Here is a 184,216-nt window from a genome sequence, read left to right as displayed (position 1 = left end):
ACACCTTTATTTACATCTGCAAGCCTTTTTATTATATATTTTCCATATATTTTATAACTCGCTGGTATGGCGTTTTTTACAATACAAAGTTTTTTTGCAACTTTTCAGAGTGATAATGATTTTTGACTGTTTTGCTGGGCTTTGTTATAAAATCTGGAATCCTTTACTTTTTCTTTACAAGAAAAAAACTGAAGCGCAGAGCAGGAAGCATGTCCTTAATCATATGCAAATTCTAAACTGACTAACTCTGCTTCCCTCCGCCTGATAGATTATTGCTCTTATATATAAAGCATAAATTGCTATACCTATATATAATGTAGAAAAAATAAACCCGGCAGATTTAAAATCTGCCGGGTAACTATTATTAGATCGTTTTATCATTAGTCAAAACGAATAGCTTTGACTGGCGAAATCTTTGTTATTATATAAGAAGGAATCAATAGAACGAGAAAACAAATTGTTATGGTTAACAAATTTAATAATATGATATATGTCCAATTTAAATATACCGGCGCTTGATCGACGTAATAATTTTCAGGATTAAGATGAACAATACCAAATTGCTGTTGAATCAGCAATATTGCAATCCCAATTAAATTTCCCCAAAACAATCCGCGTATAATTAAATAAAAAGCATTGTAAAGAAATATTTTTCGAACGGTCCAGTTGTTTGCTCCTAATGATTTTAGAATTCCTATCATTTGTGTGCGTTCTAAAATAAGAACCAGCAAAGCAACAACCATATTAATAGTAGCCACTAAGATCATAACAGCAAGAATAACCACAATATTAAAGTCGAAGAGCTGCAGCCAATCAAAAATATAACTGTATTTTTCAATTATAGTCTTTGTATCTAAACTTGATGATGTTTGTTCGTAAATTTGATTACCGGTCGATTTGATTGTATTAAAATCTTTTACAAAAACCTCAAATGCTCCTACTTGGTCTGGAGTCCATTTATTGATTCTCTGGATATGCCTAATATCACCTATTATATAGGTTGCATCAAAATCCTGAAATCCTGAATTAAAAATACCTGCAATTTTAAATCTACGGCTATTTGGCATTTTACCTTGCTCCTCCTTGATAAAAAAAGTATTAAAATTATCTCCAACTTTCAAATTAAGGCGGTCAGCTAGAAATCTGGAAATTATAACATCTTCGTTTAATGAATTAGAAAAATTAGGCAAGCGCCCCTCAACAAGATATTCTTTAATATTATTCCAATCGTAATCTGCTCCTACTCCTTTAAAAATAATTCCTTCGAAAGCATTGGCAGTTCTTATAATTCCGGCCTTGCTAGCTATTGCCTGAATATGGCTTACTTCTGGAACTGATTTAAAATTGGGATAGAAATCTTGTTTTTTAGAAATAGGAACTAAAGTTACTTCTGAATTATTATTATCATAGTTGGATATAATAATCTGACCGTTGAAAGCAGAAACTTTTTCGCGAATTTTTTGCTGCAACCCAATTCCGGTAGCTACAGAAACCAACATCATAATAATACCTATTGCAATAGCCGAAATGGCAATTTTTATGATAGGTGCCGAAATACTGCTTTTATAATCTTTTGCAGTAATGAGTCTTTTGGCTATAAAATATTCTAAATTCAATTTATTGGTCTTATTGTTAATTTACTAAAAAGTTCAACTCAGTCAAAAATACATCTAAAAAAGCAAAAATGAATTATTCCTAAAAAAGATTACAAAACATTTAGCTTCTATAACGGAAGTTTCTTTTTCATTTCTTCGACAATATTATATGCCGCCGGGCAGATAGCAACATTTTTCAAAGTAAGATCAGCAATCTGATGAAACTTTTTACGATCTGTATGCGGGAATTCTCGACAAGCTTTCGGACGTACATCATATATCATGCAGTAATTTTCATTATCTAAAAAAGTACATGGAACACTTTTTAGAACATAATCTTTATCTTCATCAATTCTCAGATATTGATCAATAAACTGTTGTGGCTTTTGTCTGAAAGATTTTGAAATTCTTTCAATATCTGCTAAAGTAAATAATGGCCCAGTTGTTTTACAGCAATTAGCACATTGAAGACAATCCGTTCTTTTAAATTCGGCGTCATGCAAATCCTGCATAACGTAATCTAAATTTTTAGGCTGTTTCTTTTTAAGCTTATCGAAATACTTTTTGTTTTCGATATGCTTATCTTTGGCTAACTTATTTAAGTTATTTAAAATTTGTTTCAAGTTTAAAATTTAAGTTGATGTGCAAAATTAAACAACTTTGAACTTGAAACCTTAAACTTTGAACTAAAATACAATGAAAGATCTTTTCGGGAAAGCGATGTTCGATTTCCAAACCAATAATTCACCAGAAGATATCATTACTGAAACCTCAATTTCAGAAGAAGACGAAATGAGTGTTGAATATTTATTTCGTTCTTATAATGAGATGCCAAAATTAGAGCAGAAAGCACTTCAATTAGCTCATGGAAAAACATTAGATGTTGGCTGTGGAGCAGGAAGTCACAGTTTGTCTTTGCAAAACGACCGCCACTTAGAAGTTACTTCTATTGATATTTCAGAAAAAGCGATCGAAACCTGCAAATTGAGAGGCGTAAAAAATGCATCTGTTCAAAATATATTAGATTTTGAAGGAAAAAAATTTGATACCATTATATTATTGATGAATGGTGTCGGCATTTTTGGAAAACTAGAAAATTGCAACAAGTATTTATCTAAACTAAAATCGCTTCTTAATCCTGGCGGGCAAATTTTGCTGGACAGTTCTGACATTATTTATATGTTTGATGAAGATGAAGATGGCGGAAAATGGATTCCTTCTAATAACGATTATTATGGAGAGCTTATATTTAATATTTCGTATAAAGGAGAAAAAGAAGTTGCTTTCGACTGGTTGTATCTAGATTATAATACACTTCAGAATGCAGCAATAGCAAATGGACTTAAATGTGAACTTATTTTAGAAGGGGAACATTATGATTATTTAGCCAAACTTTCTATAACATAACATTTCACATCAATGGAAAAATTAGATTTAGAAAAATTAAAATATCCGATCGGGAAATTTATAGCTCCGACGAAATTTACTGCAGAATATATTGCAGCCCAAATTCAAGAAATTGCAACTTTTCCTGAAAGATTAAAAAAAGAAACCCTTCACTTAAACGATGAACAATTAGATACAGCTTACAGACCCGGCGGATGGACTATTCGCCAACTGATTCATCATTGTGCTGAAAGTCATATACATTGTTTTATAAGAATAAAATGGGCCTTGACAGAAAACAATCCTGTCATAAAGCCATATGACGAAGTTTTATGGTCTGAATTGCCCGATAATTTAAGGATGCCGATTCTTCCAACTTTAAATTTATTAGAAGGGTTACATTTTAGATTGGCGTATATCATGAGAAATCTATCAGAAGACGATTTAGAAAAATCATTTGTTCATCCAGAAAATAATTCGGAATACAGACTTAAAGAAATTATTGGAACTTATGCTTGGCATAGTAATCACCACTTAGCACATATTACAACTCTAAAAAAATATAAAAATTGGGAATAATAAATTTTCCTTTACTTACATAAAGAAAAAATCTCTTCGCTTGAAGAGATTTTTTTTACTATTTATGGAATATTTAAATATTTGTGTGTTTGAAGAGATACACGCCATTTTGGATTATTCATTACATAATCAACAATCAGCGGTGTCATTTCTTCTTTTTTACTCCATTCTGGCTGAAGAAATAAAATTGCATTATCATTTACCAATTCAGCTTGTTCTTCGGCAAAAATAAAATCGTGTTTATTGTAAATAATTACTTTTAGCTCATTCGCATTATCATATACAGTTTGAGTTGGGAGTTTATTTTTTTTAGGAGAAAGACAAATCCAATCCCAAGTTCCTGATAACGGATAAGCGCCAGAAGTTTCTATATGAACTTTTAAGCTTTTGTTTTTTAATTCCTGAGTTAATAAAGTCATATCCCACATTAAAGGTTCTCCTCCGGTAATGACAACTGTATTAGCATAACTTGAAGCATTATTTACAATTAAATCAACACTTGTTGGCGGATGTAATTCTGCATTCCAACTTTCTTTTACATCACACCAGTGGCAACCAACATCACACCCTCCAATTCGTATAAAGTAAGCAGCGGTTCCGGTATGATAACCTTCTCCTTGAATGGTGTAAAACTCTTCCATCAAAGGCAACATTGCTCCCTTATTAACTTCTAATTGTATTTCTTTTGATAACATTACTTCATTTTAAAGTGCAAAGATAGTCATTTAAATACGGAACAAAAAAAACCGACAGCCCTTTGAACTGTCGGTTTTATATTTAGTTAGAAAACTTAAATTATTTCAAAGCTTTCACAGATTGAGATGCATAAGCATTTGTTGGATCTAAAACTAAAGTTTTATTGAAGTATTCAATTGCTTTAGCTTTATCAGTATTAGCGTAACTAGCACCAATACTATTGTAAGCTTCAACAATTTTTTTAACTGTCGCAGGTTTTGCTAATTCTTCAGCACCTTTAGCAGATGTTTTAGCAACGTACTCTTCGTAGTTTTTAATAATTAAATCATCTTTCTCCAATAAGTTGTTGATTCTTCCTTTGTACAAGTAAGCTTCATCATAAGTTGGAGAAGCAACTAAAACTCTATCAAAAGCAGCGTCAGCTTTTCCTAAGGCAGCAACATCGCGAGTTTCTTTTGTTTTATTTGCGTTTGCATAATAAAGAGAGATACCATAATATACATTATCATTCAAGTAATTTTTTGATTCTGTATTAGAAGCACTCAATTCATAGATTGCAGCAGCTTGGTTGTATTGTTTTTTAGTAAACAATTCTTTTCCAAAATCACCTAAATCTTCAACAGCTAATGGTTCCATTACAACTGCTTTTTTGATTTCAGCTAAACCAGCTTCAAAAGCAGCAGGTTCTACAATACCTTGAGCATCTGTACCTTTTTTAATTTTAGCAAAACCTAAGTATAAATAATCTTTTGCAATTGCTTTGTTTGTTGGTACTTTAATATAATCTTCTAAAGACTTAATAGCTACGTCAACGTTACCATTTTCGTAAGCAGAGTAACCTAAATATCTAAAGATTCTTGGATTAACTTTATCCAACTCAATCATTTTATTAGCTTCAGTTTCTAAAGCTTTATAATCTTTAACTAAGATCAAGAAATCTGCGTGACGCATTCTTGAGTTCATAGAATAATCAGTCAAGCTTAAGTATTTCTCATAATTAGAAATCGCTTTTTGATAATTTACTTGTTGAGTAGAAGGTTTATTTCTAGCCCATTTGTAATAGGTTTCGGCTAGCTCTCTATATACAGGACCATAATTTGCGTCGATTGCAATAACCTCATTAAAAGCTTTAATCGCTTCTTCGTAAGATTTTGCTCCTTTAAGCAAAACTCCTAATTGCATTTTAGCTCTTAAAAGTGTTGGATCAGCTGTAAAAGCATCACGGTAAGACTTGTAAGCTTCGTTTTGGTTGTTTGCTCCATGGTAAGCATCTCCGATTGCCAAAAGTGCAGTTGCATTTTGTGGTTCAAGTGCTAAAGCACGTTTTAACACAGCGATTGCATTTGTATAATCAGGATTAGTAGAATTCATGTAAGCTCTACCAATGTAGATAAACTCATTTACATCTTTACGTTTGATATCTTTTGTTGCTAAACCAAAATTAGCTTGAGCACCAGCAGTATTTTTGCTGTCAAGATCTAATTGCCCTAATCCGATGTAGTTTAGGTGTTTTTTATCTGCTGCTTCTAATCCATTTAAGTAATAAATTTTAGCAGAATCAATGATAGTTTGATTTAGATATATATTTCCCAAAACAAAATTAGCCTCACCATCCGAAGGTTTAGCTTTAATGATTGATTTTAGCAAAGACTTAGCTTTTTCAAATTGCTCAGCATCGATTGCCTTTTTAGCCTGATTTATATCTTGCGCTTTTGCAACAGAAGCTGAAGCAACTAAGGCAAGACTGAAAATTTTAAATTTATTCATCTTTATTGTAATTAATTTATTCTTTATCGTTTATAATTTGACTTCTAATCTTAAGTTTTCTTCCTGGAGTTCTTACTGGCATCAATCCAGATTTCAAGACAATTCTTTGACCAATGTCACCTGAAATGAATGAAGCAAAGCCCATTCCTAATCCAGAATAACCCTGACAGTTAATGATAAACAAATCACGTGCCAGAGGATACTTTTGTTCTGCAATATCATTTTGACTCGGATAGTAATATTTATTATCCTTTAGGCCTTTTACTCCTAAAACATTAATTTTATTAATCACTTCTGCCATATTTGGAGAAGGCTCTGAAAGCCAATTTACACCCACCACTCCAATCATTCCTTCATTTTCAGAAATAACTTTAATAACTTCTTCATTCGTTTTATATGAAAAAACTCCTGCTGCAGTTATATCTTTTACATTCGCCAATTCTTTCATAAAACGTACTGTACTTGAATTTGGATTATCAAATACAAGACCTTTAATTCTTGGATTAGGTATGCCTTTCATAAAATCAATTACAGTTTTCAACGTAATTAATGTATCATTATTGCTTTTGTTTGAAATTAAAGCAATTGCGTCTACAGCAAAAGGAGTAACTCGCGGTTTAATTTTACTTTTTTCAAAGCTTGCCAATTCTTCCTTAGTCAAATCTCTGCTTGTTACCGCCACCTTAGTTTTTTGATTTAACAAATCATTTATAAGTTCCGCTTCAGATTTAGGCTTAACATTGATTTTTGCATCATAGTAAGTTCCTTCAAAAACAGCAACCTGATCGTCTACAATTGGTTTTATCGTCTCATCAACGGTAATATCTATAGTTCCTTTTAGAATTGTTTCTTTCTCGTTATTACTCTTGCTTTTTTGGTTGCACATGGCAAACAAAAAAACAAAAGCCACCAAACAAAAAACTTTACTATATTTTAACATAATTATTCTGCATTAGAATTGATTAATCTTAGAAAACGTACAGCCGAATAAACAATCAGCAATCCTCCAAAAGCATATCTATATTTAGGTTCCATATCTAATGGCAATTTTTTCCAAAACATAATCATTAAACCCAGTACAAGATATATTAAAAAAAACAGTATTCCTAAAACAAGAAGAAATCGCTCTTTGAGCGATTTCTTCTGAATATTATTAAGCATATCTTTTAACATTATTCTGCAGATTGAATAGTAATAGGAAGAGAGTAAAGTACTCTAACTTTTTTACCATTTTGCTCGCCAGGAGTCCATTTTGGACATTTTTTAAGAACACGAATTGCTTCTGCTCCTGTACCGTAACCGATATCCCTTAAAACTTTAATGTCGGTTAATGAACCGTCTTTTTCAACTACAAAAGTAACATAAACTTTACCTTTTAAACCTTCTTCTTCTGGAGTCTTATAATTGTTTCCTACAAATTTGTAGAACTTCTCAATTCCTCCAGGGAAATCTGGTTTTACTTCGATACCAGCTGTGTTATATACTTGGTTATCTTCTTCTACTACTGCAGCAGTTCCAGTACCTACTGGCTCATCAACAGTTAAAACTGCATCTGGATCTCCTTTGATAGTTTCAGAACCAACTTTTTTATCTTTAAGTTCCTCAATTTTTGGAGGATCTTCAGTAACCTCATTTGCCTTAGCAACCACAGGCTTCACAAACTTCACCTGATCCACTTTTGGTGGCGGTGGCGGTGGTGGCGGTTGATTAGGTTTAATCTCTTCCTTTTTAGGAAGTATTTTTACTGTCGCGATCTTGATATCATTGTTTACATCATCATCTGTAGAATCTGGTAGTAAGCTTACAATAAGAGGAGCTGCTACAGCTAAGCTAAAAATTAACGAACCAATTACCAACGCTTTCACGTTAGTCTTACCGTTCGATTTTCTTAACTCATATGCACCATATATCTTATTACGCCCTTCGAATACGATATCAAGCCACTGATTTTTAATTATATCTAATTTCATTTTTCTTGAGTTTTAAGTTATCGAATAATAATTTTAATCTTATTTTTTCTCTAACAATGTTGTTTCCTCTGGCGTAAACTCAGGAACTATGGCATAAGTGGAAACTCCAGTTATAGCCATCTCATCCAAAATATCAACCAAATTACGGTAATTTGATTTTTTTGTTGGCTTGATGATAACTATAATTCCTTTTTTCTTATCACCTGTATATTGAATTACTGCTTTCTTCTGAGTCAACAATTCTCTACGAATTCCATCTTTACCATACGTGATATCTTTTGGACCAACCTTAGGAGTAGCCAATAATCCCATATAATAAATCATCTTATTGTTTTCACCCAACATAACAGTCATAGTACGATTCTCATCTACCTTTATGTCTTTGTTTTTTGTTGGATCTTCATCTTTATCTGGCAATGACAAGTCCATCGATTGAGGTTTTGACAACGTCGTGGTCAACATAAAGAACGTGATCAATAAGAATGCCAAATCTACCATCGCAGTTAAATCTACTTTAGAGTTTTGCTTTTTACTTCTTACTTTGCCACCTTTTCCGCCACCACCGTCGCCGGTATTTAATTCAGCCATTTTAGTGTATCTTTTTTAATTAAAAGTTTCTATCTCTCATACCAGTAACTAAGTTAAAGGAATTGATTTTTTGATCTTGTAGAATATCCATAATCTTTTTGATTTGTGGATATTGCTCTTTAGCATCTCCTTTAATTGCAATTTGCAACTCTTTATCGTCAAGATCAATCGCAGCTCTTCTTGAAACCAAAAGCCATTCTTTTAATTGATTATCCAAAGAATCGATTGGAATTCCAGGTTGATTTGCTTTACTTCTGTCAGCCGATTTCATAGCAATGATATCTTTCAAATTTGCAACTGGAACACCAAAGTCATCCATTAAAGCAAATTTAGTTTTATCATCTTCTGAAAAAGTTACCCCGAATTTTGCACCCATTCCTTCAAGAGTTCTTTTACGAATCTCTCTTCCTTTGATGTCGAAAAACACTTTGCTTTTCCCGTCTTTTCCTTTTCCTACTGTAATAATAGCTAAATCCGTATCAGGTAATTTAGTTTGAGCAACAGAAGAAGGCATATCTACAGGAAGTGCTTCTGGCACCTTAGCAGTAGCTGTCAAAATAAAGAACGTAAGCAAAAGGAACGCAACATCACACATGGCAGTCATATCTGTCGATGTTGCCTTTTTTTTCATTTTTATTTTAGCCATTATCTTTTATTTTATTTTGATATAATTAAAACTAATTATTAATATCAAAAATTAATTATTGTTTTAAACTTCCTCTGAATCTTCTGTAAGTGTTTACGATAGTAACACCAGCCTCATCGATAGAGTAAGTTAAATCATCAATTTTAGCAGTAAAGAAGTTGTAAGAAACGATCGCTAAGATTGAAGTAGAGATACCTGTTGCAGTGTTGATAAGTGCTTCAGAGATACCTGTTGCAAGAGCAGCTTGATCTGGAGTTCCAGCAGAAGCTAACGCACCAAACGCTTTAATCATACCTGATACAGTTCCTAATAATCCACCTAAAGTTCCTAATGATACTAAAGAAGAGATAATAGTCATATTTTTTTCTAACATTGGCATTTCTAATGAAGTTGCCTCTTCGATTTCTTTGTGGATTACTTCTGAAGCTTCTTCACTGTTGAAACCTTCTTTTTTAACATCTTGATATTTTACCAAAGCAGATTTAATTGCATTTGCAACTGAACCTTGTTGTTTGTCACATGAAGCGATAGCAGCCTCGATGTTTCCTTCTTTGATACTTCCTTGTACATTTTTCATAAATGTATCTAAGTTAGTTTTTCCAGCAGCTTTACCAATAACGATAAATCTTTCAATAGAGAAAACAACAACCATTAAAAGCATACCTAATAATACTGGTACGATAAATCCTCCTTTATATACTGTACCTAATAAATTCAGTGGGTGACCTTTTTCTGCATCTCCTCCTTCGAAGTTAGCAGTATCTCCCATAACTACTTTCCAAAGAAACACCCCAACTAAAATACACGCTACAATAATGATTCCTGTAATCATTCCTCCTCCATTTGAAGTGCTTTCTTTTTTAACTTTAACGTTTGCCATTTTTTTTAATTTTAATAGTTTTAAATAATTTTTATTTTTTAGTTATATTTAACTTGTAGAGGAGCAAATTTATACGTTTAGTTTAAATAAAAAAACTTTTTTTAATTTTATTGAAGGAAATTTAACGTCAATTTAAAAAATATCTCATTAATTTGCCCTCATTCTTTTTTCGATAAAACAAAAATACGAGCTAAATCTGGGAAAATTACAACGTTTTAGTCAATATTCAAAGATTCCGTTGATATCTTCTTAAAAAGTTGCGAAATTATTTTTTAATAATTTTTGAGTCAAAAAAAGCTTTTTCCTACTAAAAAAAACACATCCAAAATGTTAAAAAACAAAGCAATACTCTTATAATCATCTAAATTACAAATAAAAACATGAATAAAAAAGATAATTTCATTCAGGATATAAATAATGGGTATCTTTCTAAGGGCGACAGCATCATCTTAGGAGGTGCCATTCTAGATGGAGAGCCTATTGCTGAGGCTCACGTTAAGATCCCCTTGAAAACCTTAAATCGCCACGGTCTTATTGCCGGTGCAACGGGAACAGGAAAAACAAAAACAATTCAGGTTTTTTCTGAGCAATTATCAAATGCAGGGATTCCTGTTTTGATGATGGATATAAAAGGTGATTTTAGTGGTATTGCAAAAGAGGGGAAAGAAGAAGTTTTTATTACCGAGCGACATGCTAAAATAAATATACCTTATAATGTAGCTTCCTTTCCTGTAGAACTAATGTCATTATCCAAACAAAACGGAGTTCGCCTGCGCGCAACCGTTTCTGAGTTTGGCCCCGTATTATTTTCGAGAATTTTAGATTTAAACGACACTCAAGCTGGCGTTGTTGCTGTAATCTTTAAATATTGCGATGACACAAAAATGCCTTTGTTAGATTTAAAAGACATTAAAAAAGTAATCAATTATATTACAGAAGAAGGCAAAGACGAGATTTCGGCAAGTTATGGCAAAATCTCAACGGCAACTACTGGAACAATTCTAAGAAAAATAATCGAATTGGAACAACAGGGCGGTGATTTGTTTTTTGGCGAATTATCTTTTGAAATTGATGATTTAATGCGAATCGATGAAAACGGAAAAGGGTACGTAAACATTATCCGCTTGACGGATATTCAGGACAAGCCAAAATTATTCTCGACTTTTATGTTGAGTTTGTTGGCCGAAATTTATCAGCAAATGCCTGAAAAAGGAGATGCTGAACAACCTGAATTGGTTATTTTTATTGATGAAGCGCATTTGATTTTTAATGAAGCCAGCAAAGCACTTTTAGAACAAATTGAAACGATTGTAAAATTAATTCGTTCTAAGGGAGTTGGCGTTTATTTTGTGACACAAAACCCAATGGATGTTCCGAGTGGTGTCTTGGCACAATTAGGATTAAAGATTCAGCATGCACTTAGGGCTTTTACAGCAAATGATCGTCAGGCAATTAAAAAAACAGCTGATAATTACCCCACTTCGCAATATTATAAAACCGACGAATTGTTGACCAGTTTAGGAATTGGTGAAGCGTTAGTTACTGCTTTAAACGAAAAAGGAATTCCGACACCGCTTGTTGCGACCATGATGCGCGCACCAGAAAGCCGAATGGATATTTTAACTGCTGATGAAATTGAGGCCATAAACAGCAAATCGAAACTAGTTAAAAAATACAGTGAAGAAATTGACCGCGAAAGTGCCTATGAAATTCTAAATCAGAAAATCGAAACTGCGAATCAAGCAGCTGCTGAACAAGAAGAACAAGCTCCAGCAAAAACATCAAAATCTGAACCAACTACAGCCAGCGTTGTTACAAAATCAGTTTTGAAAGTAGTTACCAGCGCTACTTTTATACGAGGTGTTTTCGGAGTTTTATCTAAAATCTTTAAGAAGTAAAACAATTAAACCATATAAGTTATATAATTCAATATAATGCTTTGCGCATCGATATTAAATGAACTTATATAATTTATATGGTTTAAAAAAAATTATGCGTTTTCCAACAATTCTAAAATCTTATTTTCGATTTCAGGAGTATTCCAAATATTTTCAATATTATCTGTTTTCAAAACCTCTTCCATAATTCCGTTTTGGAAATCTCCAATTGCTAAGGCTTCCGCATATGGGCGATCGCTAAAAGTTACTCGGCTGTAAAGCGGAATCCATTTATCTGGATGTTTGTCTGAAAAAGCTTTTTCGATTTTCTTTTGCAACAAAAATTTCTCATCGGCAGTTTTTGTACTCATTTCCATGAAATTTCGGTACGAAAGTTCGGCAATCGCATCGGCATTTGGCTTGCGTGAGATTTGATATTCAGAGAAAATCTTTTTCCAGTCGTCTCCATATTTTTCGATCATTTCCTGCAAAACGCTAATATCTTCAAAACCGGCATTCATTCCTTGTCCGTAAAAAGGTACAATAGCGTGACAAGCATCTCCAATTAAAGCAATTTTATTTTCATATGTCCACGGAAAACATTTCATTGTCACCAAAGTACTCGTTGGGTTTTTAAAGAAATCTTCTGCCAGTTTCGGAATCACTTCAATCGAATCTGGGAAATTTTTCTCAAAGAAATCTTCGACCATTTTACGATCTGTTAAAGAAGCAAATGAATTTTCTCCTTCAAAAGGCATGAATAAAGTACAAGTAAAACTTCCGTCTAAATTGGGTAATGCGATTAACATGTATTCACCGCGCGGCCAAATATGAAATGAGTTTTTATCTAATTTATGAGTTGCATCGGCGTTTGCCGGAATATTCAGTTCTTTATAACCCATGTTCAAAAATTCCTGCGAATAATTAAACATGCTTTGACGCTGCATTCTGTGACGAATTCTCGAAAAAGCGCCATCGGCACCAAAAACCATATCGTACTTTATCTCTTCCCACTCGCCTCTTTCAGTTTCGCCAATATGCAAAGTTGCATCACTCAGCGTCACATCCCAAATTTTTTGTTCAAAATAAAATTCGGCTCCGGCTTGTTCGGCAAGGTCAATCATTTTCCGATTTAAAGTTCCTCTTGAAATCGAATAAATCGATTCACCTTCTTGTCCGTAATTCTGAAAATTTAGTTTGTCGACCAAATGAATCGCACGTTTGTCCATCGGAATCGCAATTTCACGAACCGAATCGCCAACGCCAACGCCATCAAGTGCTTTCCAGCCTCGATTAGACATTGCCAAATTAATAGAACGTCCCGAGAAATTTATTTTGCGAATATCAGGACTGCGATCATAAACATGAACGGTATGACCTGCTTTTTTGAGATAAATTGCCAATAGCGATCCGACTAATCCAGAACCTACAACAGCAATTTTTAATGGTATTTGCATCAAGAAATGTCTAAATATAAGATCGTAAAAATAAGTAATAAATCTACAGAAGATTTAAAATTAACTAAATATTTAAACTTGTCCTTAATAATTATATAGGCATGACCCGCGATCCCGAAGTCACGGGAACTGGTCGGGTATCCGTTTTCATAACAAATTTACGTTTTTATCGATTTATTAGAAATGCTGGAAAGTTTATTTTCGCTGAAGACAATCTCACAAAGAGCGACGTTTTTTGTTGTTTCGAGGAACTAGAAATCACAATTGAAACTCCTCAACAAAATCGCCAATCTTTCTCGAATTACGTGTGTGATTTCTCGTTCCTCGAAATGACAACATTGAGAAATATGTCCTAATATTTAAACCCTTAATTAATGAAAAGCGAACTATTAAAATCTGACATTATTCTAGAAAACGAAAAAGTATTATTACTCCCTTTTGAAAACGAAAGAAACACCGAACTCAAAGAAATTATCTTTGAAGACGAAATCTGGAAATTTATGGGAATGTACGTTCGAACTGAAACTGATTTCGAAAATTACATCAACAACACTTTAAAACAAAAGACTGAAGGAATTTGTTATCCGTTTTTAATTATTGACAAAGCAACAAACAAAGTTGCCGGAAGCACGCGTTACGGTTACCTAAATCACGCAAGCCAAAAATGCGAAATTGGCTGGACTTGGTACGGAAAACAATTTCAGGGAACCGGTTTAAACAAAGCCTGCAAATACGAATTATTGAAATTTGGTTTCGAAAACATTCAGTTTAAAAGAATACAATTCAGTGCCGATCTTGAAAATACAAGATCGCAAAGAGCAATTGAAAACCTAGGCGCTTTAAAAGAAGGCCTCTTCAGAAATAATTATGTCGATTCTGAAGGAAAAAGCAAAGATGATGTTTATTATAGTATTATTTTAGAGGAATGGGAAAATACTAAGCGAGATTATTTTGGGGAGTTTATTTGAAAAAATTGATTTATAATGTTTTAAAAAGTAGTATTTTAGCCTAGAATCTCAGACTAAAAGAAGAAAATTTAGCTAACATATTATATTGATGAACCTCTATTCAGAACATTATGTAAGTAAAACTTCCGAGCGGTTTGTCAATAAAATTTGGTGTCTCGATAACAGCATCGGCGAAAGCCTGATCAAAAACAAACTCGTATTGCCAAATGGCTGTTTTAATGTCGCCATTGTGAGTGGCAATGAGATAGAAGTTCATACAAGCAAAAAGAAATACCAAATGAACAAAGGTTTTTACTTTTGTTCGCAAATGACCAATAAAGTTTTGGTTAACATACAACCGAAAACTAAAGTTACCATCATTCAGTTACACACTTGGACACTTTCGATGTTTCCTGAATATGATTTGAGTAATTTTTTGGATTCTATTATTAAAATTGATTCGGCTGAACTGCCTTTTGAAGTTCAAATTGAAACTGATATTTCAGCATTGACCAATATAATAAACACTTACTTCGAAGAATTAAACACTTCAAATCCGACTAAAAATACAATTGAAAAAATCTGCGAAATAGTCAAGCTTCACAACGAAGAAATTAATGTTTCAGAAATTAGCAAATGCTTAAATACCTCACAGCGAATGTTGCAGATTAAGTTTAAAATTGCAACCGGACTTACAATTAAAAAATACATTCAGATTCTGAAATTCAGAAAATCGGTCGATCAAATGGTAAATTCTAATGTAGAAAAAATGAGTTTGACCGATGTTGCGCTTTACAACCAATATTTTGACCAGTCGCATTTTATCAAAAAATTCAAAGATGTGACCAAAACAACTCCAAAAATGTTCAATTCAGATTTGTATTTTCTTTCCAAAAAAAGATAAGATTTCGCATTTGTACAATTTTGAGAGTTTTGATTGAATTACTATTGCAAAATCATTAATCATCAATCAATCACAAAATGAAAATCAAATACCAATCTTTCTACTTAAAATGGTTTTTAATCGGAATTTTAATCTTCCACGTTCAAATTGGATTTTCTCAAGAAGAAAAAAATTCCCAACTCTACAAAACCATTCTTTCAAAAGACAGTCTTCTTTTTAATGTCGGTTTTAATACTTGCGACATTTCACAATTCGAAAATTTGCTGAGCGACAATTTTGAATTTTATCACGACAAAGACAGTATTTCAGATAAAACAAAATTTTTAGCAACTCTAAAAAAAGGATTGTGTGGCTCTCCTGCAACGTATCAATCGCGAAGAGCATTAGTTGAAGGAAGCACTGAAATTTATCCGCTTTATAAAAAAGGCGTTTTGTATGGTGCAGTACAAATCGGGATTCATCAATTTTATGAAAAATCGGCGCAGAAAAATGAATCTCTTGCCAACGCGAAAGAAAATTTTGGAAGCACAGCAAGATTTACCCACGTTTGGCTATTAGAAAACGGCGTTTGGAAACTCAAAAGATCTTTAAGTTACGATCATCAAAACACAAGTACAGCAGGTACAAAATCCTCTATTTTCGACAACGATCAAGAAATTCAAAAATGGCTGAAACAAAATAATATTCCGACTTTAGGAATTGGCGTAATTAACGATGGAAAACTCCAACAGATAAAAGTGTACGGCCAGCTTAAAAAAGGAATTACAGCGCCATATAACACCATATGGAATGTCGCCTCTCTTACTAAACCAGTAACTGCAATTGTTGCCTTAAAACTAGTAAGTTCAGGAAAATGGGATTTAGACGAACCCTTATACAAATATTGGACAGATCCAGATATTGCAAACGACTCTAATACAAAACTGCTGACAACGAGAATTGTTTTAAGTCACCAAACTGGTTTTCCGAATTGGAGATACATGAACGAATCTAAAAAGTTAGATTTTAAATTTAAACCAGGTACCAAATACCAATATTCCGGAGAAGGATTTGAATATTTAAGAAAGGCTTTAGAAAAGAAATTCCATAAAACCTTAGATCAATTAGCCAATGAATTAATTTTTAAACCGCTAAAAATGGACGATACCAAATTTATTTGGAACGACATAACTGATGTTACGAGATACGCCTCAAATTATGACAATAAGGGAAATTCCTATGAACCCGTTAAAAACAAAACCGCAAACGCCGCCGACGACTTATTGACAACAATTGAAGATTACGGAACCTTTTTGTGCAGTGTAATGAACAGCGAAGGCTTAAGCAAAAAAGTATTTGATGATATGAATTCGCATCAGGTAAAACAAGCAAAAGCTAACAAATATTTTGGTTTGGGTTTTGAAATTTACGATTTAGGAAATGATAATTATGCACTTTCGCATGGCGGTGCAGATCAGGGTGTTCAGACACTTGTTTTTTTATTGCCAAAAACAAAGCAGGGACTTATTGTTTTTACAAATGGTGACGACGGTTATAAAGTGTATGAAAAAATAATTTCGCATTATTTAGGAGAAAACGGAAATCGATTAATTGAAATTGAAACGAAGTAATGAAAGTGAATCAAAACACAGCCATGATACCTATGATAAATATAATTGTACTCTTCATGTTATTTTTAAGCAAAGAAGTAAAGGCGCAAACAAGCGCAGAAGCGCAAAAAGAGACTCAAAAACTGGATTTTCTGAAAATCGAAATCACAAAGATGGACAGTCTGCTTTTTGATGTTGCTTTTAATCAATGCGATGCGGGGCTTTTTAAAAAAATAATTTCTGACGATGTTGAGTTTTACGATGACCGCTTTGGATTAAATATTTCCAAAGCAAATGAAATAAAATCCTTAATTGGAAAATGCGATAGATCTGATAAACTAACCAGAAAACTAAATTCCTGCACGATTGACAAACTGGGAGATTTTGGCGCCGTACAAATAGGCGAACATACTTTTTATGTTGATGGAATTCCAGAAGGAACTGGGAAATTTATTCATATTTGGGAAAGAAAAGATAATGATTGGAAATTGAAACGAATTGTGAGCTACGAGCATAGACCTATAAAAGAGTAGTTTTTGATATGCACTCTAAATTTTAATTTAAGGAAAAATGAAAATAATTGATTGATCTTGAAACATAATAAAACTTCAGTCGTCTAATAAAAATCAAGGCACCGAAATAATCACCATTTTAATTTGTAAATTAGTCTAACAAATTAATAAACAAATGATTAAAAAAGTTTCAATCATCAATCAAAAACGAATCATTACATTAATCCTTAAACCCATAATCATCAATCATTATGAAAAAATCAATCAAACTAATTGCACTCTCCTTTATTCTTGTGCTTTTTACATTAAATATAACGGCACAAGACAAGGCAAAACAAATCGAACAACTTTTAAGTAAATACACAGAATACGGTCAATTTAACGGATCTGCTTTGGTTGCTGAAAACGGAAAAGTAATTTTTAAAAAAGGTTTTGGCTTTGCTAATATGGAATGGGATATTCCAAACCAGCCGAATACAAAATTTAGATTAGGTTCTATCAGCAAACAATTTACAGCATTTTTAATTGTGAAACTTGCCGAAGAAGGAAAACTAAAACTTGACGTTCCGATTACGACTTATTTGCCAGATTATCCAAAAACAACTGGCGACAAAATAACCATTCATCATTTGCTTACGCATACATCTGGAATTCAGAATTATACTTCAGCGCCAAATTTCTTTAGAGATAAAAGCAGAAACTCTTACACTCCAGAAGAATTTGTAAAAACATTTTCAAGTTTGCCGCTTGAATTTACGCCTGGCGAAAAATTTAAATACAGCAATTCTGGGTATTTTTTATTGGGTTATATTATTGAGAAAATTTCTGGTAAAACGTATGAACAATATTTACAGGAAACTATTTTGACACCGCTAAAAATGGCAAATACAGGTTATGACCATAGCGAAATCATTATAAAAAACAGAGCTTCGGGCTATGAAAAAAAAGGAAAAATATATACTAATTCTTTTTTTCTGGATATGAGCATTCCGTATGCTGCGGGATCTTTATATTCGACAGTTGAAGATTTATATCTTTGGGATCAGGCGCTGTATACCACAAAATTGCTTTCTGCAAAATCTATGGAATCGTTGTTTAAACCTTATATTAAAGCTGGAGATGGTTCTTATGGCTATGGATGGTTTTTGCAAGAAGCTCAGAATGGCGACAAACCAAAACTAAAAATTATCGAACACGGTGGAGGAATTAATGGTTTCAACACTGTTATTTCACGTATTCCTGCAGATAAAAATTTAGTGGTTTTGCTTAACAATACTGGCGGTACAATTCTGGATGAAATGAATGAAGGCATAAGAGCTATTTTATACAATCAGCCCTTAAATCAGCCAAAAAAATCATTGGCTTTTGAATTGCTGGATGTGTTTACAGAAAAAGGAGCTGTGGCCGGTGCAGATGCTTATAAAAAATTAAAAAGCGATCCGACTTTTGGTCTTAAAGAAGGCGACATGAACCGTGTTGGATATGAATTATTACAAAACGGAAAAAAGAAAGAAGCCATTGAAGCTTTTAAAATTAATGTTGAAAATTTTCCGAAATCTGGAAATGTTTACGATAGTTTGGCCGAAGCTTATTTAGCCGACGGAAATAAAAAACTGGCAATTGAAAACTATACGAAATCTATTGCACTTGATCCTACAAATGAAAACGGAAAGAAAGTGTTAGCAGAAATTTCGAAATAATAAAAGCATTTTCAACCAATTCATTTTGTTTAAAATAAAACCTTTGCCAAAATTTAAATTTTGGCAAAGGTTTTTTGTTGATTTAAATCGCTAAGAAAAAAATAAAAGCTACAATTTTATAATTCTTAATTGTGTTGTTGTTGGATTTTCAGTACTAGAAATTTCGTAAATACTTTTTTGGTTCAGCTTGTCATTTAGTGTAATTCTAAATTTAAAACCAGTAAGATTTTTTCCTGTACCACGAATGATTAGGCCTCCATAATCAAAAAATCGCATAGGAAAAATATTCGAACTCCAATTCACCTTTTTATCATCTGAGGATATTGCAATTATTTCAGCCGGAATTCCGTTGTTTTTTAGTTCGACATAAAAGCCTGTTGTGTCAAAATTACTGTCTGAAACAACTAAATTAGGCGATTTTAACCTTATAATATCTTCAATAAATCTGCCTTCTAATTGAGGCACTCTAATTAATCCATCAAAAGTTTCCTTATCATCTTCATAGTAATTTGGGGATTCTTCATATTTGCTTAAAATCATTTTGAGCAAATCTGTTTTGGTAAGGGTAACTTTATCTAAACTATCTTTTGCAACTGTAAATTTATTTTCAAGTAACGAAAGATTAAAACTTTCATTTTCATTCAAATTGAAAATTGAAAATTCAATAGATTCATTTGAGATCTTATCTGCTTTTAAAAATTTAGTTCGTCCGTCATATCTTCCGCTTTTAAGCTGTAAAACGGTGTTAGAATCTATAACTTTTAGTGCGTCCAGAATAATTGCTTTATTTTCTTCAAATGTCCTCTGTGCGGCTTCGTGATATCTATCTTTTTCTTGTTTTTCTTCCCACAAACTTGCTGTGTAGATTAAAAATACTGCTAATGGAAACAGCATAAAATAATATCCGCCCTTAATTCCTGTCTTTTTCTCTTTGTAAACCTGCGTTTCTGAAATAGAATCATGCCAATCTGCCTTAAATAAAAACGAGAGCGAATCTAACGGAATACTTCTGGATAAGGTTCTTTTAAAAATACCCGAAGCTGTTGGTTTTAAACCTTCATAATCTGCAACTCTGCTTTCGGTCAAAAATTTTGCTGGTGTTGCGTTATAAAGAGCTTCAAAAACAAAATAAAATAAAGTCCTAAAGACAAAGACAATAATGGCAAAGGTTACCTGCTGACTAAACTGCGTTCCGAAATTTTCTAAAATTTGATGAAAAAAAGGCACTCGCATTAAAAGATCTAAAAATTGAAATCCCATTAATCCAAAAACGGCCGAATCGATTGTAAGATGCAGTAAACGCTGCCATTTATTTGTTTCAAAATAAGAAATTTTAGTTGACTCGGTATAAACAAAAGTTTCATAATCCAATTCTTTTAACTTATTCAAATATTGCATGCTTTTGTATAAAAAATAGAGCATAAATAATGTTACAGCCAATGAGCCCAAAGAAATCAAAATATCTTTTACAGCAGCGTTTTTAATGTAATTAAAAACATGATACAGACGTATCAGCATAAAAAAACAATGTTCTACAAACAAAACCGAAAATATAAAACGCAAAAGTCGGGTTTCTTTTTCTTTGGAAACATAATAAGCAATACCGCCCACAAAAAGGAAGAAACTAAAAAACAATCTTAGCCAGTTTCCTTCGAACCACAAAAATTCGCGACCTGTAGATATATTATAACTAATGTAATCCAAAATGGAGAATAATAGCGAATCATAATCTCTGTAAAATCCGAGTATGAGACCAATAGTAGAAAGCAATAATGCAAAAAGTGTAATTTTCTTATACATAAATAGGTTTTTGGTTTTTTTCAAAAATAGCAATTTTATTGAGTAATTTTTAAAATTAATACTATTAAAACACATTTAAAATCAGGTCAAAAACAGCACTTATTTTATCTAATAAATGAATAGACTATGTATTAAAAAAATACATAAATATTTTTTTTATCCTTTTACTTTTAAAATGAAAAAACACTATTTTAGCCGTACCCAAAAACAACTGATTAACCTATGAAAAATTTAAAAAAGCACGCCTTTTTGGCTTTAATGCTATGTTTGATTATTCCTTCAATATCTAATTCTCAAACAAATTCTACGCCTGTAGCAATGCCTACGCAACAAAATAAAATTATTGTCGACAAAATTATCGAAGCGGCACATTACAAAAATTATGTTATTGATTTTTGCTTGTCTAAAATAAATGAAGCTTCTGCAAAAGAAGGCTGGAACGATCAAAAAGCAATGGAAATAACAGAAAGCATCAACTACAAAAACTTTAGAGATGCCATTTATAATATGTTCGCATTTTATGATGAAGTTGAACTGGAAACTTTATTAAAAGCGTATGAAAAAGATACTGCTTACCAAAGTACAAATGTTATGATTGCCAATAAAGCACTTGCAAATAATCTGAATATTTTTGCAAATGATATTGTGAAGGGAAAGTATATTTCTAAATAAAAGGCAGCAAGGTGCAAATGCACAGAGGAACAGAGACATAGAGGTTCAAAGGTTTTAGATTAAAACCTTTGAACTTTTTATTTTTATCAAACTCAAACCTGAAACCTGAAATAAAACAAACTTGAAACTTTTCTATCCTTTTGGTTTAAAAATCAATTTAGTAGAAGTTTTTATGATTTCTTCTTTATTCAATTTCATTTTTCTGAATTTTCCAGCATTAAACATTTCTGCTTGATCGTCATAATGTTTGCTGAATGGATTTCCAGATTGTCCCGTCGGAATAATGCTCCAGCTGTTTTCGATATCCGAGAAATCGACAATTCTTCTGGTTGATGGTCCGCCTTTTACATAATACTTTCCTTCTTCGTTAAATCCAAAAAACTGATTATTGATTACTTCATTTGAGCCGGGCGCTGCGAAAGGACCAACGTTGAATAATTTGCGCAAAGCTGCAATTTTACCTAACGGATGTTCGTGTTCAACAGTGTGTACTTTTTCCCAATTCCATTGAGAAATATCATTTCCTAATTGTTCCTGAAGCGCTTTTACAGCTTCATGAAACGATTTATTAACGATATCGTTTCTGGTTTCTTTTACATTTTTAGTTTTAATATTATCCCACCAAACTGAATTTTCATTTTCAATTTGTCTCGCAATAATTTGTTTCCCGATGTGCGTTCCCAGAAATATAGTAAAGTTCTCCTCGCCCATTTCGTCTTGAAAAGTATTTTTTAGATACAAATAAATCCATTTATTGTAAATTGTTGGTCCAACATCTTGTAGATTGGTTGTTCCTTTCCAGGATTTTAAAGTCGACAGCACCTTTTTTTCTTCACTTGAAAGCAACGCAGTGTTTACATTCGAAACCAAACTTTGAACTACTTGCGGCGCGACTGGCGATGTATTATCAAAAATCATTTTACTTATGGCTTCTTTATCCCAATCTGATTTTGAATCCATTAAACTTGAGATTCTCTTCGCACGATCTTCAGGCAAATAATAGCCCGGATACAAATAACCGTCAACAGCTTCCGGCTGATTGTTAGCAGAATATACATAACCCCATTTCGGATTTTCGGCTGACGGATTTTTAGAAAAATCTAAATATTCCGTAATATCATCTTTTCCGCTCGTGCCATCTAAAATCATAAACGAATTGACACCTTTATTGTGTTTGTACAATTTTCCGGTTGCCCACCAAGCGACATTTCCTTTGGCGTCGCCATACATAACATTCAGCCCCGGCGCAGCAACTAACTGCACGGCTTTTCTAAATTCGTCTTTGCTTTTTGCATGCGAAAGTCCGTAAACTGCATCAAGAATCTGAATAGGCTGCTGCGTGTAAATCCAAGACATGGCTATCGGATTTTTTTTATCCAAGCGTTCAATTAAATCATTCATAATGGGTCCGTGTCGGCTTGATTTTACAGTCAAAACAACATCAGAAGTATCCTTAACTTTTATTGTTTTTTTTCTGATTTCATAATTTGCAAAACCCGCTGGTGTTTGATATTGATTTACATCTCCAGCTTTATTTTTTTCCTGATAAAAATCGATATCATCGTTTTCGAACATGGTCAAACCATATGCATAATTGCGATTATGAGCCAATAACGGAAATGGAGTTCCGGCCAAATAACAGCCGTACAATTCAAAATTTGGTGCGACTAAATGTGCTTCATACCAAGTTGCCGGCTGCGAAAACCCAATATGCGGATCATTCGCAAAAATTACTTTCCCGCTCTTTGTCTTCGTTGGTCCGGCAACCCAGCTGTTGCTGCCAACAAATGGAGGAATCGGAGATGTGTCCAGCAAACTTGCAACCGATTTTGCGATCGCACTATATTCGTCGATATTGTCTTTTGAGCTTTTAATTTTGGTTGTATTAAATTCGCCATCAATTCCTAAATCTTTCAGATACTCAGCTCCGTATTTATTTTTAATTTCTGTCAATAACGGATCTGTTTTTTGAGCCATTGCAAAACTGAAAGACATATATCCAAAAATATTATAAACATCCTTTATTGTGAATTTTTCTTTTTTTACGCCAACCAACGTAAATTCAATTGGTGTAGGACCTTCTTCTAAATATTGATTTATTCCATCTAAATACGCCAAAGTCAATTGATAACTCGGACTATTTTTATCTAATTTGGCTATGGCTTTCGCCGAAGCTTCTTCAATACCAATTCCGGAGAAAAACTTATCATTTTTAAGCGCAACAGATCCGAAGATTTCTGATAATCTTCCGGGCGCAATTCTGCGGAGCAATTCCATTTGCCATAATCTTTCCTGCGCATGTACATAACCTAAGGTGGTCATGGCATCTTTTTCTGAATTGGCATAAATATGAGGAACACCAAAATCATCAAAATAAACGGTGGTTTCATTTACAAGGTTTTTTAATTTCAGTTCTCCTTCATATTTGGGTTTTAAATGAAAAATATAAGCACATAAACCAATTCCTAAAACTACAATCAAGACCAATAAAACCAGCAGTATTTTTTTAATTTTTCTCATATTCAAAAAAAGTATAACAATATCAAATTTGTAATAATGTAATTTATAACTTAAATCCTGTAAGTGACTTAGTTTTTTAAAGTCTAAATTTATGTATTTAAAATCAATACAATAAATGTCAGTCTATAAAAAAATAATAATCGGCGTAATTTCTCTTTTTCTACTTGTGATTTTGGCTAATATTGGCTTGAATTATTGGATTAAAAAACAGCTTCCTATTATTATTCATGAGAAAAACAAAACGGCTTACAACATCAATTATGAAAAAATTGAAGTTTCGCTTCTTTCTCGAAACATCTACGCAACGACATTATTGGTAAGTCCAAAAAATCAGCCGAAAGACAGTAAAAACGGACTCTTTTCTAAAATTGAATCAATTACCATAAAACATTTTAATATTTGGGATTTAGCTTTTCGAGATGTTATTCAGGCAGAAAGCATTATCATTAATAAACCTCGCGTCATTTTATATAAAAAAGGCGAAAAACTTTTAAACAACAGCAAAAGTATTAAAAGCGAAATCATCGAGCCTTTCCGCAAAATTGTTGCAGTTTCAAACATTTACTTAAATGACGGAACTGTTGATGTGGTTTCTTTAGATACCGAAAAACCAATTTTCAGCGTTAAAAAAATCATTTTAAAATTAGAAGGCATTTTAATAACAGATGCGACTCTGAAAGAAAAAATTCCGATTCAATACAAAACTTACGCTTTAGTTATTGATAGTTTATTTTACAGACCAAGTGCGTTTTATCATATTAATATTGGTAAAATAGCAACTGAAAAAAACTTTTTAAAAATCAACAATTTCTCTCATATCCCTCAATTTAATAGACGCGATTTTATTAAAAAACTGGATAAGGAAAAAGATATTTATACACTGAAATTTGACTCGGCACAAGTAAAAAAAATGGATTGGGGATTCAAGAACGATCGTTTTTACTTTAAGGCAAATGCTCTTATTATAAATCATTTCAACGCCAATATTTACCGCGGAAAAATGCCTAAAGACGATTTGAGCAAAAAATATTTATACAATCATTTATTGCGAAATATTAAATTTCCGCTTCAAATTGACACTTTGCAAGTTTTGAAATCAAAATTGGTTTACGAAGAAGAAATAGATTTTTCTAAAGGACCAGGAGTTTTGAACTTCGATAAATTCAATTTGAGAGCCATTAATCTCCGAAGCGGTTTTGGTTTGAAAAAAACCAATGATGTTAAGATTAAAGTGAATTGCATTTTCATGAAAACTTCGCCTTTAAATGTCGATTGGAGTTTTAATGTTCTGGACAAAAAAGACAGTTTTCATATTCAGGGCGTTATTTCGAATTTTGATGTTAGGGCAATGGGGCAATTCAGCAAGCCTTATATGAACGCTTCGTTTACTGGAGTCTTTAATAAATATCGATTTAATTTTTACGGAAACGATAATATCTCAAAAGGAAATGCTTCTCTCGATTACGACGATCTTAAAGTCAAATTATACAAAAAGAAACATCCTGAAAAAGAGGCTAAACTAAAATCAGCAATCGTTAATTTACTTGTCAAAAATGACTCGAAAGACAAAGCAAAAAGTGCCGATGTTGAACTGGAAAGAATTCAGGAAAAATCATTTTACAACTTTTTATGGCGAAGCATTGCCGAATCTTTGAAGAAGATTTTGATATAACATTCTTTCCAACAATTTACAAACCTGACAATTATCAGCTTTTACGAAAATCCTTTTTTCAATATTTGTTTTTATTTTAAAATGAAAACAAATGACAAAACCATCTCTACACACTTTTCATATTCCTGTAATGGGACTCGCATATACCATTGACAGCCCAATTCGAGTAGCACAATACGGAATTTCATCTGTTATTTCTATTGCTGATGATGATTTAATTGAGAAGATGCGCAATTTTTACAGCACCAAATTCAATTTTCCATACGAAGAAATAACTCAGAAATTTCACGATTATCGAGCTGAACGAATTACATCTTACCTAAATTTAGTTGATAAAATCGTAAAACAGAAATTCGAAAGCTTTAAAACAGAACTTGCAGAAAGCAAAACTGCTTTAGAAAATTTCATGGCAATCCTTCCTAATTCTTCAGACATAAAAAAAGGTTTTCAAAATTTATTAGAAGATGGGATTTCTTTTAAAGAAAACATTCAAAACTATGTCGAATCTCACTTTTCTCCCGGCGCAATTGATGTAAATATCATGACGAAATTAGACAAAGATAATTTCATTAAAAACGAACAATTGCCAATTCAATTTAATGATGCTCATGCTGCGTTAAGAGGTTTTGCAAACAGTAATTTAGAATCATCTGTAGTTCTTTCGGCAGGAATGAATCCGAGGCTTTACAGTTATTTTGAAAATTTTAATGATTTTTATCCGAATGAAAAAAATCAACTAAAAAAGAAAATCATTCTAAAAGTAAGCGACTTTCGATCGGCTATGATTCAGGGAAATTTTTTAGCCAAAAAAGGGCTTTGGGTTTCAGAATACCGAATCGAATCAGGATTAAACTGTGGCGGACACGCTTTTGCAACTGAGGGACTTTTATTGGGAACAATTTTAGAAGAATTTAAGCAGAAAAAACAAGAGTTGGTACAATCTGCGCACGAACTGATGGTAAAAGTTTTACAGCAAAAAAAGCATGCTTTTCCAGAAAACCCTTTAGATTTAAGAATCACCGTTCAAGGAGGTGTTGGAACTGCAGAAGAACATGATTTTTTACTAGAAAATTATAACGTCGATTCCGTTGGCTGGGGTTCACCTTTTTTATTAGTTCCTGAAGCTACATCTGTCGATCAGGAAACTAGAAATTTACTGATGAATGCTAAAGAAGAAGATCTGTATTTAAGTCATATTTCACCTTTGGGAGTTCCGTTTAATACCGTAAAAGGCACTTCAAACGAAATTTTAAAACAAAAAAGAATTCAAGAAAACAAAGCAGGAAGTTCTTGTCCAAAAAGATTCCTTGCTTTAAGCAAAGAATACGACTCTCAAGGCATTTGTACCGCTTCAAAAAAATATCAAGATCTAAAATTAGAAGAATTAGAAACCAAAAAAGATTTACTTTCAGAATCATGTTATGAAAAGACGAAGACACAAATTACTGAAAAATCATGTTTGTGCGTTGGTTTAGCAAATGCTTCTTATTTAGAAAACAACATTAAAACAAAAGGACAGGCTCAAGGCGTTGTAATTTGTCCCGGACCTAATATGGCTTATTTTAACCAAGAAGTTTCTTTAAAAGAGATGTTACAGCATATTTACGGCAACATTTCTATCTTAAAAGAAAACGATCGTCCAAACTTATTCGTAAAAGAATTAAAAATGTATGTTGATTATTTTAGAAATGAAATTGAAACGCTTTCTGACGAAGCGACTCCGAATCAAATTAAAAAATGGAATACTTTTAAAACAAATCTTTTAAGTGGAATTGAATATTATCAAACTTTATTTTCATCCATTTTCTATTTTAAAAAGGATGAAGAAAAAATTAAAAAAGCATTCAATTTTTATAAATCAGAATTAGAAACCATAAAAATACCAACTTTGGAATTTGTATAAAAAAACAAATCCCCGACTCAGAAACTGAATCGGGGATTTTATATTTAGAGTAGTTGTTATTGTTTCTTTTTGCTTCCGTCAATAATAGCACCTGTTCCTGCTCCAACTCCAGCTCCGGCTAAACCACCAATAATGGCACCTTCACCTTTTTTCTTGCTAATGATCGCACCAGTTGCAGCTCCTACTCCAGCACCAATTACAGCACCTTTAGCAGTTGAACTCCAACCTTTCTTTTTTGTTGTAGTGGTAGTCGAAGTTGCCGTTCCGTCAGCTTGTTGATGAACTACTACAACTTTTTGAGCTTCAACTTTTTCTTTTTCTGCTTGTACATTCGCCATTTCAGTCTTCATTGAATCAATAACACGCTGTTTGTCAATTTCAACTTTCATTGAGTCAATACTGGCTTGTTTTGCTCTGTTAAGATCTTCTTTTCCTTGATTTTGACAAGAAACGATTGTTAAGGCCGCGAATAAAATATATAAGGCTTTCATGATTGTAGTTTTAAAAATTGTACACTACAAAGTAAAACCGTTATATTCTATTTGAGTTACAAGATTTAGATTAAAGGTTATAGAATTTGAAGATATTTTATTTATTTTTTTGTTACTTTCCTAAAATTCCTTTTTTAAGAATTTGCCCAAAGTCATACATATCTTCATATGAACAATATAACGGAACTGGTGCAAGACGAATTACATTAGGTTCTCGCCAATCTGTAATTACTCCGTTTTTCATTAAATAATCAAATAGACTTCTGCCTTCTCCGTGTAAAAATACGGATAACTGTGACGCTCTTTCTTCAGGATTAGAAGGAGTTATTATTTCGAAATTGCCTTTAACTTCTTTATCAATTTCATGCAGGATAAATTCTAAGTAAGAAGTAATATGATCTCTTTTTTCAATTAAAGCATCCATTCCAACTTCAGCAAACATTTCTACCGACGCTAAATATGGCGCTAAAGAAAGTACCGGTAAATTACTAATTTGCCATCCACCTGCTCCGTGAACCGGATCAAAATTTGGTTCCATTTTAAAACGGCGTTCTTTATTATGTCCCCACCATCCAGCAAAGCGAGGCAAATCATAATCGTTGTGATGTCTTTCATGAACGAAAACTCCAGAAGCATTTCCTGGTCCTGAATTCATGTATTTATAACTGCACCAGGCAGCGAAATCTACATTCCACTCGTGAAGATTTAATTTTATGTTTCCAGCCGCGTGCGCCAAATCCCAGCCTACTTTTGCACCGGCTTTTTGTCCGGCTTGAGTAATAGTTTTAATATCGAAAACTTGTCCGGTATAATAGTTTACGCCGCCAATTAAAACCAAAGCCAGTTCGTCTCCAACTTCTTCAATTTTTGCTAAAACATCTTCTAAGCGAATATTATGTTCGCCTTCTCGTCTTTTAATTTCGACAATTGCATCTTCGGGTTTATATCCATGAAAATGAACCTGACTCTGAAACATATATTGATCTGATGGAAAAGCTTTTTCTTCGCAGATAATTTTGTAACGTTTGCCTTTAGGCTGATAAAAAGAAACCATCAATAAATGAAGATTTACAGTCAAAGTATTCATTACGGTAACTTCCGATGGCAATGCTCCAACAATTTTACTCAACGGTTCAGCAAATCTTTCCTGATAATCCCACCAAGGTTTTTGAGCATAAAAATGACCTTCGACAGCAAGTTCTGCCCAGTCATTCATTACTTCATCGATATAAGCTTTAGTCCGTTTTGGCTGTAATCCAAGTGAATTTCCTGTAAAATAAATAACGCGTTTGTCATTCACTTTAGGGAAAATAAATTGATCTTGATAATGATTTAACGAATCTTGTGAATCGAGTTGTTTCGCGAATTCGCGTGTATTTTGAAAAGTCATTTTTTTTATTTTGACTGCTAAAATAACAAATTTTGTTTGTTTTGTTTCAGGTTTCAGGTTTCAAGTTGATATGCTTTGTGTGTTTAACCGCAAAGCGCGCAAAGATTTTTATCAAGGTTGACGTTTACAAACGCTAAGTTCGCAAAGCTTTGCGTTCTTTAGCACTTGGCAAACACAAACTGAGCAAAAATCTTTGCGCGCTTTGCGGTTAATTTGCAGAAAGAACTTGAAACCTGAAACTTGAAACAAAACTATAAAAACAGAAAACCCGACAGCTTCTAAAAATACTGTCGGGTTTATTTATAAGATAAACTCTAATTAAAGAATTAACATAGCATCTCCGTAAGAATAGAATTTATATTCTTCTTTGATAGCTTCATCGTAAGCTCTTTTCATTAAATCGTGACCACAGAAAGCAGAAATCATCATTAACAATGTAGATTTTGGCGTGTGGAAATTTGTAATCATACAGTTTGCGATACTAAAATCGTGAGGAGGAAAAATGAATTTATTTGTCCATCCTTCGTACGGATTTAAAGTATTTTGAGAAGAAACTGAACTTTCAATAGCACGCATAGAAGTTGTTCCTACTGCGCATATACGTTTTTTCTTTGCTTTTGCTTCGTTAACGATATCGCAAGCTTCTTGTTTGATGATCAATTCCTCAGAATCCATTTTGTGTTTAGACAAATCTTCAACCTCAACCGGATTAAAAGTTCCTAAACCAACGTGAAGCGTAACCTCAGCAAAATTTACTCCTTTGATTTCTAATTTTTTCAAAAGGTGTTTTGAAAAGTGTAAACCAGCAGTTGGCGCCGCAACAGCTCCTTCTTCTTTTGCATAAATCGTCTGGTATCTTTCAGCATCTTCAGCAGTTACTTCTCTGTTGATGTATTTAGGAATTGGAGTTTCTCCAAGTTCTGTCAATTTATTTCTGAATTCTTCGTAAGAACCGTCATATAAAAAACGTAAAGTTCTACCACGAGAAGTTGTGTTGTCGATTACCTCAGCAACTAATGAATCGTCATCTCCGAAATAAAGTTTATTTCCGATACGGATTTTTCTAGCCGGATCAACCAAAACGTCCCAAAGACGTTGCTCTGAATTTAATTCTCTTAATAAGAAAACTTCAATTCTTGCACCTGTTTTTTCTTTGTTTCCGTACAAACGTGCCGGAAAAACTTTTGTATTGTTAAGAATTAAAACGTCTCCGTCATCAAAATAATTGATAACATCTTTAAACATTTTATGTTCTATAGTTTGCTTTGCACGGTCAATTACCATTAAACGAGACTCATCTCTGTTTTCTGCTGGAAATTCCGCTAAAAGTTCTTTTGGTAAATTAAATTGAAAATGTGATAATTTCATATTTGAATTGTTGATTTTAAAGTGTAGATCTTAGATTTTATATCTAAAATTATAAATCGTGTGCAAATATACGATTGTGAGATAGGCGTTGTCAAGTGTTTTGCTGTTTATTTTCAAAAGTAGCTGATTTAGTGGCGTTTCGACAACATCAAAAAACTGTTTTTCATCATATAAGTGATATAAGTGCATTTAATTTGCATACTTTAAAAAATTGATGGTGTTTTTATTTGGCTAAAGCCGAAAAATCTAAACATAAAAAACCCCTAGTTAAAACCAAGGGCTATTCTAATTATGCTCATTTATTTAAATGAACTTATATCACTTATATGGTTCAACATTTTTTACAATTCGAAAACTTCGAAATTTAATTCTTTTAAATCATTCCAGAAATCAGGATATGACTTAGAAACTACTTCAGCATTTTCTATAATAATTGGCACTTTTAATGCCAATGGTGCAAATGCCATTGCCATACGGTGATCGTTATATGTTGCAATTTTTACATTATGATTAATGTTTTCTGAGGCTACTAAAGTCAGACTATCATTGGTTACCGAGATATTGGCTCCTAATTTTGTAAGTTCAATTCGAAGTGCTTCCAAACGGTCAGTTTCTTTGATTTTTAAAGTATGAAGCCCTGTTAAATGACAGCCAATCCCTAAACCTAAACAAGTTACGACAATTGTTTGCGCAATATCAGGCGTATTGTTCAATTCGAAATTTACATCTTCAAATTTAAAATCAGCTTGCTTTACCAAAGTCATTTTATTTCCTTCAAAAGTAGTCTGAACTCCTAATTTTTGATACAATGAAATCAATTCAGAATCACCTTGTAAACTATTTTCTTTGTAACTGCTTAAAGTGATTGATGCAGTATCGGCCAAAGCCACTAAACTGAAAAAGTAAGAGGCAGAACTCCAATCTGATTCTACTACCATTTCTTTTGATGCTACTTCTGCTTTTGGATGCACTTTAATTACATTTCCTTCAAAACTGGTTTGAATATCCAGATCCTTCAGCAAAGCCAAAGTCATTTTGATATACGGAATTGAAGTAATTTCTCCTTCTAAAGTCAGTTCTAAACCATTTTCTAATTTTGAAGCCACTAATAAAAGTGCCGAAATGTATTGACTGCTTACATTTGCTGCCAATGTTACTTTTGAAGCCGTAACTTTTTTTCCTTTGATTCGAATTGGCGGATATCCTTCTTCTTTTTCATAAGAAATCTCCACTCCCAATTGTCCTAAAGCTTCAACTAAAATTTTTATCGGACGTTCCTGCATTCTGCTTGAACCTGTCATGACAACTTCTCTTCCTTCATTTACTGCAAAATAAGCAGTTAAAAAACGCATTGCTGTTCCTGCGTGGTGTATGTCTACGATTTCTTCGTTACCAATTAATGCTTTTTGCATTACTTCGCTGTCATCAGAATTAGATGTATTGGCTAAAGTAATATTTGGAAACAAAGCTTTTAATAATAATAATCGATTGGTTTCGCTTTTTGATCCTGTTACTGCAATTTGTCCTTGTAAATTATGTTGAGTTGTCTGGAGTAGTAAATTCATTTTTTTAATTGTAAGTTGTAAATTGAATTATGAATGATTAGAAAACGTAATTCAGCTCCGCAATTTACCACTCCCTGCTCATAATTCAAAATTCAAAACTCATAATTCAAAACTTATGAGTGATATTTCACAATTATTTTAATTTATCGTTGTTTTTGTGACGGTCTTTATCTCGAACCGATTTTAAATCCATTTTTTTATCAAAGGCGGCTTGCAAGTCGATTCCGGTTTGATTGGCAAGACATAAAACCACGAAAACAACATCGGCTAATTCTTCTCCTAAATCTTTGTTTTTATCGCTTTCTTTTTCAGATTGTTCTCCGTAGCGACGTGCAATGATACGTGCAACTTCACCTACTTCTTCCGTAAGTTGTGCCATATTGGTTAATTCGTTAAAATAGCGAACACCATGTTCTTTTATCCACGTATCTACATCAAGCTGTGCATTTTTCAAATCCATAGTTATATTTTTTTAAGAATAATTTTTTCGTTTTGACTGGCAATCATTTTCTGAAAAAGATCTTTTAATCCATCATAATCTTCAGCTGCAAAAATACTATTGTTAATTTCTTTTACACTGCTAATTTGAATTTTGTTTCCTTGATTTAAAACATTTAAGGTATATATTATTTCTTTATTTTCAGATGCAATTCTAATTGGAGTCGGCATTGCTTCTATTTGATATCCTTCCGGAATATCCAAAGTCACATTAAATCGTTCTTGGGTTGGGTATCCGAAATAAATCCCCATTTGTCTTTTTTCCTGACTAAAAGGATTTTTCGATCTGGTAAAAAAAAGTAACGGGCTAACGAATATTTTTCCTCCAATAATTTCAATTTGGTTATCTGATGAAAACTCAAAAGTTTCAATTATAGGATTTGACAAATTTGTGTTTTTATTTTCAACAACATAATTTGAGATTTTTAAATCTCCCAGTTGTCCTCCATATTTGTCAAGATAATCTTCTTGGCTTCTATTGGCATTTTTAATCCTAAAATTATAAGCATCATAATCTGTTCTCTGAATTCTGATCTTTCCTTCAACTTTTCCAAAAGCATCCATTTTGGCTATTACACTTGAAAATTCTTTAGATAAATTATCTGTATCCAAATTGATTTCTAGAGAAGTTCCATCTTTTTTGATCAATCTCCCTTTCCAGTTTAAAACATCTAATGGCAAAATATTTGGTGAAGTAAATTTATGCGAAGCGTCGAGCAAAATTTGCTTTCCATCAATTTGCGCAGCAACAATAACATAATTAAAACCCGTTCTTGTCGGGTAAACTGGTACGCCATTTTCAATAGTACTTACTAAAACGGGGTTAGCATCAACCCCTCCTAATTTCAGCATATTGATTAAGATGAAATTAATTTCCGCGACATTTCCTGTTTGATCTGCGTATGCTTTTACAATTCCTTTATCCGTATAATAACTCTTTTCTTCATTCCAATTCATTTTATTCTGAACGAACTTAAAAACAATATTCATTCTTTCATTCAACGATTCTACACCATTCAATAATCGTTTAACATCTTCTATTAAAAAGTTCTTTTCATTTAATTCTTTTCCGAAACTTTCATCTTTAAAAATAGTAGAAACAACACCTTCCCAAGTTATAGTATAATCTTTATCTGGCTTATCTGGATAACGAATTCTCTCTAATTCGTACTGAATACATCCTTTGTAATTCTCAATATTATTTACATAAGGCTCTTGTGCTAAAGCTGGAATATCTTTTCCTTTATAAGAAGAATTGATTTGTCTAAAAGAAAGCAAACTGGTTCGATTGTAATCATTATCAAAACTTTGATTCTTATCAACAAGTTTAGCCTCTGATTCTATTGGTAGTTTTCCAATCAAAATAGGTTTGTAAATATAAAACTCAGGAATCTCCGTTTTATATTCAAAATAATTTACAGGAATGTCATATTGAATTTCAAAATCAGGCAGTCTAACTATATTCTCTGATTTTAGTATGTATTTGTATTCGATAATAGAACCTACTTTTACGTTTGGCAATGTTATCATTTTTTCATTCCAAAATTTATTTACTTTCTTCTTAAAAGTTCCCTGATTATCTAATTTAGTTTTTACAATTGCACCATTTTCGAGATTATATGTAATGGCATTTGTAAACTCTAATCGGTCTTCGTTTAGGTTTTCATAACCTATATAAAATCGTACTTTTTGATTCGCCCAGTCAAGTCCTTCTTTTTTATAGATTTTAATTTTAAACTCGTAAACATGATTGGCCGAAAACCCAACATCTTTATTGTATGTAAAAAATGTTCTCCCTTTTTTAAATAAAATTGTGGCAGGCGCTGCTGTATCTTTTGGATTTGTTTTTTCTTGTAATTCAGTAATTGTAACTCTACTTAACTCATAGTTTTGAGCATTTATTTTCGAAAAGCAGAAAAGTAAAAAAACAACTGCAAGATTTTGAAACTTCATATTTAAATTCTTTTTAAAACTATTTTCTCTGATTGTTTTGCAAGCATTGTTTTATAATATTCCTTAAGCATTTCATATTTTTCGATTGGAAATATAGCCTCGTTGATTTGATGTATCATCGAAATCTGGATTAGGTTGTCTGTAAATGCGATATCAAACTTAAAAGCACCTAGATTATCTTCCATAACCACGGCAGTAGATTCGGGTAGATTTTCGACTGTAAAATTCTCCGGAAGCTTAATTGTTATGGTATATTTATTGCAAAAAGGAAAACCAAAATCGACTGGATACTCTCTTTTTTCCTGCTTAAACGGATTTTTTTCACTTAAGAAAAACAACATCGGATTTAAGTAAATTTTTCCATCTATTACTTCTGCTAAATTTGAACCTGTAAAAGAAAAAGATTCTGAAACTGGCAATAAAAATTCGTTTTGATTTACTCTTTTGTATTCGCTTATCTCGATATTGCTGTTTTTGTTTTCAATTTCTTCAATGTAAGCTTCTTCTTTTTCAGATGCTGTTTTTTGTCTAAAACTCAAAGCATTGTAATCAGAATATTGTCTTCTAGCCTTTCCTTCTACTTTTCCTTGTTCTGTAATTTCAAAACTCATTGTAACAAGATCATTAGAGGTTTTCTTTGGCATCAAATCTATAACGTCAGAAGTTCCGTCTTTACGAATCAATCTTCCCACCCAATTTAAATCTCTTAATGGCAAAATATTTAAAGTTGAAAATTCATCAGTTGCATCTAATAAAACATTTCCGTTTGGAGTTTCCACTGCGGCAATAACATAATTAAAAGCATCTATATTAGGAAAAAAAGTAATGCCATTAGAACGCGTACTTATCAAAACCGGATGCGCTTCTAAACCAGAATAACGCAACATTGCTGTCAACATTAAATTAATATCAGCACAATTTCCTGTCTTTTCTTTATATGCTTTTCGAACGCCTTGATCACAGCCATATCCGAAATGATTATTCCATTTTATGTTCGATTTTACATAATTTAAAATCGCTGTCATTTTATCTTCAGATTTTAATTTTGCTTGCAACAATAATTTTAAGTCTTCTTCAAAATAACCTGTTTTATTTAATTCAAGACCAAAATTTTCATATTCGTAAATTGTTTTTGCTACTGCCGACCAATTTGAAGAAAATGATTTAAATATCTGACCTGGAATTGCTATAGTTTCGAGTTCATGAGAAATAGAAGCGCGATAATTATTGATGTTATTGACATATTCTTCTTCTTTCATGGCTGGCAGATTTTGAAGCGAATAAATATTTTCGATCGCTAAATAGCCATATGTATTGGCAACTTGAGTTTTTATTTTTGGCGAAAAAAAACCAGTTGTATTTCTTTTAAATACAAATGAATCTGGAATTATCGTTTTAAACTCTGAATAATTAACTGGAATGCTTTTTTGAAAATCCCAATCGCGAATATTCAAAGCACCGCCGTAATTTTTAAATTGATATTCTATTATAGACCCTTCTCTCACATCTGGAAACGTGATCTTTTTAATCCAATAATTTTTATTGCTCTTTTCGAGAAATTCACCTTCTGGCTTTAATTTAGATTTTACAATTTTTCCATCGACCAAATTATAAGTATAAACTTCAGTTATGCTTATAGCACTTAATTTTCCCGAAGGGAAAGCAAATTGAACATTAGACCAATTGTAGCCTTCTTTCTTGTAAATTTTTATCCGCATCTGAACGCTAGTTTCAGATGAGCCTGTATTTTTTATATCCACAGTTCCTTTGCTAAATAAAATAGCTGCTGAAGCTGCAGAATCAATTGGATGTTTTTTTTCCTCAAGCTCAGCAATAGTTACTTTTCCCATCTCAAAATTTTGAGCATTGATTTTTAGAAATCCAATAAATAAAAAAACAACTATTGCTAAGTGTCGGAATTTCATGTTAGATTCTTTTTAAAACAATTTTCTCCGTTTCTTTTGCAATCATTCCTTTATAATATTCTTTAAGCATTTCATATTGTTCTGTTGTTACAATTGCTTCATTGATTTGATGCGCAATACTTAACTGCAATGTATTTCCGTCAGCTGCAACATTAAATTTAAAACTGCCGATGTTATCCTGCATATTGATTATTGTACCAGTTGGCAATGTCTCAACAGCAAATCCTTCTGGAATTTTAATCGTAATATTATATTTATCTAAAAACGGAAAACCAAAGTCTACAGGATATTCTCTTATTTCTTGTTTAAACGGATTTTTTTCGTTTGCAAAAAACAACATTGGGCTAACATAAATTTTTCCTCCAATAAGTTCACAAAAGTTATTCCCGGTAAATGAATACGTTTCTATAGTGGGAAGCAGAATTTCTTTTTCGTTTGTACGAACATAATCGCTTATTTCGATTTTACCGCTTTTATTCTCTAACTTTTCTAGATATTCTTCTTCTTTCAAACCATTAATTCGATCTCTAGTCATCAAGGCATTATAATCTGTACATTGCCTTCTGGTTTTGCCTGTTACTTTTCCATCAGGCTCTATACTATAACTTAGAAAAACAATATCGCTTGACGTTTTTTTAGGCATTAAATCGACCTCTTCAGAACTTCCATCTTTTCTAATTAATCGTCCGGACCAATTCAGTGTTCTGAAAGGCAAAATGTTTGGCGTCGAAAATTTATCAGATGCATCCAGTAATACATTTCCGGTTGGCGTTTCGACCGCTGCGATTACATAATCAAAAGCAGTTCGATTTGGGAACAATGCAATTCCGTTTTCACGTGTACTGACCAAAACCGGATTTGCCGTTAAACCAGCATAACGCAACATCGAAGTAAGCATTAAATTGATATCGCCAATATTTCCTGATTTTTCTTTATAGGCTTTTTTTACACCATTATCACAATCATAACCGCGATAGCCATTCCATTTTACATTTGACTTTACATGGTTTAAAATTGCCCATATTTTTTCTTCAGGTGTATTTTTTCCTGCAAGCACAATTTTTAAATCATCTTCATAATATCCTGATTTATTTAATTCTGGGCCAAAGCTGTCGTATTCATAAATGGTTTTTGCAACAGAATTCCAATCTGCTGAATACATTTTCATTGGTGAATTTGGAAATTTTGTCATAGACAATTCATGCTGAATACTCGAAACATAATTATCCATATTATTTACATAAGCCTCATCTTTCATCGCAGGAAAATCTTGCGCTATGTAGGTTGTTTGCGTTTCAATATAATCTACTTTTTCAGTCGAATATTCTGTTTTTACAACATGCCCGTCTGAAACTCTGTCTTTATTATTAAAAGTGATAGATCTAGGCCTTTTATCAACTGTCATTTTAGGAAAAACATAACCTTTTTGTCTCGAATTAAAAACATAATATTCAGGCACGTAAGTCATAAACTCTGAATAATTAACCGGAATACTTTTTTGAAAATCCCATTCTCTGATCAATCTGTCGCTTGGGCTTTTGATCGTATACCGATATTCAATCACTGAACCCTCTTTAACATTCGGCATTGTGATTTTTTTCCTTGCTCTAAACTTATTTACAGTTTCATCAAAAATTCCCTCGCTTTTCAGCTTTGTTTTTTCAATTTTACCATCAATCAGATTATAAGTATACGCGTCACTAAACGACACTTTTTCACTCAGATTTGTAATATTATAATACCAAACGTTTTGATTGGCCCAATCGTAGCCTTCTTTTTTGTAAATTTTAATTCTAGCTTCAACATCAGTCAAAGTAACAAATCCATCGTTTGGATCGTATTCGATTCTGGCTTTTCCTTTCGTATACAAGACAGCTGCCACGGCCGATGAATCTTTTGGATGCACTTTTTGTTCTAATTCGGCGATAGATACTTTTCCTAATTTAAATTCTTGCGCTGTTGTTTTTGAAACAAATAGCAGTACAATAAATAGACTAAAAAATTTAATAGATTTCATTTGGTTAGTTCTTGGTTAATATAATTTTGGCGTTGTCGTTTCTTGAAATTTGCTCCATAAAAAGACGATACTCATCGTATTCTTTGTTTGAATATTTTCCTTTATTCAAAAACATAGATCGTTTGTAAGTCAGTTTGTTATTTTCTTTTTTGATAATTTCCGTTTTATATTCACCAAATTTTCCTTTTAATTCAAAGTTTGAAGGAAGAAATTCTATCGTAAAACCAGCTGGCAGATTAATTTCAATTTCATCAGAATCTAAATAACCGCGCTGAATTTGAAACGGATTTTTTCTATTTCTGATTCTCTTGATATTTCCCGTATTCTGGTTGAAAGCATCAATTGCGAAAATCATTTTATTAGCTGAAATTGAAGCATAATTTATAGCGCTCAGCTGCACATCTTCGGTAAAACGAATGTTTTCTTTATCATTTGAAAAAGTTATTTTCCCTAATTTCAAATTATTGATATTATCCCAATATTCTTTATAATGTGCTTCTTTTTCTGTAGGCTGTAAATTTTCGATTCTGGCTTTTGAACTGTATTGAGAGCCTTCAGAAACTATTGAAATCGAACCGGAGAAATTTCCATTTTCGTCTATTGAATAAATTCCTTTGTCTTTTTGAGTATTACCATTGTCTTCGTAAACTTTAGTTCGAACAATTTCACCGCCTTCTGGCTTGATTACTAAAACATCTCTGTCGTCTGTAAAAGTTCCTTGATAACCAAAAGGATCATCTTGGCTTGTGCATTCCAACCAGGTATAATGATTTCCGTTTGGAATAGCCAAAATAATATGATTTCCCTGTTGAGATACAAAATCTGATACAATATCTGTTTTATAGCGATTACCGTATAATTTTGTATAATACGATTCTACTCCAACAGAATTTAATAATGCTTTTGTATAATTGGTTAAAGCTTTACAATCTCCATAACCTAAACGATCTACATCGCTTGCCAGCATTGGTCTCCAACCGCCAATTCCTTCTGCGATAGCCACATACCTAACTTTTTGTTGAAGGTAATTATATATTAATTTTGCTTTTTTAATCGGATCTTGCTCATTTCCAACCAGATTTCTCATTTTAGATTTGGTTTCTTCTGAAATCTGATCTGTACCAACTAAAATCTTATCAGCCCACCATTTTCCAAATTCTTTCCACGTTTTTGCATTTCCATCTACTCCTTCCAAATTAAAAAATTCAAGTCCCATCATAACTTTTGGATAGATGTCTGTAAAAACAGGGCTTTGATCTTCATACTTTTGAGCTAAAATATTGGATGCCGTATAACTTAATTGAGTTTCGTTATCGATAGTTTTTTTAATATTAAAGCTAGAAAACTGACATTCTTTTTTTCTAAATCCTAAATTGGATGAATATTTGACATTAAGAATGCTTTTTTCTACACTGGTGTAATATTCATCCAATGGCATCCATGTTGAAATGAATGCAGTCGTTGAAGTTTCGACTTCACTTGTAAAAACAATTGTATATGGATATGAAATTGGCGTGTATTGCAAATACATATACCTATTATCTGAAATAAGTGTCATTCCATCTGCAACACTTTGATCTTTAAAATCTTTTCTCTTGATTTTTTTAATTTCATTACCAAAAACATCATAAACAATGGCTTCAATATTTTTAATTGAAGAATTCTTACTATAGCCTTGTGATGCATGTACAGCATCATTACCATTTTCATTAAAAACAGTCACAACGCGATGATTTTTGACATTCATGCTTCGCTGTGACAAAATAGCAATATCAGTTTGGTCTAAGCGAACAACTGCATTGGCATTTTCTTTAAGACTATCGGCAATAGTAAGGATTGAATATTCGCTCTTTTGAGCAAAAGAAATAAGGGTAAAAAAGAAAAAAAATAACGCAAAAAAAGGTTTTTTCATTAGTAAGGAATTTCTCCAAATATATATTATTTTTAGAAATTCTTAACAAACGTTTAATTATTTTTTATTCCCTGTTTTTGCTGTCCATTATGATCGTAACCGGTCCGTCATTTAACAGACTGACTTTCATATCAGCACCAAAAATTCCGGTTTGAACTTTCTTATTGAATTCTTTTTCTAAAGTTTTTACAAAATTTTCATACATCGGAATAGCGAATTCTGGTTTTGAAGCTTTTATGTACGAAGGACGATTTCCTTTTTTTGTAGAAGCATGAAGTGTAAATTGGCTTACAACAAGTATTTCACCATCAATATCTTGAACCGAGCAGTTCATAATGTCATTTTCATCGCCAAAAATTCTCATTTTAATGATTTTCCCGACCAGCCAATCAATATCTTCCTGATTATCGGAATCTTCAATTCCAACCAAAACTAATAATCCCTTTTGAATGTTGGCAACTACTTGATTATCGACAGTAACTGATGCCTGGGAAACTCTTTGAAGAACAACTTTCATAGAAATTATGAATTGTAAATGGTTAATTGTGAATTAAATTGCGGATAATTTTTGTTTGGTTGTAATTATGATGGAAGCTAAAATTTTATTTATTTCTAAAATATCTGATTTTATAGATTTGAATTGAGTCTCATTTAAATAGCCCGACTGAAATAATAATTCTAGCCAGTAATCTGTTTCATTTGCTTCCTTTTGTGCTACTGCAAGTTTATGAATAAAATCTTTTTTGCTTTCAGCTTGTTCAGACTCACGTACTAATGCTCCAATAGATGTACCGCTCCTAAGCAATTGTTTACTTAAAATAAACTCCTTTTTTTCTTCCTTTAAAAAACGAAATAATTTAATAATTCTTAAAGCAAAATTAAATGACTTAGTTTTTATCACATTGTCAGACATAATTCACAATTAACCATTTACAATTCACAATTATTTCTGGTTTCTAGTTTCATCACTAATTTTACGATCCTCATCATAAGTATCTGTGCGATAATTTTCTTCATCGCCTTCTAAAATTTTTAAGTAACTATTGTAACGCGACCAGGCGATTTCGTCTCTTTCCAGTGCTGCTTTTATGGCACAATGCGGTTCTTCTTTGTGTAAACAGTTGTTAAACTTACATTGATCTTTCAATTTGAAAAATTCAGGAAAGTAACCGCTGATTTCTTCTTTTTCCATATCGACAATTCCGAAACCTTTAATTCCCGGGGTGTCGATAATTTTTGCATTAAAAGACAAATCATACATTTCAGCAAAAGTAGTAGTATGCTGACCTTGTTTACTGGCTTCAGAAATAGTTTTGGTTTTAAGATGCAAAGAAGGTTCCATGGCATTTACCAAAGTTGATTTTCCAACACCTGAATGTCCGGAAAACATGCTCACTTTACCAATCATCATTTCTTTCAATTCATCAACACCTTTCATTTCTGTTGAAGAAACACGAAGGCATTTATAACCAATTTGCTGATAGACATATTGCATATACAATTGATCTTCGAGCGTTGGCTCATCAAAAGTATCTATTTTATTGAAAACCAAAATAGTTTCGATATTATAAGCCTCGGCCGTAACCAAAAAACGGTCTATAAAATTGAAGGTTGTTGGCGGATTATTAATGGTTATTAATAGAAAAACACGATCAATATTCGACGCAATTATATGCATTTGATGCGAAAGATTAACCGATTTACGAACAATATAATTCTTTCTTTCGTGGATATTAAAAATTGTTCCGGTTACCGCATCTGAAGTTTCTTCTAATTCATAATCGACAATATCACCTACAGCAATAGGATTAGTACTTTTGATACCTTTCATCCTAAACTTTCCTTTCATACGGCATTCTATAAAATCACCTTGATCTGATTTTACGGTGTACCAACTTCCTGTAGATTTATATACGAGTCCTGTCATTCAAATTTTAGATTTTAGATTTTTAGATTTTTAGATTTTTAGATTACTCTGAAAACTAAAAAATATTAAAGCACAAAATTACTGTTTTACAATTGAAACCCATTGATTTCGGTATTTAAAATCATAAAAAAATCTCCAGCACTTCTTTAAAAGCGATGGAGATTTTAAAAAAACAATCTATTTTTAAAATTATGATATAAGAAAATCAAATAACAAACTTTAGAAAACTAAAACTATCTTATATCACTTATATGGTTCAACAAAAATTATGCGTTGAAAATTTTCTCTTGATGACCAATACTTTCCTGGTGGATCGCTTTGAACATTCTCAAAACAAACTCTTCAGTAAGACCTTTTTTCTCACCTTCCAAAATCATTTTTCCTAAAATTTCGTTCCAACGGTTGTTTTGAAGAATCGCTACGTTTGCATCTTTTTTCACCTGACCAATTTCGTCAGCAACTTTCATACGTTTTCCTAATAACTCTAATAAGTTAGCGTCTAGAACGTCGATGTTAGCTCTTAATTTTGTCATTTTAGAACTGTACTCGTCTGTAGTATCATCCGTTTTTCTGATAGTCAAATCTTTAATGATTTGTTTCAAAGCGTCTGGAGTAACTTGTTGGGCAGCATCAGACCAAGCGTTGTCTGGATCGTAGTGCGTTTCGATAATCATCCCGTCGTAGTTCAAATCTAAAGCCTCTTGCGTTACTTCGAAAATCATTTTACGATCTCCGGTAATGTGAGACGGGTCGATGATTAATGGCAAATCAGGAAATTTATTCTGCAATTCGATAGCAATCTGCCATTCTGGAATATTTCTGTATTTTGTTTTTTCGTAAGTAGAGAAACCTCTGTGGATAACTCCTAATTTCTCAATTCCAGCCATATGTAAACGCTCAACACCACCTAACCATAAAGCTAAATCTGGGTTTACAGGGTTTTTAACCAAAACGATTTTATCTGTTCCTTTTAAAGTATCAGCAATTTCCTGAACTGCGAAAGGATTTGCAGTTGTACGGGCACCAACCCATAAAACGTCGATATCATGTTCTAAAGCCAGTTTACAGTGAGCCGCAGTTGCCACTTCAGTACCCATTAATAAACCAGTTTCAGCTTTTGCTTTTTGTAACCATTTTAATCCAATTTCTCCAACACCTTCAAATCCTCCCGGACGCGTTCTTGGTTTCCAGATTCCAGCTCTGAAAACACTAACTTTTGAATCTTTTAATTCGTGAGCAATTTTCAATACTTGATCTTCAGTTTCTGCACTACATGGTCCAGCTATCACAAGTGGGTGATTTAAATTGAAATCTTCTAACCACTTTCTCATTTCTTTCTTATTTTCCATCTTAATTCTAATTTTACTTTTTAGTTGTTGTTAATCCGTTTAGTATTTCTTTTATTTTATTTGTGCTCTCCATTTCTTCAAAAATGGCGTTGTAATTTTCATCTTTCAGCAAATCCCTAAACCGACTGAGATTTGAAATGTATTCTTCTAATGTTTCCAGAACGTGTTCTTTGTTCTGCTTAAAAATCGGCGTCCACATTGCGGGCGAACTTTTTGCTAAACGAACAGTGCTTTCAAATCCACTTCCCGCCATATCAAAAATATCCTGTTCGTCTTTTTCTTTGTTCATTACCGTTTTCCCGAGCATAAACGAACTTATGTGCGACAAATGCGAAACGTAAGCAATGTGTTTGTCGTGAGACGTTGGATCCATATATCGAATCCTCATTCCAATTTCGCTGAAAAGCTTTAATGCTTTTTCCTGCAATTTAAAAGTGGTTTTTTCCACTTCGCAGATAATGTTTGTCTTTCCTTTAAACAAACCTCTTATCGCTGCCGAAGGTCCCGAAAACTCCGTTCCTGCTATTGGATGTGTAGCGATGAAATTTCTTCTTTTTGGATGATTAGCCACTGCTTCACAAATTGGCTTTTTCGTTGATCCTACTTCAAAAACAATCGTTTTATCTCCAACCGAATCCAGAACTTTAGGCAAAACTGTCAACGCCACATCTACAGGAACCGAAACAATGACAAAATCGGCTTCAGCCAAATCTTCGAAACTTCCTGCTTCGTCGATAACTCCTAAATCAATGGCTTCCTGCAAATGTTTTTCGTTGCTGTCGATTCCAAAAATTGTCGAATCAGGATGTTGGTCTTTGATATCCAGTACCATCGATCCGCCTATTAATCCTATTCCTATTACGTATACTTTCATAATTCTTTTTATTTGAAGCTGTTTCCTGCTATCCGTTTCAATCTTTTCCGCCTCCCGAAGCCTCGGAACCGGCGCAAAAGGATTTCCACTTCTATCAGGGCTAGGACTTCTCGTTTTTTCAAGAGCTTTTAATTTTGTCATTTCGAGGAACGAGAAATCACACTAGAATTCCACCTGCTATTTCTTCAATCTTTGTCGAGTTCCTCGTGTGATTTCTCGTTCCTCGAAATGACAAACTGCGTCAAAAATCTTGATTCTTGATTCTAAAATCTTAATACTTAAAATCGGTCTATCGCTTCTTGTACTTTTTCTTCTTTTACACACAATGAGAATCTGATATACCCTTCACCGTTGCTTCCGAAAATTGTTCCCGGCGTGATGAAAATATGTTTCTCGTATAATATTTCGTCAATGAACTTTTCTGATGATTCGATCCCTTCCGGAAGTTTTGCCCAAACAAATAATCCAACTCCTTCTTTATAAACTTCGCAGCCTAATTTTTCTGCTAATTTTTCTGTTAATTCTCTGCGACGTCTGTAAATTTTGTTTTGATCTTCGAACCAGGATTTATCACAATTCAAAGCTGCGATTGCACCTTTCTGAATTCCGTAAAACATACCGCTGTCCATATTGCTTTTTACTTTTAGAACTGCATCGATAATTTCAGGATTTCCTAAAACCATTCCGACTCTCCAGCCTGCCATGTTGAAGGTTTTACTTAAAGAGTTTAGTTCTAAAGCCACCTCTTTTGCGCCTTCAACCTGTAATAAACTCATCGGATTATCATTCAAAACAAAACTATACGGATTGTCGTTGATCAATAATATATTGTGTTTTTTAGCAAAAGCAACCAATTTTTCAAATAACGCTAAACTTCCTCTCGCTCCTGTCGGCATGTGGGGATATCCCAGCCACATAATTTTTACTTTCGAAAGATCCAATTTTTCTAAAGCTTCAAAATCCGGTTCCCATCCATTTTCTTCTTTCAAATCATAATAAACCGGAACTGCCTGAACCAAATTGGTTACCGAAGTATACGTTGGATAACCTGGATTCGGAATCAAAACGTGGTCGCCTTCATTTAAAAATGCTAACGAAATGTGCATAATTCCTTCTTTCGAACCCATCAGAGGTAAAATCTCATTATTCGGATTCACTTCAACACCAAACTGATCTTTATAAAAATCTGCCATCGCCTGCCTCATTTCTGGTAATCCCTGATAGCTTTGATAACCATGCCCGTTTTCGTCTTGAATTGCTGCAGCCACTGCTTCAATTACTGCTTTTGACGGACTCAAATCAGGACTTCCAATTCCCATATTGATGATCGATTTTCCTTCAGATTGCAATTGACGAACTTCTCTCAATTTTGATGAGAAGTAGTATTCTTCAACTGTATCTAATCTTTTTGCTGTTGTAATCATTTTTTTCTGCTTTAGGCTTTAAGCTGTAAGCTTTAGGCTCTTTTTTACTTCTAACTTTTAACTAATAACATTTAACCTATAAAAGGTTTTGTATTCTTGTATTCTCCCAGAACTTTTAAATACTCTGCCATGATATTCAATAATGATTTGGCTTTTGCGAAATCCTCGTATTTCTCGAATGTTACATCTACGAAAAATGAATATTTCCAAGGTGTTTCAATTTTTGGTAATGACTGGATTTTTGTCAAATTCAGTTTGCAGTCGCTCATTACGTTTAAAACGGCTGCTAAACTTCCTCTTTTGTGATCTAATTCAAATTTGATTGAAGCTCTGTTGATTTCGTTTTCCGGCAAAAATGAATTTTGCTTTTTGATAATCACAAAACGAGTCATATTGTTTTTGATCGTTTGAATTTCCGGCGCAATGATTTCTAAATCATACATTTCAGAAGCCGTTTTACTAGCAATTGCCGCAATTCCTGTTAGTTGCTTTTCCTGAATTCTTCTTGCTGTTTCCGCTGTATCTTTATCTTCCACCAATTTGATATTTGGATATTGCTTTAAGAAATCCATGCATTGCAAAATTGCCATTGGGTGCGAATGAACTTCTTTTATATCTTCAATTTTCTGACCTTTTAAAGCCATTAAATTTTGGTGAATGCTTAAATAATGTTCTCCAATAATGTGTAAATTATTCTTGTCAATCAAAGCATAATTCGGGATAATTGGCCCTGCAATCGAATTTTCAATCGCCATAACTGCTTGGTCTGATTTTCCAGAAAGCAGACTGTCAATCAATTCTTCAAAAGATAAACATTCATCAATAGCCACATTTTCAGAGAAATACTCTTTTACAACCTGATGATGAAAAGAACCTTTTATACCTTGTATTGCAATTTTCGTTGTCATATATTCAAAAAAAAATCCTGATTTGCATCAGGATTGTATATTAGTTTTATTTGTATTTTATATTTCTCAAATAACCATAGCACAATCCTTACTTCTACTAAAGAAGAAATAAAAAGAGTTGCTAAAATAAAAACGGTTATTAGACATTTTGTTTGTGTTTTTCAATAAATTCTCTGCGAATGTATAAATTATTTTCACCGCACCAAAAAAAATAATGCATTTTATGAAACAAAAAAGGTTTTCTTAACAAATTTAGGAGCTTTTGTATGATAATATAAAAATATCGGCTTAAAATGAGATATTTATAATTGCTTTTTGAAAGGTTCTAAGTTTTTTTTCGCCACGAATTCACGAATTACCGTAAATCTTTGTGGCTATTTAATTTGAATTACACAGATTACTCGGTGTTTTTGTCATTTCGACTGAAAGGAGAAATCACAAACGTAAATCGACAAAGATTGATGATATACTGTACGGAATTTCTAGTGCGATTTCTCCTTTCAGTCGAAATAACAAGGTTGCGATTATGCAAACAATCCTGAAACCGGTTTATTCGAAATCCCAATTTTAGAATAATCGAAATTCATTTTTTCTTTTAATAAAGAAGCATAAACACTTCTAAAATCTATTTCGTATTTTAAATCGCCATTATCTAAGTCGGCTAAGTTTGGATTATTACCTAAAATAGTTCCTTTGTTATTTCCTCCGATGACAAACATTGGCGCTGCGGTTCCATGATCGGTTCCGTTTCCGTTGTCTTTTACTCGTCGCCCAAATTCGGAAAAAACCACAATAGTAACATTTTGAAGTAATTGTGCTTGTTTTAAATCACTGTAAAAACTAAATAAAGCATCATTTAAATCGGTTAATTTTTTCTCATGAATAGCCAATTGATTATCATGCGTATCAAATCCGCCAAGTGAAGTATAATAAACTTTCGAATTTAAATTTCCTTTTATTAATCTGCCAATCCATTCCAGGTTTTTGGATAATTCTGTTTTTGGATAACTGATTTCAGATTTCGATTTCGCTAAAGCTTTCTGAATTTCATCTGATCCTTCTGTAACCGAATTAGCAATCTTACGTACAAAATCTAATTGAGGATTATCAGATAGTTTTATATTCTCGTCTTTATTTGATTTTATTTTGAATCGATTCGGATCTTTAACTGTTATTGAATTTGGTTCTAATCCTTTCAATGCCAAATTATCAATTGAATCCAGATTTATTCCCGCTGTTGCCTGATGACCGTTGCACTGTAAATCTAAATATCTGCCCAGCCAGCCTTCGTTTATATATTTATTTGAATCTGTTGCAGTCTGCCAGATTTCCTGACTTCTAAAATGTGAACGAATTGGTTCTGGATATCCCACATTTTGAATTACGGTTAAATCACCGTTTTGCTGCATTTGTGCAAAATCTTTTAAAGAAGGATGAAATGCCATTCCGTTATTCTTTCCAATTACTGCATCTTTATTTAACGCGATTTTAGTTCGCAAATCATAATACAGCGGATCTTGATACGGAATAAAAGTGTTCAATCCGTCGTTTCCGCCATTCAACTGCACAAAAACAATGCATTGCTCGCCGATAACCAAATTGTTTTGCGAACCAAAAGCGTGTAAAAAATCAGGAAGCACAAGCATTCCGCCTGTAAAAGTTCCTGTCAATGTTAGAAAATCTCTTCTGTTCATAATTGCAAGTTTTTAGATCAATTGATATTCGGGCAATTTTGTGATGTAATTAAACAATCGAATAACAGCAAAATTGGCATTCACATCTTTTGGGTCAAAATCGTATTTAATCAAATTCTCCATGTCTTTCTGCATTGAGTCATTTACTGTAAATAACAATCTATTAGACAATTCAGCGATGATGGTTTTGTTATTTCCGTCAGAATCAAAATCAATTTTTATTTCGATTTTTTCGAATTCTGCTTTTGGTTTTTCGTCTGCATTAGACATTGTATTTAAAATTCTTTTCGTAATACTTCTGCCACTGCAAAGCAAATCCGAAGTATTATTGCGTTGGAGATAAATCTGCGAAGTCAGCCAAGAATTTCCACCATTCCACCCTTTCACATTAAGCTGATTATACAAATCCATTCCCTGCTGTTTCAGAAAAAACAAGACCATTGCATCATCAACATCGGTAATATGCAGTTCGTCCATTAATTGTAAAATATAAACCAGCGGGTTTTTAATCTTATTTCCCGAATTCTCTTTTTTAAATTCTTCAGTAAAAATTTTAGTCAGCAAAGGTTCGATTTCAAACTTTACTTTTCTGAAGTAATCTCCATAATAAACGACTAAATTTTCAGGCGGATTATCATATATAAACCATTCTAGAATTTTTCTGGTTATTAAATACGGAATGTTTTTCTGCTCGAAAATGATATCAACGAGATCATCAGCTTTCCAGTTTCCGGTTTTTCCGAAATAGGTTTTATCACTATTATCTTCAATATTTTTTCTGTAAACAGTGCCGTCATCACCAATATTCAAACCCGCTAAAGCTCTAGCTCCGTTTTTAATATCCTCTTCGGTATAATTTCCAATTCCGATAGTGAATAATTCCAGAAATTCACGGCTTAAGTTTTCGTTTATTTTGCCTTTTTTGTTGTCACCATTGTCGAGATAGCGCACCATTGCGTTTGATTTAAGAATCTGCTTGGTTAAATCTTTAAAATTTCCAAAGGCATTTTCGCGTAAAATCATATTGTGCTGGTAAATCCAGTAATTGATTTTTACTTTTTGAGAAGTGGAAACGAAATGATTGTGCCAAAAACAAACCATGTTTTCACGTAATGGAAATTCGTCGTTACGCATTTTTGCAATCCACCATTTTTTAAGTGCAGCGGTTGCTTGATTTTCTTTTTTCTGAATTTCCTTTTTAGTTTCAGGATCTGAGGTTTTCAATAATTCCCGAATTTGCTTAAGCTCTAAAGCAGTTTTAGGCTGATCTTGCAGAAACACTGGAAATTCTGTATCAAATTTTGAATCGTAAGAATGTTTTAGAAATTTTTCTAATCCGAGTTTTTCAATTGTTGAGGCTTGTTTTCCTGAAAAACCTAATCGTAAGGACCAAAGATTGCTTTTTTTCATAATTCAGAAATTATTACAATAAGACTTGACTTTCTTTTAAAGGTTTAATTTTAAAAGATGCTAAGTCACTAAGATTCTGAGGTGCTAAGTTTTAAAAGGCTTTGGTAATAATTAGAACGGGGATTTTTTGGGGATATTGTTTAAACAATATTGAACAATCATAATCAAACATAGTTCGTGATTCCCAACGGAAAATGTATGAGGAAATGCATTGTTCTGGACTTATAATATGAAAATATTCCAAAGCGAGATTGTAAAATTCTTTTTTATTCTGAAATATTCTTTCTAATAAATCCATTTATTTCAAATTATAATTTAATTGACAGCTCTAAATGACCTCCCAAACCAAGCTCTACAATTTTCTGCAGGGTCGAAAATTTAACTTCTTTTACGTTATTCTCAATCTTAGAAATATACGATTTTGTTGTTCCTGCTTTTAATGCAAGTTCTTCTTGAGTCATTCCTTTTTGAAGTCTGGCTTCCTGAAGCAATACCCCAATTTTAAAATTTTCATATCCCGCTTCTAGTTCGTCACGTTTTGGTGTTCCAATTTTTCCATAATGTTGCTCTTTAAACTCTTCTAAAGTTGTAAGGTTCTTATTTTTCGTTTTCATACTCCGTTCTAATTTTTAAAGCTTTTTTAATTTCTTTCTTTGGTGTTTTCTGAGTTTTCTTTTGAAATCCATTAGCTAATACAACTAATTTTCCCTCATCAAAAAAACAAAAAATTCTAAAAATATCATTTCCTTGTTGTATTCGAATTTCATAAAGTCCATCTGTGTTTTCAATAAATTTCAAATACGTTTCAGGAATTCTATCGAGCTCTTCAATTAAATTAATCGTCCAAACAATTTTTTGTTGAACTTTTTCTTTTTGTTTGACAAAAAATTCATTAAAATAATTTTTAAAAAAAATGACAGTTCTAATCTTTTGATTATGACTCATAAAGTACAAATATATAAAAGTTGCACCGAAGTGCAACTCGCTCATTAAAATATCTAAATAATTAAACTTCTTCCCTATTTACAATATTTCGTAAAACATCAGTAATAGTAACAGAATTACTCCCTTCATATCCTAGTGCAATAGCTATTGCCTCTAGCGCACTCGGATATTTATCTGATGAGCTAACTGCCAATCCATTCTCTAAAATTTGATTTCTCTGTATTTGAATTGCTAATGATAAAATTTCAAAATCTGATAGTTTTGGATATTCCTCTTTTAATTGTTTTGCAATTCTATTATAAGTCTCAATTTGAATTTTCATATGTGTATTATTTTTACTGTTAAAAATAACAAATATAAAATAAAAAAAGCAGCTATCGTTACAATAACTGCTTTCTATAATTAAGAATAAAATCTTTCCTCTTTATTCTGTTTTCTTTCTTCTAAAAAAAATTAAGACCCACACATTTCACAATCCTCAGGATCTGCTGCTTGTGCTTTTAATAACATTGCTTTATAATCTTCAACGCTTATTTCTTCAGTTTCTGCAACTAGAGTTGGTACTTCTTCTTTTTTATCGTTGTTTAATGTGAATTTAATCGCATCTACTGCAGATTTTGTTCTCAAATAGTACATTCCTGTTTTTAAACCAGACTGCCAAGCATAAAAGTGCATCGACGTTAGTTTAGAATAGTTGGCATCTTGCATGAACAAGTTCAAAGATTGTGATTGGTCAATGAAATATCCTCTTTGACGAGACATATCTATAATATCTTTCATAGACATTTCCCAAACGGTTTTGTATAATTCTTTTAAGTCTTGCGGAATCACATCAATGTTTTGAACTGATCCGTTATGACGCATAATTTCTTGTTTCAATGTTTCGTTCCACAAACCTAATTTTACTAAGTCTTCTAGTAAGTGTTTGTTCACAACGATAAATTCTCCAGACAATACACGACGTGTGTAAATGTTTGATGTATACGGTTCGAAAGCTTCGTTGTTTCCAAGAATTTGAGAAGTCGAAGCAGTTGGCATTGGCGCAACCAATAATGAGTTACGAACTCCGTGCTCCATTACTTCTTTTCTTAATGAAGCCCAGTCCCAACGGCCAGATAATTCTTCATCTTTCATTCCCCACATATTGTATTGGAATTCTCCTTTAGACATTGGAGATCCTTCAAATGTAGAATATGGTCCTTCTTCTTTCGCCATTTCCATAGAAGCGGTTACAGCTGCGAAGTATAAAGTTTCGAAAATTTCTTGGTTTAACGTTTTCGCTTCATCGCTTGTAAACGGCAAACGCAACATAATAAAAGCATCTGCCAAACCTTGCACACCTAATCCAACCGGACGGTGACGCATGTTTGAGTTTTCAGCTTCTTTTACTGGGTAATAATTTCTGTCGATTACTTTGTTCAAGTTACGAGTTACACGTTTTGTAACATTGTAAAGTGCCTGGTGATCGAATTTTCCGTTTTCAATAAACATTGGCAACGAGATAGAAGCTAAGTTACAAACTGCGATTTCATCTTTAGAAGTGAACTCCATAATCTCTGTACACAAGTTCGAAGAACGAATTGTTCCTAAATTCTTGTGGTTCGATTTACGGTTTGCTGCATCTTTATATAACATGTAAGGCGTTCCTGTTTCGATTTGTGATTCTAGGATTTTCTCCCATAATTCACGTGCACGAATGGTTTTTCTACCTTTTCCTCTAAATTCATAATCTGTATACATTGCTTCGAATTCATCTCCGTAAACATCGTATAATCCTGGACATTCATTAGGACACATCAAAGTCCAGGTTGTATCTTCCTGAACACGTTTCATGAACAAATCTGATGTCCACATTGCGAAGAATAAATCTCTCGCACGCATTTCTTCTTTTCCCGTATTTTTCTTTAAATCCAAGAATTCAAAAATATCAGCATGCCAAGTTTCGATGTAAATCGCAAAACTTCCTTTACGTTTTCCACCACCTTGATCTACGTAACGAGCCGTATCGTTGAAAACTCTCAACATTGGCACAATTCCGTTTGAAGTTCCGTTTGTACCACGGATGTAAGATCCTGTTGCACGAACGTTATGAATAGAAAGTCCAATTCCTCCAGCTGACTGCGAGATTTTTGCTGTTTGTTTTAATGTATCGTAAATACCGTCAATACTATCATCCTGCATTGCCAAAAGGAAACAAGAAGACATTTGTGGTTTTGGCGTTCCTGCATTGAACAACGTTGGCGTTGCATGCGTAAAGAACTTTTTAGACATTAAATCGTAAGTTTCAATTACTGATTTTAAATCATCTAAGTGAATACCAACCGAAACACGCATTAACATATGTTGTGGTCTTTCGACGATTTTTCCGTTTATTTTAAGAAGATAAGAACGCTCTAAAGTTTTGAAACCAAAGTAATCGTAATTAAAATCTCTTGTGTAAATGATATGAGAATCTAAGAAAGCAGCATTTTCCTGAATTACTTTAAATACTTCATCCGAAAGCAATGGAGCTTCTTGCCCGTTTCTTGGATTTACGTAATTATACATATCTTTCATCGTTTCAGAGAACGATTTTTTAGTATTTGAATGTAGGTTTGAAATCGCCACACGCGCTGCCAATTGAGCATAATCTGGATGCGCAATAGTCATAGATGCCGCCGTTTCTGCTGCAAGATTATCAAGTTCAGAAGTAGAAACCCCATCATACAATCCTTCGATAACTCTCATCGCTACCTTAACCGGATCTACAAGCTCGTTTAAGCCGTAACACAATTTTTTGATTCTTTCTGTAATCTTATCAAACATTACGGGCTCTTTATGGCCATCTCTTTTTATTACATACATAAGCTTACTATTTTATTGTTATTGAAAAAATGAAAGACACTAGAAAACGAATTCCAGCACTTAAACATTGCGTGTTTTTAAATTATTTTTTGAGAATTATAGCATTCTCAATAGCTACCCTCTTCCAATCTGAAATCAGATCGAAAATGTGTTGAAAATTGCAGAATCTTCGATTTGGGAAAAGAGATTCTAAAAAATGTTTTGTTATAAAATTTTAATCTTAATTAGTGCTTATTTGGGGTAAACCACTAAAATATTGTTGTTGTCTAAAAATCTGCATCAAATGAAATTTTCTGAGCATCACTGTCTGTGTTCATCACACCAGATTTTTGATACTCGGCAACACGTTTTTCAAAGAAATTAGTTTTTCCTTGAAGAGAGATCATGTCCATGAAATCAAACGGATTCGCTGATCCATACACACGCTCGCAACCTAATTCTACTAATAATCGATCAGCAACAAATTCTAGATATTGCGTCATTAAAGCAGCATTCATTCCAATTAAGCTTACGGGAAGAGATTCTGTTACGAACTCTCTTTCAATATCTAAAGCATCAACAATGATTTCTTTGATTCTGTCTTTTGGAACTTTGTTAATCAAATGGTGATTGTGCAAGTGAACTGCAAAATCACAATGTACGCCTTCGTCACGAGAAATCAACTCGTTAGAAAAAGTTAAACCTGGCATTAAACCACGTTTTTTCAACCAATAAATAGAACAAAAAGCACCAGAGAAAAAGATTCCTTCAACTGCTGCAAAAGCAATTAGTCTTTCAGCAAACGAATCAGATTCGATCCATTTTAAAGCCCAGTCTGCTTTTTTCTTAATTGCAGGAAAAACTTCCAAAGCATTAAACAATTCTGCTTTTTCTGCTTCATCTTTCACGTAAGTGTCAATTAATAAAGAATACGTTTCACTATGAATGTTTTCCATCATGATCTGGAAACCATAGAAAAACTTAGCTTCAGCATATTGAACTTCGTTTACAAAGTTTTCAGCAAGATTTTCGTTTACAATTCCGTCAGAAGCAGCGAAGAATGCCAAAATATGTTTGATGAAATATCTTTCGTCATCACTTAACTTATTATTCCAGTCTGTCAAGTCTTGGTGTAAATCGATTTCCTCAGCAGTCCAAAAACTAGCTTCCATCTTTTTGTACCATTCCCAAATATCATGATGTTTGATTGGAAAAATAACGAAACGATTTTTATTTTCTTGTAATATTGGTTCGACTTGTGACATGACAATTTTTGTTTAATTTTTGTACTGAATTTCTACTAATTCAATAGACTACAAAGATTGTCATTTACAGCCAAAAATGAAAGCCAAACTTATTCACAATTCGACGTAGTTTTTAACAACGGAGAAAAAATGCTATATTTTTCAGACAATAATTAAATATTTGTAAATGAGACATTTAATATTGTTATTTACTTCTAAAAGCCCGTAGAATATAGACTTTTTAAAATAAAAAGCAAGAAATTTTGAATTGTTTTTAAAAGTTTTTTTTGAGTTAAAACTTTATTTTTTGAGTTAAAATAGATCCTCTCAAAATCGTAACTAAAGCATCTCGAATTTTAAGAATTTTTAAGTTCTTGGGCGACTTTTTCAAGCTCTAAATACCAATCTTCACCAAAGCGGCGAATCAAAGCTTCTTTTACAAATTTATAAACCGGAACTTCTAATTCTTTTCCTAAAGAACAGGCGTCATCGCAAATATCCCATTTATCATAATTAACTGCGGCGAATTCTGTGAAGTCTTTTACTCGAATTGGATACAAATGACAAGAAACCGGTTTTTTCCAATCTACTATTCCTTGATTGTAAGCTTGTTCAATACCACAAAGTGCTGTTTTACCATCAAAAATAACATAAGCACAATCTTTTTCATCAATTAACGGCGTTTCAAGATCGCCATCGGTTCCTTTTACCCACGTTCCTTGCGCTTCAATAGCAGCAATTCCTTCTTTTCTCAAAAAAGGCTTTACTTTAGGGTAAATTTCTTCCATGATTTTTGTCTCCGCTTCGCTTAAAGGAGCACCAGCATCTCCATCCACACAGCAAGCTCCTTTACAAGCTGATAAATTGCACACAAATTCTTTTTCAAGAATATCTTCTGAAATAATGGTTTTCCCTAATTGAAACATGATAAAAATACTGTAATTTATAAGGTGCAAAGATAGTCAAAGAAAGCAGATAAAACACTCTAAAATATTAACCGCAAAGCACGCAAAGATTTACGCAAAGTTCGCAAAGCTTTATCACATTGTATCCTTTGGGAACTTTGCGTAAATCTTTGCGAATCTTTGCGGTAAAAGACAATATTTGTTACAAATATCACTTTTATAACTATTAAACCATATTTTTATAACAAAAATACATCTTATCAAAAAATCACCTACCTTTATTACCTACCTTTGCAAAAATTTTAAACCCTTAAAACCAAGGCAATATGTTAGAAATCGACTTTAAAGAAATTATCACTGTCGGAATGGTACTCTTTGCAGTAATCGATATTGTTGGTTCAATTCCGATTATAGTAAATTTAAGAGCAAAAGTGGGACACATAGATTCTGAGAAAGCTTCTATTGTTGCCGGAACCATTATGATTGTTTTTCTTTTTGTCGGAGAAGGCCTGCTCAATCTAATAGGAATCGATGTTCATTCATTTGCTGTTGCAGGTTCTTTTGTTTTATTTTTTCTAGCTTTAGAAATGATTTTAGGAATTAGAATTTATCGCGATGAAGAGCCAGGATCGGCTTCTATTGTTCCTCTAGCTTTTCCGCTGATTGCCGGAGCAGGAACAATGACGACTTTACTATCGCTCCGATCTCAATTTCATACTATCAATATCATTATTGCTATTTTATTGAACATTATTTTGGTTTATATCGTTTTAAAATCTTCCAAAAAAATAGAAACTTTATTAGGAGAAAACGGACTTGGTGTCGTTCGCAAGACATTTGGAGTCATACTTTTAGCTATAGCTGTTAAATTATTCGCCGCTAATGTTAAAGGTTTGTTCGTCTAACAATTATTTTTATAAATTTACCCCATAAAATTTCTAAAATTCAACTTTAAGATATTTTTCAGATCTGGAAGTTTTACTTTATTATTTTAGACAAACAAAACAGCCTTATGAAAATCTTTACTTCAATCTTAGTGCTTTTAGCATTAGCTTTAATCGTTTTTAATATTACGCAGCTTGACTTTACAAGTCCTTTTCAAGGGGATAGTGGTGTTGCGCTTATTGGAATCGCCGCTTCATTTTGCGCCGTTTTAATTCTTTTGATTTTTAGAATCTCAAAAAGAATTGAAGAAAAAACAAACGGACGATAATATATGTTTGACGTTTTAATTGTCGGCGGAGGTGTTTCAGGCATGTCCTGTGCCCTCGTTTTAGGATCAGCTAAAAACAAAGCTTTCGTTGCCGATAAAAAAATCGGAATTTTTACCCATCAAAAAAGTTCTTCTTTACAGGAAGCAATTTTCTACAATGCTTATGGAATAACACCAGGCAAACTTGGAGCTGATTTACTAACAGAAAGCACACAGGATTTAGCACTCACTTACCCACATATTACTCAGATTCCTAATGAAAAAGTAATTAAAGTGGAGGGATTTTTTCCTGAATTTACTGTTATCACAAACAAAAACTCATACAAAACAAAAACTATTGTCATAGGAATTGGTTCTGCCAATACCTTTGACATTCAAGGTTTGATGCAATACATTGAACCTCATAAAAAAGCACTTCCAGAAAAACAACGCATTCAGCTTAAAAATGAAGATCATAAAGTAGCCGAAGGCATTTATGTAATTGGAACTTTAGCCGGCTGGAGAAGCCAACTTGCAATTGCTGCCGGAAGCGGTGCTGCTGTCGCAACCGATATTCTTACTTTATGGAATAACGGTGTTCAGACACATGTGCACGATAGTATTCGATAGTTTTAAAAAAAGAATATTATCGTTCCTATTAAAGCAACGACTCCAACTGCAACACTACCATCAAATGCTAATTTCTTTAATCCAGAAACACGCACTTCCTTCAGAATTAACTTCTTAATGAAATAATTAAAGAGAATAAGAAATCCAATCCCTATTAAACCAATCCCTGATAATTCGAAAAAGCGAAATATAAAAGAAAAAGGAAGCTGTCTGTTTAATTCCATTTTTTGCTCATAACTTCCTAGCCAAAAAAAACTTAAAAAAGCAACAGTCCCAACTATAACAATCAGGAAAAAAGTATTTATTAATCTCAAAACAATTCGTTTTAGTTCAAAAAAAAACAAACCATATAAGTTATATAACTTATATGGTTTAAAACTTTATACTCTGTTTCTTTATTTCACCGAAACAATCTGAGTTACTTTCATATGTTTTTCGTCATCTGTTTTCCAGATTTCTCCTTTTAAAGAAACATTATCACCAATTTTTAATTGTTTGTAATTTTGAGGTCCGCCAACATTTACAATACTGATTACAGCAAAATAAACTTCTTTTGTATTCGTATTAATTTTTGCAGTGTAACCGTCTTTTCCTGCTTCTATTGACTCTACTTTTCCTGAAACTGTCTTATCGCTATCTTTCATAGCTGTACAAGAAATTATAAAAGTCATTACTAATGCAAGAAAACTTATTCTTTTTAGATTTTTCATATTTGTAATTTTAAACACAAATGTAAATTTATATAACAAAAGATCTGTTACATTATATTTTAAAAAATTATTATTATTTCTTCGGATTTAAAACCGCTTTGATCATGGCATCGTGTTTTAAAACCACATCATAATAATACAATTCCCCATACAATTGGCGTGCGAATTCAGCAGTAATATAGCGATTAACCAAATCTTTTGTCTTGTCTAATTTCAAATCTAAACCTGTCATAAAAATGTAGTTCTTAAATTTTTTGAAATAAACATCTGAGTCTTTCATTTCTGCCAAAAACTGATTAAAACTAAGCCCTTTAAATGCTTTTCTATCTTTATCTAATTCTTCAAAAACAAAATGACCTACGATTCCGGTTTGAAGCAAATAAGCAACATTTTCATTTCCGTGTTCTGATTCCATTGGAACAAAAACATCCGGAACGATACCGCCACCGCCATAAACAATTTTACCTTTTGGTGTTTTAAACTTTAAAGAATCGGCTACTTTAATACTGTCTTTTGCATAAAGTTCTCCAGACTTCAAACGCGATTCTGATTCTTTAAAATATTCTTCGTTTCCTTTTTTATATGGTTTTTGAATCGATCTTCCTGTTGGCGTGTAATATCTCGCCACAGTTAATCGAACTGCAGATCCATCATTAAAATCCATTTCGCGCTGTACTAAACCTTTTCCGAAAGAACGGCGTCCTACAATAATGCCTCGGTCATTATCCTGAAGTGCTCCAGCTAATATTTCGCTCGCAGATGCGCTGTTTTCATTAATTAAAACATATACTTTTCCAGTTTCAAAACTTCCGGCTTTTGTCGCATAGGTTTTTTCGGTTGTACCATTTTTGTTTTTCGTGAAAACGATCAATTGTTTGTCTTTCAAAAACTCATCGGCAATAGCCACGGCCTCTTCCATATAACCACCGCCATTGTCGCGAAGATCAATTACAAGTGATTGAATCCCGCTTTGCTTTAACCTGCTTAATCCCGTTTTAAATTCATTAAAAGTCGTTTCGGCAAAACGATTGATCTTGATATAACCAGTATTGTTTCCAAGCAATAAAGAGGCATCGACACTTTTTATCGGTATGACATCTCTTTTTACTTTAAATTTCAGTTTCTTTTGTTCTGATTTTCTAAAAACAGTCAATTCGATTTCAGAACCTTGCAATCCTTTCAATTTCGAAAATAAACTGTCTGAAGGCAGTTTTCTGCCGTATAATTTGGTTTTTCCAGCAAACAAAATTCGATCTCCAGATTTTATTCCGGCTTTTGCCGAAGGTCCGTTTTCAATTGGTTTTATAATTGCAACAGAATCTTTATACATATAAAAATTAATTCCGATTCCAACAAAATCACCTTTCATACTTTCCGCTACTTCTGCTTGTTCGCTTGGCGGAATATAAACAGAATGCGGGTCTAGTTTAGATAAGATATTATCAACTGTAAGGTTTACAATAGAATCTGTGTTAACACTGTCAACATATTCGTTATTGATAAAATCGATCAGTTTATTAAGTTTTGTTTTGGAGTAATTTTTAGCCAAAAGCTGGTCATCAACGGGAGCATTCATTACGCTTCCGAGGACTATACCCAGAGCAAAAGTAGCTCCGATTATAATGGGCAAATATTTTGAGTTAAATTTCATTTACTCTTCTAAAACAGGAATATGTTCGACTTCGACACCTGCTTTTATTAAAAATTGAATTCCAGAATCGTCACGATATCCATTATGATATACGACTCTTTTTATTCCCGACTGATGAATTAATTTACTGCATTCTTTGCAAGGCGAAAGCGTAATATATAAAGTTGCACCTTCGCAAGACTGCGTTGAACGGGCTACTTTTAAAATCGCATTTGCTTCAGCATGAAGAACATCCCAGCGGGTTAAGCCGTCTTCGTCTTCACAGCAGTTTTCAAATCCCGATGGCGTACCGTTGTATCCGTCAGAAATAATCATTCGGTCTTTTACAATAATAGCTCCTACTTTTTTGCGTTTGCAGTATGAGAGTGCACCCCACTCTGTCGCAATTCTCAAATAAGCTTTATCGTATTTATTTAATTTCTTTATTTCCATTTATTTTATCTGTTCCAAATTGGGCTTTCAATAATCATCGGAATCACAACTCCTATAATAAAAGCCGACATTACAAGTGCCCAGTCGCGTTTTGAAAAACGAAAAACCGTCTGCACTATATAAGATAATACCAAAACCACAAACACAACTACTAACTGTGCTGCTTCGATTCCTAACGCAAATTCGCCTAAAGGTATTAATTTTGAACTTGGCGAACCTCCTAATATGGTTTTAAAATAGTTTGAAAATCCAAGTCCGTGTATAATTCCGAAAAACAATGTCACGAAAAAGATCAGATTTATGCCGTCATTTTTAGTTGCTTTTCCAGCTGTAAAAAGATGAAAAAGTGCGGTTATTAAAATCGTAATCGGAATTAAAAACTCCACAATATTTACTTTAATCGCGATTATTCCGAAAACCGAAAGCAATAAAGCCAACGTATGGCCTATTGTAAAAACAGAAACCAAAAGCAAAATGCGTTTCCAATCTTTAAACATGTAAGGCACTGTTAATGCGATTAAAAAAAGAACGTGATCGTAAGCGTGGATATCTAAAACGTGCTTTAATCCTATCTGAAAATAAATCCAAAATTCTGACATAGGGGCAATAATATTAAATGATTAGGGGTTGTAAACTTACGATTTATTTTGAAAATTAAGTAAAGTCTCCTCTTAAATCAACTCAGAAAAATAAGTTAAATTTTATGAGAAATTTAAAATTGTTAAATTAAAATAAGATTTATATTTGCGTGATAAAAAACTCTATAATTATGTCATTTTCAGATTTATTCGATAGCGAATTCAAACAAAGAAACAAAGGTCACTTTTCAGCTATTGTTCGCGTAGCATTAGCAGACGGTGTTGTACATCCTGAAGAAAAAAGTTTCTTGGATAAATTAGCTTCTCGTTTAGAAATTTCAGAGACTGAATACGAAGAAATTCTTAACGATCCATTAAAATACCCAATCAACCCACCTTATTTACACGTACAGCGTTTAGAGCGTTTATACGATTTAACAAGAATGGTGCATGTTGATCATCATCTTGAAGATCAACAAGAAGTAATGTTGAGAAAATTAGGAATTGCTTTAGGATTTACTCCAAGCAACGTAAATTATATTATTGCAAAAGCATTGTCATTAGTAGATAAGAAAGTTGACGCAGATACTTTTGTTTACGAAATGCAGCATATGCATAAATAGTATTTAGTTTTCAGTTTTTAGGCTGAGGCCAAAAACTTACAATATATAAAAACCCGACAAGTAAAACTTGTCGGGTTTTCTATTTTTACTTCAACTGTGACTGGCACTGAAACTTTGACTCAGACTAAAGCGCTTCCGCCATAAACTGCTCGGCTTTTTTTACCATATTTTCGCTTCCGCAGAAAAAAGGAACTCTTTGGTGCAATTCAGTTGGCTGAATTTCCATAATTCGGCCGAAACCGTCTGTTGCTTTTCCTCCCGCCTGTTCTGCAATAAACGCCATTGGATTACATTCATATAATAATCGCAATTTCCCTTTTGGTGCTTTTGAACTTGTTGGATATAAATAAATACCGCCTTTGATCATATTTCGATGAAAATCAGAAACTAAACTTCCTATATATCTTGATGTATACGGTCTGTCTTCTTCTTCACGCTGACAATATTTAATATAGTTTTTTACGCCCTGTGGAAAATGAACATAATTTCCTTCATTAACAGAATAAATATGCCCGTCTTTCGGAAATTGCATATTTGGGTGTGAAAGATAAAATGTACCAATTGCTGGATTTAGTGTAAACCCGTTTACGCCATGACCAGTTGTATAAACCAACATTGTCGAAGTTCCGTAAATTACATAACCGGCTGCAACTTGATTTACGCCCGGCTGTAAAAAATCTTCACTTGTTACTGGAGTTCCGATTGGGGTAATTCTTCTGAAAACAGAAAAAATAGTTCCTAATGAAACATTCACATCAATATTAGATGAGCCGTCAAGCGGATCCATTAAGATTACGTACTTGTTATTATTACTGTTGTCGCTCCCCTTGACAGTAATAAATTCGTCGTTTTCTTCTGAAGCAATTCCACAGACAATCTCACGGTTTATTAACGTCTGAATAAATACTTCGTTGGCATACACATCTAATTTTTGCTGATCTTCTCCCTGAATATTCTGTTCGCCTGCGGCGCCAATAATATCCACTAATCCGGCTTTGTTTACTTTATAGTTTACGACCTTTGCCGCTAAACGTATAGAGTTGATAATTCGGGAAAGCTCTCCCGACGAATACTGAAATGCTTTTTGGTTCTCAATAATAAACTCTCCTAGTGTTTTATTGCGTTCTTCCATTACTATATCGTTGTAGTTTTAATTTTAAGTCACAAATATCGTTTTTTTTGTGAGAATGATTTAAAAATTATTTCGTTAGTTTGCCACTATTGTATATTTGCTAATTAAAGGCAAAAAGTATGCGGTAAATACATAATTTTTTGGCTAATACACGCTCAATAATAAGAATATATGAATTGCCTGCAAAAATTTTAAAGAAATAACTTTAAAATAAAATGGCACTAAACATATAGGATCAAAAAAAACAAATTTTACATTATATGAATATTAGAAAAGGAAATCCTGAAGACATGAAATCAGTTTTAGGATTAATACAGGAGCTGGCAATATTCGAAAAAGAACCTGATGCTGTAGTAATAACGGAAGAAGATTTAATACGTGATGGTTTTGGCGAGAAACCGTTGTTTCATGTTTTTGTTGCAGAAGTGGAAGAGGAAATTGTTGGAATCGCATTATACTATTACAGATATTCGACTTGGAAAGGAAAAACAATACATCTTGAAGATTTAATTGTAAAGGAAAAAATGCGCGGTACCGGCTTAGGATCTGCACTTTATGCTGAAATAATGAAACAAGGAAAAAGAGATAATGTTCGCAGAATAGAATGGAATGTTCTGGACTGGAATACTCCAGCAGTTAATTTCTATAAAAGTTCTGGCGCAAGAATTCTTGAAGACTGGCAAGTAGTACAAATGGATGAAGCAGGAATTAATTCGTTCTTAGAAAAATTATAAAAAATAGTTTGTCACAGATTTTTAGAATTAAAATGATTTATAATCTGTGTCAGGTTGCCACGAATTCTTATCCGTAAAGATTAAAAAAAATAATTCGTGAATTCGTGGCGGAAAAAAATTAAAATCTAAAATTAAAAATGAGAGTATTTAAATTTGGTGGAGCATCTGTAAAAGATGCCGATGGAATTAAAAACGTATACGACGTTTTACAAAAAGTGGGTTATGAAGATGTGATTTTAGTCGTTTCGGCAATGGGGAAAACGACAAATGCTCTTGAGGTTGTGATCAAAAATTATTTTGACAAATCACCAGAGTTGAATTCATCTGTACAAGAAATTAAAAAATATCACAATCAAATTTTATTAGATTTATTCGAAGATGAAAAACACAGTGTTTTTGAAGCTGTAAAAGCACAGTTTTCAGAATTAGAATATTTTTTAGCACATAATAAATCTCCTAATTACAATTTTGTCTACGATCAGATTGTGAGTTTTGGAGAATTAATTTCGACTACAATTTTAAGTTATTTTATGAATTTTATGGGCATTCAGACGCAATGGCTTGATGTTCGTAATTTCATTAAAACCAATGCAAATTACAGAGATGCAGAAGTAGATTGGGAAACAACACAGCAGCTGATCAGCAAAAATGTACCGAGAAAAATATTGAACATCACGCAAGGATTTTTAGGTGCTGATGAAAATAATTTCACTACAACTTTAGGCCGTGAAGGTTCTGATTATACCGCAGGAATTTTTGCTTACTGTTTAAATGCAGAAAGCGTAACAATTTGGAAAGATGTTCCAGGAGTTATGAATGCAGATCCGCGTTATTTTGAAAATGCAAGTTTGTTAAACCAAATTTCGTATCGTGAAGCAATCGAATTGGCTTTTTACGGCGCAACGGTTATTCACCCAAAAACATTACAGCCGTTACAGAAAAAAGAAATTCCATTATACGTAAAATCATTTATAAATCCATTATTAAAAGGAACTTGTGTTTCTAAAGGTGTTGATTTAGAGCCACAATATCCTTGTTTTATTGTAAAACGAAACCAGCTTTTGATTTCACTTTCCTCGATAGATTTCTCTTTTATTATGGAAGAAAATATCAGTGAGATTTTTGCTTTGTTTCACCAATTCAAAATAAAAGTGAACTTGATTCAGAACTCTGCTATTAGTTTTTCTGTTTGTGTTGAAGATAAGTTTGAGAATTTTAATGAATTGAATGCGATACTTTCGAAAAAATTCAAAGTAGATTATAATGAAAATGTGACTTTATACACGATTCGCCATTTTACAGAAAATGCCGCACAGACCGTAGAAGAAAACAAAGTGGTTTTACTAAAGCAAGTTAGCCGCGAAACGATGCAGATTGTAACGAAAGAGATCGAATAATTCTTCAGAGAAAGAGTTAATTATATCAATTCAACAAAAAGACTTCTTTACTTGAAGTCTTTTTTGTTTTTATAAAGATGTTAACTCCCTATAATTTTGCGTTTTTAATACTACTTTTGACTTTTTAGAGTTAAAGTATTTATGTTGAAAAAATTACTGTTTTTGACGGTTTTTATCTGGTTTTCTGGACTTCAGGCTCAGGAAACGGAATCATCGTACAAAACCAAAAAAGTAATTGCAACACGAGATACCATTCATTTAGAAGAATTCAGTATCAACTCGAGTTTTTTTCAAATATTAAATACTAAAAACGAACCGCTCGATTCAACTTTTTACAGAATAGATTTTCAAAAAGGAATTTTGCTTTTTAATGAAAAACTAAATTCAACCTCAGACACTTTAATTGTCAATTATCTTAAATATCCTGATTTTATAACCAAAGAATACAGCCTCTACAAAGCAAATCAAGTGGTTACGAATGATGTTGGCACTGAGAAATTATACAAAATAGAAAATACCAATGCCAAAAAAGTTATTCCGTTTGACGGATTGAATACTTCTGGAAGCATTACGCGAGGCGTTACAGTTGGAAACAATCAAAATACGGTTTTAAACTCTAATCTAGATCTTCAGATTACTGGTAAAATTTCGGATAAAGTCAGTTTGCGGGCTTCACTTCAAGACAGCAATATTCCGTTGCAAGATGGCGGTTATTCGCAAAAACTCGATCAGTTTGATAACATTTTCATGGAACTTTTCAGCGATGACTGGAACATCCGCGCAGGCGATGTTTTTTTAGAAAACAGGAAAACGCAATTTTTGAGTTTTAATAAAAAAGTTCAGGGACTTTCGACGAGTTTTAATTTTGACACCGATAAAAGCAAAACCAATGTTTTTGCCTCAGTTGCTTTTGTAAAAGGACAATATGCTAAAAGTACTTTTACAGGACAAGAAGGCAATCAAGGTCCGTATAAGTTAAAAGGACAAAACGGCGAATTGTATGTTTTGGTTATTTCTGGTTCTGAGCGCGTTTATGTAAATGGTGTTTTGCTGAAACGCGGTGAAAACAACGATTATGTGATCGACTATAATGCGGGTGAGATTGTTTTTACATCGCTTTTTACGATTACTTCAGAAATGCGTATTAATATAGAATATCAATATTCTGAGCGAAATTACAACCGGCTTGTTACTTATGCAGGCGCGACACACGAAAACAAAAATTGGAGTTTTGGCGGTTATGTTTATTCTGAAAATGATATGAAAAATCAGCCGTTGCAGCAAAATCTATCTACAGCTCAGGTTCAGGTTTTAAGCCAGGCCGGCGACAACACAGATCTTATGAAAGCGCCATCTGCTTATGAAGATTCATACGCAGAAAATAAAATTTTGTATAAAAAAACAATTGCAAACTCAGTTGAAGTTTATGAATATTCGAACAATTCGAGCGATGTTTTATATAATGTAAAGTTCAGTTTAGTGGGCAATAATCTTGGAAATTACATTGTTCAGAACAACAATTCTGTCGAAAGAATTTATGAATATGTTGCTCCTGTAAACGGAATTCCACAGGGAAGTTACGAGCCGATTGTGCAGTTGGTTCCTCCTATAAAACTGCAAGTCGCAACTTTTTTGGGAAAATATAATCCGAATGAAAAAACGCTGGTCGATTTTGAAGTCGCCGTAAGCAACAATGACAAAAATTTATTTTCGGGTATTGATGATGCCAACAATGAAGGAATTGCTTTAAAAACAAATATTAAAAAACGCCTTTTTACCAGAAGCTGGACTTTAGACGGATTTGTAAATTATCAGTTTGTTCAGGAAAATTTCAAATCGGTTGAACGTTTATATAATATTGAATTTAATCGAGATTGGAATTTAAACACTGCCCTTTTTGGAAATCAGAGTTTATTGGTAACCGGTTTAAACTTTAATTTATTTGCCAAAAAGAAAACCTCAAATATTGGTTTATTAACCTATCAATTTGAAAAATTAGATTTTACAGAAAGTTATTCGGGATCGCGCCACACTACAACCGCCTTTTTTAAAATTAAAAAATGGACGATTGAAAATCAAGGCAGTTTTTTGAATAGCGACGCTACTGCTTCTGCTTCAAAATTTATTCGGGATCACGCGCGAACTAAATATCATTTTGGCAAAAACTGGATTGGCGCCAGCCTGCAGATCGAAGACAATCAGGAAAAAGATAAAACCACGAATCAATTTTCGGCTTTAAGCCAAAGATTCACAGAATATGGTGCTTTTATTGGAAGAGGAGACAGCACAAAAGTGTTTACGGAAATTGGTTTTCTGCGCCGTCGCAATGACAGTTTGCAAAACGGATTATTACAGCATGTAAACAATTCCCAAACTTATTATTTAAGATCGAAACTGATTCAGACTAAAAAAACAGATTTGGCAGTTTATATGAGTTATCGAAATTTAGATTTTACAGATACGTCAAGAAAAAAGGAACCTTCGTTAAATTCTAGAATTCTGTACAACGATCGTTTCTTTAATCAATTTATACAAGTTGGAACGGCATACGAAACAAGCTCAGGAACTATTGCGCAACAGGAATTTACATATATCGAAGTTCCGACTGGACAAGGAGTGTATACTTGGAACGATTATAACGGCAACGGAATTGAAGAATTACAAGAATTTGAAATCGCGCAATTTTCTGATCAGGCACGCTATATCCGAATCTTTTTACCGAATCAGATTTACATTAAAACCAATCAAAATAAATTTTCTCAGTCTGTTGCTCTAAATCCATTGCAATGGCAAAATGAAAAAGGCTTTAAAAAATTCGCTTCTTATTTTTACAATCAGACTTCCTTTATTATGGATAGAAAAGTAAAAAGTGAGGGCGAAAGGTTAGAACTGAATCCGTTTGCGTCTTCAGAAGAAAATGTTTTGGGATTGAATTCGAGTTTTAGAAATAGTTTTTACTATAACCGAGGCAAACAAAAACATTCTGTAACGTATTCTTATTTAATTAATAAAGGAAAAAATTTGCTGTCGGTTGGATCTCAAAATGTCGAAAACAGCTCGCATCAATTGCAATACACGCATTTATATCAAAAAAGCTGGCTTTTTAATTTCTTTACAAAAACCATAAATACCAACTTAGTTTCAGAGGATTTTGTCGAAAAAAACTATGATTTAAAAGGGTATCAAATTGCACCAAAAATCAGTTATTTATTTTCGAAAAACACCAGTTTAGATTTCTTTTATGAATTTCAAAACAAAGAAAATCAGATTGGGAATTTAGAAACTTTAGTTCAAAACAGATTAGGAACTTCGTTTTCATTTGCCGGAGAAAAAAAAGTAACCTTGAATGGAGAGTTTTCTTTTTATGAAAATAAATTTACTGGAAATGAGTTTTCGTCAGTGGGGTTTCAGATGCTGGAAGGACTTCAGGCGGGACAAAATTTAGTTTGGAAATTGCTTTTGCAGAAAAATATCACACAGTTTTTAGATATCAATTTAAATTATCAAGGCCGAAAAAGCGAAACGGGTAAAACTGTTCATACCGGAAATGTCCAGCTTCGTGCTTATTTTTAGTCCTTTGCAAAACCTATGCATAAATTGTTTATTTTTAATTTGAATTTTAAACCTTTAACCTTATGAAAAAATTATTTTTATTGTATTTCATAGTTGTTTTTTCTTCTACATTCTATGCTCAGGAAACAACTGAAAAGGCTACTAAGAGCAAAACCGAAGCTGCGGCAAAAAAAGCCAAAGCAAAAAGCGATGCAGACAAAGCTGCTGCCGACGCTAAAAAAGAAGCCGCAAAATCTAAAAAAGCTGCAGATAAAGCGACGGAAGCATCGACAAAAGCTAAAAAAGAATCAGCAAGCGCTGCCAAAAAATCAGCTGAAAAAGACGCGACCAAAGCAAAAAGTGAGGCAACAAAAGCAAAAACAGAAGCTGACAAAGCAAAGAAAACGGCAACAAAAGCTGAATCTGCATCAAAAACAGCTAAAAAAGATGCCGATGCAGCCAAGAAAGATGCCACAAAAGCAAAAAAATCTTCAGCAAAAACTTTAAAAGAAACAAACGAAAAAGCTCCGGCTGTTCCAGATAAAGTTACAGGAGAGTATAATGGAAAGAAAGTATATACAGGACCAAGAGGCGGTAAATACTACATTAATAAAAACGGTAATAAAACTTATATTCAGGATTAAAAGAAAGTTACCAAGACTTTGATGCTGAGATTGTAAGATACAAAACTTTGAAGCCGGACGCAAGTTCGGCTTTTTTTATTCAATCTAAAAAATGGCAAAAACTTAGTTCCCACAGTCCCAAAGTCTCGGGATAGAACCTTAAAAAAAATATTGAGTTAATAATTTAGTAATACATTCAAAATAACACAGAAAGCTTATTTCTTTATCTTCGTTTTTAAAAAGCGTTAATTATGAGCATTGACTATTCTGCGAACAAAACAATTTTAGTTGCTCCATTAAACTGGGGATTGGGCCATGCCACAAGATGTATTCCGATTATTAAAGCGCTTCAAGAAAACAATTTTATTCCGATTATTGCGTCTGACGGTGTTGCATTAGCTTTATTGAGAAAAGAATTTCCTTATATACAAACACTTGAACTGCCATCGTATCATATTGAATATGCTAAAAACGGCAAAAACTTTAAATGGAAACTGATTAAAAACTTGCCTAAAATGATTACTGCTATTTTAGACGAGAAAAAAATCGTTAATTCCTGGATTAGAAAACATGGAATTGACGGCATTATTTCGGATAACCGATTGGGTGTTTTCAGCAGAAAAATTCCATCTGTATTTATGACGCATCAATTGAATGTCATGACTGGAAATACGACTTGGTTTACCAGTAAATGTCATCAATATTTTATAAAAAAATATACCGAATGCTGGGTTCCTGACACTAATGAAGGAACAAATTTAACGGGTGAATTGGGGCATTTAAAAACCAATCATCTGAACTTAAAATATATTGGGCCTTTAAGCAGAATGCGCCAAAAGGAAACTCCAAAAATATATGATTTAATGATCATTTTATCTGGACCAGAACCTCAGCGCACTTATTTGGATGAAAAATTGCAAAAGGAAACTGTAAATTATCCAGGAAAAGTTGTTTTTATTCAAGGTATAGTAGAGAAAACACAAACCAAATGGCAAACAGGAAATGTAATATATTACAATTTCATGAACTCAAAACAATTAGAACAAACTTTTAATGAAAGTGAATTTGTACTCTGCCGTTCCGGATATACAACCGTAATGGATTTGGCCAAACTCGGAAAGAAAGCTTTCTTTATTCCAACTCCAGGGCAATATGAGCAGGAATATTTGGCGATAAAACTTCAGGAAGAAAATCTTGTACCTTATGCATTGCAAGACGACTTTACGATTGAAGATTTATCAAAGGTAAAGTCGTTTAAAGGTTTGTCTCAATTTAAAAATGATATAGACTGGGACTCGTTATTTACTGTTTTTGAAGATTAATTTAGAAGTTAAACTGCGCTTGCAATCGCAATAAATTTCCTTGTTGCCTGTTTATTGGGAGTGCGCTGTCTTCAAAAGTTCTGTCTGCGATAACATATTCTGCAGTTAGTTCGAAAGCTTTCATTGGCTGCCATTCGATACCTAATTCGTAATCTCTTACAACATAGCTTCTGGCATCTTTTTCATATTTTTTTCCTCCATCATAATATTGAAATTTAGCGAAAGGATAAATATGCTGTTTTTTAATGTCCCATTTGTAATTCAATAAAACATAACCGCCGTCTAAATCTGTTTCATCAACAGTATTTGTTAGAGTATTATATCGCGGTCCTTTTCCTATATTATATTCGGTCTGGATTCCAAAAGGTCTTGGGTATAAAACGAAAGTCGCGCCTATTCTCTGGTCTTTTACATATTGAGGATCATTGACTATAACTCCTGATGAAATTTCTCCAGTAAAAGCCCATTTTCCTGTATAAGCCTGAATTCCGGGTTCGATAATCTGACTTCCGATAACAAACGGATATGTTACCCTCGCTACAACATTCAAATCTCTGTTTCCGTCTAATTTATTGGCAATTTGTCCGTTGTAAACTCCAAAGGCAAAAACGCCAAAATCGCCTGAACCTTTGTAACCGTCTTTTACCAACATGGCAAAACGTTCTCTGATTTCAGCAGGCGCCCAATAAAAGAATATCCCTAAATCACGCTCGTTTAATATTGCGCTGTTTAGTGCATCATTACGGTCTAAAGCCAAACGCTGTGAACTGGACTGCATATTTTCAAAACCATATGGAATTTTACTTTGCCCCACACGAACACGATATTCCTTCTTTTTATCAAAAGAAAGATCAAAATATAGGTCACGAATCTGAACAAAATTTTGGATTCCGGTACTTGGTGAACTGGCAAAATCAGGTTGAAAATAGAAAAAGACATTAGGATGAACTTGTCCAGAAAATACTAAACGCGCACGGCGAATAAAAAGTCCGTTGTTTGCTTTTGCGTCTGGAGCAGTAGAAGTTGTTCCCCAAGATTTATCGCATTGTTCGCACGAAACTTTGTCGTTTGTAGAAAAAAGACCGTTGTATCTTATTTGGGCATAACCTCTTAAAGAAATTTTGTCGTACCAATGTTCTTCTCCGCTGACTCCCGATTTGGTATCTGGAAGTTTTGCTTTGTTTATAGAATCTAAAATACGAATTACTTCGTTTTTTACATCCTGTTTATTTATTTCTTGAGCATTTGCTGTGAAATGCAACAACAACAAAACAATAATTAATTTTCTTTTTATCATCTTTTCTCTAATTCCCTTAATTTCAAGGTGCAAAGATCACTCACCTATGTTAAGAAATCATTAACAAGATGTTACCATAATAAAAATTTAATGTTATGGACTGAATCCAAATGTTTATTTATTGTTAAATGCGTTTATTTGAGCTTTAAGTATAAATGAGGTTACAATTATTTAACCTCGGGTTTTATTGTTTTATTTGTTTTTTCTAGCGTAAAAGAAAATTCAGAACCAATTCCGAATTCACTTTCGACATAAACTTTCTCTTTATGCGCTTCGATAATATGTTTTACGATCGCTAAACCTAAACCAGAACCGCCTTCAGAACGCGTTCCGCTTTTATCAACTCTATAAAAACGTTCAAAAAGCCTTGGAATATTTTGTTTTTCAACACCTTCTCCATTGTCGCTAATACGAATGAGCACTTTTTTCTTCGTTAGATTTACTACTCCAACTTCAGTTAAACCGCCTTCTTTACCATACTTAATAGAGTTTACAATCAAGTTTTCTAAAACCTGCTGAATTCTATCTTGATCGCCATGTACAAGAACTGATTTTATGTTTTTACTTTCAAAAGCCAAGTTGATTTTCTTTTTATCAGCTTTCATTTCTAATAAATCAAAGACGTTCTGAATCAGCTCAACGATATCAAAATCAGTCATATTCAAATCTAAATCACCCGATTCTAATTTAGTAATCATATCTAAATCTTCGACTATATATATAAGTCGCTCCACACCTTTCTCGGCACGTTTTAAATATTTTTTACGAATGTTTTTGTCATCCATCGCTCCGTCAAGCAAAGTCGAAACATAACCTTGAACGGTAAACAAAGGCGTTTTAAGTTCGTGAGATATATTTCCTAAAAACTCTCTTCGGTATTCTTCACGAATTTCAAGCATTTCGATTTCCAGCTTTTTATCAGTAGCAAACTTTTTCACTTCGCGCGAAAGCGTTTCCATATCTGTCGTTATGGGCTGATTGATAAGCGTTGTCGATTCTAACAACGAAACCTCATCGTAAATTTTCTTTACTCTTCTGTAAATAAAACGTTCTACACGATATTGCAAAACTAAAAATGAGAAAATATAAATTGAGATTATGAAAATTATTCCAAACGCAACTTGATGCTTTAGTTGATTTTTATAAAACAAATTCATCAAGATCAGCACAAATCCTGTCCCAAAAAGACTTATATATAATGCCGATTTTACAGCAAATTTGTATGTTTTTTTAAAATTAATTTTCATCGGTAGTATTAACCATTAAGAGATTAAGAAAAATTAAGTTTTCTTTTGAGTTTGTAAATTTCTTTAAATTAACATTTGAACTCAAAACAAAGTTAACTCAAAAACCATATAAGAAATTAAAGTTCACGTGATCTTTAATTTCCTATATGGTTTATTTTTTTATATAATCCAAATCCGTTTAATCTTCAGCAAAATACTAAAAGCCTTAGCAACTTAGTATCTTAAAACCTCAGCATCTTAAAAAACTTATACTTCAAATTTATAACCAACACCTTTTATTGTTTTAAAAAGGTCTTCTCCTATTTTTTCTCGAAGTTTTCTAATGTGAACGTCGATTGTTCTTCCTCCAACCACAACTTCATTTCCCCAAACTTTATCTAGAATTTCATCTCTTTTAAAAACTTTTCCAGGTTTAGAAGCCAATAAATAAAACAATTCGAATTCTTTTCTTGGCAAAGCAATTTCGACATTGCCTTTGATGATTTTGTATTCTTCTCGGTTAATCTCGATTCCGCCAACATTTAAGGTATCGCTGACTACTTCTTGTTCTTTTAACCTTCTTAACAAAGCCTTTACTTTGCTTACCAATAATTTTGGTTTTATTGGTTTTGTGATATAGTCATCAGCACCTGCGTCAAAACCAGCAACTTGAGAGTAATCTTCGCTTCTTGCGGTTAGAAATGTTATGATAACATTATTTAATTCTGGAATTTTTCTGATGTGTTCACAAGCTTCCATCCCGTCCATTTCAGCCATCATTACATCCATAATGATTAATTGTGGCAATTCTTTCTGAGCCTTTGCTATTGCTTCTTTTCCGTTAGAAGCCGTTACAATTTGGTAGCCTTCCTGTGCAAGGTTATAGCCAACGATTTCTAAGATATCTGGTTCGTCGTCAACTAATAAAATCTTGGTTTGTGTTTTTTTCATAAATAGCAAAAATAGAGATTCTTACATCAAATTTTCTTTATTATATATTCGATGTTTTTTATTTCACAGCGTAAATATACTAACAAAACAGCCGTTAAAAAATACGGTTAACTGTAATTTAATTTGGTAACAATTTGATAATCTTGACAACACAAAAACATAACAAGTCCCTAACATGAACTTTACATCGCGTTTCTTTCTTTGCACAAAAATAAATTAAACACAACACTGAAATGAAATTCAATTTAAAATTTCTATTTATCACATTATTTATCTGTACGATTTCGATCGCGCAAAACAAAGGTACAATTTCTGGTGTATTAACCGACAAAGAAACTAATAATGAAGTACTTCCTTTTGCAAACATCCTAATAAAAGGAACAAATATCAGCACAAACACTGACATTGACGGAAAATATTCGTTGAGTGTAAATCCAGGAACTTATACTATTATATTTAGCTTCGTTGGATATGAATCTGTAGAAAAACCAGTAACAGTTGCAGCAAACGAAACTGTCACTGTAAATCAAGTACTTTCATCTGGCGGTTATACGCTAAAAGATGTTGTTGTAAAATCGACAGCAAACAAAGAAAAAGAAACTGCTTTATTGCTAGACCAAAAAAATGCTGTTGTAATCAAACAAAGTATTGGTGCACAGGAAATGTCTAGAAAAGGTGTTAGCGATGTAGAAGAAGGTTTGACTAAAGTAACCGGAATCACTAAAGTTGGATCGAGAGGTTTATTTGTTCGTGGTCTTGAAGACAGATACAACAACTTATTAATTAACGATCTTGCTGTTCCATCAAACAGCCCTTTCTCAAAAATTGTCCCTCTTGACTTGTTTCCAACAAATATTATAGGTGTTATTGATGTATACAAAACATTTAACCCAAACATTTATGGAGATTTCGCTGGTGGAACTTTTAATATTCAAACTTCTAAAGTTTCTAAAAGCATTACCAAAATAAATATTGGCGCAGGATATACTACTGGAAACAGTTTTAAAGATTTCTTACTTTCTAGTGATGCAGATTCTGCTGCAGGATTTTTTGGATTTAACGGAAAAGACAGAGAGTTACCAAGCTTTTTAGGTGAAACTGCTGGCAGATCGACTTTTACAACAGATCAAGCATTAAACTCTGTAAGCGGTGATAAAGGTTTCAATGTAAATAAAAGCAAAAGCCCATTAAACTCTAGCTTCAATTTTCTTCATGCAGAAAAATTTGACCTAAGCAATGATCGTAACATTTCATACTTATTGTCTCTTAATTTCGACAATAGTTATGCTGTTAGAGAAGGTGTCAGCAGAACACTTCAAACTCTTGGTGATAAATACAATAATGATTTTATTAATACTGAATATCGCCTTAAGACCAGTACATCTGCGTTAGTAGGAGTAAATTATACTACTGAAAGATTTAAGTTAGCGTTTAACACATTGTATTTAAAAACAACATTAAATTCAATTTTAGATCAATACGGAGTTTTAAGCAATAATGGAGTTAAAAATAACTTTATCCGTACTAACCAATTGGACAAAACGGATTATTTAAATGCTCAATTATTAGGAGAATACAATTTGACAGAAGATAAAAACCAAACTTTAAAAGCAGGTGTATCTTATGCAAATACAAAATACGGACAACCTGATAGAAAATTTTTCTCAGGTACGCAGGAAGCTGAAAATCAAATTAACACTTCTTATGGTGGAAACAACTTCTTACGCCAGTATTTAGATGTAGACGGAAATGTATTCGTTTCTGGATTATTAGAATACAACTTGAAATTTGGAAAAGATGCAAAACAAAACAAATTGACAGTTGGTTATAATGGAAATGCTTCTAAAATGGAATCTTCTTACCGATTCGTTGCAAGTAACGGTGGGACTTTTTCATCAGCAGACATAAACAATATTGACACAAAAATTACAAATGACATTAACAGTAGTGCCGTTTTCTTTAACGAAAGTTCAAACACAACGTACAAAGTAAAACTTAATGAAAGTGCAAATGCAGGGTATGCAAACTTATTCTTGAAATTTGCAGAAAAATTTGAACTTAACGGAGGAGTAAGAGTTGAAAGCACTATTAAAGAAACATATTACAGAACTTTAGGTTCTTTTGATGATCCTTTCAAATTAAAAAAATACAACAACCTTTATGTTTTGCCATCGTTAAACGTAAAATATCTTTTAAACGAAACCTCAAACATTCGTTTTGCAGCAAGTAAAACATACACAAAACCGGTTGTAATGGAATCTTTCCCGATATCATACATCAATGCAGATAATACTTCGACACAAGGAAATTCTTTATTGAAAAATAGTGACAACTATAATGTTGATTTGAAATACGAAATTTTCCCTACAAATAAAGAAATGATGACTTTTGGAGTATTCGGGAAATATATTGACAATCCGATCGAGAGAACTTTTATTGCTAATGCAACATCTGGAACTGTAACTACATTTTTAAATTCAGATAACGCAACATTATTTGGAGCTGAAGTTGAATTTTTATTAGGATTAAACAGAATAAGTGAAAATTTAGAACATTTCTCTTTTGGATTGAACGCTTCAGTTATGTCAACAAAAGTAAATGTTGCAGCTACTTACGAATCTCAGGACGAAGACGGTAATATTACAGTTAAAAATTCAATCGAAACACACCAAACAAGATCTTTACAAGGTGCTTCAGACTGGTTAGTTAATTCTGATTTGAAGTATGAATTTAATTTAGCTAAAGACTGGACAAATACAATGTCACTTGTTTATGGTGTATTCGGAAAAAGAATTTATGCAGTAGGTACAAACGGTCAGGACAATACTTATGAATTACCAGTATCGCAATTAGACTTTGTTTGGGGAAGTAAAATCTCAGAACATTTTGATGTAAAATTCACAGCTGACAATTTATTGAATCCAGAAAGAAAATTAGAATTTGGAAACAACGGAACTGTAAAAGTTGACGAACCATCTTTATTAGCCAACAGCTATAAAAAAGGTGTCGGTTTCTCTTTCAAAGTTGGATATACTTTTTAATACAACAACATACAAAATTCAAAGCTCCAGATATCTGGAGCTTTTTTTATTTTAAGAATCAACAAAAATATCGCTTAACATTCTCTTCACATTTAAATTGATTTTTGGTAACTGTAATGTAATGTTCAGATAACACCCTAAAGAGATTTACGGCTTAATTTTGAAAAAAATAAAAACGAATAATACAACACAAAAAACTATGAAAACTAAAATTCTTGCTTTAGCACTTGCTACAGGTTTATTTTTTAATTCTTGCTCAAGCAGCGACGATCCAACTCCTGCACCAACACCAGTAACAGGTGAAATTACAGGTCCAATAACTGCAAACAAAACTTACGCTTACGGTAACTATACATTAAAAGGTATTGTAAAAATCAATGCTGGTGTAACTGTAACTTTTGATGCAGGTTCTACTGTTACTATTGACAAAGCTACAGGAGACAACGCTTTAGTTGTTTTAAACGGAGCAAAATTAATTGTAAACGGAACTGCTGACAAACCAGTAGTATTTACAGAAAAATCTAAAGTTCCAGGTTCTTGGGGAGGTATCATCATGTACGGTGATGCACCTGCAAAAGTTGCTGGAGGAGGAACTTCTTCAACTTCAGAAGATGGAAATAATATTTCTTACGGAGGAACCAATGCAACTCACAATGGTGGTTCATTAAACTATGTAAGAGTTGAATACGCTGGATCTAAATTAGCTGATGGTCAAAAAGAAAACAATGCTTTCACATTCTACTCAGTAGGTTCTGGAACAACTTTAGATCACTTAGTTGCTTACAAAGGAGCTGATGACGGATTCGAATTTTTCGGAGGAACTGTAAGCATGACAAATGCTATCTCTTTCGGTAACTATGATGACGCATTTGACTGGCAAGATGGATGGCAAGGTACTGCTAATACAAACTGGTATGCTTACCAAACTGGAAAAGGAAACTACGGAATGGAAATCGAAGCGTCTGCAAATGACAATGCTTTTGGACCAAAAGTTTCTAACATTACTTTAAAAAGAGAAGCTTCTAACGTTCCTGAAGTTGGAGATAACCAAGTTGATGCTTTCCAATTCAAAAGAGAAGGTAACGGAGAATACAGCAATATCATTGTTGATGGTTACGGAAACTTTACAACTGGAACTACAACTTACCAAGGTGCTGTAGTTAGTATCTTAGATGCTGCAACTAATACTCACCAAGTGAATACATCTAAAATTAAAGTTTTAAATGTTAAAATTTCTAACACTACACTTATAGTACCAACTAACGGTGCTACTGGATTTACAGTTGCTTTCCCAGCTGGAACTTTCACAACTAGTACTACTGCTACAGGAGCTTCATTAACTGCTGGAGCTTGGGCTTCAGTTGACGGTGCAAGCTTGATCAAATAATAAGAATCATCTTATAAAATGTTAAAAACATCCTAAAATTTTAGGATGTTTTTTTTTGGCGTAATTTTTGTAATTTTTTTTGTATATTTACCGTAACCAAAATAACGCGATGGCAAAAAACTACTTTTATATTACATTCTTATTGGCATTTTTCTTTACTGTAAGTGTTTCGGCACAAGACAGTAAGCAATTACCAAAACCTCAAGAGACTACAACTATTGAGGGACTAAGCTTGTACCCTAATCCAGTGACTAACGGAAAAGTAAATATTTCATCAAAAAATGATTTAGAAAAAGAAATAATAATTTTTGATATTTTGGGTAAAAAAGTACTTCAAACACATTTAAGTTCAAGAGAATTAAACGTTTCGGATTTGGTTCCTGGCGTTTATATCATTAAAATAAGTGAAGAAAATGCTTCCGCAACGCGAAAGCTCATTATTCGATAAAATATAAAGAAAGCTCCAATTTGGGGCTTTTTTAGTTTTACAGTGGCAGTGGCAGTTTTCAGTAAGCATACTGCACAAAACTCAGACTGAAAACTGAGACTGAAAAACGAGACTGAAAACTAAAAAACAATATCTTTGCACAAAAAAAGTTTTGATTACAGCAAGCGATATATTTACCATTTCGAGTCAGAAACAATTTGAAAAAACAGCATTAAAAGTGTTTCGTTTTCAGCACGAAAACAATCCGGTATATCGTGATTTTTGTGACTTTTTAAAAGTAAACCCACAACAGGTAAAATCTTTAGAGCAAATTCCGTTTCTGCCTATTCAGTTTTTCAAAAGCCATGATGTCATTTCTAACACAAATCCTGCTCAAGTAACTTTTACCAGCAGCGGTACAACCGGAATGATTACCAGCAGACATTTGGTTACGGATGTTTCTCTTTATGAAGAAAGCTACCGCAACGGGTTTTCTCAGTTTTATGGCAATATCGAGGATTACGTTGTTTTAGCCCTTTTACCGTCTTATCTCGAACGTGATGGATCTTCGCTTATTTATATGGTCGAAGATTTAATTAAACTCTCCAATCAGCCTGACAGCGGGTTTTATCTACACAATCACGACGACTTAATTAAAAAACTTACAGCTTTAGATCAATCTGGTCAAAATGTCATTTTAATTGGCGTTACATATGCTCTTTTAGATTTAATCGAAAAACATACATTCAAACTCCAGAATACCATTATTATGGAAACCGGAGGCATGAAAGGCAAACGTAAAGAAATGATTCGCGAAGAACTGCATGAACAGCTTTGTGAAGGTTTTGGTGTTACTGCAATTCACTCAGAATACGGCATGACTGAACTTTTAGCGCAAGCGTATTCTTTAGGTGAAGGTATTTTCGAATGCCCGTCTTGGATGCACATTTTAGTTCGCGATCCAGAAGACGCACTCACTTACGTGAAAGACGGAAAAACCGGAGGCATCAACGTTATTGATTTGGCTAATATAAATTCATGCTCTTTTATTGCCACTCAAGATTTGGGCAAAAAAAATCCCAACAACTCTTTCGAGGTATTGGGACGTTTTGATAATTCTGATATTCGAGGTTGCAATTTGATGGTTTTGTAATTAAACCACTCTAATTACAAAATAATTTTTCTTTCCGCTTTGCAATAATACAAACTGATTGTTGATCAAATCATTTGCAGTCAACACAAAATCTTCTTTGATTTTTTCTCTGTTCACAGAAATTGAATTCGCCGTCAAAGCTCTTCTTGCTTCTCCGTTAGATTTAAAGAAACCTGTTTTTTCGTTTAAAACTGAAACAATATCCAAGCCGTTTTGTAAATCAGCTTTTGCAATTTCTGCTTGTGGCACTCCGTCAAAGACTTCTAGAAAAGTCGCTTCATCCAGTTGTTTTAAATCTTCTGCAGTTGAATTTCCGAACAAAATATTCGAAGCTTGAATTGCTTTTTCTAATTCTTCTTTGCTGTGAACAAAGATCGTGATTTCTTCAGCTAATTTCTTTTGTAAAACTCTTAAATGTGGAGCTTCCTTATGTTGTTCAATTAAAGCATCAATTGCATCCTTCTCTAAGAAAGTAAAGATCTTGATGTATTTTTCTGCATCGACATCTGTTGCGTTTACCCAAAATTGGTAAAATTTATAAACAGAAGTTTTATCAGCATCTAACCAAACATTTCCTCCTTCAGATTTTCCGAATTTAGAACCGTCTGCTTTTGTAATCAAAGGCGTTGTCAAAGCAAAAGCTTTCGCACTTTCTCCACCCATTCTGCGAACTAATTCTGTACCCGTAGTGATATTTCCCCATTGGTCAGAACCTCCCATTTGCAAAAGGCAGTTGTTGTTTTTATATAAATGATAAAAATCGTAACCTTGAATTAACTGATACGTGAATTCGGTAAAAGACATTCCTTCTCCTTCTCCGCTTAATCTCTTTTTAACAGAATCCTTTGCCATCATATAATTTACCGTGATACGTTTTCCAACTTCACGAGCAAAGTCAATAAAGGAGAATTCTTTCATCCAATCATAGTTGTTTACCATAATCGGAGCATTTGAATCCGTAGAATTAAAATCTAAGAAACGAGACAAAACACTTTTAATTCCAGCAACGTTTTTGGCCAGCGTTTCTTCGTTCAGCAGATTTCTTTCATCAGATTTCCCAGAAGGATCACCAATCATTCCGGTTGCACCACCAACCAAAGCAATAGGCTGATGTCCAAAATTCTTCAAGTGAACCAATAAAATAATCTGAACCATACTGCCAATATGCAAAGAATCTGCCGTTGGATCAAAACCTATATAAGCCGTTGTTACTTCTTTAAGCAATTGTTCTTCCGTTCCTGGCATGCTGTCATGGTACAAACCGCGCCACTTTAATTCTTCAACTAGATTCTTCATTTTTTAAAATAATTTGCGCAAATATAAGGATTGTGAATTGCAATATCAAAAAGGTTTGCCACAAAGGCACTAAGACACAAAGAAGAATTAAAAAACTTGCCAATTTGTGACAAAACAAAAAACTTAGCGTCTTTGCGTCTTTGTCGCAAAAACCAAAGATTGTGAATTGCAATATCAAAAAGGTTTGCCACAAAGGCACTAAGACACAAAGAAGAATTAAAAAACTTTGACAATTTGCGGCAAAACAAAAAACTTAGCGTCTTTGCGCCTTTGTCGCAAAAACCAAAGATTGTGAATCGCAATATCAAAAAGGTTTGCCATAAAGGCAATAACACACAAGGAAGAATTAAAAAACTTTGCCAATTTGTAGCAAAACAAAAAACTTAGCATCTTTGCGCCTTTGTGGCAAAAACCAAAGATTGTGAATCGCAATATCAAAAAGGTTTGCCACAAAGGCACTAAGACACAAAGAAGAATTAAAAAACTTTGACAATTTTGTGGCAAAACAAAAAACTTAGCGTCTTTGCGCCTTTGTGGCAAAAACCAAGATTGTGAATTGCAATATCAAAAAGGTTTGCCACAAAGGCACTAAGACACAAAGAAGAATTAAAAAACTTGCCAATTTGTGACAAAACAAAAAACTTTGCGTCTTTGCGTCTTTGTGGCAAAAACCAAAATAAGTATCTTTACAAAATGGTATTAGTAACAGGAGGAACTGGTTTAGTCGGCGCGCATTTATTGCTTCATTTAATTGAAAATGGAGAAAATGTTCGGGCTATTTACCGAAATTCAAATAACATCCAGAAAACAAAATCACTTTTTGAACTGTATAAAAAAGCTTTTTTGTTTGAAAAAATCAATTGGATTGAAGCCGATATTTTAGATGTTCCTTCATTAGAAATTGCTTTCGCAGATGTGAATTACGTATATCATTGCGCTGCTTTGATTTCATTTGATTCTAAGGACGAAGATGCACTTCGAAAAACCAATATTGAGGGAACGGCCAATATGGTTAATTTTTCTATCGCAAAAGGTGTAAAGAAATTCTGTTTTGTAAGTTCGATTGCAGCGCTAGGAGATTTAGCTGCTCACGAAACTTATATAACTGAAGAAACGGATTGGAACCCAGAAAAACCGCACAGCGATTACGCCATTTCTAAATATGGTGCTGAAATGGAAGTCTGGCGCGCAGTTCAAGAAGGATTAGATGTTATTATTTTAAATCCGGGAGTTATTTTAGCAAAGATTCCAACGGCAAAAATCTACAATGAAGGAAGTGGCCAGCTTTATACAAAAGTTGCTGATGGACTTTCTTTTTACACACTTGGAAATACAGGTTTCATAACTGTAGATGATGTTGTAAGAATAGCAAGTGAATTAATGAAAAGCGATATTAAAAACGAGCGATTTACCTTAATTGCAGACAATATTGTTTTCCGTGATATATTAAATACAATTGCAGAAGCTTTAAAAGTAAAAAAGCCAAGCATTCACGCAACACCTTTAATAATGAATCTGCTTTGGATAGCCGAAGGAATATTCTCTACGCTGTTTTTTCAAAAGAGAAGAATGACAAAGGCAACAGCAAAAGCATCATATTCTAAAAATCTGTATTCAAATGAAAAAATAAAAACCGCTCTTGGAACGGTTTTTCTAGATGTGCATCAATATATAAAAGACGTTTCAAAAATATAAACTATCTTATTTGAAGGGTTCTTCGTATTGAATCAATATTGACTGGTTTTGAAGGTTTTGCTTCATTCAGCTTTGGAGCTGGCTCTGATTTTCCTTTATTCTTTTTAGCCGCTTTCGCTGCTTTTTTCTCTTCAAGTTTAACGATAGAATCTGTTGCTCTCTGTTTTACAGCTATTCGCTTGCCAAGTTCGTCGAACATTTCTTTGTACGTATTAAAATCTGCTGCGTAATACATATTACTTTGAGCAAACTGCAGACTGTCTACTTTGTATTTTTTCAGCACATACTTTTTAGGATCTGCATCAACCGAATCCAAAGAAAGTGGATTTTGATATTTCATAGCCTCTAAAAGTGACAAGTCATACATAATATCAATCATTTTTCCTTTCTCGATAAGTCCTTTTGGTTCTTTTACCAATTCTTTTTTACAACTTATCGAAAGAGACAAAACCAATATTATAAATACAAAATTCTTCATTTTAGCTTTTTATCTGTCAAACAATAATCTTTTTCCAGCGCGGATATCTTTTACTTTAAAATTATTGTAAACCATTTCTCCGTTTACAAAAGTATGTGTAATTCTCGATTTAAAAGTATAATTGTCAAAAGGCGACCAACCGCATTTTGCTAGAATATTCTCTGGTTTTACACTCCAAGGCAAACTTGGATTAACAATAACTAAATCAGCAAAATAACCTTCTTTAATAAAACCTCTTTTTTCGATTTTGAAAATTTTAGCCGGATTATGGCACATTTTTTCAACGATTTTCTCTACAGTAATTTTTCCTTGGTGATGTGCTTCGAACATGGCAACAACTGCATGCTGTACAAGCGGACCTCCAGAAGGCGCTTTTAAGTACGACTGCATTTTTTCTTCCTTTGTATGTGGAGCATGGTCAGTTGCAATAACATCAATACGGCCGTCATTCAAGGCTTTCCAAAGTTCAGCGCGATCTTCAGCAGTTTTTACAGCAGGATTCCATTTAATGAAATTTCCTTTTGTTTTGTAATCTTCATCCGTAAACCAAAGATGATGTACACATACCTCAGCAGTGATTTTTTTATCTTCTACCGGAATTTTATTCGAGAACAATTCCATTTCTTTCGCTGTAGAAAGATGAAAAATATGCAATCTAGCGCCTGTTTTTTTCGCTAAAGCCACAGCTTTTGAAGACGAAATATAACAAGCCTCAGCACTGCGGATTAAGTGATGCGCCGTTACAGGAACATCGTCACCATATTTTTCTTTGAATTCGGCTAAATTATTTTGAATAGTAGTTTCATCTTCACAATGAACCGCAATTAACATTGGCGTGCTTGAAAATATTTTTTCTAAAACAGCTTCGTTATCAACCAGCATATTTCCGGTTGAAGAACCTAGAAAAATTTTAATTCCCGCAACATTTTTCGGATTCGTTTTTAGAACTTCTTCTAAATTATCGTTCGTTGCACCCATCATAAACGAATAATTCGCAAATGATTTTACTGCTGCAATCTGATATTTATCTTCAAGGATTTCTTGAGTAACGGCATTCGGAACTGTATTTGGCTGTTCTATAAAAGAAGTAATACCGCCAGCAACTGCTGCTCTCGATTCTGATTCAATATCACCTTTATGTGTTAATCCTGGTTCTCTAAAATGTACCTGATCGTCAATAGCACCGGGCATTAAATAACTTCCTTCTGCATCTACAACAATACAATCTGATGTTTTTAGGCTTATACTGTCTGAAATCTCAACAATTAAGTCGTTCTCAATCAAAACATCACCTTCAAAAATAGATCCTTCGTTTACAATTTTTGCATTTTTGATTAAAATCCTGTTCATCGCCTTTCGTTTATAGTGTATTGAATAATTTTTTTAATCGAAGAGAAATTACGCCAAGGATCGCTTCTTTAATAATAGCATTGCTCATTTTTGAAACACCCTTTGTTCTATCCGTAAAAATAATTGGAACTTCGGTTATTTCAAATTTACCACAATATGTTCTATATTTCATCTCAATTTGAAAAGCATATCCAACAAATTTGATTTTGTTAAGATTTATCTTTTCTAAAACTTGTCTTTTATAACAAACAAAACCTGCGGTCGCGTCATGAATTTTCATTCCGGTAATAAATTTTACGTAAACCGAAGCAAAATAAGACATCAGTACTCTGCTCAAAGGCCAGTTTACCACATTTACACCCGTTACATAACGAGAGCCAACAGCTAAATCAGCACCTCCAAAATGGCAGGCGTCAAATAATTTTTCAAGATCATTTGGATTATGAGAGAAATCAGCATCCATCTCAAAAATGTAATCATAATTGCGTTCTAAAGCCCATTTAAAACCATGAACATAAGCAGTTCCTAAACCAGATTTTTTGGCTCTTTTTTCTAAAAACAGCCTTCCAGGATATTCTTCCTGAAGCGCAATCACTTTATTGGCAGTGAAATCTGGCGAGTTATCATCTATTATTAAAAGATGAAAAGGTTTATGTTGCGAAAGGACAGCTCTAACTATACTTTCAATATTTTCGATTTCGTTGTAAGTGGGAATTATGACAATACAATCATTCATTTTTCTGCGTAAATTTCACCGCAAAAGTAAACTTTTTATAGCATTTGATTCATAATAAATATATAATAAAAGTATTGAGCCAAAAAATTACTAATTTTGTATCGTTATGATTGAACAACTTCACCCCAGAATCCTCGAAAACAAAGATTGGGCAACACTTTTATTTGTGGTGGCCTTTGCTATCGTTGCAATGACAAAATCTGCTTATGAAACACGATTCAGTGAATTCAGCAAGCTTATTATTTCAGACAAATACGCAAAAATTTATCGTGACGGCAATCTAAAAAGCAGTTTTACGGTTGGTTTATTTTTCGTGCAGGTTATTTCGTTTGCTTTTTTCATTCAGCTTACGATGCATATTTTTGACGATACGGTAGAAAAAACCGATTATATTTTGTTTATTCAGATCGCTACTTTTTTACTTTATTTTATTCTGGCCAAGTTCTTAATTGAAAAAATTGTCGCGACTTCTTTCAATATTGATGATTTTGTAGATCTTTTTAACTTACAAAAAGTAACCTATAGAACTTATATTGGAGTTTTGATCCTTCCTATAAATGCCATTTTGTTTTATTATGACAATATTCCTAAAACTATACCGCTAGCAATCATAGGCGTTTCGCTCTGTATAAGCGTATACTCTTACTTTATTTCAATTAAAACGTATCAAAATGTAATAATCGGCAAGTTATTTTATTTTATTTTATATCTTTGCGCACTTGAAATAGCCCCTTATTATTTTCTCTATTATTGGATTACAAAAGGGAGTGCTTAGAAAATGTTTATAATATGAAAGTGAAAACAATTTTGGTGTCACAGCCTGAACCTAAAGTGGAAAATTCCCCATACTTTGAGCTCCAACAAAAACACAAAATAAAAATTGATTTCAGACCATTTATTCATGTGGAAGGGGTTAACGCAAAAGAGATTCGATTACAAAAAATTGATCTTAATCATTATACTGCGATTATTTTGACAAGCAGAAATGCAGTTGATCATTTTTTCAGAGTAGCCGATGAAATGCGCTATAAAGTTCCTGAAGGATTGAAATATTTTTGTCAATCTGAAGCAGTTGCGTTTTACCTGCAAAAATATGTAGTGTACAGAAAACGTAAAATTTATGTGGGAGCAAAAGACTTTGCAGACTTATCACCGCTGATCAAAAAATACAAAGACGAGAAATTCTTGTTACCGGCATCTGATCAATTAAATGCTGATGCACCTATTACATTAAACAATCTGAAAGTAGATTGGGCACAAGCTATTTTTTATAGAACTGTAATGAGTGATTTATCTGATTTAGCTGATGTTTATTATGATGTTTTAGCTTTTTTCAGTCCAACTGGAATTAAATCATTATTTAAAAATTTCCCAGATTTTCAGCAAAACAATACCAGAATCGCTGTTTTTGGAAGCACAACTCAAAAAGAAGCTTTAGACCATGGATTAAGAATTGATATTCTTGCTCCAACACCTGAAACTCCTTCTATGACAATGGCTTTAGAAAAATACATTAGTGAAGCAAACAAAGGAAAATAAATCCTTAACAATATTAAAATCTTTTAAATTCCAAATTCTAACTTTATCTGTTGGAATTTGGAATTTTTCTTTTAAATCAATCTTTTCTGATCTTTGTAAAAGTTTAAAATTTATACAAAGAAATACAGGCAATCAATTCTATTTGGAATTTGGAATTTTTAAAATTGGAATTTTATTTTCCCCTCATTTTGAGTACATTTGATTTCTAACTAAAACCAAATCACTAAAATTAGTTTCAAATTTAAACTCTTATGAAAATCAACTCCCTTCTAATTGAAATTGATGGCATCGACAAAGAAATTCTTCGTTATTTAATGGATGATGCCCGAAAACCTATTTTGCAAATTGCTAATAAAATAGGCATTTCTGGAGCCGCAATTCATCAGCGTCTAAAAAAACTAGAACAATCTGGCGTGATTTCCGGATCAAAATTTACTGTAAATCCAAAGGTTTTAGGCTACAATACTATGGCGTTTATTGGCGTTTATCTTGACAAAGCTTCGCGAAACTCTGAAGCTGTAAAAGATTTAAGAAAAATTCCTGAGGTTTTAGAATGCCATTACACTACAGGAAACTGGTCTGTACTAATTAAAATTATCTGTCGCGACAACGAACATTTAATGCAGCTTTTAAATACTAAAATTCAAGCCATTGAAGGTGTTTCAAGAACAGAAACTTTTATTTCGCTTGATCAGCAGATTGACAGACAGATTCAGTTATAATGAGATAATGTGGCAATTTGATAATTAGGTAATTTCAAAATACTTCACAAAAAACCCGACAAGTTTTTAAAACCTGTCGGGTTTGCTATAAAATTCTCTAATTGACTAATTAGCAAATTAGTTTCTCCTGCTGCTCCCTGAATAAATCGAAATATAGTATAACAACGTTGCAATAGATCCTATCGCCGCAACAACATACGTTCTTGCCGCCCATTTTAAAGCGTCTTTTGCTCCAGCTTGTTCCTCTTGTGTCAGCATGTGTTTATTTTCAAGCCACGCCAACGCCCTGTTGCTCGCATCGTATTCTACAGGCAAAGTTATAACTGAAAATAAAGTTGTTGCTGCAAAAATCACAATTCCTACTAACAATAACTGCGGAAAAGTTTTAATCATCAAAATTCCAGCAATCAAAATCCATTGTACGTAATTTGACGCCACACTTACAATTGGAACTAATTTAGAACGCATTGTAAGCCATTCATAACCAATTGCATGTTGTACTGCGTGACCACATTCGTGTGCGGCAACTGCCGCCGCTGCTGTATTGCGATGATTGTAAACTGCTTCACTCAAATTCACTGTTTTATCTGACGGATTGTAATGATCTGTCAATTGACCTGGAGTCGAAATAACGCGCACATCTGTTATTCCGTTATCGGCAAGCATTTTTTCTGCAATTTCAGCACCGCTCATTCCGTTTTTTAACTGCAATTGAGAATATAATTCGAATTTACTTTTAAGTCTAGAGCTTACTAACCAGCTAAAAAGCATAATTAGTCCGGCAATAATTAAATATCCACTTCCCATATTTTTGTTTTTTTTGATTGAATTTTAAAGTTACAAAACAAACTGCAATTTATGAACCAATTTCAAAAAATGTCATTTTGGCATTATTATTCAATTCCAAATCAAAAAATTCCAAATCTAAGCGAACGTTGAAATTTGGAATTACTTAAAAATTAAAATCAAAACTTACAACAGCTGTTTGTCTATTTCTTCAAACTTCTCAATGAGACTGTTTAGCTTTTCGTCTTGTTTTTTAATTTGCTTCGGACGGATATAAAACCAATTAAATCCAATCCATAGCAACGTTACGCCGTAAGTAATCAAAGCATAAAAAACCGTCATTCTCGAAGCGTATTCATACATATACAAACAGATTCCGACAAGAAGCAAAACAAAATACCAGCTTAATATTGTCGACTGCATAAACTGCTGTTTTTTCTTAATTAAAATCAGTTTTTGCAAATATTCATGATTGGTTTGAGTGGCATCAATATTTTTAAAATCTTTTAATGAACGATTATAAACAAAAACATACATCGCCATTGCTGCGATCGCTAAAACAATTCCGATTTTACTCGAAATAAACTGTGGCTGATAATAATACCAAACAAACAGAATAAAGGCGCTTGTAGCAAAAAGCAAAATATTAGTTTTCCATAAACTGCGTAAATTTACTTTTTTAAATTGTTTTAATCGTGCTAGCAAATCCTCGATATTGGGTTGACTTACGGTTTGTTTTTTCCATAAATCTTTGAAATCTATATTATTGTTGTCCATTTTCTTTAAATTTTTGAGTCAATTTTTCTTTGATTCTGTGAATTTTCACTCTAACATTTGCTTCAGAAAGCCCAACAATTTTGGCGATTTCTGCTTGCTTAACATCTTCTAATTCCAGTGAAATAATAATACGTTCGGTTTCTGGCAATTCTGCTATGCATTTATACAAAAACTGAATTTGAGGCTCTATCGATTGTTGCTTTTCTTCGGTTAAATGAATCGGCAAATCAGATTTTGGGAATCGTTTTTCTTTTTCAATCTGCCTTAAACAATTATTAGAAGCAATTCTAAAAATCCAAGTTCCAATCGCCGATTCATTTCTAAACGTTTCCAGCTTTTGCCAAACAATTATGAAGGTTTCCTGAGCCAAATCCTGCGCTATATCATAATCGTTCACAAAACCCATGCAAAGCCTGAATATTCGATCCCAGTACGTTTTATAAATATCTTCAAATTCCATTCTTACGATTTTAGAAAATTGTTTAACTGTCCTAAATACCAAGCTGTATCATCATACATTATAAAGTGCAAGCCTTTAGTCGCATATTGAAAATTAGCCGTTGTCAAGTTTTTATATTGTCCCTCAATTGCTGGTTTTAAATTTATAAAATAAGATTCTAATAAAATTAAGGCTGGGCATTTTATCGCCGAGATTCTTTCTCGCAAATCAGTATTAAAGAAATCACAATACATTTGAGCAAAAGTTGTTCGGTCAGATTTTATACTCCAATCTACAACAATATCCAGTTTTGATGCGTCTTGCATAAGTCTTGGCATAGTACCTTTTTGCATTTCATAAAACTGAGAATCAGACATCGCTGTCATTTGCGTTACCATTGGCGAACAATCGTTATTTTCTTTTGATTTAAAAGAAGCATCACTCAAAGCAGCCAAACACGGAAGCGCATCAACTACAACAATTTTCCCAATCAATTCTGGATAATCTGCGGCTATTGCCAAAGCCAATCCACCGCCCATACTGTGGCCAATTAAAATTGGTTTTTCGATTTTATTGTCTTTTATATAATTCGCAATTCCAGTTTTCCAGTTTTCAAATGAAGGATCTGGCTGTGGTTTCGCTCCGGCAAACCCGGCCATTGTAAGCGTATAACAAGCAAAATCTTTTTCGAATGCTGTTTTGGTTTCGTTCCAAACTTCTCCAGAAGAAGCAAAACCAGGAATGAATATTATAGATTGTTTTCCTTTTCCGGTTTTAATAACTTCAAAAGGATATGATTTTGTTTGTGCAAAAACATTAATACATAATGCAGAAAATAAAAGGGCGATAATTAAAATATACTTTTTCATTTTTAATAGTTTTTAAGTTGTTAATTAAATCGGATCCATGCTTTTGATACGACGACTATTAAAATGTTACAAAAGTTTTTAAATTTTTAATGAAAAAATTCTAAATTCCAATGTTGGTGCGAGATTAAGAATGAAAAAAAATATTACACTCAGAGATTTGTCATCGTGAGGAAATGAAGAATCATTTTTAATTTTTGTCATCCTGAGGAACGAAGGATCACACACGTAACTCTACAATGATTGGCGATTTTGACCACGGAATATCTAGTGATATCCTTCGTCCTTCAGGATGACAAACTGTGTGCAAAAAAAATTCCAAACCCCAACAAAATTGGAATTTGGAATTTTTATATTGGAATTTATTCAATTACCCCACAAGGTTGATAATCTTCCCAGGAACGATTATCACTTTATTTGGAGTTCTTCCGTCTAATTGTTTTTGAGTTCTTTCGTCTTTCATTACGATTTCTTCGATTTGTTCTTTGGTTAAATCCAAAGGCAATTCGATAGTGAAACGCATTTTTCCGTTGAAAGAAACTGGATATTCTTTATTTGTCTCTACTAAATGACTGGCGTCAAAAATTGGGAACGCTACTTCAGAAATTGACGTTTTGTGTCCTAATTGCGACCATAATTCTTCTGCGATATGTGGCGCGTATGGCGAAACCAAAATTGCTAATGGTTCTAAGATCGCTCTTGAATGGCAATTTTGAGTCGACAATTCATTCACACAAATCATAAATTGAGAAACCGAAGTATTGAAAGAGAAATTCTCAATATCATCAGCCACTTTTTTGATTGTTTTATGCAATGATTTTAAGCTGTCTTTTGTTGGTGTGTCGTTGTTTACGATTAAACCGTTATTCTCATCAATATACAATCTCCATAATTTTTTCAGGAAACCAAATACTCCCGAAATTCCAGCAGTATTCCAAGGTTTTGCCTGCTCTAACGGACCTAAAAACATTTCATATAAACGTAATGTATCAGCTCCATATTCAGCACAAATATCATCTGGAGTTACCACATTGTATTTTGATTTCGACATTTTTTCGACTTCGCGACCAACTATATACTTTCCGTTATCATCTAAAATAAATTCAGCATCAGCATAATCTTCTCTCCAAGCCTTGAATTTTTGAATATCTAATTCATCAGAAGAATTTACCATTGAAACATCAGCGTGAATAGGTTGAAAATTATAATCAATATTTACATCAATATATTCATCCGCACCAATAATCTCTCTAATTCTATTCCTAAAATCGTTTTTAAGTTTTTCAATAGTTAAATTAAGAGATTCTGATGCCGTTCCATTATTTAATGAATTCAAAGAATTTTTTGAAATAAATATCGGCGACTTTGTAACTTCGTTCTTTAAAATGTCGTCAAAACCTGTAGCATTGAAATTTACTTGATAATAATTTCTATAAACAAAAGCACTAGTCCCCAAAATCATTCCCTGATTGATCAGTTTTTTGAATGGCTCTTCAGTTGGAGCAAAACCTTTGTCTTTTAAGAATTTGTTCCAGAAACGAGAATACAATAAATGTCCGGTTGCGTGTTCGCTTCCTCCAATATATAAATCCACACTTTCCCAATATTTCAAAGCTTCTTTGCTTGCAAATTCTTTTTCATTGTGTGCATCCATATAACGCATCCAGTACCATGAGCTTCCCGCCCAACCTGGCATGGTATTCAATTCCAGAGGGAAAATTTCGAAATTATCAACCAAATCCGTATTAACAACTTCATTGTTTTTTGTATCCCAAGCCCAAATCGTTGCATTTCCTAACGGAGGCAAACCATCTTCTGTTGGTAAATATTTCTCTACTTCAGGTAAAATAATTGGCAAATGTTCTGCACTGATCATTTTTGGCAATCCGTTTACATAATAAACCGGAAAAGGTTCTCCCCAATAACGCTGACGAGAGAAAACGGCATCACGCAAACGGTAATTTGTTTTTCCCGTTCCCTGACCAATTTTTTCTAATTCAGCAATTGCTTTTTGAGTTGCCTCCTTATAATTCAATCCGTTTAAGAAATCAGAATTTGCGATTTCAACGTTGTCTTTTGATCCGTACGCAGCTTCAGAAATATCAACATTGGCGAAGATATTTTTGATTTCCGGCATTCCTTCCTGACCTTTAAAGAAATTAGCAAAAGCATAATCTCTTTCGTCTCCGCAAGGAACCGCCATTACAGCGCCTGTTCCGTAACCTGCCAAAACATAATCCCCAATCCAAACCGGAATTGGTTCTTTTGTAAAAGGATGTTCTGCATAAGCACCTGTAAATACACCAGAAATGGTTTTTACATCGGCCATACGCTCACGCTCTGATCGTTTTGCTGTTTTTTCGATATACGCGTCAACTGCATTTTTTTGATCAGCAGTCACAATTTTAGCTACCAAATCATGTTCTGGTGCCAAAGTCATAAAAGTTACTCCAAAAATAGTATCAGGTCTTGTTGTGAAAACTTCTATATAATTTGTTTCAGGTTTCATGTTTAAAGTTTCATCACTTTGCGCCTCAACCTGAGAGTTGAAACTTGAAACTTGAAACTTAACTAAAGCACCAACAGATTTCCCAATCCAGTTACGTTGAGATTCTTTTATTGACTCGCTCCAATCGATATCATTTAGGCCTTGAAGCAAGCGTTCGGCATAAGCAGAAATTCGCATACTCCATTGTGTCATTTTTTTTCTTATAACAGGAAAGCCTCCACGTTCAGAAACTCCGTTTACAATTTCGTCATTTGCCAGTACAGTTCCTAAGCCTGGACACCAGTTTACTTCGGTTTCTGCCAAATAGGTCATTCTGTATTGCAACAAGATTTTTTCTTTTTGATCGTCAGAATAGGATTTCCATTCGTCAGCAGTAAAAATTACTACGTTATCGTCGCAAACTGCCTCAACTAATGCGTTTCCACTTTCTTCAAAAACAGTTATTAATTCTGAAATATCAAATGCTTTTCCTTGTTTTTTGCAATACCAAGAATTGAACAATTGAATAAAAATCCATTGTGTATGTTTGTAATAATCCGGATTTGAAGTTCGTACTTCACGACTCCAGTCAAATGAAAATCCGATTTTATCTAATTGTTTTCTGTATCCTGCAATTTGTTTTCCTTCTTTATCAACACCACCGTCAATATTTACGCGCGTCGTATCTTCCGGACGCTGTCCTGTCTGAATTGCATATTGTTCCGCAGGTAATCCGAAACTATCGTAACCCATTGGGTGCAAAACATTGAAACCTTGATGTCTTTTGAAACGAGAATAAACGTCTGAAGCTATATAACCCAGCGGGTGCCCAACGTGCAATCCTGCTCCAGACGGATAAGGAAACATGTCGAGTACATAATGCTTTGGTTTATCAGAGTTGTTTTTTGCTGCAAAAGTTTGATTTTCTGCCCAATATTTTTGCCATTTGGCGTCAATTTCGTTTGGATTGTATTTCATTTCTAAGTGACTAAGGTTCTAAGTGACTAAGGTTCTAAGGCTTTTCACTAGTTAATTAGCCGCAAATTTACATTTATTGTGGTTTGTACCAAAGCATTTCATAGACAAACAAATAAAATATCAAAATACTTATTCAAATTATTAAAAATACGTAATATTGAATATGCTATTAATCACCATAATTATGAAAATTAAAAATTACATCCTGATTCTTTTCATTGCATTTTCATGTGCTATGTGCAATTCGTCTAAAAAAGATAAAGAAGAAAATGTTGCTTCAGTACAAACTTCAAAAACTGAAAATCACGAACACAAAACCCTTACAGCTGCGGATAGTTTGAAATTGGCCAATCACCAAATCGAAGTAAAAGGCGATGTTGAATTTCCGCTGCAATTAACAGTAGATTCATTAAAGAAAATGAAAGTTGCCACGATTGATAATTTCAAAATATTGGGCAAGAATGGTGAAGTCAAAAAAGAAATTAAAACTTGTAAAGGCGTGCTTTTGAAAGATATCTTAGAAAAAGCAAAAATCAAACAAGACGATCATAAAGACAGAAACTTTTACATTGTTGCTAGAGCTTCAGACGATTATAAAGCAACTTTTTCTTGGGCTGAAATTTTCAATAATCCAACTGGAGAAAACGCCTATATTCTTTTTGAAGAAAATGGCAAACCAATTAAAAATGGAGAAATGATTGCTATTTGCAGAAATGATATTCGAACTGGTCCGCGTCATGTTTACTGGCTTAAGAGTATTGAAGTTTATAAAGTTAAGTAATGAGGCTGAAGGTTTAACCGCAAAGTACGCTAAGGTTTTTTATTCAGTACTAAAGTCACAAAACTTAAAGTTCGCAAAGCTTTAACCAACATAATGCTTTGTGAACTTTAAGTTTCTATAAGGCTGGACATTTAAAAATCCTTAGCGTACTTTGAAGTTAAATGAACACAATACTTTAAACACTTTGCAGTAAAATCAATTTTTTATTCAATATCTAATTGTATATTTATGGTATAAAAGTTCGTTATTAACTTTAAATAAAGAAATTCTTTATTATTTTTACCACATAATTTAAGCATACTATGAGTTCTAACTTTGATAAATTTCAAAAGCGCAGGTTAATTTCCTCTTATTTTTCGGTTGTATTAAGTGTATTCTTGGTATTATTCCTTTTGGGAGTACTAGGACTATTCATTATCAATTCTAAAAAACTGGCCAATGATTTTAAAGAAAAAATCGCAATGACGGTTTTCTTTAAAAACGAAGCTAATGATAGTGTAATAAAAGCATTTAACACCGAATTGAAAAGGGCTCCTTTTGCGAGATCTTATGTGTATGTTTCTAAAGAAAAAGCAGCAAAAGAACATACTGATATTATTGGAGAAGATTTCTTGACCTTCTTAGGGGAAAATCCGCTATTGAATTCATACGACATTCATCTAAAAGCAGATTATGTTGAGAGAGACAGCATTTTGCAAATTGAAAGCCAACTGCGTAAAAACACTATGATCGAAGATATTGTGTATGACAAACAATTGGTAAATCTAGTAAATGACAATATCAAAAAAGTAAGTATGTGGATTTTGATTATCAGTGGTTTCCTTGCGGTAATTGCAGTTTTATTAATCAACAGCTCATTACGTTTATCGATTCACTCAAACCGTTTCATTATCAAAACCATGCAAATGGTTGGTGCAACAAAATCGTTTATCCGTAAACCTTTTGTAATGAGAAGCGTAAAATTAGGAATGCTTGGCGCAGGATTGGCAATTATTGGTCTTATTGCACTTTTGCTTTATGTAGACACTAACTTTCCAGGTTTAGGGATTTTAGAAGATAAAGCCCTAATCGGATTAGTATTACTAGCCGTTTTCGGAATTGGCGTTTTAATTACTTGGGTAAGTACTCACTTTGCAACACAACGTTTCTTGAACTTAAGAACAGACGACTTATACTAGTATACAGTCTGAATGTTAATGGTTCAATAAAACAATAAAAATATTTTAGCTTTGCTAGGATTACAAAAGAAATAAAATGAAAAACAATATTAAAGAAGAATACCAACAGCCACAAAAACAAGAATTTCTTTTTGACGGTATCAATTACAAAATTTTATTGATTGGAATTGCGGTTATTGCACTTGGCTTTATTTTAATGTCTGGCGGAGGAAGTGATAATCCTAATGTTTTTAATGAAGATGTTTTTAGCTTTAGACGTATCCGTTTAGCACCAACAACTGTTTTGCTTGGTTTTGGAATCACGATTTATTCTATTTTCAAAAAAACAAAATAGACTCCTTAGACAACTTAGATCTTTAGATTATTAGATTAATATCTTTAAAAAGTCTGATATCTAAGAAGTCTAATAATCTAACAATCTAAATAAATGAATACATTACAAGCTATTGTTCTTGCCATAATAGAAGGAATTACAGAGTTTTTACCTGTTTCTTCAACTGGTCACATGATTATTGCCTCTTCTTTTTTCGGAATTGCACACGAAGAATTTACAAAACTTTTTACGATTGTTATTCAGCTTGGCGCTATACTTTCGGTTGTCGTTTTATATTTCAAACGTTTCTTTCAAACACTTGATTTTTATTTTAAACTTTTGGTCGCTTTTATTCCGGCTGTCATTTTAGGATTATTGCTAAGCGATTTTATTGATGGTTTATTAGAAAATCCAGTTACTGTAGCTATTTCACTTTTAATTGGAGGATTTATTTTATTAAAAGTCGACGAATGGTTCAACAATCCAAATACTGCCGAAGGTTCTCAAGAAATTACCTATTTGCAAGCTTTTAAAATTGGATTATTTCAATGTATCGCTATGATTCCTGGAGTTTCAAGAAGTGGAGCAAGTATCGTTGGGGGAATGTCTCAAAAACTATCAAGAACTACAGCTGCTGAATTTTCATTTTTCCTTGCAGTTCCAACAATGTTGGGCGCAACAGTAAAAAAATGTTACGATTATTATAAAGATGGATTCGAATTGTCTCACGACCAAATCAATTTATTGGTTATCGGAAATGTAGTGGCATTTATTGTAGCGCTTTTGGCTATCAAAACCTTCATCGGATTCTTAACTAAAAACGGATTTAAAGTTTTTGGTTATTACCGAATCATTGCTGGAATCATTTTATTATTGATTCACTTTTTCATTCACGCGCTTACCATTATATAATGACAACTGAAGAATATCTAGACGGACAAGTTTTACTGATAGACAAACCTTTAAAATGGAGTTCGTTTCAAGCTGTCAACAAATTAAAATACCTTTTAATTAACAAAGTAGGGCTTCCAAAAAAGTTCAAAATTGGCCATGCAGGAACTTTAGATCCTTTGGCTACAGGCTTATTATTAATCTGTACTGGAAAATTTACCAAAAGAATTTCTGAACTTCAAGGTCAGGCAAAAGAATATACGGGAACTTTTTATATTGGAGCCACTACTCCATCGTATGATTTAGAAACTGAAATTGATGAAACTTTTCCAACAGGACATATCGACGAAGCTTTAATTCATGAAACGGTAAAACAGTTTTTAGGCGAAATCGATCAAAAACCACCTATTTTTTCAGCAATTAAAAAAGACGGCGTTCGTTTATATGAGCATGCACGAGCTGGAGAAACGGTAGAAATTGCAAGCAGAAAAACCACAATTCACGAATTCGAAATTACTAGAATTGCACTTCCTGAAATTGACTTTAGAGTTGTTTGCAGTAAAGGAACTTATATTAGATCACTTGCTTATGATTTTGGAAAAGCAATGCATTCAGGATCACACTTAACCGTTTTACGCCGAACTAAAATTGGCGATTACGATGTGAAAAATGCAATTGATATTACTTTGTTTGAGGAAAGTCTGAAATAAAGAAATTTGCATTTCACTTTTATTTGTATTAAAACTCTAGCATTTGCAGTCTTAACTTTAGAATTTCTGTTATTACTTTTTAAAAGCGTTCTTTAAGCAAACTTACTGAGTTTGGCATTAAAGAAGCACATTACACAATGGGGTATTGTAATGTGCCAACTCCTAAGTAATGTTACTTCATACTTGTTGTCCTGTGATTAATAGTGAGGAACACTTTTCCCTCCGAACAAGAATGATGAAAAAAAATCATAAAACCTTTCGAATAACTTTTTCATAATAGTGCAGTTTTTAATAGTTAAACATTAAATAAACACCAATAATAGAGTAAATCAAAAAGTAAATAATAGAAGTGGGATTATTTCACTAAGATACAAAATTCCACATAATAAAAAAATATTTTACAGATTATTTAATATTAAAACACTTGCCCTCAACAAATTACTAGAACAAAAAGGCTTTTAAAAGATTTAATTTTAATAAAAACTACAATCGATTATATTTTATATTCTCCATAATCTCAAGCAATTCCTGCTGCACTGAAATTCCTTTATCAGCCAAATACCATAATTGCAGATCTGTTTTGATTTTTTCATCAATTACACCAAATTCTTTTTTATAATTTGTCATTAATTCAGTTGCACCTTTTGGTCTTGGTCCCCAATCTGCACGAACAATTCCGGCTTCTTTACAAATTACAATAACTTTTGGAATTGCTCTTCCGCCATTCGTTAAATATTGACTCATTAAATCATCATTTTGGTCACGAAGCACAATTTGAAGATCGATTTTTTTATTTGATTCAATAGCCATCTTATTAAGGATAGGAAGTATTTGCGCAGCATCGCCGCACCAGCCTTCAGAAATTACTAACCAAATAAAATGGTTGTCTAATTTTTGAAGCTTCTCGATTGTTTCTTCTGAAATTTTAATCGTTTTTTCAAGCCGATTCATTCGAGCTTCATTCAAACTCGTATAATGAGTCAAACTTTCAGATTGAGTATCTCCGGTCGATTTTCCTTCTGACAATAAATCGGTAACTAATTTTCTATATTCTGCATAAGAATAACTATTGAATAATGCTTTAGCAACAATACTTTTCATATTTACTTCGTTTTGGTTCTATAAAAATAATCATTTTAACAAGATGCGAGTATGACTTTTATCACATTAGACCAAAATTAATACCAAAAGTCTGTTTAAATTTAAATATAAAAGAGCTATTAATTTTTTGTAAACATTATTTTTAAAAATCAGAATATGTCTATATTTGCACAAATTAACGCAACACAAACATGAAATATAAAAGAATTCTTCTAAAACTTAGCGGCGAGGCCTTAATGGGTGATTTACAATACGGAATTGACCCTAAAAGATTAGCCGAATATGCTGACGAAATTAAGCAGATTCATAGTAAAGGAGTAGAAATTGCTATTGTTATTGGAGGAGGAAATATTTTTAGAGGCGTTGCGGGTGCAAGTGCCGGTATGGATAGAGTACAAGGTGATTATATGGGAATGCTTGCCACTGTAATTAACGGAATGGCTTTGCAAGGTGCGCTTGAAGACAAAGGAATGAAAACGCGTTTGCAGACTGCTTTGAAAATGGAATCTATTGCTGAACCTTACATTAAAAGAAGAGCAGATCGTCATCTTGAAAAAGGAAGAATTGTAATTTTTGGAGCCGGAACCGGAAATCCATATTTCACAACTGATACTGCAGCTGTTTTAAGAGGAATCGAAATTAATGCTGATGTTATCTTAAAAGGAACTCGCGTTGATGGTGTTTATGATTCTGATCCTGAAAAAAATGCTTCGGCAGTAAAATTCGATATGATTTCGTTTGATGATGTTCTTAAAAAAGGACTAAACGTTATGGATACAACGGCTTTTACTTTAAGCCAGGAAAATAAATTGCCAATCGTTGTTTTTGATATGAACAAAATTGGAAATTTATTGAAAATTTGTGAAGGAGAAAATATTGGAACTGTAGTAAATGTTTAGATTGTTCGATTATTCGACTTTTAGATTATTAGATTTCTCTTAATTTTTGACAATCGTTTAATATTCAAAAAAAAACAAAAATCATATTAGTTAGTAAATTAGATCCAACGATTTTTAAAATCTAAAAATCCAAACGTCTATCCCGAGGCTTCGGGACTTAAAAATCGAAAAAAAAATGAGTGAAGAAATAGATTTTATATTAGAAAGTACTGAGGAATCAATGAACGGTTCTATAGCGCACTTGGAAAAAGAATTTCTAAATATTCGTGCAGGGAAAGCTTCTCCAGCAATGTTGGGAAGTGTTTTTGTAGATTATTATGGTTCTGCAACACCACTTTCGCAAGTTTCAAAAATTAGTGTTCCTGATGCAAGAACAATCACGTTACAGCCTTTTGAAAAAAATATGCTTCAAGCTATTGAAAAAGCAATTATGATTGCCAACATTGGTTTTAATCCGATGAACAATGGTGACGTAATCATCATCAGCGTGCCGCCTTTGACAGAAGAGCGCCGTAGAGATTTGGCGAAACAAGCAAAATCTGAAGCTGAAGATGCTAAAATTGGTGTTCGTAACGTTCGTAAAGACGCCAACTCTGATATTAAAAAATTAGAAAAAGACGGAACTTCTGAAGATGTATGCAAATCTGCTGAAGAAGAAGTTCAAAACTTAACAAATACTTTTATCAAAAAAATCGATGAATTATTAGCTGCGAAAGAAGCTGAAATAATGAAGGTTTAATTGTATTTAATACAAAATAGAAATCCGTTTGGTTAAATTTACCAGACGGATTTTTTTATTCTTATTTTTGCATACCAAAATCACATTCTTTTCGTTTTTGAAACTATAACATTCTGTATGAAGCTATTCTGTTTATTGACTTTGTTTTTCACGCTTTCTATTCAAGCGCAATTTCAAGTAAACGGAATTGTAACTGATTCTAACAACAAACCGTTGCCTTTTGCAACTATAACAACTTCTGACAATAAGAATACTATTACAGATGTTGACGGTAAATTTGATTTTAAAACTTCAGTAAAAATTACCAATTTTGCTGTTTCCTACATTGGTTTTGAAACTAAAATCATTGCAATTGCAGATCATAAAAAGTTTTATTCGATTTCTCTTTCTCAAAAAACAGATGATTTAAAAGAAGTTGTAATTTCTAATGAAAATCCAGCTTTAGCCATAATTAGAAAAGTCATCGCTAATAAAACCAAAAACGATCCGCAAAAAAAACTCAGCAGTTTTGAGTACAAAACCTACAACAAACTTATTGTAACTGCCAATCCAGATTCAATTGACGGCAGAATCGATTCTTCTGCAGCGTATAAAGATTTCAATAAAAAAGAAATCAATATTGATTCGTCTGATTATAAGTTTAAAGAAATAATCAGCAAACAGCATTTATTTCAAACTGAAAAAGTTTCGCAATATCAGTTTGGAAACAACAAACTCAAAGAAACTATTTTAGGAACTAAAATAGCTGGTTTCAAACAGCCAATTTATGAAGTGCTGGCATTTAACCTGCAATCTATTTCAGTTTACGATTCGAAATACGAATTATTCGAAACCAAACATCAAAGCCCGATTGCAAACAACGCTTTTGATGATTACAATTATAAACTTCTTGATACCGTAAATATAAAAGGACGAGAAACTTTTATGATTTACTTTAAAAACAAGAAAAGAAAAACAAATGCTCTTGAAGGCGTTTTATATATTGATCAGGAAAATTTTGCTGTTGCCAAAGCTGTAATGCGTATAAAAAGCGTTCTAGACATTAGCGGTGTTCATGAATTTGAATATGTTCCGGAGGAAAAAATCTGGTTTCAGAGCAATACAACTTTTAAAATTGTCAAAGGAAAAAATGATGATGATATCAAAATATTGGGCGGTACAATCCAGTTTGACGGAGATGTTGAAGATAATTTTGAAAGAAGAAAAAAAGTAGCTTCTGATTTTACTTATCTGATTTCAGAAAGCAACAATTTTGACATTCATTATAACACAAATCCTGCGATAAAAAATCCTGCACTCTATATTGAAATTAAAGACGATGCCAGCAAAAAACCAGAAGAATTTTGGAATGAGTACCGAAAAGAAAGTTTAGACCTAAAAAGCCAGAAAACCTATCAATTATTAGACAGTCTTTCGGTTAAGAAGAGAATAGAAAAACGTTTAGGCCTTGGGCGAAAAATCATAAATGGTTATCTGCCTATCGGACCTATAGATCTTGACTTAAAGAAGTTAATCAGCTTTAACAATTACGAAGGTTTTCGTTTAGGCGTCGGCGGTATTACGAATGATCGTTTTTCTAAAAATTTCAGGATTGAAGGCTATACTGCATACGGAACAAAAGACGGTGTTTTTAAATACAATTTAGGCTCTGGAGTTTTGTTGGACAAATCGACTAATACTTGGCTAAACGGATCTTATACAGATGATGTTCGAGAAATTGCGAGTACCGTTTTTGCAGTTGACAAACGTGTTTTCAAAATTTACGATCCACGGCCAATCAACATTAGTACTTTTTATAAATACATAAGCTGGAAAGCGAATATTCAAACTAAAATTATTCCGAAAACCGAAGCTGTTTTTGAGTTATCACGAACGGATGTTGAGCCAAAATTTGATTATCTTTTTAATTTAAACGGACAGTTATATTCAAGTTATGTGATGACAACTGCCATGGCTTCGATTGTTTGGGCGCCTTTTAGCGACTTCATGCAAACGCCAACAGGAAGAACAGAATCTGACAAAAGATTTCCGAGGTTTACTTTTCAGTATACGCAATCATTGCCAAATGTTTTAGAAAACGATTTTAAATTCAGCAAAATAGATTTCAAAACAGAATATGAAAAGAAATATTTAAACGGCCAAAAAACAAGTTTACTATTACAGGGCGGTTACGCTATTGGCGATGTGCCAATAACACATTTGTACAATACAATGCCTAATAACTTAACCAAAGAAACGGTTATGCAGCGTATTACTTTTGCAGGAAGAAACAGTTTTGAAACCATGTACTTTAATGAGTTTTTCTCGAGCCAATATGTGTTTTTTCAAATTAAACATGGTTTTGACCGAATTACAATTCTTAAAAAAGTCCGTCCTTCTTTAGTTTTAGTTACGAGAATGGCTTGGGGAAATATGCAAAACCCAGAACAGCATGTTGGTCCGGCATATAAAACTTTAGACAAAGGCTTCTTTGAATCTGGAATTGAATTGAATAAAATCTTTAAAGGTTTTGGTTTAGGCGGATTTTACCGTTATGGCCCAAATCAATTGTTGAAATTTGAAGACAATATAGCGGTTAAGATTTCGTATGTTTTGGATTTGGGACTTTAGTACCTGAAATTCCAAACCCTGTAGGTATCAAGATAAATTAGAAATTCCAATCTTCCACACAATCTTGTCATTTCGATCCCGAGGCTTCGGGAGAGAAATCACACTAGATATTCCGGAAAAAGAATCGCCAATCTTTGTTGAGTTACGCGTGTGATTTCTCCCTTTGGTCGAAATGACAAGAACAAAAAATCCCAAACTCCAATCATAAAATTGGATTTGGGATTTTTATTGTGAGGCTTAAGAATTGCAATTTAAATCCTTTTATGGTTTCAAAATCAAAACTGATGGCGTATTGTTCAGCCATGTACTTTGAGATTCAATCAGCTTTTTCCAGCTGTCTAAGCTAATAATCATTAAGTTTTGGCTTTCTAAAAACTCTTTTTTAATGGTTCTATCGTGCATAATCATAATATGATTTGGTGCAATCTGTTCGATTGAACGAATCGTTTCCTGAATATCGCGTGTACTTTTTACCTCACCGCTGGCATCAAGAACTGTAATTTGAGAGCCGTTGTTATTGATTAATTTCTTAGCATATTCAATTAAAAAAGCATCTTCTTTACTAAAAACAGGGATAAAAATCTGATTGACTTCTTCTAAATCTTTATCAATAAAAATTCCGACTGGCATTTTGCTTTTTGCAATAATGTGACGTGTTCTTTCATCAAAAGGAGAATTTTCAAACAAACCTTCTTTTCCAGTAAATTTGTCAATCAAACGATCCGGATTTACGATTCGGGTTGTAAAACCTAGAATCTTGCCCAGCAAAGTTCCGTCAAAAATTGACTGACCTAAACCAACTAATAAAAGATCGTATTCACCTTGATTTGCAGTATCAATAATATCTGTATCAATATCATTGGTCACTTTAAATACACTTATCATATTTTGATTCAAACGTTCTGACTCCTCAATAACCGGAATCAGCATTTTACGTTCATGATCTTTTACATCAAATGAATGTATTTCTGTACTTAAAGATAAATGCATCGCTGTTACGATCGAATTATCTCCTTGTTTTTTCACTAAACTGTTAGCGATTTTCAACAATTTTTTTCCTCTTTCAGGAGTAGCAAACGAAAGCAAAATTTTGTATTTGCTTTTATTTCCAATTTCTTGCGGTACTGTTGTTACTTTATCTTTAAAAATAAATCCGATGAAATCTAAAGCCGGACCCGTCATAAAAGTGGTTACTAAAGCCATAATTACCATCATAGTAAAAATTTCAGTAGAAAGAACTCCTAAATCGTAACCAATATTTAAAACTACCAATTCCATTAAACCGCGTGTATTCATCAACGCTCCAATGGCCAAACTGTCTTTCCAGTTTTGTCCAACAAATTTTGCTGCCAATGCGCTGCCAAAGAATTTTCCAGTTACCGCTACCGCAATAATTACTGCAGTTACTTTCCATAAATAAGGATCATTTAATAATCCGATTTGTGTACGCAAACCTGTGAAAACAAAAAACAATGGCAATAAAACGATGATCGAAACATCTTCTACTTTTTCAATAAAAATATTTCTGAATTTATTGTTTTCAGGCATAATAGCTCCCGCTAAAAAAGCGCCAAATAAAGCATGAATTCCGATTAATTCAGATGCATATGCAGAAAATAAAAGTGTTAAAAAGAAAATCGCAACAACCGGTTTATTTAAGCTTTCTCGTGTTGAATTCAAATCGCCTACACGTTTCAAAAACGGACGAACTATTTTAAGCATTACAATTACATATAAAATAGCTAAACCGATTACATACAAAGCACTTGTAAATGAACCTGCTTTTACAATAGCAATTACAACTGCCAAAATACACCAAGCCGTGATATCATCTGCGGCCGCACAAGTAATCGCAATAGTTCCGAGTTTTGTTTTTTGCATCCCTCGCTCTTGAACGATTCGCGCTAAAACTGGAAAAGCTGTAATACTCATCGCGATTCCCATAAACAATCCGAAAGAAGAAAACTCTACACCAACCGGCGCAAAAGTTCCGTATATAAAATAAGCAAATGTTAATCCTAATGCAAACGGAATTACGATACTCGCATGGCTGATTACTACAGATTCATGCGCTTTATTTTTTAGAACTTTCAAATCCAATTCCATCCCGATTACGAACATGAAAAGGATTAAACCAATCTGACTTAAGAATTGAAGATTTCCTAAAGATTCTTTTGGAAATAAAGCCGCTGAGAATTCAGGAAAATACATTCCGACCAAAGATGGCCCTAAAACAATACCTGCAATCATTTCGCCAATTACAGACGGCTGTCCTATTTTTCTAAAAATCCACCCAAATAAACGTGCCACTAAAATAATAGTCACGATTTGTGCTAATAAAATAGCTAAAGGATGCTGTAAATTTTCGACCATAGAATGAAGAAAATCATTCCAATGATTGCTTTCTATTTTTTTCTGAATGATGCCACGTCCAACTTCTAGAGATGCGCCTTTTGAAATTATCCAATAAATCAGAGCGCCGAAACCTCCAATAATTGTTACGTAAAACAAAGAGTTTTTTAAGTTATTCATAACTCGTTTTTTTGATTTTAATGCTGCAAATATCAACACTGAAAATTTAGCGATAAAGTAAATTTACTGCTAATTTTCGATCTATGTAACAAGTGGGAAAAACTTTGTAATAAGTTAGATTTTTACTTTTTTCAGAAAGTCAGAACGGTACGTTTCACTTAAAATCAATGTGCTGTTTTTATCATTTTTCTCTAAATGATGAAGTACAATTTCGTTGTGGTTAAAGAATTTAATGGCTTTTACCGCCACGATTTCTTTTTTGTTTACACGGCAAAAATCAGCTTCTGGCAATTCTTTCAGAAGTGTATCAAACTTAACATTCTTTAAATTCAAAAAACTTCCATCAGAGAGCAAAACTGTTTTGTCGCGACTGTCGCTTACTGCGGTTTTGATGTAGTGAATTTGGTTAAAATACAGCAAGGTTTTTCCTTTGTCCGTATTTAATTGAATAAATTTTTTAGCAGTCTCTGGTTTGTGAAACTTCTCAAAAGCTTTTGAGATTGCTTTTTGCAGGCGTTCTAATTTTACTGGTTTTGTAATATAATCTACAGCGTCAATATTAAAAGCGTCGGCTGCATATTCTTTATATGCCGTACAAAAAATGACTAATTTGTTTTCTAACATTTCAGCCAAATGCAAGCCATCCATTCCTGGCATTTCGATATCTGATATTAATAAATCAAAATCGAGATCCGGAATATCGGCAAGGAGTTTTTCAGGATTGTTGTACGTCTTTACAATTTCTACTTCAGGAATTTGTTCGCAAAGCATTTTCAAGTACGTTAATCCAGGCAACTCATCGTCCAGAAGCAAGCATTTCAGTTTTGTATTCAAGTAAATCTATTTTAAGATGAGCGATATAAACGTCGTTTTCTACGAATTTATCAAGTTTGAAATTATTCTTATAAATAATGCGCAAACGATGTTCTAATGTTGCGTGGCCAAAACCGCTTCGTTCTTTTTTGAGTACTTTCTTATCCGAGATTTTATTCGAAACCGTCATAAAAAAAGCATTGTCTTTAAACTCAAAAACAACCGAAATAAAAGCATCGGCACTTTGCAAATCAGCATGTTTAAAAGCATTTTCGATTAAATCAATTGAAATTAACGGCGCTAATAATGGCTGGTCGTATAATTTATCTTCTTTATTAATATTGGTTTTTATCTTCAGCTCAAAAAGCGGGCTGATTTTGATTTTATTGATTTCGATTAAATTCAGTGCAAAATCAATTTCTTCTTTTGCCGTGACGAATTTCTTTTTGCTTTCGTATAAAATATAATCCAAAACATTGGCTAATTTATCTAAAGCAAAATAAGTTTGATAGGCGTGTGATTGAATTGAGTTTAGAATATTCTTAAACAAATGCGGATTAAGTTTAGACTCTAAAGTTTCTAACTGCAAGTCATTTACCTTTCTCTCCAGTGCATAAAAACTCTCTTCAGCATCTTCTTTCGATTTTTTTGCCTGCATTAGTTGGTACATCATAAAGCAAATGATGACAATGAGCAACAAAAGAATTGCTAAAAAAATAAAAGTTGTGGTATTGTCTTCCTGCATGCTTTAAGAAATTATGTGTTATAATTATCTGTAAAAATAGCTATTTATTTCGCCACAGATTTTAAAGTTTTATAGGGATTTTTAATAGATAAAAATATCAAAATTAAATCTGTGAAAACTCGTTTCATCTGTAAAATCCGTGGGCGATTTTCTTAATGACTAGAAACAAACTTCAACCCAATTATCGACGCGATTAAAGTTGAAAGAAAAAATATTCTCCAGAAAGTTGCCGGCTCTTTAAAAACTAAAATTCCAACTAAAACAGTTCCTACCGCGCCTACACCTGTCCAAACCGCATATGCTGTGCCGATTGGCAATGTTTGAGTTGCTTTATATAATAAAACCATACTTATGGTCAAACATAAAAAAAAACCTCCCATCCAATACGTCGAAATAATTCCGGTTGTTTCTTTGGCTTTTCCAAGGCAAGATGCAAATCCAACTTCAAAAAGTCCAGCGATAATTAATAAAATCCAGTTCATTTTCTTTTCATTTTTAAATTAATTGCAAATATGAGAAAAGCTTAGGATTAATCAGCAAAAAGAAAGAAATTTATTATAAAATATAAAGTTGCAGATTTGTGTTAACATTAAGTAAAATACAAACGATTATTTATGATTTTGAGCACTTTTCACTACATTTGCAACCATTTTAAAGATTTTATGAAAAACGCTATTCAAGTTGGATTTTGGGAAAAAGTAGCCCGAATTATTCTTAAAAACAGAATTACGATTTTAGTTGTGGTTGCAGCCTTGACCATTTTCCTTGGTTTTCAATGGAGAAATCTTGCTATGACCTATACCGAAGCGAATTTGCTTCCTAAAAATCATGTTGCAAATAAAGATTATCAAAAGTTTCTTGACAAATTTGGTGAAGAAGGAAATCTTGTAGTAATTGGTTTTAAAGACACAAAGTTTTTTACGCCAAAAAATTACGCGGCTTGGAATGAATTGATGACGGGTTTAAAAAAATCGAAGGAAATTGATTTGGTTGTTTCTTTAAACGACTTGAAAAAATTAGAAAAAGATACTGTTAACGAAAAATTCGTTTTGGCGCCTTTTATTGACCAAAGCAAAGCGGTTGATCCTGAATATTTAAAAAAAATACAGTACGATTTATTTCACAATCTTCCTTTTTATGAAGGCTTGCTTTTTAATAAAGAAAGCGGCAGTATTCGTTCTGCAGTTTACATCAACAAAAAAATTGTAAATACGGCGGAGAGAAAAACTTTTATTCTTGAAAACTTGGTTCCGAAAATTGCTAAATTCGAGAAAACAACCGGAATCGATTTGAAAGTTTCTGGAATGCCCTACATCAGAACCATCAATGCTGACAATATGAAAGGCGAAATCGCACTTTTTATCGGCGCTGCTTTATTGACGGTTTCATTGATTTTCTTTTTCTTTTTCCGTTCGTTTAGAGCTACGTTTATTTCGATCTGCATTTTGATAGTTGGGGTAATTTGGTCGTTCGGAACTTTAGGATTATTTCATTATAAAATCACGATTTTAACGGCTATTATTCCGCCGCTAATTATCGTTATCGGAATTACGAATTGTATTTTCCTGATCAATAAATACCAGCAGGAAATTAAACTGCATAACAATCAGGCAAAAGCATTACAGCGCATTATTTCGAAAATTGGAGTTTCGACCTTAATGACAAATGTTACGACTGCGATAGGTTTTGCAACGTTTATGATTACAGGAAATGATTTGCTTTTTGAATTTGGTTTAGTAACATCGATCAACGTTATTTCTGTGTATTTGTTGACGCTTTTAATTGTGCCGATTGTATACAGTTTTATGTCGCTGCCAAAAGAAAAGCACCTTTATCATTTGACTAAAACTTACATTTCTACTTTACTGGATTTTGTAGAAAATGTAGTTAAAAACAAACGAAAAGTAATTTATACCATTTACGGTTTGCTTTTAGTTTTTAGTGTTATTGGAGTTGCACAAATGAAAGTTTCAGGAAGTTTGATTGGCGAAATGCCAAAAAGCGCTTCGTTTTTTAAAGATATTTTATTTTACGAAAAAGAGTTTAAAGGTGTAATGCCACTCGAAATAATGATTGACACCAAACACAAAAAAGGTGTAATGAAATTATCGACAATGAAAAAAATGGATGAACTGCAAAATACAATTGCGTCGATTCCAGAACTATCAAAGCCGGTTTCTATTGTAAATTTGGTTAAATATTCGAAACAGGCTTTTTATAACGGAAATCCAGAATATTACCAATTGCCGACTTCGCAGGAACAAACTTTTATTTTATCGTATGCTAAAAACGCAACAAAAAACAGCAAAGATAATTTAATGAAAAGTTATGTAGATTCGACTGGACAATACGCCCGAATCACGACTTTTATGAGAGATATTGGTACCGATGAAATGGCGAAAGTTGAGAAAAAACTGCATGCCAAAATCGCTGAAATTTTCCCGAAAGACCGCTATGAAGTTACCTTAACCGGAAAAGCATTGGTTTTCCAGAAAGGAACATCGTACCTGGTTGATAACTTAATCGAGTCGCTGATTTTTGCCATTTTAGTAATTGCTGCTTTGATGCTTTACTTATTTAGATCTTTTAAAATGGTTTTTGCGTCTGTAATTACAAATGTTTTACCGCTTTGTATTACGTCTGGATTAATGGGCTATTTCGGAATTCCGTTGAAACCGTCAACTATTTTGGTATTTAGTATTGCATTCGGAATCTCGGTAGATAACGCGATTCAGTTTATGGCGAAGTATCGACATGATTTATTGCAAAGCAACGGAAAAGTAAAAAAATCTGTTTTCAGCGCTTTAAGAGAAACCGGAATCAGTACTTTTTACACCTCTGTCGTTTTAATTTTAGGATTTGCTACTTTCACGCTTTCAAGCTTTAGTGGCACAATCGCACTTGGCGGATTAATTTCATGTACCTTATTGTTTGCGATGTTTGCCAATTTATTGGTTTTGCCCGCTTTGGTTTTGACTTTTGAGAAGAAAAAAGCGAAGAAAGAGGATTTGGAAGGATTGGAAGGTTAGCGTTTTCACAATATTATTTATAAAGACAATGATGTATTTAGAATCCGCTAATGCATCTTCATTTGAAAATCCTACTTTACAAGATTTAGATTTAGCTTTGGAAGAATTAAAACAATCAGATGAAGAGCACGGAGCTTTCTGGATTGTTGATGAAGATGAAAATGTATTAGAGATCCATAAAGATAAAAAGCTTAAATTATTTTTCATTCTTGCTGGAGATTCTGAAAACCAAATAGTAAAACAATTAAACGATATAAATAAAGCTAAATTACTATTTATTGAATTTTTAACTCGTAATATTGAGCGATTGAGAAATGATATTGAGAGTTTGTAAAATCATTCATTACTATTTATCATTATAAAGACCCTCGATAAATATACATAGGTTTGTCATTCCGAGGAACGAGGAATCACACACGGAACTCGACAAAGATTGGCGACTTTCTTTATGGAATTACTTGTGTGATTCCTCGTTCCTCGGAATGACAACTGTTCTTAAAATTGCTTCTTATGAAAGTGAGTCGCCTAGCCCTGATAGAAGCGGTATCCTTTTTCTTGCTTCTTTAGCAAGGAAAAGATACAAGCGGATAGCAGGAATAGCTTCAAAAATTAATTATTATCGTTTATATTTGCAATTCGATATAAAACACTGATTTTATTTTAATCTAAAATCAGCAATCTATAAATCTAAAATTAAAATGAGACACACAAAAGTTAAAGACTTATTAAACAGTACTACGACGCTACAGGAAGTGAATGCAAAAGGATGGGTGAGAACTTTTAGAAATAATCAGTTCATCGCGCTTAATGACGGTTCTACCATTAATAATATACAATGTGTTGTTGATTTTGAAAATACACCAGAAGAAACTTTAAAAAGAATCACGACTGGAGCTGCGGTTTCTGTAATTGGAACTTTGATTGAAAGTAAAGGTGCGGGTCAGAAATATGAAATTCAGGTTACAAAACTTGAAATCTTAGGAGATTCTGATGCGGAGAAATTCCCAATGCAGCCTAAAAAACACTCTTTGGAGTTTTTACGCGAAAATGCACATTTACGTGTACGTACAAATGCTTTTGGTGCGATTATGCGTGTACGTTCTGTATTGTCTTATGCAGTTCACAGCTATTTTCAACAAAAAGGTTTTGTGTATGTAAACACACCAATTATTACCGGCGCTGACGCTGAAGGTGCTGGAGAAATGTTTCAGGTGACTTCATTGCCTTTGGATAATCTTCCAAAAAATGAAGAAGGAAACATTGATTTCAAAAAAGATTTCTTTGGAAAACATACGAACTTAACGGTTTCGGGACAATTAGAAGGGGAAACTTTTGCTATGGCTTTGGGTCAGATTTATACTTTTGGGCCAACTTTTAGAGCAGAAAATTCAAACACTTCTCGTCACTTGGCAGAATTCTGGATGATCGAGCCAGAGGTTGCTTTCAACGATCTTGATGATAACATGGATTTGGCTGAAGATTTTATTCAGTACGTAATTAAATATGCTTTAGACAATTGTGGAGACGATTTGAAATTCTTAGAAGGGAGACTTTTAGAAGAAGAAAAATCAAAACCGCAAGCAGACAGAAGCGAAATGCCTTTGTTAGAGAAATTGAATTTTGTTTTAGAGAACAACTTCAAACGTGTTTCTTATACTGAAGCAATTGATATTTTAAGAGATTCAACTCCAAATAAGAAAAAGAAATTCCAATATTTAATCAACGAATGGGGAGCTGATTTACAATCAGAACACGAGCGTTACTTGGTTGAAAAACACTTTAAATGTCCGGTAATTTTATACGATTATCCAGCAAACATTAAAGCTTTTTATATGCGTTTGAACGACAACACAGAACCAGGAAGAGAAACAGTTCGTGCAATGGATATCCTTTTCCCTGGAATTGGAGAAATCGTTGGTGGTTCTGAAAGAGAAGAGCGTTACGATGTTTTGGTTGAAAAAATGAAAGCTTTAAACATCGACGAAGAAGAATTATACTGGTATTTAGACACCAGAAGATTTGGTTCTGCCACTCACGCAGGTTTCGGATTAGGATTTGAGCGTTTGGTATTGTTTGTAACAGGAATGACAAACATTAGGGACGTAATTCCTTTCCCAAGAACTCCTGGAAGCGCGGAATTTTAATAGAAACAAATTTGCCACGAAGGCACAAAGACACTAAGTTTTATTTTTAAAAACTGATTTAAGACTCAAAAAATTAAAATAATACCACGAAGACACAAATTCACAAGTATTATTTTATTGTAAATGGAGATTTAACAACTTTCAAAAATAAAAAACTTTGCGCCTTAGCGTCTTCGTGGCAAATACAAAATATTATGCTCTCTGAAAGAACTGAAGAAATTGGAAAAATAATTGTAAACTCTGCTTTTAAAGTTCACAAACAACTTGGACCCGGATTATTAGAAAGAGTTTATGAAGTTTGTTTAGCTCATGAAATTGCTAAGGCTGGTCTTGATGTAAAACGACAAGTTGATATTCCGATTGTTTATGATGGAATTGAATTTAGCGAAGGATTAAGATTAGATTTATTAATCGAAGATTCTATAATAATAGAAATAAAAGCAGTGGAACAAATAAATCCAGTTTGGGAAGCGCAAATTATAAGTCAATTAAAATTACTGAATAAAGATTTAGGCTTTTTAATTAATTTCAATGTGCCACTAATCAAAAGCGGTATAAGAAGATTTATAAATACAAAACGAGAGTATTAAACATTTTTAAGTTAGCGCCTTAATGGCAAAAATAAAACCATTGTGTCTTTGTGACTTCGTGGCTAAAACAAAAAAACTTTGCGCCTTCGCGTCTTAGTGGCTAAAAAAAGTAGTGCCTTATTATGCTAAAGCAATTTTTAAATTTAAAATTATCCCAAAAATTATCTCCACAGCAAATTCAGCTGATGAAGTTAATTCAATTGCCTACGCAAGCTTTTGAGCAACGTTTATTAGAAGAAATGAACGAAAACCCAGCTTTGGAAGCTGGAAAAGAAGATGAATATGAAGCCGATGAATTCGCCAATGAAGAATACGACGATTATGATGATGCAGAATCTGACAGAATCGAAGCAGACGACATTAATATTGATGAATACTTAAGCGACGACGATACGCCTGATTATAAAACTCAGGTAAATAATTATGGTGAAGATGAAGAAAGAGAAACACCTTTTGCTTCTCCGATTAGTTTTCATCAGGATTTAATCAATCAGCTGAATACTTTTATTCTGAACGATCAAGAACGTGAAATTGCAGAATTTCTTGTTGGAAGTATTGATGATATGGGTTATATCCGCAGAAGCGTTCCGGATATTGTTGATGATATGGCTTTTACTCAAGGAATTTATACTGATGAAGCAATGGTCGAAAAAATGCTTCATGTTATTCATGAACTTGAACCTTCGGGAGTTGGAGCGCGTGATTTGCAGGAATGTTTATTATTGCAGTTAAAGCACAAAACACCAACTGAATATGTTGATTTAGCAATTGACATCATCGAAAATCAATTTGATGCTTTTACAAAAAAACATTACGATAAACTTTTACAGAAATATAGTGTTTCTAACGAACAGCTTAAAAAAGCCATTCACGAAATCGAAAGACTAAATCCAAAACCAGGAGGATCTTTTACCGGAAACAATAAAGTTACGGAGAATGTAGTTCCGGATTTTGCCATCAGAATTGTTGATGGCGAACTTGAATTGACTTTAAACGGGAGAAATGCTCCTTCTCTGCACGTTTCTAAGGATTATCAGGAAATGATGCAGACGTATAAAGATTCTCGTGATAAATCATCGGCTCAAAAAGATGCTGTTCAATTTATCAAACAAAAACTAGATTCTGCAAAATGGTTTATCGATGCGATTAGACAGCGTCAGGAAACACTATTTGTAACGATGAATGCAATTATGCATTATCAGGAAGAATATTTCTTAGATGGTGACGAAACCAAACTAAAACCAATGATCTTGAAAGATATTGCGGATATGGTTGGTTTGGATATTTCGACAATTTCGCGTGTAGCGAACAGTAAATATGTTGAAACACCATACGGAACAAAACTAATCAAAGAATTTTTCTCTGAAGCGATGAAAAATGATCAAGGTGAAGATGTTTCGACTTTAGAAATCAAAAAGATTCTGAAGAATACAATTGAAGAAGAAGACAAACACAAACCGCTTCCAGATGATCAATTGGCTGAAATATTAAAAGAAAAAGGATATCCAATTGCCAGAAGAACTATTGCAAAATACCGAGAACAGCTTGATATTCCAGTAGCAAGAATGAGAAAGAAGATTTAATATAATTACTCATTATAAACCAGATTAAAATCCGTCCCTACAATATGGAACAAAGCGAAAAGTTCTTTAATAGTTCCGAAGGAACATATTATATTGTAGAGCGGGACTTCAGTCCATTTTAAACAAAACAACAAACCCGACAGATTTCAAAAATCTGTCGGGTTTTATTTTTTTTCTGGAAGTTCAATTATTTATATTGATCAGCCAATATTTTTACTTCAAACAAAGATGCTTTCTTTTTGTCACTATATTTATAAACCAAGGTATAATCATTATCTCTAAAAACTTGAAGCCCCGGATTTGCTTTTGCAGTGCTGATCAAACTTTTTTCAATTTCTTTCTTTATAACATTAATTTCTGCAGTTTCTTTTTCTACATTCATCAATGTCAAATTATATTGCACAACTTGCTCTGAAGGTAAATTTACACTGTCTAGTCGAATTCCTTGCTGAATCATGAGCGGACAATTTTTATTATATTTTCCAACTAATTCTGTTATTTCAGTATTTACTTCATCTGAATTCTTCGAAAGATAAAACTGAAAAAAAACAGCTAAAAAAATCGCAATTCCAATTACAACCAATAATAAAATGTTCTGTTTTCTTTTACTTTGCTTTTCTTGCATTTGTTATTTGGCTTTAAATGGAATTTTAAAATTTATTTCTCTTGGCTTTTTTTCATCGCATTATAATATGCTGCACGGCTAAGTGGCTCATATTCTTCGGTTTCACCGAGCATTACTAATTTATCATTGTCGGTTTTACGAAAACTGTAATTCGCTAAATTTCCTGTTCTGGTGCAAACTGCGTGAACTTTAGTTACATATTCGGCGGTTGCCATAAGAGCTGGCATGGGTCCGAAAGGATTTCCTTTAAAGTCCATATCAAGTCCTGCAACTATAACACGAATTCCTTGATTGGCAAGATCATTACAAACCGTAACAATTTCATCATCAAAGAACTGCGCTTCATCAATTCCGATAACGTCGCATCCTTGGGCTAAAATAGCAATATTTGCTGCTGCTGGAACTGGGGTTGAGCGAATTTCGTTGGCATCGTGCGATACCACCATTTCGTCATGATAGCGGGTATCAATAGCAGGTTTAAAAATTTCGACTCTTTGTTTGGCAAATTGGGCGCGTTTTAATCTGCGGATTAACTCCTCGGTTTTACCCGAAAACATTGATCCACAAATAACTTCAATCCAACCAAATTGTTCTTTGTGATTTACTGTATTTTCGAGAAACATTTTGTATTTTTCTACCTTTAAAAATGAATAGTTTTTATTACTTTGTACTGGTAATAAATTGACGCAAAATTTTGATGTTTTACGTTTTTTCAAAAGTAGAAAATTTTTATCAAATCGGAGATTCGCAAACGCTTATTAACAGAAATAAAAATTATCTCGTTGATTTTCTCCATTAATAAAGACATTCAAATACAAAATACACTAAAATACCCTATTCACTATAATTTCAACAGTTATGAAAAAAAAATTGGAAGCCGATTTAATCAGCATTGCACATCGAATTTTAAAGCTTAAAAATAAATCCGATATCAATCAATTGTATCTTGAAACTCAGAAATTATATGAGAAACTGGCGATTTTAAAATTTGTCGATGAAAATTTCGACACGGCAAAACCAACGATCAGCCACAGCGACATTAGTTCTGAAATCGAAACTATTTTCGAAAAAGAAGAAAACACTCCAGCAGAAGCTGTGATTGAAGCTCCTGTTGCAGTTGAAGAAACTCCAAATGAAATAATCGCCGAATCAGAAGTGACAGAAGAAAATAAAGCTGAAGAAGCTTCTGAAGAAATCGTTGCCGAAGTTCCAGAAGAAATAATTGCGGAATCTATTGTTGAAACTATTCCTGAAACTGCCGAAAATGTTCAAGATCCAATTATTAAAAAAATTGAAGAAGCTGTTTTTGAAGCTAAAAAAACAATCGAGGCAAATAGAGATCTTTCTTTTACAACAGTAAACGAACTAAAACCAATTCCGGATTTTAAACCTGCTTTTGAATTAGAAAAAATTGAAGAGGAAAAAGAAGAGCCAAAAATTGAAACTTCAACAAAATCAATTCCAGTTCCAATTTCGTTTGAAGATTTCGGAATCAATTATGCCGATGCACAATTTGTAAAAGTGGATAGTTTTGAAGCAGTTTCTCCCGTTCCTACTCCATTATTCAATGAATTTACAGAAAAGAAAACTCCTGAAACGGCAGTTTTAGAAACTCATTCTGAACCAAAGACAGTTACTTTAAACGAAAAACTGGCAAAAGGTTTTCACGTTGATTTGAATGATAGAATTGCTTTTACTAAAAATCTTTTCGGAAACAGTTCTGAAGATTACAGTCGTGTTTTAAATCAATTATTGACTTTTGATACTTTTGGAGAAGCCAAAGATTTTATTGAAAATATGGTAAAACCAGATTATAATAACTGGGAAGGAAAAGATGATTATGCAGAACGTTTTCTAGGAATTGTAGAGAAAAAATTCTCTTAAACACGAATTTCACAGATTTACACTAATTTATTTTGGTGAAATTTTTAGCATTCTAATCATTCGTGCTAATTCGTGCAATCTGTGTTAAATATAAAAAAACTATGTCTAAATTATATATCGTTCCAACGCCAATTGGCAATCTAGAAGACATGACTTTTCGTGCGATCAGAATTCTAAAAGAAGTCGATTTGATTTTGGCCGAGGACACCCGAACAAGCGGAAAACTTTTAAAGCATTTTGAAATTGGCACGCACATGCACAGCCATCATATGCACAACGAACATAAAACGACTGAAAATTTAATTGCCCGTTTGAAAGCCGGCGAAACCATTGCGTTAATTTCTGACGCAGGAACTCCAGCAATTTCGGATCCAGGTTTTTTATTAACACGCGCTTGCGTCGAAAATAAAATTGAAGTAGAATGTCTGCCTGGTGCAACCGCTTTTGTTCCCGCGTTAGTAAACAGCGGATTGCCAAATGACAAATTTATTTTTGAAGGTTTTCTGCCGGATAAAAAAGGACGTCAGACTCGATTTTTGGCTTTAGCCGAAGAAACAAGAACGATGATTCTATACGTTTCACCGCATAAACTCGTTAAGACTTTAGCCGAATTTATTCAATATTTTGGAGAAGACAGACAAGTTTGCGTTTCGAGAGAATTATCAAAATTACACGAAGAAAATGTCCGCGGCACCGCAAGAGAAGTTTTAACTCATTTTGAAAAAACAGCACCGCGAGGTGAAATCGTGGTTGTCGTTGCTGGAAAAACAATAGAAAAAGAAGCTAAGAAAAGTAAGTATTCTAAGGATGATGATAACGAGGAATAAAACTTATACTATTTACAGTTATCCAACAGAATTATGAGAAACGCAGAAACGATATCGTGGATATTTCTAGCTTTAGCAATTGCTTCTCAAGATTCTCCAGTTAATTTTATTTCAATTTCTCAAATTGCAGATGGGATAAATCATTCTATTCCAAACGAAAAAGAAATGCAAAGCTCACTAACTTGGCTTAATAACAATAAACTAATTGTAAAAACAGGAAAGAAATATTCTTTAACTGAAATCGGAAAAGAAATATTTTCTGAAACTCAAAGTGAAACAAAAACACTTTTGAGAATGTGGAAAAGGTTAGCAACCAAGATTGAACTTAAGCTTCAAGTATAAAATATAAAGATTAAAAAACAATGACAATTCAAGCCTTTTTAGAAAAAGTAAAACAAACTCCAACACAAATAACATTCCCGGAAACTATTGCAGTAATTGAGGAAAACTATAATTTTACTCCAACTGCTTTTCAAAATGGAACACAGCATAATGCTGCTGGCGAAAACTCTGGTTCTTGCAAATTATTTTCTTTCGCGAAATTGCAAAACTTAAGCAAAGAAGAAACTTTAGCTTGTTTCGGCGCTTTTTATTTCGAAGAAGTTTTAAAAGATCCAAACGGAACCAATCACCAAAACATTAGAAATTTCATCAGTTTAGGCTGGGACGGAATTCAGTTTGAAGGAAATGCTTTAGAATTGAAGTAATTTTATTTAAGATTTTTGATTAACGATTTTTGATTTCAGAATTACAAATCTTTTTAATTACAAATCTGTATTTCAAATAAAAAATCGTTAATCTTCATTCAAAAATCAAAAATCATTAAAAATGCGTTGGACATTAAAACCAAAACCTTCTGAAGATAAAATCAAACATTTGGCGCAAGCCTTAAATGTAGAAGATTTTGTAGCAACACTTTTGATTCAGCGTGGCATTGAAACTTTTGACGATGCCAAGAATTTCTTTCGCCCATCGTTAGAACATCTTCATGATCCGTATTTGATGAAAGATATGGACAAAGCCGTTTCAAGAATCGAATCGGCTATTGAAAATCACGAAAATATTTTGGTTTTTGGCGATTATGATGTTGACGGAACGACTGCGGTTTCTTTAGTTTCATCTTATCTAAAATCACATTATCCAAACATTGCAACTTACATTCCAGATCGTTATGATGAAGGTTACGGAATTTCTTTTAAAGGAATTGACTTTGCCGATGATAACGGAATTTCATTAATTATTGCTCTCGATTGTGGTATCAAATCAATAGATCATATCGCCTACGCGAAAGAAAAAAACATCGATTTTATTATCTGCGATCACCACAGACCCGGAAATATTCTTCCAGATGCTGTTGCGATTTTAGATCCTAAAAGAGAAGACTGCTCCTATCCGTACGATGAATTATGCGGTTGTGGCGTTGGTTTTAAACTGATTCAGGCGTTGGGCCAAAATCGAAATGAAACTATTGAAGATCTTGTTCCGTATCTGGATTTGGTTGCAACGGCGATTGCAGCAGATATTGTTCCGATCACGGGAGAAAACCGCGTTCTGGCTTATTTTGGATTGCAGGTCATTAATAGCGAACCAAGACCGGGAATCAAAGCTTTAGTGCATCAGGTAAAGAAGAAAGTTTTGGACATTACCGATGTTGTTTTTATTATTTCTCCTAGAATAAATGCTGCAGGAAGAATCAAACATGGAAATCATGCGGTCGAATTATTAACTGAATTTGATTTTGATCAAGCACAGCAATTTGCTTCCGAAATCGAGCAATACAATGCAGATCGAAAAGATCTAGATAAAAAAATTACCAAAGAAGCTTTTCAGCAAATTATAGAAAATCAAGAAGAAGAGCGTTTTTCAACTGTTGTTTTTCAAGAAGACTGGCACAAAGGCGTAATTGGGATTGTCGCTTCAAGATTAATAGAAACGTATTATCGCCCAACTTTGGTTTTCACTAAAAGCGGCGACAAATATGCTGCGTCGGCAAGATCTGTAAAAGGTTTTGACGTTTATAATGCTCTAGACGCTTGTGCACATCATTTAGAACAATTTGGAGGCCATATGTACGCTGCGGGAATGACGTTGAAAGCTGAGAATTATAAAACTTTTAAAGAAGCTTTTGAGAAACAAGTTTCAGCAACCATTTTGCCTGAAATGCGAACACCGGAAATCGAAATTGATGCAGAGATAAACTTTAGCGATATTACACCAAAACTGATTCGGATTTTAAAACAATTTGAGCCTTTTGGTCCGCAGAACATGACACCTGTTTTTATGACTTCGGATGTAAAAGATACAGGTTATGCCAAAACTTTAGGCGCAGACGAAGAACATTTGAGGCTTTTCGTTAAACAATCCCGAAGCATTGGGACAGACGGAATTGCAGCAATTGGTTTTGGACTCGGAAAAAAAATAGACCTTACCAAAAATCAAAATACTTTTCAGCTTGCCTATTGTATTGCTGAAAATGAGTGGAACGGAAATGTTTCGACTCAGCTTATGCTAAAAGATATTAGAACAAATGAAAGATAAATCTAAAAAAGCCGACCCGTATCAGGCATTGCGCTACAGAGAATTTAATATTTTTTTAATCCTGCGTTTTGCAATGGTTTTTGCGTGGTCCATGCAGTTTATTGTTATTGAATGGGAAGTTTACAGCTTAACGAAAAATCCGCTTTCTTTGGGCTTTATTGGTTTGGCAGAAATAATACCAGCCATAGGAATGTCTTTATTTGCCGGACACATGGTCGATCAAAGAGAAAAAAGAGGATTGTTGGTAAAATGTATCCTTGGTTTTTCAGTCGTTAGTTTTGGACTGTTTTTATTAACGTGGCCAAAAATTGTTCACGGGTGGTCTACAGATGCAATCCTACTTTCTATTTACTTTTTAGTTTTTATTGGTGGATTGGTTCGTTCTTTTCTTGGACCAACTATTTTCTCTCTTTTATCTTTGATTGTTCCTAAAAAAGCATATCCAAATGCAGCAACTTGGAGCAGTTCGGTGTGGCAGATTGGTTCTGTTTTAGGGCCAGCCGTTGCAGGATTTTCGATCAATTGGATTGGGGTTCACTGGTCAATGTGTTTGGTAGTTGGGTTTTCTGTTTTCTCATTAATCGCATTATCTCAAATTGAGAAAAAACCAATTTTAAATCCAAAAATTGGCGAGCCAATTATGGAAAGCCTGAAAGAGGGAATTAAATTTGTTTTCAATAATAAAACCATTTTGGGAGTTCTTTCACTTGATATGGTTGCCGTGCTTTTTGGTGGAGCTGTAGCTTTACTGCCTGTTTTTGCACAGGATATTTTAAAAGTTGGCCCGGAAGGATTCGGCGTTTTAAGAGCTGCTCCCGCTGTTGGAGCTTTTATCACAATGTTGGTATCGGCCTACGTTCCTTTATACAAAAAAGCCGGAATGAAACTGTTGGCTGCTATTTTTATTTTCGGATTGTCTATTATATTATTTGGAGTTTCGACTATTTTTTGGGTTTCGGTAGTCGCTTTATTCTTAAGTGGACTTGCTGATGGAATTTCAGTTGTTATTCGTCAAACCATTTTACAGCTTAAAACTCCTGATCACATGCGTGGCCGCGTGGCAGCAGTAAATTCAATATTTGTTGGGTCATCAAATGAATTAGGCGCATTTGAAAGCGGCTTAACCGCACGATTAATGGGAACTGTTGTTTCGGTAGTTTTTGGAGGAAGTATGACGCTTTTAACCGTTTTAGGTTTCGGAATAAAATCGCCTACATTTAGAAATCTAGATCTTCAAAAAGATATGGATGATCATCAGAATATGGAGTAATTATATTTTCTCATATAAGTCCTAAAAGTTCATCTAATTATAGAACTTTAAATGAAATAGCTTCAAGTTAAACTGAGGCTGTTTTATTTTATTACTTCGTCTTATGCCAAAATAAAAAAATCTTTAATATGAACTTCTATTACTTATAGGGTTTGAAAATTTTCTCTTTTTTATGAGTTTTTTATTTAGAACTAATATAAATAATATTTATATTTGTGACAATAAAAAGATTTGCAATGAGAGAAATAGAGCAGATATACCACAACAATTTTGGGATAGCTTTTTACTGGAAAAAAGAAAACGAAACATTGGTAGACAAAGTACAGCTCGTTTTTAAGGAAACAGGTTTTTATTTCACCATTTCTGAAATGAATCAATTCTGTGATTTAATAGAAGACAGCCTGATCGAAAATGCATGTTGCGAAGCTTGCGAATTAAAATATTCTTGTCATAAATTTTTATTGAAAACACCTTGCGCGGCAATAGATTTGGCTGTTTCTATGACAGAATTAAAATCTATTAAAGATTTGGTTGAAGGGTCTTTGTTCCGAATTGAACTTGACGAATATGTTTATGGAGCTGGCTTGAATTAAGAAGCATTCTAAATATTTTAACAACATTTTTTCATTATTGAAATATATTTTGATTTTCTTCAAAAAAAAGTATATTTACAGCAATGAAAAAAACTTGCATTCTTTTTGTCCTTGCTGTTTTAGCCGTTTTTCTAACAAACTGCACAAATAAATCTGATGAATATATAGACCCGCGCGGTACTGATTACGCAGGTTCTGAAAGCTGTATTCAATGTCATCAGACACAACATCAATTGGCTTTAGTGAGTTCTCATTTTAAAGCAACTGCTCCAGCAACCTTAGAAAATGCTTTAGGTGATTTTAATAAAGGAAATCATGTTTTCATCTATGACAAAAATACCAAATTGGTCATGGAAGAACGCAACGACAGCCTGTACCAAGTTTTATACAAAAATGGAAAAGAAGTCGAAGCACATCCTTATGATATTGTCTTTGGAACCAAACATGCACAAACAAGTGCCTTCTGGAAAAACCATTACACATATGAACTTCCATTATCATATTACAAATCCTTAAACAGTTGGGCTACAAGTCCGGGATATCCGGCAGACAAACCAAATTTTACTCGGGAAATAGCTAAAGAATGCTACGGCTGTCACAGCTCAAATATTGCAAGCAGTTACATAACAACAAGTTCAGACAAAGTAAGTTCGATGACAATGGAAGTCGAGAATTTTATGGACAAAAACACTTTAGTGTACGGTATTGACTGTGAACGTTGTCATGGTCCTGGAAAAGAGCACGTTCAAACTCACTTAAAATTTCCTGATCTAAAGAAATCCCAAAATATTGTTGCCTTCAAAAATCTGACCAGACAGCAAAGAATTGATGCTTGTGCAATATGCCATTCAGGAAACGATAAACTCAGAATGAAATCTCGTTTTCAATTTAAGCCCGGTGATAATATAAATGATTACTTCAGAGCAACTCCATCCTCAAATGATAGTCTTCACTTTGATGTTCACGGCAATCAATTGGGTTTATTGGCGCAAAGCAAATGTTTTCAAAAAAGCGAAAAAATGGATTGCATGACCTGTCATAATCCACACGAGAATGCGCCTACTAAACTAGCGTCTTATTCTAAGATCTGCATGAGTTGTCATCAAGATATAAAACACACTGAAACCACATTAAAAACAATGTCAGGAAGCATGCTGGCGAATAATTGTGTAGAATGCCATATGCCGAAAAAACCGTCTAGTGCAATTAAATTTCAGCTTTCAAACAGCAAACAATTTTCGAATTACAATTTAAGAACGCACAAAATCGGAATTTATCCGGCTAAATAAAAATAGTTATTTTTCGAATTTTTGAAGTTCAAAAGTTTCACCGTCAAAAACGCCGTAGGTAAAATAACCAATCCAGTCGCCAAGATTTACATATTTAGCATCTTCGCCAACAGGAATGATCATTGGCAAATGACGATGTCCGAAAATAAAGTAATTATAATGTTTGGTTTCGAGTTTTCGTTTGGCATACAAAACCAGCCATTCGTTTTCTTCGCCTAAAAATTTTACATCTTCGTCACCAGAAATCAATTTGTTTTTAACCGATAAATATTGCGCTAAACTCACGCCAACATCTGGATGAAGCCATCGGAAAAGCCATTTTGAAAACGGATTTGTAAATACCTTTTTCATTCTTTTATAACCTTTGTCGCCAGGACCTTTTCCGTCGCCGTGGCCAATCAAAAAGGTTTTTCCGTTAAAAGTAAATTCTTTGTTATCGTGGTAAACCGGAATATTTAATTCGGTTTCAAAATAATCGTTCATCCACAAATCGTGATTTCCAACAAAAAAGTAAATCGGAATACCGCTATCGCGAATTTCAGCCAATTTGCCTAAAATACGCACAAATCCTTTTGGCACAACGGTTTTATATTCAAACCAAAAATCAAATAAATCGCCCAATAAAAAAATAGCTTCCGCATCTTCTTTAACCTCATCCAACCAAGCGACAAATTTCTTTTCACGAGGCAAACTCAACTCTGGAGTCGGCGCTCCAAAATGCTGATCAGAAGCAAAATATACTTTTTTCATTGATTTTTTTTTTGTGAACTGTGAGTTGTGATTTGTGAGATGTCAAATGTGAGTTGTGAGATGTCAAATGTGAATTGTTTTACCTTTCACATCTTACTTTTTACTTTTTACTTTTTACATTTTACTTTTCACATCTTACTTTTCACATCTTACTTTTTACTTTTTACTGATTATCACTTGCGTACCACTCTGCAAATGACGATTCTGTTTCTTGAAGTTTAAGTGAGAAAAGCGTTATTCCTGCAGGAAGCCTTGCAACAATTCTTTCAGCAAAATCGACCACCATGTTTTCACTTGTTGGCTGATAATCTACTAAAATTACGTGATGTCCGCGGTTTTTCAATTCATTTGCCAATTCGATATGCGGTGTAGTTTCGTTAAAAACAGTTGCATGATCAAACTGATCGACAATTTCTTCTTTTACAATTTTCTTTAAATCTGAAAAATCGATTACCATTCCGAATTTCACATTGTTTCGATCCGTGATTGGCGAACCAATAACCGTTACCGATAATTTATAACTGTGCCCGTGAACGTTTTTGCATTTTCCGTCGTAACCGTACAAAGCGTGACCGGTTTCGAAATTAAATTGCTTTGTAATTCTGATATTACTCATCGATTTAAATTTTAGGTTGCAAATTTACAAATTAATAACCGTTTTCGGGTCTTTTTTTAGCTTTGTTATATTGAGTCCAAACTTTGTCAAAATTCAAGAACTGAGACTGAGATTGAAAACTAAAAATTATTTCTTAAACTGCGTCAAAGCATTTCTGCTAAAATCAGACAAAACCAATTTACCTGTAATCTTAGCACGTTCAATTAAAATCGATTCCCATTGCTCTGTTCCTTCCCAAATGATTTTTTTCATTTCGAATAAAGCTTCAGGATTATACGAACTTAGTTTTTGAGCAAAATTCGCAACTTCGGCATCTAATTCAGCTGCATTATGAAGTGACGCGTAGAGTCCGTTTTGCAAAGCCCAGTTAGCCGATTTCCACTCGTGCGCTGCCAACGTCATTTCTGTCATTGCTGTTTTTCCTATTTTTCTTGAAACAGCCGGTTCGATAACAAAAGGCCCAATTCCGATTGCCAATTCAGATAATTTCACTGCACTTTCGGGTGTTGCCAAAACATAATCGCAAGTCGCAATAATGCCGACACCGCCACCTACTGCTTTGCCTTGAACACGGCCGACAATTATTTTAGAACAATTTCGCATGGCATTTAACAAATGTGCAAAACCAGAGAAAAATTCTGTTCCCTGCTCCTCATTTTGAACTTGCAAAAGTTCGTCAAACGAAGCGCCAGAGCAAAAAACTTTCGAACCTTCACTTTGTAAAACTATAACCGAAACCGTTTCATTTCGGCTCAACAAATTAATTTCGGCAGTTAGGCGATCCAGTAATTCACGCGGAAAAGAATTGCTCGCAGGATGACCAAACTGTACCGTTGCAACGGCATTATTAAAAGTAGTTTCTAAAGAACCGTTTTGATTTTCTGAACTCATAAAAATAGATTAGAACGTAAAGTTACGGTTTTGCAAAATATTTTCAGCCGAAGCAATTTGAAATTTGTTTTTTGCCAATTAATTGACTTTATTTGCTAACGCTTTGGGGGATTAGCTCATTTGGCTAGAGTGCTTGCCTGGCAGGCAAGAGGTGACCGGTTCGAATCCGGTATTCTCCACAAAACAAAACCCTTGTAATTTAGCTTACAAGGGTTTATTTTTTTCAATTAACTATTTTACACAATCAATTATTTCTCATTCGCCGAATCCTCAAAATTTGGCTCGTCTTCTTCTGGTTTAGTAAAATCGTTATTCAATTCTTCTGTTAACTTTTTTTTCTCTTTTTGATTTTTCCTAACTGTAAAAACAATTACAACTACAACTACTGCTGCAACAATTCCAATTATGATCCAATTGATTTCCATAGTTTTAATTTTAAATAAATTTACGGATTAAAAAACGCAGCATTATTACTAAAAGGTTAAACCTCATAAATAGTCAGATAAATTTTAGTTTTTCAAAGACCACTTGTTCAAGTAAAAAAAATTTTAATTAACTTACATTAAATTAAAACCTTAAAAATGACATTATTACTGCGATGGTTATTCATACCAATAATAGTTCTGATTGTATTACTATTCTGGAAAGGAAGTCCGCTCCTTATAAAATCAGCATTGCTAATTGTTCCTGCAGTTGGCATTATTTCATGGTTTGCCTACGAAGGTGCTTTTAGCGGAGGCGGCGGATTAGAAAAAATATACGGTTTATTAACCTTAATCGGCTTCTTAATGGTTTACGAAATCGGAATGTTAGTCGATCGTTATTATCTAGTCAAAAAAAGCATCAGCACAGTAGAAGATGATGTACTGTTAATCACCGGAGTTGTTCTTTTAATAGCCTCTGTTATATATTTTGTGATAGCCATTTCAGAATAAAAACCATTATTAAATAGTACTTCTAAAATTAGAAGCAGAAGGTTTTCGTTTTCAAAAGATCGTTTTGTCCCGCTTTCCACTCTATCTTTTCCTTGCTAAAGAAGCAAGAAAAAGGATGCCGTTTCAATCGGGGCTAGAATTGAAGGTTTTGATTTTTATAAGAAATTTGACATTTAGCACGCTAAATTTTATTTAAACTCTTCCACTTTAAAAGTTCTTTTTGTTAACAATTTTAAAAATAGGTATACAATCAATCCTTTTTATCAATATATTTATCAAATATAATCGCTAAAAATGCATTTCATCGTCAAAACTTGCAGTTTGCCGACTTTTTTTTATGTTTATAACTTTGCTTTAAATTATAAAACAGATTAATTAATTTTGCACCCTTTAAAACGTGATGCTACCACTAAAAATAAATCCTGACCCATTATTCAGTTCTACAGTTGAAATAAGATTTAAAAGTAATAAATCATTAAACGAAATTTTCATTTCTCTTTTCTCTGAATTTACAAAGGATTTTCCAAAATTTAAAAACACTGGATTTCCAACTGGATTACGAGAAAAAAATATTGAATTAAAATATTTCCCTGAATATGTATTTTCAAATGATGATTATTCAATTTCTTTTAATGAACATTTTATAGCATTTGAAATTATTTCGGAATATAAACTCTGGAAAAATTATAGTGTATTTTTAAAACAAGCGATAAATAGATTAAAAGATCTAGGTTTTATAGATGAAATTGAAAGAATTGGTGTTAGATATGGATCAATTTTTGAAAACATAGAAGATATTAGTACTATTTTAAAGCATTTACCAAAATTAGAAATTTCTAATTTTAATGAGGAATTTGTTGTTTACATGACAAAAATTGTTTTAGGTAAAATTGATTTAATTTTAAGAATAAAAAAAGATTTCGAATTAAACGATGACCAGAATGTAAATAAAAAAGGACACTTAATAGATATAGACGCATCGATAGATTCAGAATTTGATAAAAAGAAAATTTTTGATGACATAAATGAATTACATACTGCATTAAAAGAATTGTTCTTTGGATTACTAAATGAAAATTTTATAAAATCTTTAAATCCTGAATATAAATAGAAAATATATGATAGCAAATTTAGAATCACCTACCAAAACGCGTACTTGGTCTTCACATGATCATGAGAAAATGGATGGATCAATGTTATCTGAACCCGTAATGGATCTAATGGGACATTATACAAAACCATCAGTTCAAATTGTGCACACAAACAATGTAAAACTTGATAGTTTTGAAAACTCAGTATTTGCAATTAATGCCCTTACCGGAAGTTGTCATGCCTATAGATCATATGAAAAAGCACTAGAAAGAAGCTCAGCTATTTTGAGATTAATTAAACAGGTCGAAAACACAACGATTTCACGCCCAAATTATATTGATAAAAATTTATATAAGATTAATAAAATGTTTAATCAAAGATTAGAATCTTTTAGTTGTAAAGAATTTTCAAAAAACGTAATAAAAGAAAGCTTTGAAAGTGTAGCAATGCAGATATCTACTCTAAATTTTATTGATATTCTAGTTTTTATAAATAACACAAATAAAATAAAATTTTCAATCTCATTTTCAAAAAACAGAATTTTAGTAATTAATAAATCTTTTGAACTTGTTAATGAACTGAATGATGATAATTTAATAATATTCTCTCTTTTTATAAATGATGAATTAGTGGCTTCGGGCGTTAATGAAATTTCAAATTTCATAGATGGATTTAAAAAATATTTGGATAGTTAAGAATTTTCACAAGTTGATATACCCACGACAAATATTACCAAAAAAGAATTATAAATTACTCTTAGATTTCGACATCTTAAAATTACAGCAAGTTTATTTAATAAGAAGGTCAAATTTATCTTATGATGAAACTTTTTTCAAATTTGGAAATGGTTTTGAAATCAATGAAGATGCAATTATAAATCACCCAAAAAGTATTTTAGGTCTTTCAACAAACATAGCTGGCGGACCATTTAAGGAAAAGCATCTTAAGTTTCGCTTAAATATGCATTCAAGTGGGAATGAGAAATGGATTAAAAAAAAGAGAGTCTTTTTATACTCTCATCTTGATTCAATTTCATTAACAGCTGGATGTGCTATTTATATGAACGTAAATAAAATTCATAAATACCCACATGATTGTAAAAAGCCATATTCTAATGAATTAGTCAAATTTTTAAGTACAATTAATACTCCAATAAGTGAAGAAGTTAATGATTCCGGAAACAAAACTATTAAAGTTCCTGGAACTTGTATTATTAAGCATGACCCTTTAGTACTAAACTATTGGCATGCTGAATTTCATCTTATAGATATACCTAACGGGAACGAAATAAAAAAATACGGTAGTAAATGGCTAGAAGAATATTGCAGAGAAATAATCACTAACGTTATTTCTAGAAATTGTACACCACAGCCAACACTGAAGAACCATAAATTAAAAAAGGATCTCTACATTGAATAAACTTTTGAAACTTAGCCGTTAAAAAAACATCATAATAAAACCCCTACTTCAGCAAAATTCCCAATCGAATACTCCCATAAAAATATCCTGAATTAGTATTAATCCCAGGATCATTTAATTCTCTTCCTCTATAAATGAAAGAATACGACATATTGAAATTGTTGTGGCGGTATTTTAAACCAAACTCGGCGTTGAAACGAAGCGGTTCTAAATCGAAAGTTACCGGACTTGTATCATTAAACATACTGCCTTCAATCGTAGCGTCATAAAATTGGTAATTGACGCTTGGCATCGCATAAAAGTAAAATTCGCGAATATTGTATTGTGGTGTCGCACTTACAGAAGCGTCGTGCAAATTAGAATCGTAAACAGGAAGCAGTTTCTTGAAGCCAATTCGAGTTAAAAATCCTGTCGAAACTCCCGTAAAAATAGTTCCCAAATTTGCCTCTGACTGAAAATGGAGATCTATAAAATCATTGTGTTTGCTTGGGAATAATTTCTTCGAATACATAACATGCGCCTGAACGCCAAACGCGTTATGAATCTGATTTTCCCAGCCGTATACTTTTTTATAGCCAATAATATGATGAAAACTTTCCTGTGTTTCTTTTCCAAGTGCATTCGGCCCAAGAAAACCCAACTGAAAATCAGTCTTTAAAACCGATTCATTTTGGTAGAAATAATTTCTTCCCGCTTCGGCAAAAAGATAACCTACAAAAGGGCGATCGTTTATATCTACAGAAGTTTCATTAATATATCTCGGATTGTAAATGTATTGCCCTAAACGAAATTCAGTAATCTTTTTATTGATTTTTTCATTTTCGTTTTTCGATAAAAATCGGTAAAAAAGCTCTAAACCATTTGTATAATACATGTCATTTTTAGACGAAGTATACAAATCGTTGTCTGTAATAAAACCTATTTCTGTTGTTTTTGCCTGTCCAAAACCCAATATTGATGTTAATAGAAAGAGCGCAATAAAGCAATTTTTACTTCCCATTATAATTGATTTTTCCAACGGCACGCATTTCGCGAACAATTCGCTGTTTACGTCTGTTAATATAACTTGAAGATCCTGTTGCTTTAAACTTTCGTGGGTTTGGCAAAATCGCTGCAATTCCGGCGGCCTGCATTGGCGTTAAGCTCGAGGCATCACGACGGTACCAATGTTCTGTCGCGGCATAGGCACCATAAACCCCATCCCCCATTTCGATACTATTCAAATACACTTCCATGATGCGTTCTTTGCCCCAGATAATTTCTATTAAAACAGTAAAATAAGCTTCTAAACCTTTACGGAAATAACTTTTGCCTTGCCATAAAAAGACATTTTTTGCCGTTTGCTGCGAAATCGTACTTCCACCTCGAATGCGGCGTCCGCGCTCGTTGCTTTTATATGCTTTTTGGAGCGCTTTGAAATCGAAACCATTGTGATATAAAAAAGTTCCGTCTTCACTCGCGATAACGGCTTTCTGCAAATTCATCGAAATTTTTTCAATTGGCTCCCAGTCGTGATCAAAATAAACTTCCTTTCCGCCCAATTTATTTTCGATCGCACGAATCAGCATCAACGGTGTAAAAGGAACTGGTACATATTTAAAAAGTATGACCGATCCAATCGAGAGTCCGAAAAACCATAACATTAATTTGATGAAAAACCATTTTACTTTTTCGCCAAAAGAGCGATTGCCTTTTTTAGCAGTTGGTTTTGGTTTGGTTGCTGTTGTTTTTTTTGGTGCTGGTTTTTTGGTTGCTGCCATTATATTAAATCTGCTAATTCTGTTCCTATTAAACTTCCAATTGCTACGCCCATGCCGCCTAAACGCACTCCACAAAACACGTTTTCAGACAGTTGAGAAACAACAGGTTTTTTACTGTTTCCTATTCCCATAATACCGCTCCAACGATGCGCGATCTGGAATTCCTGATTTGGTAAAATTACATTTTTCAGCAACTCCTCCAATTTATTTTGTACAATTTTCGTTTGCCCAAATTCGGTTGTATTTTCAGCTTCAAAATCTAGATTTCGTCCACCGCCAAGAAGTATTCTGTCGCCTATATTTCTGAAATAATAATAACCGCGGTCTAAATGAAAAGTGCCTCTAATATCTAAATTTTTGATAGGTTCTGTAATCAAAACCTGTGCTCTTGCAGACTGAACGGCACCTTTTGTCAAGGTGTTAGCAAAACCATTTGTTGCAAAAAGTATTTTTTTGGATTTAAAAGTAAAATCGGCCAGCGCGATTTCTACTTGATTTCCTAAATCGGCATAACCTGTTACCGTTTGCTGATTCAGAATTAAAATATTTTCAGAAATCGCTTGCCGCAACAATTCCTGCATCATATTTCCGGTATCGATCTGCGCTTCAAAAGGATTAAAAATTAAATATTCTTTAATGTTCTCAAATCCAAAACGATCAACTTCTTTCGAAAAAACATCGGCTTTAAAAAGCGGTTTTAGAATTTCATTAATAAAAGGCAATCTCGAAATACATTCAGAAAATCCAAGATTATCGTCTTTCAAAAATAATTCATATCCGCCGTGAGGCTTAAAATCTATTACTGTGTCGCCCAATCTTTTTCGAAGCAATTGCAAACCTTTCCAGCGTTTCTCAATAAGATTTACCACATCTTCTTCTGAATGTGTTTTTAAGTCTTCCAAAATTTCAGACAGGCTTCCGAAACAGGCAAAACCTGCATTTTTTGTACTTGCACCCTGTGGCAACATGCCTCGTTCTAAAACTAAAATTTTAGCAGTAGGAAATCTTTCGCGTAAGCGCAATGCCGCGTGCAAACCTACAATACCGCTTCCAACAATCGTATAATCAACATTCGTGAACCAGTTTTTTAGTTCCCAGTAACTTAATTCCATTTGCCAATTTTTTATAAAAATAATGATTTTTTTATCCTAAAAAATAAATTTCAATTTTTAAAATCCAAATTCTAAAACTTTGTTTTAAACGGATTCTATTCGCCAAGAATTCATGAATTAATTTTGAAAATCAGTGAATTAGTGACGGAACATTCCTGTAAAAGTTTTGGATTTTTTATATTGGAATTTGAAATTACAAACTTTAACAGTAATTGGAATTTGGGATTTAAAAATTGGAATTTAATTGTTGTATTTTTAGCGCCACAAAAAATAGAATTTTTATTATGAAAAAAGTAGTATTAACAACCTTAATAATGATGAGTTTAAACGCTATCGGACAAAATGTAATGTCGCCAGAATTGTTATGGAAACTAGGAAGAGTGACGGCACTTGGACTTTCTAAAGATGAAAAAAATGTTGTTTTTAAGGTTTCAACTCCTTCTGTAGAAGAAAACAAATCGTCTTCAAAATTTTACATGCTCCCTGTTGGTGGCGGCACTGCAACTGAAATTAAAGACACAAAAGCTGTTTTGGCTGACAAAAATGTTTCGCCAGACGGAAAATTTTTAGTGTACAATGAAGAAGTAAAAATTGACAAGGTTTTAGGAAAAGATTTTTATCCGAAATTAGACAAATCAGACGCTCAAATTTATGACGGACTTGATTACCGTCATTGGGATACTTGGAATGAAGGGAAATTTAACCATGTTTTTTATAAAGAAAATAAAGAAGGTGCCACAGGAATCGATATTTTAAAAGGAGAAGCTTTTGATTCTCCTCAAAAACCTTTTGGCGGAGACGAAGATTATATTTGGTCGCCAGAATCAAAAAGCATTTTATATGTATGCAAGAAAAAAGCGGGAACACAATATGCAATTTCTACGAACACAAATATTTATGAGTACAATTTAGAAAATCAAAAAACAATCAACAGAACCGAAGATAATTTAGGTTACGACACGGCACCGCAATTTTCTCCAACAGGAAATTTGACTTGGCTGCAAATGAAACGCGACGGATATGAGTCTGATAAAAACGATATTATTGTTGAATTTAAAGGAATCAAAACCAACTTAACTGCAAATTGGGACGGAACTGTAGATAATTTTATCTGGAGTAAAGATGGCAAAAATGTATTTTTTGTAGCGCCAGTTGATGGTACAAAACAACTTTTTACAGTAAACTTTCCGGGATTAACAAAAATTGCTATTCAAGTTCGTCAATTGACAAATGGAGATTTTGATGTAAATGATTTAGTTGGATTTGCAGGCGATGAAATTATCGTAACAAGATCTGACATGAATCATGCTGGCGAGATTTTTTCTTTTAATTTGAAGAAAAACACTTGGAAACAAATCTCAAACATAAATACAGAAACGTATAAAAAATTAACTTTAAGCAAAACGGAAAAACGTTATGTTACTACAACTGACGGAAAAAAAATGTTGGTTTGGGTAATTTTGCCTCCAAATTTTGATGCTTCTAAAAAATATCCAACCTTATTATTCTGTCAAGGAGGACCACAATCTCCTTTGACACAATCGTATTCTTTCCGTTGGAATTTCTCATTAATGGCTGCAAAAGGCTATGTAGTTGTGGCGCCAAACCGTCGCGGAATGCCAGGACACGGTGTTGAATGGAATGAAAAAATCAGTAAAGACTGGGGCGGACAAGTTATGGACGATTACCTTTCTGCAATTGATGATGTTGCTAAAGAAAGCTATGTCGACAAATCTCGTTTAGGCTGTGTTGGCGCAAGCTACGGAGGATACTCAGTATTTTATTTAGCTGGAATTCACAACAAACGTTTCAAAACTTTTATCGCGCACGATGGTGTTTTCAATACCGTAAGCATGTTGGGGACCACAGAAGAAGTTTTCTTTAACAACTGGGATTTCGGCGGAGCGTACTGGGAAAAAGACAACGCTGTAGCTCAAAAAGCATACACGACTTTCAATCCTGCGACTTTGGTTCAGAACTGGAATACGCCAATCTTGATTTTTCAAGGAGGAAAAGATTTCCGTGTACCAATCGGGCAAGGGCAAGAAGCTTTTCAAGCTGCACAGTTAAGAGGCATTAAAAGCAGATTTGTTTATTTTCCAGATGAAAACCACTGGGTTTTAAAACCGCAAAATGCTCAGGTTTGGCAAGGAGAATTTTTTAAATGGCTGAGCGAAACACTTTAAGATACGATTTTTAAAATATTAATAGCCGGAGATTTCTATAATCTTCGGCTATTTTGTTTTTGAGACATTGAAATTATATAACACTTTAGCATTTATTTATCTTTTTAAAACAGTTTTTTTTAAATAAATTGCAGTAATTTCAAATTTAATCCCGAGGCGTCGGGGCCCAATCCCGCAAAATACCTATGGAGAGCAAAAAAAGTTATACAGCGATAAAAGTGCTTTTCAGCTATGTTGCATTACTGGCTCTGGTGATTACCGTTGGATGGTTTTTATATTCTGAAAATCAGGTTTACAATAAATTGGAAGATAAAATTGCGTTTGAAAAAACCAAGATTTTAAGAGTTAGCAAATTATTTTCGAATGTTTATAAAACGGAAAGCTTAGCCCGAAAAACGATTCAGACCAACTCTGAGAATGACTTTAAAAGCTATCTTATCGAAACCGATTCTCTCCGCTTACGAATTGATACTTTAAAGCAAATTGTTACGACCCAATATCAAAAAACTTTACTGGACAGCGTAACTTATTTACTGTCTGAAAAGACAAAAAACATAAAACAATTAAAGACGATTAAAAACAAAGCCGAAGATGAAGTTTCGGTAAATACAGCTATTGATGAAATTACTAAAATGGAGTTTAAACTCCGAAAATTAGAACTTCAGGATTTCAACAAAAACCCAAATCAATTAGGAAATTATCAGCGTAATGTACTTCAAAAATATGTCGATTATTTAAACCAAAATATTCCTGACGACAGCACAAACACACTTAGCAAAAAAGCATCAGATTCTATTTTGGCCAATTCTAAAAAGCTGTTGAGCAATGTAAAATTGAAAGCAGAAAAGAAAAAAGAATCGCTGAATTTTGAAGAAAATAAATTGCTTAAAAACGAAATTGCAATCTCTGATCAGCTTCGAAAAGTGCTTCGAATTATAGAAAGAGAAATTATTATTAACTCGATAAAAAACAATTCCTTAAAAGAAAAATCACTTAAAAAAGTAAACGAAATCGTAACAGCTTCGGCGATTATTGGTCTAGTTCTGACATTGTTTTTTTCGATTTTAATTGTGAGCGATTACTCAAAATCTCAAGTTTACAAGAAACAGCTTGAAATTGCGAACTTCAAAACCAAGAATTTACTAAAAAGCCGTGAACAGTTGATTTCGACAGTAAGCCACGATTTAAAAACGCCTTTGAGCACGATTGTAGGTTATTCTGAACTTTTGGGCAATTCTGATGTAAATACGAAACAGTCCTATTTTATTAAAAATATTAAAAATTCTTCTGAATATATTACACAGCTGGTTCAGGATTTATTAGATTTTTCCAAGATTGAAGCCGGAAAAATTTCTATAGAAAAAGTGCCTTTTGTTTTGCCAGAAATCATCGATGAAGTTGCCAAAAGTATTCAGACTGTTTACAAGCAAAAAAACATCGATCTTATTATTAATGTTGATGAAAAACTGAACGTTAAAATTGTGGGCGATCCTTTTCGATTGAAACAAATTTTGAGCAATCTTATCGGAAATGCCTATAAATTTACAGAAGAAGGTTTTATCAGAATCAGCGCATATCTTGCTGAAAACAAAAACTTTCTTACTATTACTATTGAGGATACCGGAATTGGAATCGAAAAAGAAAATCAGAAATTAGTTTTTGAAGAATTTGCTCAAGCCAATGAAAATATCGAGAAAAAATATGGAGGAACAGGTTTAGGCCTATCTATTTGCAAAAAAATTATTTCGGCTTTAGGAGGCAGTTTAGAATTAGAAAGTGCCTTCGGAAAAGGAAGTGTTTTTGAAATTCAGCTTCCGTTGCTTTTTGACACAAGTACAAATTCAGTTCCAGAAGTTAAAAAGCAGGTTTCTCAAAATATAGAAGCACAAACTTTTATAGTTATTGATGATGATATTAATCTTTTGAATTTGACAAGTGGTGTTTTGAGACAAGAAAAACATCAGGTCTTATCTTTTAATAGTGCTATTAAAGCATTAGAAGCGATTCAGCAGACAAATTTTGATTTTGTGATTACAGATATTCAAATGCCAGAAATGGATGGTTTTGGATTCCTTCAAAAACTAAAAACTACTGATGTTTACAAAAATCAGCCTGTGATTGCGCTGACCGGAAGATCTGATCTAGATTCGTCTGTTTATGCTGATGCCGGATTTACAACGGTAATTAAAAAACCTTATTCTCCCAAAATATTATTAGAGACTATTAGACTAATTTTAGAAAATGATACTTTGCCAAAAGTGGAGATTAATGATGTTGAAGAAAAAACATTTTCTAAATTGTATTCTTTAGAAACTTTAAAAGAGTTTTTAGGAAACGATACTGTTGCGCTTAACGAAGTTTTAAAATCTTTTATAGAAAGCAGCAATGAAAATTTAACATTTTTAGAAAATGCAATCGCCGAAGAAAATGTACCAGAAATAAATTCAATTGCACATAGAATTGCACCGATGTTCAAGCAAATTGAAGCCCGAGAAATTGGCGGACTTTTGAAAGCACTAGAAAAAAATGATTTTGAAATTTCTGATTTAAAAGATATTTATAAGGTTTTAAAATCAAAAACAGAGTCGCTTTTTAAGGCTCTTCAAAAGGAAATTGTTTAAAAGAAAAAGAAAGTAGACATGAATTTTCACGAATTTGATTAAGGAAAATTAGCATTCAATTTTAATCAATATTGTATTGCTTCAATTTATTATAAAGTGTTTTTCTTGTAATTTTAAGAAGTTTTGCCGCTTCCGATTTATTATTCTGCGTTTTAGATAAAGCATGAATAATTGTTTCTTTTTCATTTTCAGACAAAGAAAATGAACTAGCCGTTTCTATCGTATTTTGTTTTTGAATCTGAAAAAATTCTGCTGGCAAAACATCACTTTCAATAAATTCTCCGCGCGACAAAAGAGTCGCCCGTTTTACACAGTTTTGCAATTCACGTAAATTTCCTGGCCAATTGTATTTCTGAAAAATAGCTACGACCTCTGGAGAGAATCCAATAATTTCCTTATTCAATTGCTGATTGGCTTTTTCCAAGAAATAATCGGCAAAGACCATTAAGTCCTCTTCTCTATCTTTTAATGAAGGAGAAAGAATAGAGAATTCATTGATTCTATGGTATAAATCTTCTCTAAAATCGCCGTTTTTTACTGCTTCTCGCAAATCTTCATTTGTGGCGGTAATAATGCGGATATCAACGTTAATTTCTTTATTGCTTCCAACAGGTTTGATTTTTCGTTCCTGAAGCGCTCTTAATAACTGAATTTGATTTTCGTAGGAAAGATTTCCAATTTCATCTAAGAAAATAGTTCCGCCATTTGCAGCCTCAAAATAACCCATTTTATCGCTGATTGCCCCAGTAAAAGATCCTTTTAAATGACCAAAAAATTCGCTTGCTGCCAACTCTTTCGGTATTGCGCCACAATCTACTGCAATGAAATTATTGTTTTTGCGATTACTTTGCTGATGAATACTTTTTGCAATGATTTCTTTTCCAGTACCGCTTTCTCCAATAATCAATACCGACATATCCGTTGGGCTTACCAATTGAATGTGATCCAGCAATTTTCTAGAAGCGACAGAAATTCCTTTTACAAATTCGTTTTCAGATGAAGTTTGTTTTTTAACTGATTTCTTGGCAACAGCTGGAGTTTCCTCTATTTCTGTTTTTGTAGTCTGCAGTGCATTTGTTATAACTAATAAAACCTCATCCGGATTAAATGGCTTTGAGATATAATCTGCAGCGCCATTTTTTATTGCTTTCACAGCAGTATTTACATCTGAGTAACCTGTCATAAGTACAACAGGAATGTCAGGATTTGAGATTTTAAATTCAGACATAAGTCCAATACCGTCCGAATCTGGCAAACGCAGATCGGTCAGAATCAAATCAAAAGATTCTTTTTTCATTGCTAATCGTGCTTCTTCAGCCGAGAAAGCAATGGTTACGTCGTATGCTTTTTTCATTAGAAATTTTTCTAATAATTTGCAAAACGCAATATCATCTTCTATCAGTAATATCTTTGACATCTGTTTTTTGGGACTTTTTTGCTAAAATAATACTATTAAAGTTGTATTTTCACAAAATTATGCAAAAAAAAAGAGATTGCTCGTAGCAATCTCTTTTTCACCAAAAACATAAATCTAATTCACCTAATTATATTTTCAACCAATTGCCATTGACATCTGAGTAAACAGTAGCCTTTTGGTCACCAACTGATATTTCGAGTTTATACTCTTTTTTTTCGTTTACATACGCTTTATCTAGTTTTGCACCAGGATAAGCGGTTTCTAGAGCTGTTTTTACTGCTGCAGGAACTGCATCAGTACCAACTTCTTTATACTCATTTTGAAAATTTACAGCAATCTTTACATCGGCATCATTTGTCGTCGTTGTAGTTGCATGCAGTGATAAACTTCCTAAAATAATTGCTGTTGATAAGATTAACTTTTTCATAATGTCCTTTTTAAAAATTATTTTTTAATGATGTTTCCAGAAGCATCTGTAAAAACAGTATACTTTTTGTCACCACTAGAAATTTCTAGTTTGTACTCGTTCTTTTCGTTTTTATACGCTTTTTCTAGCTTAGTGTTCGGAAAAGACTTTTCAATAGTTGACTTTACTGCAGCTGGAACAGCATCTGCACTAACTTCAGTAAATTCATCTTGAACATTTATTGATTTAACAATTGAATTTGTTACAACAGCATTTGCTGCATGCATTGACAAACTACCTAAAACAATAGCTGCCGAAAGGATTAACTTTTTCATAATGAGGTGATTTTAATAATTAATTTATTTTTTAATAATATTTCCTTGAATATCGGTGTACACAATAGATTTTACATCTCTTACCAAAATTTCAATTTTATATTCTTTTTTGTCGTTTACATAAGCTTTTTCAAGTTTTACACCTGGATAAGCGTTATCCAAAGCTGTTTTTATAGCTGCCGGAACAGCATCAACTTCTTTATATTCGTCTTGAAACTTTACTGATTGTATATTTGAATTTTTTTCAGTAGTTGCAGCTTGTGTTGACAACCCTCCTAATAGGATTGCTGCCGATAAGATTAACTTTTTCATAATTATAGTTTTTTAGTTAGTTGGTTATTTTTTGATCCAAGATCCATCTGCGTTAGCATAAAGAGAACCAACTTTGTCTCCTACTGTAATTTCTAATTTATATTGAGAAGCAGCATTTTTGTATGCTTTATTTAAAACTGCATCTGGATACGCTTTTTTCAGCGCTTCAGTAACTGCAGTTGGAACTTCTTCTACTTTAATTTCTGTATATTCTTCTTGAATAGAAATTGTTTTTACGATTGTATTAGTTACTGGTGAAGTTGAAGCAAATGATGTAAAACCTCCCAAAACGATTGCGGCTGATAAAAATAAATTTTTCATAGTGTGTATATTTTAATGAGTTAATTGATAATTTAATTATGGATTAGGATTATTTTTTAATCCAAGTTCCATCTGCGTTAGCATAAAGAGCACCTACTTTGTCTCCTACAGCTACTTCTAATTTATATTCTGATTTTGCATTTTTGTATGCTTTTGTCAATACTGCATCTGGATATGCTTTTTTAAGAGCGTCAGTTACTGCAGTTGGCAGTTCTACTACTTTAATTTCTGTATATTCTTCTTGAATAGAAATTGTTTTTACGATTGTATTAGTTATTGGTGAAGTCGAAGCAAATGAAGTTAAACTTCCCAAAACGATTGCGGCTGATAAAAATAAATTTTTCATAGTGTGTATATTTAATGAGTTAATTGAGTTTTTAATAGGATAGATTATTTTTTAATCCAAGTTCCATCTGCATTAGCGTAAAGAGAACCTACTTTTTCTCCTACAGTTACGTCTAATTTATATTCTGATTTTGCATTTTTATATGCTTTTGAAAGTACTGCATCTGGAAAAGCTTTTTTTAAAGCTTCAGTAATTGGAGCCGGAATTTCTTCTAGTTTAATTTCTGTATATTCATCTTGAATTGAAATCGTTTTTACAATAGAATTTGTTACTGGAGAAGTAGAAGCGAATGATGTTAAACCTCCCAATACTATAGCGGCTGATAAGAATAGATTTTTCATAATGTATATATTTTAAATAGTTTGATAATTGTTTACGCTTTAGATAATGAAATTATCATGCCGTAACCAACATTTCTTAGTCTCCATCCCAAAAAGCCTTATTTTACGGTAGTTTAAGAGATTTGTGCCAAAATTTATCAATACTAAGAAGTGTGTAATTTTATAAAAAGTGTGTAAAAAGTATACACAAGTTGTGTTTACTAAGGATACAAATGACAAAAACCCGAAAGATTTTATAAATCTTTCGGGTTCGTATATATGTAAAACAAAAAAGGCTGTCAGAATTGACAGCCTTTAAATTATTCTATTGGATTCATTTTAAAAGTATCCATAAAAGCAGTTGTATAATCTCCTGCAATATATCTTGGATCATCCATTAATTGTCTATGGAATGGTATTGTAGTTTTCACACCTTCAATAACAAATTCATCTAACGCTCTTCTCATTTTGCTGATAGCTTCTTCACGAGACTGCGCTGTTGTAATTAACTTAGCAATCATTGAATCGTAATTTGGAGGAATACTGTAACCAGAATAAACGTGTGTATCTAAACGAACTCCATGTCCTCCTGGCATATGAAGTGTAGTAATTTTTCCTGGTGAAGGACGAAAATCATTATAAGGATCTTCAGCATTAATACGGCATTCGATAGCATGTAATTGTGGCAAATAGTTTTTCCCTGAAATCGGAATTCCAGCTGCAACCATAATTTGCTCACGAATCAAATCATAATCAATAACTTGCTCAGTAATTGGGTGCTCTACTTGGATACGTGTATTCATTTCCATGAAATAGAAATTTCTGTGTTTGTCTACAAGAAATTCTACTGTTCCAGCTCCTTCGTATTTAATGAATTCAGCAGCTTTTACAGCAGCTTCTCCCATTGCAGTACGCAATTCGTCTGTCATGAAAGGTGAAGGCGTTTCTTCAGTTAATTTTTGGTGACGACGCTGAACAGAACAATCTCTTTCAGAAAGGTGACATGCTTTTCCGTAAGAATCTCCAACAACCTGAATTTCGATATGACGTGGCTCTTCGATAAGTTTCTCCATGTACATACCGTCATTTCCAAATGCAGCAGCAGCTTCCTGACGTGCACTTTCCCAAGCTTTCAACAGTTCATCTTCTTTCCAAACGGCACGCATTCCTTTTCCGCCACCACCAGCAGTTGCTTTAAGCATAACTGGGTAACCAAATTCTTTAGCTAATTTTTGTGTTTGTTCAAAAGATTCTAATAATCCTTCTGAACCTGGTACACATGGAACTCCTGCTGCTTTCATTGTCGCTTTTGCAGAAGCTTTATCTCCCATTCTATCAATCATTTCAGGAGCGGCACCAATAAATTTGATTCCGTGCTCTTGACAAATTTTAGAGAATTTAGCATTCTCTGAAAGAAATCCATATCCTGGATGTATTGCGTCTGCATTCGTAATTTCTGCAGCGGCAATAATATTTGACATTTTCAAATACGATAAGTTACTTGGAGGGGGACCAATACAAACCGCTTCATCAGCAAACTTTACATGTAGACTTTCTGCATCTGCTGTAGAGTAAACTGCTACAGTTTTGATTCCCATTTCCTTACATGTACGAATTACACGAAGTGCAATTTCTCCTCTATTCGCAATTAATATTTTTTTAAACATCTTTTTAAAATTAGATAATTAGATAATTAGATAATTGGATAATTAGATTTTAAGCACTTCCGAAAAAGTCTGAAATCTAAAAATCTAACGATCTAAAATTAAGATGGATCAACTAAAAATAAAGGTTGGTCAAATTCTACAGGAGACATATCGTCAACAAGAATTTTTACAATTTTACCTGAAACTTCTGATTCGATTTCGTTAAATAATTTCATTGCTTCAATCACACAAAGAACATCACCTTTTGCAATAGTACTTCCTACTTCAGTAAAAACTGGTTTGTCTGGAGATGGTTTTCTATAAAAAGTTCCGATAATTGGAGATTTTATAGTAATAAATTTAGAATCTTCAGCTGGAGCAGATACCTCGCTAGTTACGTTTACGACAGCTGGAGCAGTTTGTGGAGCAACTGCTTGTGGCAATTGTGCCTGAGCTGGCAATTGTTGTACATATGTAGTTTCAGTCACATTTCCTTCTAAAGTAGTTCTGATGGTGATTTTTACATCATCCATTTCTAACTTTACTTCTGCAACTCCCGAATTTGCTACAAATTTGATTAGGTTTTGAATTTCTTTTAAATCCATAATGATTCGTTTTTAGTTTTAATTTATTTTGTATCGTAAGCCCATTTTAAATAGATAGATCCCCAAGTGAATCCACCACCAAAAGCAGCAAAAATAATATTATCTCCTTTTTTGAATAGGTGTTCAAAGTCACTTATTACTAATGGCAAAGTTGCAGAAGTTGTATTACCATATTTTTCAATATTCATTAATACTTTAGAATCGTCAAGATTCATTCTGCTTGCAGTTGCATCAATAATACGTTTATTTGCCTGATGCGGTACTAACCAATTTACATCTTCGTTAGTCAAATTATTTCTCTGAACGATTAATTCGCTGGCATCAGCCATATTAGTTACAGCATATTTAAAAACGGTTTTTCCGTCTTGAATAATATTATGTTGTCTATTTTTTACGGTCTCCTCAGTAGTTGGTATTAGAGAACCTCCGGCAGGAATTTTAAGAAAATCGCGTCCTACGCCATCGCTTCGTAAGTATTCATCTTGCAAGCCTAAGCCTTCATAATTTGGTTCGAACAAAACTGCTCCTGCTCCATCTCCAAAAATAATACAAGTTGATCTGTCTGTATAATCTACAATTGATGACATTTTATCAGCACCAATTAATAATACTTTTTTGTAACGTCCTGACTGCACATAAGCTGCGGCAGTAGACATTCCGTATAAGAAACTTGAACATGCTGCCTGCAAATCGTATGCAAATGCATTGGTAGCTCCAATTTCTGTTGCAACATAAACTCCTGTAGAGGCTACCGGCATATCTGCAGTAGCTGTTGCCATTATAACCATATCAATCTCTAACGGATCTATATTAGCTTTTTTTATTAAATCCTGTGCTGCTTTAATAGCAAGAAACGATGTTCCTTTATCAGCATCTTTAAGAATTCTTCTTTCTTTAATTCCGGTACGAGTAGTGATCCACTCATCATTAGTATCGACCATTGTTTCTAATACTTTGTTTGAAAGTACAAAGTCAGGAACATAGGCTCCAACAGCGGTAATTGCGGCTGTGATTGTATTCATTATATTTTATTATTTCCTTTCAAACACAGTGCATTTGAAAAATTTTTAAAAGACTTGAAAATTACAAAAAAAAACGAAATTAATTTGTAGATAATTTCTTAAAAAAAGAAAATTGTAACCAACAAAAAAAACTCTCACTATGTGAGAGTTCCAGTATCATTTACAAAAACGTATTAAGCAACCGCTACAGATTTATCGATAACAACTTGCCCTCTGTAATACATTTTACCTTCATGCCAGTAAGCTCTGTGGTATAAATGTGCTTCTCCAGTAATAGGACATGTAGCGATTTGAGCTACAGTAGCTTTATAATGTGTTCTTCTCTTATCTCTTCTTGTTTTCGAGATTTTTCTCTTAGGATGTGCCATTTTACTATATTATTTATCCGTTAATAGTTGCTTTAATTTGTCCCAGCGCGGGTCAATATCTTCTTCTTTTTTACTCTCTTGTTTTTCTTCTTTGACTTCTTTTACAGTCAGTTCATTTAGTTTTTTCAAGGCTTCAGTTTGCAAACTGCCGTCTTTTACTCCTGGATGAACTCGTTTTAGCGGTACCGAAAGCGCAATCATTTCATAAATGTATTGCTGTACATCTATTTCGTGCTCTCCGTGTGGTAAAATCAACAACTCTTCGTTATCGTTATTGAATTCATCTCCAAAGCGAACAATTAATTTCATTTTCCCTTTTATAGGAAGATCAAAATCTTCGCCTGTTAGATCACAAGGTACATTTACAGTTCCTTTGTGTTTGAATTCCAACTCTAACATGTTGCTTTTCTTATCTAAAACTAAATTCACTTTGATATCCGAACTTTGAAATTCGTCGTAATCAAAGTTCTCAAAGAACGTGTTACTTATTTGATACTCAAAATGGTGTTTTCCCAGCTTTAATCCTATGAAAGGAATTAAAAATTCTTTTGTTTTGCTCATTTCAACATCAATTTGACCAACTCGTATCTAAAACTCAGATACCTGAATTGGGGTGCAAAGATATAAAATTATTATAAAACTAATAATCTTATTCACCTTTTTTTGTTTATAACTGTTTTTCTTTTATTTTAAGAGGTTTTTGGCTAATCTCCTCATACTGATTACGCGAACGAAAAATATCTATCGCGAGATAAACTGCCTCTTTAAACGAATTAAAATCTGCCATATCTTTTCCAGCAATATCATAGGCTGTACCGTGATCTGGCGAGGTTCTCACTTTGTTTAAACCTGCCGTATAATTTACTCCTTTTCCAAAAGATAATGTTTTAAAAGGAATCAATCCTTGATCGTGATAGGTCGCCACAATAGCATCATATTTTTCATATTGACCGCTTCCAAAAAATCCATCAGCAGGAAATGGCCCAAATACCATCGTTCCGGCATCAAATATTTTCTTCAAGGCTGGTTTTAAAACCAAATCATCTTCTTTACCAATAACTCCTCCATCACCAGCATGAGGATTTAATCCTAATACAGCAATTTTTGGTTTTACTATGCTAAAATCTTGAATCAGCGATTTTCTTACTGTCTCAATTTTTCTTGTAATTAATTCTTCTGTTAAGTGAGAAGAGACTTCATTCAATGGCACATGATCCGTCAACAAACCCACTCTCAAATTATCCTGAACCATCATCATAAGAGCATTACCCTCTAATTCTTGATTCAGATAATCTGTATGTCCTGGAAATTTAAAATCTTCTGACTGAATGTTATATTTATTTATCGGAGCTGTAACAAGTACATCTATCAAATCTTCTTTTAAAGCTTTGGTTGCTGCTACAAAAGATTTTATAGCATACTCGCCGATCTTTTCATCATTTTGACCTAAATTTATATCAACGCCTTCTTTCCATAAATTAAATACATTTACTTTTCCAGGCAAAACTTGATCTAATTTATCAACTCCATGAAATTGAACTGATGAAGTAAAACTTTTTTTAACGAAAGAAAGTATTTTGGCATTGGCAAAAATAACTGGCGTACACATCTCCAACATGCGAGAATCTTCGAATGTTTTAAGTATAACTTCGCTTCCAATACCGTTTAAATCTCCAATTGAAATTCCAACAATTATATTTTCTGCTTTTTTATTCATGAGCTCAGCTTATTTATTACTAATTTTGATGTGCAAATTTAGTAAAATAAAACAACAATGTTCACAGGAATTATAGAAACCCTAGGAAGGGTTCACGAAATACAAAAAGATCAAAACAATCTTCACGTTACAGTTGAGTCTTCTTTTACAAATGAATTAAAAATTGACCAAAGCGTTTCGCATAACGGAATTTGCCTGACTGTCGTTAACATAACAGATTCTTTTTATACCGTAACGGCTATTGATGAAACTATTTTAAAGACAAATATTGGAGATTGGAACGTAAATGACATTATTAATTTAGAAAGAGGAATGAAGCTTGGCGACCGTCTTGACGGTCATATCGTACAAGGCCATGTAGATCAAACCGGAACTTGTATTAAGATCGAAGAAGCAAACGGAAGCTGGAACTATACTTTTGAATACGACTCAAACCTCAACAATATAACAATAGAAAAAGGTTCTATTACTGTAAATGGAGTAAGTCTTACCGTTGTAAATTCTAAAACAAATGAATTTAGCGTTTCGATTATACCTTATACTTTTGAGCACACCAATTTCAAAAACTTTAAAGTTGGAACAAAAATAAATTTAGAATTTGATGTTGTCGGAAAATACATCTCTAGACTTTACTCGATCAGCAAATAAAGCAAAAAAGACAATTTCGCAAAAAAAGCTTCAATTTACATTGAAGCTTTTTTCATTTTGTTCTTATAAATAACTACAGTTCCGAAGATTAATCCTGCAGCTAATAAAATTAAAAGATTTGTATCTAATGGTGTTTCTTGTCCTGGCGGGTCTGGCCTAGGGTCTGGCGGAGCTTGCGACAAAACATTCGACACATTTGCTATAACTAAGCAAAATGCTAAAAAAATAGTTTTATTTATTTTCATAAGTTAAACCTGCTATAAGCAAGTGCGATATTAATTAGACTTGGGGCCTGATAATAGAAATTTCGTACAAAACCTTGATTTATAACGCTTTTCTTTGACAAATGTATAAGATTTTTGCAAAAAAGCAACTTTAAACACAAAAAAAAAAGCTTCATAAGATTTATGAAGCTTTTGAAGTGGTCCCACCTGGGCTCGAACCAGGGACCACCTGATTATGAGTCAGGTGCTCTAACCAGCTGAGCTATAGGACCGGTTTGAGGATGCAATATTACTACTATTTTTAATTCACTCCAAATATTTTAGGATATGATTTGTATTTAATTTCAAATAGCAATCCACATATTTTAAAACACAATTGATTCTCAATGTCTTATTTGAAATCAAAAAACATTATTTTTTTACTTAATTTCCTGACAAAGCTCTACTAAAACGCCATTTGTATTTTTTGGATGCAGGAAAGCGACCAATTTATTATCAGCGCCTTTTTTAGGAACTTCGTTTATCAGCACAAAACCTTCACTTTTCAAACGGGAAATTTCGGCATGAATATCTTCTACATCAAAAGCAATATGATGAATTCCTTCTCCTTTTTTTTCTAAAAATTTAGCAATCGGACTTTCTGGATTTGTTGCCATTAAAAGTTCAATTTTATTAACTCCTGTTTGAAAAAAAGAAGTTAATACACCTTCGCTTTCGACAGTTTCCATTTTATAAGACGGAATGCCTAACAATTTTTCAAACAATACATTTGCGTCGTCTATGTTTTTAACGGCAATTCCAATATGTTCTATTTTATTTACCATAGTATTATTGATTGATATAAGTATTAAAATAACCGCATTCTGCAATTACATCTTGGTAATATTTCGTGTCTGAATAGTCTTTCTTTAAAGTTTTAAAACCATTCCAAGCAAGGAAATTAATTTTATCATCGTCAACACTCCACCAATTGGTTACATTATTATACTTATTGTTATAATATTCGTTTCGTTCACATTTTGAAATCAAATACACGCATTTTGCTTTTTGTTCTTTTGACGTTGCAGCTTCAAATGCTTTTTGATAATACATTTTTGGAACATCGCAATTGGTAATCATTTTTTTCATTGAATCGCGGAAAGAATATGGACTAGAACCGTATCCGACAATATTAATTTCGTAGAAAGTCCTTCCGTTTCCAAAATGTGTGATATTATAAAATGCATTTCCTAGCAGCAAACTATTCGTATAAACATCTTCTTTTTGAGCTAATTTATCCTGCATTGATTTTATTGTAGTCAGGAATTCTAATTGCGAATATTTCTTCTTCTGATACGCCGCGTGTTCACAATCATGACAGTCTTTAATATTTCCATTAAATGGATTTCCTAAAAAAGTATAATACTGGACCGAATCTGTTTGTTGTATAAAAGCAATTGCTTCTGGAATTTTATTCTTGAAAGTAGACTGAACTGCTTGAAAATTATTTATGTCTTTTAATTTTAGACTATAAATCCCAGCAGCAATTTTCTCGATCTCTGTTTTATTTGGCTTAGCCAAAAAAGCTTTCATATCCAGTAAATTCTTTTCGTTATCATAAAAAGAATTACCATCGTTCCAATAATTATCGCGCGATTCATTAAACAATTCTGCCATGACCGGATTTGCTTTTGCGCTATAAAGTACAGCTAAATAATTTTTGCTCCACTGTGCCGCATTTTGATAACGAAACTCAGATCCTTTATAGTTTTTTGGAAGTTCTTGATAAAGCCAATTTAAATCGGCTAAAATTGTTTTTTCGTTTTTATCTGTCAGTTTATCTATTTTGCTTAGATTATTTACAAAGCGAAGTAATCGCAGTTGGTATTTTGCCAATTCTGTCTGTGGCATTGTTTTTTCTGCTTTATCATAATTAGCATCTGCAACAGCGAAATCGCCTTTTAGAGTTTGGAGATAACCTAAAGCAATATTCCACAAATATGGCTTTTCAGTATTTCCTGCTGTTGCTATTTTTGAAACAACATCAAATGCTTTTTTATTGATTTTAGCTAAATTTTCAGTTCTGTTTTCTACAATTGTTTGATTTTTAACTGGCTGATTTTCTCCTGCGCTCTGCTTAAATGAATTATTCAAATCTTGCTCTTGTCTGTTTACCAAACGCGTAAGCAAATAATTCAGATGTTCGCTTTTTGCATCTAACTCATAAATTTTTTCAATTGCCTGAACTTCATCTTTATAATAGCCATGAATTGCCCAAAGCGCTGCCTTTTCTTGATTATTTTTAGCCATTGCCAAAGACTTAGTCCAGTCAGCTTCATTTTTAGGATGAAAACTATAAGCTGTAACAATTCGCATTTCCGGACATTTGTCAAATACCTGTGCGTACAAATAATTTGAAGTTGCGTATTTTTTCTGCTGGTAATTTATTCCCGCCACATAAGAGAGCGCACGATAATATAACGTGTTTTTTGGAACTGAATTTTCTGTCTTATTAAAAAACTGAATTGCTTTCTGCTTATTATTACTGTAGAAATAGGCTTTCATGGTAAGAAACCAATATCTGTTCTTTAGAAATGAATCTGCAGTTGTATTGTAAACATTCTCGATTGATTGAATCATTTTCAAATCATTAAACGTTTTCGCTACAACCGGATCATAACTCCAATAATCGTCTCCAATAGAAACCGTTTCAATTTTTTGTGCCAAATATAAAAACTCAATAAAACTTTTAATTTTAGCGTCTTTCAAACTGATTTTCTTTCCCCATTTTAAAGACGTTTTATTATCTTTTTTGGTTTTGAAATACACATGAAGCTGTTCAATTTCGCTTTTGTTTTCAATAGTTTTATCTTTATCAGAATAGTACTTTGGCGATTCATCTCCAATTAAAAAATAATTTACAGTTGCGGTATCGGCTTTTCCTTTAAGGTAAACTTCCCAATCTGATTGAATATTTTTATTGAATCTTGAATTATGTTCGGTATCAAAACCAATTCCGTAAAAAATTGAACCTGATAAAAATAGTGGCGTATACGATTTATCTGTAAAGGTTTCTGGCGTAAAATTAGAATTGTCCAAAAAATAATCCCAATCGCCATCTGCGCAGGCATAAATTATTCCATAAGCAAAAAGTAAAACTGTACTAGAAACAAGAAATAACTTGTTCAAAAATATTTTTTTCATAATTTTTTAAATTGAATTCATCTAAATCGTAAAATATAATTTCTTTTGGAGGCTGAGCTGTATTCTCCGATAATTGATCCGCCATTTCAATCAAGTTTTCAGATGAAAGAGCTTCTATTTTAAGCAAATCATTTTCTTCATAAAAAATGCCGTTTTTATAATTAGAATGTTTTGTTTTAAAAAAAATGGTGCTGATCTGCTGAAAATTTCCATCTTTTCTCAGTTCGCTTAGATTAAGTTTTGAGCGTAAACCAATCACTTTCTGATTTCTGATATGAATTGCCCAAGAATATATTGGCAAGGCAAAATCAAGATGCAGCGGATATTTCTTTAAGCTTGCCAGATATTTTTTAGCGATTTTTTCGCTGTAAATAGAATTTAAAGAATCGCTTGCAATTGTTCCCATATTATAATACATCAAAACACCAGAATCAACATTTGGAATTTTTGTCTTTTTGAAATATTTCACCTGATGCAGACGAATTGTCGCCGAGAGTTTTTTCCGCGAAAGCGTTTTAAATTTTTCTATAAATTTAAGATAATTGTCTTTACTTTTCAGTGTCCAATCGCAGTCAATCTGAATTTCTTTGCAGTCAATTTTATTTTTCAAATTTATTTCTTCGACTAAACGAACTGTCTTTTGAGCCAAATGATTTATATCAACATTCGACAAAAGCATGACTTTATTTTGAATAAAAATTATAGGAACAATTTCAAAATTGCTGGTATTTTCTTGAAAATGAATCGGGCTTATTGGTATAGGCTGTTGTGTTTTAGGATGCAGGCCAACATCAAAATACCTGACGTAAAGTTTATTTACTTTATTATCCTGCAAAATCTCTTTCTCGGTTTCAGAAAACTTCAAGATTGTTTTCCAATAATAAAAAGCAATAATTGGTCTGTCACTTTTACCGCAGGCAACGAGCAAAAAAAACAGGCAGCCTAAAAAAATTCTTTTTATCAAAACTAGCAGAAATTACATTTGAAATCAAAAGTAAGAAATTATGTGCCATTAGTGCTTTCAAATTCTTAAAAATAAGAAAAATCAAAACGGGCGAATCCTAATAAATAGATAAAAAATTTCGATTAAAGCAAATATAATCGTTATTTTGTGCAATCAAATTCAAAAACGATTATGTTGAAAAACAACTTAAAATATTTTTCATTTTTACTGGTATTTTTAATGATGAGCTGTGCCAAAAGAGGCAGTATAACAGGTGGACTAAAAGATACTCTTGCTCCTGTTTTAAGATCAAGTTCGCCTAAAAATTTCAGCACTGATTTTAAGGGAGACGAAATCATTCTGACATTTGATGAATACATAAAACTTAAAAACATAAACAAACAGCTTATCGTTTCGCCGCCTATGAAACATGAGCCCGTTATTACACCTACTAACGTAAGTAAATTTATCAGCATCAAAATCAAAGACACCTTACAGCCAAACACAACATATAGTTTGAATTTTGGTCAAAGTATTGCCGATAATAATGAAGGAAATGCGATCAATCAATTTAAATATGTTTTTTCGACCGGATCTTATATTGATTCGCTTTCTATAAGCGGCATCATAAAGGATTCTTATGAAAAAAATGTAGACAATTTTGTTTCTGTAATGCTGTACGAAATAAACGATAAATTTAAAGATTCTGCTGTTTATAAGGAATACCCGAGGTACATTACAAACACTTTAGACAGTTTGCGTACTTTTAAATTAGAAAATCTAAAAGCCGGAAAATATCTTTTAGTGGCAATGAAAGACAAATCTGGAAATAATCGATATAATCCCAAAGATGATAAAATCGGATTTATAAAGCATCCTATTACAATACCAAACGACACTATTTTTGAATTAGAATTATTTAAGGAAACGCTTCCGCTGAAAACACTGAAACCTATTCAGGTATCTGGAAACAGATTGTTTCTTCCTTATGATGCAAAACAGAGTTTCAAACTTTCTAAGCCAAAAATCACCATTAGAAATAATAATGAAGTTGTAGAATCTATTGTAACACAATTTCCTAAAAAAGATTCATTGCAAATTTGGTATAAACCAATAAAAGTCGACTCGCTTTCTTTAGAAGTGAACGCTGAGAACTACAACAAAAAATTCAATTTTAAGATTAAAGACCAGAAAAAAGACACACTGAACATCACGGCGCTTCAAAATGGTATTATTAATTTCAGAGACAGGTTTACGCTTGAAACTGCAACGCCTTTGGTTAAATTTGATAAATCTAAAATCAAGTTAATCAATAAAGATTCGACTGCTGTAGATTTTACTACAGAATATAATGCGTTTGAACAAAAATTGTATGTAGATTTCAAAAAAGAGCCTTTAGAAAAGTATAAATTTACTTTCTTGCCGGGCGCATTGACTGATTTCTATGATAAAACAAACGATACTTTAACATATAAACTAAGCACGAAGGAATTAGAAGATTACGGAAATTTAGTGTTGAATTTACAGAATGTAAAACGCTTTCCTATTATCGTTGAAATAACCAATAAAAAAGGTGACAACGTTATTGCGACTGAATATTCTGAAGGAAAAACCAAAATCGAATTCAATTTATTAGAGCCAGAAGAATTTACTGTCCGAATTATATACGACGACAACAAAAATAAAATTTATGATTCTGGTAATTTCTTAACCAAGACATACTCAGAAGAAGTCTTTTATTTCCAGAAAGCAGTTGATGTCCGTGCGAATTGGGATGTAGATCAAGCAATTGATATGAGCGTTCCTTTTAATCCGGAAGTGGAGAAAAAAGAAGATGCGAAAAAGAAAAAAGAAGAAGTCAAAAAACGGAAAGCTTTTTAGATTTTAATTTCGAAAAAATCTTTATCACTCAAAAAATCGAGTTTTTCTCGGGTTTCCAACATTTTATTTTTATCTAAGTCAACCACAAAAGCGTTTTCTGTTTCTTGTGGTACTAGAATATAATTTCCTAAATAATCAACTGCTTGCGAATGTCCAATATATTCGTAGTTATTCGCATCTACTCCTATTCTATTTACTCCAATTACATAGCTTAAGTTCTCGATTGCTCGTGCTTTTAATAATGCATCCCATGCGTTTGTACGCACTTTTGGCCAATTGGCAACATACAAAAGCAAATCATAATTTTCGACATTTCTTGCAAAGACCGGAAATCTCAGATCATAGCAAATCTGCAGGCAAATCTTCCAATTTAAGTACTCGACAATTACTTTTTGAGTTCCTGCAGTATAAGACTGATCTTCTCCAGCCAATGTAAACAAATGACGTTTGTCATAATATTTAAGTTCTCCTGACGGAAAAACAAACAACATTCGATTATAATATTGTTCGTTTTCGATGATAATTACACTTCCTGTAACGGCGCAGTTTTTTTGTCTCGCTATCGCCTTCATCCACAAAACTGTTTCGCCTTCCATAGGTTCTGCTACAGGTGAAGCATTCATAGTAAATCCGGTAGAAAACATTTCTGGAAGAACGATCAAATTTACTTCAGAATCGATTTTATTTATTTTCGATTCCAAGTTTTTTCTGTTTTTAGAAGCATCTTCCCAATAAAGATCTGATTGTATAAGTGCGATTTTCATACTTCAAAAATACGAATTTTATAAAACACTTTCTATGAGTTTTAGAAATCAGACGGTTCTGCACATTTATACAAAGGATTGCGGATGCATGAAGGAAATTTTTTCGAAACAAAAGAACCTAAAACTCAAATCGCCACGGATCAAATTGGCCCTAAAAATGTCTTTAACGCCAGATTATTATAGGGATTGGCCGACAAATTATCTGAACCAGAATGCATTGAATGGCCAATTTTTAAAACAACCGATATTGTGATGAAGAATTAGAAAAGAATCTTTTTAAAACTGGCTCAATTTTTAATGAAGAATTGGGATTAAATAAAAAGTACACTTGGAACTGCCTTCTTATACGATTGTAATTTTTCGTCACTTGGATCAACCTCCGTTACAACGTAATCAACCTCAGATAAGTTGCCAATTTTCATTTTTAGAACCGTATCAAGTTTTTCAGAAATAGTTAAAATTGCTTTTTTTTCAGAAGCCTGAATCATTGCTTTTTTTACCTGAACGGTTTCCCAGTCAGAATCTGAGAATCCGCCTTCGATATCTAAAGCATTGGTTCCTAATAGTAATAAATCGACTTTTATATTTGCCAATTGATTATACACATCGCCGCTCACACACATTTGGCTGTACGAAGAAATACTGCCGCCAATCATGATAATTTTAACATTCGGCTTATCTAAAAGTTCAACCGCAGATAAAACGGTAACCGTGAAAATAGTAAGATTTAAATCATTGGGAATTAAGCGAATGAATTCACGAATTGTAGTACCGCCACCAATTAACAGAACCATTCCGTCATGAAGAAGTCCTAAAGTTTTTTGCGCAATAATTTGTTTAGATTCGCCTGCATAAGTTTGATTGGATGAAGAATGGTGATATGCTTTTGTCATCGCACCCCCTTTTACTTTTATCAATAAAGATTCTGATTCAAGTTCATTTATATCACGTCTTATAGTATCTTCTGAAACAAATAATTTAGCCGAAAGCGTTTCGAAACTTACACGGGTATGCAAGTTAATCTCTTTTAAAATAAGATTTTTACGTTCTTCCTTACTGTAATTTACTGCTTCATTATCATTATTCATGCGAATTATTTTTTAAACAAATTTAAACAATAAATGCAATAATATTGCGAAACAAAACACAACACAAACAAACAAAAAGATAATCAATCTATTTAAAGACATTTAAACAAGAATTGCTTTTGCATTTTTTTGCAGAAAAGAATTTATTGCAAAAAGTCAACCCTTTTAATCAAAAAAAGCAGCTTATCAAATTAATATTACTTTAAAAAAGATAACAATTACCGTTAGTGAAGAAAGATTATTCTATGGAGTTCAGCGTTTATGCAAATACTTCCTAATAAACCAAAAAAATCAAGTAATAAAATTTCCTGTTATTACTGTCGAAGGTGTGCCAAGACACACTTACCACGGATTGTACCTATGTGTTTTCGTCATTTTTTTACTGTCGATGTTATAAAATATTTTATTGCATAAATGCCCAGTTATAAATTAAAACTTTCATTGACATTAATTTTTTAGAAATAAAACACAAAAAAAAGGATCAGTTGAAGCTGATCCTTTTTTTATTTAAAACTAAAAGTCTTTAGATTATCCTTTTAAACTTGCAGATAAATATTCACGGTTCATACGTGCAATATTTTCAAGAGAAATTCCTTTTGGGCATTCTACTTCACAAGCTCCGGTATTAGTACAGTTACCAAAACCTTCATGATCCATTTGGTGTACCATATTTAAAACACGATCAACAGCTTCGATTTTACCTTGTGGCAATAAAGCGTATTGCGATACTTTTGCAGCAACGAACAACATTGCAGATGAGTTCTTACAAGTTGCAACACAAGCTCCACAACCAATACAAGCAGCAGCATCAAATGATTTATCTGCATCGTGTTTGTTAATCGGAATTGTATTCGCATCAATTGTATTTCCTGAAGTATTTACCGAGATAAATCCACCAGCGTGCTGAATTCTGTCAAAAGAACTTCTGTCTACAACTAAATCTTTAATTACAGGAAAAGCTTTTGCTCTAAATGGCTCGATAAAAATCGTGTCACCATCTTTAAACATACGCATGTGCAATTGGCAAGTTGTAACTCCTCTGTCTGGCCCGTGTGCTTCTCCGTTGATGAATAAAGAACACATTCCGCAAATTCCTTCACGACAATCGTGGTCAAATGCTACTGGCTCTTCTCCTTTGTTGATTAATTGTTCGTTAAGAACATCAAGCATTTCAAGGAAAGACATATCTGGTTCGATTCCGTCGATTGGGTAATCAACAATTCCCCCTTTATCTTGGGCGTTTTTTTGACGCCATATTTTTAATGTAAGTTTCATACCTTTTTAGTTTGAAAGTCATAAAGTCGAAAGTCGAAAGTCGCCTGACAATTTGCCTTTGGACTTTAAGACTTTGGACTTTCGACCAAATTCTTATTTGTAGCTTCTTTGAACTAATTTAATGTTTTCGTAAACCAGAGGTTCTTTGTGTAATACCGCGTCACTTGGTTTTCCTTTGTACTCCCAAGCTGCAACATATGCAAAGTTTTCGTCATCACGAAGTGCTTCTCCTTCTTCTGTTTGGTATTCTTCGCGGAAGTGACCTCCACAAGATTCATTACGGTGCAATGCATCTTTTGCGAACAATTCTCCTAACTCTAAGAAATCGGCAACACGTGTTGCTTTCTCTAATTCCTGATTAAATTCGTTAGCGCTTCCAGGAACTTTTACATCTTTATAAAACTCCTCACGTAAAGCAGCAATTTCTTCGATAGCTTCAGTTAAACCTTTAGCATTACGTGCCATACCTACTTTATCCCACATGATTTTTCCTAATTTCTTATGGAAATAATCTACAGAATGAGTTCCTTTATTATTGATAAATCTGTCGATTTGATCTTTTACTTCTTTTTCTGCTGCTACGAATTCTGGCAAATCTGTAGAAATTGGTCCCATTTTAATATCCGGAGCTAAATAATCTCCAATAGTATATGGTAACACGAAATATCCATCAGCTAAACCTTGCATCAAAGCAGAAGCTCCAAGTCTGTTTGCTCCGTGATCAGAGAAGTTAGATTCTCCAATTGAGAAACATCCAGGAATTGTAGTCATTAAATTATAATCTACCCAAGTTCCACCCATCGTATAGTGAACTGCAGGGTAAATCATCATTGGTGTAGTATAAGGATCTTCGTCAACAATTTTGTAATACATTTGGAATAAGTTTCCGTATTTACTTTTCACGATTTCAGCTCCTAATTTAGTTACTAATGCAGCATCATTTGCATCTAAACCTTTTACGAAAGCTTCTTCAGTTCCGTAACGTTTGATCGCTGCAGCAAAATCTAAGTAAACAGCTTCTCCAGTTTTGTTAACTCCAAAACCAGCATCACATCTTTCTTTTGCAGCACGAGACGCAACGTCACGAGGTACTAAGTTACCAAAAGCAGGATATCTTCTTTCTAAGAAATAATCTCTCTCAGCTTCAGATAAATCTGTTGCTTTTTTCTTTCCTTCACGAATTGCTTTAGCATCTTCTAATTTTGCAGGAACCCAAATACGACCGTCATTACGTAACGATTCAGACATCAAAGTCAGTTTTGACTGGTGATCTCCAGAAACTGGAATACAAGTTGGGTGAATTTGTGTGTAACAAGGATTTGCGAAAAACGCTCCTTTTTTATGAATTTTCCAAGCTGCTGTTGCATTACTTCCCATAGCATTTGTTGACAAGAAAAATACGTTTCCGTATCCTCCAGAACCAACTACTACCGCGTGAGCAGAATGTCTTTCTATTTCTCCAGTAATTAAGTTACGAGCGATAATACCTCTCGCTTTTCCGTTTACGATAACAAGGTCAAGCATTTCATGACGATTGTACATTTTAATTTTTCCACGACCAATCTGACGGTTCATTGCAGAATAAGCTCCTAACAATAATTGCTGACCAGTTTGCCCTTGTGCATAAAAAGTACGAGAAACCAAAGTTCCTCCAAAAGAACGGTTATCTAAAAGTCCGCCATATTCACGAGCCAATGGAACTCCTTGAGCCACACATTGGTCAATAATATTAGCAGAAACTTCAGCCAAACGGTGAACGTTTGCCTCACGTGCACGGTAGTCACCCCCTTTTACAGTATCGTAAAATAATCTGTAAACTGAGTCACCATCACCTTTATAATTTTTTGCTGCATTGATTCCCCCTTGTGCTGCAATAGAGTGCGCACGTCTTGGTGAATCCTGAAAGCAAAAAGCTTTTACGTTATATCCCTGCTCAGCCAAAGTAGCCGCAGCTGAACCTCCAGCCAAACCTGTACCAACAATGATAATATCTAAATTACGTTTGTTTGCAGGGTTTACTAAATTAATATGATCTTTATAATCTGTCCATTTGTCCGATATTGGGCCGTGTGGAATTTTTGAATCTAATGCCATTATAATTTATATTAATTATTGAAATGATGAAATAATGCGATAATTACGAAAAGTGCCGGTACTACAACTGCAAAACCATAACCCACTTTACTTAAAAATCTAGAATATTTATTGTGCATCCCCATTGACTGAAGAGATGAACCGAATCCGTGCCAAAGGTGAAATCCTAAAAGGATAAAAGACACACAGTATAATCCTGTACGGATTGGATCTTGAAATTTATGAACTAACTCTCCATAATATCTTGTAGCATCTGGCGCATTACCTACTACATATTTATAGTTTACTTCTGGAAACCAAAAATCATAAAAATGCAATCCTAAGAAAGCCAAAATAACCAATCCAGAAATAATCATATTTCTAGAACTCCAAGAAGCGTTTGCCGCTCCGTTGTATCTTGCATAAGCAATTGGTCTTGCTGCATTGTTTTGAGCAGTAAGTACAAATCCCATTACGAAATGGAAAATTACTCCAATTGCCAAAACTGGCTGCATAACATATTGTATCAGCGGATTGTATCCCATAAAGTGCGAAGCCTCGTTAAAAACATCTTCACTAATAATAGAAATAAAATTTAAGGAAACATGCAGCGCTAAAAACGTGATTAAGAATATTCCCGAAAGAGCCATAGCCACTTTCTTTAAGATGGAAGCATTCAACTGTGCAGATTGTGCCATAAGTGTTTAAGTAGTTTGTTTTAAAAAATTAGACAAAAATAAAGCAATTAGACATGAACTACAACCATTTCGCTGTTATTTATAATGATTTTAAAGAGCTTTGAATAACATTATTGCAAATTATTTAAAAACAACAAAATAGGGTTTTTTCTGAAAGCATTTTAACTAAATCCTGACTTTTATATAATTACCAAATTGTTATTTTTTTATACTTTTTGGTTTCTTTTCCTCAAAAATAAACGCTACAGCAATTTTAATCCAATAAAACGGCTGAATTTTAATAGCATAATTTTACCTTTATCGGCTTCAAAAAAAATCAGAATGAAAACAGGAATTGACGCTATCTCTTTTGATGTAGCCAACGTACATTTACCCATAAAAACTTTGGCCGTTGCCCGAAATATTGAACCCGAAAAATTAGAAAAAGGTCTCGGATTACTTAAAATGACTTTACCAGACGTTCATCAAGATGCAGTCGTTTTTGGAGCAAATGCTTTGACTAAACTTATTCTTGAAAACGAAATAAACTTAAGTGAAATCAGCCGAATTTACGTTGGTACTGAAAGCGGTATCGACAGCTCGAAACCAATTAGTTCTTTTTTAATCAGCTTAATGGAACAAAAATTTGGTGAAGATTCTTTAGCAGAATGTGATGTTGTCGATTTTACTTTTGCCTGTATTGGCGGTATTGACGCGTTGCAAAACTGTATCGATTTTGTAAAACTAAATCCAACCAAAAAAGCAATTGTGGTTACGACTGATTTTGCTAAATACGATCTAAACTCAACCGGAGAATACACACAAGGCGCCGGAGCTGTAGCAATGCTTATAACTTCAAACCCAAGAATAATTGCTTTTGATGAAAATTGGGCTACAAGTACAAAAGGTGTTTTCGATTTCTTTAAACCTTACAGAAGCGTTTCAAAAGAAGCGATTACGCAAAACCAAAACAACGATCCGTGGTTTGATAATTTAGAAGCTGAAATCGAGATCCACAAGGATCAGCCGGTTTTTGACGGCCAATATTCGAATCAATGTTATATGGATCGTACGCGTAATGCTTATTTTTCATTTAAAAAACTAAAAAACACTACCGAAACTTTATACAATTCTTGGAACAGCATTATTATGCACTTGCCGTATTCTTTTCAGGGGCGACGAATGTTATCTGAAATTTACGCTTTAGATCATAATGATAAAATTATTTCAGAGAATATTGCACCGGCAGATTATCAAACCAAAATTAAAGAAGTTGGAAAATCTGATGAATACAGAAAATTTGTAACCGAGAAATTACAGCCTGCAGAATTGGCTTCATCGCTAATTGGGAATCTATATACAGGTTCCATTTTCATGGGATTATTATCGACTTTAGCTCATTTTTATGACAGCAATAAAGAAGTTGCCGGAACTAAATTCGGATTCCTTGCTTACGGAAGCGGATCTAAATCGAAAGTTTTTGAAGGAACGATTCAACCGGAATGGAAATCGGCTTTGGCAAATGTAAAGCTTTTTGAAAACTTAGCTGAAAGCATAGAAATTGGTTTTGAAACTTATGAAAGCCTTCATAAAAAAGAACAAAAAACAAGTGTTCGAACTCCGAAAAACGAATGGGTTCTGGACCGAATTGAAAAAGAAATTCCAAATTTGATTGGAGCTAGATATTATAAATGGATTGATTAAATTTTTAAATTCCAATAAGGGAATTCCAAAACCGAAGCTTCATGTTTCGGTTTTTTTTTCTTTGGGTTATTTCAATATTGTAAAAAAATTGCGCTTCTTGCTTTTAAATAAGACATCAATCTTTCTTATTTAATTGAATTTGGATTTTTATGCCAAACTAATTTAATGCATGGCTTCTGTTTTTATTCCTTTCTATAAAGTAAAAATCCTAATCCCAAAACAAAAACAATACAACTCACCAGCATATAAACTCCATTTTTTAATACAAAAAAGGAAAAACCGATTGCCAGTGAAGAAACAAAAACCATGAGAAAACTTATCGTATTTGTTTTGATAAAATTCAACGCGTGCATAGAAAGTCCAATAAAAAGTAAAGACGGACCAACAATTACAAAAGGATATAAAATCGATGGCGCATTACTAATATGCTGGCTTAATTTTTCTCTGGCAAAATCATCATTCCCAAAACTCCACATTAGTAAGTCGATTGTGCAAAGTCCGATGTGTGCAATAACGCCTAATGCAGTAATTGTAGAAGCGACCAGATTTAATCTGTTTTTAGGAAATACATGATTGAAAGAAAATAACAAACAAGCTCCAATTAAATTGAACCAATGTGCAAAATCGATTGGCTGATGAAAGTTGGGCAAAATTTTAGAAAAGAATAAATAACTGATGACGAAAAATAATAATCCGATTAGGCAAAGGTGTTTTGTTTTCATAATTTATTTTAAAAATTGATGAACAAAACTAAAATGAAAAACCTACGTAAATCCTTATTTTACTAACTTAGGTACAAAACCAGCGTTTTTAGGTACGAAATTACAAAGACAATAAAGCTTCTTTATAATTTTTAGAAACCGGAAGTTCGATTTGGGTAAGAAGAACCGTATTTTGATTTCGCCAAGATTTAAAATGCATCGGATTTATTAAATGAGAACGATGAATTTGAAGTAAGAAATCAAAATCTTGCTGTACTTTTTTAAGAGAAGCCCGAAGCAGTTTTGAAGTTAGTTTTTCGTTTTCAAGATAGAAAATCTCTACATAATTTTGAGCGTTAGAAATACAAACTAAATCGGCTTTGCTGATTTTTAAAACATCTAATTTGTTTTCGCCTCTAATAATTAAAACTTCATCTTTTATCGGAATCAGTTTTATTAAATATATTCTTGCCAGAACAATTACTGGAGTTACAACAAGCGCTACTTTTATAAATATTATCGAGAAGAATTGCCCAAAATCATATCCTCCTTTTAAAATCGGACTTTTATAATAGGTGTAAATACAGATTAAATAAATCACGTAAAAAAACAGGACACTGCCAATTTCTAAACTGCTGTTCCATTTTGCTTTTTTTTCGTAAACCGCTTTTTGAACAAAAGCAAAAATGCCATAACATAAAAATGCTATTACGCTAAAGCCAAGACTTATTAAAAACCAAGAACGAAAATTTAAAGTTCCGTCATCAAAAGGTTTTATAATAAAAGCAAAAATGAATATCCATAAAGCAAGCAACAAGCCTACTATCAGATTGTGTTTTATGGATGAATTTAGCTGTTTCATTACTTATAAATAGTGAACTTATTATGCGATAAAGTAAATCCAAGATTTTCGTAAATAGATACATTTTCTACCCTTTTTTTATTTGTGGTTACTTCGATGCTTTTTAAATTATTCTGATCTGCAAAATTTAAAATCTCATTTATCAATAATCTTCCAACACCTTGACCACGATAATTTTGATGAATAAAAAATTCCTGAACTTCGCCAACTAATCCGCAATGATGTAAAAGATTTTGGGTGTGAAAGCTTATAAAACCTAATGGTTCGTTTTTGTTTTCGGCTATTAAATAAAGATTTTTTGGATTTGAAATGTTTTCGTTAAAGATTGCTTTGAATACTTCGAATTCTATAATTTCATTTTCTAATTCACAGATTGATTTATAGATGAAATCTAGGTCTAGAGTATTCACTTTTCTTATTTCAGCTTTTGAAAATAATATTATTTCTTTCATCTTTTATTTATATTTTAAAAAAAACTCCTGTCGCTACTAATAAATGAGTTACAGTAGTTGTACATACTGTTTTCAATTTATTAAAAGATTTATCATAGAAAAGTCCATAAATAGGAAATTGTATTAAACTAAAAAAGAAAACCAACATCAACAGATAAAAAAAAAGAACCCCAAGGAAACAAAACAATAAGTTGATCTGTAAAACCATGTCCTCCTCCTCAAATAATTATAGAAGAAATTAAAATCATTGGTGTAGCAATACTCAAATTAATTGTCCATTTGTAATTCGCCATTCTTTTCAGTTTGTTTTTTGAAATTCTTTTTCATAACCGAAAATAAGAATTAAAACAACATTATTACAAAATCAAAATTTCTAATTATCTGTTTCTTCTTTTTAAACCGCAAGCGTGAGAGATAAAGGCGGTATCCTTTTATGCAGCGGAGCAAAATAAAAAATATAGCCGATCCCGAAGCTTCGCGACGAACCGGAGGGGCACGCCTATTTTAAGATACTAAATTAAGATTAAAAATCTGTCAAATCTGTGTAAATCGCCAATCTTTGTCGAGTTTCTATTGTGATTTCTCCCTCCGTCGAAATGACAGAACTTTGCGTTTATCAATCTTTACGGAGTTACTTGCGGAGATTTCTCCTTCGCCGAAATGACAAGATTGTGCAAAAACTTTGTGTCTTAGGGTCTTTGTGGCAAACTCTAACAAATAAGAAAACTTTAATAAATCAATTATACGCACTTCTGTAAAAAATAGTAATTTTGAAATTCGAAGTTCAAAAACGAAATTATTATGAAATATCATCAAATAAACAGCGCTCTTTTTGTAAAAAACCGCAAAAAATTCACGGCAGAAATGAAACCTAATTCGGTTGCCGTTTTCAACTCAAATGACATTTACCCAATTAGTGCCGACAGTACTTTGCCGTTTGCACAACACCGCGACATTTTTTATTTAAGTGGTGTAGATCAGGAAGAAAGTATTTTGCTTTTGTTTCCAGATGCGCCTTACGAAAGTCAAAAAGAGATTCTTTTCTTGAAAGAAACTAACGACCATATTGCGGTTTGGGAAGGTGAAAAATTAAGTAAAGAACGCGCTTTTCAGGTTTCTGGAATTAGAACTGTTTATTGGTTGCAGGATTTTCATAAAGTTTTGAATGAAATGATGACGTATGCCGATACGATGTACATTAATACAAACGAACATTACCGCGCAACGGTTGAAACTGAAACCCGCGAAGCTCGTTTTGTAAAATGGTGGAAAGAACGTTATCCTGCACACAATGTAGCGAAAAGCAATCCAATTTTACAACGCATTCGTTCTGTAAAAGAAAGCGAAGAAATCGATTTGATTCAGCAGGCTTGTGATATTACGGAGAAAGGTTTCCGCAGATTGCTTTCGTTTGTGAAACCAAACGTAACCGAATATGAAATCGAAGCCGAATTGTCGCACGAATTCATCCGTAACCGTTCTAAAGGTTTTGCTTATACGCCAATTATCGCTTCTGGAAACAATGCGAACGTTTTACATTATATCGAAAACAATCAGCAATGTAAAGCTGGCGATTTAATTTTGTTGGACGTTGCGGCAGAATATGCTAATTATTCGAGCGATATGACTAGAACTATTCCGGTTTCTGGTAAATTCTCTGAAAGACAAAAAGCGGTTTACAATGCCGTTTTGAGAGTTAAAAATGAAGCTACAAAAATGTTGACTCCAGGAACACTTTGGAAACAATATCATGTTGAAGTGGGTAAAATCATGACTTCTGAATTATTAGGTTTAGGATTAATTGACAAAGCTGATGTTCAGAACGAAAATCCAGAATGGCCAGCCTATAAAAAATATTTCATGCACGGAACTTCTCACCATATGGGACTTGACACACACGATTACGGATTACTTCACGAACCAATGAAAGCCAATATGGTTTTTACGGTAGAACCTGGAATCTATATTCCTGCAGAAGGTTTCGGAATTCGTTTGGAAGACAACGTTGTGGTTCAGGAAAAAGGAGCGCCGTTTAACTTAATGCGCAACATTCCGGTTGAAGTTGAGGAGATTGAAACATTAATGAATGAATAATTTAAAAATGAAAAAGATTTTTCTATTTGTTTTTTTGATGTTTATCGGACATAGTTTTGCTCAAACCGAAGGTTATGCAACAAACAGCGACGCCAGCAAAACGTATTATAAGATATTCGGAAAAGGCGAACCGCTTTTAATTATTAACGGCGGTCCCGGAATGAACAGTAATGGTTTTGAAGGCATGGCTAAAATTTTGGCAGAAACTCAAGAAACGATTATTTACGACCAAAGAGGAACTGGAAAATCAAAACTGAAAGACGTAAATTCTAAAACTATTTCGATGAAAATAATGGCTGACGATATTGAGTCATTACGAAAACATCTAAAAATTAAAAAATGGAATATTCTTGGACATTCTTTTGGCGGAATGCTAGCTTCATATTACGCAACAATTTACCCAAATAGCATCAATAAATTAGTTTTATCTTCTTCTGGAGGCATTGATTTGACTTTACGAAAAACAGAAAATCTTATCGAAAGAAACTTAAGCAAAGTAGAGAAAGACTCAATGAATTACTGGAATGACAGAATTGAAAAAGGCGATACTTCATACACCGCTGCGCTTGGTCGCGGAAAAGCAATGGCGCCGGCGTATGTATATGATCGAAAATATGTTCCGATAATCGCTGAAAGACTAACACAAGGAAATTCGACTATAAACAGCTTGCTTTGGGATGATATGCAAAAAATCAATTTTGACTGCTCAGCAAAATTGAAAAACTTTAAAAATCCTGTTTTAATTATTCAAGGTAAAGAAGACGTTATCAGCAACGAAATTGGCGAATTGGCTCATAAAACAATTCCTAATTCGAAACTCATTTTACTTGAACATTGCCGACATTATGGATGGCTGGACGCAAAAGAAAAGTATTTTGGAGAAATAAATTCCTTTTTAAAATTATAAAAATTAAATGGCTTTCAGAAATGGGAGCCATTTTTTTGCTCAATATAAGTCCTGTAAGCTCATTTAAACACAAAACCTATCAACAATTCAGGCTTAAATTTCCTTATATTTCTTATATATATTACGTTTCTTATCTTTGCACTTTAAACTTTAAAGCATCATTTTGAAAAACATTCTATATAAAAACACCAAAATATCGTATACCGATTCGGGCGCTGGAACTGCAATTGTACTGCTTCATGGTTTTTTAGAAAATAAAAAAATGTGGCAGGAATATGTTCTTTTTTTCTCAGAAAAATTTCGTGTTGTCACCATTGATTTATTAGGTCACGGCGAATCAGATTCTTTAGGCTATGTACATTCTATGGAAGAAAATGCCAATGCAGTTCATGAAGTTTTAGAACATTTAAAAATTGAAAAAGCTATCATTTTAGGGCATTCGATGGGCGGTTATGTTGGTTTGGCTTTCGCCGAATTATTCCCAAAAAACATTCAAAAATTAGTTTTACTCAATTCAACTTCCAAAGAAGACAGCGCCGAAAAGAAATTAAACCGAACTCGCGCTATAAAAGCAGTAAAGCAGAATTATGTAAGCTTTGTAAGCCTGGCAATTGCAAATTTATTCAGCGAAAAAAACAGGATAAGATTGGCTGATGAAATCGAAAAAGTAAAAGTTCAGGCTTTAAAAACACCTTTGCAGGGCATTGTAGCTTCTCTAGAAGGAATGAAAATCAGAAAAGACAGAGAAGCACTTTTGCAAAAAAATCTGTTTCCGGTTTTATTGGTTTTAGGCAAAAAAGACCCTGTTTTAAATTATGAAGAAAGTATTTCTCAAATCGAAGACACAACTGCAGAACTCGTTTCATTTGAAGACGGGCATATGAGCCACATCGAAAATAAAGAAGAATTGAAAACAATTTTATTCGATTTTTTCGAATAACCTAACCTTATAAAAATCAAAAAAGGCCATTTCTAACCGAGGTTGAAAATAGCCTTTTTCTCATTTTTGGGGGCAAAATATCATTATAACTTTGAAGAAATATCTTTTTTGTATTTAGATAAAGTTGCTCTTGTTAATCCAAGATTTGCTTTAGTAGAATCTACAGCTAAATAAATGAAATATCTTCCGTCTTCAGAAACGTCAATAATATGTATTTGATCTGTAAGTGTAATTAAAATATCGTTGATTTTTTGGTTTAATCCTAGAGCTTTAATGGCGTTTAGTTTTGCTTTAACTACTTCTAAATTGTAAGCAGATGCCAATTCTGGGTCAAAATCAGGATTTACAGTAAGCGAACAGTAAGACATTCCTGTTTCAACTTCAGTCACTGAAACAGCGATAAATCCGTTAACATTCTCTTTTAAATCGTTTTGAAAATTTTGTAAAAAATCTGACATGTTTTAAATTTTGTTTAAATTAATTGTTGAAAACGGTATCCATCTTTCGAAGCAAAAGACCCATTTTACTTATATCTTTAGAAAGCAGTGCAACACAATTATCATATTGGTCTTTGTTTGCTACCACGATACCATCTCTATTTTTAATCATTACCTGCTTAAGATCTCCATTATTAACATCTTCAGACATCTCTAAGCACATTTTTAATATCATTCCAATCATTGCCGCTACATTGCCGTCGTACTCCAAATTAACTGACTCTAGCAAAATACCATCTATATTAAAACTTAATCCAGACTCAGCTCCGGTCTCTTCAACAAGCGTATTTAAATCAATCATAATTGTTATTATATATTATAAGAAGGGTCAAAGATATTTTTAATAAATATAATTGTTTGGTAAACACTTGTTAAAAAAAAAGACCTTCGTAACCATTTGAAGCACTTTTATTTATAGCATAATTATTGGCATTCTTTAAAATAAAATATGCAAAAAAAATTAACAGAAAAAGTAGAATTATTTAAAAATCAAACATTTCTTTCCATTAAACTCATTTCTACAATTAACATTTGAGACTAATGCCGTTTAATAGAAGTTTTTCATAGCTTTGCAAAAAATTTTAATAAAATGAAAACTGTTGACGAAGTACGATTTGATTTGAATGTAAAACTTATGAAGTTTAGAAGATTTCGTTTTGAAAACGGAAAAATAAACAATGGAGATGCTGAAGAGAGCGAAAAGAAAGGATTTTTCAAGAAAATTTTCAGCTAAAAAGCACTTACAAAAAGGCAGAATAAGATAAATATCCTTTTTCAGCAAGTTCCTCTATTTTATTGATTTTATGAAGTCTTCCTTCTTTTATCAAATTTAGTCTAGTTGAAATCTGGATTACATTTTGATAATTATGATCTGTAATAATAATTCCTTTTTTGCTTACGTTTGATCGTATCATTTCATTGACAACATCAACCATTAAAGGAGACAATCCGTTGTAAGGTTCATCGAGCAAAACAAATTTTGAAGGGTTAAAAAGAACTGTTTTGATTTCGAGATAGCGCAATTCTCCACCAGATAAATGACTTATTTTTTTATCTAAAAGAGATTGAATAAATTCATCTTGGCAAAAAATATCCCTATTTTGTTTATCGATGGCTAATGAGATTACTTTGCGAACAGACAAATATTTCGGAATGAATTGATCTTGATGCAGATAACTAATTTCATTCAGCAAAACATTTTTATTATTTAGTGAAACCGAATCTATCCGAACGCATTTGTTTGGCGCAGGTTCAAGTCCGACAATAATTTTTAATAAAGTTGATTTTCCGGATCCATTTCGGCCGAGCAAACCAACAATTTCTGAAGTTTCGCATTTCATATATATATCAGACAGTATAATTTTTTCACTATACCTCTTCTGTATTCCATCGACTTCTAAAATATGTTTCTTCAAGATAACTTCTTTATTAGAAAAAGGATTAATCCTAAAACTATTGTGGAGAAAAATGTCAAAATGTAGCTAGAGACCAAAAGCTGTATTTTAGAAATTCCGTTGTTTGAATAAAACAGGTACTCATTTTTGCGATATAATTCTTTATAACCAATACTCACCAAAAATCCTAAACTCAAAAAATAGATAAAGAAATAATCATAGCCGGCCAAAAAAACCGGAATAGCACACACCGTAAAATTGATAGCTAAAGTAGATTTAAAAAACTCAAAAATATTAGCAAGCTTTCTCATATTTTTTTAGTTTATTTTTTCTTCAAAAGGAATTTCTGCATCGAAAATTTCATTTAAAAGCAATACAATTTCTTCTAAATAATAATGAAGAATTTCTTTTGTCACTACAATGTCAAGATCTTTATCTTCCTTAAAACCAAAAGGCAAGAAACCAGATTTTAAGTTTTTAAATGAAATAATTCCAACTTCAATAGGAATTTCGCCTGCTTCTTTCTCAAACATAAATGCATAAGCAAGAACCTGAATGATTTTGTCATTTTTAAGCTCCTGCGTTAAACCGTTCCACGATTTCAGTACAACATTACCTTTTTCTACTTTTCCTGTCTTATAATCAACGATTCTTATTTTTCCGTTTCGCAATTCAATTCTATCTACATTTCCTTTAATTAGAATTGGAAATGGCAAATTTTCATGAACGAGTTGACGTTCGAAAGTTTTCTCTAAAGCTATAATCTGAATTGCATCTCCATTCTGTATCGATTCTAATTCTAATCTTAAAAAATTAGAAACGTTTCGTTTCGCAACTTCAAACGCTAAAAGATTTCGGCCTTTTTTAATTTCCCCTTCTTTATAAACCAGCTTAAATTGTTTTAAAACTTCATCATCGAGCAATTTAAAGCAATTTGTGATATCAGATTCAGAAATAAATTTGCCCACAAAAGGATCATATAAAGCTTTTAAAGTTTCGTGAATAATAGTTCCGAGCGTATTTAAAGCAATATTTTCCTCCACTTCTTCCACTTCTCTAATTCGAAGTATTTTTTGAAAGTAAAACTCAATTGGGTTTCGAATATAACTTGTTAATGCCGAAGGAGAAAATCCAGTTACAGCAATTTCTTTTAGACGCTCCATAACAGCTTCCGACTTCGGAATAACCATTGGCTGATAAGCCGTTGTTGGCAAAACAGGATTATAAATATCAAAAGTAAGAGTATGTTTGATTTGTTTTTCAACCTCTAACTGCGTGATAAAACGACTTCGCTCTCCTGCATCAAGACCATCATTTTCAGTGTTATAAATCAAATAGATATTCTTTGCTCTTTGCAGCAAGTGATAAAAGTGATAGGTATAAATGGCATCTTTTTCTTTAAAAGTTGGCAAACCCAATTCACGTTTCACATCATAAGGAATAAATGAATTTTGAGATTTTCCGGCAGGGAATTTTCCTTCATTCATAGAAGTAACAATTACAGTATCAAAATCAAGAACACGGCTTTCTAAAACTCCCATAATCTGAAGACCTCTTAAAGGCTCTCCTTCAAATGAAACTTCGGCAACATCGATAATTTGTTTATAAATCGCATGCAAAGTATCAATATTATCAATGTGATGATGCTGTGAATAATAATTAATCAGCTTATTAATTACTTTAAAAACAGCAAATACAAAAGATTTGGCAATTTTTTCTTCTTCATTATCGTTGCTGAAATTTTCTTTTATCAGAAGTAATATTACGGAGACATTTTCGAGAACAGCAATAGAGCCGTTTTCCCATTTTTTAAATAATAACTGAAATAAATTTGATGAAGTCGAATTTAGTTCGATTATTCTGTTGTGCGTAATAAACGTGTAATTATTTTCTTTTATAATTTTCACTAAATTACCTGTATTTGAATATGGCGCAACCAAAGGATGTGTCAAAATATCCAAAACGTCTTTATAATAAAACACATAACTCTCACCTTTTCGAGAAAGTGCATTAGTATGCATTTTAAATAATTTTGCAATCAATATCTGGGATGGATTATTCTTGCCAGAATATCCCATTGTAATATTTAAAGCTCCAACCGAAGAAGGCAATGAATATAAAACCGGCATCAGCAGATTTTCTTCACCCAAAACAATAGCTACTTTGTCTAGTGATGTTGTTGGATTTTCATTTATAATATTTTCAATTATACTTCCAGCTAATTTTGCCTGACCAATAGTTTTAGGAGAACCTATAACCTGAATGTTTTTTGATTGCGAAAAGTCGTCTACTATCCACTCAAACGGATGTGATTTATAATGTTTCCAATTCTCTTTAAAACGTCTTACGAAAAGACCTGCATCATGATAAGGATCATTTAAGAAAGTCTGATCGACATCCCAGTAAATTTTGGCTTGATCTAATGCTAAAAGATGCTGCACTATTTTTTCCTCCGCAGCGTTTAGTGCATTAAAGCCCGCAAAAATAAAAGATCGATTTGAAATTGTATTCGAAAAGTGATTTAGATTATTTACCGCTTCACGATAAATTAAACCTTGATATCCAATTCCTTTATTTAACAAGTGATTGTATAAGGCATCGTAATACAAAGGGAGAAGTTTCCAGAAATCAATATAGTTTTCTAGGAGTTTAGTTTTGTTCTCTACTTCAATTCCCCATTTCTTGATATCCTCAATATCTTTTAAATAAGATAAAACATGAGATGGATCTAAAAGGTATCGATCAATTTCATTAAAATCCTGAAGAAGTGTTTTTGCCCAATTGGCAAATAATTCAAATGATTGTTGATGTTGTTTTTCTGTAACAGAGAGATATACTTCGTAAAATTCAAATAAAAGTTCAATTGAATCAACTGAACGAATTGAAGCAACATCTTGTACAAAATCTTCTATGCTTATAATCTCTGGCGAAAGAATTGTTTTAATAGTCTCTTTTTTTAAAGCCTCTACTAAAAAAACTTTAGCTCTTTTATTGGGTAAGATAATAGTAGTTTCAGAAAGTTTAGTTCCATAATCCTGAATTACAACTGTTGCTATTTTTTCGAGAAAAGAAGTATTTATCATTTGATAAAAATAAAAAAAGCCATTCAATTAAGAATGGCTTTTAGTATTTATTTACAAAAGTAAATTATAGTTTACCTTGGTATTTAGAACCAATATGTTTGATTTCAGTTCTTCTGTTTTGTGCTTTTCCTGCTGGAGTTTTATTAGTCGCAACTGGCATAGACTCACCAAAACCTTTAGATACTAAGTTATCAACATTTACTCCTCTTTCGATCAAAGCGTTCATAACTGCAGCAGCTCTGTCTTCAGAAAGTTTTTGGTTCAATTTATCAGAACCATCGCTATCTGTGTGACCTTCAATACTGAATTTCGCGTTTGGATAGTTTTTAAGGATTTCTTTGATAGCATCTAATCTAGCTGGAGTTTCTTTGTCACCAGTTTTGAAAGTAGCTTTTCCTGAGTTAAAGTAGATTGCTCTAGCTTGAACTTTAAGGTCTTCCAAAGCTTCAGTAGTTACTTCTGGACAACCTCTGTTAGAAGCAGGACCGTAAACTGTAGGACAATCATCATCTTTATCAGCAACACCATCTTTGTCAGCGTCTAAGAAAGGACAACCACCATTTTCTTTTGGACCAGCAACTGTAGGACATTTGTCATCTTTATCAGCGATTCCGTCTCCATCAGTATCAGGACAACCTTTTAAAGCAGCTAAACCAGCAACATCTGGACAAGCATCATCTTTATCAGCAATTCCGTCTCCGTCTGTATCAGGGCATCCGTTTAATGCAGCTAAACCAAATACATCTGGACAAGCATCAGAAGCATCAACGATTCCATCTCCGTCAGTATCAGGACATCCGTTGAATTGTTTCAAACCAGCAACATCTGGACAAGCATCATCTTTATCGTAGATTCCGTCTCCGTCAGTATCTTTACCTCCGAATTTGAAAGTAAGACCTAAAGTGTGTTGGAAATGAGATGGAGTATCAATTTCTCCATTATAATCATTTCTTCCTGGAGGTTCGCTTGGAGCAACAGCCCATTTGTAAGCTGTGTTTAAAGACAAACCAATTGCATCAGTAAACCAGAATGTAATTCCAGCACCTGGATTAACAGTACCAAAGCTATCTTTCCCTAAGAAAGTATAACCCCCACCAATTGTTAACGAAGGATCAATTACTTTAGATTTAATTAATTCTTGGAAGCTATATCTAATATTAGCATCGATACCATAATACATTAAATCCCCTGGATTAGTAACTACCATACCTCTTCCATCATGCCCTACAGCATTTGGTCTGAAGTAAACAGCTTTATCAATTTTGTTTACAGATCCTTGTAAACCTACTGAGAAACCGCTACCAACATATCTAGACACACTAATGTAAGATAAAGAAGGAAGAATATTCCAGTTGTCTTTTACAGCGAATGGCTGCGAAAAATGTTGATCGAAGAAACCATGTCCTCCACCAGCACTAGTTCTAGTGTCAACGGCATTAACTCCAAAAGAGATAGCCCATGGATTGTTACTGTCTTGTGCGTGAGAACTTAAACCCATCACCATCATCACAGCAACTAAAAGTTTGTTAAGATGTTTCATACTTAATTTTTTTAATTACAATTTAGTTAATTACAGACAAAAGTAACACCAAAATTTTTAAATACAAAATGAAATGTTAAAAAAAACCTACAAAAATTTCAGTAAATGGAAATTATATAACTTTTAACATCTCTCCAACAACTTTGAATGCAGTTATTGCTCTGTCTAAGTGCTCTTTGGTATGTGCCGCAGATAATTGCACCCTAATTCTAGCCTTATCTTTAGGTACAACAGGAAAGAAGAAACCGATTACATAAATACCTTCTTTCAATAATTCATCAGCCATTTTTTGAGATAATTTTGCATCATATAACATGACTGGTACAATTGCAGAATCTCCATCTATGATATCGAAACCAGCTTTTTTCATTCCTTCCTTAAAATAATTTGTATTCCACTCTAATTTATCTCTTAACGAAGTATCTTTTTCTAATAATTCAAAAACTTTTATTGAAGCCCCGACAATTGCAGGCGCTAATGAATTGGAAAACAAATACGGTCTCGAACGCTGACGAAGTAATTCTATAATTTCTTTTTTAGCTGTCGTATAACCGCCCATCGCTCCTCCTAAAGCTTTACCAAGTGTTCCAGTTATAATATCTACCCTTCCCATTACACCTTTCGCTTCTAAAGTACCTTTCCCCGTAGCTCCAATAAATCCAGCAGCATGGCATTCATCTACCATCACTAAGGCATCATATTTATCAGCTAAATCGCAAATTTTATCTAGAGGAGCCACAACACCATCCATAGAGAAAACACCGTCTGTAACAATTAATTTAAAACGCGCGCCAGCTTCATTTGCTTTAATTAACTGTTGTTCTAAATCTTCCATGTTACTATTTTCGTAACGATAACGGGCGGCTTTGCACAAACGAACTCCGTCTATTATCGAAGCATGGTTTAAGCTGTCTGAAATAATCGCATCATTTTCTCCCAATAAAGGCTCAAAAACACCACCATTTGCATCAAATGCAGCCGCGTATAATATCGTATCCTCTGTTCCGTAAAAATCAGCAATTTTTTTCTCCAATGTTTTATGAATATCCTGTGTTCCACATATAAAACGAACAGATGACATTCCGAAACCATGTGTATCCATAGCATCTTTAGCTGCTTGAACAACTTCTGGATGTGACGAAAGTCCTAAATAATTATTGGCACAAAAGTTCAACACTTTTTCTCCAGTCGAAATTGTAATTTCTGCATCTTGAGCAGAAGTTATAATGCGCTCTTTTTTAAAAATTCCGTTTTCTTCAATAGTCTGCAATTCACTTTGCAAATGCTCTTTAATTTTACCGTACATTTCTATTTATTTAAAACGTTAAAAATTAACAATTTACATCAATTTTGAAGCTGTTAAACCTTAACATCTGATTAATTTTTTCACAAATTTACTACATCGATTTCGGTTCCTATATATACCAGAGCCCTTTTTAACACTTTGTATCCTAAATCCTCAATAGCATCTTGATATTCTTGAATTTGCTGTTTGTATTTTGGATTTATAGCCCCAGTTTTATAATCCAACAAATAAGCTTCTTTATTTTGTGTTAGAATAATCCGGTCTGGTTTCAAAATTTTCCCTTCTTTTTGAACAATTGTCTGCTCATTAAGAATTTTATTTTTCCCATCAAAACAGATACTCAATTCGGGATGATTTACAATTTCTCGAAGCGTATTCAATACCATTTCACTTTGATCGACCTTAATCAATCCTTCTTCAATTGCTTTTGTAATTGCCAAATCAATATCTGATTTATCTTTAATAAAAGCCAAAATTTCATGAATTATATTTCCATACGAAATTGCTTCTTGCTGGTGCGTTCCCCACATTAAAGCTTCTCGCTGTGCAATTTTTATATTTTTAGCATCTAAAATAGCTGCAACAATCGGAATCAGCTTTACCAAATCAGCAGATTTTACAGGAGCGGAAAGTTTCATTTTATTTCCAAATTCATATTCTAATTTTTCAGGATCGTAAACTCCTTTATTCATTAAATATTTAATAAAAAAAGAAGCCATATTATTTGGAAATTCCCCATCTTTTCTTTCTTTCAATGACTGCGATATCACATACAATTGTTCTTCTGCACGGGTTAATGCCACATATAAAACATTAATATTATCCAGTAATTCTTCTTGTTTTTTCAAATTAAAAACAGCCGATGCACTTTCGCCAAAACCTTCAACCGCACTGCTGTTATCAATTAAGGCTTTTGGAAAATCCAATTCTACACCTTCTGTATCAAGCCATAACTTATCTTTTGGTTTTCTATTATAATCTTCTTCTGCAAAAGGCATAATTACAACCGGAAATTCTAAACCTTTCGACTTATGAATGGTCATAATTCTAACAGCATTATTCCCTTCCGGAGATGGAATACTGAATTTGTCTGCATTTTTATCCCAGTAATTTAAGAAGTCAGCTATTCCGGCTTGATTTCGAATATCTCTTTCTAAAACAATATCCAAGAAAAATTGCACGTAAGCATTTCCTTCAAAGGGAAGAATAAATTTCGAAATTATAATTTCAACTGCTTCATACAATGATTTTTTTCGGACATTTTCAAAAGAAAGGGAAACGTCAAAACTCAACAGCCATTTTTCAAAATCAATTTCAAATTTCTCTGCCATTCCTTTTGCAATAAAATCATGAATTGGCATATCGATTTCTATGTGAGTAGCTAAAAAATGCAAGAAATTAGCTTTCGATTCTAAATCAGCACTGTTGTTTAGATATTTCAGCAAATGAACAATCAAGCGAACTTCTGTTGCATTCTGAATCATTAATGTTTCTGACGACAAAAGAGGAATATTTTGCTCTGTCAGATAATTTGCAATTGCAATTCCCTGATCTCTTTTACGCGTGAGCACCACAATATCTTTATACTCAAAACCTTCGAGAAGAACGTTTTGAATTGTATTTAAAGTTGCCAAAACATATAAATCTGATTTTTCTACAACTTCTTCCTCATCTGCAAAATCATTTTTTTCAATTATCGGAAGAAAAGAGATATTTACATAACCGCCTTTTTTGGCATTTGAATGCTGAAAACTATGGTTTTCATATAAATCTTTATAATCTTCGTTTATAAATTCGGCGGAAATCAAACCAAAAAAAGCATTATTAAAATCAATTACTTCGCTGTAACTTCTGTAATTTGTGTCTAAATGCTTAATTGCTTTATCTGGATTATTGAAGGGATTTACATCTTTACTCAATTCGATAAATTGTTCTGCCTTTCCTCCCCTCCAGCGATAAATCGATTGTTTTGGGTCTCCAACAATCATTAAAGTTCCTTTATTTCCTAAATCATCTAAACCAGAAAGGGAATTATCTATAAGCGGAATAAGATTTTGCCATTGCATCTCAGAAGTATCCTGAAATTCATCAATAAAAAAATGGCGGTATTTTTCGCCCAAACGTTCGTAAATAAAAGGAGCGGGCTGATTCTGAATTTCGCGGTGAATAATAGCATTAAATTCAGAAATCGACAAAATATTTTGTTCTGACTGAATTTTAGCCAATTCATTACTAACCGTGTTAAGCAGTGAAAGCGGCGTAATATTTTTGAGGAAAGCTTTATAGAAATCTCTTTTTTCGAAATTTTTATAAATGTTATCTAATACCTGTAGAAGCTCTGGAATTATATTTTCAATTAATGCTTTGTCTTTGGCAGTTTTGTTAATTGCAATATCATCAAACTCATGAAAAGTTTTATTTCTTGGATTGAATTTCCCGTCCCGAATATTTTCTAAATGATTCGGAAAAGTCCCGCGAGAAAATGATTTTAAATCGATTCCGTTTTTATCAATTAAAGAAAGTGCTTCTGTGGCCAATTTCTCATTTTCAGATTCTAAATCTTTGCAAAGAGTCAACATTTTCTTTTTTATCTCTACAAATTCTTCAATAGATTTATCCTGAAAATGTAAAATTTCATTCCGATTGTTTTCATTTAAAACCAATCGGCCTGTTTCAAGAATTTCACGCGAAACATCCCAACTTTTATCGTCGTCGGTTTTTTCCATTGTAAAATCAATCAGCAGTTTCGTTAAGGTTTCATCTTGTCCCGCTTGCGCAATTATCGCATCAACCGCTTCGATTAATAAATTTTCTGTATCTAAAGTGACTTCAAAAGTCATTGGAAGATTTAAGTCATGTGCAAAAGCACGAATTACTTTATGCGTAAATTTATCAATTGTAGAAATATCAAAAGCAGCATAATTATGAATAAGATGCTTTATAATATTTTGAGATTTTGTTTTGATTTTTATAATTGAAAGCCCAGTTTCTCGAGATAAATCTTCCATTAAATCGGTTGCTTTCGCAGAAGGTTCATCTTTCGCAAATTCAGATAAACTGCCAACAATACGGCTCTTCATTTCATGAACCGCTTTGTTGGTAAAAGTTATAGCCAGAATATTTCGATAGGCATCATTTTTTGGAGAAGAAAGAATAATTTTAAGATATTCCTTAACCAAAGTATAGGTCTTTCCTGATCCTGCAGATGCATCATAAATAGAGAAAGACGGACTTTGCATACGTTTGGGTTTTGTATTGTAAAAATAGCACAATAATATTAAATCTCAATAATGAAAAATTCCAAATCCCAATATCTGCACGCAATGAATGCTTCAAATATTGGAATTTGGAATTTTAATATTTTAAAAATTATTTTATTTGTGGAAGGCTTTTTTATTGAAAACCAACAGTATCCCAACGCCAGTAGAAATAGCCATGTCAGCAACATTAAAAATAGCATTGAAGAAGGCAAAATGTTTTCCTCCAAAAATCGGAAGCCAAGCTGGCAAATTCCCTTCCCAAATAGGAAAATAAAACATATCTACAACTAAACCATGAAACCAAGTTCCATAAGGATTTGGAGAAAAAATTGTCGCTAAGTTATGCGTACTGTCATCGAAAATCACTCCGTAGAAAACAGAATCTAAAATATTTCCCGCCGCGCCAGCAAATATTAAAGCGATTGCAACGATTAAATAATTAGAATGACGTTTTTTGATTGCATCAGCTAACCAATATCCGATTCCGAATACTGCGAAGATTCTAAAAACGGTCAAAATCAATTTTCCGTACTCTCCAGGAATTTTTGTTCCCCAAGCCATTCCTTCATTTTCTATAAAATGAATTCTAAACCAATCGAAAACAACCACTTCTTCACCAAGAATGAAGTTTGTTTTTACGTAAATTTTAGAAAGCTGATCGACAATTAAAACTAGAAATATTAGGAAATACGCTTTTCGTAATGACATTTTATATTTTTTTGATGCGCAAAAATAGCAATTTAATCAAAAAAAACGCTCCCTAAGGAGCGTTAATTCTTTTACAATAAAACTAAATGGTTTAAGGCTGCATTTCTACAGCTAAAACAAAGCCTACTTTTTAGCCTCTGTTTTAGCTGGAGTTTTAGGACTATCAGCAAAAAAACCAGAAATAGATTTAAGCAAACCCTTGCTCTCTTTTCCAGCATTTGCCTTTTTAGCTTCGCTCTTTTTAATGTCCGATTTTAATTTCAAACGCATTTTCTCAAATTCCTTCATTCTAGTCTCTACGTCTGAGTTCACTTCTTTGAATTTCAACACTTTAGCCATGGTGTAAGTTTTTTATAGTAAAAAATTAAAATTATTAACAATTCGACATTACAATGATACATAATTTAATTTATATTTGTTAACAAAAATTAACACTTGTTTAGCAAAAAACACAATAATACAGATAAGTCAAGCGAAAGAATGAAATTATTTTAACAATTCTCCCAAATCTTACAAATATGAATGAAATCAACACTACTCTAAATGATTTTCTAGTTACTACAAAATCTAACGCCGCATTAATTTTAAATGGCAAAGGAAAATTAATCACATCATTACACTTAGATTACGGAGACAGCGTTGCTGCAATGAGCGCAGCGATTTTATCTATGAGCGAAAAATTTTTAATCGATTTAGACAAAGGAGCATTAAAGCAGCTTTTCTTAAAAACCTCTGAAGGAGTTGTCATCGGAAACAAAATCAGCGGTACAAATTTTCTAATTGCATTTTCTAAAGACGGAAGCAATCTCGGATTATTAATGCGCTCAACTGATGAAGTTGCTTCAGAATTAAGTAAAAATTCCCTATTAAAATAACATAAATCTATTAACCCAACAAACCCACTGAATTATGAGTAATGATTTTTTAAACGTGTTTTTAAATGAAATGAAAACCAACGTAAACGGCTTTATAGCTGTGGCAGTAACTGAAATCGAGTCTGGACTAAGTTTTGGAAACTTAACAATTGACCCTTCTTTTGATCCGGAACTTGCAGCAGCTTACAACCTAGAAGTGGTAAAGGCAAAACTAAGTGCCGTTAAAGCCTTAAACCTAAACCAAGAAATCGAAGATATTTTGATTACGCTTACGAATCAAATTCATATTATCGACATCTCACCAAACAAAAAATTCATGATTTATCTTGCTGCAGATGCCAGCAAAGCAAATTTAGGAATGACAAGAGCTGTTTTGAGAAAACACAAATTAGATTTAGAGAAAAATTTGGCTTAATATTTACTCTTTGTTTTAATTAGAACTGTCTTGATTACGACAGTTCTAATTAGAATATATTCTCAAAACATACTTTAAGTACTTCATTTTATTATTCCTACAAAAAACGCAATACCTTTCTTTGCTTTATTTTGATTAATTATAAACAATTTCTCTCAAAACAAAAAAAGATAAGCCAACTCAACTCCGATCAAACATTAAACAAAAAAAAACGCCCCTAAAAGGAGCGCTTTGTTTTATCAATTTAAAAATTGAAATATTATCGTTGCAAGTTTTTGGCTTCGATACTCATTGTAGCATGAGGAACAATTTTAAGCCTTTCTTTGCTGATTAATTTGCCAGTTACTTTGCAAATACCATACGTTTTATTTTCAACACGGAATAATGCGTTTTTTAGATCGCGAATAAACTTTTCTTGTCTGATAGCCAACTGTGAGTTCGCTTCTTTCGACATTGTTTCACTTCCTTCTTCAAAAGCTTTGAAAGTTGGAGATGTATCGTCTGTTCCGTTATTTAAGTCGTTCATATAAGCACTCTTAATTAAATCAAGATCTGCTTGCGCTTTTTGTATTTTTGCTTGGATTATTTCTTTGAACTCCGCCAAATCAGCGTCAGAGTATCTTGTAATTTCATCTATCATGGTATTTATAATTATTTTGAAATTAATATCATTGTTTTAATATCATCAAACTCAATTTCTGTGCCGTTTTCTAAAGCATCTACAAAAACCAAGTCGTCTGTTAATGTTTCAGACTTAATATAACCTTCATTTTTTGAAACGGCTTCTTCTAAATTACCGTCTCTTTTTATTTGTACTTTAATCTTATCAGTAACTTCAAATCCTGAATCTTTACGGATATTCTGAATTCTGTTTACTAATTCTCTCGCGATACCTTCATTTTTTAATTCTTCAGATATTGTTATGTCAAGCGCGACTGTAATTCCGTTTGAATTAGCAACCAGCCATCCTTCAATATCCTGCGATGTTATTTCGACGTCTTCTAATGATAAAGTTACATTATTTCCAGAAATAACAATATCCAGCGTTCCCTGCTTATCTAACTGATTGATCTGATCAGCAGAAAAACCTTGTATTTCCTTAGAAATCAAGCCCATATCCTTTCCAAAACGTGGCCCTAGTGCCTTGAAATTAGGCTTAATCTGCTTCACTAAAATACCAGAAGCATCGTCTAAAAGCTCGATTTCTTTTACGTTTACCTCAGCTTTTACCAAGTCAGAAATTGCCTCGATTTCAGCACGCTGATTCTCGTCAAGTACTGGAATCATTACCTTTTGCAGAGGCTGGCGTACTTTAATCATCTCTTTTTTACGCAGTGATAAAACCAAAGACGAGATGGTTTGCGCCTTCTGCATTTTGCTTTCCAACGTTTTATTAACAAAGTTTTCGACAAATTTTGGGAATTCAGCCAAGTGAACACTAGCAAAATCCTCAGTTCCCGTCGAAGCTGTTAAATCTCTGTACAATTTATCCATGAAAAAAGGAGCGACCGGAGCGCTTAATTTGCTGATTGTTAACAAGCAAGTATAAAGCGTTTGGTAAGCTGCAATTTTATCTTTAGCATATTCACCTTTCCAGAAACGACGACGGCATAAACGAACGTACCAGTTACTTAAGTTTTCCTGAACGAAGTCAGAAATTGCTCTTGTAGCTTTTGTCGGCTCGTAATCTTCATAACATTCATCAACAAATTTGATTAAAGTATGAAGTTCAGAAATAATCCATTGATCGATTTCTGGTCTTTCGTTTAACGGAATTTCCGCTTCAGCGTATTTAAATCCATCGATATTCGCATATAACGAGAAGAAAGAATATGTATTATAAAGTGTCCCGAAGAATTTACGACGAACCTCAGCAATACCTTCAATATCAAACTTTAAGTTATCCCAAGGATTTGCATTTGAGATCATGTACCAGCGTGTGGCATCAGGACCATATTCTGCAATTGTTTCAAAAGGATCTGTCGCGTTTCCTAAACGTTTCGACATTTTTTGTCCGTTTTTATCCAAAACCAAACCATTCGAAACTACATTTTTATACGCTACTTTATCAAAAACTAAAGTTCCGATAGCATGTAAAGTATAAAACCACCCACGAGTTTGATCTACACCTTCGGCAATAAAATCCGCTGGGAAATCTTTATTCTCGTCAATTTTGTCTTTGTTTTCAAAAGGATAATGCCATTGTGCATAAGGCATTGCTCCAGAATCGAACCAAACGTCAATTAAATCGCTTTCGCGTTTCATTGGCTGGCCTGAAGCCGAAACCAATGTAATTTGATCGACTACATTTTTATGCAAATCGATTAAATCATAGTTTGACTCAGCCATGTTTCCGATTTCAAAACCTTTAAACGGATTTTCTTTTTGAAAACCGGCTTCAATAGATTTCTCAATCGCATTGTACAATTCTTCAACAGAACCAATAAGAACTTCTTCTTTTTTGTCTTCAGTTCTCCAAATTGGCAACGGAATACCCCAATATCTAGAACGAGATAAGTTCCAGTCGTTGGCATTTTTCAGCCAATTTCCAAAACGTCCTTCACCAGTAGACTTAGGCTTCCAATTGATAGTTTCGTTCAGGTCGAACATTCTATCTTTTACATCGGTTACTTTAATGAACCAAGAGTCTAGTGGATAATATAATAAGGGTTCATCAGTTCTCCAGCTGTGTGGATAACTATGTACGTATTTTTCAACTTTAAAAGCTTTATTTTCTTCTTTTAAACGAATAGCGATTTCAACATCAACAGAACGCTCTGGCGCCTGACCCGCATGGTAATATTCGTTTTTTACATATTTACCTGCTAGATCACCTACATGCGAAGTAAATTTTCCTTGTAAATCTACTAAAGGAACCGGTGTGCCGTTTTCGTCTAAAACCAACATTGGTGGAATTTCAGGCTTAGCTTCTTTTGAAACTTTAGCATCATCAGCACCAAAAGTTGGAGCCGTGTGTACAATTCCTGTTCCGTCTTCTGTCGTTACGAAATCTCCGGCAATTACTCTAAATGCATTTTCTGCATTTTGATATGGCAATGTGTACTGTAATAATTGCTCGTATCTTATTTCAACCAAATCAGCACCTTTAGCATCTGCCAAAATTTTGTACGGAAGTTGCTTGTCACCATTTTTTACTTTATCAAAATCAGCATCATCTTCGCTAGCAAAAAACCCTTTTCCGAATTGTTTTCCAACTAAATTCTTAGCTAAAATTACATTTACAGGTTCAAAAGTATATTGATTAAACGTTTTTACTAAGACATAATCGATTTTTGGTCCAACGGTTAAAGCTGTGTTTGATGGCAATGTCCACGGAGTAGTCGTCCACGCTAAAATGTGGATATCTCCAAAACCTTGTAGAAAGCTCGGAAGCGTTTCCGGTAAAGTTTTAAACTGTGCTACAATCGTAGTATCTGTAACATCACGATAAGCTCCAGGCTGATTTACTTCGTGAGAAGATAATCCAGTTCCTGCTTTTGGAGAGTATGGCTGAATTGTGTATCCTTTGTACAACAAGCCTTTATCATAGATTTGTTTTAAAAGCCACCAAACAGATTCCATGTATTTTGGTTTATAAGTCACATACGGATCTTCCATATCTACCCAATACCCCATTTTTTCGGTCAAGTCATTCCATACGTCAGTATAACGCATAACGGTTTTTTTACACGCTTCGTTATATTCTTCGATAGAAATCGTTTTACCAATATCTTCTTTTGTAATTCCAAGTTCTTTTTCGGTACCCAATTCTACAGGCAATCCGTGAGTATCCCATCCAGCTTTTCTTTTTACCTGAAAACCTTTTTGAGTTTTATATCTGCAAAAAATATCTTTAATCGCACGCGCCATCACGTGGTGAATTCCTGGTAATCCGTTTGCTGAAGGCGGACCTTCAAAAAATACGTAAGGCTCAGCACCTTCGCGAGTTGTTACACTCTTTTCAAATATATTTTCTTTCTTCCAAAAATCAAGAACTTCTGACGCTACCGTTGGCAAGTCAAGTCCTTTGTATTCAGTAAATTTTGTGCTCATTTTATCCTTTTCTTAAACGAGGTGCGAAAGTAAGGAATTTTGAGGAAAATAGATAAAAGATGACAGAAAAAAGAGCTTAGTCAGGAAATTTCAGGTATATTCCGCAAAAAAAATCGCTCATTTTATAAATCTAGGAGAAAACTTCTTTTAAAACCTCTAAAGATTTCGGTTTTTTGAATCCATCCAAATGAAAACTATAATAGTCAATCAGGATTTTTAGCAGCATTTGTCTTTCCATAACATGAAATATTTTTTGATCATTATCGAATTTCAAATCAATAAGTTTTTTGAACAAATT

The 184,216-nt window shown here is 33.1% G+C and carries 170 protein-coding genes and 2 tRNA genes (1 of these 172 only partly in view); 65 read left to right on the top strand and 107 right to left on the bottom strand.

Annotated elements, in window-relative coordinates; translation table 11 throughout:
* Nucleotides 1-380: 380 nt before the first annotated feature.
* Entirely contained in the window at nucleotides 381-1,616 is a 1,236-nt protein-coding gene (locus IRZ83_RS16975; RefSeq protein ID WP_194570445.1) for an ABC transporter permease, read from the bottom strand.
* Nucleotides 1,617-1,723: 107 nt separating this feature from the next.
* Nucleotides 1,724-2,218, bottom strand: coding sequence for a YkgJ family cysteine cluster protein (locus IRZ83_RS16970; RefSeq protein WP_029270525.1), 495 nt, complete (start codon nucleotides 2,216-2,218; stop codon nucleotides 1,724-1,726).
* A 73-nt stretch (nucleotides 2,219-2,291) separates the two neighbouring features.
* Between IRZ83_RS16970 and IRZ83_RS16965 the strand changes: the two genes are divergently transcribed.
* Entirely contained in the window at nucleotides 2,292-3,002 is a 711-nt protein-coding gene (locus IRZ83_RS16965; protein WP_194570444.1) for a class I SAM-dependent methyltransferase, read from the top strand.
* A 12-nt stretch (nucleotides 3,003-3,014) separates the two neighbouring features.
* Nucleotides 3,015-3,560: a YfiT family bacillithiol transferase gene (locus IRZ83_RS16960; RefSeq protein ID WP_194570443.1), complete on the top strand. Its 546-nt coding sequence runs from the start codon at nucleotides 3,015-3,017 to the stop codon at nucleotides 3,558-3,560.
* A 62-nt stretch (nucleotides 3,561-3,622) separates the two neighbouring features.
* On the opposite strand, the gene IRZ83_RS16955 is transcribed toward IRZ83_RS16960, so the two are convergent.
* The 8 genes from IRZ83_RS16955 to IRZ83_RS16920 form a co-directional block, all read right to left on the bottom strand.
* A complete protein-coding gene (locus IRZ83_RS16955; protein ID WP_194570442.1) occupies nucleotides 3,623-4,255 on the bottom strand; it encodes a 7-carboxy-7-deazaguanine synthase QueE in 633 nt (210 codons plus the stop codon).
* A 100-nt stretch (nucleotides 4,256-4,355) separates the two neighbouring features.
* Complete coding sequence (locus IRZ83_RS16950; protein WP_194570441.1) at nucleotides 4,356-6,023, bottom strand: tetratricopeptide repeat protein; 1,668 nt, start codon at nucleotides 6,021-6,023, stop codon at nucleotides 4,356-4,358.
* A 16-nt stretch (nucleotides 6,024-6,039) separates the two neighbouring features.
* Complete coding sequence (locus tag IRZ83_RS16945) at nucleotides 6,040-6,963, bottom strand: PstS family phosphate ABC transporter substrate-binding protein (protein ID WP_194570440.1); 924 nt, start codon at nucleotides 6,961-6,963, stop codon at nucleotides 6,040-6,042.
* Between the two features lie 2 nt (nucleotides 6,964-6,965).
* Entirely contained in the window at nucleotides 6,966-7,196 is a 231-nt protein-coding gene (locus IRZ83_RS16940) for a hypothetical protein (protein ID WP_194570439.1), read from the bottom strand.
* Nucleotides 7,196-7,993 (bottom strand): energy transducer TonB, encoded by a 798-nt coding sequence (locus tag IRZ83_RS16935; RefSeq protein WP_029270538.1) that lies wholly within the window; start codon nucleotides 7,991-7,993, stop codon nucleotides 7,196-7,198. The genes IRZ83_RS16940 and IRZ83_RS16935 overlap by 1 nt, the downstream gene beginning before the upstream one ends.
* A gap of 39 nt (nucleotides 7,994-8,032) precedes the next feature.
* On the bottom strand, nucleotides 8,033-8,581 hold the full coding sequence (locus IRZ83_RS16930) for an ExbD/TolR family protein (RefSeq protein WP_194570438.1): 549 nt from the start codon (nucleotides 8,579-8,581) through the stop codon (nucleotides 8,033-8,035).
* Between the two features lie 19 nt (nucleotides 8,582-8,600).
* The gene (locus IRZ83_RS16925) at nucleotides 8,601-9,227 is read right to left on the bottom strand and encodes an ExbD/TolR family protein (protein ID WP_029270542.1); all 627 of its coding nucleotides are present in this window, start codon (nucleotides 9,225-9,227) and stop codon (nucleotides 8,601-8,603) included.
* A 55-nt stretch (nucleotides 9,228-9,282) separates the two neighbouring features.
* Nucleotides 9,283-10,107 carry a MotA/TolQ/ExbB proton channel family protein gene (locus tag IRZ83_RS16920; protein WP_029270544.1) on the bottom strand — a complete coding sequence of 275 codons (825 nt, stop codon included), beginning with the start codon at nucleotides 10,105-10,107 and terminating at the stop codon, nucleotides 9,283-9,285.
* Between the two features lie 380 nt (nucleotides 10,108-10,487).
* Here IRZ83_RS16920 and IRZ83_RS16915 point away from each other — a divergent pair, with 380 nt between their 5' ends.
* Complete coding sequence (locus IRZ83_RS16915; RefSeq protein WP_194570437.1) at nucleotides 10,488-12,005, top strand: helicase HerA-like domain-containing protein; 1,518 nt, start codon at nucleotides 10,488-10,490, stop codon at nucleotides 12,003-12,005.
* A 92-nt stretch (nucleotides 12,006-12,097) separates the two neighbouring features.
* On the opposite strand, the gene IRZ83_RS16910 is transcribed toward IRZ83_RS16915, so the two are convergent.
* Nucleotides 12,098-13,441 carry an FAD-dependent oxidoreductase gene (locus IRZ83_RS16910; protein ID WP_029270548.1) on the bottom strand — a complete coding sequence of 448 codons (1,344 nt, stop codon included), beginning with the start codon at nucleotides 13,439-13,441 and terminating at the stop codon, nucleotides 12,098-12,100.
* Nucleotides 13,442-13,815: 374 nt separating this feature from the next.
* Between IRZ83_RS16910 and IRZ83_RS16905 the strand changes: the two genes are divergently transcribed.
* The 5 genes from IRZ83_RS16905 (at nucleotide 13,816) to IRZ83_RS16885 (ending at nucleotide 19,093) form a co-directional block, all read left to right on the top strand.
* Nucleotides 13,816-14,409, top strand: a complete 594-nt coding sequence (locus IRZ83_RS16905; protein ID WP_194570436.1) for a GNAT family N-acetyltransferase — start codon at nucleotides 13,816-13,818, stop codon at nucleotides 14,407-14,409.
* Nucleotides 14,410-14,497: 88 nt separating this feature from the next.
* Entirely contained in the window at nucleotides 14,498-15,292 is a 795-nt protein-coding gene (locus IRZ83_RS16900) for a helix-turn-helix domain-containing protein (protein ID WP_194570435.1), read from the top strand.
* A gap of 77 nt (nucleotides 15,293-15,369) precedes the next feature.
* A complete protein-coding gene (locus IRZ83_RS16895; RefSeq protein ID WP_194570434.1) occupies nucleotides 15,370-16,902 on the top strand; it encodes a serine hydrolase in 1,533 nt (510 codons plus the stop codon).
* 23 nt (nucleotides 16,903-16,925) lie between these two features.
* Nucleotides 16,926-17,414, top strand: a complete 489-nt coding sequence (locus IRZ83_RS16890) for a nuclear transport factor 2 family protein (RefSeq protein ID WP_194570433.1) — start codon at nucleotides 16,926-16,928, stop codon at nucleotides 17,412-17,414.
* 230 nt (nucleotides 17,415-17,644) lie between these two features.
* Nucleotides 17,645-19,093, top strand: coding sequence for a serine hydrolase (locus IRZ83_RS16885; RefSeq protein WP_194570432.1), 1,449 nt, complete (start codon nucleotides 17,645-17,647; stop codon nucleotides 19,091-19,093).
* A gap of 108 nt (nucleotides 19,094-19,201) precedes the next feature.
* On the opposite strand, the gene IRZ83_RS16880 is transcribed toward IRZ83_RS16885, so the two are convergent.
* On the bottom strand, nucleotides 19,202-20,893 hold the full coding sequence (locus IRZ83_RS16880; protein WP_194570431.1) for an RDD family protein: 1,692 nt from the start codon (nucleotides 20,891-20,893) through the stop codon (nucleotides 19,202-19,204).
* A gap of 222 nt (nucleotides 20,894-21,115) precedes the next feature.
* Here IRZ83_RS16880 and IRZ83_RS16875 point away from each other — a divergent pair, with 222 nt between their 5' ends.
* Complete coding sequence (locus tag IRZ83_RS16875; protein ID WP_194570430.1) at nucleotides 21,116-21,565, top strand: hypothetical protein; 450 nt, start codon at nucleotides 21,116-21,118, stop codon at nucleotides 21,563-21,565.
* 132 nt (nucleotides 21,566-21,697) lie between these two features.
* On the opposite strand, the gene IRZ83_RS16870 is transcribed toward IRZ83_RS16875, so the two are convergent.
* Entirely contained in the window at nucleotides 21,698-24,085 is a 2,388-nt protein-coding gene (locus IRZ83_RS16870) for a penicillin acylase family protein (protein ID WP_194570429.1), read from the bottom strand.
* A gap of 115 nt (nucleotides 24,086-24,200) precedes the next feature.
* On the opposite strand from IRZ83_RS16870, the gene IRZ83_RS16865 reads away from it, so the two are divergent.
* Nucleotides 24,201-25,757 (top strand): hypothetical protein, encoded by a 1,557-nt coding sequence (locus IRZ83_RS16865; protein WP_194570428.1) that lies wholly within the window; start codon nucleotides 24,201-24,203, stop codon nucleotides 25,755-25,757.
* A 91-nt stretch (nucleotides 25,758-25,848) separates the two neighbouring features.
* Nucleotides 25,849-27,660: a hypothetical protein gene (locus IRZ83_RS16860; protein ID WP_194570427.1), complete on the top strand. Its 1,812-nt coding sequence runs from the start codon at nucleotides 25,849-25,851 to the stop codon at nucleotides 27,658-27,660.
* Between the two features lie 56 nt (nucleotides 27,661-27,716).
* Here the strand turns inward: IRZ83_RS16860 and IRZ83_RS16855 are convergent, their stop codons facing one another.
* The 24 genes from IRZ83_RS16855 to IRZ83_RS16740 form a co-directional block, all read right to left on the bottom strand.
* The gene (locus IRZ83_RS16855; protein WP_194570426.1) at nucleotides 27,717-28,151 is read right to left on the bottom strand and encodes a YMGG-like glycine zipper-containing protein; all 435 of its coding nucleotides are present in this window, start codon (nucleotides 28,149-28,151) and stop codon (nucleotides 27,717-27,719) included.
* Between the two features lie 112 nt (nucleotides 28,152-28,263).
* Entirely contained in the window at nucleotides 28,264-29,541 is a 1,278-nt protein-coding gene (kynU, locus tag IRZ83_RS16850; RefSeq protein ID WP_194570425.1) for a kynureninase, read from the bottom strand.
* A gap of 318 nt (nucleotides 29,542-29,859) precedes the next feature.
* Nucleotides 29,860-30,909 carry a tRNA preQ1(34) S-adenosylmethionine ribosyltransferase-isomerase QueA gene (gene queA, locus IRZ83_RS16845; RefSeq protein WP_194570424.1) on the bottom strand — a complete coding sequence of 350 codons (1,050 nt, stop codon included), beginning with the start codon at nucleotides 30,907-30,909 and terminating at the stop codon, nucleotides 29,860-29,862.
* 341 nt (nucleotides 30,910-31,250) lie between these two features.
* Nucleotides 31,251-32,474, bottom strand: coding sequence for a 3-phosphoshikimate 1-carboxyvinyltransferase (aroA, locus tag IRZ83_RS16840; protein WP_194570423.1), 1,224 nt, complete (start codon nucleotides 32,472-32,474; stop codon nucleotides 31,251-31,253).
* 133 nt (nucleotides 32,475-32,607) lie between these two features.
* Nucleotides 32,608-32,934: a nucleotide pyrophosphohydrolase gene (locus IRZ83_RS16835; protein WP_012022600.1), complete on the bottom strand. Its 327-nt coding sequence runs from the start codon at nucleotides 32,932-32,934 to the stop codon at nucleotides 32,608-32,610.
* A gap of 2 nt (nucleotides 32,935-32,936) precedes the next feature.
* Nucleotides 32,937-34,925, bottom strand: a complete 1,989-nt coding sequence (locus IRZ83_RS16830) for a DUF3857 domain-containing protein (RefSeq protein ID WP_194570422.1) — start codon at nucleotides 34,923-34,925, stop codon at nucleotides 32,937-32,939.
* A 2-nt stretch (nucleotides 34,926-34,927) separates the two neighbouring features.
* Nucleotides 34,928-36,850 carry a DUF3857 domain-containing protein gene (locus IRZ83_RS16825; RefSeq protein WP_194570421.1) on the bottom strand — a complete coding sequence of 641 codons (1,923 nt, stop codon included), beginning with the start codon at nucleotides 36,848-36,850 and terminating at the stop codon, nucleotides 34,928-34,930.
* Between the two features lies 1 nt (nucleotide 36,851).
* Nucleotides 36,852-38,867, bottom strand: coding sequence for a DUF3857 domain-containing protein (locus IRZ83_RS16820; RefSeq protein ID WP_194570420.1), 2,016 nt, complete (start codon nucleotides 38,865-38,867; stop codon nucleotides 36,852-36,854).
* Between the two features lie 4 nt (nucleotides 38,868-38,871).
* On the bottom strand, nucleotides 38,872-40,779 hold the full coding sequence (locus IRZ83_RS16815) for a DUF3857 domain-containing protein (RefSeq protein WP_194570419.1): 1,908 nt from the start codon (nucleotides 40,777-40,779) through the stop codon (nucleotides 38,872-38,874).
* 64 nt (nucleotides 40,780-40,843) lie between these two features.
* On the bottom strand, nucleotides 40,844-41,296 hold the full coding sequence (gene dtd / locus IRZ83_RS16810; RefSeq protein ID WP_194570418.1) for a D-aminoacyl-tRNA deacylase: 453 nt from the start codon (nucleotides 41,294-41,296) through the stop codon (nucleotides 40,844-40,846).
* A gap of 33 nt (nucleotides 41,297-41,329) precedes the next feature.
* Nucleotides 41,330-41,692, bottom strand: a complete 363-nt coding sequence (locus IRZ83_RS16805; protein WP_194570417.1) for a four helix bundle protein — start codon at nucleotides 41,690-41,692, stop codon at nucleotides 41,330-41,332.
* Between the two features lie 30 nt (nucleotides 41,693-41,722).
* The gene (gene rsgA / locus IRZ83_RS16800; protein WP_194570416.1) at nucleotides 41,723-42,706 is read right to left on the bottom strand and encodes a ribosome small subunit-dependent GTPase A; all 984 of its coding nucleotides are present in this window, start codon (nucleotides 42,704-42,706) and stop codon (nucleotides 41,723-41,725) included.
* Nucleotides 42,707-42,972: 266 nt separating this feature from the next.
* A complete protein-coding gene (locus IRZ83_RS16795) occupies nucleotides 42,973-44,055 on the bottom strand; it encodes a bifunctional 3-deoxy-7-phosphoheptulonate synthase/chorismate mutase type II (protein ID WP_029270594.1) in 1,083 nt (360 codons plus the stop codon).
* Between the two features lie 13 nt (nucleotides 44,056-44,068).
* Entirely contained in the window at nucleotides 44,069-44,929 is an 861-nt protein-coding gene (locus tag IRZ83_RS16790) for a prephenate dehydrogenase (RefSeq protein WP_194570447.1), read from the bottom strand.
* Between the two features lie 278 nt (nucleotides 44,930-45,207).
* Entirely contained in the window at nucleotides 45,208-46,353 is a 1,146-nt protein-coding gene (locus IRZ83_RS16785; protein ID WP_194570415.1) for a pyridoxal phosphate-dependent aminotransferase, read from the bottom strand.
* Nucleotides 46,354-46,424: 71 nt separating this feature from the next.
* On the bottom strand, nucleotides 46,425-47,261 hold the full coding sequence (locus IRZ83_RS16780) for a prephenate dehydratase (RefSeq protein WP_029270599.1): 837 nt from the start codon (nucleotides 47,259-47,261) through the stop codon (nucleotides 46,425-46,427).
* A 524-nt stretch (nucleotides 47,262-47,785) separates the two neighbouring features.
* Nucleotides 47,786-48,955, bottom strand: coding sequence for a DUF1501 domain-containing protein (locus IRZ83_RS16775; RefSeq protein WP_194570414.1), 1,170 nt, complete (start codon nucleotides 48,953-48,955; stop codon nucleotides 47,786-47,788).
* A 12-nt stretch (nucleotides 48,956-48,967) separates the two neighbouring features.
* Nucleotides 48,968-50,365, bottom strand: a complete 1,398-nt coding sequence (locus IRZ83_RS16770; RefSeq protein WP_194570413.1) for a DUF1800 domain-containing protein — start codon at nucleotides 50,363-50,365, stop codon at nucleotides 48,968-48,970.
* 308 nt (nucleotides 50,366-50,673) lie between these two features.
* Entirely contained in the window at nucleotides 50,674-50,979 is a 306-nt protein-coding gene (locus tag IRZ83_RS16765) for a helix-turn-helix domain-containing protein (RefSeq protein WP_194570412.1), read from the bottom strand.
* The gene (locus IRZ83_RS16760) at nucleotides 50,963-51,310 is read right to left on the bottom strand and encodes a type II toxin-antitoxin system RelE/ParE family toxin (protein WP_194570411.1); all 348 of its coding nucleotides are present in this window, start codon (nucleotides 51,308-51,310) and stop codon (nucleotides 50,963-50,965) included. The genes IRZ83_RS16765 and IRZ83_RS16760 overlap by 17 nt, the downstream gene beginning before the upstream one ends.
* 61 nt (nucleotides 51,311-51,371) lie before the next feature.
* Complete coding sequence (locus IRZ83_RS16755) at nucleotides 51,372-51,632, bottom strand: histidine kinase (protein WP_194570410.1); 261 nt, start codon at nucleotides 51,630-51,632, stop codon at nucleotides 51,372-51,374.
* 131 nt (nucleotides 51,633-51,763) lie between these two features.
* Nucleotides 51,764-54,154: a ribonucleoside-diphosphate reductase subunit alpha gene (locus IRZ83_RS16750; RefSeq protein ID WP_029270609.1), complete on the bottom strand. Its 2,391-nt coding sequence runs from the start codon at nucleotides 54,152-54,154 to the stop codon at nucleotides 51,764-51,766.
* Nucleotides 54,155-54,420: 266 nt separating this feature from the next.
* A complete protein-coding gene (locus tag IRZ83_RS16745) occupies nucleotides 54,421-55,398 on the bottom strand; it encodes a ribonucleotide-diphosphate reductase subunit beta (protein WP_029270611.1) in 978 nt (325 codons plus the stop codon).
* A 335-nt stretch (nucleotides 55,399-55,733) separates the two neighbouring features.
* Nucleotides 55,734-56,303 (bottom strand): DUF3109 family protein, encoded by a 570-nt coding sequence (locus IRZ83_RS16740; protein ID WP_194570409.1) that lies wholly within the window; start codon nucleotides 56,301-56,303, stop codon nucleotides 55,734-55,736.
* A gap of 305 nt (nucleotides 56,304-56,608) precedes the next feature.
* Between IRZ83_RS16740 and IRZ83_RS16735 the strand changes: the two genes are divergently transcribed.
* The 3 genes from IRZ83_RS16735 to IRZ83_RS16725 all read left to right on the top strand — a co-directional run bounded on the left by IRZ83_RS16735 (nucleotide 56,609) and on the right by IRZ83_RS16725 (nucleotide 58,104).
* The gene (locus IRZ83_RS16735) at nucleotides 56,609-57,187 is read left to right on the top strand and encodes a MarC family protein (RefSeq protein ID WP_029270615.1); all 579 of its coding nucleotides are present in this window, start codon (nucleotides 56,609-56,611) and stop codon (nucleotides 57,185-57,187) included.
* 107 nt (nucleotides 57,188-57,294) lie between these two features.
* Entirely contained in the window at nucleotides 57,295-57,495 is a 201-nt protein-coding gene (locus tag IRZ83_RS16730) for a hypothetical protein (protein WP_029270617.1), read from the top strand.
* Between the two features lie 3 nt (nucleotides 57,496-57,498).
* The gene (locus IRZ83_RS16725) at nucleotides 57,499-58,104 is read left to right on the top strand and encodes an FAD-dependent oxidoreductase (protein WP_194570408.1); all 606 of its coding nucleotides are present in this window, start codon (nucleotides 57,499-57,501) and stop codon (nucleotides 58,102-58,104) included.
* Between the two features lie 2 nt (nucleotides 58,105-58,106).
* Here IRZ83_RS16725 and IRZ83_RS16720 read toward each other — a convergent pair whose 3' ends face one another.
* The 5 genes from IRZ83_RS16720 to IRZ83_RS16700 all read right to left on the bottom strand — a co-directional run bounded on the left by IRZ83_RS16720 (nucleotide 58,107) and on the right by IRZ83_RS16700 (nucleotide 61,496).
* Nucleotides 58,107-58,418: a hypothetical protein gene (locus IRZ83_RS16720; protein WP_194570407.1), complete on the bottom strand. Its 312-nt coding sequence runs from the start codon at nucleotides 58,416-58,418 to the stop codon at nucleotides 58,107-58,109.
* A gap of 81 nt (nucleotides 58,419-58,499) precedes the next feature.
* Complete coding sequence (locus tag IRZ83_RS16715) at nucleotides 58,500-58,814, bottom strand: hypothetical protein (RefSeq protein ID WP_029270621.1); 315 nt, start codon at nucleotides 58,812-58,814, stop codon at nucleotides 58,500-58,502.
* A 73-nt stretch (nucleotides 58,815-58,887) separates the two neighbouring features.
* Nucleotides 58,888-60,465, bottom strand: coding sequence for a S41 family peptidase (locus IRZ83_RS16710; protein ID WP_194570406.1), 1,578 nt, complete (start codon nucleotides 60,463-60,465; stop codon nucleotides 58,888-58,890).
* Nucleotides 60,466-60,897, bottom strand: coding sequence for a deoxycytidylate deaminase (locus tag IRZ83_RS16705; RefSeq protein ID WP_029270625.1), 432 nt, complete (start codon nucleotides 60,895-60,897; stop codon nucleotides 60,466-60,468).
* Between the two features lie 5 nt (nucleotides 60,898-60,902).
* Nucleotides 60,903-61,496 carry a HupE/UreJ family protein gene (locus tag IRZ83_RS16700; protein ID WP_029270627.1) on the bottom strand — a complete coding sequence of 198 codons (594 nt, stop codon included), beginning with the start codon at nucleotides 61,494-61,496 and terminating at the stop codon, nucleotides 60,903-60,905.
* 170 nt (nucleotides 61,497-61,666) lie between these two features.
* On the opposite strand from IRZ83_RS16700, the gene IRZ83_RS16695 reads away from it, so the two are divergent.
* Nucleotides 61,667-62,098, top strand: a complete 432-nt coding sequence (locus IRZ83_RS16695; protein ID WP_029270629.1) for a TerB family tellurite resistance protein — start codon at nucleotides 61,667-61,669, stop codon at nucleotides 62,096-62,098.
* A 124-nt stretch (nucleotides 62,099-62,222) separates the two neighbouring features.
* Here IRZ83_RS16695 and fbp read toward each other — a convergent pair whose 3' ends face one another.
* The gene (fbp, locus tag IRZ83_RS16690; RefSeq protein WP_029270631.1) at nucleotides 62,223-63,230 is read right to left on the bottom strand and encodes a class 1 fructose-bisphosphatase; all 1,008 of its coding nucleotides are present in this window, start codon (nucleotides 63,228-63,230) and stop codon (nucleotides 62,223-62,225) included.
* A 260-nt stretch (nucleotides 63,231-63,490) separates the two neighbouring features.
* On the opposite strand from fbp, the gene IRZ83_RS16685 reads away from it, so the two are divergent.
* From IRZ83_RS16685 to IRZ83_RS16665, 5 genes are all read left to right on the top strand, one after another.
* A complete protein-coding gene (locus IRZ83_RS16685) occupies nucleotides 63,491-63,964 on the top strand; it encodes a GNAT family N-acetyltransferase (RefSeq protein WP_029270633.1) in 474 nt (157 codons plus the stop codon).
* A gap of 137 nt (nucleotides 63,965-64,101) precedes the next feature.
* The gene (locus tag IRZ83_RS16680) at nucleotides 64,102-65,361 is read left to right on the top strand and encodes an aspartate kinase (RefSeq protein WP_194570405.1); all 1,260 of its coding nucleotides are present in this window, start codon (nucleotides 64,102-64,104) and stop codon (nucleotides 65,359-65,361) included.
* Nucleotides 65,362-65,502: 141 nt separating this feature from the next.
* Complete coding sequence (locus IRZ83_RS16675; RefSeq protein ID WP_194570404.1) at nucleotides 65,503-68,934, top strand: hypothetical protein; 3,432 nt, start codon at nucleotides 65,503-65,505, stop codon at nucleotides 68,932-68,934.
* A gap of 62 nt (nucleotides 68,935-68,996) precedes the next feature.
* Nucleotides 68,997-69,557 carry a hypothetical protein gene (locus IRZ83_RS16670; protein WP_194570403.1) on the top strand — a complete coding sequence of 187 codons (561 nt, stop codon included), beginning with the start codon at nucleotides 68,997-68,999 and terminating at the stop codon, nucleotides 69,555-69,557.
* Nucleotides 69,558-69,787: 230 nt separating this feature from the next.
* Entirely contained in the window at nucleotides 69,788-70,858 is a 1,071-nt protein-coding gene (locus IRZ83_RS16665) for a glycosyltransferase (protein ID WP_194570402.1), read from the top strand.
* Between the two features lies 1 nt (nucleotide 70,859).
* Here IRZ83_RS16665 and IRZ83_RS16660 read toward each other — a convergent pair whose 3' ends face one another.
* The 3 genes from IRZ83_RS16660 to IRZ83_RS16650 all read right to left on the bottom strand — a co-directional run bounded on the left by IRZ83_RS16660 (nucleotide 70,860) and on the right by IRZ83_RS16650 (nucleotide 74,332).
* Complete coding sequence (locus IRZ83_RS16660; RefSeq protein WP_194570401.1) at nucleotides 70,860-72,155, bottom strand: porin; 1,296 nt, start codon at nucleotides 72,153-72,155, stop codon at nucleotides 70,860-70,862.
* A gap of 167 nt (nucleotides 72,156-72,322) precedes the next feature.
* On the bottom strand, nucleotides 72,323-73,402 hold the full coding sequence (locus IRZ83_RS16655; RefSeq protein ID WP_029270645.1) for a sensor histidine kinase: 1,080 nt from the start codon (nucleotides 73,400-73,402) through the stop codon (nucleotides 72,323-72,325).
* 246 nt (nucleotides 73,403-73,648) lie between these two features.
* Nucleotides 73,649-74,332, bottom strand: coding sequence for a response regulator transcription factor (locus tag IRZ83_RS16650; RefSeq protein ID WP_029270647.1), 684 nt, complete (start codon nucleotides 74,330-74,332; stop codon nucleotides 73,649-73,651).
* 233 nt (nucleotides 74,333-74,565) lie between these two features.
* On the opposite strand from IRZ83_RS16650, the gene IRZ83_RS16645 reads away from it, so the two are divergent.
* The 4 genes from IRZ83_RS16645 to IRZ83_RS16630 all read left to right on the top strand — a co-directional run bounded on the left by IRZ83_RS16645 (nucleotide 74,566) and on the right by IRZ83_RS16630 (nucleotide 80,340).
* Nucleotides 74,566-77,373, top strand: a complete 2,808-nt coding sequence (locus IRZ83_RS16645) for a TonB-dependent receptor (RefSeq protein ID WP_194570400.1) — start codon at nucleotides 74,566-74,568, stop codon at nucleotides 77,371-77,373.
* A 199-nt stretch (nucleotides 77,374-77,572) separates the two neighbouring features.
* The gene (locus IRZ83_RS16640; protein ID WP_029270650.1) at nucleotides 77,573-78,760 is read left to right on the top strand and encodes a hypothetical protein; all 1,188 of its coding nucleotides are present in this window, start codon (nucleotides 77,573-77,575) and stop codon (nucleotides 78,758-78,760) included.
* Nucleotides 78,761-78,869: 109 nt separating this feature from the next.
* Nucleotides 78,870-79,208 (top strand): T9SS type A sorting domain-containing protein, encoded by a 339-nt coding sequence (locus IRZ83_RS16635; protein ID WP_029270652.1) that lies wholly within the window; start codon nucleotides 78,870-78,872, stop codon nucleotides 79,206-79,208.
* 151 nt (nucleotides 79,209-79,359) lie between these two features.
* Nucleotides 79,360-80,340: an acyl transferase gene (locus IRZ83_RS16630; protein WP_194570399.1), complete on the top strand. Its 981-nt coding sequence runs from the start codon at nucleotides 79,360-79,362 to the stop codon at nucleotides 80,338-80,340.
* Here the strand turns inward: IRZ83_RS16630 and tyrS are convergent, their stop codons facing one another.
* Nucleotides 80,341-81,636, bottom strand: a complete 1,296-nt coding sequence (gene tyrS / locus IRZ83_RS16625) for a tyrosine--tRNA ligase (protein ID WP_194570398.1) — start codon at nucleotides 81,634-81,636, stop codon at nucleotides 80,341-80,343.
* Between the two features lie 693 nt (nucleotides 81,637-82,329).
* Between tyrS and IRZ83_RS16620 the strand changes: the two genes are divergently transcribed.
* Nucleotides 82,330-83,331, top strand: a complete 1,002-nt coding sequence (locus IRZ83_RS16620; protein ID WP_194570397.1) for an NAD-dependent epimerase/dehydratase family protein — start codon at nucleotides 82,330-82,332, stop codon at nucleotides 83,329-83,331.
* 1 nt (nucleotide 83,332) lies between these two features.
* Here IRZ83_RS16620 and IRZ83_RS16615 read toward each other — a convergent pair whose 3' ends face one another.
* From IRZ83_RS16615 to IRZ83_RS16605, 3 genes are read right to left on the bottom strand one after another with little or no spacing between them, the layout of a single operon-like run.
* Entirely contained in the window at nucleotides 83,333-83,809 is a 477-nt protein-coding gene (locus IRZ83_RS16615; protein ID WP_194570396.1) for a DUF4296 domain-containing protein, read from the bottom strand.
* A gap of 9 nt (nucleotides 83,810-83,818) precedes the next feature.
* The gene (locus IRZ83_RS16610; protein WP_029270664.1) at nucleotides 83,819-85,159 is read right to left on the bottom strand and encodes a dihydroorotase; all 1,341 of its coding nucleotides are present in this window, start codon (nucleotides 85,157-85,159) and stop codon (nucleotides 83,819-83,821) included.
* A 10-nt stretch (nucleotides 85,160-85,169) separates the two neighbouring features.
* Nucleotides 85,170-85,895: a polyprenol monophosphomannose synthase gene (locus tag IRZ83_RS16605; protein ID WP_194570395.1), complete on the bottom strand. Its 726-nt coding sequence runs from the start codon at nucleotides 85,893-85,895 to the stop codon at nucleotides 85,170-85,172.
* A gap of 106 nt (nucleotides 85,896-86,001) precedes the next feature.
* Here IRZ83_RS16605 and IRZ83_RS16600 point away from each other — a divergent pair, with 106 nt between their 5' ends.
* From IRZ83_RS16600 to IRZ83_RS16590, 3 genes are all read left to right on the top strand, one after another.
* Nucleotides 86,002-86,670: a DUF4271 domain-containing protein gene (locus IRZ83_RS16600; protein ID WP_194570394.1), complete on the top strand. Its 669-nt coding sequence runs from the start codon at nucleotides 86,002-86,004 to the stop codon at nucleotides 86,668-86,670.
* A gap of 14 nt (nucleotides 86,671-86,684) precedes the next feature.
* On the top strand, nucleotides 86,685-87,434 hold the full coding sequence (locus IRZ83_RS16595) for a uroporphyrinogen-III synthase (RefSeq protein ID WP_029270668.1): 750 nt from the start codon (nucleotides 86,685-86,687) through the stop codon (nucleotides 87,432-87,434).
* Between the two features lie 251 nt (nucleotides 87,435-87,685).
* The gene (locus tag IRZ83_RS16590; RefSeq protein WP_029270670.1) at nucleotides 87,686-88,156 is read left to right on the top strand and encodes an Lrp/AsnC family transcriptional regulator; all 471 of its coding nucleotides are present in this window, start codon (nucleotides 87,686-87,688) and stop codon (nucleotides 88,154-88,156) included.
* A gap of 117 nt (nucleotides 88,157-88,273) precedes the next feature.
* Here IRZ83_RS16590 and IRZ83_RS16585 read toward each other — a convergent pair whose 3' ends face one another.
* The 5 genes from IRZ83_RS16585 to IRZ83_RS16565 all read right to left on the bottom strand — a co-directional run bounded on the left by IRZ83_RS16585 (nucleotide 88,274) and on the right by IRZ83_RS16565 (nucleotide 94,490).
* Nucleotides 88,274-88,963 (bottom strand): zinc metallopeptidase, encoded by a 690-nt coding sequence (locus IRZ83_RS16585; protein ID WP_194570393.1) that lies wholly within the window; start codon nucleotides 88,961-88,963, stop codon nucleotides 88,274-88,276.
* 165 nt (nucleotides 88,964-89,128) lie between these two features.
* On the bottom strand, nucleotides 89,129-89,719 hold the full coding sequence (locus IRZ83_RS16580; protein ID WP_194570392.1) for a hypothetical protein: 591 nt from the start codon (nucleotides 89,717-89,719) through the stop codon (nucleotides 89,129-89,131).
* Nucleotides 89,706-90,179 carry an RNA polymerase sigma factor gene (locus IRZ83_RS16575; RefSeq protein ID WP_029270675.1) on the bottom strand — a complete coding sequence of 158 codons (474 nt, stop codon included), beginning with the start codon at nucleotides 90,177-90,179 and terminating at the stop codon, nucleotides 89,706-89,708. The genes IRZ83_RS16580 and IRZ83_RS16575 overlap by 14 nt, the downstream gene beginning before the upstream one ends.
* A gap of 2 nt (nucleotides 90,180-90,181) precedes the next feature.
* Nucleotides 90,182-91,027 carry an alpha/beta fold hydrolase gene (locus tag IRZ83_RS16570; protein WP_194570391.1) on the bottom strand — a complete coding sequence of 282 codons (846 nt, stop codon included), beginning with the start codon at nucleotides 91,025-91,027 and terminating at the stop codon, nucleotides 90,182-90,184.
* A 367-nt stretch (nucleotides 91,028-91,394) separates the two neighbouring features.
* On the bottom strand, nucleotides 91,395-94,490 hold the full coding sequence (locus IRZ83_RS16565) for a leucine--tRNA ligase (protein WP_194570389.1): 3,096 nt from the start codon (nucleotides 94,488-94,490) through the stop codon (nucleotides 91,395-91,397).
* Nucleotides 94,491-94,674: 184 nt separating this feature from the next.
* On the opposite strand from IRZ83_RS16565, the gene IRZ83_RS16560 reads away from it, so the two are divergent.
* The 5 genes from IRZ83_RS16560 to truB all read left to right on the top strand — a co-directional run bounded on the left by IRZ83_RS16560 (nucleotide 94,675) and on the right by truB (nucleotide 98,363).
* Nucleotides 94,675-95,271, top strand: coding sequence for a molybdopterin-dependent oxidoreductase (locus tag IRZ83_RS16560; RefSeq protein WP_194570387.1), 597 nt, complete (start codon nucleotides 94,675-94,677; stop codon nucleotides 95,269-95,271).
* Between the two features lie 302 nt (nucleotides 95,272-95,573).
* Nucleotides 95,574-96,449 (top strand): cell division protein FtsX, encoded by an 876-nt coding sequence (locus IRZ83_RS16555; RefSeq protein ID WP_029270680.1) that lies wholly within the window; start codon nucleotides 95,574-95,576, stop codon nucleotides 96,447-96,449.
* A gap of 76 nt (nucleotides 96,450-96,525) precedes the next feature.
* Nucleotides 96,526-96,783 carry a DUF3098 domain-containing protein gene (locus IRZ83_RS16550; protein ID WP_029270682.1) on the top strand — a complete coding sequence of 86 codons (258 nt, stop codon included), beginning with the start codon at nucleotides 96,526-96,528 and terminating at the stop codon, nucleotides 96,781-96,783.
* A 93-nt stretch (nucleotides 96,784-96,876) separates the two neighbouring features.
* Nucleotides 96,877-97,674 carry an undecaprenyl-diphosphate phosphatase gene (locus IRZ83_RS16545; protein WP_194570385.1) on the top strand — a complete coding sequence of 266 codons (798 nt, stop codon included), beginning with the start codon at nucleotides 96,877-96,879 and terminating at the stop codon, nucleotides 97,672-97,674.
* Complete coding sequence (truB, locus tag IRZ83_RS16540) at nucleotides 97,674-98,363, top strand: tRNA pseudouridine(55) synthase TruB (protein ID WP_194570383.1); 690 nt, start codon at nucleotides 97,674-97,676, stop codon at nucleotides 98,361-98,363. Before IRZ83_RS16545 ends, truB begins: the two co-directional genes overlap by 1 nt.
* A gap of 483 nt (nucleotides 98,364-98,846) precedes the next feature.
* Here the strand turns inward: truB and IRZ83_RS16535 are convergent, their stop codons facing one another.
* Nucleotides 98,847-99,464, bottom strand: coding sequence for a thioredoxin family protein (locus IRZ83_RS16535; protein ID WP_029270689.1), 618 nt, complete (start codon nucleotides 99,462-99,464; stop codon nucleotides 98,847-98,849).
* Nucleotides 99,465-99,655: 191 nt separating this feature from the next.
* Between IRZ83_RS16535 and pyrH the strand changes: the two genes are divergently transcribed.
* The 3 genes from pyrH (at nucleotide 99,656) to IRZ83_RS16520 (ending at nucleotide 103,712) form a co-directional block, all read left to right on the top strand.
* Nucleotides 99,656-100,363 (top strand): UMP kinase, encoded by a 708-nt coding sequence (gene pyrH, locus IRZ83_RS16530; protein ID WP_029270691.1) that lies wholly within the window; start codon nucleotides 99,656-99,658, stop codon nucleotides 100,361-100,363.
* Between the two features lie 175 nt (nucleotides 100,364-100,538).
* Complete coding sequence (frr, locus tag IRZ83_RS16525) at nucleotides 100,539-101,102, top strand: ribosome recycling factor (protein WP_029270693.1); 564 nt, start codon at nucleotides 100,539-100,541, stop codon at nucleotides 101,100-101,102.
* A gap of 117 nt (nucleotides 101,103-101,219) precedes the next feature.
* Nucleotides 101,220-103,712 carry a DUF5686 family protein gene (locus tag IRZ83_RS16520; protein WP_194570381.1) on the top strand — a complete coding sequence of 831 codons (2,493 nt, stop codon included), beginning with the start codon at nucleotides 101,220-101,222 and terminating at the stop codon, nucleotides 103,710-103,712.
* Nucleotides 103,713-103,973: 261 nt separating this feature from the next.
* On the opposite strand, the gene IRZ83_RS16515 is transcribed toward IRZ83_RS16520, so the two are convergent.
* The 4 genes from IRZ83_RS16515 to IRZ83_RS16500 form a co-directional block, all read right to left on the bottom strand.
* Nucleotides 103,974-106,244 (bottom strand): cation:proton antiporter, encoded by a 2,271-nt coding sequence (locus tag IRZ83_RS16515; protein WP_194570379.1) that lies wholly within the window; start codon nucleotides 106,242-106,244, stop codon nucleotides 103,974-103,976.
* A 114-nt stretch (nucleotides 106,245-106,358) separates the two neighbouring features.
* Entirely contained in the window at nucleotides 106,359-107,078 is a 720-nt protein-coding gene (locus tag IRZ83_RS16510; RefSeq protein ID WP_029270699.1) for a LytR/AlgR family response regulator transcription factor, read from the bottom strand.
* Complete coding sequence (locus IRZ83_RS16505) at nucleotides 107,041-107,802, bottom strand: sensor histidine kinase (protein WP_194570377.1); 762 nt, start codon at nucleotides 107,800-107,802, stop codon at nucleotides 107,041-107,043. Before IRZ83_RS16505 ends, IRZ83_RS16510 begins: the two co-directional genes overlap by 38 nt.
* Before the next feature lie 152 nt (nucleotides 107,803-107,954).
* Nucleotides 107,955-108,284, bottom strand: a complete 330-nt coding sequence (locus IRZ83_RS16500) for a DMT family transporter (RefSeq protein WP_194570375.1) — start codon at nucleotides 108,282-108,284, stop codon at nucleotides 107,955-107,957.
* 180 nt (nucleotides 108,285-108,464) lie between these two features.
* On the opposite strand from IRZ83_RS16500, the gene IRZ83_RS16495 reads away from it, so the two are divergent.
* The 5 genes from IRZ83_RS16495 (at nucleotide 108,465) to rpoN (ending at nucleotide 115,148) form a co-directional block, all read left to right on the top strand.
* On the top strand, nucleotides 108,465-110,831 hold the full coding sequence (locus IRZ83_RS16495; RefSeq protein WP_194570373.1) for an efflux RND transporter permease subunit: 2,367 nt from the start codon (nucleotides 108,465-108,467) through the stop codon (nucleotides 110,829-110,831).
* A gap of 31 nt (nucleotides 110,832-110,862) precedes the next feature.
* On the top strand, nucleotides 110,863-111,165 hold the full coding sequence (locus IRZ83_RS16490) for a hypothetical protein (protein WP_194570371.1): 303 nt from the start codon (nucleotides 110,863-110,865) through the stop codon (nucleotides 111,163-111,165).
* 364 nt (nucleotides 111,166-111,529) lie between these two features.
* Nucleotides 111,530-112,975 (top strand): asparagine--tRNA ligase, encoded by a 1,446-nt coding sequence (gene asnS / locus IRZ83_RS16485; protein WP_194570369.1) that lies wholly within the window; start codon nucleotides 111,530-111,532, stop codon nucleotides 112,973-112,975.
* Between the two features lie 194 nt (nucleotides 112,976-113,169).
* Entirely contained in the window at nucleotides 113,170-113,565 is a 396-nt protein-coding gene (locus IRZ83_RS16480; RefSeq protein WP_194570367.1) for a GxxExxY protein, read from the top strand.
* Between the two features lie 122 nt (nucleotides 113,566-113,687).
* Nucleotides 113,688-115,148, top strand: coding sequence for an RNA polymerase factor sigma-54 (gene rpoN, locus IRZ83_RS16475; RefSeq protein WP_194570365.1), 1,461 nt, complete (start codon nucleotides 113,688-113,690; stop codon nucleotides 115,146-115,148).
* Nucleotides 115,149-115,335: 187 nt separating this feature from the next.
* On the opposite strand, the gene IRZ83_RS16470 is transcribed toward rpoN, so the two are convergent.
* Both IRZ83_RS16470 and IRZ83_RS16465 read right to left on the bottom strand, forming a co-directional pair.
* Nucleotides 115,336-115,773, bottom strand: coding sequence for a hypothetical protein (locus tag IRZ83_RS16470; RefSeq protein WP_194570362.1), 438 nt, complete (start codon nucleotides 115,771-115,773; stop codon nucleotides 115,336-115,338).
* Between the two features lie 32 nt (nucleotides 115,774-115,805).
* Nucleotides 115,806-116,396, bottom strand: a complete 591-nt coding sequence (locus IRZ83_RS16465) for a thymidine kinase (protein ID WP_029270718.1) — start codon at nucleotides 116,394-116,396, stop codon at nucleotides 115,806-115,808.
* A gap of 235 nt (nucleotides 116,397-116,631) precedes the next feature.
* Between IRZ83_RS16465 and IRZ83_RS16460 the strand changes: the two genes are divergently transcribed.
* The 8 genes from IRZ83_RS16460 (at nucleotide 116,632) to IRZ83_RS16425 (ending at nucleotide 124,174) form a co-directional block, all read left to right on the top strand.
* Complete coding sequence (locus IRZ83_RS16460; protein WP_194570360.1) at nucleotides 116,632-117,657, top strand: hypothetical protein; 1,026 nt, start codon at nucleotides 116,632-116,634, stop codon at nucleotides 117,655-117,657.
* 101 nt (nucleotides 117,658-117,758) lie between these two features.
* Nucleotides 117,759-118,484 carry a 16S rRNA (cytidine(1402)-2'-O)-methyltransferase gene (gene rsmI, locus IRZ83_RS16455; RefSeq protein ID WP_194570358.1) on the top strand — a complete coding sequence of 242 codons (726 nt, stop codon included), beginning with the start codon at nucleotides 117,759-117,761 and terminating at the stop codon, nucleotides 118,482-118,484.
* Nucleotides 118,485-118,517: 33 nt separating this feature from the next.
* On the top strand, nucleotides 118,518-118,826 hold the full coding sequence (locus IRZ83_RS16450) for a hypothetical protein (protein WP_194570356.1): 309 nt from the start codon (nucleotides 118,518-118,520) through the stop codon (nucleotides 118,824-118,826).
* A gap of 20 nt (nucleotides 118,827-118,846) precedes the next feature.
* Complete coding sequence (locus IRZ83_RS16445) at nucleotides 118,847-119,191, top strand: HopJ type III effector protein (protein ID WP_194570354.1); 345 nt, start codon at nucleotides 118,847-118,849, stop codon at nucleotides 119,189-119,191.
* A 121-nt stretch (nucleotides 119,192-119,312) separates the two neighbouring features.
* Nucleotides 119,313-121,022 carry a single-stranded-DNA-specific exonuclease RecJ gene (recJ, locus tag IRZ83_RS16440; RefSeq protein ID WP_194570352.1) on the top strand — a complete coding sequence of 570 codons (1,710 nt, stop codon included), beginning with the start codon at nucleotides 119,313-119,315 and terminating at the stop codon, nucleotides 121,020-121,022.
* Nucleotides 121,012-122,292 (top strand): MFS transporter, encoded by a 1,281-nt coding sequence (locus IRZ83_RS16435; RefSeq protein WP_029270725.1) that lies wholly within the window; start codon nucleotides 121,012-121,014, stop codon nucleotides 122,290-122,292. Before recJ ends, IRZ83_RS16435 begins: the two co-directional genes overlap by 11 nt.
* Before the next feature lie 236 nt (nucleotides 122,293-122,528).
* Nucleotides 122,529-122,885: a hypothetical protein gene (locus tag IRZ83_RS16430; RefSeq protein ID WP_029270726.1), complete on the top strand. Its 357-nt coding sequence runs from the start codon at nucleotides 122,529-122,531 to the stop codon at nucleotides 122,883-122,885.
* Nucleotides 122,886-122,968: 83 nt separating this feature from the next.
* Complete coding sequence (locus IRZ83_RS16425; protein ID WP_194570350.1) at nucleotides 122,969-124,174, top strand: cytochrome c3 family protein; 1,206 nt, start codon at nucleotides 122,969-122,971, stop codon at nucleotides 124,172-124,174.
* Between the two features lie 6 nt (nucleotides 124,175-124,180).
* Here IRZ83_RS16425 and IRZ83_RS16420 read toward each other — a convergent pair whose 3' ends face one another.
* The 3 genes from IRZ83_RS16420 to IRZ83_RS16410 all read right to left on the bottom strand — a co-directional run bounded on the left by IRZ83_RS16420 (nucleotide 124,181) and on the right by IRZ83_RS16410 (nucleotide 126,431).
* Nucleotides 124,181-124,924 carry a UDP-2,3-diacylglucosamine diphosphatase gene (locus IRZ83_RS16420; RefSeq protein WP_194570348.1) on the bottom strand — a complete coding sequence of 248 codons (744 nt, stop codon included), beginning with the start codon at nucleotides 124,922-124,924 and terminating at the stop codon, nucleotides 124,181-124,183.
* Nucleotides 124,925-125,087: 163 nt separating this feature from the next.
* The gene (locus IRZ83_RS16415) at nucleotides 125,088-125,540 is read right to left on the bottom strand and encodes a 6-pyruvoyl trahydropterin synthase family protein (protein WP_029270730.1); all 453 of its coding nucleotides are present in this window, start codon (nucleotides 125,538-125,540) and stop codon (nucleotides 125,088-125,090) included.
* Nucleotides 125,541-125,666: 126 nt separating this feature from the next.
* Complete coding sequence (locus IRZ83_RS16410) at nucleotides 125,667-126,431, bottom strand: enoyl-CoA hydratase/isomerase family protein (protein WP_194570346.1); 765 nt, start codon at nucleotides 126,429-126,431, stop codon at nucleotides 125,667-125,669.
* Between the two features lie 105 nt (nucleotides 126,432-126,536).
* On the opposite strand from IRZ83_RS16410, the gene IRZ83_RS16405 reads away from it, so the two are divergent.
* Nucleotides 126,537-126,610, top strand: a tRNA-Ala gene (locus IRZ83_RS16405).
* Between the two features lie 69 nt (nucleotides 126,611-126,679).
* Here IRZ83_RS16405 and IRZ83_RS16400 read toward each other — a convergent pair.
* A complete protein-coding gene (locus IRZ83_RS16400) occupies nucleotides 126,680-126,856 on the bottom strand; it encodes a hypothetical protein (protein WP_194570344.1) in 177 nt (58 codons plus the stop codon).
* Between the two features lie 156 nt (nucleotides 126,857-127,012).
* On the opposite strand from IRZ83_RS16400, the gene IRZ83_RS16395 reads away from it, so the two are divergent.
* The 4 genes from IRZ83_RS16395 to IRZ83_RS16380 all read left to right on the top strand — a co-directional run bounded on the left by IRZ83_RS16395 (nucleotide 127,013) and on the right by IRZ83_RS16380 (nucleotide 129,877).
* The gene (locus tag IRZ83_RS16395) at nucleotides 127,013-127,366 is read left to right on the top strand and encodes a hypothetical protein (protein ID WP_194570342.1); all 354 of its coding nucleotides are present in this window, start codon (nucleotides 127,013-127,015) and stop codon (nucleotides 127,364-127,366) included.
* 400 nt (nucleotides 127,367-127,766) lie between these two features.
* Entirely contained in the window at nucleotides 127,767-128,477 is a 711-nt protein-coding gene (locus IRZ83_RS16390) for a TIGR04255 family protein (RefSeq protein WP_194570340.1), read from the top strand.
* 7 nt (nucleotides 128,478-128,484) lie between these two features.
* The gene (locus IRZ83_RS16385) at nucleotides 128,485-129,153 is read left to right on the top strand and encodes a hypothetical protein (RefSeq protein WP_194570338.1); all 669 of its coding nucleotides are present in this window, start codon (nucleotides 128,485-128,487) and stop codon (nucleotides 129,151-129,153) included.
* The gene (locus IRZ83_RS16380; RefSeq protein ID WP_194570336.1) at nucleotides 129,125-129,877 is read left to right on the top strand and encodes a hypothetical protein; all 753 of its coding nucleotides are present in this window, start codon (nucleotides 129,125-129,127) and stop codon (nucleotides 129,875-129,877) included. The genes IRZ83_RS16385 and IRZ83_RS16380 overlap by 29 nt, the downstream gene beginning before the upstream one ends.
* A 43-nt stretch (nucleotides 129,878-129,920) precedes the next feature.
* On the opposite strand, the gene IRZ83_RS16375 is transcribed toward IRZ83_RS16380, so the two are convergent.
* From IRZ83_RS16375 to IRZ83_RS16365, 3 genes are read right to left on the bottom strand one after another with little or no spacing between them, the layout of a single operon-like run.
* Nucleotides 129,921-130,877, bottom strand: coding sequence for a lipid A deacylase LpxR family protein (locus tag IRZ83_RS16375; protein ID WP_194570333.1), 957 nt, complete (start codon nucleotides 130,875-130,877; stop codon nucleotides 129,921-129,923).
* On the bottom strand, nucleotides 130,867-131,637 hold the full coding sequence (gene mtgA / locus IRZ83_RS16370; protein WP_029270749.1) for a monofunctional biosynthetic peptidoglycan transglycosylase: 771 nt from the start codon (nucleotides 131,635-131,637) through the stop codon (nucleotides 130,867-130,869). The genes IRZ83_RS16375 and mtgA overlap by 11 nt, the downstream gene beginning before the upstream one ends.
* Nucleotides 131,637-132,749 (bottom strand): NAD(P)/FAD-dependent oxidoreductase, encoded by a 1,113-nt coding sequence (locus IRZ83_RS16365; protein WP_194570331.1) that lies wholly within the window; start codon nucleotides 132,747-132,749, stop codon nucleotides 131,637-131,639. Before IRZ83_RS16365 ends, mtgA begins: the two co-directional genes overlap by 1 nt.
* Before the next feature lie 284 nt (nucleotides 132,750-133,033).
* Here IRZ83_RS16365 and IRZ83_RS16360 point away from each other — a divergent pair, with 284 nt between their 5' ends.
* Nucleotides 133,034-134,935, top strand: a complete 1,902-nt coding sequence (locus IRZ83_RS16360) for a S9 family peptidase (RefSeq protein WP_194570328.1) — start codon at nucleotides 133,034-133,036, stop codon at nucleotides 134,933-134,935.
* A 185-nt stretch (nucleotides 134,936-135,120) separates the two neighbouring features.
* On the top strand, nucleotides 135,121-137,556 hold the full coding sequence (locus IRZ83_RS16355) for a hybrid sensor histidine kinase/response regulator (RefSeq protein ID WP_194570326.1): 2,436 nt from the start codon (nucleotides 135,121-135,123) through the stop codon (nucleotides 137,554-137,556).
* A 61-nt stretch (nucleotides 137,557-137,617) separates the two neighbouring features.
* Here the strand turns inward: IRZ83_RS16355 and IRZ83_RS16350 are convergent, their stop codons facing one another.
* From IRZ83_RS16350 to pdxA, 13 genes are all read right to left on the bottom strand, one after another.
* Nucleotides 137,618-138,973, bottom strand: coding sequence for a sigma-54-dependent transcriptional regulator (locus IRZ83_RS16350; RefSeq protein WP_194570323.1), 1,356 nt, complete (start codon nucleotides 138,971-138,973; stop codon nucleotides 137,618-137,620).
* A 127-nt stretch (nucleotides 138,974-139,100) separates the two neighbouring features.
* Nucleotides 139,101-139,400, bottom strand: coding sequence for a hypothetical protein (locus IRZ83_RS16345; protein ID WP_029270759.1), 300 nt, complete (start codon nucleotides 139,398-139,400; stop codon nucleotides 139,101-139,103).
* A gap of 17 nt (nucleotides 139,401-139,417) precedes the next feature.
* A complete protein-coding gene (locus tag IRZ83_RS16340) occupies nucleotides 139,418-139,714 on the bottom strand; it encodes a PepSY-like domain-containing protein (RefSeq protein WP_029270761.1) in 297 nt (98 codons plus the stop codon).
* A gap of 24 nt (nucleotides 139,715-139,738) precedes the next feature.
* A complete protein-coding gene (locus tag IRZ83_RS16335) occupies nucleotides 139,739-140,026 on the bottom strand; it encodes a hypothetical protein (protein ID WP_029270763.1) in 288 nt (95 codons plus the stop codon).
* Between the two features lie 24 nt (nucleotides 140,027-140,050).
* Entirely contained in the window at nucleotides 140,051-140,347 is a 297-nt protein-coding gene (locus tag IRZ83_RS16330; protein ID WP_194570321.1) for a hypothetical protein, read from the bottom strand.
* 49 nt (nucleotides 140,348-140,396) lie between these two features.
* Entirely contained in the window at nucleotides 140,397-140,693 is a 297-nt protein-coding gene (locus IRZ83_RS16325) for a hypothetical protein (RefSeq protein WP_029270767.1), read from the bottom strand.
* A 44-nt stretch (nucleotides 140,694-140,737) separates the two neighbouring features.
* Complete coding sequence (locus IRZ83_RS16320; RefSeq protein ID WP_029270769.1) at nucleotides 140,738-141,034, bottom strand: hypothetical protein; 297 nt, start codon at nucleotides 141,032-141,034, stop codon at nucleotides 140,738-140,740.
* Between the two features lie 299 nt (nucleotides 141,035-141,333).
* On the bottom strand, nucleotides 141,334-142,680 hold the full coding sequence (gene accC, locus IRZ83_RS16315; RefSeq protein WP_029270771.1) for an acetyl-CoA carboxylase biotin carboxylase subunit: 1,347 nt from the start codon (nucleotides 142,678-142,680) through the stop codon (nucleotides 141,334-141,336).
* Between the two features lie 98 nt (nucleotides 142,681-142,778).
* Nucleotides 142,779-143,264 carry an acetyl-CoA carboxylase biotin carboxyl carrier protein gene (gene accB / locus IRZ83_RS16310; RefSeq protein ID WP_029270773.1) on the bottom strand — a complete coding sequence of 162 codons (486 nt, stop codon included), beginning with the start codon at nucleotides 143,262-143,264 and terminating at the stop codon, nucleotides 142,779-142,781.
* Between the two features lie 23 nt (nucleotides 143,265-143,287).
* Nucleotides 143,288-144,286 carry a beta-ketoacyl-ACP synthase III gene (locus IRZ83_RS16305; RefSeq protein ID WP_029270774.1) on the bottom strand — a complete coding sequence of 333 codons (999 nt, stop codon included), beginning with the start codon at nucleotides 144,284-144,286 and terminating at the stop codon, nucleotides 143,288-143,290.
* 173 nt (nucleotides 144,287-144,459) lie between these two features.
* On the bottom strand, nucleotides 144,460-144,654 hold the full coding sequence (gene rpmF / locus IRZ83_RS16300; protein ID WP_007137315.1) for a 50S ribosomal protein L32: 195 nt from the start codon (nucleotides 144,652-144,654) through the stop codon (nucleotides 144,460-144,462).
* Between the two features lie 9 nt (nucleotides 144,655-144,663).
* Complete coding sequence (locus IRZ83_RS16295) at nucleotides 144,664-145,215, bottom strand: YceD family protein (protein ID WP_029270778.1); 552 nt, start codon at nucleotides 145,213-145,215, stop codon at nucleotides 144,664-144,666.
* 106 nt (nucleotides 145,216-145,321) lie between these two features.
* Nucleotides 145,322-146,371, bottom strand: a complete 1,050-nt coding sequence (pdxA, locus tag IRZ83_RS16290) for a 4-hydroxythreonine-4-phosphate dehydrogenase PdxA (RefSeq protein WP_029270780.1) — start codon at nucleotides 146,369-146,371, stop codon at nucleotides 145,322-145,324.
* Between the two features lie 57 nt (nucleotides 146,372-146,428).
* On the opposite strand from pdxA, the gene IRZ83_RS16285 reads away from it, so the two are divergent.
* On the top strand, nucleotides 146,429-147,019 hold the full coding sequence (locus IRZ83_RS16285; RefSeq protein ID WP_194570319.1) for a riboflavin synthase: 591 nt from the start codon (nucleotides 146,429-146,431) through the stop codon (nucleotides 147,017-147,019).
* 35 nt (nucleotides 147,020-147,054) lie between these two features.
* On the opposite strand, the gene IRZ83_RS16280 is transcribed toward IRZ83_RS16285, so the two are convergent.
* The 5 genes from IRZ83_RS16280 to IRZ83_RS16260 all read right to left on the bottom strand — a co-directional run bounded on the left by IRZ83_RS16280 (nucleotide 147,055) and on the right by IRZ83_RS16260 (nucleotide 151,390).
* Entirely contained in the window at nucleotides 147,055-147,264 is a 210-nt protein-coding gene (locus IRZ83_RS16280) for a hypothetical protein (protein WP_029270784.1), read from the bottom strand.
* Nucleotides 147,265-147,441: 177 nt separating this feature from the next.
* Nucleotides 147,442-147,515 (bottom strand) — tRNA-Ile (locus IRZ83_RS16275).
* Nucleotides 147,516-147,662: 147 nt separating this feature from the next.
* Nucleotides 147,663-148,067: a methylmalonyl-CoA epimerase gene (gene mce, locus IRZ83_RS16270; protein WP_194570316.1), complete on the bottom strand. Its 405-nt coding sequence runs from the start codon at nucleotides 148,065-148,067 to the stop codon at nucleotides 147,663-147,665.
* A gap of 4 nt (nucleotides 148,068-148,071) precedes the next feature.
* On the bottom strand, nucleotides 148,072-150,426 hold the full coding sequence (locus IRZ83_RS16265) for a hypothetical protein (protein ID WP_194570314.1): 2,355 nt from the start codon (nucleotides 150,424-150,426) through the stop codon (nucleotides 148,072-148,074).
* The gene (locus tag IRZ83_RS16260; protein ID WP_194570312.1) at nucleotides 150,386-151,390 is read right to left on the bottom strand and encodes a hypothetical protein; all 1,005 of its coding nucleotides are present in this window, start codon (nucleotides 151,388-151,390) and stop codon (nucleotides 150,386-150,388) included. The genes IRZ83_RS16265 and IRZ83_RS16260 overlap by 41 nt, the downstream gene beginning before the upstream one ends.
* A 171-nt stretch (nucleotides 151,391-151,561) precedes the next feature.
* Here IRZ83_RS16260 and IRZ83_RS16255 point away from each other — a divergent pair, with 171 nt between their 5' ends.
* Nucleotides 151,562-153,250 carry an Ig-like domain-containing protein gene (locus tag IRZ83_RS16255; protein ID WP_194570310.1) on the top strand — a complete coding sequence of 563 codons (1,689 nt, stop codon included), beginning with the start codon at nucleotides 151,562-151,564 and terminating at the stop codon, nucleotides 153,248-153,250.
* Here the strand turns inward: IRZ83_RS16255 and IRZ83_RS16250 are convergent.
* The 5 genes from IRZ83_RS16250 to IRZ83_RS16230 all read right to left on the bottom strand — a co-directional run bounded on the left by IRZ83_RS16250 (nucleotide 153,247) and on the right by IRZ83_RS16230 (nucleotide 159,148).
* Nucleotides 153,247-154,014: an amidohydrolase gene (locus tag IRZ83_RS16250; protein WP_194570308.1), complete on the bottom strand. Its 768-nt coding sequence runs from the start codon at nucleotides 154,012-154,014 to the stop codon at nucleotides 153,247-153,249. The genes IRZ83_RS16255 and IRZ83_RS16250 overlap by 4 nt on opposite strands.
* Nucleotides 154,015-154,325: 311 nt before the next feature.
* A complete protein-coding gene (locus IRZ83_RS16245) occupies nucleotides 154,326-155,102 on the bottom strand; it encodes a DeoR/GlpR family DNA-binding transcription regulator (RefSeq protein ID WP_194570306.1) in 777 nt (258 codons plus the stop codon).
* 528 nt (nucleotides 155,103-155,630) lie between these two features.
* Complete coding sequence (locus tag IRZ83_RS16240) at nucleotides 155,631-156,377, bottom strand: succinate dehydrogenase/fumarate reductase iron-sulfur subunit (RefSeq protein WP_035617551.1); 747 nt, start codon at nucleotides 156,375-156,377, stop codon at nucleotides 155,631-155,633.
* 93 nt (nucleotides 156,378-156,470) lie between these two features.
* The gene (locus tag IRZ83_RS16235; RefSeq protein WP_029270802.1) at nucleotides 156,471-158,471 is read right to left on the bottom strand and encodes a fumarate reductase/succinate dehydrogenase flavoprotein subunit; all 2,001 of its coding nucleotides are present in this window, start codon (nucleotides 158,469-158,471) and stop codon (nucleotides 156,471-156,473) included.
* Nucleotides 158,472-158,482: 11 nt separating this feature from the next.
* Nucleotides 158,483-159,148 (bottom strand): succinate dehydrogenase cytochrome b subunit, encoded by a 666-nt coding sequence (locus IRZ83_RS16230; RefSeq protein ID WP_029270803.1) that lies wholly within the window; start codon nucleotides 159,146-159,148, stop codon nucleotides 158,483-158,485.
* A 321-nt stretch (nucleotides 159,149-159,469) separates the two neighbouring features.
* Between IRZ83_RS16230 and IRZ83_RS16225 the strand changes: the two genes are divergently transcribed.
* Complete coding sequence (locus tag IRZ83_RS16225; protein ID WP_194570304.1) at nucleotides 159,470-160,831, top strand: hydroxymethylglutaryl-CoA synthase family protein; 1,362 nt, start codon at nucleotides 159,470-159,472, stop codon at nucleotides 160,829-160,831.
* A gap of 182 nt (nucleotides 160,832-161,013) precedes the next feature.
* On the opposite strand, the gene IRZ83_RS16220 is transcribed toward IRZ83_RS16225, so the two are convergent.
* The 3 genes from IRZ83_RS16220 to IRZ83_RS16210 form a co-directional block, all read right to left on the bottom strand.
* Nucleotides 161,014-161,553 (bottom strand): hypothetical protein, encoded by a 540-nt coding sequence (locus IRZ83_RS16220; RefSeq protein ID WP_194570302.1) that lies wholly within the window; start codon nucleotides 161,551-161,553, stop codon nucleotides 161,014-161,016.
* A gap of 100 nt (nucleotides 161,554-161,653) precedes the next feature.
* The gene (locus tag IRZ83_RS16215; RefSeq protein ID WP_194570300.1) at nucleotides 161,654-162,394 is read right to left on the bottom strand and encodes a LytTR family DNA-binding domain-containing protein; all 741 of its coding nucleotides are present in this window, start codon (nucleotides 162,392-162,394) and stop codon (nucleotides 161,654-161,656) included.
* The gene (locus IRZ83_RS16210) at nucleotides 162,394-162,846 is read right to left on the bottom strand and encodes a GNAT family N-acetyltransferase (protein WP_194570298.1); all 453 of its coding nucleotides are present in this window, start codon (nucleotides 162,844-162,846) and stop codon (nucleotides 162,394-162,396) included. The genes IRZ83_RS16215 and IRZ83_RS16210 overlap by 1 nt, the downstream gene beginning before the upstream one ends.
* Before the next feature lie 801 nt (nucleotides 162,847-163,647).
* On the opposite strand from IRZ83_RS16210, the gene IRZ83_RS16205 reads away from it, so the two are divergent.
* From IRZ83_RS16205 to IRZ83_RS16195, 3 genes are all read left to right on the top strand, one after another.
* On the top strand, nucleotides 163,648-164,940 hold the full coding sequence (locus IRZ83_RS16205) for an aminopeptidase P family protein (RefSeq protein WP_194570296.1): 1,293 nt from the start codon (nucleotides 163,648-163,650) through the stop codon (nucleotides 164,938-164,940).
* 7 nt (nucleotides 164,941-164,947) lie between these two features.
* Entirely contained in the window at nucleotides 164,948-165,847 is a 900-nt protein-coding gene (locus IRZ83_RS16200; RefSeq protein ID WP_228520716.1) for an alpha/beta fold hydrolase, read from the top strand.
* 163 nt (nucleotides 165,848-166,010) lie between these two features.
* A complete protein-coding gene (locus IRZ83_RS16195; RefSeq protein WP_194570291.1) occupies nucleotides 166,011-166,787 on the top strand; it encodes an alpha/beta fold hydrolase in 777 nt (258 codons plus the stop codon).
* An 83-nt stretch (nucleotides 166,788-166,870) separates the two neighbouring features.
* On the opposite strand, the gene IRZ83_RS16190 is transcribed toward IRZ83_RS16195, so the two are convergent.
* Both IRZ83_RS16190 and IRZ83_RS16185 read right to left on the bottom strand, forming a co-directional pair.
* Complete coding sequence (locus tag IRZ83_RS16190; RefSeq protein ID WP_029270821.1) at nucleotides 166,871-167,245, bottom strand: hypothetical protein; 375 nt, start codon at nucleotides 167,243-167,245, stop codon at nucleotides 166,871-166,873.
* Nucleotides 167,246-167,264: 19 nt separating this feature from the next.
* On the bottom strand, nucleotides 167,265-167,585 hold the full coding sequence (locus IRZ83_RS16185) for a roadblock/LC7 domain-containing protein (protein ID WP_029270823.1): 321 nt from the start codon (nucleotides 167,583-167,585) through the stop codon (nucleotides 167,265-167,267).
* 288 nt (nucleotides 167,586-167,873) lie between these two features.
* Here IRZ83_RS16185 and IRZ83_RS16180 point away from each other — a divergent pair, with 288 nt between their 5' ends.
* Nucleotides 167,874-168,017 (top strand): hypothetical protein, encoded by a 144-nt coding sequence (locus IRZ83_RS16180; RefSeq protein WP_157494976.1) that lies wholly within the window; start codon nucleotides 167,874-167,876, stop codon nucleotides 168,015-168,017.
* Nucleotides 168,018-168,024: 7 nt separating this feature from the next.
* Here the strand turns inward: IRZ83_RS16180 and IRZ83_RS16175 are convergent, their stop codons facing one another.
* The 7 genes from IRZ83_RS16175 to IRZ83_RS16145 form a co-directional block, all read right to left on the bottom strand.
* Entirely contained in the window at nucleotides 168,025-168,699 is a 675-nt protein-coding gene (locus IRZ83_RS16175) for an ATP-binding cassette domain-containing protein (protein ID WP_194570289.1), read from the bottom strand.
* A 296-nt stretch (nucleotides 168,700-168,995) separates the two neighbouring features.
* Entirely contained in the window at nucleotides 168,996-171,761 is a 2,766-nt protein-coding gene (locus IRZ83_RS16170) for a PD-(D/E)XK nuclease family protein (RefSeq protein ID WP_194570287.1), read from the bottom strand.
* 64 nt (nucleotides 171,762-171,825) lie between these two features.
* The gene (locus tag IRZ83_RS16165) at nucleotides 171,826-173,301 is read right to left on the bottom strand and encodes an OmpA family protein (RefSeq protein WP_029270831.1); all 1,476 of its coding nucleotides are present in this window, start codon (nucleotides 173,299-173,301) and stop codon (nucleotides 171,826-171,828) included.
* Nucleotides 173,302-173,413: 112 nt separating this feature from the next.
* Nucleotides 173,414-174,607: a glycine C-acetyltransferase gene (kbl, locus tag IRZ83_RS16160; protein WP_194570285.1), complete on the bottom strand. Its 1,194-nt coding sequence runs from the start codon at nucleotides 174,605-174,607 to the stop codon at nucleotides 173,414-173,416.
* An 80-nt stretch (nucleotides 174,608-174,687) separates the two neighbouring features.
* Nucleotides 174,688-177,846 carry a UvrD-helicase domain-containing protein gene (locus IRZ83_RS16155; protein ID WP_194570283.1) on the bottom strand — a complete coding sequence of 1,053 codons (3,159 nt, stop codon included), beginning with the start codon at nucleotides 177,844-177,846 and terminating at the stop codon, nucleotides 174,688-174,690.
* Between the two features lie 135 nt (nucleotides 177,847-177,981).
* Nucleotides 177,982-178,575, bottom strand: a complete 594-nt coding sequence (locus tag IRZ83_RS16150) for a lipoprotein signal peptidase (RefSeq protein WP_194570281.1) — start codon at nucleotides 178,573-178,575, stop codon at nucleotides 177,982-177,984.
* A 123-nt stretch (nucleotides 178,576-178,698) separates the two neighbouring features.
* Complete coding sequence (locus IRZ83_RS16145; RefSeq protein WP_029270839.1) at nucleotides 178,699-178,914, bottom strand: hypothetical protein; 216 nt, start codon at nucleotides 178,912-178,914, stop codon at nucleotides 178,699-178,701.
* Nucleotides 178,915-179,093: 179 nt separating this feature from the next.
* Here IRZ83_RS16145 and IRZ83_RS16140 point away from each other — a divergent pair, with 179 nt between their 5' ends.
* Nucleotides 179,094-179,450, top strand: a complete 357-nt coding sequence (locus IRZ83_RS16140) for a roadblock/LC7 domain-containing protein (RefSeq protein ID WP_194570279.1) — start codon at nucleotides 179,094-179,096, stop codon at nucleotides 179,448-179,450.
* A gap of 34 nt (nucleotides 179,451-179,484) precedes the next feature.
* A complete protein-coding gene (locus tag IRZ83_RS16135) occupies nucleotides 179,485-179,865 on the top strand; it encodes a hypothetical protein (protein WP_029270843.1) in 381 nt (126 codons plus the stop codon).
* A 259-nt stretch (nucleotides 179,866-180,124) separates the two neighbouring features.
* Here the strand turns inward: IRZ83_RS16135 and IRZ83_RS16130 are convergent, their stop codons facing one another.
* From IRZ83_RS16130 to recO, 3 genes are all read right to left on the bottom strand, one after another.
* Nucleotides 180,125-180,505: a TraR/DksA family transcriptional regulator gene (locus IRZ83_RS16130; RefSeq protein WP_057115206.1), complete on the bottom strand. Its 381-nt coding sequence runs from the start codon at nucleotides 180,503-180,505 to the stop codon at nucleotides 180,125-180,127.
* Between the two features lie 11 nt (nucleotides 180,506-180,516).
* Complete coding sequence (ileS, locus tag IRZ83_RS16125) at nucleotides 180,517-183,918, bottom strand: isoleucine--tRNA ligase (RefSeq protein WP_194570277.1); 3,402 nt, start codon at nucleotides 183,916-183,918, stop codon at nucleotides 180,517-180,519.
* A gap of 130 nt (nucleotides 183,919-184,048) precedes the next feature.
* On the bottom strand, nucleotides 184,049-184,216 hold the final stretch of the coding sequence (recO, locus tag IRZ83_RS16120; RefSeq protein ID WP_194570275.1) for a DNA repair protein RecO. The gene runs 546 nt beyond the window's last position; 168 of the gene's 714 nt are visible here — the last part of the coding sequence; the start codon falls outside the window, past its right edge — the gene reads right to left on this strand; the stop codon is at nucleotides 184,049-184,051.

Source organism: Flavobacterium sp. JLP, assembly GCF_015350755.1.
Taxonomy (GTDB): domain Bacteria; phylum Bacteroidota; class Bacteroidia; order Flavobacteriales; family Flavobacteriaceae; genus Flavobacterium.
The sequence above is the reverse complement of the archived record's forward strand: the minus strand, read 5'-3'. Positions and strand labels throughout refer to the sequence as shown.

What these genes read in the sequence shown, in the direction of transcription:
- IRZ83_RS16710 (WP_194570406.1), bottom strand. Translation starts at nt 60,465, where the DNA reads ATGAAATTTAACTCAAAATATTTGCCCATTATAATCGGAGCTACTTTT.
- IRZ83_RS16400 (WP_194570344.1), bottom strand. Translation starts at nt 126,856, where the DNA reads ATGGAAATCAATTGGATCATAATTGGAATTGTTGCAGCAGTAGTTGTA.
- IRZ83_RS16675 (WP_194570404.1), top strand. Translation starts at nt 65,503, where the DNA reads ATGTTGAAAAAATTACTGTTTTTGACGGTTTTTATCTGGTTTTCTGGA.
- kynU (WP_194570425.1), bottom strand. Translation starts at nt 29,541, where the DNA reads ATGACTTTTCAAAATACACGCGAATTCGCGAAACAACTCGATTCACAA.
- IRZ83_RS16480 (WP_194570367.1), top strand. Translation starts at nt 113,170, where the DNA reads ATGCTCTCTGAAAGAACTGAAGAAATTGGAAAAATAATTGTAAACTCT.
- IRZ83_RS16210 (WP_194570298.1), bottom strand. Translation starts at nt 162,846, where the DNA reads ATGAAAGAAATAATATTATTTTCAAAAGCTGAAATAAGAAAAGTGAAT.
- IRZ83_RS16570 (WP_194570391.1), bottom strand. Translation starts at nt 91,027, where the DNA reads ATGAAAAAGTATATTTTAATTATCGCCCTTTTATTTTCTGCATTATGT.
- IRZ83_RS16435 (WP_029270725.1), top strand. Translation starts at nt 121,012, where the DNA reads ATGAAAGATAAATCTAAAAAAGCCGACCCGTATCAGGCATTGCGCTAC.
- IRZ83_RS16760 (WP_194570411.1), bottom strand. Translation starts at nt 51,310, where the DNA reads ATGAGTCATAATCAAAAGATTAGAACTGTCATTTTTTTTAAAAATTAT.
- IRZ83_RS16715 (WP_029270621.1), bottom strand. Translation starts at nt 58,814, where the DNA reads ATGAAAAATCTAAAAAGAATAAGTTTTCTTGCATTAGTAATGACTTTT.
- IRZ83_RS16620 (WP_194570397.1), top strand. Translation starts at nt 82,330, where the DNA reads ATGGTATTAGTAACAGGAGGAACTGGTTTAGTCGGCGCGCATTTATTG.
- IRZ83_RS16725 (WP_194570408.1), top strand. Translation starts at nt 57,499, where the DNA reads ATGTTTGACGTTTTAATTGTCGGCGGAGGTGTTTCAGGCATGTCCTGT.
- IRZ83_RS16650 (WP_029270647.1), bottom strand. Translation starts at nt 74,332, where the DNA reads ATGAAAAAAACACAAACCAAGATTTTATTAGTTGACGACGAACCAGAT.
- IRZ83_RS16955 (WP_194570442.1), bottom strand. Translation starts at nt 4,255, where the DNA reads ATGTTATCAAAAGAAATACAATTAGAAGTTAATAAGGGAGCAATGTTG.
- IRZ83_RS16465 (WP_029270718.1), bottom strand. Translation starts at nt 116,396, where the DNA reads ATGTTTCTCGAAAATACAGTAAATCACAAAGAACAATTTGGTTGGATT.
- IRZ83_RS16745 (WP_029270611.1), bottom strand. Translation starts at nt 55,398, where the DNA reads ATGTCACAAGTCGAACCAATATTACAAGAAAATAAAAATCGTTTCGTT.
- IRZ83_RS16415 (WP_029270730.1), bottom strand. Translation starts at nt 125,540, where the DNA reads ATGAGTAATATCAGAATTACAAAGCAATTTAATTTCGAAACCGGTCAC.
- IRZ83_RS16345 (WP_029270759.1), bottom strand. Translation starts at nt 139,400, where the DNA reads ATGAAAAAGTTAATCTTATCAACAGCAATTATTTTAGGAAGTTTATCA.
- IRZ83_RS16920 (WP_029270544.1), bottom strand. Translation starts at nt 10,107, where the DNA reads ATGGCAAACGTTAAAGTTAAAAAAGAAAGCACTTCAAATGGAGGAGGA.
- IRZ83_RS16520 (WP_194570381.1), top strand. Translation starts at nt 101,220, where the DNA reads ATGAAGCTATTCTGTTTATTGACTTTGTTTTTCACGCTTTCTATTCAA.
- rpmF (WP_007137315.1), bottom strand. Translation starts at nt 144,654, where the DNA reads ATGGCACATCCTAAGAGAAAAATCTCGAAAACAAGAAGAGATAAGAGA.
- IRZ83_RS16575 (WP_029270675.1), bottom strand. Translation starts at nt 90,179, where the DNA reads ATGGAATTTGAAGATATTTATAAAACGTACTGGGATCGAATATTCAGG.
- IRZ83_RS16660 (WP_194570401.1), bottom strand. Translation starts at nt 72,155, where the DNA reads ATGATAAAAAGAAAATTAATTATTGTTTTGTTGTTGTTGCATTTCACA.
- IRZ83_RS16425 (WP_194570350.1), top strand. Translation starts at nt 122,969, where the DNA reads ATGAAAAAAACTTGCATTCTTTTTGTCCTTGCTGTTTTAGCCGTTTTT.
- IRZ83_RS16735 (WP_029270615.1), top strand. Translation starts at nt 56,609, where the DNA reads ATGTTAGAAATCGACTTTAAAGAAATTATCACTGTCGGAATGGTACTC.
- IRZ83_RS16505 (WP_194570377.1), bottom strand. Translation starts at nt 107,802, where the DNA reads ATGCAGGAAGACAATACCACAACTTTTATTTTTTTAGCAATTCTTTTG.
- IRZ83_RS16925 (WP_029270542.1), bottom strand. Translation starts at nt 9,227, where the DNA reads ATGGCTAAAATAAAAATGAAAAAAAAGGCAACATCGACAGATATGACT.
- IRZ83_RS16895 (WP_194570434.1), top strand. Translation starts at nt 15,370, where the DNA reads ATGAAAATCAAATACCAATCTTTCTACTTAAAATGGTTTTTAATCGGA.
- IRZ83_RS16815 (WP_194570419.1), bottom strand. Translation starts at nt 40,779, where the DNA reads ATGAAAAAACCTTTTTTTGCGTTATTTTTTTTCTTTTTTACCCTTATT.
- IRZ83_RS16600 (WP_194570394.1), top strand. Translation starts at nt 86,002, where the DNA reads ATGATTGAACAACTTCACCCCAGAATCCTCGAAAACAAAGATTGGGCA.
- IRZ83_RS16590 (WP_029270670.1), top strand. Translation starts at nt 87,686, where the DNA reads ATGAAAATCAACTCCCTTCTAATTGAAATTGATGGCATCGACAAAGAA.
- IRZ83_RS16910 (WP_029270548.1), bottom strand. Translation starts at nt 13,441, where the DNA reads ATGCAAATACCATTAAAAATTGCTGTTGTAGGTTCTGGATTAGTCGGA.
- IRZ83_RS16390 (WP_194570340.1), top strand. Translation starts at nt 127,767, where the DNA reads ATGCTACCACTAAAAATAAATCCTGACCCATTATTCAGTTCTACAGTT.
- IRZ83_RS16670 (WP_194570403.1), top strand. Translation starts at nt 68,997, where the DNA reads ATGAAAAAATTATTTTTATTGTATTTCATAGTTGTTTTTTCTTCTACA.
- IRZ83_RS16930 (WP_194570438.1), bottom strand. Translation starts at nt 8,581, where the DNA reads ATGGCTGAATTAAATACCGGCGACGGTGGTGGCGGAAAAGGTGGCAAA.
- IRZ83_RS16565 (WP_194570389.1), bottom strand. Translation starts at nt 94,490, where the DNA reads ATGAAATACAATCCAAACGAAATTGACGCCAAATGGCAAAAATATTGG.
- IRZ83_RS16385 (WP_194570338.1), top strand. Translation starts at nt 128,485, where the DNA reads ATGATAGCAAATTTAGAATCACCTACCAAAACGCGTACTTGGTCTTCA.
- rpoN (WP_194570365.1), top strand. Translation starts at nt 113,688, where the DNA reads ATGCTAAAGCAATTTTTAAATTTAAAATTATCCCAAAAATTATCTCCA.
- IRZ83_RS16730 (WP_029270617.1), top strand. Translation starts at nt 57,295, where the DNA reads ATGAAAATCTTTACTTCAATCTTAGTGCTTTTAGCATTAGCTTTAATC.
- IRZ83_RS16950 (WP_194570441.1), bottom strand. Translation starts at nt 6,023, where the DNA reads ATGAATAAATTTAAAATTTTCAGTCTTGCCTTAGTTGCTTCAGCTTCT.
- IRZ83_RS16335 (WP_029270763.1), bottom strand. Translation starts at nt 140,026, where the DNA reads ATGAAAAAGTTAATCTTATCGGCAGCAATCCTATTAGGAGGGTTGTCA.
- IRZ83_RS16640 (WP_029270650.1), top strand. Translation starts at nt 77,573, where the DNA reads ATGAAAACTAAAATTCTTGCTTTAGCACTTGCTACAGGTTTATTTTTT.
- IRZ83_RS16460 (WP_194570360.1), top strand. Translation starts at nt 116,632, where the DNA reads ATGAAAAAAAAATTGGAAGCCGATTTAATCAGCATTGCACATCGAATT.
- IRZ83_RS16135 (WP_029270843.1), top strand. Translation starts at nt 179,485, where the DNA reads ATGAGTAATGATTTTTTAAACGTGTTTTTAAATGAAATGAAAACCAAC.
- dtd (WP_194570418.1), bottom strand. Translation starts at nt 41,296, where the DNA reads ATGAAAGTTGTTCTTCAAAGAGTTTCCCAGGCATCAGTTACTGTCGAT.
- IRZ83_RS16235 (WP_029270802.1), bottom strand. Translation starts at nt 158,471, where the DNA reads ATGGCATTAGATTCAAAAATTCCACACGGCCCAATATCGGACAAATGG.
- IRZ83_RS16965 (WP_194570444.1), top strand. Translation starts at nt 2,292, where the DNA reads ATGAAAGATCTTTTCGGGAAAGCGATGTTCGATTTCCAAACCAATAAT.
- IRZ83_RS16200 (WP_228520716.1), top strand. Translation starts at nt 164,948, where the DNA reads ATGAAAAAGATTTTTCTATTTGTTTTTTTGATGTTTATCGGACATAGT.
- IRZ83_RS16205 (WP_194570296.1), top strand. Translation starts at nt 163,648, where the DNA reads ATGAAATATCATCAAATAAACAGCGCTCTTTTTGTAAAAAACCGCAAA.
- IRZ83_RS16255 (WP_194570310.1), top strand. Translation starts at nt 151,562, where the DNA reads ATGTTGAAAAACAACTTAAAATATTTTTCATTTTTACTGGTATTTTTA.
- IRZ83_RS16245 (WP_194570306.1), bottom strand. Translation starts at nt 155,102, where the DNA reads ATGAATAATGATAATGAAGCAGTAAATTACAGTAAGGAAGAACGTAAA.
- IRZ83_RS16250 (WP_194570308.1), bottom strand. Translation starts at nt 154,014, where the DNA reads ATGAAAATCGCACTTATACAATCAGATCTTTATTGGGAAGATGCTTCT.
- IRZ83_RS16655 (WP_029270645.1), bottom strand. Translation starts at nt 73,402, where the DNA reads ATGAAAATTAATTTTAAAAAAACATACAAATTTGCTGTAAAATCGGCA.
- tyrS (WP_194570398.1), bottom strand. Translation starts at nt 81,636, where the DNA reads ATGAAGAATCTAGTTGAAGAATTAAAGTGGCGCGGTTTGTACCATGAC.
- IRZ83_RS16170 (WP_194570287.1), bottom strand. Translation starts at nt 171,761, where the DNA reads ATGATAAATACTTCTTTTCTCGAAAAAATAGCAACAGTTGTAATTCAG.
- IRZ83_RS16150 (WP_194570281.1), bottom strand. Translation starts at nt 178,575, where the DNA reads ATGTCATTACGAAAAGCGTATTTCCTAATATTTCTAGTTTTAATTGTC.
- IRZ83_RS16470 (WP_194570362.1), bottom strand. Translation starts at nt 115,773, where the DNA reads ATGCAAGAAAAGCAAAGTAAAAGAAAACAGAACATTTTATTATTGGTT.
- IRZ83_RS16960 (WP_194570443.1), top strand. Translation starts at nt 3,015, where the DNA reads ATGGAAAAATTAGATTTAGAAAAATTAAAATATCCGATCGGGAAATTT.
- IRZ83_RS16680 (WP_194570405.1), top strand. Translation starts at nt 64,102, where the DNA reads ATGAGAGTATTTAAATTTGGTGGAGCATCTGTAAAAGATGCCGATGGA.
- IRZ83_RS16865 (WP_194570428.1), top strand. Translation starts at nt 24,201, where the DNA reads ATGTCAGTCTATAAAAAAATAATAATCGGCGTAATTTCTCTTTTTCTA.
- IRZ83_RS16285 (WP_194570319.1), top strand. Translation starts at nt 146,429, where the DNA reads ATGTTCACAGGAATTATAGAAACCCTAGGAAGGGTTCACGAAATACAA.
- IRZ83_RS16560 (WP_194570387.1), top strand. Translation starts at nt 94,675, where the DNA reads ATGAAAATTAAAAATTACATCCTGATTCTTTTCATTGCATTTTCATGT.
- IRZ83_RS16635 (WP_029270652.1), top strand. Translation starts at nt 78,870, where the DNA reads ATGGCAAAAAACTACTTTTATATTACATTCTTATTGGCATTTTTCTTT.
- IRZ83_RS16555 (WP_029270680.1), top strand. Translation starts at nt 95,574, where the DNA reads ATGAGTTCTAACTTTGATAAATTTCAAAAGCGCAGGTTAATTTCCTCT.
- IRZ83_RS16705 (WP_029270625.1), bottom strand. Translation starts at nt 60,897, where the DNA reads ATGGAAATAAAGAAATTAAATAAATACGATAAAGCTTATTTGAGAATT.
- asnS (WP_194570369.1), top strand. Translation starts at nt 111,530, where the DNA reads ATGAGACACACAAAAGTTAAAGACTTATTAAACAGTACTACGACGCTA.
- IRZ83_RS16265 (WP_194570314.1), bottom strand. Translation starts at nt 150,426, where the DNA reads ATGAAAAAAATATTTTTGAACAAGTTATTTCTTGTTTCTAGTACAGTT.
- IRZ83_RS16215 (WP_194570300.1), bottom strand. Translation starts at nt 162,394, where the DNA reads ATGAAACAGCTAAATTCATCCATAAAACACAATCTGATAGTAGGCTTG.
- IRZ83_RS16685 (WP_029270633.1), top strand. Translation starts at nt 63,491, where the DNA reads ATGAATATTAGAAAAGGAAATCCTGAAGACATGAAATCAGTTTTAGGA.
- IRZ83_RS16740 (WP_194570409.1), bottom strand. Translation starts at nt 56,303, where the DNA reads ATGTTTCAATTAGGGAAAACCATTATTTCAGAAGATATTCTTGAAAAA.
- IRZ83_RS16380 (WP_194570336.1), top strand. Translation starts at nt 129,125, where the DNA reads ATGGATTTAAAAAATATTTGGATAGTTAAGAATTTTCACAAGTTGATA.
- IRZ83_RS16320 (WP_029270769.1), bottom strand. Translation starts at nt 141,034, where the DNA reads ATGAAAAATCTATTCTTATCAGCCGCTATAGTATTGGGAGGTTTAACA.
- IRZ83_RS16145 (WP_029270839.1), bottom strand. Translation starts at nt 178,914, where the DNA reads ATGGCTAAAGTGTTGAAATTCAAAGAAGTGAACTCAGACGTAGAGACT.
- IRZ83_RS16155 (WP_194570283.1), bottom strand. Translation starts at nt 177,846, where the DNA reads ATGCAAAGTCCGTCTTTCTCTATTTATGATGCATCTGCAGGATCAGGA.
- IRZ83_RS16355 (WP_194570326.1), top strand. Translation starts at nt 135,121, where the DNA reads ATGGAGAGCAAAAAAAGTTATACAGCGATAAAAGTGCTTTTCAGCTAT.
- IRZ83_RS16180 (WP_157494976.1), top strand. Translation starts at nt 167,874, where the DNA reads ATGAAAACTGTTGACGAAGTACGATTTGATTTGAATGTAAAACTTATG.
- mtgA (WP_029270749.1), bottom strand. Translation starts at nt 131,637, where the DNA reads ATGGCAGCAACCAAAAAACCAGCACCAAAAAAAACAACAGCAACCAAA.
- IRZ83_RS16935 (WP_029270538.1), bottom strand. Translation starts at nt 7,993, where the DNA reads ATGAAATTAGATATAATTAAAAATCAGTGGCTTGATATCGTATTCGAA.
- IRZ83_RS16365 (WP_194570331.1), bottom strand. Translation starts at nt 132,749, where the DNA reads ATGGAATTAAGTTACTGGGAACTAAAAAACTGGTTCACGAATGTTGAT.
- IRZ83_RS16830 (WP_194570422.1), bottom strand. Translation starts at nt 34,925, where the DNA reads ATGAAGTTTCAAAATCTTGCAGTTGTTTTTTTACTTTTCTGCTTTTCG.
- IRZ83_RS16855 (WP_194570426.1), bottom strand. Translation starts at nt 28,151, where the DNA reads ATGAAAGCCTTATATATTTTATTCGCGGCCTTAACAATCGTTTCTTGT.
- IRZ83_RS16220 (WP_194570302.1), bottom strand. Translation starts at nt 161,553, where the DNA reads ATGAAAACAAAACACCTTTGCCTAATCGGATTATTATTTTTCGTCATC.
- ileS (WP_194570277.1), bottom strand. Translation starts at nt 183,918, where the DNA reads ATGAGCACAAAATTTACTGAATACAAAGGACTTGACTTGCCAACGGTA.
- IRZ83_RS16490 (WP_194570371.1), top strand. Translation starts at nt 110,863, where the DNA reads ATGTATTTAGAATCCGCTAATGCATCTTCATTTGAAAATCCTACTTTA.
- IRZ83_RS16130 (WP_057115206.1), bottom strand. Translation starts at nt 180,505, where the DNA reads ATGATAGATGAAATTACAAGATACTCTGACGCTGATTTGGCGGAGTTC.
- IRZ83_RS16450 (WP_194570356.1), top strand. Translation starts at nt 118,518, where the DNA reads ATGAGAAACGCAGAAACGATATCGTGGATATTTCTAGCTTTAGCAATT.
- IRZ83_RS16165 (WP_029270831.1), bottom strand. Translation starts at nt 173,301, where the DNA reads ATGAAACATCTTAACAAACTTTTAGTTGCTGTGATGATGGTGATGGGT.
- IRZ83_RS16820 (WP_194570420.1), bottom strand. Translation starts at nt 38,867, where the DNA reads ATGAAATCTATTAAATTTTTTAGTCTATTTATTGTACTGCTATTTGTT.
- IRZ83_RS16545 (WP_194570385.1), top strand. Translation starts at nt 96,877, where the DNA reads ATGAATACATTACAAGCTATTGTTCTTGCCATAATAGAAGGAATTACA.
- rsgA (WP_194570416.1), bottom strand. Translation starts at nt 42,706, where the DNA reads ATGACAGGACTCGTATATAAATCTACAGGAAGTTGGTACACCGTAAAA.
- IRZ83_RS16945 (WP_194570440.1), bottom strand. Translation starts at nt 6,963, where the DNA reads ATGTTAAAATATAGTAAAGTTTTTTGTTTGGTGGCTTTTGTTTTTTTG.
- IRZ83_RS16375 (WP_194570333.1), bottom strand. Translation starts at nt 130,877, where the DNA reads ATGGGAAGTAAAAATTGCTTTATTGCGCTCTTTCTATTAACATCAATA.
- IRZ83_RS16280 (WP_029270784.1), bottom strand. Translation starts at nt 147,264, where the DNA reads ATGAAAATAAATAAAACTATTTTTTTAGCATTTTGCTTAGTTATAGCA.
- IRZ83_RS16940 (WP_194570439.1), bottom strand. Translation starts at nt 7,196, where the DNA reads ATGTTAAAAGATATGCTTAATAATATTCAGAAGAAATCGCTCAAAGAG.
- IRZ83_RS16430 (WP_029270726.1), top strand. Translation starts at nt 122,529, where the DNA reads ATGAGAGAAATAGAGCAGATATACCACAACAATTTTGGGATAGCTTTT.
- frr (WP_029270693.1), top strand. Translation starts at nt 100,539, where the DNA reads ATGAGTGAAGAAATAGATTTTATATTAGAAAGTACTGAGGAATCAATG.
- IRZ83_RS16885 (WP_194570432.1), top strand. Translation starts at nt 17,645, where the DNA reads ATGAAAAAATCAATCAAACTAATTGCACTCTCCTTTATTCTTGTGCTT.
- IRZ83_RS16185 (WP_029270823.1), bottom strand. Translation starts at nt 167,585, where the DNA reads ATGATTGATTTAAATACGCTTGTTGAAGAGACCGGAGCTGAGTCTGGA.
- IRZ83_RS16495 (WP_194570373.1), top strand. Translation starts at nt 108,465, where the DNA reads ATGAAAAACGCTATTCAAGTTGGATTTTGGGAAAAAGTAGCCCGAATT.
- IRZ83_RS16410 (WP_194570346.1), bottom strand. Translation starts at nt 126,431, where the DNA reads ATGAGTTCAGAAAATCAAAACGGTTCTTTAGAAACTACTTTTAATAAT.
- IRZ83_RS16240 (WP_035617551.1), bottom strand. Translation starts at nt 156,377, where the DNA reads ATGAAACTTACATTAAAAATATGGCGTCAAAAAAACGCCCAAGATAAA.
- aroA (WP_194570423.1), bottom strand. Translation starts at nt 32,474, where the DNA reads ATGAATTTACTACTCCAGACAACTCAACATAATTTACAAGGACAAATT.
- IRZ83_RS16325 (WP_029270767.1), bottom strand. Translation starts at nt 140,693, where the DNA reads ATGAAAAATTTATTTTTATCAGCCGCAATCGTTTTGGGAAGTTTAACT.
- IRZ83_RS16890 (WP_194570433.1), top strand. Translation starts at nt 16,926, where the DNA reads ATGATACCTATGATAAATATAATTGTACTCTTCATGTTATTTTTAAGC.
- IRZ83_RS16585 (WP_194570393.1), bottom strand. Translation starts at nt 88,963, where the DNA reads ATGGGAAGTGGATATTTAATTATTGCCGGACTAATTATGCTTTTTAGC.
- IRZ83_RS16360 (WP_194570328.1), top strand. Translation starts at nt 133,034, where the DNA reads ATGAAAAAAGTAGTATTAACAACCTTAATAATGATGAGTTTAAACGCT.
- IRZ83_RS16790 (WP_194570447.1), bottom strand. Translation starts at nt 44,929, where the DNA reads ATGAAAGTATACGTAATAGGAATAGGATTAATAGGCGGATCGATGGTA.
- IRZ83_RS16900 (WP_194570435.1), top strand. Translation starts at nt 14,498, where the DNA reads ATGAACCTCTATTCAGAACATTATGTAAGTAAAACTTCCGAGCGGTTT.
- IRZ83_RS16615 (WP_194570396.1), bottom strand. Translation starts at nt 83,809, where the DNA reads ATGAAGAATTTTGTATTTATAATATTGGTTTTGTCTCTTTCGATAAGT.
- IRZ83_RS16140 (WP_194570279.1), top strand. Translation starts at nt 179,094, where the DNA reads ATGAATGAAATCAACACTACTCTAAATGATTTTCTAGTTACTACAAAA.
- IRZ83_RS16870 (WP_194570429.1), bottom strand. Translation starts at nt 24,085, where the DNA reads ATGAGAAAAATTAAAAAAATACTGCTGGTTTTATTGGTCTTGATTGTA.
- IRZ83_RS16880 (WP_194570431.1), bottom strand. Translation starts at nt 20,893, where the DNA reads ATGTATAAGAAAATTACACTTTTTGCATTATTGCTTTCTACTATTGGT.
- IRZ83_RS16190 (WP_029270821.1), bottom strand. Translation starts at nt 167,245, where the DNA reads ATGTCAGATTTTTTACAAAATTTTCAAAACGATTTAAAAGAGAATGTT.
- IRZ83_RS16780 (WP_029270599.1), bottom strand. Translation starts at nt 47,261, where the DNA reads ATGACAACGAAAATTGCAATACAAGGTATAAAAGGTTCTTTTCATCAT.
- IRZ83_RS16785 (WP_194570415.1), bottom strand. Translation starts at nt 46,353, where the DNA reads ATGATTACAACAGCAAAAAGATTAGATACAGTTGAAGAATACTACTTC.
- queA (WP_194570424.1), bottom strand. Translation starts at nt 30,909, where the DNA reads ATGAAATTATCACATTTTCAATTTAATTTACCAAAAGAACTTTTAGCG.
- IRZ83_RS16610 (WP_029270664.1), bottom strand. Translation starts at nt 85,159, where the DNA reads ATGAACAGGATTTTAATCAAAAATGCAAAAATTGTAAACGAAGGATCT.
- IRZ83_RS16695 (WP_029270629.1), top strand. Translation starts at nt 61,667, where the DNA reads ATGTCATTTTCAGATTTATTCGATAGCGAATTCAAACAAAGAAACAAA.
- mce (WP_194570316.1), bottom strand. Translation starts at nt 148,067, where the DNA reads ATGGTAAATAAAATAGAACATATTGGAATTGCCGTTAAAAACATAGAC.
- IRZ83_RS16750 (WP_029270609.1), bottom strand. Translation starts at nt 54,154, where the DNA reads ATGTATGTAATAAAAAGAGATGGCCATAAAGAGCCCGTAATGTTTGAT.
- IRZ83_RS16805 (WP_194570417.1), bottom strand. Translation starts at nt 41,692, where the DNA reads ATGTCTGACAATGTGATAAAAACTAAGTCATTTAATTTTGCTTTAAGA.
- IRZ83_RS16775 (WP_194570414.1), bottom strand. Translation starts at nt 48,955, where the DNA reads ATGAACAGAAGAGATTTTCTAACATTGACAGGAACTTTTACAGGCGGA.
- IRZ83_RS16770 (WP_194570413.1), bottom strand. Translation starts at nt 50,365, where the DNA reads ATGAAAAAAAGCAATCTTTGGTCCTTACGATTAGGTTTTTCAGGAAAA.
- IRZ83_RS16580 (WP_194570392.1), bottom strand. Translation starts at nt 89,719, where the DNA reads ATGGACAACAATAATATAGATTTCAAAGATTTATGGAAAAAACAAACC.
- IRZ83_RS16515 (WP_194570379.1), bottom strand. Translation starts at nt 106,244, where the DNA reads ATGAATAACTTAAAAAACTCTTTGTTTTACGTAACAATTATTGGAGGT.
- kbl (WP_194570285.1), bottom strand. Translation starts at nt 174,607, where the DNA reads ATGTACGGTAAAATTAAAGAGCATTTGCAAAGTGAATTGCAGACTATT.
- IRZ83_RS16700 (WP_029270627.1), bottom strand. Translation starts at nt 61,496, where the DNA reads ATGTCAGAATTTTGGATTTATTTTCAGATAGGATTAAAGCACGTTTTA.
- IRZ83_RS16305 (WP_029270774.1), bottom strand. Translation starts at nt 144,286, where the DNA reads ATGAATACAATCACAGCCGCAATTACCGCTGTTGGAGCCTATGTTCCT.
- accC (WP_029270771.1), bottom strand. Translation starts at nt 142,680, where the DNA reads ATGTTTAAAAAAATATTAATTGCGAATAGAGGAGAAATTGCACTTCGT.
- IRZ83_RS16550 (WP_029270682.1), top strand. Translation starts at nt 96,526, where the DNA reads ATGAAAAACAATATTAAAGAAGAATACCAACAGCCACAAAAACAAGAA.
- IRZ83_RS16230 (WP_029270803.1), bottom strand. Translation starts at nt 159,148, where the DNA reads ATGGCACAATCTGCACAGTTGAATGCTTCCATCTTAAAGAAAGTGGCT.
- IRZ83_RS16765 (WP_194570412.1), bottom strand. Translation starts at nt 50,979, where the DNA reads ATGAAAACGAAAAATAAGAACCTTACAACTTTAGAAGAGTTTAAAGAG.
- rsmI (WP_194570358.1), top strand. Translation starts at nt 117,759, where the DNA reads ATGTCTAAATTATATATCGTTCCAACGCCAATTGGCAATCTAGAAGAC.
- IRZ83_RS16340 (WP_029270761.1), bottom strand. Translation starts at nt 139,714, where the DNA reads ATGAAAAAGTTAATCCTTTCGGCAGCTATTGTTTTAGGTAGTTTGTCA.
- IRZ83_RS16835 (WP_012022600.1), bottom strand. Translation starts at nt 32,934, where the DNA reads ATGGATTTGAAAAATGCACAGCTTGATGTAGATACGTGGATAAAAGAA.
- IRZ83_RS16665 (WP_194570402.1), top strand. Translation starts at nt 69,788, where the DNA reads ATGAGCATTGACTATTCTGCGAACAAAACAATTTTAGTTGCTCCATTA.
- IRZ83_RS16860 (WP_194570427.1), top strand. Translation starts at nt 25,849, where the DNA reads ATGACAAAACCATCTCTACACACTTTTCATATTCCTGTAATGGGACTC.
- IRZ83_RS16915 (WP_194570437.1), top strand. Translation starts at nt 10,488, where the DNA reads ATGAATAAAAAAGATAATTTCATTCAGGATATAAATAATGGGTATCTT.
- IRZ83_RS16295 (WP_029270778.1), bottom strand. Translation starts at nt 145,215, where the DNA reads ATGAGCAAAACAAAAGAATTTTTAATTCCTTTCATAGGATTAAAGCTG.
- truB (WP_194570383.1), top strand. Translation starts at nt 97,674, where the DNA reads ATGACAACTGAAGAATATCTAGACGGACAAGTTTTACTGATAGACAAA.
- IRZ83_RS16825 (WP_194570421.1), bottom strand. Translation starts at nt 36,850, where the DNA reads ATGAAATTCCGACACTTAGCAATAGTTGTTTTTTTATTTATTGGATTT.
- pdxA (WP_029270780.1), bottom strand. Translation starts at nt 146,371, where the DNA reads ATGAATAAAAAAGCAGAAAATATAATTGTTGGAATTTCAATTGGAGAT.
- IRZ83_RS16330 (WP_194570321.1), bottom strand. Translation starts at nt 140,347, where the DNA reads ATGAAAAATTTATTTTTATCAGCCGCAATCGTTTTGGGAGGTTTTACA.
- fbp (WP_029270631.1), bottom strand. Translation starts at nt 63,230, where the DNA reads ATGGAAGAACGCAATAAAACACTAGGAGAGTTTATTATTGAGAACCAA.
- pyrH (WP_029270691.1), top strand. Translation starts at nt 99,656, where the DNA reads ATGAAATATAAAAGAATTCTTCTAAAACTTAGCGGCGAGGCCTTAATG.
- IRZ83_RS16445 (WP_194570354.1), top strand. Translation starts at nt 118,847, where the DNA reads ATGACAATTCAAGCCTTTTTAGAAAAAGTAAAACAAACTCCAACACAA.
- IRZ83_RS16395 (WP_194570342.1), top strand. Translation starts at nt 127,013, where the DNA reads ATGACATTATTACTGCGATGGTTATTCATACCAATAATAGTTCTGATT.
- IRZ83_RS16645 (WP_194570400.1), top strand. Translation starts at nt 74,566, where the DNA reads ATGAAATTCAATTTAAAATTTCTATTTATCACATTATTTATCTGTACG.
- IRZ83_RS16875 (WP_194570430.1), top strand. Translation starts at nt 21,116, where the DNA reads ATGAAAAATTTAAAAAAGCACGCCTTTTTGGCTTTAATGCTATGTTTG.
- IRZ83_RS16350 (WP_194570323.1), bottom strand. Translation starts at nt 138,973, where the DNA reads ATGTCAAAGATATTACTGATAGAAGATGATATTGCGTTTTGCAAATTA.
- IRZ83_RS16795 (WP_029270594.1), bottom strand. Translation starts at nt 44,055, where the DNA reads ATGGAAAATAAGAAAGAAATGAGAAAGTGGTTAGAAGATTTCAATTTA.
- IRZ83_RS16595 (WP_029270668.1), top strand. Translation starts at nt 86,685, where the DNA reads ATGAAAGTGAAAACAATTTTGGTGTCACAGCCTGAACCTAAAGTGGAA.
- IRZ83_RS16905 (WP_194570436.1), top strand. Translation starts at nt 13,816, where the DNA reads ATGAAAAGCGAACTATTAAAATCTGACATTATTCTAGAAAACGAAAAA.
- recJ (WP_194570352.1), top strand. Translation starts at nt 119,313, where the DNA reads ATGCGTTGGACATTAAAACCAAAACCTTCTGAAGATAAAATCAAACAT.
- IRZ83_RS16500 (WP_194570375.1), bottom strand. Translation starts at nt 108,284, where the DNA reads ATGAACTGGATTTTATTAATTATCGCTGGACTTTTTGAAGTTGGATTT.
- IRZ83_RS16420 (WP_194570348.1), bottom strand. Translation starts at nt 124,924, where the DNA reads ATGAAAAAAGTATATTTTGCTTCTGATCAGCATTTTGGAGCGCCGACT.
- IRZ83_RS16755 (WP_194570410.1), bottom strand. Translation starts at nt 51,632, where the DNA reads ATGAAAATTCAAATTGAGACTTATAATAGAATTGCAAAACAATTAAAA.
- IRZ83_RS16225 (WP_194570304.1), top strand. Translation starts at nt 159,470, where the DNA reads ATGAAAACAGGAATTGACGCTATCTCTTTTGATGTAGCCAACGTACAT.
- accB (WP_029270773.1), bottom strand. Translation starts at nt 143,264, where the DNA reads ATGGATTTAAAAGAAATTCAAAACCTAATCAAATTTGTAGCAAATTCG.
- IRZ83_RS16535 (WP_029270689.1), bottom strand. Translation starts at nt 99,464, where the DNA reads ATGAAAAGTATTGTTGCTAAAGCATTATTCAATAGTTATTCTTATGCA.
- IRZ83_RS16605 (WP_194570395.1), bottom strand. Translation starts at nt 85,895, where the DNA reads ATGAATGATTGTATTGTCATAATTCCCACTTACAACGAAATCGAAAAT.